Consider the following 230686-nt stretch of genomic DNA (forward strand, 5'->3'; position numbering starts at 1 on the left):
GGCGCCCAAAGGTTCCCTCAGAATGGTTGGAAATCATTCACAGAGTGTAAAGGTATAAGGGAGCTTGACTGCGAGAGCGACAACTCGAGCAGGGACGAAAGTCGGGCTTAGTGATCTGGTGGTACCGCATGGAAGGGCCATCACTCAACGGATAAAAGCTACCCTGGGGATAACAGGCTTATCTCCCCCAAGAGTTCACATCGACGGGGAGGTTTGGCACCTCGATGTCGGCTCGTCGCATCCTGGGGCTGAAGTAGGTCCCAAGGGTTGGGCTGTTCGCCCATTAAAGCGGCACGCGAGCTGGGTTCAGAACGTCGTGAGACAGTTCGGTCCCTATCCGTCGTGGGCGCAGGAAATTTGAGAGGAGCTGTCCTTAGTACGAGAGGACCGGGATGGACATACCGCTGGTGTACCAGTTGTCTTGCCAAAGGCATAGCTGGGTAGCTAAGTATGGACGGGATAAGCGCTGAAAGCATCTAAGTGCGAAGCCCCCCTCAAGATGAGATTTCCCATACGAAAGTAGTAAGACACCTCAAAGACTAAGAGGTAGATAGGCTAGGAGTGGAAGAGCCGTGAGGCTTGGAGCGGACTAGTACTAATCAGTCGAGGACTTGACCACAGGCTCAAGCAATCTGGTAAGGTTTTGAGAATGGATTATATTTAGTTTTGAGTGTAAGAACTCAAGCAAAGAAAAGTACGGTGGCAATAGCAAGAAGGAAACACCTGTAACCATGCCGAACACAGCAGTTAAGCTTCTTCACGCCGAGAGTAGTTGGTGGGAGACTGCCTGCGAGGGTAGGAAGTTGCCGTGCTTTTTTAATATTCCGGCTTAGCTCAGTTGGTAGAGCGCTTGACTGTTAATCAAGATGTCGTCAGTTCGAGTCTGACAGCCGGAGCAAGTAAGAAAGAGGACTAATGATAGTCCTCTTTTTTTGTGCGGTTTTATAATTAAACTATTTGTACCAAAGTGATTTCTAGTAATTTTTATCGTCTACTTGATGCTGGGTTGAATTTTAAGATCGGTAAATGCCGTAATTAATCTTTGCAGGCCCTCAGTTTGATGGGATCTATGCTTAACGGCAATAAAATATTTAATTTGAATTAAGTTATTGTCAAGCGGAAGTAGATTAATGGGGGTTTGGGCCATTCGCTTAATAATACTGGCCGCAGAAATAGTTAATCCTACACCTTTGATTGCTAAGTTAGTGGTTGTTAAAATGCTGCTGCTTTCTAAGACAATGTTTGGTTTAACGTGAAATTTTTGAAAGGCCCCATTTACTTGCCGTCTAATTGCTGAATTGGCAGAACTAACAACGAATGGCTCCTGGAGAATATCTTTAATATCATATTCGTTAGGTTCTAAAATAAAGCGCCCCTTTTTAAAATAAGGCGACTTTGGCGATATGATGACGTAATAATTTTCGCCGCCATTGACGTAAAAATCTATTCCATGATTGAGTGATTCTGGTGTTTGTCCTAGATAACAATCAATTTCTTCATTTAAAAGTTTGGTTTCATTTTTACGAGGATAAGTTTCAGACAATTGAATTTTGATGTTGGGATTTTTGGCTAAAAAATCTGGTAGAAGTGCTGGCAAAAGAAAAGTTCCTAAGCTTTCTAATACACCAATTCGAATTACTTCCTTATTAGGCATGGAAAATGGGGTTAATTGCTCAATTAAAGTCTGATTATTAGAAATAGCCGTTTCGAGATATTGGTAATAAATAATGCCAGCTTCAGTTAATGTAAACGGTATTGTTTCACGATTAATTATTTTGGCCCCTAATTTGCGCTCTAGCCTCTTAATTAATTGTGTTAGATATGGCTGAGAAATGTATAACTCGTGTGCAGCTCGGGTAAAGTTGCTTTCTTTTAACAAGACATCGATATAATGCTGTAATATTTCTGGATCTTTCATCTATTTCCTCCAATAATATCTCAATTATATCTTACTCGTGGCTCAACAACTTGGGCAACTTAATATTACTTTACTCAATAAAAATAAGAGACCAATCATCAAAGCAAGTTCGTAATTAATTTAAGTTTGAAACTAACAGTTGGTGGTATAAACGATCAAAGGGACAAAAGTACCCGTCGACTTCTTTTTCCCAATAGCATTTTTGTTATGGCTTGCTTGCTATAAAACTATTTCACCTTGCGTATGAAACTTAGTAAAATTTAATTACTAAGTATTCAATAAGGAGGAAGCAAAGCATGATGAAACCAGGTACATATGATGTGAAAGCAAAAGGTCATGGTTCAAGCTTTATGCCAATGAAAGTCACACTTTCGGAAGATAGCATTAAAGATATTAGTATCGATTCTAGCGGTGAAACTAAGGGTGTCGCTGATGAAGTTTTTAAGCGTTTGCCCAAAGAAATTATTGCCAATCAAACTTTGAATGTTGATGCGGTGAGTGGTGCAACAATTTCCAGTCATGGTGTTGTTGATGGTGTTGCTCAGGCAATTAATGAAGCCGGTGGTGATGCGCAAGAATGGAAAGACCGTGCTAAGCCAGCCGTTATTGGTGGACAAGATCAGGTACTGGATACAGATATCGTTGTAATTGGTGCAGGTGGTGCAGGGCTTGCTGCAGCTGCTAGAACAATTCAAAACGGAAAAAAGGTTGTTGTGCTTGAAAAGTATCCTCAGATTGGTGGCAATACAACTCGTGCGGGTGGTCCACTTAATGCAGCGGAACCAGAATGGCAAAATCAATTTAAGGCTTTAGCTGGTGAAAAAGAAAGCCTAGAAAAATTAGCAGCAATGCCAATTGATGAAATTGACTCAGAATACCAAGAAGACTTCAAGAAGCTGCAAAAACAAATTAATGATTACGTTGAGTCGGGGAAAGATTACTTATTTGATTCAGTATTGCTTCACGAAATTCAAACTTATTTGGGTGGTAAGCGGACTGATTTAAACGGAAATGAAATTCACGGTAATTACGCTTTAGTAACTGAATTAGTTAACAATGTACTCGATTCTGTCAATTGGCTGACTGATTTGGGAGTTAAATTTGACCGCAGTGAGGTAACCATGCCCGTAGGTGCTTTATGGCGTAGAGGCCATAAGCCAGTTGAGCCAATGGGCTATGCTTTTATTAGTGTATTGGGTAAATGGATTGAAGAGCACGGTGCTACAATCTTGACCGAAACGCGGGCAACTCATTTAATTACTGAAAATAATTGCGTCACTGGTGTAATTGCTAAAAGTAATGATGGCAGCAAAGTGACAATTCATGCTCAAAAAGTAATTTTAACTTCTGGTGGCTTTGGTGCTAATACCAAGATGGTACAAAAATACAATACTTATTGGGAGCATATTGATGACGATATTGCCACAACTAATTCTCCTGCTATTACTGGTGATGGCATTGCTTTGGGGCAAGAAGCTAACGCCGATTTAGTGGGCATGGGCTTTATTCAATTAATGCCAGTTTCCGATCCAAAAACGGGTGAATTATTTACTGGTATCCAAACACCGCCAGAAAACTTTATTATGGTTAACCAAAAGGGTGAACGTTTTGTAAATGAATTTGCGGAGCGTGACACCTTGGCTAAAGCCGCAATTGCCAATGGAACGCTTTTCTACTTAATTGCTGATGAAAAAATTAAGAAAACGGCTTATAACACAACCGAAGAATCTTTAGAGGCACAGGTAAAAGCCGGAACTTTATTGAAAGCCGATACGCTTGAAGAATTAGCACAAAAAGCCGGTATGGATCCAGATACTTTAGTTAATACTATTAAAAAGTATAATTCTTACGTAGATTCAGGCGAGGATCCTGAATTCGGCAAGAGTGCGTTCAACCTTAAATGTGAAGTAGCGCCATTTTATGCTACACCGCGTAAACCCGCTATTCATCACACAATGGGTGGTTTAAAGATCAATCCGAAAGCACAAGTTATTAATAAAGACGGGCAAGTAGTTGATGGTTTGTATGCTGCGGGTGAAGTTGCAGGTGGATTACATGCTGGTAATCGTCTAGGCGGTAATTCGTTAGCAGATATCTTTACGTTTGGTCGAATTGCAGCTGATACGGCATGTGATGAAATAAAAGACACTGATGTGGCTACAGGCGCTTCACAGCATTAATTGCAATCAACTTTTCTGACAAAAATAAATAATAGTTAACCAATTAGGCTAACTATTATTTTTTTATTTTAAATTATAAGTAATTCCGTTCAAGTGCCATAAAAATAGTCACAATTAACAAGTCTGCACAACCACCCAAGCTGTAATTTTTTTCTAGGCATTCTTGGTTGAATTCTTGTAAGTATTTTTTCCCAGCGGCAGAATTGTAGCCGCCTAGCTTTAAGTAACTAGTGGCCTTATTTTGAAGCCAATTAATAATTTCGTAGTTGCCAGCTCGCTTGATTAAATTGCTATCAACAGTTACCGTAGCGATTTTCATTAGGGTATCTAACAACTTAGTTTGAAGACTTCCTGTCCGCTTTTTTAAGAACGGTAGGGCTACATCGCGGACAATTGGATAGCCCAGTTCAGCTTGCTCACGTGCACCGCCCGCACCATATTGCTGAAATTCTTTTTCTCCTGCAGTTTTTAACTGATTATTTAGTTTTAAGTCGTGTTCAACTAAGCCGGTACACATTTTTTTAATCGTAGTAAAAATTTCAGTTTGATTTTTTTGGCAATAGCTTTCAGCACAGACAAAAATTCCTAAAGCAAAAATTGCACCTTTATGCGTATTAATACCATTAGTAGCCTGAAACATGTCTTTTTCAGCAGCTATTCCTTTTTGCCGCAATTTAAAAAACATTTCCGTTAAGTCTGCTGCTTTAAAATCATGGCCAATATTAAACGCAGCAGTAAAGTAGTTAGTTAAACTCAAGCTGCTATCAATGAAAGTATAGATATTCATATCCTGATGCGGTCCTGGACTTAGCGGGTCGACAAGACCAGGCTTAGGAAGGGTGACAACTTCATATAAAAGAGCTCGAGTGGCATTTTGGGTAATTGAATTATTCATAAAGATCACTTTTGACTATTATTTATCTGATTGACAATTTCTTTAACCGATTGGTTTACAGTAATAAAATCAATATCTTCGGCAATATCAGTATACCCCAGATTAAGGTCGCCTTTCAGCATCCCGTTGATTAAACCCTGGTAACCGTGAGATGCAGCAGTAATTTGGGTAGCATCTATCCCGGCAGCAGTCATTTTAGCTAAGTGATTAGGCAATTTTCCCGGTAATGAAAAAATCGTCCGGTTGTTTAATTTGAAGGAAACCAAATCCGAATTTTTGGCTTTGATCAACGCATTTTTAATAGACGTAGCTGTGGGCGCTTCTTCACTAGCGGCAAAAACAGTTTTGAGAAAGACGCCTTGTGCACCACAAGCTAAAGCGTGAGTTAAGGCCTTAGGATTAGCGGTATCACAGCCAGCTAAGACGGGAGTGGCTTGCGCTTCATGGACAAATTCTGGCAGTCCTTCTTTTTGCGGATAAATAAGAATATCAATTCCATTTTTTTGCGCTTGTTTTACCCTATCAGTCTGGGAGACAACTTGCATAACTTTAATCCCATTATGGTGAAGTAATTGGACCCATTCTTTTGAAGCAATTTGACCAAATCCCTCAAAAAGAGCAATGGTAAGTCTTCTTTTGCGCATTAATTCTACAAGTTCCATTGCCGTATGATCTTGCTCAGGTATGCTGGCACTACTAGGAATTTCAATGGCAAATGGGCGAAAGGTATGAGCTAAGACATAGTCTATTTGTTCATTCATCAAATTTCTTTCCTGCATTGCGTCAAGGATATAATTGTTGCCAGCTTTGCCAACTTAGTCGCTACTACTTGCCGAGGCTCCTGTTAGCGCATCAGGTGCGTGATAACCGGCATTAATTCCCAGAATTCCTAATGAACCTGCTTCTGAAATGGCGGCAATCAGTTTACCATTGGTTAGCGTGTGAATAGGCTCTTGGACAATTGGTAAATTAACCCCTAATAATTGACATAATTTATTCATCTGAAAATGTTGCACCTCCTCCAATCAATTAGACCGGAATATTATCAACCATTTCTTGAATTTCTTTTTTACGGCTTTTAATAAAATCAAGAAAATCAATGATTTCTGGTGAAAAGTTTTGGTTAGAATCATAGACCAAGTACACCTGGCGCGTATTTTTAGGTAAATCGAGCTTAATTGTGTGAATGTTAAAACCACTAAGATAGATCGTTTTAGCCACTACCCCGACGATATCATTTGTAAGAACCTGACCAGCAATAGCCAATTCATCATGTAAACGATTAGTAATGCGTAAATCTGATGCGGTAGCTAATAAGGCATTAGTGATGTCTTTGCCAATTTGAATCTTTTTTGAATAGGTAATAATTGATTCACCCTGCAGCTCTTCTGGGGACATTTCCGTAATTTTTGCCAGTTCGTTTTCTTGTGAAACGATGGCAATAATTTCTTCAGTATAAAGTGGAACATAAGTAAAATCACTGAATTCGGGCACATAAGAACAGATGCCGATATCATACCAGCCATTTTTAATGCCTTCGCAAATTTGATAAGAAGGGTTGTCGTGATAAATAAAATGAGGTGCAATGCTGCTTTCTTGTTGATATTGTTTGGTCAAGTTAGGAAGCAAGATTCCAATTGCGGTAGGGATGCCAGCAATATGAATGTTACCTTTGTCTTGACTAATTTTTTGCTCAATTTTCTTTTTACCATGGTCAAGGGTGGCCAAAGATTTAGTAACCGTATCGTAAAAAATACGTCCATAGTCGGTTAATTGAACGTAGCGACCATTATGCTTAAATAGTTTACAATGCAATTCTTTTTCTAGTTGTTTGATTGATATTGAAAGAGTGGGCTGACTAATATATAAATTTTCAGCCGCTGTAGTGTATTGTTTTTGTTCTGCCAATTCACGAAAATAGTAAAGTTGATTTAAATTCATGATAGTACCTCAAAAAATATGTGATATTCACTACCTAATAATAGATGCTATACCTTATTTAATAAAAACGCTTTCACATTTTTTAATATATTAATTGGAAAAATTAATATATTAGCTTAATAACTGAGCGCGTTGTAATTTAGCTGATAAATTTACCGGACGATTTAAGAAGTTAGCAATAATCTTTGTCATTTTAACAAAACTTCCGCCAAAATAATGGCAAAAGTATTTATAAAACTAATAAAAGTAACTTTGTTATCAATTTTACAAAGGCAATTTTTGTCAACATAATACACTTGTCAATTAAGAGTGCTTTCAAAAAACTTCAGAAAGTAAAAAGGAGATTGTATTATGACTGAACAAAAACAATTGCATGTATTACCACCATATGAAGAAACACCAATTATGCATAAGGCTAAGCCAGGCGAGTCGATGACCGACGAAGACTTTGCCAATTACGTTAAAGAAATTAGACATTTGGCCCAAAATGAATTTGACCGTATGACTAACTATATTGAAGAAAATCGTAAGTTTCCACAAGACTTTTTCCCAATAGCAATTAAGCATGACCTGTATCGCTTTGCATTGCCAAAACAATATGGTGGTTGGGGTTTAAGTGAAAAACAAATTCTACAAGTACAAGAAGAATTTTCTCGTACTCAAGGTGGTATTAGGATGCACTTGCACCATGCTTCTGACATGAATTGGCGAATTATTGATAATTTTGGTAGCCAAGAATTAAAAGATAAGTATATGGATAAATTTCAGGACAAATCAATTTATGCCAATTTTGCCTTAACTGAAAAAAGCGGTGGTACGGGTGCAGATTTGCATACCTTGGCTGTTAAAGACGGCGATGACTGGGTAATTAACGGGGAAAAGACGCTGATTTCTCATGCAGATGTAGCTGACTTTACTTATCTAATCGTTGTTACTGATCCTGATAAAGAAGGTGATGAGCGTTTATCTGCATTCTTTGTCCCAACAAATACACCCGGATTTGAAGCTAATGAAATGCCACTGATGATGGGGTGCCGCGGTGCTGGTCATGCCGACTTAAAGTTTACAGATATGCGCGTGCCAGACAAATTTATGTTGGGTAAACGTGGCGAAGGAATGAAAGTTGCAATCTCTTCGCTATCATTATCGCGTGCACATATTGCTGATTCTAACTTAGGAATGGCTCAAAGAATGTTGGAGATGTCGATTGCATACTCTAAAGACCGGGTAACTTTCGGTAAGCCATTATGCAAGCGGCAATCAATCATTTTTGAAATTGCCGACATGGGTGCTAAAGTTCATGCACTTAGATTAATGTTATGGGACTTAGCTAAAGATTACGATGAAGGCAAGGATATTACTAAGAAGGCGTCATTAGCTAAACTTGAAAGTATTAATACTGTTAAGCTGGTTTCTGATTATATGTTAGAGATTTTTGGTGGAATTGGCTACTTCCAAGACAATCCTTATGGCCCAGCTGAACGGTTATACCGCGATTGCCGGGCAATGTGGCTTGAGGAAGGACCACGTTCGGTTCAGCGTTTAACAGCAGGGAGATTACTGATCAACGATAGTGGTCAGACACCAATTACTAGTTTATAAACCGATATTCTAACTTGGGAGGGCTGAAGCTAATAAATTAAATTATTAGTTCCAATCCTCTTTAATTATAACTAATGCGGAGATAAAAAATGGCTGATGAAATATTAAAGGGAATCAGAGTTATTGATTTGACGCAATTTTTGGCTGCACCAACTGTTGGCAGGGTGCTTGGCGAATGGGGTGCTGATGTAATTAAAATAGAAGCTCCCAAAGGTGATGCTGGGCGAACCCAAGGTGCCGTTTTTGGCATGAAATATGAAGATGATGAAAATTTGGGCTTTGATGTTTCCAACATGAACAAGCGTTTTGTCACTTTAAATATGAAGACACCAGATGGGATGCAAGTATTCAAAGACTTACTTAAAACGGCAGATGTTTTTCTTACTTCAGTACGGACCAAAAGCTTGGCACACATGGGAATTACCTGGGAAGAACTGCATCAGGAGTTTCCTAAACTAGTTTTCGCCCAGGACCGTGGTTACGGCGAATTTGGTCCTAAGAAAGATGCAGCGGGTTACGATGCAACTGCTTATCAAGCACGTGGCGGTGTTCAAGGCACAACGGTTGATAAGGGCGGCAATCCTTACAATCCCGTAAATGGCTACGGTGATTTTCAGGTGTCAATGACTTTGGCGGCAGGAATCTGTGCTGCTTTACTTCAAGCACAAAGAACCGGAAAAGGTGACAAAGTCGTGGTTAATTTGAACCATGCAGCAATTTTTATGCAAAACATTGCAATGGTATCTGCGCAATACGGTAATGTTTATCCTAAAAGCCGGCGAGAAGTCACTAATCCATTCAATGATACTTATAAAACTGCAGATGACCGGTGGTTTGTTCTATGTGTTCCAGAATATGATCGTGACTTTGATAAAGTGATGCACGATATTGGCCGTGACGATGTTTGTGGCGATAAGCGCTATAACAAGATGGATACATTGAATGCAAATGGTACTAGTAGCGAAGTGATAGCTATTTTGGAAGATGCATTCAAGCAAAAGCCATTAGCATATTGGATCGATTTATTTGGCAAAGAAGACTTGCCCCTTGAGGCGTGTCAAATTCCAACAGAAATCTACCAGGATCCTGAGGCGCTTGATAATGATGAGATCCGATTAATGAAATTTCCATCTGGTGCTAAACGTTATATCCCAACCAATCCAGTTCGATTTGCTTCACAAGGTAAGCCAACCTTAACGCCTTCGCGTGCACAAGGATCTGATACGCGTGAAGTTTTAAAAGATGAACTTGGCTATAGTGACGCAAAGATTGCGGCAATGATTGCATCAGGTGCAGCTAGTGGTGTGCGGCATTTAGATGAGCCGCTTAAATAGGTGAAATAGATGACATTACAATATACACAAGCACAAAGAGAATACATTCACTTGGCACAGGAATTTGGTGATCGTTATCTTAGCCCTGAAATTATTAAAAAATATGATCAGGAAGGCGATTGTCCAGTAAGCCTATTTAAACCGGCAATCAAAATGGGACTTCATATGCTTGAAATCCCCAAAGAATATGGCGGCGCAGGGCTTTCATATGAAGATTCTGCCTTAGTTTTTGAAAAAATTGCGGAATATGATGCAGGTTATGCGTTAACTTTAATTACCTCCTTTGTTGCACTGCGGTGTGTAATGTTAGCTGGAACTGAAGAGCAAACGCGTGAATTTGCCCGAATAATTGAAGATGGTAAATTCGCCGCATTCACAATGTCAGAAGCCGATGCGGGCTCTGACGCGGGTTCGGTAAAAGCAACTGCAGTTCGTCATGGTGATGAATATATTCTCAACGGTAATAAGGCATTTGCCACAAATGGTGGTATCGCAGATATCTTTATTGGTATCTTCAGGACTTCTGATAATGGCAATCACGGGCTATCTGCTTTTATGATTGATCGCCATAGCCCTGGAATATGGGTCGGAAAACACGAAGATAAAATGGGGTTGCGATTATCAAATACTGTTCCCTTAGGATTTAAAAATGTTCATGTTCCAGCTAAAAACTTGCTAGGTAAAGAAGGACGGGGAATTAATATTGCGTTAAACAGCTTAAATTTGTCTCGTGCCTATGTTTCGACCTTAACTGTCGGTATTATGCAGCGAGCACTGTCTGAAGCAGCAAAATATGCTAATGAACGGCAGCAATTTAACCAGCCAATAGCGCAGTTTGAATCCGTCCAGAATATGTTAGCAGATATGGCAACGGCAGTTGAAACGTCTCGGCTGCTTGTCAACAATACGATGAAAATGATGGACAATAACCTTTCAGTTCGTCAAGAAGGTGCAATGACTAAACTTTTTGTTACGGACACGGCACAGAAGGTAACTTCGGACGCAGTCCAGATTTTAGGTGGATATGGCTATACTCGTGCGTATCCAGTTGAAAAACTGATGCGTGATGTTAAAGGATTCCAAATTTTGGAAGGAACTAATGAAATCCAACGAATGACTATTGCCCGTGAGGTCAGTAAGAATTATTTAGACTAAGTGGGGGAATTCAAATGAAAATTGCAGTGATTGCAAAAGCAACGGTAAATTCAAAAACGTATACTTCGCATCATAAACAAGTGACTTATCATTCTAATAACTTATTTTTGAGTGAGGAAGACAAAAGTGCACTAGAGTATGCTCTGCAGCTGATTGAACAAGACGGCGGCACAATTGATGCCTATACTTTTGAACAAGACCAGGTAGCTGAAAGGGTTCTACATGAAGCACTGGCTTTAGGTGCTAATAAAGCAATTAAGATTACTGCGGGTGATGTTAACGATCCTTTGCAGCAAAACCATATTGCGCAGGAATTTGTCCACTACCTAAAAGAGCAAGATAAGAATTACGATTTAATATTGACAGGATGTACAGGCTGGACTGAATTAAGTGCAATGATTGCGACGCAATTAGGGTCAAATTACTATGATCATCTTTCAGCAATTGATGCAGGACTTAATTTTGAAATGAAATTGGAGCAAGGCGCAATTACTGGCAAGTGCAAATTACCAGCTGTTATAACCGTTTTAAGTTCAGTTAGTGTTAGTCATTTAGCAGGCTTTTCTGCTTTAAATCAGGCCATTAACACAAGTATTACAGCCGTTTCCTTTAACAAATTGCCTAAGCAAAAAACTAGTTCGATTATAGCTAAGGATAAACGACCGCAAAAAGAAATTTTTGATTTAACTGAAGACCCCCAAGCTACACAGAAGTTAGTTGCTGCGTTGCGCCAAGACGGAATATTGAGGTAGAAAAATGACATCAATCTATTATATTCAAGTAGAAGATCGAAATAGTATGGATGGCAACCGCAGCAATACTTTAGCAGGTTTAAAGAATAATTTTGCTGGTGAAAAAGAAGTACTTGTCTTTTCAAATCATGCTACAGAAATTACAGAAAAGTATGCTCAATCCGGAGTTAAAACAACAATTTATCAAAATGATGCTTATACAATTGCTAACTTTGATGCTGTTTTAACAAAGCTAAAACAGATATTCAGAAGCAAAACAGATTATTTGCTGGTCTTTGATAATGATAGTTTGGGTAGTAGTCTAGGAAGCAGGATTGCTGCCTTACTTGATATAACTTTTGTTGCAGATGCCAAAAAAATTACTGAAACACCGAACTTGACGGTTACGCAAGATATTGGTGCTACTAGTGCCAAGCGAGTTATTCCCTTAGCTAAACAAGCGGTGATTACGTTTTCGTGTAATGGCGTTGCAGCGAATGAACCGGCTAAAGTTGATGTGAGCAGTTGGTCGCTAAATGAGCAAACAAAGCAGCAGTATCGCCAAGCAAAAACTGCGGGCAATGGACTGGCTTTTGCTAAGGTAGTGTTAGCTGGTGGTAAGGGATTAGGTTCACAGCAGCAGTTTAAGCCGTTGATGAAGTTAGCCCAAAAATTGAATGCCAGTGTTGGCGCCACTAAAGCAGTAACTGATTTGGGTTGGCTTAGTCCGGAACGCATGATTGGCATTTCTAATTTGACGGTCAAGCCAGATGTCTACTATGCTTTTGGCATTTCCGGTGCTGTCCAGCATACTAGTGGAATGAATAAATCAAAGCAAGTAATTGCAGTCAATACTGATCCAGAAGCACCGATTTTTAAATTAGCTAATTATGGCATTGTTGGGGATGCAAACAAAGTTATTAGCCAACTGAATGATCTTTTGTAAGGCGAAAAAATGAATGTTAACGCTAAGATAGCAACCGTTAAGGAGCTATGGAACTGGCGTTTACGCCAGAGTCGACAAAAAGTATTTGTAATTGAAAATGATCAGCAATATAGCTACGGTGAGATGGCCAAGTTAGTTGCGGCTAAAATTAAGTTACTGAAAGCATGTCGAATTGGTCAGGGCGATTTGGTTGCACTGCAGTTTGAGCTTGATGTTGAAAATGTTGCTACTATTCTTGCGTGCATTGAACTTGGGGCGGTGATAAATCCACTGAATCCGCATTTGGACATTACCGAAGTTGAAAACTTAGTGGAAAGATTTCAACCTTGTGCAATTATTTCCCAAGCTTCGGTTCGTGGACGAGATACCATTAGCAACTTTAAACACTTAAAGCATTATCAAGTTGAAGTAAATGGTGATCTAAAAATTTTTACCAGAATAAAGCACGGTATTAGTCCTTTTACTAATAAAACAGGGGCTAGCGCACCAGTGATTGTAATTAATACATCTGGAACCAGTGGTCTGTCAAAAGGCGTGGTCTTATCTAATCAAAATGTTTTGGCTGCAGAAATAGGCTATAATGCTGCTTTCGGTATTAATAAGCATGACATGACTTTATTAGTTTCGGGACTTTACCATGCCATTGGCTTTCACCACGGATTAATTTCAGCAATGATGGCTGGAAGCACTATGGTTTTAATGAAACATTATCAAGTTGATGAAGTGGCTAAATTGTTACTGCGGCTGCCGATTACTTGTATTGATAGCTTGCCAACTATTATGTATGATTTGCTTTTCCACGTTGCAAATATCGGACAGCTAAGAATGCTAATTTGTGGCGGTGATAAGATCAAAACTAGTCTGTTAGTCCAAGCAAAAAAGCGCAATATTCCACTTTATAATTGTTACGGATTAACAGAAGCAGTTCCGTTTAGTTACACGCCAAGCAATTATTTTGCGGAACATCAGGCTATGACGACAGCGGTAACACCAATAACTGGTGTCAAGGTTCGAATCGTTAAGAAACAGCACGTTGTCGAACAAAAAGATGTTCAAGGAATAATTGAAGTTTGCGGGCCAGTAGTGTTTCAGGGCTATCTTAATAATCCTGAGAAAACGCGTGAAGCTTTTGATCATGGCTGGCTGATAACAGGTGATTTAGGTCATTATAATAGTGACGGTCTTTTTGAAATTGATGGTCGCAATAGCGATAAGATAATTCGTGGCGGTGAAAATATTTCTGCAGCGTTAGTTGAAGAAAAAATCAAAAGCTGTCAAAATATTAAGGAAGTAGCCGTTTTAGGCGTGCCTGATGACCGGCTAGGACAAAGAATTGGCGCAATCATTGTTTTAAATCATAGTCAGCTGGCGCTAAATAAAACTAAGCTGCTTGCTGAATTACAAGAACAGCAAGTTGATAAAAAACTATGGCCAGAAAAAATTTTGATAGTCGATTCTTTACCTAAAACAGCCAACGGCAAAGTAAAAAAATATTTATTACGAAAACTGCTGGAAGGCAAGAAGTAAATGGAAGATAATTTTTTTAAACGACAAATGGCGGATTATTTTATTACGCCCAAAATGCTAAATCACATGAATATTACACATGGTGGCACACTACTGGATAATGCCGATTCGGCAATGGGGATGTTTGCTAACTCATACTGTCATACGAGAACACTTACTGGCCGAATTGATAAGTTTATTTTCCACAAAAAAAGTTATGTGGGTGATCATATTAGTTTTTGTGTTAGTTTGCTTAAAACAACTTCCAAAACGATGACTATCTACGCTGAGATTAATCGGCTGGCAATCGATGATTCAAGCACGGAGCTAATTGGAGAAGCTGTGTTTACTTATGTTGCAGTGGATGAGAAACTGAATCCGATTGCTGGCTCAATTGAGCAGTATCATCCACAGGATCAAGAAGAGCAAAAATATCTTGCAATGATTAAAAAAAGATTTGGTATTAAATAATAAAATAGCGAGGTTGAAGGTAGAGATACTTCTCCTCGCTATTTATTTTTTTAACTAAAGTATTAAGATAAACTATAAAAATATCTGTTAAAGCGCATTCACGAGTGCAAAAACTACGATATTTACTTGTTTAAAACAACTTTCACAAAAAGATAGCAGTACAAGCTTTGCCATAAATCCCATTGTGGTAACGTTTTCTATTATAGTTATTAATAATAGCAAGCATGTTATAAACAATTATTCATAAAACATAAAATAGGTTATATTATTTGTGCTTATTAACGATTAATTTTGAAAGGTGAAGTTATGAAACAAGAAAAAAGTTACGCGGGAGTAGCAGCCTCTGTTTATTTACACTTTGCAGTTGTTGGTGCTGCAACGCTATTTATTAGCCAATATCGGCAAATTTTAGCTAGTTCGTGGCATGCCAGCGAGACTCAAGTATCATTGGTCATTGCTATGGTTGGATTGGGCAGAATTATTACGATTCTGTTTGCTGGAGCAATTTCAGATAAAATTGGGCGCAAGAAAACTTTACTAATTGCATTACTGAGTGATGCGGTTTTCTTGCTCGGAGCAGCTTTTGCTAGCAACATTTGGGTTGCTGGCATTGCGGCAATGTTTTTTGGTGCTACCAACTCATTTGGTGATACGGCTGGTTATCCGGCTTTAGCAGATGCATTTCCTACAAAAACAGCAACAATGAATTCTTTTGTTAAAGCGGCAATGCAAGTAATGCAAATGCTATTTCCATTTTGTGTCAAGCTAATTAATAATCCGCGGATAACAGCTTGTATTTTAGTATTAATAATTTTACTTGATGTTGTTATTACGCTTAAGACGGCTTACGCACCACAGGCTGTCGAAAAAAAGGATGATACAGGTGAAACTGAGACTCATTTAGCAGATGCTCAACAGCCCAAATTGGCGATTGACGGTTTAATGATTATTGCATTAGGCTTTACGCTTTGTTTTACGTTTTACATTTTTTCTTTATATGCACCATATTATGGTCAATACGTATTAAATCAGCCTGCCGCAAGTGCTAATCAATTAGTTTCTTGGTATTCAATTGCCTCCTTAATCTCAGTTTTTGTTACCTCAGCTTTAGTTACAAAAGTTAAACGGCTAAATCTGATTTTGGTTTACTCAATCATTACTGCTCTTGGATTACTGTTTATGATCATTAGTCCGTCATTAGTGGCAGGCGAAGTCGGTGCGCTAGCAGTTGGTTTCTTTACTGCTGGTGGTGTGTGGCAAGTTGGCTTATCAGTTCTGACATCATATTTCCCACAAAGCCACGGTAAGATTACCTCATACTATAGTTTTGCACCAGCCGTAGTTTACTTTGTTGCACCATTAGTTGCAGCATTTGTATTAAAAGCAAACGCTGCAAGTACTTTGATGGTGTTCTGGATTACTGCAATTATCACAATAATTTCTGTAGTATTAGCAGCAATTTTAATTGTTCGCAGTAAGAAATTTGCTATTAAAGGCTAATTAATAAAAAAGGTGAATTTATTTATGTCAGAAAAAATAATTAAAGCCCAGGCAATGGGACGTAATGGTCAAATTGATTTTGATATTGCTGTGGCCAATGATCGGATTGAAGATATCAAAGTAACTAAAAGTTCGGAAACGCCTGGTATTTTTAAACAAGTAGTTGGCAAACTCAAAGAAAACGTCATTAAAAATCAAAGTTTTGCTGTTGATGCCGTTTCTGGTGCATCAATTATGACCCAGGCAATGCTAGACTCTGGTAGTAAGGCGCTTAAGGAAAACGGTATTGCCATTCAGTCTGAATTACCAAAACCAGAGCACCGCGATGTAACTTTAGATGTCGATGTTGCAGTTATTGGTTCAGGAATGGCAGGTTTAATGGCTGCTGCGCGCGCCCTGGCGCTCGGAAAAAATGTCCTTGTGCTTGAAAAGAACGGTTATATTGGCGGTGCAACCATTCTTAATGGGTCAAATGTCGTTGGCACCGGATCAAAAGTTTCTGCTAATTTATTTGGTGAAGAAGCACAAAAAGATTCTCCAGCATTACTTGTAAAAGATATTACTCGTGAAAGTCGTGGAACCAATTACACAGAACTATCGCAGCTTTTAGCTAATAATATTGGTAAAGCAGTGGACTTCATCACAGAGTTTGCCAATCTTACCTATCAAAAAGCTGAAACGCAAACAATTGAGCATTCGGTCGACCGCCAAATTGAGATGCCATCAGAAAGTTCCTATGAATTAGTTTCAAAAGTCGCAGAAGCTTTTACGAAAAAAGGTGGAAAAATTCTACTTGAAACTAGGGTTGAACAACTGAATAAAGATGATCAAGGTAAGCTAGTTTCACTGGTTGCTGAAGGCAAGCACGAAACAGTAAAAGTTAATTTTAAATCACTTGTAATGGCAGCCGGTGGCTGGGGTGCACGTGATTATCGCGAGCATAAAACTAAAATTCCATACTATGGGCCAATGACTTCAACTGGTGATTATTTTGACTTTGCTCAAAATATGAATTTAGTAGCACGCAATCTTGACTGGTATAAGGTTTACCCACACGGTCTAGAAGTAGAACCGGGGATTGCAAAATTGACAACATATTCAACTAAAGAAGCTACTGATATGGGGGCTATTTTTGTTAATACCGATGGTAAGCGAATTGTAAATGAATCGGCACCTTATACTCATTTTAGGGATGCAATCGCTGCTCAAAAAGATAAAATTGCCTTTGTTGTTATGGATCAGCGAACTTGGGACAGGTTTTACGAATTATTGCTGAAATATGGTTTTACGGCAGATGAAGTTCAGGGCTTTTTTGCTCTTGACGGCAAAAAGAGTCCAATTTTAGTCAAAGGTGATTTACAAACAGTCGCGCAAAAAGCTGGTATTAACTACACTAATTTGCAGAAAACATTAACAGATTATGCTGATGAAGTTAAAGCCGGCAAGGATCATGAATTTAACCGTCCAGCTAAATTTATGCACGAATATGAAGGATCCACTTATTACGTGATTGAGCAAAAGCTCCGTTTTTGTACGACCTTAGGTGGCTATGAAACTAATAAGCAAATGCAACTGCTTGATCAGGAATTCAATCCTGTTGCTAATTTTTATGCTTCTGGTGAAATAGTTGGGGGAGCTAATGGTCATGATTCAATGCCAAGTATGATGAATTCGTGGAGTTATGCATCTGGATTTGTTGCGGGCACAGAAGCAGCAGATAATGCGAATTACCAGCGAATTTTATCGGCACCGGCAGAAAAAGCAGATACTGTATCTGGTGCCTCAGCTAAATAGATATTAAATAAGGATTTATTTTTAAGAAAGAAGAGCTTTAAAATGGCTAATAAAATTACGGGAATTAATGGTCCAATTACTGGTTGGTTAGATGGACATACTTATCTAATTGGTTTAATGGCATATCCGATCCGGCATTCAATGTCGCCAACAATGCATAACAATGCTTTTGCTAAATTAGGTTTAAACTACACTTACCTTTGTTTTGAAATAGGTAATGATAAGTTGGAAAAGGCTGTTGATGCAATTAGGACATTAGATATGCGGGGCTCAAATGTTTCAATGCCTAATAAAAAAGAAGTTATTAAGTATCTTGATAAATTATCTCCTGCTTCGGAAATGTGTGATGCGGTAAATACAATTGTTAATGACAATGGCGTTTTAACGGGTTACACGACTGATGGGATTGGCTTTGTGCAGGCCCTTAAGGACGAAGGTATTTCAATTAAGGGTAAGGTTATGACCATGACCGGTGCCGGTGGCGCTGCTACACCAATTGCTGTTCAATCTGCACTTGATGGTGCCAAAGAAATTAGAATATTTAATATTAAGGATGATAAGTGGGCACAAGCTGAAAAGAATGTAAGAACTATTCAAGAAAAAACAGATTGTAAAGTTTCATTAACTGAGCTTTCAGACCAAGACGCATTTAAAAATTCAATTGCTGAAAGTGATATATACTGTGATGCTACCAGTATTGGTATGAAGCCACTAGAAGATAAAACTTTGGTTTCAGATCCATCATGGTTCCACAAGGATATGGTTGTCTTTGATACTGTTTATTCACCAAGAACTACTAAGCTAATGAAGGTTGCACAAGAAGCTGGTGTTGAACATGTTTATGATGGAATCGGCATGATGATTGATCAGGGAGCCGCATCATTTAAGCTATGGACCGGAAAAGACATGCCAACCGATTATATTCGTGAGATTATGTTTTCTGACGACAATAAATAATTGAGGTTAAACCAATGGCAACAGTAAAAATTAGAAATATTGTTTTAGGTGAAGGTTTGCCCAAGATTGCGGTTCCTAACGTTGGCTCAAATGAAGACGAGATTATTAATTCAGCAGCGGAAATCTTAGCAGCTAGGCCTGACTTAATGGAATGGCGCATTGACTACTATTCTGTTGGGATTAATGATCATGAACAATTAATTACTACGGCTAAGAAGCTGCGCAAGGCGGTTGGCGAGTTGCCAATTTTAGTTACTTTTCGTACTAAAAATGAAGGTGGCGTCTGTGATTTAACTGAAGATGATTACCTCAAGCTGATAGAAACAGTAATTACTAATCGCCTTGGAGATGCCGTGGATATTGAATTATTCCATGATGAAAAACGGGTTCAGAATCTGGTTAATCTTGCACATGATTACAATCTTGTTGTAATTATGAGCAATCATGATTTTGAAAAAGTTCCCGCTAAAGATGTTATTGAATTTCGGCTGAAAAAAATGGCAGAGCTTGGTGCTGATGTGCCCAAGCTTGCTTGTATGCCTCATAGTGCCAGTGACGTCTTAACTCTTTTGCAGGCGACAACTGAAACACATGCGGCAATTACTAATCCGTTAATTACAATGGCAATGGGTGACATTGGCAAGGTAACTAGGATTGCTGGGCAAGTTTTTGGTTCAAGTTTATCTTTCGGCGCGGTTGGACAAACTTCTGCACCAGGGCAGCTTTCAATTGAAGATTTGCGCAACGCGGAGAACTTTTTAAAGTTGTAGTAATAAAAAATTTAATTAAATAAGAACCGTAAAATTATTTAGCTTAATTTTACGGTTTTTTATGTGCCCAAATATTGCTCAAAAGACTACATAGTCAGTTTTTTGGTAGTTATTACTAGGTCAGTATCTTAATTTTTTGAACAAAATTTCAATAAATAACTTTACATTTGTAAAATAAGCTATATAATTAACTTGAAATTAGAGAAAGGGGTTTCAATTAATGAAAAAAATTAATCAAGCAGAATTAGCAAAGTATTTGGATCATACTCTTTTGAAACCAAATGCAAGTAAGAAGGATATTTTGCAAACTTGTGCTGAAGCCAAACAATATCAGACAGCGTCTGTCTGTGTCAATGCGTATTGGGCAGGATTGGTTCACCAGCAATTAACTGGCACTGGAATTAATACTTGTTGTGTTGTTGGCTTTCCCTTAGGAGCTACCAGTACGGCCGCAAAGGTTTTCGAAGCCAAGCAAGCTATCAGTGATGGTGCAGATGAATTGGATATGGTTATCAATATCGGTGAATTGGTCAGCGGAAATGCTGAAGCTGTTCAAAAGGATATTGAACAAGTAGCCGATGCCGTTCATGCACAAAACAAGTTATTAAAAGTGATTATTGAGACATCATTTTTGACTAACGACCAGATTGTTCAAGCTTGTCAATTGGCTGAAAAAGCGCATGCAGATTTTGTTAAAACTTCAACCGGTTTTAGTTCTGCTGGTGCAAAAACAGCTGATGTAAAGTTGATGCGCCAAACTGTTGGTGATCGCTTAGGAGTAAAGGCTTCAGGAGGAATTCATAGCTATGAAGAAGCAATCAGCATGATTGAAGCAGGCGCTAATCGTTTAGGTGTTAGTGCTACCGTCAAAATACTCGAAGGCGCAAAGGACTAAAGGGAGGAAAAATGGCTTATAAAAGAATTTTTGGTATTGTTTTAGATTCGATTGGTACTGGTGAGGCCCAAGATGCTGCCAAATTTGACGATGTAGGTTCGGATACTCTTGGTCATATTGGCGAGTACTTTAATGGTGACTTGAAATTACCTAATTTACAAAAATTGGGTTTGTCTAATCAGCGTAAGACTGCCATTAAGGGTGTTCCTAAGGCTGATCAGCCAATCGGATACTATGGCAACATGCAGGAAGTTTCGGTTGGTAAAGATAGTATGGATGGTCACTGGGAAATGATGCAGTTACCAGTAAAGACTGAACTATCATTTTTCCCGCACGGCTTTCCTGCAGATTTATTAGATAAAATTGCTAAGTTTTCCGGACGAAAAATTATTGGTAATCGTCCAGAATCCGGTACTAAGATTATTGCTGAACTAGGTGAGCAGCAAATGAAAACCGGTGATTTGATTATTTATACTTCTGGTGATTCTGTTTTACAAATTGCTGCCCATGAGGATGTAATTCCGGTTGATGAATTATACCGTATTTGTGAATATGCCCGTAGTTTAGTAAATGGACCCGAATATACTGTTGGCCGCATTATTGCCCGTCCTTACGTTGGCCCAGATAAAGATCATTTTACTAGAACGGCAAACCGGCACGACTTTACTCTTAAACCAACTGGAAAAACAACTTTAAATTATTTGCAAGATAATGGCGTGACAACCATTGGAATTGGTAAAATCAATGATATCTTTAGTGGAGAAGGTATCGATCAAGGTTACCATAATGAGAGCAATATGGATGGCATGGATCACTTAGATCATGTCATGCAAAAAGATTTTACTGGATTTTGTTTTACAAATTTAGTTGATTTTGATGCAATGTACGGTCATCGGCGTAATATAAAAGGTGACGGTCAAGCCTTAATGGATTTTGATCATCGCCTTGGTCATGTTTTAGCTCAAATGCATGAAGATGATTTGTTAATTATCACTGCTGACCATGGTAATGATCCAAGCTATCGAGGTACTGATCATACTAGAGAATTAGTTCCCCTTTTAGTTTATTCACCAAGCATGAAGAATCCGGGTAGTTTAGGAACACGGTCAACGTTTAGTGATTTTGGTGCCACGGTTGCGGAAAACTTTAAGACTAACACTAATAATTGGGGGACAAGCTTTTTGAATCAACTCAAATAATAGGTGAAACATGACAAATAACGGTGAAACAAAGTTAAAGCAGGCACTAATAGTTGCTCAGTTATACTACGAAGAGAATCTTAGCCAAGCGGCAATTGCTAAAAAAATGAAGCTTTCCCGCCCGACAATCTCTCGGCTATTACAGTTAGCCAAGGAATCAGGTTTAGTTAAAATTGAAATAGAAAATCCTTTTATTAATTATTCGGATTTAACTAATGTTTTGGCACAACGTTACCACGCACAAATAAAAATCGTCCCGTCTCATTATGCGGGTCAACAAACTAGTCTTGATAGCGTCGGCGCTTATGCTGCAAGCTTTTTGACTAATTTAGTTAAGCCTAACGACATTATTGGAATTGGTTGGGGCAAGACGATTCATGCTGTGACGACTAACTTAACTGAGCAGACAATCCCCGGAGTAAAAACAGTGCAGCTTAAAGGTGGCTTTAGCTTTAATCACGAAAAGACTTATGCCTATGAGAGTATTAATGAATTGGCGCAAGCCTTTCAAACACGCGCACAGTATTTGCCACTGCCAACTATTTTTGATAGTAAAACGACCAAAGAATTAGTTGAACAGGATCGTTTTATTAAACAAATCCTTGATTTAGGACAAAAGGCTAATATTGCTTTATTTACCGTTGGTAGCACCAACAATAATTCATTGTTGTTTAACTTAGGCTACCTCACTAAAGCTCAGAAAAATGAAATCCAAGCAAAAGCTGTTGGCGATGTTGTTTCCCGTTTTATTGATAGTGATGGTCAAATTATTGATCAAGAGTTAAATGAACGAACGATTGGTATTGAAGTGCAAGCTTTGGGGCAAAAAGAAAGTTCGATTGTAGTAGCAAGCGGCTTGCGTAAAACTGCGGCTGTTCATGCCGTCTTAAAAGCTCGATATGCAAATATTGCAATCATTGATGCTACGCTAGCCCAAAGTCTAATCGATTATGAATAATTATTCTCTGATATAGCCAAAATGAAAAAACCTCTCAATGCACTTAGATTGCGATAAAGGCAAGCAAAGACTGGTAATAAAAATATTTTGGCTATAACATGGGTAACTTTTTTTACCCAAATTGTAAGCGCTTCCCTAACTTTGTTATTAAATTTTGTAAAAAGAAAGTAAGGAGCAGATAGAAATGAGAATGGTCGATATTATTGACAAGAAACGTAATGGTCAAGAATTAACTTCACCGGAAATTCAGTTTTTCATTGATGGTGTCTGCAATCAGACGATTCCAGACTACCAAACGAGTGCATTATTGATGGCAACTTATTTTGAAGATATGACGGATCAAGAAAGAGCCACTTTGACTATGAAAATGATGGAATCTGGCGATCGGCTAGATTTATCACAAATTCCAGGAATTAAAGTGGATAAGCACTCAACGGGAGGTGTTGGTGATAAAATCAGTATCCCTTTGGCTGCTGTTGTTGCGGCTACGGGCATTCCGGTCCCAATGATTTCTGGCCGGGGATTAGGGCATACCGGTGGTACTTTGGATAAGTTGGAGGCGATTCCGGGGTACCAAGTTGAGATCAGTGAGCAAGATTTTATCAAACAAGTGGCTAAAGAAAAATTAGCTATTATTGGCGCAACTGGTGATATTGCACCTGCCGATAAAAAAATTTACGCTTTAAGGGATGTCACAGATACTGTAGACTCGATTCCGTTAATTGCTAGTTCTATTATGAGTAAAAAAATTGCTTCTGGTACTGATGCACTAGTAATTGATGTCAAAACGGGATCGGGGGCCTTTATGAAGACCTTAGATGATTCTGTTGCCTTAGCTAAAGCCTTAGTTGCAATTGGTAAAGGCGTTGGTTTAAAGTGTATGGCAGTTATTTCCGACATGAATCAGCCTTTAGGATATAAAGTTGGCAATTCACTTGAAATTGAGGAATCAATTGATGTCTTGAAGGGTAAGGGTCCCGAAGATGTTAAAGAATTGATGCTTACTTTGGGTAGCTATATGGTTGTTTTAGGCGGTAAAGCTGCAGATGCAAAAACGGCCCGGAAATTACTGGAAGAGGCAATTAGTTCAGGTAAAGCATTAGATCGTTTTCGTGCCATGATCAAAGCTCAAGGCGGTGATGAACGTGTTATTGACGACTATTCACTCATGCCGCAAGCTAAATATAAGATTGAGCTGCCTGCTAAACAAAGCGGTGTTGTAGAAGAAATTAAAGCTGATGAAGTTGGAATTGCCAGCATGATGCTTGGTGGTGGTCGGCAAAAAGCTGGCGACCAACTTGACTACAGCGTCGGTATCGAATTGAAGAAAAAAGTTGGCGATGAAGTTAAGGCAGGAGAAAGCTTGCTAACCATTTATAGTAACCGGCCTAATGTTGATGACATTAAGGATTTGCTGTATCAGAATATTGCGATTGCAGATCATGCAGATAAAAAGCCAATGATTTATCAAGTTATTGAGTAGTTACTGTTAAAATTGAGGTTTGTCGGTAATTTTTAGCAAAATCAAAGGTAAAAGTCATTTACTTAATAGATAAGTCTGAGCTTTGACCATAGCGAACCTTAAATACATGAAATAGTAGCGATAGTTACTGGGAGTAGCTGCGAAGCTGTAAAAAGCAGCCCGCCAGGCTCTTGGTACTAAAAGATCAGATCCATTATCCTATTCATTATTTAGAAAGGTGGAAAAAATGCGATTTGTATTCTTATTAACCGGAATTCTTCTGGTGTTAGTAATTGGCTGGTTAGTTAGCAGTGATCGCAAGCATATTAAATTTAAAAAAATGGGCATTATGTTTGTCCTTCAGTTGGTTATTTCTTTTCTGTGCTTGAATACTTCTGGTGGTATTAAAGCGATGGGAGCAATCTCTAGTTTCTTTAATTGGCTGATGATTCAGGCAGCAGGCGGAATCAACTTTGTCTTTGGCGGATTAGTAATTCAAAAAGGGGCTTCGGTCTTCTTTCTTAACGTATTAATGCCAATAGTTTTTATTTCTGCTTTGGTTGGAATTTTAAACTACTTAAAGATTTTACCGTTTATCATTAAGTGGACAGGCTATCTCTTAAACAAACTTGCTGGAATGGGTGAACTAGAAAGCTACTTTGCGGTTTCAACAGCAATCTTAGGACAGCCAGAAGTTTTTTTAACCATTAAGGATACCATTCCAAAACTAAATGAAAAACGTCTCTACACAATCTGTGCTTCAGCTATGAGTGCAGTTTCGGCGGCAGTTTTAGCTTCATATATGCAGCTTGTGCCCGGAAAATTTGTAGTTACTGCTGTTTTTCTAAACATTTTGTCAGCACTAATTGTTTCTTGCATTATTAATCCGTATGACGTGACTAATGAAGAAAATCAAGCGGTCAATGCGGAATCAGCAACTAGTGACTTAACAAAAGAACCATTTTTCCAAGTGGTTGGCAATTATATCCAGGATGGTTTCAACCTTGCCATTACTGTTGCCGCCATGCTAATTGGCTTTGTTGCCCTGGTTACATTTTTAAATAGTACTTGTACGGCACTCATTCATGTCAGTTTCACCCAAATTTTAGGTTACATCTTCTCACCAATTGCTTATTTAATGGGAGTACCGGTTAAAGATATCCAACAGGTTGGCAGCTTGATGGCAACGAAGATGCTTACCAATGAATTTGTAGCGTTAGGAGAGTTGCATAAAATAGTTCATGCTCTGAGTCCTAAGGCCGTTGCAATTATTTCTTCGTACCTGATTTCCTTTGCGAACTTTAGTGTAATCGGAATTATTACGGGGGCAATTAAATCGATTAGTGCAAAGCAAGGTGCATTTGTCGCCAAGTTTTCGATGAAATTACTTTTAGGAGCAACATTAGCATCGATTTTAACTGGCACAATTGTTGGACTCTATTTTTAAATTAATAATATTAAGAAAAAAACGTACTAAGATGCAGGGTGTCAAACGTTATGCAACCTGATTTAGCACGTTTTTTAATGTCTTTGGTTAACTTAAAAATTCTAAGACGCTTTCCACTTCGGTTTTTACACCGTTAAGAAGTGCATCTTCAGCAATAATAAATTTAGGACTATGGTTGGAATAAGGATATCCTTCCTCTTCGGTTCCACCACCAAGCAAGAAGAAGCAAAGAGGTGCAAGCTTACCATAAGCGGAAAAGTCTTCACTAGCGCTCATCATTGTCCCTGCAGGAACCATTTCTTTAGGCAAAACTTTAAGTGCGCATCGTTTAACAAGACTGGCAATCTTAGGATCGTTTATGACTGCAGCGTATGCAAACTGATAATCTAATTGGTAGGAAGCACCATAAGTGTCACATGTATTCTTGACAATTTTCTTAATTCTGTTGGCAATGGCCTGCCTCGTGTCCTCATCAATAGTGCGAACGGAACCGCCGATTGTGGCTGTGTCAGGTAAGACATTAACAGCAACGCCTGAATGAAACTTGCCCACAGTAACAACGTTTAGGTCTTTTGGCGGAGTAAAACGAGAGGTAATTGTATGTAATTGGTTAATAATCTCTGTACCGACAGTAATTGGGTCGATACCTTCTTGCGGCATTGATCCGTGACTACCTTTACCCTGAATTGTTAGATCAAAAGCATCCGCGCCCGTTGTCACCGGGCCGTCAGTTACGATGTTAACAGTGCCGGCTTTAAGCCCAGTCATGATGTGCAAGCCAATAACAGCATCGAGATTATGCAACTGCCCACTGGCAACAATTTCCTTTGCACCGCCAGGCACTTGCTCTTCAGCATGTTGAAAAATGACCTGAACCGTTCCGTGCAATTGTGACCGTAATTGAGTCAATACCTTTGTTGTTGCTAATAAAATTGCGGTATGCGTATCGTGACCGCAGGCATGCATGACGCCATCGTTTTGTGAAGCAAAGTCGAGCCCGGTTTCCTCTTTTACAGGAAGTGCGTCTATATCAGCACGTAGTAAAATCTTTTTTCCAGGGTATGCTCCCTTAATTGTTCCTAGGACGCTGGTAGGAGTGGGATGAGTAATAGTAATTTGGTCAAAGGATGCAAGAATCTGAGTTATTTCTTTGCTAGTTTTGTTTTCTTTAAAAGAAAGTTCCGGATGAGCATGAAAATATCGCCGCCATTTAATCATTTGCTCTTGCGGAATTAATTTAAACCAAGGCTGTGTTTCCATTATTATGATAGCTCCTTTTTAATATGCTCTTTGCCCTTTTTTGTATACCGCTTTATCTTCTTGTTGGACGGCAGTAATATCGGCTAATGGGTTAGCATCTAATACTAAGAAGTCCGCGTATTTGTTTGGTTCTAGCGTGCCGTATTCATCGGCAATTTGCATTAATTTAGCTGAGTTTTGACAAGATGTCTGCAGAGCATCATATGTGCTAAAGCCAATTTTAACCATCAATTCGAGCTCAAAAGGAGTCATAGAAAAATCGTTAAATGGCGTACCGGCATCGGTACCTAAGGTAATCGCAACACCGCGCTTATAGGCATGGGCAATATTATGACGTAAATCATCTAGTGCATCAGCTGCTTTTTTAATTTCCCAGTCGGGCAAAATGCCAGTACCATACTTGGGAATAGCCCAGTCTGCCACAATTGTTGGCGTTAAAAAGGTTCCTTGAGAAAGCATAAGATCAATTTCTTCATCATTAACATAAAAGCCATGTTCAATGGAATCGACTTTGGCTTTGATAGCGTTCAAGATTCCTGGATTACCTTCTGCGTGTGCGGCTACGATGTTGCCTTTATGATGAGCTTCTTCAACTGCCGCGCTTATTTCTGCTGTACTCAATTGCGGATCATCCATAAAATCATTTTTAGTCATTACGCCACCGGTTGCCATGACCTTGATAGCCTTAGCTCCCTTTTTTTGCCCACGCCTTACGGCTTTACGCATTTCATCAGGAGAATCAACTAAGTGACCAAAGTTAGGGAAATCTCCGTGACCGCCAGTCATTGAATAAGGCCGACCTGATGGTAGAATCTCGGGTGCATGGTCAATCGTACCGTCAGCAACTAGCTTGCTTAAGGTAATATCAATATCATAAGTACTACCACATTCACGAATGTAGGTTACACCAGATTTTAAAAAGGTATGTAAGTTTTTGACAGCTCTAACCGTTGAGGCAACAACGTTAGCTGTAGTTCCACCATCCCCAACGCTTGGCTCCATGGTTATGTGGGTATGGCAATTAATTAAACCAGGCATCACATATTTTCCTGCTAAGTCGGTTTTTTGTTCAGCAGAGGGCAGGTTAGTGCCATCAGTCCCTACGCTGACGATTTTACCCGTTTGATCATCAACTAACATCCAGGCATCAGCTTGGAGATCACGTTTATTACCATCAAATAATGAAAAATTGTAAAAAAGTTGTTTAGTCATAATAACCTCCTTAAGTTTAAATTGAAGTGCTTTGGTAACATTTGCTGTAATAATTGTGTATTCTAATAATTGTTTAAGTTAATGTCAAATTTATTTTAATCTTTTATTGACTTAATTTAATAAATTGGTTAATATTCTCTTTAATTTATCTTTAATTATTGCTTAACCAAGCGGAGGTATAAATATGCAATTTATCATCTCATTTTTAGTCGTGATGCTGTTCTTAATGTTAGGAGAATGGGTATCTTCTCTAACGCACACCTATATTCCATCAGTTTTTATGACGGCAGTCTTATTTGTATTGGGTTATTGGACCTTTTTGCCCAAAGATGTTGTTGCAACAGCCTCTTTTGGTACTAATTTCAGCACAATTTGCGTTGGCCTATTATTAGTGCATTTGGGAACTTTAATGAGTTTAAAAAAGCTGCTTGAGCAATGGCGCGCAGTTTGTATCGCTCTTTTGGGCGTTTGCGGTACGCTAATTTTAACTTTAACGATTGGTACGCTGATTTTTGACTGGCACACTGTTGTTGCGGCAATTCCGCCATTAACAGGTGGATTAGTCTCGGCTCTTTTGATGACAGATGGATTAAAAGCTCAGGGAATACAAACTCTAGTTGCTTTACCTGTATCAATGTTTATTTTTCACTCATTATTTGGCTATCCGTTAATTTCTTGGTTATTGAAAAAAGAAGGCGGTCGCCTGGTAAATGAATATCAGAAACAGCCTGTTAAGCAAACGGTACCAACTGGGTTAGATAATGATTCGAATGAAAATAATCTTTTTAAGAAAATGCCTGCTAAATACCAAACTTCTGCATTTATTTTGGTCAAAGTGGCCTTAATTGCGGCTCTTAGCAGTGGTCTGTCTATTGCATTAAAAACCTATTTGCACATTGACCTTAATTCAAATGTCATTTGTCTAATTTTTGGTGTTTTGGCCCATCAAGTAGGGTTCTTGGAATCCGATGTCTTAACTAAAGCTGGTGTTTATAACTGGTTAATGTATGGTTTGCTAGCGTATATCTTTGCTCAATTGAGCCTTACTACGCCACACCAAATGGGCACGATTATTGTGCAGATCATCGTTTTAATCATGCTTGGTTTACTAGGTATGTTTATTGCGTCTAGTCTTTTGGCAAAACCATTTAAAATGACTTGGCAAATGGCCTATGCTTGCTCACTAACATCTTTGTGCGGCTTTCCAGCCGATTATGTAATTACGAGTGAAGTTTCGCATGAAGTAGCTAATAATAAGGAAGAAGAGGCTTATCTGATGGAAAACATGATGCCTAAGATGTTGGTAGGCGGCTTTGCTACTGTTTCTGTTGCATCAATTATTATTGCCTCTGTTTTCTTGAAACTATTGTAAAGTTAGCCTGGTTAAAACAATTATTAAAGTTCAAAAGAGTAACAAAAAACCGCTTTGCCATAAACAAAAGCGGTTTTTAATTGCAACATAAGCGTGAGTCCAGTTCTTACTATTGTATTTTACCCCAAAATTTAAAAAATTGTCTAAGCATGAAGGTAGCAATCACTGCATTATTAAGCTTCAAATAGTTTGATTAAAATTTTTGCAAGCTTTCAATTATAAAGGTCAAGCCCAGAATAACTATTGTACTAAAAAGTAAAACGATTATTCCGGAAGCAAAATTTAAATGAGAATTTTGATATATTAATCCTAAATAGCCTGAAGCTGAATCAACTGCATTCAGATAAGTCATTGGCAACCAAGCACTGATTTTTTTAAATATTGGAACAGCTATTTCTGCAATGTTTACTCCTAGAACTAATAAAAGAGTAAATAATAATGTAGGGAGCTGTGTGCGAAAAATTTTTGCAAAAAGTCTAACTAAAACTACTAGAAATAATATGCCCAAAATTTGTAAGGTAATAATTGGTAAAATCAGTTTTCCACTTGCCACAAAGTTATTAGTTACCTTACCGTTAACAAAACTATGGGTCAAATATGGAAATTCTAGGTTTCCTGAACCTGCACAGAATGTAGCAGCAATGAACATCAATAAATTTATTACTAAAAAGCTTCCACCAATTAAAATTAAGCCAGCGGTAATTTCTGTTGAGGTTAAGCGTAATTTGCTAATAGGAATAAGCTTTGTAGGGTTGAGCTTTTGTTTGTAATTTTCTGTGAATAGTAGGGTTAAAATAAATAAGGCCACTAGGGTAAATAAATAAGGCAAATATTGCTTATTAAGGTGTAACCAAAATTGGATACCTGTTACTGGCATATCTTGACTTTCATAGGCTAGAGGTTTTAGTTTTAAATAAGTAAAGAAATCCAGTTTAGTATTTAGCTCTTTTACTTGCGCTTGATTAATTTGATTAGAGTCAATTGCTTCTAAATACTTTTTTTCTTTTTTCTTTTTTTCCCACATAAGTGTATAGGCACGATGCCATTTATTGGCTTGAGCAGCTTGTTGTATTTGATAATCTTGTGAAGAGATTTTTTCATTGCTCTTGATAGCATACTTGGTTTCTCTATAAAGATCGCTATTCTTCTTTTGCTGTAAAAGTTCCTTTTTTAGCTTAGCATTTTCTGCTTGGTAGTATGTGATTTCTTTTCTTGCACCTGCCTGTAAAGTAAATTCTGATTCGGCATGCAGGTTCATGAATAAAACAATACCTGAAATTATAATTAGGATAGAAATACTAATTAGAGCTAACTTGTTTTTGCTAACTTTTTTTAATTCAAATAAAAGATATTCCATTATTGTTCCTCTACACTTTTAAAATGATGGGCCCTAACTTTATCTAGCAAACAAATTAATATGAATAATATGAGTGTCCCAATAAGTAAAGTAATTAATCCGTTTGTAAAATTAATTTGATAATTATTCAGGTTATAAGCAATTTCACCTGAAACAACTTTGAATGAGTTAAGATATGTGCTAGGAATCCACTGAGCAATTTTGGTGAAAGGAACAATAACATTTATTGACAATTCCATACCAATTACTATAAGTACCGCTAATAATAGTGTTGATAGTTGGTTGTGTAATAGTTTGGCTAATAATTGAATAAATAGGGCTAAAAAGACAAATTCCAGAATTTGCAAAATCAAAAATTGGGGGATTAGTGCGGCTAATGGAACTAGATCAACTATTTGATGACCACTAACTAAATGATGGATGATGGTGGGATATTGTAAACTTCCAGTCCCAAAGATTAAAGAAGATCCAGTAAAGACTAATAGGCTTAGTAGAAAAAACATTATGCAACTAATTACAACTCCGGTTGAGCAACTAATTAGTAGATTGTTGAATTTATTTATTGGCAGGACAGATGTAATATCCAAGCCATTTTTATAATTTTCAGTATATAGATACGTTAGAATAACAATAATTACTAACGTAAATAAGATTGGCCAATAAGATTGGTTTAAATCCAATAAAAGTTGATTACCAGTAATAGCTGCATCGCTTTCGTAGGGCATTGGATGATTAATTAGATACTGATATCGTTTCTTTGCTCCAATAATAAAATTACGCTCATTATCACTTAAATTACTAGTTTTAATTTTTTTGATGTCATTGATTTTTATTTGATAAACTGGAATCCATTGATTATTGTTAATATGTTTAACTATAGCTTGATTTACTTGTAACTGTTTTTCGGCTTGCTTAAGTGCAGTTTTAGTTCTTCGATAACTTTCGCTAGATGGCGAATACTTTTTTAATGCCTGCTTATCTTGAGCAATAATATTTTGCTGCATTGCAATATTGCCTTGTGCATCACCTTTTATTGAAGTGCCATTATTAACTTGCATTACATTAAGATACAGAACGCCAAAGGAGATAATTATTAAAATACATAAGGTAATTACTGATAAATTGGTTTTGATGACTTTTTTTAATTGAAAACTAAAGTATGCCATTATTCTGGTACCTCACGCATCATTTGCTTATCTAAAACTAAGCGATGGGAATTTACAATCCTTAGCTCACTACTATAATGAGAGGTCATAATGATACATTTATTTTTCTTAATAACTTCTTGGGATAGACGGTCGTATAGTTGATTGCGACTTTTTTCATCCAAGCCATTTGTTATTTCATCCATTAAATAATATTCTGCATCACTAACAAAATACATAGCTACAAGCAATTTTTGCTTCATACCCAATGAATATTTTTTTATAGGAACTTTTGCATAATCTTGTACACCTAAAAATTCCATTTCTGCTGTTAAGCTAGCACTTGAGTTCCACATTTTCTTGACAAATTTTAAGTAGTCTAAACTATTGAGATTCGGATTAAGCCAGTCACTACTCTCAAAGAAAAAAACTTTTTCTTTATTTTGAGAATATGATTTACCATCTAAAAGGATTTTTCCTGTAGCTATCGGAATTAAATCTGTAATTGCGCGCAAAAAACTAGTTTTACCTAAGCCATTTTCTGCAGCAATTTGATAAAATTGACCTGGTAAAAATTGATAATTAAAATCATGCAGAATTGGTTGCCGGGTCTTAATGGCCAGATTATTAACTTCAAGCATAGCCGTCTCCTTGATAAGTAAAGTAATGTTAATAAAAATGATAGGGTACTAAGCCCTATCATTTTTACTTTTTATTGATAATTAATAGCCGCCTTGGTAAAAATTGGTATGTAAATATCTCTTATAATTCCATGCTCCACCAATTTGCTGATTAGTATAGCCAGTTTGTTTGGATTTTGCCGGGATTACTACATATAACTATTAAAGTTTGACTCTTCACCAGTAATAGTATTTTTATCAAAGTGGAAAGATTTAACTGCAGTTCTTTTAGCTCCAAATGTTGGATTGTCTTGTGCATCTGCCTGAACGGTTGCAACACCTGCTACAGCTAATGAAGATACTGCTAGTAATGACATTAAAAGCTTTTTCATTTTCTCTTACAAATATTATTATAACTTATTTTTAATTAATATCAATACTTATTTAATTTATATATAAATATATTTTAATATTTAACGGAATCTAGTTCAGGATTAAGTATGCTACGTAATTTTGTGAACTAAAAAATTGCTCAAATAGCTTGAATCAAATGACTAAAGGTAGTGCTTATAATTTGGCATTAAGCAGAATAATGCTTTATACATAATTGCTCGATTGCTCGCTCCTGTGAAGGGTTAAGTTTTTCGAAGTGAAGTTAAAGAAAATAACTGAACTAGAAACAGTAGTCAAAAAGTCAATGCAAAACTAAAAGGACTAATCCCCGATTGAATATCGAGAATTAGTCCTCAGTTTAATTGTTAACCTAGATTAGTCTTCGTAGGTACCAACTTTGTTTAATTTGCCCAAAACACTTGTGCCGTGAGGTGCTTGACCAATTGCAATTGTCAAATCTTGTCCTGCCAAGTTGCCGTGGTGTTCACCTTCAGCCCAGTGTGGGTTACCAGTAACATCGTAAACGTCGCCATTAATTGCAACGTAAGCGGGATTACCGTTCTTACCATCGTATTTTGCCAAAGATTCTTTTGTAAATTTCTCCATCCAAGAAACCCCTTTTCTTAATATATATAAAATAAAATAACTCCACTATTATCATAGTCGATAAGAACGGTTAAGTCTATCGAATTATTTTTTATTTTGATAATTGTAGCGCCAGCCTGCGATATCCCACGGGGTAAAATCGTAATCTAGCTTACGATGATAGGCTTGTTCGAAAGCAGCCACTTTTTGCTGGTAATCTTGCTTCAGCATTCGCTTCGAGTTTTCGTTAGCGCTCAGTTTTACATCTGGATAAATAGTCGGTAGAACACGGACCACATACTTATTTTGATAAAAATTAGGGTGGTCTTTTTCCAATTTATCGGTTGTTTGAAGCTCAATAAAAGTAGAAATGACTGGTACATTTTGTTTAGCAGCAAAATAGTACGCACCACGTTGAAACTGCCGCGGCTTCCGGTAATTCCACCACATTTCCTGTTCGGGGTAGATTAGAACCCAATTATCGTCTTCAAGTACATCGTGAAGGTGCTGCGGGAATTCCGTGCCAACATAACTAGGGGTTTTGATTAAAGGAATTGTGCCAACATAATTCATTAAATAGCATAGAAAACCCGGCAATTTTAGATTAGTGTCCTCAATGGCAATAGCTAAATTGTGATGAGTTTTATTGGCTAAATGCTTGATTGGCAATGAATCCAGCTGATTGAAATGATTAGCTGTAATAATTGCGCCGCCTTTAGGCAGGTTTTCTAAGTTTTCAAGCCCCACAAATTTAGTGGTAGAAGTAAACAAGCCTGTTAACGCGTTAAAGATTAAATGGCCGATTTTATTATTGACCTTACCCTTAAGTGTGTCTTGCTCTGACCAAAAACTGTTAACCAAGCTTTTACGTTCTTTTAATGATAGAACCGGATCGCCAAGTTCAACTTTTGCATTCCAGTCTTCCCGGCTTACAGCCGCTTTAATATTTTCGATTACTTTTTCACGATTGTCGCCAATAATCATAAACTGACTGAACCCCGCTTCTTAACCTGCGCCCAGCTATTAGGGTCGTTGACTACCTTATCTTCTTTTGCAAGCATATGATCGAGCTTGCCACGGTCTTGTTCACGTTGCTCATCAGTATAGTTTTCAAGTTCTGCCTTTAATTCAGGGTAGAACTTGGTCTCCTTAGCACTAGCCCAGAAGTACTTTTCATATTGGATTGCAGTAAAATGCCACGGCTTAAAGAACAAGTTGTAATGAATTAAGCTTGGTGATGCAAGTGGCTCGGTATTTTCGTTGGGCATTGCATCCCACTTAGGATCGAGGTGCAAAATGCGCTTGTCACCAATTTCATTTAAATAGTCTTGGTCAGGCGCAATACAGTCGAAATGATAAGTTTCCAGCAAATCCATAAAGTGATCAATGAACTTTTCGTCGCGGAATGCTTTGCAGTTTAATACTAGCATACCGGAGTTGATATACTTTTTAGGCTCTAGGGCTAAAACATCTTTGATATATGCCAGCATTTCTGGGACAAACTGAATTGATGAATCCGTGCATGCGCCAAATAAGTGATTGCCAAGTTCGGTTTCGTATAGTTTGCCAATGTCATCATTAATAATGGTATCGCTGTCAATATAAATTGCTTTATCGTATTGCGGGAAAAGGTCAGGAATGAATAGACGGTAGAAAATAGACATTGTAAAGAAGTCAGCCCGTAAATAGTTTTCCTGCCGGTTTTCAATCGGAGCAACAATTTCATCATTTATCTTAAAGAATTTAACGTGAACATTATCGGAGCCCAAGTCGACTAAATCTTGCTTGTGCTCGTCTGCCAGATCCTGACTTAAAAAGTAAACAGTGTAGTCTTTACTTGGATCAGCATGCTTAACTAATGAATTTAATGAAACAGCTGCATATTTAGTAAAATCATCACTAATAGCATAAAAAATAGGAATAGTCATAGTATATATATCTCCAAATTAAATATTAATTTTGAACTAAGTTATCTTTTAAATCAAGGTACTGCGTTAAGATATCATCGTATTCGTGCAATTTCAAAATCTCATGAACACGCTCAACTTGCCATGGCTTGACGGTCAAAGTATGAAAGATTGGCCAAAAACGAAAGCTGGTCGTAAAGTGTTGAATCACAGTATCAGATTGCAATTTGTACTGCTCATTGTAGCGGCGCGGTGCAATTTTCTTTTTAGTCGCAAAGTGATTGAGCGCCGATTGATCTGGCATTGGAACAGTTCGTGTTTGCAAAAGGTGCCTAATTTTAACAAATAAGTTAGTCTTTCTGATTTCTGGCAAATTTAGTAATAACACGCCTGAATTAACGTAGTCAAAGACCTTGTGCTCATGCAAATTATGGAAGAAAAATCGTCCCCAGTAATCAAGCACACCGACGAATTCTGTTTCCGTAAGATCTTGCTGGTAAAAATCAACTAGGTTGCGGCGGATAATCACATCAGCGTCAAGATACAAAATCTTATCTGGTAGCTGGGGAATCTGGTCGGCATAAAGCCGTAGCATTGCATAAGGCGTAAAGTGGGTACTCATATTGGCCACTAACGGTTCGCGGACAAATAAGCCAGTACAATCCATTAATTTTAACGTACTTTTAGGATTTTGCTCAACCAAAAGCGATTTGAGGTAATCAGCCGCGTGTTTACTAAAGGGACTAAATTTCTTTTTAAAACTTTGGGTGTACATCGTTAGGATGTAAATATGGAGTTCTTCGGATCCGCTATTTTTAAGCAAAGAAAGAATAGCGATAAGAATGCCATTTTCAGCGTTTGAATCACCGCAAAAAAGAATATTCATTTTGAACTCCTTAAATTAAATTTTTTGGTAAGTGCAATATTCATAGTTACTGCAATTTGCACGTTTTTGCATTGCTGCAATAATTTGCTCGTGCAATTTTTCTTGTTGCTGCTTTTTACTAAGCTGGGTAGCGGGATAAAAAGGGCCGTCAATAAAAACAGTTATTCGTGGTCGTTTACCCCATTTTGGTTTGGTATACGTTGTGGTCATGGTAAAACTAGGCGCATTCAATGCCACCGGAAAGTGCATACTGGTTTTAGGAAACGGCCGAATCTTAGTGTAATACGGCCAGACATGAGCCTCTGGATAAATGACGACCGTTTTGCCTGCCTTAATTACAGTTGAAACAGCCTTAATTAGTTTACCAGACTGTGCAAGATCGTTGCCGATGGGAAGACCAAAGTATGGTAATACCAATTTGCCTAAAATAGGGATGCCCCAGTTGGCTTGTGCCCCAATTGCATAATAATTTTGAGCAGGAATAATACTAAGTGGTAAAACAACATCACCAAAGGCTTGGGTGTGATTACCATAAATAAAGTATCCTTGATTACGTACTTTAGCTAACTTTTCTTTTCCAATTAAATGAACGTGCAAAATTAGGTGAATATAGACAAAACTAATTAAATGTCCCAGTGGGCGAACTATTTTTGCCCAGATCTTGCCACAGCGTGATGGGGGAAAAAGCGAATAATCATCAGGCAACTGATAATCTTGTTGGTGACTATCTACTAAATCGTCAGTTAAGAGATGGTAATAGTATTGATGTTTGCCCATGAAACCCTTCTTTCAATAACAGTATTAGGTAATTTTATCATGAATTGCACAATAAGAAAAAGGGCGTCATATTTTTACACTTGAAAACAAAAAAGCACACAATTAATGTGTGCTTTAAAATCATTAGCCGAAAATAGGATTATTTGCTTGTTTAAAATAAACCAATCAAGCAGCCAATTGTAACAATTACGACCATGATAATAATTACTTTAGTGGCGGTTAACTGCTTACTTGAGACTAGCCACCAGCCTAAAATAACCATGGCTAAAGGAAGCAAACCAGGGAAAATACCGTCGAGAACGGTTTGTAAAGGTTGAAATTTACCTCCTAAAGGAATTTTGGCAACAGTTTTTAAAACAATCGTGTTAGCTGCCAGTGCACCGACAACCATTACACCTAAAATATTGAATGCATCAGTAATTCTCTTCGAGTTTTCACCAACGATTGTATCGATTGCACCAACACCAAGGCGATAACCACTATGAAATGCAACGTAGGAAATGGTTGGCCCAATAATGCCATAGGCGATGATATAAAAGAGTGGTCCGACTGGGCTGCCGCCTTTGGCTAAGCTCATTGCGATTGATAGCAAAATCGGAACAATTATTCCTTGAATAAGCGAATCTCCAATGCCAGCCAGCGGACCCATCAGAGTGGCCTTAATATTAACTGGCATTTCTTCGGAAACATCATTGCCTAAGGCAATCTGTTCTTCAAGCGAGGCAACGATCCCGTTAATGATTTGTCCGGTTTGCGGCTCAGTATTATAAAACATTGAGTGCCGCTCAAGTAACCGGCGCTTTTTGGCAGGATCATTTTGATAATATTTACGGGCAAAGGGTAAATAAGAGTAAGCCCAGGCATGGCCCTGCAGTTTTTCATAACTCATTGAGCTGAGGTGGGTAAAACCCCATCTGTACCAAATTTGATTAAGTTCATGCTTTGACAGCAATTTTTGCGGTTCTCGGGTATTTTTAGTAGCCATCCTTGTTCGTCCCTTCTTTAAAATAAGTCTTCATCTTCATAGGTATCATCCGTATCGACCGCCTCAGGCCCATTATCGGCTGAACTAGCAGCAGGCTGATTGTTTTTGGCTGTAGCGACATAATAAAGGTAAGCTACCAGCGCAGCAATAAATACAATGGCAATCATACTTAGTTTGGCAAAAGCCAGCAGTACGAAACCGGCAAAAAAGAAGATGAAGTGAGCTTTATTTTTAATAACAATACTCATGAGCATTGCGATTCCTAAGGCTGGCAAGACACCGCCCAAAACTTGAATAATGTGCGTAACAATTGCTGGAATGCTGTTGATTAGCCAATTAACTAAGCCTTTACCATAGAAAATTGCTAAAAAAACGGGAACAGCACGTAAGAGAAAAGTAGTAATTTGCGGATAAACTAAGTGGTTTAGCACAATCTGGCGGTCGTCATTGTTATGGGCCGCTTTTTCCGCGCGCGTGTTCCAAAACGAGTAAAGTGCCATTCGGCCATTATAGAAAATTAGACCAAAGGTTTGCCCGATGAAAATGGCCAGTGTAACGGCAATTGCGGGATTTTTGGTAGTAGCCATGGCTAAGCCAATCCCACCATAGGCTGCGTAGGTTATTTCACTATTAGTTGCGCCACCTGTTGACAAGTTGGCAATGAAGACAGCTTGGACGGCTAAGCCGCATAGGATACCGTTTTTAACATCCCCAAAAGCGAGCCCAACTAGCAGTCCGGCTACCAGCGGTCGGCCGACGATGTAAAATCCACCTGACATGCCGAATAGCCATGGCGATTCAATCGCACCAAGGTAACAAAAGATACCAGTCAGTAAAGCTGGAAAAAACAAATTATTCATAATTATTGCCTCCAAAGATAGTTAAGACATTGAATCAAATTTCTTTTTCATGGTTGACCAAGGCTTAATTTCATCATCTGGTAATAGTTGAAATTGGATTTCAATTCCATGATTAGCAATATCCTCGAAGGCATCGTAATCAGCTTGGTCTAATGCGACTGTTCGCCCTAAAACCTTGGTTCCTGGTCGGGTATTCATGGGACCAACATTTAGTACTTTGCCAAAATCAATCCCCATGTCTGCAAGCTGTGCAAAAGTTTTAGGGGAATCACTAATTAAGAAAAATTTTTTCTTTGATGCAATTCCCTTGGCAATTTTATCCCCGGCTTCAGCTACGGTATAAATGCCAACCTTTAATTCGTTAGCTGCAGCCTTTAAAACTTTTCGGCGCAATTTATCATGTGCAATATTGTCGCCAACTACCAAAATACCATCGACAGGACGAGCTTTTGTCCATCTAGTCATTGTCTGGCCGTGAATAACGCGATCGTCAATTCGTACAACTGAAATACTCATTTTTATACTCCTTTTTCAAATACTCAGAATTCAAGTTCATCATCATCTGGTTCATCGTGTGCAACGTCAATTCCAGCTTTTCCGGCATTAAGGGCAATTGCTACAGCCTCATCTAAAGTCAATTGCTCAGTTAATTGCGGCACTAATTCAAGTAGCATAGGTAAATTCAAGCCACTGACTACCCGAATGGTCTGCGGTCGCATTAAGTAAAGTTTAAAAGCCTCGTTATACGGTGTTCCACCTTTCAGATCAGCTAAAATTAAGATGGGCTCTGTTCTTGGTTCTAATAATTTTTTTAGCCGCGTTTGAAACGAACCGATACCATCCTGATCTAGTTCGATAGTCATTAAATGACTAGATTTACCCGCAATAAATTCAAAGCTTGATTTGATACCACTTGCTAGGTGACCATGTGAAGTTAATAAGATTTGCACTGTTATCGCCTCTTTTTTGTAATTACATAATCTTTACAACCAACATTATATGTAATCGCTTTCCACAAGTCAATTAATATTTTTACACTGTTTTTTAGTTATTGACAACGGTTTCAGTAATAGCTACAATTTAATTATGTAATGACAAAAAGGAGAAAGGAATTATGAAATATACGATTGATGATTTTGCCCAGCTGATTGATCATACGAATCTGCATGCTGATGCAACTGAAGCAGATATGAAAAAACTTTGTGATGAGGCTAAACAGTACCATTTTAAAATGGTTGCCATTAACCAAGTGCAAGCCAAATTTTGTTCCGCTCAACTTGCCGGAACGGATATCGATACTGGAGCCGCGATTAGTTTTCCATTGGGCCAAACAACAATTACTTCTAAGGTGGCAGAAACTAAAGATGCATTGGCAAATGGGGCAAATGAAATTGATTATGTCGTAAATTTGACCCAGGTCAAAGCGCATAATTGGTCATATATTGAGGAAGAAATGACAAAGATGGTAGCAGCTTGTCACAACCAGCATGTTCCGTGCAAAGTAATTTTTGAAAATTGCTACTTGACCAAAGACGAGATTAAGCAGTTGGCGCTGATTGCTAAAAAAGTCGAACCGGATTTTATCAAAACTTCAACTGGGTTTGGTACCTCAGGAGCTAAAGTCGAAGATGTTAAGTTAATGAAAGACACGGTTGGCACAAAAGTTAAGGTTAAGGCAGCTGGCGGAATTCGGAATACAGATGACTTTTTGGCAATGATTGCGGCTGGTGCGCAAAGAATTGGTACTAGTTCAGGCGTCAAAATTATTGCTGCGTTAAAAAAGCGGTTTGCTGCGGATAATGTTACTGCAATTGACCTTTAAATTCGCTAGAAATGGCCGTAGCAAGATAAAAAAACTGCTTTAATACTGGCTTTTTTAATGTTATACTATTAATATAATGATATAAAATAAATAAAAAGAAAGCAGTGGGTTTAATTGGCTGAAACAGATCTTCCGAAATATCGCGTAATTGCTAACGATCTTTTAAACAAAATTCAGACTGGTGTTTATGCACAAAACACAATCATTCCGCCTGAAGTAGAATTAGCAAGCACTTACCAAGTAAGTCGGCCGACCGTTCGCCAAGCAATTTCACTTTTAGTTAATCAAGGATATTTGGAACGCCGCCGTAAGCGTGGGACTTTAGTAAAAAAGGTGAAAATTGAACAGGAATTTACGCACCTGATTGAAAGCTACAGCGAGGAAATGAGTTCTAAGGGGATTTACCCTAAAACGAACTTACTTTATTTTGGCGAAGAAAAAGCTAATCCAGAAGTGAGTAAAAACTTACAACTCGAAGTGCAAGAACCAGTTTTTAAGATGGTCCGCTTGCGCTATGCCAATGAGCAACCAACTGTTTTAGTGACAACTTATGTACCTAAAAAAAGGGTGCCCAAGTTAGCCGACTACGATTTTTCCACGGCTTCATTATATAGCACGTTGGAGAAGTATCAGTTAAAGGTGACGCATGTCATTAGAAAACTAGAGGTGATGGAAGCAGACGAGACGACTGCCAATCTCTTAAATATTGCGGCTAATAAACCGATTTTTTACTTTCATACTCAAGGACTAACTTCTGATGAGCAGCCGATTGAGTATTCAATCGCTGAATATCGCGGTGATATCAATTCTTTTGTGATTGATGTTCAGCGTTAACAGCCATGTTTGCTATTAATTTGCAGAAAACCCCACGATTAGGACAACTAATTATGGGGTTTTTGGGTACCAGAATAATCTGAAAGATGGGCAACTAAAAAACTGATTTACGCGGAATTGCGGAAATCAGCTCGCAGTTGAAATTCATTAAACTTAAGTTTCACATTATGTCAGGTCAATTGCTCTGTCATTTGACTATAATTGAACCTGCAAGTGCTTTGGCTACTAAGTTATTTGGTCCAGAAGATTTACGATAAAAATGATGATGATGGTTTTCTTGATGGTACTTAATTAGACCAACACTGGTTTTAAGGTCATAACTTGTAGTATCGTTTTTATTTTCGATTATGGTTAGTGAGCCTGCTGCAAGTATAAAGCTGCTTTGTCCCTGCAGCTGCTTGATATTAGCTGAACCAGCAGCGAGATCAGCCTTCAAATTCATCTTGCAGTTCAAAAGTTTAAGGCTGCCGGCAGAAAGATTAATTTTAGCTGCGCCGTGAACAATTAAGTCAGTTAATTTAGCCGAACCCGCAAGCAATTCTATGTCTAAATTCTGCATGGTTAGATGAAGTAATGTGACGTCGCCTGCATAAGCCTTAATTTTTGTTTGTAAAAGCTCACAATCTAGCGGCAATGTAATATTGATGAGTGCCCGTTTAGTATAAATTAGATTTTTCTTAGCCCGGGGCTTTTTCTCCCGAATTAGTAGCTTTTTTCCAACCACAGTAATGTTTACATTTTCGTTAGCCTGACTAGAAATAATAGCCTGATAATTTTTACCACCCTGAATATTAATAGTAAAAGTGTATGTTTCAGCATCTATTTCACTAAATTGCGGTAAATCAATTTGACGTGAATTTAAGTTTGCGCTGTCGTTTTCTTGTTCAGCGAAAATATGTTTAAAAAAGTTTCCCATAATTAACCCCTTGTTGTGACTAGTATTTGTGATGAAGTTTTGCTATTTCTTAGCTTTTACTGACATCTTAATTAAAATACTTTTAAAAACTAATGCAATTCTTTTTGCATAACTGGCAGTAAAAATTGTTTAAGCGGTTAAATTTGGCAAATAAAATTGATTGCGTTGGAACTACTTCATATTTTTATTTGAAAAAGCTTTTGACATGGTAGGAACAGGGTATTAATAGCCTAGATAAAGTCGCACAGAATAAGATATTTTGCGTTTTTAGCAGCATTATTTGATGGCAGATTTGCCGCTAACAATTAGCTTTGATGAAGACTAGAAAAAGCTATTCAAAGGGCTGATTTGTATCTAGCTGAGAATATATTGAGTGATCCATATGCTATAATTGAAACGGTTCTATAGATTTGCCAAAACTGTAACTTGAAAATAATTATTTTGATAATCAGGAATTAGTACTAATTGAATTCACATCTTCGGATTTTTTGGTTGTTCCCGGGGATGCCTATTTTTATAGCGTTAATGAAGGTTTAGTCGACTGATATTAACTGCTGCATTAAAATTTGATGATAAAGCATCTGTTTTAGATGGTTGTTAAATCAGTGATGACTAGAACAATAAAAAAATATTTTAAAAATAAAGATTCGTTTTAGATGGTTGTTAAATCAGTGATGACTAGAACTAGGCATTACTACTAAGTCTTACGGACAAAGTTTTAGATGGTTGTTAAATCAGTGATGACTAGAACATACTTGCATACATTAATGCAGGTATGCTAGTTTTAGATGGTTGTTAAATCAGTGATGACTAGAACTCTCGCTGAGGATTGTCTAATGCATAGCTAGTTTTAGATGGTTGTTAAATCAGTGATGACTAGAACCTAAAAAAGCTGGAGATCTGCAACAGACTTGTTTTAGATGGTTGTTAAATCAGTGATGACTAGAACAATGGTACAGCCATTTCTGCACCCGCATCGGTTTTAGGTGGTTGTTAGATCAGTGATGACTAGAATTAAGAGCAACTGTCAAAAAGTTTTCTTTCAAATTGCCTCTATTATCAAGCTTGAGCATGCTAATTATGGACGTAAATTTTTAGAAAGTGGCGAATTCACACTCTTTAGTAGTAATTCAATGGGGTGTTCAACCCATTACTTGCTTAATTATTTAGTTAATTTTGCTAGTTTTACCCAAAACAAAAGCCCTATTAAATAAAGATTTATTTAATAAGGCTTTTTAATTTTTAAGATTATTGCTTATTAATCAAGTTCTTAGTCCAAAGATGCTAGCTTGTCAGATGATTTGAACCTAGTTGATTTCGATATCACCGCTTTTACTGATTATTTTGAGTAAAGGGGCGCCGTGATAGATTTTCTTATAATGCTTTCGCTGCTCACGACCCTTAACTTCGATATCACTGTCGGAAGTAGTTGATAAATCATAACTGATATTAGTCATCTGATATGATTCAAAATCACCATCGTTTAATTTAAAGGTACTATTTCCAAGGAGTTTTGAATTCTTAATTTCAATATCGCTGTCGTTCAACGAGGCAGTGGTCTTAATTTGGCTACTATTAATTTCTACATCGCCAACATCTAAGTAAAGGTTGCTGTTTGCTATTCTTGAATTAGCAATCTTTAAATCTCCTGGGCCTATGTGTAAATCAGCGGTTTTGGCTTTAACCTTAGCTAAATTAAAATCACCGTTGTTAACCCTTAAATCAAGGCTAGCGACATTTAAATTACTCAACGCAAAATTGCCATCAGCACATGTACCAGTAATTGACTTAACCGCGTTTGCGTTTGGGACGGTAATTGCGACTTCGTAGTTGCCATCATTTTTCTCTTGGGTGTCGTGATCTTCAACGGTTAAGATACCGCTTTTTACACCAGTATTAATCGTCTTAATATTTTTGCCGCTAACTTTTACTTGAAAGCTGTTGCCTAATGAAATACGGATGTCTGGTCTGCCAGCCTTAAGCTTGATTTTATCAAAGCTTGCTACATTATAAGTTTGACTTTCATGAAATTGTCGCGATGAATCGTCATCATCGTCGTCGTCATCATCTTCATCATCTTCATCATCGTAATCTTCGTCGTCATCGTCATAGTCATCATCGTCGTCGTCTTTATGTTGGGTTTTGTGCTGCCAATTAAGAGTATTGAAAATGCCGGTGTGTGTGCGTGCAATATTTTGATCACCGTGATTGAGCTTACCGATGAATAATAAAATAAAGCCAATAATTAGGATCGCGCCACTTATTTGAAAAAACTTTTTCACGATTAATTCTCCTTCTTCTGGTTAGAATTGGTTTGATAATAATTTTTCTTGAAGAACTTTTTCCCCATAAATTGCATCAGTTTGGCACATTCCGCAATCAAAAAGTTGATTACTTTGGCAATAAATGGCGAGATGAGAAGAAAACCTCCAAGGCAAATAAGGACAATCCCCAGATAATAGCAGCCAGTTGCCCAGTTGCTGGTAAATAAGAGAGCGATTGACTTAAAGAAAGTAAAGCCACCGACTATGAATAGGCTTAATAAAACCGTAATAAAGGCAACAAAGATGGCCGCACAAATAGCAATGAATACAAACAAGAACAAAAAGATGGCCAAAATTAGTGGGATCCCAATCGGGGCAGCGCATAGACCAAGCAGAATATACCAAATAGCCTTTAGATTTGACCGTGGAGCCTTGGCTTTAATTGGGGAAGTATTATTGTTGGTTGAATAATCAGCTAAAATTTTAATTGCTAATTGTTTAGGAGTTCCAAATTCCTGCTCAATAGTTGACCGTCTAACAAAATCGCCATCAAGTAAGTATTCGCGGTAAAACTCAAGGATATCTTGACTTTCTTTTTCTGGCAAATCAGTTAGATTTTGTTCTAACTCAAAGATATAGTCATCAATTACTTTAGTCATTTTCTTCTCCCAACACTTGATCTACTTTATTGTTAAAGTCCTGCCACTCATCTTGAATGGTTGCCAATAGTGCTAGACCGTCTTCAGTAATGTGGTAATAGCGCCGGTTACGGCCCTGAAATGGTTCATCGTGAGTGGTTAAATAATTATTTTTCTTCAATCGGCGCAAAACCGGATAGATTGTCGATTCGGAGATGTCAAAAACCTTTTGCACGTTTTGCGTTAATGCATATCCGTATAAATCTTCGTGCTTTAAAAAAGCTAAAACCGCACCGTCCAATAAACGAGTAGGTATTTGAATAGCCATGGCTCCCCTCCCCTAATATTATATGTTATATAGCATTCTAAGTTAGAATCTTCAAATTGACAAGATTAAATTACTTTTGACGAAAAAAACAGGGCATCAAAGCTCTGCTTTTTCTGAATCATTTTGTGAACAAAAAGTTTGAATTCATGCCATGATGACGTCACCATTTTTAGCAATCACGCGCAAGGAATCCTTGTCCTTACTTTTACTGTTAAAACGACTGCCGATACTAGAACCGCGGTAAGTAATGTTGCCCTTTTTGGTCGTTATTTTTAAATTTAGGTCATGGTTCAATTGCTTTAACCGTAATGCCCCGTCTACAACTTGGATGAAGTTGCCATTAATCAGCTGGCTTTGAATGATTCGTAAATTGCCATCTTTAGCAGTAATTTTAAGGTTAAGATGGCATTGTTTAATATTAATATTCCCATCTTTTAATTGTAGCTCTAGTTGACTGCAAATACTACGTTTGAAATCAAAATTACCATTCCTGGTTTGTAAAACAAAATTGGTAATTTGCGATTGAGTGATGACAGTGTTGCCATCTTTTGAAGAAACAGTTAGTTCTTGAGCTATTGTTAAATTGTTAAAAAACAGTTTTCCATCTTGTTTTTGTAGTGAACAATTTTGCAGGTGTAGATTTTGCAAAATAATGCTGCCATCTTGGTTGCTTCCACTAATTGAAGTAAGTGAATCAGGGGAGGGAACGGTGACTTCAACCAAGCAGCTAGGAAAGCGGCGGTTAAGTATAATTCGCCGATTTTCAGGCCTATTTTCCTTCTCCTTGATTAGCAGCACATGATTTTTAAGCTGGATATCAATTGCACAATTGCTATAATCAGCTACATTAATTTCAAACTGTTGGCCCGGATGAATAAATATTTTACTATTTCGGGCTTTGAGCCTAATTATTGAGAACTCACCGGGTTGCATTGTCCTTTTTTGCAGTGGGGTCTTTTTAGCGTGAAAATTTAAGAAATAGCCATCACTTGTTTTTTTCTCGTCAGTCGGTGGTGCTGTTATTTGGGTAATCTGCTTATAATCAGCCTTGATTTTTTTGGCAAGGGCGGCGGGAGTACCAAGCTCCATTAAAATCTCTTCTTTGCTTTGGCAATCGCCATTTCTTAAAAATGCACGATAAAAATTGAGTGCATCCTCTTTTTGGGCTGCGGATAACGCATTTAATTGGATAGCTAGACTAGCAATGTAGTCATCGATTATTTGAGTCATCTTTTTCTCCTATTCTAAAAATTTGAAGTCACTAGTTTTAATAGGGAAATTTCTCAACTATATATAAGTATACGCCATTATTTATTAAATATTTATGAATAATCCTTTTTGCCTAAATTATTCAATTAGTTATGCCACAAAAATTGGTCAATCTTCTTAGCGACTGCTTTATTCTCGTGTAATTTGCTATGCTGACCACCGGGGCCCTTAACTTCAATTTCATGATAGCTAGCGGCTCTTGTTTCTACTAAGTAGCGTAAAGAACGGGCAGAGGTGACGCTCACCGCATCATCTGAATTTGTGCCATCTTCTTTATTGCCAAAAATATTTAAAATGTCTACCCCTCTTGGATAGTCCTTGCGATGCTCTAATAAGTATTGGTAGGTGGAAGAAGAATATTTCGGCTTGCCCGCTTTTTCAAGGCGGTTACGATTAGGCTGGTCATCCATGCCAATAATCCCGTTAAAAGGTGCGCCTAAATTAACTTGCTTTTTGAGCTTCGGCAACGCATTATTTTGCCCATACTTTATTTGATAAAACAAAAACGTTAAGTTGCCCATTGAATGAGCAACAGTATTATAGCGACTGATGTGATATTTACGCTTAAGCAGTAAGAGCAAATTATGAATCCATTCACGGGTTACAAAGTAGTCGTTGTTGGTATTATCTTTTAACACAACTTGAATTAGTGGCCTTTTAGTATTCTTGGGCCAGGAACCTGAGAGCTTAACTTGGCCACTTCGTGAAATTGTGGCTGTCAAAACTCGATGTGCATTGTCATGCTCTTCAGCGTAAGTAATCATGCTGTTAGTTGACCGTGCGCCTGCACCATAACCATGCAAATAGATTGTTGGAATGGTGTCTTGGTGTGCGGCAGTTTTTTGCTGGTTTTGCGTTATTGCTGTAGAAGATGACACGGCAACCTTTTGTTGCTTTTGGCGCCAAGATAATAAGCCTATTCCGATTAATAGCAATAATAATATTCCAAATAGCCAGCGAGAAGTTTTTTTACCCATAATTAATTTGCTCCCTTCTGCCGAGATTAGTTACTATCAATATAAAAGTGAATGGCATAATAAGCAACTCATAGTGCTTTTAGGTTGATAATAAGTTGGTAATGAACGGCGTGAGTTGTAAACTCAAAAAATAAAAGAGGGAAAATGATTTTCTTGCCGGCATTAAGCGTAAGGTGACGAGCATTTCACTAAAGCAGGGTGTCAAAGAAGTGGTGACTAATATTAAGTAGACGGATTGATAAGCGCTTTCAAAAATAGGCAATAAAAAAAGCACCGACTTCTTGCAGTGCCATTTTCATTATGGTGGGTGGCCAGGGGCTCGAACCCTGGACCCACGGATTAAGAGTCCGTTGCTCTGCCAACTGAGCTAGCCACCCGTTTCTGTTGACCGTTAAATATAATATCAATTATTAAACCATTTGACAAGGTTTTTGTGCAAAATAATTAGCAGAATTTTGTTTTTTGTAGAAAAAGTTCCCACTTTGACTCAAAACTGGCCAAATAAAGAAAAATGAGTAGAGCTTACATGGCTAGATAATGGAAACTATTTTCTGAGTTCTTTGAATGAAGAAGCAGATGTAAAAATGACTTTAAGGAACTTATAAAAGCACTAAAACCATTTCAGTACTAGTCAGCTATTAAAAATCATCCGCATAATTATAGGTAGTAAATCAAAATTAGTGATTAATGATCATTAATATTCATACTGGCAGTGAATTGATTGACATCCAGGTAGAACGTGCTAAAATATTTGCACTTGTTGAAACAAAAGACAGCAATAGATAATCTATTGCTGTCTTTCATAAAGATAATGGGTGGCCAGGGGCTCGAACCCTGGACCCACGGATTAAGAGTCCGTTGCTCTACCAACTGAGCTAGCCACCCAAATTTGCTGAACTAACGGTCAACGAGAACTATTATGCTATTATTTCAAGTAAAAAGCAAGGTTTTTTATTAAATTTTCGTGACTTTTTTGGCTAAAGTTGCAAAAAACAGTATAATGTTAAGCAAAGGGGGCTTTCGATGCCAAAGAAAATTCTCGTAGTCGATGACGAAAAACCGATTTCAGATATAATAAAATTTAACCTGACTAAGGAAGGCTTCGACGTCGACACTGCCTATGATGGCGAAGAAGCCATCAAAAAAGTTGATGAATATAATCCCGATTTGATGATTTTGGACTTAATGTTGCCAAAAAAGGACGGCTTGGATGTTGCCCGCGAAGTGCGGCAGACACATGATATGCCGATCATTATGGTAACTGCCAAAGATACAGAAATTGATAAAGTATTGGGCCTTGAAATGGGGGCCGATGACTATGTTACTAAACCTTTCTCCAACCGTGAATTGGTTGCCAGAGTTAAGGCTAATTTGCGTCGGCGCAGCATAGTTAAAAAAGTTGAAAGTGCCAACGAAGATACTTCAACTAAAAATATTGCCATTGGCAATTTGGTAATTATGCCTGACGCGTACATTGTAGAAAAAGAAGGCAAAAAAATCGAGTTGACTCACCGTGAGTTTGAGTTACTCTATTATCTAGCTCAGCATATGGATCAAGTAATGACCCGGGAGCACTTACTGCAGACAGTTTGGGGATATGACTACTTCGGTGATGTCCGGACTGTTGACGTAACGGTTCACCGTTTACGTGAAAAAATTGAGGACAATCCAATTCAGCCGCAGATTTTAGTGACTCGCCGTGGCGTTGGCTATTATGTAAAGCAGCCTACTGAAGAATAATGAAGAAAGCCCGCAGAACTAACACGATGCGAGCTTTCTTTTTATATTGATTTGATTAAAAAGATGAAGAAACTAAAAAATAAGTTTAAACATTTAACAATTTCGATTAACACAACTTTAGCCATTGTCTTTATGGCGATGATCATTGCCACAATTGAAGTAATTGGGGCTTATTTTACGCGCCAATTAGAGCAAAATAGTATTGAAAACTTTCAGTCTTCAATTCAAGTGCTTCCTATTGTCAGCAACCAGTTGTCTGCACAGCTCTTAAAAGACGACCGGCATACAAACAGCAATTTAAACCGGATTGTTGGCGATTATAGCAATGGAATCGGCACAATTAGTGAAATTATTGTTGTTGATAATAAAGATATTATTCGGGCTGTGTCTAATCTAAATGATAAAAAACGCATCGGACAGAGGGTCAATAATACGTTGGTCAAGCAGGTTACCTCAACGGGCAGGCAAGCAACTAAGGTAATTAATGACCACGGCGATTTTATGATTCAGGTAACACCGCTTACTGCTGGTAACGGTTCTGCTAATACTGTCGGTGCAATTTACGTTCGAGCGTCAATGCAGGGCGTTTTTAATGACCTACGTAACATTTCATTAATGTTTTTGGTCACTTCTTTGATTGCCGCCGTGATGGGTGCCATCTTGTCTTTAGTCGTGTCGCATGCGATTACTAAGCCAATTGAAGAGATGCAGAGCCAAGCACTAAATATTGCTGACGGTGATTATTCTAGTCAGGTAAAAATATATTCTAATGATGAATTAGGACAATTGGGGCAAGCTTTTAATACATTGTCTGTCAGAATCGAGCGCTCACAAGAAGAGTCTGAAAGTGAACAGCGAAGGCTGGATAGCGTCTTGTCTCACATGAGTGACGGGGTTTTAGCGACTGATCGACACGGTAATGTTAATGTTGTTAACCAAATGGCACTTAGTTTTCTGAATACCACCGAGGACCAAATTATTAATAAGCCAATCGCCTCCGTTCTGGGCTTAGATGAAACCTCGCAGGATTTAATCGCCAGTCAAAAAGGTATTGTTTTAACTGTTAATCAGGGCACACGCGATGAAGTGATTTTACATGCTAGTTTTTCACTGATTAAAAGAGTGACGGGCTTTGTTTCTGGTAGTGTTTGTGTTTTACACGATATTACTGAGCAGCAAAAGAATGAAAATTCCCAAAAGCAATTCGTATCCAATGTTTCGCATGAATTGCGTACGCCGCTTACGAGCCTGCACGCCTATATTGAAACCCTGAATGAGGGGGCATGGAAGGATCCTAAGATTGCGCCGCAGTTCTTACAGGTTACCCAAGAAGAAACTGAGCGAATGATCCGGATGATTAATGAACTTTTGAGCTTGTCTCGCATGGATCGTGGGGTATCAAAAGTGGACGTTGAATGGGTCAACTTTAATGACTTCGTGTCTCATATTCTTGACCGCTTTGACATGATTGTAAAAACAGACGCTAAAGAAGGCAAAAAGAAATATACCATTAAGCGGAGCCTAAGCTCGCAGGCGTTATGGGTTGAAATTGATACCGATAAGTTTGCCCAAGTCATTGATAATATTATGAATAATGCAATCAAGTATTCGCCTGATGGTGGTGTGATTACGATTAAATTGCGCCAAGAACGGCAACAGATCATTTTAAGCATTGCTGATCAAGGCCTGGGAATTCCGCGGGAAGATCTTTCTAAAATTTTTGATCGTTTCTACCGGGTTGACAAAGCGCGTTCCCGTGAACAGGGCGGTACTGGTTTAGGGTTAGCCATTGCAAAAGAAATTGTGGAAGAACACCACGGTAAGATTTGGGCTAATAGTAGCGAAGGCAAAGGCTCAACCTTCTATATTGCTTTGCCATATGAACCGATGAGTGAAGGGGATGATTGGGATGAAGTCTAGGTTTAAGTTTAGCGACATATTATTATCGGTTGGTACTTTTATCGTTTTCGCCCTTTCAATCGTCTTGTGGATTTTTATTATGACCAATGATCAGTATTTTAGCCGAATTGATCAGACTAATAACGTTAGTCAAAATTCACGCAGTCGTCGGAGCCGGATCATCTATAATCTTTATTTGCCGACCAGTGCTTATGGCTTTAAAAATGGGCAGCCATACCGCTTATATGATGCTAAAAAGAATTTACCACTCGAATATATCAAAGACCTAAAAGAAGTAAAATATAAAAATATTAGGGAAGTTAGCTCTAATCAAAAAGAATATGAAGCGATGCTCAATGACCCTAAGTATTTGCAATTGACTTTCCCTAATGAAGTCAGTGTGAATCTGTTTACGAAGAAAAATTTAAAAAGTACGGATCAAACATTTCGGCGCTCGTTTATCTCGCCAAGTAATGATGTCCTTTACCTTGGCAATGACAAAACGACAACAATCTATCGCGTTGAGATAGCTAATGCCAACTTTAATCGCTTGCGCGAATATGCCGCTAAGTCACGAGCTAAAAAACCGGTTAAATTTGTGCGGATGAAAAATAGTTACGAAACTTTTTATGATCAACCTGAAAACTGGCGGGTTTATAGTTACTTGACCAACACCCAGACTGATTCTTATTTTGTCTCGCGCTTACTAGGTACGGCAAATGTTACCTCGAGCAATAATAAAAAAGGGTGGACCACGTATTCACTCAATTATTACACCAAATTGCGGGTGCCCGATACTAAAGCCGGCCGGCATGATATGCTCTATACCCGTTATGAAAAGCAGAAAAATTTAAGTGAAAATGACTGCTTGATTGATAGCGTCGAGTATGTGCATAAATTAGGACTAAGTGAGCAGGATCTGCGCTATTTTGATACAACTAAAGACAAGCTAAGCTATAGCAATTACATTGAAGGCATGCCTGTTTTCATGGGGAAACACAGTCCTCAGGTCAGCACGAAATTGACGCAAGATACCGAAGAAGTTGCCTTTAGTAATTTAGAACTGCAAATTCCCATTCCATTTGATGGGCAAACACGGACACTGCCTGCTACTGGCACGGTGATCCAGCGTCTGGTTAATGCCGGTTTAAAAAAGACGGAAATTCAACGAATAATTGTGGCATATCGAATTGAAAAAGATCATAGTCATGATAGCTTGGTCAACTTGATTCCAACATATTACATTAAAGCCTACGACCAGTGGAAGAGTGCGCAAGAATGGGAAAAGCAAGATTTTAATAAGCTAGCGGTGAAAAGTCAGGGAGAAGGTAAGTAATTATGGATAGAAAAAGAATTGAATGGCTATTTTTCGTTGTTTTCCTATTAATTGACCTTTACCTAGGAATCGAAATCTGGCGCTCACCGATTAGTCTAAGTTCGACTGCAGGAACGACTTCTACCAGTATTAGAGCGGAAATGCGGGCAGATGGAATTGACCTTCCCCTGCATCTGTCACATAAGCAACAATCAGGCTATTATTTAGCAGCAAAAAATCGGGACTATCTATCCCGTAAAACTAATGGCTTAACGCAAGTGACAACCCATTATTCAAAAGCGGACAATTCTTTAACGGGTACGCCGAAGGCTGTAGTACTACTCAATGGTAATCGGAAAAAAATCTTGCAGCAGCTAGAAGATTTTAAAAATGACCCGGAAAATGTTCCTTATGGGAAAAAGTTTGTGTACGACCAAAGTATGTCGGGGGATGATACTTACTGCTATGTGCAAAAGACGTCTTATGGTCAAATTTATGATGGTGATGCACAATTGACAATTAATGTGCATAATAATCAGATTACTAACTACACGCTTTCTTACATGGGACCGATTAGTTCTGTGCGTGAATCGCAACTAATTATTAGCCCGTGGCATGCGGTGAAGGCCATGTATACTGACCGTGAAATCAGTAATAACTCGCGGGTAATTCAAGTAAAATTGGGCTATTCTAAATTGACTGAAGTACGTGGCAGCACCATAATGCTTCCTACCTGGTTGATTTTAGTCGAAAGCAAAGCAACCAAAAATATTACGGTTAAACGGGTTAATGCTTTTACAGCGCAAATTTTGCAGAGTGGCTCGTATAATGTCCAGAAAAATTAGAAAGGGAAAATTGGTGTGCGGGTTTCTGTTTTAGCTAGTGGATCGACTGGTAATACCAGTTTGATTGAAACTGGCCAGCATAAAATCCTGATGGATGCTGGCTTATCTGGTAAGAAAATCAAAACGTTATTAGGAGAAGTAGGAGTTGATATTAACGACATTGATATGGCCTTTTTAAGCCATGATCATTCTGATCACAGTAAAGGACTTGGGGTATTAATGCGCCGCTATCCGAGAATTGCGGCATTTGCCAACAGTGGAACATGGGAATATTTAAGTGAGTCGCACAAAATTGGTCAAATTCCCGTCCAGCAAATGAATATTATTGAACCCGGACAAACGAAGACTTTTGGTGATCTTGACGTAACTGCTTTTGCCACTAGCCATGATGCTGCCGAACCGCAGTATTACGTCTTTTCTAGTGCTGGCAAAAGGATGGCCTTTTTGACGGATACAGGTTATGTATCGCAAAAAGTCAAAGCGGTAATTGAAGATGCCGATGCTTATATGATGGAATTTAATTATGATGATATGATGCTCCGTAATGGTCCGTATTCATGGTCTTTAAAACAGCGAATTTTGTCTGATGTCGGCCACTTATCCAATGATGATGCGGGGCAAGCACTACTTGATGTGGTTTCTAATAAAACAAAACATATTTTTTTAGCACACCGCAGTCAGCACAATAATACAGCTAAGTTGGCCTACGATGCCGCTAAGCAAATCCTAGTCAATGGCGATGCTAATTTACCAAGTGATGTTAAAATTATGTTAACGGATCCAGACGAGCCGACTAATTTAGAACAAATTTAAAAAAATAAGCACATGTTTTTCAGTATACTAAACAAAGATATGTAAAGGAGATTACAAATGGACAATCGAAATTCTGGACGCAAGCAAAATGGTCTGGTTAAAACTGCCATTGTTGGTGTTGTCGCAGGTTTAATTGGGGGCGGCGCTTCCTATGTTGCCCTGGATCAAATTAACAATGCAAATCTGAATAATAATGCACAGACGACTATTAGTTCTAATAGTGCAAAAACATCAAAAAATAGTGCAAAAACTAGTGGTGTAATGACGCCGGCATATAATGACGTGAAGGGTGCTGTTGTTTCCGTTATTAATTTGAAACGACAATCAAGTAGTAGCAGCAATTCGATCTTTGATATTTTCGGTGATGACAAAGATGATAATGCTAGAGGCAAAGGCCGGCTGCAAACATACAGTGAAGGCTCAGGTGTTATCTACATGAAGTCAAATAACAAAGGCTACATTGTTACTAATAATCACGTTGTTTCTGGCAGTGATAAAGTTCAGGTTATGTTGTCAAACGGTAAAACCGTGAACGCTAGAATTGTCGGAACCGATGCTACGACTGACTTAGCTGTTTTAGCAATTGATGGGCAATACGTAACGCAAACGGCTGAATTTGGCGATTCCAAGAGTCTGCAAGCAGGGCAAACAGTTATTGCGGTTGGCTCACCATTAGGAAGCGAATATGCATCCACAGTCACTCAGGGGATTATTTCGGCACCAGCGCGTAGTATTACCTCTTCATCGGCTAACCAGCAAACAGTTATTCAGACTGATGCCGCAATCAATCCGGGTAATTCCGGTGGGGCACTGGTTAACTCCGCTGGTCAGGTTATTGGAATCAACTCAATGAAACTATCGCAATCAAGTGATGGGACTTCCGTTGAAGGAATGGGCTTTGCTATTCCGTCTAATGAGGTTGTGAACATTGTTAACCAACTGGTAAAGAAGGGTAAAATTGTCCGGCCGCAGCTTGGAATCAAAGTAATTGCACTGCAAGGAATTCCTTCAAGCTACCGTAAACACCTCAATATTAAGTCCAACTTGAAGAGCGGCATTTACATTGCGGGTGTGAATAAAAATAGTGCGGCAGCTAATGCAGGAGTTAAAGTTGGCGATGTAATAATAAAAGTTGACAATAAGGTTATTACAGATGTTGCATCGTTACACACCATTTTGTATAATCATAAAATCGGTGATACGGTGACTTTAACGGTTAACCGCGGTGGAAAAGAAATTAATTTACATGCAAAACTTGAAGCAAATTAATCTGGATAATATTCATTAATTGAAGATAAAAAAGGCTATACTTGGCGATTTTAGCTACAAGTATGGCCTTTTTGTTAATAAAAATGATGAGAAACATTAAATAGTTCGTCTTTTCTGTCTGTCAAGAAAAAAAGACTTGCTTTTTTCTTGTTGATAACTGTGGAAAACTTTGTGGATTGTGCATAAAGTGGGGTAAAGTGCTTTCGTTTTATTGTGGAAAACCTGTGACTTGTGTGTAAATACTAGTAAAAAGTTGATAATTCAAACAATTGTTCAAAGCGTCAAATCAGTGTTTTACGGGTAAAGTTTGTGAATGTTAACTGTGAAAAGTGTACATGTGGGTAATTTCAGCGGGTTTTTTAAAAATATTTTTTACAAACACAAATTATCCGCCTGTTTACAAAAATGACCACAAAATGTAGTTTTTGCTTGTGCACAACTGTGGAAAAACAAGGTGGAAACAATGAGAATTAGGGGATAAAATAGAAAACATGAATATCAAAATCGTCTGTGTAGGTAAGTTAAAAGAAAAATATTTTAAAGATGCGATTGCCGAGTATCAAAAGCGGCTCAGTCGTTTTGCTAAAGTTGAGTTAGTGCAAGTACCTGATGAAAAAGCACCAGAAAAACTCAGTGCTGCTGAACAAGAAAAGGTTAAAGAACTTGAAGGTCAGCGTATTCTTAATAAAATAAAGGACAAGGAATATGTTTATGTCACTGCAATTAAAGGCAAAGAAAGAACTAGTGAAGCATTTGCACAGGAATTAAAGGATTTGGCTACTTACGGCCACTCTGACGTAACTTTTGTCATTGGTGGCAGTCTTGGTACAAGCCAGGCTGTGAATAAGCGTGCGGATGAATTATTGAGCTTTGGAAAGCTAACAATGCCCCATCAACTAATGCGAGTGGTTCTAATTGAACAAATTTACCGCTGCTTTATGATTAATAGTGGCAGCCCATACCATAAATAAGACAAATTGGGGCCAAAAAGCTAATTTTTCAGGCTCAGTAATTTGTCGAAAAAAAGAAGTCAAAATTTAAATTAAGATAGGTTTTAGTATGAAAAAAGTCGGAATTCGTGAAGTCGCGCAGGAGGCTAATGTTTCTACTGCAACAGTATCCCGGGTCTTAAATAATCGGGGATATATTAGCCAAGAAACGCGGGATAAGGTGCAGGCGGCAATGAAAAAGCTGGAATATTATCCCAATGACTTAGCAAGAGCCTTATATAAGAAAAGAACATATACGGTTGGCCTAATTTTTCCCTCAAATGTGCATCCGTTTCAGGCGGAATTGATTCAGGACATTGAATATTTACTGTCAAATCAGGGGTATAAAGTTTTATTGTGCAATAGTCTAAATAATCCGGAAAAAGAAATTGCCTACTTAACGATGCTCAAAAAGAATCAAGTAGACGGTATTATTGTTGGTACGCATAATAAGCATATTGATGGCTATAAGAACACGAAATTGCCGGTAATAGCAATTGACCGTGATTTAGGAAAGAATACGGCAACGGTGTCCTGTGATAATTATGCTGGTGGTCAAATGGCCGTCCAATTGCTAATTGACCGTGGCTGTAAACAAATACTTGATATCCGGGGGGATAGTTCGATTAAGTTACCAGCAAACGAGCGAACAGTGGCTTACCGGGATTTAATGAAAAAATACAGCCTAGAGTCGCATGTTTTGGAGGTACCGTTTGTGTTAGCGGCAGACCAAAAACGGCAAATTATTGAGGATTATTTAGGTAGCCACCCCCAAATTGACGGTATTTTTGCTGGAGACGATTTATTGGCTTCATTGGCTATTTTTTACTTGGAAACACACCATAAAAAAGTTCCTGACGATGTTAAAGTTATTGGTTTTGATGGGGCAAAAGAGACGCTCTTATATAATCCGCGCTTGACGACAATTAGGCAGCCGATTGAACAAATTGCACGGACTGCTACTGAAAAGCTGATAAATGAAATAAAAGGTCAAAAAGAAACAGATCAATTAAAACTACCAGTAACCTTATTTACTGGGCATACAGTCTAACTAGCAACGAGCAGAAAGTGCCGTTGCTTTTTTTAGTAATTTTATGTAACCGGTTGACATATGTAACGGGTTGCACTATATTACAAGAGAATGAAAGTGCTAACAAGGAGATAGATTGATGGAGAAAAAAGCAACTAATAAACATGAAATATATTATCAGCCTAAGGATGTGTGGGTTGGCGATATTATGCCTTACGCCAAAGACGGGAAATTTTATATTTACCACCAACGTGATGAACGAATAAATGGCCCGATTACGGATCCTTTCGGGTGGTCGCTGGCAACAACAACGGATTTTGTTCATTATCAAGATTTTGGTGAAGTGCTTAAAAGAGGTAGTGATCAGGACTGGGACCAATTTATTTATGCTGGATCGGTTTTTGAGGCCAAGGGAACAATTCACGCCTTTTATACCGGCTACAATAAGGAATTTTTGAAAGCAAATAAACCGTCACAGATTTTATTACATGCGACAAGTAACGATTTTGTTCATTGGACTAAGTCAGCTAACGCTTTACAACTGAAACCGCAGCCGGGTTATGACGATCGCAATTGGCGCGATCCTGCCGTGATTTGGGACGAAGAAAACCAAGAGTACCTGTTAATCTTGGGTGCACGCAAAGGTCAGGACAAGCACCGGCTAACGGGACGGCTAGTTAAATATACTTCACCTGATTTAACTAATTGGCAATTTAAGGGCGATTTTTGGGCCCCTAATTTATACACCATGTTTGAAATGCCGCAGCTATTTAAGATGGGTGATTGGTGGTACTTAATTTATTCCGAATACAGCGTTAAAAATAAGGTCTTTTACCGCATGAGCAAGTCTTTGTCCGGTCCTTGGCTTAAGCCCAAAGATGAGGCCTTTGATGGACGGGCATATTACGCTGCGAGAACAGCTTTTGACGGCAAGCGCCGAGTTTTGTTTGGCTGGGTACCAACTAAAAAAGCAAACAATGATATGAATAATTATGAATGGGGCGGTACGTTTGTCCCGCAAGAAATTTATCAGCGTTCGGACAATACGTTGGGCGTGCGACCAATTGAAGAAATTTGTACGGCCTTTTCTTCACGTAAGAAGCTTGGGAATCAAGAACTAACAGCAGTTGATACGTTGAAAAAGCAAGTTTTAATTCATAATACCGGTGAGCATTTCTACTTTCACAGTACGATTAACTTTGATGAAACGGTTAGTGATTTTTCAATTCGGCTGTATCAAAATCCTGCAACTGATGAATCTTACGAATTTAGGTTTAACTTGGATGAAGGGCAATTAACGCTTGACAAGAATCCATGCTATCGCTGGTACCAGATGATGGATAAGGGCCTTAACCGGCCAATCAAGCTCAAAGCTAACCATGATTATGATCTGAAGCTAATTGTGGATGATAATATCTTGACTATCTATCTTGACGGGGTGGCATTAAACGCACGCGTTTATCATAAATTCGGTCGAGAATTGGCGGTAACGGTCACTAATGGCCGGCTCAAGCTGCGACAAAGTGAATTTTCAAATGACTATCAAAAATAAAAAGGAGAAGACTAATGGCAGATTATGACAAGATTGCCCGCGAGGTCCTAAAAGATGTTGGTGGCGCCGATAATGTTGTTAGTGCAACGCATTGTGTTACTCGTTTGCGTCTTATTTTGAAGGACATTAATCTAGCAGATCAAGACGCACTAAATAATATTGAGGGAACAAAAGGCGTTATCTATAATAGCGGTCAATTGCAAATAGTTTTTGGCCCTGGTGCTGTGGAAAATGCTTATGACGCGTTTGTTAAAGTTTCCGGTGCCAAACAGGTATCTGTTGATCAAATTAAGGACGAAGGGGCGCAAAATAAAAATAAATTTCAACAGGCTTTTAAGGTCTTTGGTGATATCTTTATCCCAATAATTCCGGCTTTTATCGGGGCAGCAATGATCTTAGGCTTGCGCTCATTACTGGCAACTCCAGGGATGTTCGGCATGACCAAATCGCTGGCCGAGCAGAGCGTCTATGTTGGTGATTTTTGCAAGTTTCTAAACGTAATTGCGACAACCTTCAAGATCTTACCGGTCTTAGTAATGTATTCGGCAACCAAGCGGTTTGGCGGCAACCCAATTTTGGGTATTCTAGTTGGATTTGTAATGATATCGCCAGATTTGGCTGATCGTAACGCTTTTGTCTTAGGAAAAGTTCATCCAGAATACTGGAACCTGTTCGGATTGAAAATTGCGGCGGTTGGCTTTCAAGGTGGTGTCTTTGCCGCAATTTTAACGGCATGGTTCCAAGCCAAGGTCGAAAAGCTGGCTAAAAAGTATGTTCCAGAAATGATTTCATATATTTTGGTGCCAATGATCACACTGCTTGCAGCTAACTTGTCACTCTTTTTGCTCTTTGGCCCGCTCGGCTTATGGATTGGTGATGTCCTTGGCGGCGTTATCAACTTCCTTTACATGAAGATGAGTGCTTTTGGTGCCTTTGTCTTTGCGGCAGGCTTGCAGCCATTAGTAGTTACCGGTACACACCAAGCAATTCAGGGAATTGAAGCTAATCTGATTGTTCAAACCGGTTTTGATTATATTCAACCTATTTGGTCTGTTTCAATTATTGCCCAAGGTGGTGGCTGTATTGGAATGTACCTGATTTTAAAGCAAAAATCTAAGGACCGCGATATTGCGATTTCCAGTTTTATTCCAACCCTAGTCGGAATAACAGAGCCCGCCATTTTTGCTGTTAACTTAAAATATAGTATTGTGCCGTTTGTTTGCTCCTTTATCGGAGCCGGTTTTGGCGGCGTCTACATGAAACTGTTCAATGTTAAGGGATTAGCACAAGGCCTGACCGTTCTTCCGGGCTTAACCGTTGCTCGGCCAATTGGCCCATATATTATTGGGAATTTGATTGCCTTTATTTTGCCAATCTTCTTTATCCTAATTTGGAATAAGTTTAGGCCAATCTTGCCGGAAAATAAGCGCCGGGTTAACCATAAGGAAAGTGAAATTCTTGTACCTACTGATGACAATTCGGTCTTAGCACCTGTTGATGGTGAATATTTACCACTGACGCAGGTTAATGATAAAACTTTCTCGCAAAAACTCGTTGGTGATGGCTTTGCTATTGAACCGGTCACAGGGGATGTTTTTGCCCCGGTTAGTGGTAAAGTGATCTCTGTTTTTCCAACTAAGCATGCTATTACGCTTGAAAGTGAAAACGGGGTTCAGATTTTGCTACATATGGGAATTGATACCGTGGATTTAGGAGGCAAGGGCTTCACCGTTTTAGTTAAAGACGGGCAAGATATTGCAGCGGGTGATCCGCTAGCCAAAATGGACTTGCAGGCAATTAAAGATGCGGGTAAACAAACGACCGTACTGGTCTTATTCCCAGACTATCAGAAGGGCTTTAATGTGAAAAACACGGCAACCGAGGTAAGCCACGGGAACTTGATGATTGAATTAAACAAATAATTCTTAAGCAAAAAGAGGACAGTTTTTCTGCGCCTCTTTTGTATTGTTTGTATCACATGAAAAAGTCTGTTTTAATGACAGTGATTAAGATATTCCGCTAGATTAGAAAGGAATTTGCAATGGCTGAAGCTGTTAAAGTTACCAATGAGCGCTATCGCCTCAAGTATCATGTTTCTACGCCGGGGGGATGGATGAATGACCCGAATGGCTTTTCGTTTTTTAAAGGCTATTACCACCTTTTTTACCAGTATTATCCCTATTCCGCACAAAAAGGGCCGATGCACTGGGGACATTATCGCAGTCGCGATTTAGTGCACTGGGAAGAGTTACCAATTGCTCTAGCACCAGATGACGAGCAAAATGTTTGTTTTTCAGGTAGCGCGATTGAGAAAGATGGTCGGCTGTATTTGATTTATACAGGGCACCAATATCATGACCTTAATGATCATACGCAGTTTACTGAAACGCAAAATATTGCATATAGCGATGATGGCATTCACTTTAAAAAAGATGCTCATAATCCAATCATTGCTGCTGCTCCAGCTGATAATACGCAGCATTTCCGTGATCCGAAGGTATGGCGCCAAGGCAAGTACTATTACATGATTTTAGGCAGTCAGGCGGCAAATGGCTTAGGACGGGCGTTAACTTACCGCTCTGAAAATTTATTCGACTGGGAATATTTGGGACCAATTGCTAACGCACAAACTAGTGCGCAAGAGGGCTTTATGTGGGAGTGCCCCGATTTATTTACACTAGGAGACCACGACATTTTATTGTGTTCGCCGCAAGGCATCGAACCCGATGGTTTACGCTTTTTAAACGAGTTTCAAACAGGCTATTTTAGTGGCAAAATGGATTATCAGCAGAACAAATTTACTCACGGGGCGTTTACAGAATTAGACCATGGACATGATTTTTATGCAGCCCAAACAATGCTTGCCCCAGATCATCGGCGGATTTTAATTGGCTGGATGGATATGTGGAATGCCAGCTTCCCGGAACAAGCCGACGGCTGGTCGGGTGCGCTGACAGTTCCGCGGGAATTAAGTTATGCTTCTGGTCATTTGTATATGAAGCCGATTGCTGAATTAATGAGTTTGCGAACTGAAAAAATTATGGCTGAAGAGGGAGTGGTAACATCCCTTGAGGTCACGACGCCGGATCCGCAGCATTGTGAACTGCTTTTTGAAGCCAATACGTCATCTTGGTCGGGTAATGAAATTAGTTTTACGCTCGAGAGCAAACAGCAAGATTTGGTTTCATTAACTTGGAATAAAAAAACTGGGCAAGTAACGGTTATCCGCGCTGATAAACCTGATGGGGATGATAAACGCTATGGTAATCTCCAGACTAGCGCAAGCTTAAAACTGCATATCTTCATTGATACGAGTTCGATTGAGTTCTTCTTAAATGATGGTGAACTGGTCTTTTCAGAGCGTTATTATACCGAGAATCAACCGCAAATCTTCTTTAGCACTGATAAAGGAATTAAGGCAAAAGTCGAAGGTTATACTTTGGCACAATAAACTCTAGCTAAAAAGAGCAGCAGTGGTGGTTAAAACATCACTGCCGCTCTTTTATTATTTTAATGTAAATAAGGCAACGTTAGTGGCTAATAAAAGACCAGCGGCCCATAACCAATCGCTGCGTTTAACGGGAACAGCCACGATGACCGAGCGCTTGGCATCTTCGCGAAAGCCGTGCGATTCCATTCCCTGTGCCAAGTTTTCGGCCGAGTTAAGCGCGACTAGGATAGCCTTAAAATAGAGAACGGGAGACCAAAAACTAAGATAAACGCCACGCATCATTGCCGCTGTGCGAATTTGTTTAACGGCAGTTTGCATGCGTGGAATAATGTTGAGTGCTGCTAGGACCCCGTATGCGAATTTGCTAGGTAAATGAAAATTCTGTTCAAATGAACGCGCCAATTCTTCGGCACTAGTTTTTTGGGCGACACAGCATATTGTCAGCGTATAGACGTAGATTCTGCTAGAAAGACTTAAAGCGTTGGTTAAATTGGGCTGAGGTGCAAACCAGTAGAGTGTGGCAAACACGGTAAAGGCCGCAATTAACGGCACGGTAAAAGTTAACAGGAGATTTTTAACTTTCATGTGGCAGTAAAGTAAATAGCACGTGCAAAAGCCGATAATTAGCACATTGGTAATTAGACTGGTTTTAAAAGATATTTCAACCGAAATAATTAAAGCGACAATGAATTTAAAACTGGGATTCATAACAAGCCTCACTCGTCTACGTATGTTAATTGTTGCTGGTCAAATACAAGGTGGTAATCGCACCAATCTGCCAAATTAGTTAGTTCATGGCTGATAATTAGAAGTGTCTGCCCTCTTTTTTCCTGGCTTTCGCGCAACAGACCCATTACTTTTTGTGCCGATTCGTGATCTAAGCCGCTTAAGGGCTCATCAATTAATAAAACGTCTTGATCAGCAATTAGCATTAATAAAATTTGTAATTTCTTTTGTTGACCGCCCGAAAGTGAGTAGACGACTTGGTCTAGTGTCTGGTCAAGATCAAGGTCTTTCACCTCTTTCGCGATTTTTTGATCGGAATAAAAGTTGCTAGTGCGCATTTTTTTACTGAGGTTAAGTTCATCTTCAACGGAAACGTTAATAAATTGATCACTTGCACTTTGAAATATCTGCCCGACTTGACGCAAATATTTTCGCATGCGCAAGTTGCGAATTTCTTTTTGGCGGTAAGTCAAACTACCAGTGTATGTGAGCATCTTGGTTAGCGCATTGAAAAGCGATGTTTTCCCCACACCATTAGGGCCAGTGATTAGGGTGGCTTTGCCTGCCACAATCTTTAAGTGCTCCTGTTTTAGCAGTAACCGGTTCTGCTTAATTAAGGTATTAGTAAGTTCAAAGCAGCTTGTTTCATTAGTTGGTAGGGCAAAAGAATAATGCTCGTGGTGGTCATTTTGCTGAAGAAGCTGCTTTTTTTCGGCAGTGCTTAAGGCAGTAACCTGGTGACCGGTAAATTTAAACAAACAGTCACAAATACCCTCATAATCGGCTAGAACATGGTCGCTTAGAATAATTGTTTTTCCTAAGTCACGAAGATGAGCCAACTTTTTAATTAAAAATTGGCGGGCAGCAGGGTCGCAACTTGCAAAAGGCTCATCAAGCAGAAAAAGATCGACATCCATTGCAATTAAAACAGCAAGAGCTACTCGTTGCTGCTCACCGCCAGACATAGTATTGATTTTTTGATCAAGCAGCTGGTCGATCTGGGTAAAAGAAGTTGCTTTTTGCAATCGTTTTGAGTAGTGCTCACGGTCGATTTTCAGGTTTTCAAGTGCAAAAATGATCTCTTCACGTGGTGTTGCCATTGTGAATTGCTCGCCAGCATTTTGAAACATCATTGCACTCTTAAGCCCATTAAGATCGACAGTTCCACTAACTTTACCAGCATATTTAGGATAAAGGCCAGCTAAAATTTTTAATAGCGTCGATTTACCGCAACCTGTTGGCCCGATTAATAAGGAAAATTTGCCCGTCGGGATATTAAGATTAACATCTTGCAAAATAGGCTTTTTTTCATCATATGAAAAAGTAAGGTTTTTAGTTTTCAGCAATTTTTTAACCAATCTAAAAAAGTCGCTATGGCATAAAAGCCAGGCGACGTTAAAATTCAGTGCTTTTCCCTTCGCTGGCATTATCCATAGCAGGTTCAGTGGGTATATTCTCAGCCAAGATGGCACCCCAATATTTCAGGTCAATTATACATAAAAGCAATTTTCTTGTCTAGTTGCGGCAAATTAGGCGCCGTTAATAGCACTTAAGGCTCAACTTCTATCACAGATGTTAAAAACATATAAATAGCGGCGCTTTTTGCTATATAATAAAATTATGAAAATAAATTACTAATTAGAAGGTGACATCATGGCAGCAGTTAAGCTAGAACAATATTTGGTAAGTGTATTGGATTCAACTAATGCGGATACGAATGAAGTCCGGCTAAAGCCCGGAAACAAGGCCTTTAACCTGTTTAGGGTTTACCTTGAAAATCATAATACGGGCATTCACCGGTACCAAACCAGCAATCCCACAATTTTGTACGAAGCTGAAGGCATGGCAAAAACTAAAATTAACGGACAAAACTTAACTTTAAAAGCGGGTAATTTGCTGTTTTTGCAAGAAAAATGTGGCTATGAGGTCGAAAAACAAGGGAAAAATGATCTTTTGGTCAAATTAGAATTTAGTTCAAAGGTTAATTGCGCGGATTTTCTGGGAGAAAAAACAACGCTCAATTCACGTGAACAAAAAGTAGCCGAACAGCTTGTTCAGATTCTCAAGACTAAGAGACTATTAAGTTTGCGCTGCTCACAAATGTCGCGCCCGAGTCAGTTAATGAAAAAAGTTATTGATGAATATTTAAACCACAATCTTTTTACGCGCAGTATTATTGCAGCCGAATTGCGAATACTTGTGATTACGGCAATTAGAAATCAAGACCTGGAAACAGCGCCAGCTAATCAACATAAGTTTGCGCAAACGGCGTTAGAGCGTTACATTGATGCAAACTATACTGATATTACTTTAAATAAAACAGCAGAACACTTTGGACTCAACCCGAATTACTTTTCCAGTTTAGTTAAGCAAAAAACTGGTAAGAGCTTTGTTGAACATGTTGATGAACGCCGGATGCAGGAGGCACGCAATTTGCTTGCTCGGCCTGACATTTCGGTTAAAGAAATCATCGCGCGGGTCGGTTATAACGGTAAATCATTCTTTTACAAAAAGTTTAATGAATATTACCATGAAACGCCGGTACAAATGCGTGCGGAACTGTTTAGACAAGCCAATATCAATTTAAAGTAAGAGCAATATTTTTATCAAAAAAGGAGCGGACTATTTTGCAGAGCGCTCCTTTTTAAGTTACATTTTTTCTAAACGTTTAATTCGGTCACTTGTAGGCGGGTGACTGTCGAATAAGTGGGTAAGACCATGTCGTTTACGTAGCGGATCTTCGATATACATGCCAGCACTACTTGGATCAGCAGCTTTCATGGGGTCAGAACCGTCAATTTTTGTCAAAGCAGAAATCAAACCGTGAGGATTACGGGTCAACTCAACTGAAGAAGCATCTGCTAAATATTCACGGTTGCGTGATAAAGCCATTTGAGCAAGACTGGCACAAATAGGTCCTAAAATAAGTACAAAAATGATCGCCACGATTTTGAAAATAACGACAATAGTATTGCCATTATCGTTGTCACTGTCGCGATCATCATCAATCCACCAAATATAGCGACTGGCAATACCTGATAAATATGAAATGACACCAACCAGTACGGCTGCAATAGTGGAAACCAAGATATCATAATTTCTAATATGTGAGATTTCGTGACCTAAAACGCCCTCAAGTTCCTCGCGATTCATCATGTCAAGTAAGCCCTGGGTGACAGCAACCGCAGAATGGTTTGGATCCCGTCCGGTTGCAAAAGCATTAGGACTAGGATCATTGATAATAAAAACGCGTGGCATTGGTACTTTGCCGACTAGCGCCATATCTTGAACAACGTGCCATAAAACGGGGTTGTCTTGTTCATGAATTTCTTGGGCATGATTTAGACTCATAACCATATTAGCGGGATTAGGCAAGACAATTAACATGTAAATCGCACTAAAAATAAGCGCAATAATTACCCCTAATAAAGGTCGATTGCCCCAGATAAAACCTAATCCGGCACCAACTAAGGCGAGAATAATGACAAATAAAATCAAGATGCCAGTAGTTTTGCGTTTGTTGCTGGCAATTTGTTGAAATAACATAAAATTGACCTATTGCTTAAAATTTAACTTTAGGTACTTCTTTTTCAGCTTCACTCGTTTGTAAGTAATCAACTTTGCGGAATCCGTGGATATTAGCAACGATATTGGAAGGAAAAGTTAACAACTTTTGATCGTAAAGAGCTGCAGATGAATTGTAAAGTTGCCGTGAATAAGCAATTTTATTTTCAGTGTTGGTTAATTCTTCCTGCAGTTGAGCAAAGTTCTGGTTAGCTTTTAAATCAGGATAATTTTCCGATAAAGCAAAGATTGATCTCAAAGTATCAGAAATTTGGTTAGAAACCTTTAGCGTTTGGGCATGATCATCACTTGGAATAGCAGTCAACTGGTTCCGCAATTGAACAACTCTTTCCAGAGTTTCACTTTCATGCTTGGCATAGCCCTTAGTAGTTTCAACTAAATTAGGAATCAAATCATTGCGCCGTTTTAATTGCACATCAATCTGGCTCCAAGATTCGTCAGTGTAAACTTTAGCTTTTTGTAAGCCGTTATAGATTGCAATATAAATTGCGATGAGCAGGATAACAATAATTGCAATAATTATTATTAACCAAGTTGAATTTGACATAATTTTTCCTCCTTATGTTTATTCAATTATAACTGATAAAGTTAAACTTGAGTATTAAAAAAAGCTTTAGCAGCATTTGCAGGTAAAGCTTTAATAATTATTAAGTTTTATAGTAGTATCAATGCCCAGCCAATTAGTGTCAAGATGATTAAACCGGCGTATTGCATTAATAGCCATTTTTTGAAAAATTCACTGCGGGAAACAGTTGCATTTTGAGTAAAAGTTTTTAAAACAAGCATATTGGCCATAGAACCAATTGGTGAACCGAAGCCACCGATATTTGATCCCAAAAAGAGGGCTTTGGCAAATGTAGTAAACTTGCCGACTAAAATAGTTGCTGGAACGTTGCTAATGATTTGACTAGAGATAATAGAAGTAAAGTAGGTAGATGTCTCAGAGTTAACCATGGTGTGAATCAGGGTAACAATCATTGGGATCTGCTGGATATCGCTAATAAAGATAAAGAAGCAAGTAAAGGTTAGCAGCAAGGCGTAGTCGATTTTTAACAAAATGCGCGGATTAATTATTAAAGCTAAGATAGCTGCTACAATCATTGGGATTGCAACGTTAATAACTTTGAAAACACCCAAAAAGAATAAAGCAAAAACTGCGGTAGTAATCACAGTTGGGCGTACGCTGATATTAATCTGTTTGATATCCTGAACGGGAATTTTTTTCTGTGGGATAAAGTGAAAAATGATGAAAGTAATCGCGACAGCTGCAAGCAAGTATGGCAGTGACCATGAGAAAAATTCTAGTGCAGTGACGGAATATTTGCTAACAAGAAAAATGTTATGTGGGTTACCCCACGGAGTAAATGCGGCTCCGATGTTGGCTCCCATTCCGATTAAGGTAACTGGTAGAATTTGCGGTAAATCGCATCTTTTAGCAATGTTTAAGTACAAGGGAATTAATGTAAGCGCTGTTATGTCATTACCCAAAAACATCCCAGAAATGATCGCCAGTAGCGTAAACAGGATATTGAGCTTGCGCATGTTATCGGCAATACTAGTTAATTTGTAAGCTAGTACATCGAGAACATGCAGGTAAGCATAAATTTGAATAATAATTAACATCGCGGCGACAGAAAAGATTGTGTGTAAGTTAATATCCGCCGGCCGAGGTCTAGCAAAGAAAAGACTGATTACCGTCACCACAACGGTAATTTGCAGAATTTTATCACTAAAGATCTTTTTTAAGACGGTCATAAAATGTCCCCTTTCACAAGTTACAATCATCTATAGTTGCTATATCCATTTTGAGCTTTTTTTCCTGTATACGCAATATAAATATTTGGATAGAAAAAAAACCATAAAATAAATAGCGGATAAAAGGGGCCAATAAACATAACTTTTGACTTCTGAACTTGTTCCACCCTATACTTGAGGAAACAGGCATTGATTAGGAGGAATTTTTATTATGAGTAATTCAGAAACAGTTAATGTTAATATTAAATCTGCTGCTGCAGATAAAGTAAAAAACCAAGTTGAAGACGGTCAAATTGTTTTGCTATCTTTGAATGATGGTTCAAACAAATACTCAGATGTTGGCGGTTCTTGTGCTGCTGGCTCACGTTTCCAATTTGTAATTTTGGATAAACAGGATCCTGATTTCTCAATTGAAGTTGAAAACAATGCTGGTCTTAAGATTTACACTAGTCCTGCTGAAATGCAATATCTTGGCAATGACCTAGTTGTTGATGTGAAAAATGCAGCAATGAGCTTGTCAGATGATAGTGGTGTTATTGACGGCGCAATGACAATAAATGAATACAAGCCATCAGATCAATAAATAGTTTATAATAATTTTAGTTAAAAGATTTGGGAAGACATTCTTGGTGGATTGTCTTCTTTCTTTTTAATCAAAAATATTTATACTTGTTTTGCAAAAATAGACTTAAAACAGGAACGTCTTAAGCCAACCCTTGCCTCATTATGTCTGACGTGTTAAACTGAATAAGATTTTCGAAAATCTGAAAGGAAGTATAGTACTATGCGTAAAGGTGAAAATTACAACACTGGTTGTGAACCAAACCAAAGACCTAAGAACAAGAAAAACGGTAAAAAGCGCGTTGCTCACGTAGCAGCAGTTGTTGCTTTCTTGAACAAGGCCAAAGCAGACGAAAACAAATAATCTGCTAGTAAAGAATTAAAAAGACAGATCATGTAAGTGATCCGTCTTTTTTTATTATCTAAATTTGAGTAAAATTAACATAAACATGAGTTAAGGGCAAAAGGAGCTGTTTTAAGTGAAATTTCAGTGCAGTGCATGCGGATTACGGATAAATTCCAGACATTTTAAACAAGAAGGACTAGTTAATCCGCAATTAACCAGTATTTGCGATCTCTGTATTCAACGTGGAGAACAACCAGCCGATTTTGCCAATGTTGCCGTTAATATTTTTGCGCAGGGCTTACTCTATACTTTTATTGGCCTAAGCGATGACAATGTTCAATCTGCACCTTTTTTCGTTACTAAAAAAGAAAACCGCAAACGCTACGAAGCTTTTATCCAAGATTATGATGGCAACGACTTAGCTCAGCAGCAATTGCCACGACCAGACTTTAATCAAGCCGTAATTGACAGTGAGAAAGGCAGCCTTGAGTTTGTTCCTAGTATGGAACTAACTTTTGCCGAAAACTTGCAAAAACTTGGTCTAAAAGTTGATTTTAAACTAAATGAAGTTGATTACATTGATCGTGAGCGTATTCGGGCTAAGTATCATTATCGCTGTCAATACTGCGGTCGGCGTGGTCGCAGTGTCGATCATAAGGACCCAGTATCGTTATCGCATAATAACGATTTTGACAACTTAATCTTATCTTGCCAAGAATGCAATCGCATTAAATCCAACATGCCCTATGAATTGTTTGTTCAGTTAAATGATCAAATTCCTAAAATTAACCAAAAATTGGTTAAGTATGAAAATGCGCTGGCCACGCTTAAAGGCGAGTTCGACCAAAAGCGCCGTGAGTTAGCAGCTACTATGCACCTCAAGGGTGTGGTTAATGATCCGGAACTAAATCAAATGCGTAAACAAAATAAAAAATTACAAGACGCAATTGATAGTCTGGAAAGCGATTATAAGGACTTGCGTTCTTTGCGTGAGCAGCACTTTATGACAGGCTGGAAATTAATGCTTGAGAATAAAAAAGAAGATATTATTTAAATTTGCTTGCGGATTAAGAATCCACCGTGGTTGCTATTTTTGTTTTTTTACAAGCTACTTTTTCTTGCCTTTTTGCATCTTTATTTTGTGCAAAGAGGTGAGCAATTCAAAGGCGCGATCTTGGCTAGGTGTGTTTTCAACAACAATTGATTGAGCAATGTGATTGATGTCAGCTTCTTGCTGCGCCTAGATCATTTCTTCATTACTAGGATAACTTATTACCTCAAAGTGACAAACTCAACGCCTGTGATTAGTAAAGTTGATTAAACACACAGAATTAATTAAAAGAGCCTGGGGAAAAAGCTTTTGGTATTCTTCGTACTTCTGGTACGCGACTGATAGTCGTGCCTAATTTGATGGAGCAGCTTTTTAAGCACCATCACTTTTGTTTCTGCTTAGAACCGCCTGAGATTGCTTTCGGTTTACGTTCAATCAGATGGCTAAATCGGTCCACTTCTACTGTCGTTTTTTCAGCCAGTCTGTTTAGCCCCTGATTGTTTTCTTCACTTCTTCCACTAGTTCCTGTTAGAGTGCTAATGTTTTATCCTGCAGTTTAGCTTGGAAACGGTCACGGTCAACGGCCTTCCGCCAAAAAAGAATACTTGTTGGCCTCAGTTTCAAACTTGGTGCCATCAATAAAAAGGGCATGTTCATAAATCAGGCACTCTTCCTGGAGCAAGTGATTAAAGTAAAGAAAACACTTAATTTTTCACTACGCAAATAAACAATTAAGCTATTTGTTTAACTATCAAGTTAATAAATATACTTGAAAAGCAGAAAAAAGCCATACCAAATATGATTTGTTACGGCTTTTATTAATCTTTCTGTTAAACTTTTTCGGCTTAAACGAGCATAACTTTCATCAGGAATCTATTCCCAAATTATCACCTTTTTTGCCGCCTACTTTATCGCAGTAGTTTGCTGAACAACTATTATCTTTTCTTTTAGTTTAGGGTAGTACAAATATGATTTCTTGTTTGTAATTATAATTGCACCATTAGCACCATTTTTAGGTTCCAATACATATGCATTATCACTGGATTTTTTATAAATTCCGTGATCGAACTCCTTACCCTGAAAATAGAGTCGATAGCCATTTGCTCGCTTTACCGCGAAACCAATGTTTACGTTATCTGACAGAGCTGTATTATTAGAAAAAGCTCCAATAATACTCGGTGGATTTTTCGTTGCATCAAACAGAAAAAATAGCGTAATTACAAGTAACAAGCCAAGGATATAAGTACTGATTTTATAATAATTTTTTTTCATATTCTCTTCAATTAAACTGCTTTAACGCCGCTGATTTGGCTTATAGACATATTTGTTCAAATCTTCTTTGCAGTCATTGATAGTAAAGCCATATTCATATTCGTGGACGCCGTCAAAACTTTCTCTCTTATCAACATTAAAATATGCACCTATAGCGCCAAGTATATTTACCATATCCAGAAAGCCGTCAAAAGAATAGACTGCTATATACAATGCGCCATTTATTGACTTTTCACATTTGTACTCATATAGATCTTTAATGCCCTGTTTTAAAAGCAAAATTAGGTTATCTCGATTGACCTCATCCATTCTTAGTCAGCTCTTTCTATTTGAAATGCAGCAGTAAGCTAAAAAACAACAGCGGACGTTGATAAATGTTTAGAAGAAGTAGAACTACATATCCGTGACTGCCTACGTTAGGAATAGTGATATTATTAGTGCAAGTTACATTGAGGGTTTCAAAAGCCGCTCTTGCCACCTTAATAATTTTCATAATCTTACCACTATAATTTGAATAAAGATAGGAGAAATACGTTTAATTTCTATGGGAAACAAAAAATCAATAGTTTTTGCTATTGATTTCTTAACTATGCTAGTTGCTTTTAAAAGCCACGCAATTGCACTGTGATCATAATGCACACTTTCTTGTCACAGCACTAGCACTATTAATATTTTGATTTTCAATAAATCAATTAGTCACCAAGTGGATAAGACATTGTAGTGAGTTGCGTGATTGCTGTTTTAAGATACCAAACAGCTTCCTTTACTTCGGCAACAGTTACTTTATCAGATTTTTGAATAAGAATAGCGTTTGTTAATGCACTGTCATAGTTTGCTTTTAAGTTTGTGTATGCACTATTTATTTTTCTATCTTTTTCTTGATCGATTAGTTTAGCCAGTTCCTGTTTATCAGTTTCTGAGGCAGTTTTTTGATCACTTTCAGCCTGAGCAGCGGTATTTATTGGGTTTAATTTAATACCGCTAATATATTTGACATCACTTGCCTTGATAAAGTTGTTGCCATAATTTAATTTTTGCTTTTCAACAGGGTGAGCGGGACTAGAATTTGTTGTCGCTGAATTATTAGCATCGATAACGCTGGAATTTTCATAATTTAGGCAGTGATAAAATAACTCGGCCTTCTTTTCCTCGGGTATCCAAAGATACATTAGACCATCAACCGTGAGGTCCCTGTACTTTTGCTTTTTAATGCTTTTACCGATTGATTTGCCAGTAGTATCGTAAAGCTGGACGGTGTCACCAGAAAGTGGCTGAACAAAGGTGTAAGTTAAATCTTCATAATTTACGATTGGCAAGTTTACCTTTAAAGAAACATTATTTTGATCAATATATTCATCTGGATGGTCGTGTAGTCTAAAAATATATCCTTCAAAACCATCATTGGCATATGGAATCACAGCTAGATCAACTTTGATTTTCTGACCCTTTTTAAGAGTACGTTTAATAGAAGAATAGTTGACTGTAGTTGTTGATGACTTAGTTAACACTGTTGCGGTGGCAACGCCGTTATACCGTTGCGCATGACCATCAATATAGCCGACATTAGCAGCTTTAATATAGTGACCTTGACCCAATGAATAAAAGTTTTTACCTTTTATTTTGGCTGTTGGCAAGTATTCAATTTTTAAATGTCGTGCGGAATCATCTTCATAAAAAAAGTATGTTGGAGCTTCAGTTGCAGATTTAATTTTGCCTTGGTAGCTCACAATATCTTTTTTAAATAGTTTTTTGCCTGTGGCATGACCATTTTTGTTATAAACAAACGAATTGTGATTTAAAATCAGTTTGTTTTTCTTTGTGTTTTTGCCATTTTGATTTATAACGACGGCTGCATCAAGATAATAGTTGTTGGCAAGCTGATAATAAGTACGACCATTAATTTTCTTAGTGCCATAATAAGGATAGGTACCATAATTTTCTCCAGTATCCCTCACGCTGTTAACATCTGTCATGGCAAAGCCTTTTTTGTCGACCCTAAAGTCTGCAGGTATCAAATAGGCCTTTGAAGTTGGGTCTTGCTTAATTTTGATTTTATTACCAAATTGGTTATAAACGTAGTCATCTTCTAGCAGTTGAACTGTTCCTTTTGCTTTTTTAACGCTCTTCTTAGCAGCCAAAACTGGTTGTACTTGAGCTAAAACTGTCGATAATGGAGTGATTGCTAATACTGTTGCTGTTAGCCCAATTCTAATCTTTTTTGTTAATTTCATTTTTAACCTCGTAAATGATCTTAAACCTCATAATCAAATCTATTATAGATCACTTTTTTATAACTATATATATAAATCTGAGTTCAACATAAAGCTATTTAAAAAATCGGTCTTTTTTCTTCTTGTAAATTTCATCTTTTAACCAATTTAACCAGCAAGCCGGTCTATAATGAAGGTATGAGAAGAGAGGTTATGTTATGAAATCGAATAGCATGAATAAATTGAAAAAAAGCAAAATTGCAGTTACTGCACTCTTGCTCTGCTTGCTGTGCCTGACTGGCTTCACGGCGACGACTAAAGCCGATACGCCAGCTGGCACGTCACTAAGTAATGAAACTAATTCTTCAGCCGATAGTGGTTTATGGACGGGTAAAGACGGTGACTGTGATTGGAAATTTGACCTAGTCACCAAAACGCTCACAATTAGTGCCCCCGCAAAAACAAGTCAGCTGTCAAGTACGCCTTTTAAAAAGGAATTTAACTGGTCTGACATTATTGAGCACATTGTCTTTGAAACCCCGGTTAGTCTGGCTTCTGATTCAAGTTCAAAATTTGCAGATTTAAGAAGTCTGCAAGATATTAAGGGCTTAAACCAGGTGGATACCAGTGAGGTAACTAGCATGGTACGGCTTTTTGCTGATGACCCGAATTTGACTAGTCTTGATGTCAGTCATTTTGACACTGGCAAAGTGACCGATATGAGTGGTATGTTTGAAGATTCTAAAGTTAAGCAGCTTGATTTGAAGAATTTTAATACCACCAAGGTTACTGATATGTCAAAAATGTTCTATTCTACTGCAATAGAACAGCTCGACTTGAGTAATTTTGATACAAGTAGTGTTACCAATATGGCAAGCATGTTTAGTTATACGAAGTTGGCCCAGCTTGATCTGAAAAACTTTAATACTAAAAAGGTTACCGATATGAACGGCATGTTTAGAAATAATAGCTTTGCTAGTCTAGATGTAAGCAATTTTGATACACGCAACGTAACCAAGATGAATGGTATGTTTGAAGAACTAAAAAATGTGACTAACCTTGATTTAAGTAATTTCGATACCAAAAATGTCACTACTATGAGCTATATGTTTGCTAATTCAAAAGCTTTAACTAAGGTAAACACTGCCGGCTGGGATACGAGCAGCTTAAAAGATACTTCGAATATGTTTTACAATGCAATCGCTCTGACAGATTTTGATTTAGGTAATTTGAATACCCGTAGTGTAAAAGATATGTCTTACATGTTTTCGGGGTTTACACATCTAGACCAAGTAGACCTAAGTAAGCTTGATACTGGCAGCGTAATCTATATGGTGGGAATGTTTGAAAATATTAAAGAAGTTAAAAAGATTGATGTTAGTCACTTTGATGTCCGAAAAGTAATACGTACTTTTAATATGTTCAAGGGTGATACCACTCTAGAGGAAGTTAACTTAAAAGGATGGAATTCAAAGAACCTAAAAGATATGGGAGGCATGTTTAGAAACGACAAAAGTTTAGTTAACGTTGATCTAAGATCATTAAATACTAAAAGCGTTAAAAGCATGAATGATATGTTTAGAAACGATGCAAAACTGCAGAAAGTTGACCTGCGCGGGTGGAATACGCGAAAGACTGTAGCTACTGCTAGAATGTTTATGAACTGTCCTGAGCTTACTTATGTTAATCTACACGGCTGGCACATGGCTGAATTAGAAGATTCAACTCTAATGTTTTACAATGACCACAAACTTGCTCTTGTTGATTTGAGTCATTTTAATATTCATAATAGCCAAATATTGAAACAAGCTGGTAATCCAGAGGGCTTTGCCGTTAAGCTGGGCCATTACCGTCTGCGCAAGAGCTCTGGCGTTGGTCATGGTTTTAAGCATATTCAGGCAGTTGGTAAGGGCACTGTTAGAAAGCCAAAAGGTAAAAAATATACTGAAAAGCGACTGCTTAAACTTTATAATCATTCAGCCAAAAAGAGTCCAATGGGAGTTTACGTAATGTATAACGGTAAAAAGCCATATTTTCCTAAAGGATTATCAATTAAATAATTTTGTAAAACAAAAACAGGATTAGTTCATGTTAGTGCATGAATCAATCCTGTTTTTTTAATGCCCTTAATCTTTTTGCGGAAAATTCATTGAAGTCAGTTGGATCTTGGTTGTCTTGAGGTACCACATGGCTTCTTTCACCTCGCAAATCATTACTTTACTTAGTATTATAGCTCAAATGCTAAGCTTTTAATATAACATCTGAAGACCCTGCTATCTGTAAAAAGATAAAAAATCGTAATAAAATATGCTGACTTATTATCTGGTGCCGATTTAAGCGCGAAAACAGCTTATAATAAAAATAAGAGAAAAGAGGTCATGAAATGAAACAGCATTTGTTTACAAAAAATAAAAAGATAACTGCAAGAATCGTTGCAATACTTAGTTTATCCTGCTTAATCAGTGCAGTAGCACTCACTGTTCAACCTACCACCAAAGTTTTGGCTGATACAAGGGATACTATGAACAATTTGGGCTACTGGACAGGTAAGGACGGCGACTGTGAATGGAGCTATGATGTTGGTACTTGGACATTAACCATCAGTGCAACTAAAGAGGGTAATAGTATGTCGTCCCAACCGCTTTATCAAGCACTCGCCTGGCATCAAAATATTAGACACATTGTCTTTAGCTCGCCGGTGAAGCTTCCAGCTAATTCAAGCAAAAAATTTCTTGGGCTAAGTAGCTTGGAAGATTTCAGGGGATTGGATTTAGTTGATACAAGCGACGTAACCAATATGTCAGAGTTGTTCATGGGGGATGGTGCGTTGACTGGGCTAGACTTAAGTCATTTTAATACTAGTAGTGTGACTAACATGAGTAGAATGTTTTCGCAAACTAATCTGGCAAAACTTGACCTTCACGGGTTTAAAACTGAAAACGTGACTAATATGAGCGGCATGTTTTTAGGTGCAAAAATTACCAACCTAGACTTAGCAGGCTTAAACACCCAAAAAGTAACTAACATGTCTGACATGTTCAGCAATTTGGATACCGAAAGGCTAAACCTGTCCAAGTTAACTACCAAAAATGTGACCACAATGAGCGGTATGTTCAGGGCATGCAAGGCTAAACAAATTGATTTCTCAAACTTTGACACTAGCAACGTGACTGACATGAGTCACATGTTTGCTTCTTGTAAAGCAGAAAAGCTTGACTTGTCGAGCTTCAATACTGGTAAAGTAACCAATATGAGTGACATGCTTAGTGGAGTTGATACCGATAATCTGGATTTAAGTGGCCTGAACACGAGCAGTGTCACTAATATGAGTGAGATGTTTTCAGGTAGCAAGGTAAAACAGTTGAACCTGTCTCATTTTAATACTAGCAAAGTGACTGATATGGCTAGTATGTTTAAAGGGTTAAATACTGCCAGTTTAGACTTAAGCAGTTTTAACACTAAGAATGTTACCAATATGGCTTCTATGTTTGCAGGAAGTGGATTAAAAGATCTGGATTTGTCTAACTTTGATACCAGTAAAGTGACCGCAATGAACGGTATGTTTAGCAAAATGGGCATAACCAGTTTAGATTTGGGTAATTTGAATACGAGCAGTGTCACCAACATGAGTGAAATGTTTTCAGATGATGCTGCGTTAACAAAACTGAATTTAAGCGGCTTTGATACTAAAAATGTGACTAATATGAGCCGAATGTTTAATGGTTGCCAAGGCCTGCTTGATTTTGACATTGGCCATTTTGATACCAGCAAAGTAACATCTTTTGCCGGCATGTTTGCGAATCTACCACAGATTAACAGTTTGGATCTTAGTCATTTTAAGACCAAGAGAGTAACTGACATGAGTAGTATGTTTTCAGGGGATACGGCTCTAACGGATCTGAATTTAATGGGATGGAATACCAATCAGGTCGGGAATATGAGCCAAATGTTTAGCAATACAGGCTTGGTAAAAATTGATTTGAGTCACTTTAAAACCAAGCGTTTAACTAATGTCTTCGGCATGTTCAAAGGTGCTGCTAATTTGAAAACGGTCGATCTGCATAAGTGGAACACACGAAAAGTCAGGCATTTAGATGAAATGTTTATGAACTGTCCAAAGCTGGTTAATGTTAATTTTCACGGCTGGCGTTTATTGAATTCAATTTCTTTTGGTGCAATTCGCATGTTTGCCGGTGATTATCAACTTGCTAGCGTTGATTTGAGCGGTTTTAACAAAAATAATAGTCGAATATTGCAAAATGCTGGCAATCCAAAAGGTCTAGCTGTCAAACTGGGGCATTATCGTTTAGCTAGAGATTCAGGCATTGGACATGGCTATAAACATATTCGTGCTGTTGGCAAAGGGACTATCCTAGCTCCTAAAGGTAAAAAGTATACTGAAAAACAATTGCTAAAACTGTATAGTCGTTCTGCTAAAAAGTGTCCTAAAGAGACCTACGTAATGTATAACGGCAAAAAGCCGGTCATACCAAAATGGCTTAAAATCAAATAACTTTACAAAAAATAAAACAGGATTAGTCCTCATTAATTGTGGGATAATCCTGTTTTGTCCTTATTAGTCGCTTTCTGGGAAAGCGAAAGCAGTTAGTTGCAGCTTAGTTGTTTCCAATAGCCAGACTGCTTCTTTTACCTGTGCAATCGTAGCCGAATTAGATTGCAAGACTTTAGACGCGATAATGATAGCAGCACTATAGCTTCGTAGCCGATAATTAATTTGAACTGACCTGTTTTCGTTTTTTTGTCCTTCTAAAAATAGAGTTTGTAGTTTCTTTTTATCAGCATTAGTGGCGATGTTCTGGTCAAGTTTAGCTTGTTTAGCAGTAATCACGGGCTTTAACTTAATTCCGTGGGTGTAGTTGACGTCGCTAGCTCTAATAAAACTGTTTTTTTCAAGAACTAATTCTTCCGTATCAATTTTTTCTTTGTTTGTTTGAGGGTCAACTAAAGTTAAGGTTGGCACACTTCCGTCGTTGTTAATGAAGCCAGAATCAAAGTCTAAATAGTGGTAAAATGGCTCGGCTTTCTTTTCTTCAGGAAGCCATAAATAAAATAGCCCATCAACGGTAATTTCTTTTTGCTTATTCTCGATGTTGCGCGCAATTCGCTGACCAGCAAAATTATAAAGTTTAATATTCTCACTGGTTACCGGTTTAACATAAGTAAACGCAGCATCGTGATAGTCAATGTTGGGCAGGTAATTTCTTAAGTTAACGTCATATTCGTTAATAAATTCATTAGGATAATCATGAAGCCGTAAGTAATATCCCTCAAAGTCGTCATATGGTGGAATTACCATTAAATCTACTTTGACTTTTTGCCCTTTTTTCAATTTATGCTTCGTTTTTACCCCAGAAACCATGGTAGTTGTCGTCTTAGTCAGCATTTTTGCATATGTAGTTCCCCTGTAAACTGCATAACAACCGTTAATGCTTCCGACATTATAAGCTCTAATATAGCGATTACGCCCGATTGAGTAATATTGTTTACCTTTGATGTCTGTAGTTGGCAGGTAACAGGTTTTTCTTGAGCGATTGAGATAATAATATTTTGGCGCAAAATTGGACTTGGCAATCTTGACTTTTCCGCGGTATTTAACGACTGCTTTTTTAGCTAAAGCTTGTCCTGTCTTTTTCCCATTTTTGGTATAAACAGTCGACTGGTGATTTAACACCAGTTTGCCCTTCTTAGTGTCTTTACCGTTTGCTTTATACACATCGCCAGCATTTAAATAATGTCCGTGGCCGATATTATAATATGTTTGGCCGTGAATTTTCTTTGTACCGTGATTATAAAAAATGTTGTCATTAAATGACAAAATGCGCATGTAGTTATTAGGGTCAAGTTCAATATAAGGGAAGCTTTTGGTCGTATTTCCCTTGATTTTATGTCCCAACTTGTTGTAAACGTATGCGTCGTAAATTAAAAAGATTCTTTTTTTGCTATTCGTACTTTTCTTGGAGGCTTGAACGGTCTGCATGTTGTTCGAGCTAGATAGAAGCGGACTGAGTGCTAGGACGGAAGCTGTCAGTCCAATGCAAATTTTTTTGATTAATTTCATCATTTCACCTCATAATTGTTACTTTATATAGTATTATAGCGCATTAAGCTTGTCGGTCAGTGTTCAAAATAAAAAAGGCAGGATCTGTATAACTCGGCAAAAATATCTGCTTGACTTAAAGAATACTTGAAGTGCTAAGCTCTGAATAAATAAGGAGGCAAAAAGATGCAAAGAGCAAAAGTCATTGTTCACATGTATGTGACAATTGATGGCAAAATTGACGGGAAGACCGAGAGTCCTGAATCCGGTCAATATTATAGTGATGAATTATTTGTTTTAAGTAACGCTGACGGTAACGGCCGGCGCACAATCCAAATGTACGCTGCACCAGACACAATTGACTTGACGAAATACAGTCCTGAAGGTATTGACGATCAGGATTGGTTACCTGACATTAAGTCAGACACTTGGTCAGTTGCGTTTGACCGCAAGGGTAAATGTGGCTGGAATCAAAATTATTTCTTGTATAATCAACACCGCATGCACGCAATTGAGGTGGTTACACGGCAGGCTAAAAAAGAATATCTTGCTTTTTTACGGTCACTCAATATTCCCTACATTATTTCTGGTGATGAGAACTTTAATTTAGCGGAAGTACTGGTCAAGTTAAAGCAGCATTTTGGCATTGAAACACTGGCTGTTTGTGGTGGAGCCAGAATTAATGGCGTCTTTTTGGAGCAACATGTCGTTGATGAAATTTCGCTTGTGATCTCGCCCTATGTTAATGGGGACAAAGAGATTAAGGCGGCTTTTGAAACGGCTGCGCGCATCGATGACCGCTTCAAAATCGACATGGTAAAAAAGCTAACTGACGGCGGTGTTCATTTACTTTTTAAAAAAGATAACTGAAAATAATTGAGTAAAAGATTAGCTTGCATCTTATGCGGGCTTTTTTATGTAAAAAAATTCGTAATGATCTTTTGTTAGCAAAACTACTACTGCCATGTATAATGAAGGTAACTGGTTACAATTAGTAGAGAAGATAGAGCTATGAAACAAGAATCATTATTTGCAAATAATGCAGCTAGTGAGCCACTAGCGAATCGGGTCAGGCCGCAAAATTTAACTGAATTCGTTGGTCAAGAGCAATTGCTCGGCCCGGGTAAGATTTTGCGGGAAATGATTGATCATGATCAGGTTTCCTCCATGATTTTTTGGGGCCCACCTGGAGTGGGTAAGACTACTCTGGCTGAGATTATTGCGCGGCAAAGTCAGGCAGGTTTTTACAGTTTTAGTGCCGTTGATAGCAGTATTGCGAAAATTCGCAAAATTATGAAGCAAGCCGAAGAAGAAAGCCAGTTAGGACAGAAGACGTTAGTTTTCATTGACGAAATTCATCGCTTTAACAAGGCGCAGCAGGATGCTTTTTTGCCGTATGTTGAGCGTGGCAGTATTACTTTAATTGGCGCAACCACCGAGAATCCTTCCTTTGAAGTTAATTCAGCCTTGCTGTCACGTTGCAAAGTTTTTGTTTTAAAGGCACTTGAAGTTACCGACATTATTAAATTGCTCAAAAATGCCATTAATAACCCTAATGGTTTTGGTAAGGTTAAAGTTAACATTGACGAGCAAGAGATTAAGGCAATTGCTAAGTTTGCGAATGGCGACGCACGGACTGCGCTTAACACCTTGGAAATGGCTGTTTTGAATGGTGTAAAAAATGGTGACACGATTAGCGTGACAATGGCTAGTTTAAAGCAGCTGATTACGCAGAAGTCGGTTTTATATGATAAAAATGGTGAAGAACACTACAACATTATTTCCGCTTTGCATAAGTCGATGCGTAACAGCGATGTCAACGCCGCAATTTATTGGCTGTCGCGCATGCTAGATGGCGGGGAAGATCCGCTCTACATTGCGCGGCGGCTCGTGCGTTTTGCTAGTGAAGATATTGGACTCGCTGACACCAACGCACTCAACGTGGCAATCAATGTTTTTCAAGCCTGTCAGTTCCTAGGGATGCCGGAGTGTGATGTTCATTTAACGGAAGCCGTGATTTATCTGTCGCTAGCACCAAAATCCAATGCTGTTTACAAGGCACGACTTGCGGCCGAAAAAGACGTTAAAAAAACAATTGATGAGCCGGTTCCGCTCCAAATTCGCAATGCGCCAACTAAGTTGATGAAGGACTTGGATTACGGTAAGGGCTATGAATACGCTCATCAGACCCAAGATAAACTGACAACGATGAAGACCATGCCGCCTAATTTAGAGGGGCACGAGTACTATTTGCCAACTGAGCAGGGGCATGAGGATCGTTTCAAAAAGCGTCTGCAGCAGATTAAAAAGTGGCACCAAGAACACGATAATTAAAATGTATTAAAGTTTGATAATAATAATTGTTTTGTAGTACATGATTTAGATGTTTTATCTAGATCATGTATTTTTTGTTAAAAATAATTTACAGCTATGAAAATGAGTAAATGTTATTGTATGAGGTGATTGAACAACAAAGCTGCATCGGATAGCTTATGATATTTTGTTTTTTAGTATTCACACTATTTAGCTAATTGATTTTTTTGCTATCTTACCTAAAGCATCTTAATATCAAGCTTGATTAGCATATTTAAGCACTAAATCCAATTTGCAAGACTTTTTAATACTTTTTGTACTTGTGGGTTATTAATTTCTTTTAGAAAATCGTGATCTAAATAATAAAGTGGATAAAAAACGTTATATTGGGAAAGTTGTTTTAATGACTTACTGTAGCTAAAGGGTACCTCTTTATCTGTTGTACTTGCAGCGGAAAAAATAGGAGGGAAATTTTTTAATTCGTCTATGGTAATTGAATATTTGCTTACTTCATTTTCGTTAACGTCATAAGCTTTTAACAAATCACCTTGTTCAGCAAGATATAAATATAAAAGATAGCGAGATAAAGCAGAATCATCATGAATAAATTTTTTTGTATCTATTGATTGTATAAGCTCTTTTGAAATAGTCGTAGTCGATAATTTTTTTGCTCGATTAGCGTCTTTCAAGTCATAGTAACCATAGAAATTGATAATTTTGGTAGGCTTTTTTATTTGGCTTAATTTGAGAATCTGATTGGCCAACCAAAACATAATAAAACCTCCAGCAGAGCGGCCACATAATATGTAATTAAAATTATGTGGTTCGATTACTTTTTTATATAGCTCTTTAAATGACTGGAAAGTTGTTTCTAAAATTTTACTTAAAGAAGAGTTTGGAGCTAGTGGATAATCTAGTGCAATAACTTCTATCTGTTTTTTTAGGAAAATATTAGTTAAAGCAGAGGGTAAGTCATTACGTGTGCCATATATTAATCCGCCACCATGAAAGTAAATTAAGATAGTTGATGTTGGGGTGCTAGGGTACCATAAAGTACATTGCATTGAATTGGATAATTTTTGCATATTATGTTTCATTATTTTTCTCCATACTAAGTAAATAAGTTGAGATTTGATAATTGATTAGTTCAGTTTGGTTTTCAAGATCAAGATCTAATAAACCTTGAATCTTTTTAATCCTGTAGCGGACGGTTTTTTCGTGTACAAATAATAGTTCAGCAGCTTTTTTGTAATTTTTATTTGTGTCAAAAAATATTTTTAGCGTTTTAAATAAATCATAATTATCTTTTTTCAAATCTATTAAATTTTGAGGGATGAATTTATTTAAAGTGCTAGGGTCTTTGATTGACAAGAAATATCTAAATATACCTAGTCTTTCAATTGAGAAAACATAATTAATAAAAATTTTTGCGTTAAAACTCAAGGCCTGCAAGCATTCATCTAAAATGGTTTGCAAGTTATTTTTTGTCTTAATAAAGCTAATTACAATTGAAAGACTTGAACGCTTTTGAAAATACTTAGACAACTTCTTTTTTATTAGTGCAGAATCTAACTGATCAGAGTGACTTTCAATATTAAAAAGAATGATCATATAGTCGTGGTGTTCTGAGTAAATGCTGTAGCGCTTAAGTCCTTGAAGTATTGCTCGAATATTATAAAGATCCATTTTACTCAAATTAGTAGTAAAAAAAGCACAAGCTTGATAATACTTGTAATGATTTAAATTTACTTCATCTAGCAGTGTATCAAGCTCTCTTTCATCCAAAAGTGGGTATTGCAAAATCGCATCTGCAATATTATTTAAGTGGGCGTACTCTTTTTGCTTTAAAGCATATTCCGTTTGTAATTTATTCTGAATAATATCAATGAAATTTTCGAAAATCATTGTCTCTGATTCACTTAATTTTTGAGTTTTATGAATTACTAAGAGTGAATTACGTTGATTAACATTATTCGTTGAAAACTCAATTCTTGTGGCGTTATATATTTGATTTGTAGCCAAAGATTCAAGAGTGTACAAAAAATATTTGTTTTTCACAAATTCAGAATCTTCTTCTGTATAGGGACTCCTTTCCTTAATTACCATTTTTTCAGGCATATCTTTGCTTTTATAAGAGGTTGAGTTTGAAGCTAAATATAACGAGCAAGGATAGTGAGTTATATTATTAAATTCGGCTACTAAAACTTGGTAAGAAGCTAGACTATCAGCTAAAGGTATTAATCTTTGTCTTGTTTTATAGTAGTTCTCCAAGACTAACGATTGATTATTTAAAATTGGCTGATAGATAGCTAATATTATTTGTTCATAATTTAACTCCGTACCCACTTTGATTAACGGAATTTTATTTTGATAGCAAAGGTCTATAAACCAATTTGGTACTTGTTTAATCAGTCGATCAACTTTCACGATAATTCCACTAATCCCGATCCGTACCATCTTTTCAAAAAAAGTATTCATCTCATCGGGCGATAATTGCTTTAATGCATAAAAAGAGGTCAAAATGATTTGATTTTTGCGTGACCATTTTTCAATATCTAAAGCCTCTAAAACCATTACAGACTTAATTTCAGTATTTCTTTCCAATTTTGGTGTTAAAATTTTGCTTTCTTTGAAAATTGGTAATTCTAGCAGATCGTATAGTTTCATATTAAATCTCCTTAAATTATTTTCCTTTGTCCATTTGGCTAAAAATCTTCCAAATAGATTTACTTTTTATCCATTGTAAGCGCTTCTATACAATCATACAATTTAAATTGTAAAAAAATTAACAAATTGGAGGTATGAAAAATGCTTAAGACAGTAATCTTAAAGGATAACTATCAGGATTCAATTAATCTTATGCTATTGACGAATAAGATTAACGAGCTGGCCGATGTAGAAATGAGCCAGATCATGATGGGTACTGAAGCGAATAAGGATATTTTGGCTAATACTGGCTTGTTAACTGAGAAGGCTAAAACTGCATCACCCAATGATTTAATGGTAGTTGTTAGAAGTGATGACAATGAGGTTATGGATAAAGTTTTACCAACTGTTCAGTCATTCCTGGAAGATCTTTCTACTAAAAAGACTGAATCTGATGAAGACACAGTGGCGGTTGATAATTGGGATGATGCATTAAAGGCATTGCCAGATGCGAATTTGGCTTTATTTAGCATACCTGGAGAATACGGAGCTCCAGAAATGGAAAAGGCTTTGAAACATAATTTAAATGTGTTCTCATTTACGGATAATGTTTCAATCGAAGATGAAGTTAAATTAAAGAAATTAGCCCATAAAAAAGGCTTACTAATGATGGGACCTGATTGTGGCACGGGTGTTATTTCAAGTATTCCATTGGCGTTTACTAATGTTGTCTCACCCGGAAATATTGGCATTGTTGGTGCTTCAGGAACTGGAATTCAAGAAGTAACGACCATTATTGACAGATTGGGCAATGGTGTTATTCATGCCATAGGTACCGGTGGACGTGATTTAAGTAATGAGGTAGATGCAATTACGGTTAAAGATGCAATTGCGGCTTTAGAAGATCATGAGCCAACGGATGTGATTTGTGTCATTTCTAAACCACCTGCAAAAAAGGTTAGAGATGAAGTTATGCAGATTCTTGAAAGCTGTGATAAGCCCGTTGTTGCTGACTTTTTAGGTGAGCGACCTACTCATTATGAAGGTAATGTTTATTTAGCTCATACATTAGAAGAAACGGCTAAGATTGCTGTTGATTTGGCAGCTGGTAAAGAAGTTAAAAAGAATTATTTTGAAAAAGTTGAACTACCAGCTAATGTTAAAACACTAGCAGACGATAAAACTATTAAGGGACTCTATTCAGGTGGAACTTTGGCTAATGAAGCCGGCATGCTGATTTCTGAAGCACTTGACTTAGGGCACTTAACAAAGGAAAAAGGATATATTCTAAAAACTGAGGGATATGATGTCATTGATTTAGGAGATGATGTTTATACCCAAGGAAAGCCACACCCAATGATTGATCCAGAGGTTCGGATTAATAAAATGCGCGAATATTGTCAGGATCCACATACTGGGGTCATTTTACTTGATGTAGTGTTGGGATATGGCGCAAGCGATGATATGGCTGGTGCTTTAATTCCAGTAATTGATGAAGAAATTGATAAGGCTGAAAAAGCTGGCAGACCATTATACTTTGTTGCCACTGTTGTAGGAACGAATAAAGATCCGCAAAATTATGATGAAACAGTTGAGCGCTTAAAAGAACATGGCGTTTTAGTTGAGAAGAGCAATGCAAAGGCTGTTCAACTAGCATTAAAGTTAAAAGGAATTCAAATTTCTGAGCCAGATAAAACAAATATTCCATATACAGGGAAGAAAATTGCATTACCAACAGTTAGCAACGAAGTAAAGGAATTATTAGCTACAAAACCACGAGTAATTAATATTGGTATTAATAGTTTTACCGATTCGATTATTAAATATGGTGGAAAAACTGTTCAATTCAATTGGAAGCCACGCGCTAATGGTAATAAGCGGATGATTAAGTTATTAGATGCACTAGAAAAGTATGATGACAAGATTGACGCAGACAATGAAAAGGTAATTCAAAGATTTAAGGATGCGAAACCGTTTCTGACTGATGTAGTTCCTGCTAAGACTGTTATTCCTGAACTGAATACTGAGCACAAGACATTGTTGCATGCAGGACCGCCAATTACATATACAGAAATGACAGGACCTATGCAGGGCTCATGTGTTGGTGCAGCAATATTTGAGGGCTGGGCAAAAGATGAGATTGAGGCACGAAAGTTATTGGAAAATGGAGAAATAAGTTTAATGCCTTGTCATTCTGTTCATGCCGTCGGACCAATGGGTGGAATTACATCAGGAAATATGCCTGTTGTCATTGTTGAAAACAGATTAGACAATACGAGAGCTTATTGCACCTTGAATGAAGGTATAGGTAAGGTTTTGAGATTTGGAGCATACTCTCAAGAAGTTATTGATCGGCTAGTTTGGATGAGGGATGTACTCGGTCCAGTCTTATCAAAAGCTTTAAAGAAAACTGAGGATGGCCTTAACTTAAATGTCTTAATAGCACGTTCTATTACAATGGGAGATGAGTTCCATCAAAGAAATATTGCCGCTTCAGCAAACTTCTTATGTTCAATAGCGCCACTAATTAGTGAACTAGATATTAGTGAGAAAGACAGATACGATGTAATTAAATTTTTAGCAGATACTGATCAATTCTTCCTCAACATTATGATGGCTACTGGCAAGTCAATTGCTGATGCTGCAAGAAAGTATCAAAAAGGTACTATCGTAACTGCAATGGCTAGAAATGGACGTGATTTTGGTATCCGTATTGCTGGTATGGGAGACCAATGGTTTAAAGCACCTGTAAATACTCCTAAGGGCCTTTATTTTGCAGGCTTTTCAGAGGATGACGCTAATCCCGACATTGGCGATTCTTCAATTACAGAAACTGTTGGTGTAGGCGGTATGGCCATGGTAGCAGCTCCTGGTGTAACAAGATTTGTTGGTGCAGGCGGTTTTGAAGATGCATTAAGAATTTCCAATTCCATGGAGAAGATTAATACTACTCACAATCCAAATTGGTCGATTCCAACTTGGGACTTTAAAGGCACGAACTTGGGCATTGATATTAGAAAAGTAGTAGAAACTGGCATTGAGCCAATTATTAACACAGGTATTGCACATAAAAAACCAGGTGTTGGTCAGATTGGTGCTGGTACTGTTAAAGCGCCAATAGCCTGCTTTGAAAAGGCTTTGGAAGCCTATGCTAAGACCTTAGGTATCGAAGTTGATTAATTCTCATGTTGTTCAAATTAGTAGTTACATTAATCCCATTACTAAATTTGGCAAAATAGGCAAAATACATTCAATATTCACCCACTCTATTAATATTCAAATTGGTTATCACTTAGTAAATATTGGCTGTTTTGAGAATTACTTGTCCTGCTTTGGGATGAACATTCCTGAAAACATTTTGCAATCAATTATTCATAGTGTGGGAAAAAACGAAATAGTTAAATTTTCAAATGATTATCTCTACTTCTATACCAAAGATGGGATTAAAAAGATTAGTTTAGTAGATTCAAATATAGTTGACTTAAAAATTAATGCGTTTAGTCAGTTTCCAAAAGCTGAATTAAAAAAAGTCCTGAAAATCCTGGAAAGAAAAAAATTAGATCAAAGAATAGGGCTACCCAACAATAGTTTGTTCAAAACTTTTACTGAGGAAATGACTACATTTAAGAATCTTAATATTGAGCAAGTTGTTACTTGGTTACTTGGCAGAGGAAAGGGATTAACGCCAAGCGGTGATGATATCCTTTGTGGTTACATTTTCATACTATTATTAGTTGGCAAAGCAACTAATTATTTATCAAACTTTATTGAACAAATAATTAGTAATCTGAGTCTTACTACTGATGTGAGTAAAGCTTATCTAATTTGTGCAACACAAGGATACGTTAATTCCAAAGTTTATCAATTATATGAATCCTTGAAAAATCATGATTTAAAAAATATAGACCGTGAGCTAAATTCCATTCTTAATATTGGCCATACTTCGGGTAATGATTTGAGTTATGGGATTGAACTGGGTATTTTAGCTAGTTTAAATACTCCTGAGTCTATGAAAGGAGCGAATAATGAAAAATGACGAAGAAGCCGTAAAGGTTTCTAAAAACTATTGGATAAGAGTCGTCATTATATTCTTCTTAGGTTGGATATTAATGTATGGAACGCGTACCATTTTTAATCCAATTATGGGAATCGTTGGCAAACAGTTTGGTTTAAATAATACTCAGCTGGGATTAGCCAATAGCATATTCTTTTTGACCTATGCTGTCTTCCAAGTACCATTTGGGGCGCTAGGTGACAAGTATGGAAGAAAATTGGTGATTACTATTGGGTTTCTTGTTTTAGCTGTGATGAGTTGGTTATCAGGAATTGCAGCTAGTTTTACTTTATTTCTGATAATTAGAGCTCTTGCTGGTGTTGGTCAAGCTTCCTATTATGGTCCACAATATGCGCTGTCTTCAGAAGCTATTCCAGAAGATAAGTTAACTCTTGGTACTGCAATCATCAACTCAGGTATGGCTTTTGGTACTTCTGGTGGATACCTGCTTTCAAGCTATTTAGTATTACAAAATCATCAAAGTTGGAAAGTTCCTTTCTTTGTAGTAGCTGTCCCAACAGCTATCTTGGCAGTTTTATTTTATACATGTTTAAAGGAGAAAGTTTATAGACCTAAAAAGGCTGAAAAAGTATCAGAGAATCAGCCAAAAGAAAAGGTTTCTCTTAAAAAGATTTTCACCAATAAAAATTTGGTTGCGGCATTTGTTCTTTGCTTTTGTAGTATTTATGCCAATTTTGTAATTATTACTTGGCTACCATCGTTTTTAATTTCCAATAGGGGATTCGAAGGTGGCAGTGTAGGATTTATTTCTTCGTTAGTGCCCTGGGCTTCCATACCGGGTGCTCTAGTATTTGCTAAATTAGCCGATAAAACTGGTAGTACAAAAAAATGGATCTACCTTCTAGTACCGTTATCAATTATTTCAGTATTTGCGATTGCTTTTGTTTCCAATAAAGTTTTGCTAATAGCAGTACTTATTTTATATGGGCTAACCGGTAAGCTGGCAATTGATCCTATTATTGTAGCCTATGTTACAAAGAAAGCTCCATCAGGTTCTTTATCAACAACATTAAGTGCTTATAACTTTATTGGTATGTCAGGTTCCATTTTGGCACCTTATATCACTGGCTGGCTAGCAGATGTGACTGGACAAATGGAAATCGGTTTTTATTTAGGCTGTGGTCTATTAATAATTGGCTTGATTGTATTTGCTGTACTGGCAACTGACTCAAAGAAGGGAGAAACAGCTGTATAATGGCTACTAGTGTAATCGCCCTAGGTGGGAATGCAATTCTAGAGAAAGATCCAACCGATATTGGGCAAAAAGAAACGGTTAATAGGGCAGCAAGATATATTGTTGAATATATAAAGGCTGGAAATAAAGTGGCAATTTGTCACGGTAATGGTCCGCAAGTGGGTAATTTGTTGTTGCAACAGAATGCCGCTAATTCTAAGAAAAATCCTGCTTTTAGACTTGATACCTGTGGGGCAATGACAGAGGGTAGCATTGGTTATTGGATTCAACAAGGGCTAGATAATGCTTCTAAAGATCTTGGTCAAAATATCAAATCTCTTACGGTTATTACCCAATCTGAAGTTGATAAAAATGATCCATCTTTCAGGTCTCCAAGTAAGCCGATAGGCCCCTTTTATACCAAAAAAGAAGTAATTGAATTACAAAAAAATAGTAATGATATGTTTATAGAAGATGCTGGTCGTGGATATAGAAAAGTAGTACCTTCTCCTAAACCAATAAAAATAGTCGAAAGAGATATTATTAAAGATACTGTAAATGCTGGTATTGTGCCGGTTGTAGCAGGTGGTGGAGGTATACCTGTTATTGTAGAAGGCAATCAAATAAAAGGTGTAGAAGCTGTTATTGATAAAGATTTTGGTTCTGAGAAAGTTGCAGAGGGGATTTCAGCTGATAATTTAATAATTTTAACAGCTGTAGATAGTGTTTATATCAATTTTGGTCAAGAAAATCAAAAAGCTTTGAATCATATAACGGTTGCTGAAGCCGAAGAATATATAAAACAAGGACAATTTGCGAAGGGAAGTATGTTACCCAAGATTCAAGCCGCAATTTTATTTGTTATGGATCATCCAGATAGAAAGGCAATAATTACATCAATTTCTAATTTACCAAATATTTCTCAAAACGCTGGTACCTTAATAACTGATAAGTAAAGAAAAGCAGGTGCTATCATGATGAAAAAAGTCAAGATATCAATGGTTAATCAGATTTTGATAGCAGTTATTCTAGGCATAATTTTTGCTTTTGTGTTGCCGAATGTTTCGGTACATTTAAAAATAATCGGTGATATTTTTTTGAAACTAATGCAAATGTCAATTCCGCTTTTAGTGCTGGGACAAATTATTCAAGCAGTTGGAAGTATTAAACCTGATGAATTAAGTAACTTGGGAATAAAAACCATTATTACTTTTTTAAGCTCCTCATTGTTAGCAGCTGCTTTTGGAGTAATAATTGGGGTGCTTTTTAAACCCGGAATTGGAATCCAGTTAACTAAAGCTACTGGTAAAGTAATTAAATTTAAATCTATTTCATTAAATAATACTGTTTTGAATTTCTTCACTAGCAACATTTTTGCATCTTTAACTAAAGGAACGATTATTCAGATTATTGTTTTTGCAATATTTTTTGGAATTGGATTGAGCAGATTTATGGTAAAAAGGCCACAATCAAAATTGCTTAGTTTAATAATTGATTTCAATGATGTCGTTATTCAGTTGGTAACTTGTGTGATGTTCTTTGCTCCAATCGGTATTTTTGCTTTAATTGCTTCCACAATTAGTAATTTGGGTATAAAAATTATTATTCCATTGATAAAGTATTTGCTTTCATATGGATTTGCAACGTTTGCTTATCTATTGATTTGGATAGCTGTTATCTCCTTATTCCTTAAAGTAAATCCAATTAAGCTAATTACTAATATGTCTGAAATGTCCATTATGGCATTAGCCACCACTTCTTCGGCAATTACCTTACCAATTGAGATGAAGGAAGCCAAAAATAGTTTAGGGCTAAAGGATCGAATTACTAACTTAGTGTTGCCATTGGGGATGTCACTCAATTCAAATGGGTCTGCAATGCATATGGCTATAACTGTGATTACAATTGCTCAATTGTATAATATTAACTTTTCTTTTGATAAAATTCTTTATCTCATCATAATGTCGACATTTGTGTCTTTGGCTAATGCTGTTGTACCTGGAGCTGGATTAGTTTCTTTAGCGATAATAGTTCCTCAGATGGGTTTGCCGATTGAGAGCATTGCCATTTTTGCAGGTGTTGAATGGTTTGTTGGAATGCTCAGAACAATTCTTAACGTTAATTCTGATGTCTATTCTGCGCTAATTGTTGGAAAATCAGTTAATGCGATTGATTATGAAGTATTCAATAAGTAAATTTACGAGAAAGTAAGTTCTTAGTAAGTATATAAAAATTGTTGTTTATTTTATTCTTACTACCATTCAAATTAGTGTTAATTTTAAAAAAATAATAAAACCGCCTTGAGACAGTGTTCAAGGCGGTTTTTTACTTGTCGATTTTCAGTGGCTCGATAGGTGTTTCACCAGGGAGTTTATTGATGACTAACAGCTTTTTCTTAATGGCAGGATAGTATAAATATGATTTTTGATTGCTTAAGACTATCACGCCGTCAGTTTTATTACTTGGTTTCAAAACGCAGGCGTTATCATTTGGATTTTCATAAGTACCACTATCAAATTCTCTGCCATTTTTGAAAAGCCGATATTTGCCGTTGGTTCCTAAAGATATCGTAATATGAGGATTGACCGAACTTGTATGAATGCCATGATTGGCAAAGCCACCATAAGCTGTAGGTGGCTTTTTCTCCAAATTTTTTAGCTGTAATATTTTTTCGTCTATATTTAATTAGCTTTGGTCTGTGCAAAAATATCTCACTTTAAGGAAATAAGTAACAAAGTTAGAAGCATTTAATATTTATCTCTCATTAGTGTAATCTTTCGTCATTGTTGTCTTCTAAAAATAAGTTATAGTGAATTTTTCTTAAACAAATTATATATAATAAAAAAATGTTTCGAAAGGAAACATTTTTTTATTTAAGCTAATTATTCTGGAAGTTACTTAAGAACTTCGCTGTTTTTTCATTTTGCGGATGATTAAACAATTGGTCAGGATTGCCTTGTTCAGCAATTACACCATCACTGATAAAGAAAATCTGATCGGAAATATCACGGGCAAAAGCCATTTCATGGGTAACGATAATCATCGTTAAACCAGTAGTGGCCAAGTTTTGCATAACGCTCAAAACTTCGCCGACCATTTCTGGGTCAAGTGCACTAGTTGGTTCGTCAAATAGCAAAATCTCTGGGTCCATGCTAATCGCCCGTGCAATTGCAACCCGCTGCTGCTGACCGCCTGAGAGTTGGCTAGGGCGGGCATTAATGTACTGCTCCATGCCAACTTTTTTAAGGTTTGCGAGGGCAACTTGGCGAGCCTCTTCTTTTGAATGCTTCAAAACAAGTTCTTGGCCGACCATGCAGTTAGCCAGCACATTTTTATTTTCGAATAAATCGAATTGTTGAAAGACCATGCCGACCTTGGCCCGGTAAATATTCCGATTATAGTTTGGCTCTAAGACATTTTCACCGTGAAAAATAACTTCGCCAGCGGTTGGTTCTTCTAGTAAATTGATACACCGTAAAGTAGTCGATTTACCACCACCAGAAGGTCCAATAATCGTAGCAATTTCGCCTTTATTAATATCAAGAGAGATGTCACGCAGAACTTGATGTTCACCAAAAGCTTTTTGAATGTGCTTTAAGCTTAAAATAGTTTCATTTGTTTCAGTCATTATTTATTAGCCTCCGTGTCTTTTGTTGCTCCTACTTGAACCTGGTTTGCCATTAAGTTGTAGTTTTTGCTACCCTGCAGGTGCTTTTCAATTAAATTGAAGATTCTGGTAGTCGTGAACGTTAACAACAGGTAAATTGCGGAAATGGTTAAGTAAGTCGGGAAGAACTTGAAGGTTTGACTGGCAACCGTTGTTCCGACAAAGAATAATTCAGAAACAGAAATGATGCTCAAAACGGAAGTATCCTTAATATTGACGATAAATTCGTTAGTAATTGATGGCAAACAGTTCTTGATTGCTTGTGGCAAAATAATGTGCCACATTCTTTGATTATGTGTCATTCCCAAAGCACTAGCTGCTTCAAACTGACCTTCGGGTGTTGAAATAATCCCACCTCGAATAATTTCGGCTAAATAGGCACCAGTATTAATCGAAACAATGACTAACGCAGCAATTGTTCGGTCAATATTAATGTGCCAGAATTGGGCTATGCCATAGTAAATTACAGCGGCCTGTACCATCATTGGCGTGCCCCGGAAGATCTCAATGTAAACGGCTAAGAGCCAATTGACAATTTTTAAGAGCCATTTTTTACCCTGGCTGGTTGGAGTTGGGATAGTTCTGATGATACCGACAAACAGGCCGATAAAGAAGCCGGCGATGGTACCCACTAAGGCTAAGAGCAGGGTCATGCCAATCCCATTTAAAATCATGCCGCCGTATTGCTTCCACATTGAAACTAGCCACGGCTCGGACTTCCCGTTTTTACCCTTTTTCTTATCATCAGTTTTTGGCTGCTGCTTAATGGCCGTGGTCATTAACTTTGTTCGCTGGGAATTTGGAATTGTACCTAAAACGTGGTTGACCTCTTTTAGCAGTTGCTTGTTTGGCTTAGCAATTCCGATAGCAGTAGTTGAATCTTCCTTGGAAACTTTGAACCCGGCCATTTCGCTAATTGGAATCGCCTTAATGTCAGGATCAACCATCTTAAAGGAAGTTGATTCGGTATCTTCGGCAACATAGCCATCAATCGTTCCTGAAATTAAACTTTGGCGCATTGCCGCAAAGTCGCGCATTGCTGGCTGTCTTTTAGCGCCCTTTAATTGCTTAATCAAAGCATAATGCGAAGTACCTTGTTGGGCGGTTAATTTCGCACCCTTAAAATCATTTAATGTTTTAGCATTAGCGTATTTGCTATTAATCTTGGTGATAACAACAAAAGTGCTGTTTCTGTATGCATTGGAAAAATTAATTGCCTTGGCCCGCTCAGCCGTTGGGCTCATCCCAGCAATAATTAGGTCGGCCTTGCCACTAGTTAAAGCTGGCAGCAGTCCATCCCACTCAGTTTTGACAACTACGACTTTGCGGTGCAGCTGTTTACCAATAATTTTGGCAATCTTCACATCGTAGCCATTGGCATACTCGTTTGACCCCTCGATCGGAACAGCACCATTAGCGTTAGTAGTTTGGGTCCAATTGTATGGTTGGTAATTGGCCTCCATAGCTACTTTGAGTTCACCGCTATTACTTTTTGCTTCAACTTGAGAAAAGTCGAAGTTGCTGCCGATAATGAAACTGAGCAGCACAGAAAGCAGAACGGTAATCCACTTATTTCTTGACTTCATTTTGAAAACCTCCGAAAATCTTGTTTCAAATAAAGCCAATACAATAAAAAGCGTAAACAAAAACCTCGTTGCTCTTCAAAACAACGAGGTTATAATTAATCATCTTTAGACAAATCATATAGCGCTCCCTGGGAATTAACCAGGACAGTCTGCAAGATATTCTCTTTGCAGCCCAACAAAAACATCAAAACGAAAATCTTTTTGTTTCGGCGACAATTCTTACGTTATCTTTCTTTGTGTTCGTTCACTCAAGATAATTTTGTAATGGTCGCGACCTCTATTGCATTGGAAATTATTTAACTTATGAAAAATAATAGGCTAAAAACAAAGGCTTGTCAATCTTTTCATTTAAAGATTATTTTATCATTATCTCATTTCCAACCATGATCTGAGCGATAGTCACGCTTTTTCATGCGGGAAACATATGGATTTCCAGCCACATAAAAGCGCAATTTTTTGTTAGCCCATTCGCGTTCCGACTGGTTGACACCAATGCGTGGACTAGTTGCGATTTTCTGGGCATTTTTGCGGTGACGATCGTTTAAGTCAATAGTAAAAGGGGAATCACTAAGAAAATGTAAATCCCATTTTTTATCATGAATACCAAATGCCTGCATCATTTTTGCCGGTCCGCTGGTTAAAGCAATGCCACTTTTACCTGAGCGGTTTAAACACATTTGTTCAATTCCCCAGATGGGTTCAATTGCTCTAATTAAAACTCCCTGTGGTTCATCTTTTTGTCTGGTTGCTACGTCAAAAAAGAAATATTGCCTTTGAGCATAAATATAGATTGTTCCACCGGGGCCATATAGTCCTTCATTTGCCGGACTGCGATGACCGCCATATGAATGTGCCGCACGATCTTTAACACCCAAATAAGCTTCGGTTTCGACAATATAGCCGCCAAGTACCTGGTTATTGCTGCGGTAAGTTAATGGCCGGCCGATTAAGTCAGCACTGATGGTTTCGGTTGATTGATTAGTAAAATAAGTTGTGTAATTCATTTTTTCCTAAAGTAGTACACTAATAATAATTGAGGTGAATGTAATGACAAAAATAAAGCTAGTCCGTGTATATGCTCAAGATCAGCCGGAGGGCTACCGCATTTTGGTAGACCGTTTGTGGCCAAGAGGCAAGAGTAAAAGTGTGTTGCACCTTGATTGTTGGGCAAAAGAAATTGGACCGACAACCGCTTTACGTAAATGGTTCAATCATGATGATAATAAATTTTCTGAGTTTAGGCAAAAGTACCTGATAGAATTGGCGGAAAATCCGGCAGGGGCCGAGTTTGTCAAAACTGTCGAAAACAAGCTGCAAGAACAGGATGTTTTATTTTTATACGGAGCAAAGGACCCACTGCATAATCAAGCTGTGATTTTAAAAGAATACGTTGAAGGGCAAATAGTTAATTTGCACTAGTAGACAGTGAAGTAATAACAGCCTTGTTTTACTTAAAAAAGCCAATAAAAAAGTTAAGCCCATTAAAGCAGCTTAACTTTTTTTATCTTGTAGTTTTGCCCTTAGCAAAATTTATAGCTTGCGGCCGTGCTTTTTAATCCGGATAAAGTGAAACGCAATTGTTAACAGCAAGACGCCAAAAACGATTATTGCAAAGACGGTATTAGGTAATTCATAGTGCAGAGGTGGCAATGAAATCAGCAGTTTTAGAGCAATAATCCCAATAAGAACATAGGCCATTGGTTGCAATTCTGGGATAATATCCATTAATTTGATGATAATCTCAGCTACACCTCGCATGCATAAGATCCCAATCATGCCACCAATTAAAACGACGACCGGATTACTGGAGACGGCTAAGGCTGCTAGAACCGAATCAATTGAAAAGACGATATCCATCGCTTCAATTGAAATAACTGTCCGCCAAAATAGGGATAGGAAATGTTTGCCTTTTTTTGGGCGGTGACTAGCAATTTTGGCTTCTTCAGCCTTTTCTTCGGCTGCAGCTTTTTGTGGATGGTGCTGATCATAAAAATACTTAATGGCGAGGTAGAAAAGATAGAGACTACCAGCCAATTTAATTTCCCAAAAATTAATTAAGTATGTACCAATTCCAATTACAATGAAGCGGAAAATGTAGGCACCCCACATGCCGTAAAATAATGATTTTTCTTGTTGCTTCTTATCTGGCAAAACCTTAGTTTGTGCTGCCAAAACAACGGCATTATCAACGGAAAGAAGACATTCCATGAGAATTAAGGTTAAAATAATTAGCCAGTCTTTACCGCTAGTTAAAACATGCAGCCAGTTATTAGCGCTAAAGAATGGGGCATACAATTTTAAAATTGCCATTTAAAAGTTCTCTTTTCTAGTTTAATCAAGTGATAGTCACGTTGCTTTGCTATTTTAGCATAAGTAAACTGTTTTACTGATTGCAAGAGCCTAAGCCAGTCAGGCTAAAACCTTATAAGGCGCTAAAAACATCAAGAGCATCGCCAATAATTGCGGATATATCATTTGCCGGGATAGCGGTTTTATTAATTGCCCAAACTTTTGCGCCTGCTTGGCGGTATGTTAGTAGTTGAGCGAATGGATAAACGACAAAGCTAGTACCCGAAATAATAACAAGATCAGAATTCTGCATGGCATTAACTGCCTGAGCTAACCGATCGCCATTAATTGCTTCTCCGTATAAAACGATTCCGGGGCGAATAATGCCGCCACACTCTTTGTGACGAAAAGAGTCGGCATATTCCGCATAAGTAACTGATTTGTGGCATTTGGTGCAATAAATTTCGTATAAGCTACCGTGAAATTCGGTTACGTGCTTATTGCCAGCCTTTTTATCTAAACCATCAACATTTTGGGTAATTAATTCACCTTTTTGATTACAGATTTCGGCAATTTTTTGGTGGATTTTATTAGGCTTAGCTTCTGGAAAATACATGTTGTCCATAACGAACCGATAAAAAAATTCAGGTCGATTGTAGAGCGTGTCTGCACTTAAAATTGTCTCGGGGCTCTCACTCACGCCGTCGTAGATACCGTTTTTGGAGCGGTAATCCGGAATACCAGAATGAGTTGATACGCCTGCACCAGTCAAAAAAGTGATATGCTTGGCCGCGTTAATATCTGCCTTGAGTTCAGTAAGTTGCTGTGAATCAATCATAAAATGTTTCGACCTTTCTCAAAATTATTACTATGTGATAGTTTACTACAAGATTTTTACTTTAAACCAGGTTTATTTAGTAAATAAAAATTCACACGATAGTAACTTAACGTGTGAATTTAAACATAATTACAAAATTTGCATCTGATGCTTTTGACATTGCTCAATCATTTCTTGGGGCCAAACACTTGCTTGCACTTCGCCAATGTGTGCCTTAGCAAGTAAAAGCATGCATAGACGAGATTGACCAATGCCGCCGCCAATAGTGTAAGGAAGTTTGCCATCTAAAAGCATCTTGTGAAATGCCAATTTTTCCCGGTCTAGGCAGTCAGCCTTTTTCAGTTGTTCGTGCAAACTTTCAGGACTGACACGAATACCCATTGAGGAGATTTCGATCTTTTGGTCGAGCGGTTCATACCAGAAAATCAAGTCACCGTTTAATTGCCAATCATCATAGTCAGGGGCCCGGCCATCATGAGGCTCACCGCTGCGTTTTAGTTTGTCACCGATTTTCATAATAAAGACGGCTTTTTCTTTTTGGGCAATTTTATCCTCACGTTCTTCGGGACTTAAATCTGGCCACGTGTCTTCTAGTTCTTGGGTCGTAACGAAGTGCACCTTTTCGGGTAAACGGTAAGTTGAAGCAGGGTAGCGAGCCGCACATTCTGCTTCGATTTGTTTAATTGCCGCAAAAATCTTAGTTACCGTTTCTTTTAGAGTATCTTCTGTCCGCTCTTTTTTAGCAATAATCTTTTCCCAATCCCACTGGTCAACGTAAATTGAGTGGAAATTATCGAGATCTTCGTCGCGGCGGATAGCGTTCATGTTAGTATACAAACCTTCGTGCATGCCAAAACCATATTTTTTCAGGGCCAGTCGTTTCCATTTCGCAAGTGAATGAACGATTTCAATTGTGTCGTCTTCAGGCAAATCCTTAGCATCAAAAGCGACTGGACGTTCAACCCCATTTAAATTGTCGTTTAACCCAGTGCTTTTTTCGACAAAAAGCGGTGCTGACATTCTTTGCAAGTTTAGCTTTTGACCCAATATTTCTTGGAATCTTTCTCTAATAAAGACAATTGCGGCTTCAGTGTCACGAATTGTTAAAGTTGGTTGATAATCTTCTGGCAAAATTAAAGACATGGTAGTTACCTCCAAATTTTTGAGCCAAAGAAAAAGCCCTTTGTCCCGTAATAATAAAAATAAGGACGAAAGGCTTTTTCCGCGGTACCACCTAGATTGCCCAAACTTTGGGCCACTCATGAAACACAATCATGCTTCACCAGTTTGATAACGTACTGGAGACGGCACCACCTACTTTAATTACTAGTTCAGTGTGCTGCTAGAAGTGTTTTTCGATAATCCAGGGTCTGCCGATTTTCCACTATCACCGGTTCACTTTAAGAGATAGATTATTTACTCGTCTTCATCACTGCATTTAAGTTAATAGTAATTTAACAACTATTTTAATTAAAATGCAAGTAAAAATTAATATAAAATAATAAAAAACGGTTTGGCAATCTAAAAAGCCTTGTTCTGTTATAATGGATAGGAATATTTATTGAGAGGAAATTTTATGGCAAGTTTTTATCTTATTTTGGATGCCTTGCTGCTTGGCTATACTTGCTATAGCTGGTACTGGCAGGCCAACATCAACTTAAAGGGACATTATCGGTCCTCATCAATTATTTGGGCGATAATTTTTATTTGGATTGGCTTTGCTTGGCAACTGATTGAAAAAAGTGATCCTGGCCTGTCTGTTTTTTTAGCGATCCTGTTAGTGATGAGCATTATTGACGGCTTTACCGGGTTTGCACCTAAAAAAGCAGTTGTGTCGGGCTACTTTCGCCGAACTGTACCGTATTCAGAAATTGCGTTGGTAACACTAATCAGAGTGCCTAATCCGAAAAAGAAAGCTGTGATTTGTATTTTAACAACGCAGAAAAATCGGCAATATTATCTCCAATTTTCAACGGGAGTTGCTCAGATCGTCGAGACGATTAAGAGCTACGCGCACCGCAGTATTAGAATTGAAATTCAGGATTTATTATAAAAATAATTTAGCAAGCAAGAGACCAGTTTTAGCTGATAAGCAGGACTAGTCTTTTTTATTACCAATAAAAGTGAAAAATATCACAAAATGTTGTAAACTATACTATAATTGGTGTTTTTAAATTAGAAAGCGTGAAACTGATGCTTAATAATGATTTTAATGATGTTGTTCAAAACCGCCATTCTGTTCGAAATTTTGATAAGAACGTTAAAATTCCGCGCGAGGAATTCAAGCAAATGTTCGAAGAAACTATTACCGCTCCTTCGGGCTGCAATCTGCAGGGTTGGTACTTTGAAGTTGCTGATACACCTGAGAGTCTCGCTAAAGTAAAGAAGTACATGATGAAGTTTAACGATCCACAACTGAATACCTGCTCTGCGATTGTTCAAATGTTTGCTCGTGTTGATGCTTACAAGAAATACCGGGAAATGTGGAACAAAACTTATGAAGAGGGACACATAACCAAAGAGAAGTTAGACGAAGTTTTGCGGACTTTTCTTCCCTTATACGAAAATGGCACCTATGATATGTGTGCAACAGACGCAATTAGGTCCTGCTCACTTGCTGCAATGCAGTTTATGCTCGTGGCACGCCACCATGGTTACGACACTAACCCGATTGCTGGTTACGATGAATCCAAGATTGCCAGAACTTTTAACCTTGACCCGAAAATCTATCTGCCAGTGATGGCGATTGCTATCGGTAAAAGTAATGAATCTGAGAAAGAGCAAATTAAAACCATTCGCTATCCAGTTGAAGACGTCTATCACTTTGCGGATTAGTGAGCATAATAAAAATTGCCTAAATGAGGCCTTGTTCAAGTTAAAGAGATAAAAAGGCAGCCAATTGGCTACCTTTTTATCTTTAGTATTATTAACAGCTAATCTTGTTTATAAAATTGGTGACAACATCCGTGAAAAACTTTGAAGAGTTCGTAACCAGCGACCTTGCTGCTCAATCATCTCTGGTGTCAGTAAAGTAGAAACTTGCATGTCGTCCTCAAATGATTTGGCAACTTCCTTAGTGAAGTTTTTATCATAGAAAACGGCCACGTCCTCAAAGTTTAGGTCATAAGAACGATAATCTTGGTTCATTGAGCCCACGGTTGCGAAATCGTCATCAACGACAATGGTTTTGGCATGGATAAACCCGTTATTGTAAATATAAACCTTAATGCCGTAGCGAGATAATTCGTTCGCATACCACTGCGTTGCCCGGTAAATGAAGGGATGATCCGGCTTGCACGGAATCATGATGCGCAAATCAACACCAGACATGGCAATTGTTTGCAGGGTGGCAAACATCGCGTCATCTGGAATTAGGTAAGGTGTTTGAATCCACAAGCGTTTTTCAGCTTGAAACATGAGCCGGATAATACCATTACGCATATTTGCGTTGTAACGGTCAGGCCCGTCAGAAATAATTTGGGTGGCTACATCACCGGGATGAATTTCATTTTCATCCAAGTTAGGGAAGAGCATCGTGTTAAAAGTAATAATCTGATCCTCTTGCTGAATTGAGGCATTCCAGTCCATGACGAAACGTTCTTGCAAAAGCAATGACGCGGATCCGACAATTCGCACCTGACTGTCGCGCCAGTAGCCGAACTTTTTCTTGCGACTCAAATACTGATCACCGATGTTGAACCCGCCAGTCCAAGAAGTTTTTCCGTCAACGACAACAATTTTGCGGTGGAGATGGTAGTTGATGCGGTAACGGGTAATCATATTGCGTGAAGTAATGAAAGGTAGAACCTCGCCTCCGGCCTTACGCAGCTGGTCAAACCAAGTTTTGGTTGCACCCATTGAACCCCAAGCATCATAGAGTAATCGCACCCGAACACCCTGTTTAGCTTTTTTAATTAGTAAATCAAGAATTTCGTTACCGATTTGATCATTATAAAAAGTGTAGAATTCAATATTGACAGTCTGTTTAGCATTTTCAATGTCACGCATCATGTCGCGAAACATTGGTACACCATCAGTATAGAGCTGAACGTGATTGTTTTTGCTGAGCGGCGATTCGCTGTTACGGTCAAAAAAGCGGACAACCATGCTCGCTTTTCCTGAGGTGTCTGAAGGACTGGTCTTTCTCGGCGCCTTGGTAATTGACTTTTGCACATTGCGCAGTCCGATATGGTGCTGCTTATTAATGGCAAAAATATTTTCCTGCGAAATACCTCGTCCAAAAAAGCCGTACAAGATAATGCCAATAACAGGGAAAACTAGTAAGATAATTAGCCAAGCCCAAGTTGTTGAGACCGAGCGCCGGCGGTGAAAGACGATGTAGAAAGCTAAAATTGTGTTAGTAATAATGATAATGCGAATAATATCGCGGAGTAGAATCACGTAGTTCCTCCAAAAACAAAAGATTATTTTTTAAGTCCAATAAATTTATCAATAATACTGATTACCAGCGGATTATCATGCATCCAGCTGTGCTCGGCGTATTTTTTACCCCGAATTTCGACCTCATGATAGGATTTGGCATGTGGTGCCAGAATATAGCGAATGCTTTTAGCCGAGATAACAGAAATAAATTTATCGCTATTTGTGTTATCAAGTACATTACCATAAATATTTAAAACCGAAATATCGGGATTGAACCTTTTACGCCTAAATAATAAATAAAGATAGTGCAAATTAATTACCGCTGGTCGACCGTTGCGATTGAGGCCGTTAACGTTGGGAATATCGCCCATATAGGTAACACCGTCAAATGGACCGGCAATGAATGCGCACATTGTTAACCGCGGGAAATTTTTCCTGTGGTATGTCCGCATTTCGGTTCGCACAATACAAGGACAAGCTAAGGAATGAGCCACAGCACGGTAATGCTTAAAATGATACCTGTTAGCCAAAAATGGCAGGATTAATCTTAGATAATAATCAATTGCGTAGACACCGACAATTCTCTGCCGAAAAACTACCTGCACAATAGGATTTTGATCCCCCGTCCATGTTCCTTCAAGCTTAAAGTTACCAAGCAAATCAGCGGTTACCTTGAGAAATTTAGCATTATTTTTATCTTTTAAGGCTTGCTTAACCATAATATTGGTGGTGTAGTCACCGCCACGGAAGCCGTGAAAATAAATAATCGGTATTTGCTCAAAGTCACCGGTTTTGCTTTCAACAGTAGCATTATCTTCAATCCGTCTTTTATGTAGGCGTAAAAAAATGCGCATTGGTGCAATTGTTGCTAAAATAGCTAAGGAAATCATGTTGAACCGACTAGGTTCTTTTGATAAATTGTGCTTACGGTTCTTCTCAGCTTCTTCTTTATATTTTTTTGTATTGAAGAACATAATACCACCTTAAAAATAGAGCTACCTACATTTTAACATTGACTACGAAAATATAGTGACAGAGGTACATATGAAATTTTACGCCGTAAAAAAAGGCCGTACACCGGGTGTTTATCGCACATGGGATGCAGCCAAAAAACAAGTTGATGGTTTTCCTAACGCCGAATATAAGTCCTTTAGCAAAGTTACGGATGCAACGGACTACTTGGATTGGGATCAGCCAACAATTAAGCAGGTTTTTCAAAAAGACAAAGACTCCTTAGAGCAAGCAATTGCCAAAATACAGCGGGCTAGTCAGACAGTTAATAAAAAGCAGCAAGTGCCTAAACAGAAAAAGACACATGCTGCAACAGAAAATGAGACTAGTGGCGACTATTTTGCCACGATTTATACTGACGGTGGAACCCGCAATACAGGCAACTTCAAAGGCGGCCACGTGAAGGCAACCGACAAGGCGGCCTGGGCTTATTTAATTGAGTGGTATGACCATAACCAAAAACAAACGGCATATGACTCGAATGGTGAATTTGGTGCCACTAATAATAAGATGGAGCTAACCGCCTTAATTGAAGCTTTGAAAAAGTTGCTGCAACTGGGCTTTAATCAGCAGCCATTATTGTTTGTCCTCGATTCTCAGTACGTGTTAAATCCGATCACTAAAGGCTGGCTCAAGGGTTGGAAAAAACGGGGCTGGAAAAAGAGCACACCGGGTGCAATTGCCAATTTAGAATGCTGGCAGGAAATGGACCGGTTGCTAGAGCAATTTCCTAGCGCCCAATTCGAATGGACTAAGGGCCATAATAATAACCGCGGCAATGAATTTGTCGACCATACGTTAAATAAGTTTATGGACCAAATGTGATTAGTTAAAGACGACGATTGTACCGCCAAATAAGTGACTAAAGAAATTAGTTACATTTTGCCAAGCTTGTTCTAGCCAGTTGCGGTTTTCAGGGGTATTGACTTTGTCAAAAATGCCCTTAGCATCTTTTTTGATGTTATCGGATAAAGCTCCAGCTTGATCTTTAAACTTGTTGTCTTTTAAGGCTCCAGAATTGCGGATTTCAATTAAAACATTAATAATCTGCTGTTTTTGGTTATTGTTAATAACATCACCTAAGTGGTTAATATTAATTTGGTTGTTAACGATGTCACGAATTTGGCTGTCAGAAATGTTGTTGCCAATTTTACCCATTTCTTGTTTGGCACCGGCAACGGCGTTGTTTAATTGAGCGTCACTGTAACCATCTTTACTCTTGTTTTCCTTGGTAATTTTACTTAAAGTTCCCATTTCGTCTTGGGCGGCGTTAACCTGACTTTGATTGAGGCTTTCACCGGTTTTGTGGTAAGCAGCATAGACACCAGCTAAAGCACCAGAGCCATCGATTGGCACGGCACTAGTCACATAGATATTTGCATCAGCAATTCCGGCCGTTAGTGCGGCATTTTTATACTGATCGGCGGTAATAGTCGTGATATTGTTTTTACCTTGATAATCCAAGATTTTGACATTAATACCGCTGCCTTGAGCAGTCTTTTGAATCATTGCACTGGACCAAACGCCAGAATTAGTGGTGAAGTTAGCCCCCGAAGGATTAAGATATTTAACTAAATCGCTTCCTGTGATGGTAATAGTTTGGTAACTATTGCCGTTTAACGGCTCACTAAGCGTTTTAACTGTTCCGCTGCGCTGACCATCCGATAAAGAAGTTCCTAGGCAAACGACGGGAAGATCATCTGCCTTGACTGTTTGTTGGGGCAGAGATAGTCCCAACGTTCCGATTAATAACGTTAAAATAGTAGTAATAATAGTTGTTGCTTTTTTCATAAAATAATCAACTCCTTGTTTATTGCTATTAATTATACTAAATGCTGATTACAAAAGTTTAAAATCGCTTTTTAGACCATCCGGTTTACGATATTTTTAATATTTTAGATGGTATAATAAAAAACAATGAGGGAGGTAGCGATGATTCAGCAACCTGAATTAACTGTCATAATGCCGGTCTACAATGTTGAAAAATATTTGCCGCGAGCACTAGAACACTTGGCTAAACAGAGCAACCCGAATTTCAAATTGTTGATTGTCAATGATGGTTCAACTGATAATACGAGAAAAATTGCGGAAAGTTACCGGAATGATTTTCACGACTTAAAAATTATAAATAAACCTAATGGCGGTTTGTCTGATGCCCGCAATGTTGGAATCGACAACGTTGATACGCCGTATTTTACCTTTCACGATGGTGATGATTGGGTAGATTCTGGTTATACCGACTTTTTTGTCCGAGCTTTTCATGAGCATCCCGAAGCAGCAATGGTTTCTTGCGGCTTTTGGCTTGATTACGAAAATAAGAAAGGTTCCGTGCCAGCAACTAAGAAGAAAGTAAACGGGATGAAAGAAAAATTGCGCAGTTATCAGCTTATCTGCAATCCACTAGGATCATTATTTGACAATCACTTCTTAGCAACACCAGTTAAAGGCTACACATGGAATAAGGGCTATAAGCTTTCCGTTGTTCGGCAAAATCACTTGCGTTTTATGGGCAACTTGGCATTTATGGAAGACCAGATTTTCAATGTGCAGTATTTAGCTAAAACAGATGGCTTTTATTGTGACAGCACGCCGCTATACCATTATTGGCAGCGCAAAGACAGTATGGTCCATAACTTCAATTTAAAGATGATTCCTGATAACTTTCGGGCAAATTATATTATCCTTAAAACGATGATACGTAGTTTGTGGCAAGAGCACAAAAAGGAAAAAGGTTCTGAGCAAGAGCTGCTTGAGGCTAGTGAAAGGGATCAGCGATGAGAGAAAAAGTTAACGGTAACGAATTATATTACAGCAAACTGGGTAAGGGAGAACCACTTCTTTTATTGCACGGTCATCACTTAGATGGCGGGATGTTTGACCAGATTATTGCCCCGCTTGGACTTTATTACACAGTTTATGTCCTTGATATGCGCGGACACGGCTTAAGTGAAGGCGAAATAGCGCAACATTATCAGACTGAAGTTAAAGATGTCGCTGATTTTATTGATCAGGTTGGCATTCGGGGCTGTTATTGTTTTGGCTTTGATGCTGGTGGCTTAGTTGCAATGATGCTTGCAAGCCAAGACCAAAAGGCCTTTAAAAAGTTGATGGTTGCCGGCGTATTTGTCAATGGCAATGGCATTAGACCATATCATTACTTAACTGAGGGGATTTTGCGCTTTTTGAGGCGTAATCGTGACAGTGAAGTAGAATTGACCGAAAGCTTTATGTCCGTTGATAGCTTAAAGGCAATCTCAATTCCAACGTATTGTGTTGTTGGTGAAAAAGACTGGGTCAAGGTAGAACATGTTCGCTGGTACAGTCAGATTATTCCGCAGGGCCAGCTTCTTGTAATGCCGAGACAGAAACATGAAAGTTATGCTGTGAAAAGTTTTAAACTTCTTAATTTAATGGAAGATTTTTTTAAATAAATATTTTTTAACAAAACGTCGAAAAAGTTTTCGGCGTTTTGTTTTGATTTTTACCTTTTCTAGGCACTAGGGACTTTTTTTGGTTATAATAGACTTGCAAAGATAGTATTTTAAATAAAGAGGTAGCTATGAACAAAGAAGAACTTCTTCAGTTAATGCATCCAATGAAGTTAATTGGGTTAAGTGGTAATCCTGCTTTAAACGAAAAGATCGCCACGATTTTGAAAAAACCGCTAATTGAAACTGCTGTGCAGCATTTTAGCGATGGCGAAATTCAGGTTAATATTGGTGAAAGCGTCAGAGGATGTGACGTTTTTGTTATCCAGTCAATTCAAGATCCAGTCAACGAAAACTTTATGGAATTAGAAATTGTCTTGGATGCATTGCACCGCGCTTCTGCGCACCGAATTAACGTTGTTGTGCCTTACTTGGCATATTCGCGTTCTGATACTAAGACACGTTCCCGTGAACCAATTACAGCTAAACTGGTTGCTAATTTATTGCAGATTACCGGCTTAGACCATTTAATTGCTTTAGATTTACATGCTTCGCAAATTCAAGGCTTTTATAATGTTCCGGTTGACCATCTGCACGCAATGCCGCTGTTAGCGCAATACTTCCTTGATAATGGAATTGCGACTAAAGAAGAAGACGATATTGTTGTTGTTTCACCTGATCATTCAGGAGCAAAATTAGCGCGGAACTTTGGGCAGTTCTTTGATGCGCCAATCGCAATTGTTGACCAGCGTCGTGAACGTTATGACACTGATGTGCATGACATGATTGGTGACGTTAAGGACAAGAAATGTATTATTGTCGATGATTTGATTGACACAGGTTCACGCATTTCTTCTTCAACTAAATCAGTTTTAGCAGCTGGCGCTAAAAAAGTTTATGTTGCAGCTACGCATGCACTTCTTTCACAAAATGCACTGGAAACGCTTAATGAATTGCCAATTGAACAAATAGTGGTAACTGACACAATTAAGCACAGCCACTATCCAGACAGAATGGTTCGGATTTCCGTCGATTTGCTTTTGGCTCGTGGAATTAATTATGTGTATAATGATCGCTCAATGCATTTGTTAAGTGAAAGTGACTTAAAATAATTTAATAATTGGCTTTTATTTTTAAATACTTATAAACGTTGTTGCTTCAATATTTTTTAGTGCTATGATGTATTTTTGTTTATTTATTTTATAACATTGGTATAATAAAAAACAAAATGCGTAGGAACGGAGAATCCATTATGGCACGAAGGAAAAATTATAAGAGAAGACGAATTATTTTAAGTAATACCTTTCATTTAATTAGGGAAAATGGCATGGACAATGTGTCATTTCAGATGATTGCAGAAAAATCAGGGATTTCCAAATCTCTTCTTCAATCATATTATCCCCATAAAGCAAAGTTAACGGATGACGTGGTTCGTAATATTCTTAATACCTTGGATGAGCAGGTAAGAAAATCCAACCATGCCAAGGAGGGCAATATTTGTGCCCGAACTAAGGCTTTTATTTATACGATTGCGATGCTGGGAATCTATGACAAGGGACTCAAGCGAATTATTTCTGAAGTTTTCAGTAGTAACGAGACCCTTGATAATTGGAGCCAAATGCTTAATAGCTGGGTAAAAGATAACCAAATTTTTGATGAAGATGCTTTTGATTTAAATGAAGTAGAGTATGGCATTGCATTTGTAGTAACTGGGGTTGGCCGGCTATACCATGACAGTAAAAGATTTAGTCTATCTGCCGAGCAGCTGGCAGATTACGCTACTAGTTCATTAATGTATAGTTTCCTGCATTGCACCCCAGAACAGGTTAACCACGCTCTTGAAGCTGGTCATGAGATCATTAAATCAACTGATATCGAAGCAATTCATCACGCAATTGATACGATGTTTGATGAAGAAAAAGAGATCGTCTGTTAGGAAGGAAAAATATGGCAAATGGCGCGCGAGATGATCTGCGCAGAGTAACTCAGGAACAGAATGACCAATATCAAAAGGTACTGTCCTTTATTATTTATCTAATTGTGACGCTTATTATGGTTACGGTTACTTTTCTCAATCCTTTTTTCATGAAGAATCAGATTAGAACTGACAATAATGAAGCCATCATTGTTAGGCAGGTCAACAAGCACTTTGATACACTTGCTAGCGAGATTGGGGCCAATAAGAATGGCAATGCCAATCTTTTGACTACTAAGCAAACGCAACCGATTGCCGATCATATTATTGATTATACTTTGGGTGCTTTTTTTAAGTTTAATAATCTTAATTTAGCTAACCAAATTTTATACGACATTGATTTAAATATTGACCAAGGGGCATCAAGCGATGCTCAGTTGGTTCAGCAAAAATTAAAAAAGCAGGGCAGTAATGCACCTTATGAAGTAGTTGATGCGTTCAGTTTAAATACAATGATGGTGGGCAGCAATGTTGCAACGGCATTACTGCTGCTTAATATTATTGTGTTAGTAATGGCTGCTATCAGCTTGCGCTCGCTTATTAGTGACTTGCGCACAGAGATGACTTCGAAAAAGTTAACCCATACTATTACGGGTGCGGCCATGTGGGCAAGTTTTTGGCTAATGCTGATTGCGGGAATAATTGCGCTTATTCCAATAGTTTTTAATGTCAGGGAAATTGCTGTTTTTGGCTATATTTTGGAAATTAGCAGCAGTATATTCTTGGATTTTGTAATTGTGGGGGTTGTCCTCTACATTTTAAGTGCCATTTTATGGGAATTTACAGCGCAAGAAAATTAGCTGCTTAACTTACTCCTTGACCTTCTAAAAGCTCCTGACTAATTAATAAGTGAATTGTTCAGGTGACCCTGTCTTTTTTAAATAGGCAATTACGAACTAAGGAGTTAATAATGAAAATTTACTTTGCAAATGCTCTGTTTTCTCAGGCAGAAATCAATTATAATGCCCAATTAGCAGCTAAAATTCGTCAACTAGATCCTGCAATTGATCTATATTTGCCGCAGGAAAATGCTGCAATTAATGATAAAGAAGCGTATGCCGATTCAAAAATGATTGCTCAGGCCGATACTGATAAGCTCCTTCAAAGTGATTTAATGGTTGCCGTTCTTGATGGTCTCAGTATTGATAATGGGGTAGCAAGCGAAATCGGTATTGCCTACGCTAAAGAAATTCCGATTATTGGTCTGTACACGGATACACGACAAAAGGGCAGTAATAATAAGCAAAAATTAGCTGCACTAAGTGAAATCGCTGAAAATCAATTTCACTACGTAAACCTTTATACAACGGGACTAATTAAGCTAAATGGGACAATTGTTAATAATGAACCTGATTTATTACAGGCAGTTGCAAAGTATTTAAAATAGCAAAATAAAGCCACGGAAGTAAAATTTCCGTGGCTTTTTTCTGTCATAAATTAGTTGCTGCCTAGTCGAAAAAGCTTGAAATGATAAGAAAGAACTCCCGCAATATCAACCCGGTATTCATGCCCATTAACTAAGGGAGTAGCTCCCGGAGAATAAGTAATAATGGTTGTAAAATTGCCATAGCCGGAATTATGATAATTGTGAACTTCCTGAGCTTGATAAGTTGTTTGCGTATCCTCATCGGTAATAGTAATTTGCGGAATTTCTTTAATTACCTGATCGGAGCTATAAAAAGACCAAGCAATGTTTTGTCCTTGGACTAATTCGAGCGGAAAAACGCCTGAACTAGGATAAGTAACTTGCTGTTGACTTGGCTTGCGAAAGACGTCAGCTGAATTAAGAACTTTTTGAACAGAATAGCGATAACCGTTTTTTCCGTAAGCGGCTCCGATTCCGGTTGTAGTCAGTCTAGTTGAGAGTAACCAGGCACGGTGTCCTGTGTCTGGCCCGGATAAATTATAGCGATCAGTAATTAAATCAGTAATTACATCGCCTGCAGTTTGGTCATGAGTATTAAAGTTAAGATTAGCAGAATTGGAAGTGGAGCGGGCGATTTGCCAAATCGCTTTGCTAACGTTGCGCGGCCTTTTTTCATAAGGAAGGTTGTGCTGGTTAATTAACGGATTGGCATTTAAGGTTGCCAAGACGGCGGCCGTTTTTTGTGCATCAATACTGTCTTGTTTGGCCTCAGCTATTGGTGTTAAGCCGAAAAGTCCGCGATAATAATTAATGTAAGCGAGTTGATCACTAAGATAAGTCGGGGTTAGCACGCCTTCTTTAAATTTGCGGTTGAGCTGCGGCTTAGTTACATAGAGGTTATCTTCATTAAAAGGAGTTTTATCTAAAGCAGCATACTCTTGTTGCAATTGCTTTACTTGGTTTGCTTCACTTGGCGTGAAATTAGCCGCGTGAGTAGTTGTAGCGCTAAATGGAAAAATGAAAAGTAGGCTGGTAAGTATAATAGATAATTTGCGTAACATTTTTCAAGACGCCTCCTAACTATGAAATATTATAAGGCAAAAAAGCCCTTTAGATAGCTACAAAACAAAAAATTAAGAAAAGCTGGTAGAAAAGAGCGTTTATTAAATATGATTAACCCAAACATACCACAAGCAAGAAATGTTGAACTGAAATTGGTTAGTAATCTTGATGATTGGGACGGCGTTACTGGTCCGGTTGACCGTGATTTGCGTCAAGTCGTTGTTCAAAAAGCAACAATCGGCAAGAATTATACTTATGCCTTGCAACACGTTGCTGGTGATACTTTTGTTTATCGCAGCCACAATGGTCAAAATGTTAACTTTAATAAAAATAAGCCGGTGTTGTTCATGACGGGAACTGCTGCAGGGCATACCCAAACATTTGAATATGCGAATAAATTTGGTCAATATTTTGTGGGAACTAAGCCAAATGACCTTAATATGAGCAGTACGTGGTCGAGTTGGTCAAAGCAGATTGCCCGGGTTTCCCTGTGGCACGCACAAAAATATCGTTCTAATACAAGCGTGCAACCTCGGCTGGCAAACTTAAATCATGCAGGTAGCGACTTTGGTGTTGGTTGTGCAGGTGACCAATTTGCCCGCGTCGAGGCGGCCGTTTCACCTGATGGTCAATATTTTATGATTGCTTACGGTGATAACGATCATAATGGTTACTTTGCACTATACCGCCTGAGTGCAATTAATGATGCCTTGGATCATGCCACAACTGCCAGCAAATATGTTGATATAACAACTGTACAATGCCTTGCCGCTTTTAAAATTCCAACTTTATCTGGCAATCAAGGACAGGTAGGGTCTTTGCAAGGATTTGCCCTTGATCATTATGTTGTTAATCACAACGACCAGTTTAATCTTTATCTTTCTAGCCAGCCATCTACTGATATAGCTGGCTTTGACCGTAAAATTGTCAAAATTCCGTGGGGCGAAGTTAACGCTGCCGGTTGGGAATTAGTTGATTTGACAACTGCAACAGAACTGGCAATTCCAGGCTATTATACGGAAGTTGAAGGCATTCAGGTTGTAAGTAATAACAATGTTTTGGTGACGGTTGCCTACCACCAACTGCACGATTTTGCTAATCCAACTAAGCATCCCACTAAAATTAATAAAATTTACCAAGTAACTTGGGGACTTTTATAGCCAACAATAATGTTCGGAAAAAATATTGGATTAAAAGTCAAAATGATTAAGAGCAAAGCGAATTTTCACAATGAAAAAAAGCGGACTATTAACTAATTGAAAAATTACTCATGTTTTTTAAGATTTAGGTTCGGATTAAAAAAATATTTCTAAAATTCGGCTAATTTGTGCTTTTTTAGGCTTACATTGCCGTATAATTAAAAAGTTAGAAACATTAATTAAGAGGTAAAAATAAAATGACTAGGAAAACACAGGTTGGCCTAATTTTTGGTGGCAATTCATCCGAATATGAAGTCTCAATTATGTCAGGCCACAATATTTATAATGCAATTGATCAAGATAAGTTTGATGTTCACCCGATTTGGATTACCAATGACGGGTACTTGGCTAGTGAAGCAGATTCTTTTAAGGTACTTAAAGATCCACACTATACGGTGCAAAATCCGTACAAAGTCGCTAATATTTCTAATCTAATTGAGTTAGCTAATTTACCTGAAATCGATGTTTTCTTCCCAATTGTCCACGGTAACTTAGGCGAGGATGGCAGCCTGCAAGGTTTATTTAGAATTTTGGATAAGCCATTTGTAGGTGACGATGTTCTATCCGCTGCAGTAACAATGGATAAGGAATTTACCAAGATTTTGGCGCAACGAGCTGGTGTTCCAGTTGCCGACTGGATTGCAATTAAACGCTTTGAATATGACGAAGAAAATAATGCTAAATGTGATTACGCAAAAGTAAGCGAAAAATTGGGTGGCGACTTGTTTGTTAAGCCATCTAATCAAGGCTCATCTGTTGGGGTTCACCATGTTACAAGCGAGAAAGAATACCGTGAAGCTTTAGCCGATGCCTTTAGGTATGATGATAAAGTTTTAGTAGAAGAAACGATTCATGGTACTGAAGTTGAAGTTGCTGTTTTAGGCAATGACAAGCCGCTTGTTTCTGGGGTAGGCCAAATTATTAACGCTGCGGGAACCTTCTATAGTTATGAAAATAAATATGATGATGATTCCACCACAACACTGCAGATTCCAGCCGAATTACCAGCAGAAATTGTTGAAAAAATTCGGGCTAATGCTTTAAAAGTTTACCAGGCAACTGAATGTAGTGGTTTGGCTCGGGTTGACTCTACTTTACGTGAAAGTGACCAGAAGATTGTTTTGACTGAAGTCAATGCATTACCAGGTTTTACTAACATTAGTATGTATCCAAAACTGTTCGAAGAAGCTGGTATTCCTTATTCTGAATTAATCACACGGTTAATTGAAATCGGCCAAGAACGTTATGAGCATAAAAAGACGTTGCTACATAAAATCGGTTAATTAGATTGTGCTGGGAGTAATATTTTATGACTAAAGATAAGCATGATTTTGAAGAATTGACCGCCCCTGCAGCAACAGCTAAGGAATTGCAGATTAGTGTTGCCACTTTGCGCAAATATTCCTTAATAGTTGAAAAAGTTGCCGGTAAGCCTGATTATTACGCTAGAACCAAACAAAATGCCCGGTTATATAGTAAAAAGGATGTTCAAGATTTAAAGGATTTTCATAAGTTGGCACAGGAAAATGGCCTTACTTTGCAAGAAGCGGCACAGCAGATTTTTGCTGTGAGTGATAAAAGCGCAAAAGAATCAAATGCCGTGGACGAACCTAACAATGAAGTGATGAGCACACCGCAGGTAATGAAACTTCTTAATGCCTTGCAACAGACTATCGGACAACAGAATTCAGCGCTTGCGAAATTACAAAAGCAGTTAAATCGAATTGAAAAGCAGAATAAAGATCTACTAACAAGACAGAAGGAGTTAGAAAATTCATCTGCCAAAGAAGCCGATTTTGCTAGCTTACCTGATATTTCAGGAATTGTAACCGATGATCTGGCAACTGCACCAATTTTTGCTGAAGAAAATAAACCACTGACACCTGCTGAAAAGCGGGCGCAGGTTGCTAATGATGAACAAAAATCAAGCAAACAAGTGCATGATGAAATTTTGTCAAAAGCACAAGAAAACGCCCAAAAAAGTACGGTTAATGCGCACCGGACATTGTCAGATATGCAAGTAGAACCGGAAAAAAAGCACTGGTGGCAAAAATTTATTGATATGTAGATTAAGTAAAAACGACTTTTAAAAAAAGCCGTTTTTATTAATGCCAAATTTAGCAAACTTAAGTTAAACTTTTAATTATGATATCCGCTTTTGAGGTACAGTAGACAAGTATAGATTAAGGATGATTACATTGAAAAAAACTAAGCAGCGCTACGTGTTGGCGCTAGTTGTAGCTATTATTGGACTGGCCTTGACGGCGTGTACTTATTTTGCCACTGACATCTACACTAAGCATGATGTAGCAGTAATTACGGACCGCACGATTAAGGACACTTTAGTTGAAAAAAGTACGGATGTGTATAACAACAAGGACGAAACCAGAAAACAGGTGCTTCACCTCAAAGTTTTATCTGGCAAGCATAAGAACCAAACTTACCGAACGGTCAATTATTATTATCCATCGCAATTGATTACGCAAAAATACCGGGCTGGTCAGCGGATTTTTGTCAATATTAAACATAATGATCCGGCTATTCAAACGCCTAAACGCGATTGGGTGTTGGTTTTAGCACTGACAGTCATGGCGACACTAATGGTAGCCGTTTCTGGTAAAAACACGCTGGGACTGATTGCGTCCATGGCTTTGAGCTGGCTCTTGTTTTACCTCGTAATTATGACCGATATTAAACTGAACGGCTCGTATATTGTGCTGCTCTTTGGCTTTGCTGACATCGTCTTTTCCTTTTTCAGCTTATTGCTTGTTCAAGGACTTAATAAAAAAATGCTGGCGACCTGGGCCGCGACGCTGTTAGGAGTCTTTGTTTCGTTTGCTTTGTGCTACTTAATTATGCGCCTTACGGGAGAGTCTGAAATCAAATATGAAACTGGCGATTACGCTACCCAAGATCCCCGCGGCATTTTTCTAGCGCAGACCTTGCTTGGCATTTTAGGAGCAGTGATGGATGAAGCAACGGATATTATCTCAAGCTTATATGAATTAATTCAGACTAAAAAAGATCTGACTGCCAAACAGCTGATTGAAAGTGGCCGAACAATGGGCCAAGAGATTATGGGACCACTGATTAATGTGTTAGTGCTGATTTTCATGTCTGAAGCGTTGCCGCTAACAATTATTTATTTACGTGACAACAACACTTTAAGTTCCACCTTTGGCTTCACCTTATCTTTAGGAGTAACGCAAAGCGTTATCTCCGCAATCGGAATTGTTTTAACGGTCGTTTTCGCGACTGGCTGCAGTTTGTTCTTTTTAGAAGGTCAAAAATGGAAGGAGTGGAATAAAAAGTGAACACATTAATGGCACTGATAATCGTTTTGGCAATATTAATGACGGTCATTGGCGGTGAAACTGGCATTCGTAGTTTTTTCAGTGTGCTGATTAACACCTTATTGTTAATTTTGCTGGCAATTCTGATTTCATGGGGCATCAGCATTCCCGTGTTAATTTTGATTTTTATTCCACTCAAGTTAGTGACAATAATCTTTTTGGGAACGCATGACTATCAAGTAGCGAAAAACTCATTTTATTCTGCTCTAATTGTGTGTTTAGTTGTCAGTTGTTTGATTTTAGGATTCGAATGGCTGGCACAAGCTGCTGGTCTAGGCCCAGAAGCAGGAGAGATTCTCGTTGGTTTATCACAAATGCCGGGGCTTAGCTATCCGTTAATTGCCGTAGCTGTTGCGATTTTTTCAACGCTTGGAGCGGTTGCGGAAGCGGCGGTTGCAATGAGTTCTGGATTATTAGAAATTAAGAAGCACAATCCCGAGATTACCCATGAAGAACTACTGAATAGTGGGGCAAAAATCGGCAACGATGTTTTAGGAACAGCGATGAATACCATTTTATTTGGCATGTTTGGTAGCTTTCTTTCCCTATTTTTGTGGTATATTAGGCTCAATTACACATTAGGTGAAATTTTAAATGAAAAATTATTTGTCAATGAAACGCTTATTATTATGTATTCATTGATTGGTGTATTACTAACTGTGCCATTATCGACTGCTTTTTTAGCAAAAAAGATGGCTAAACGTGAGGTGAAAAAATGAAAGTAAATGATTTAACGTTAACTAACTTTAACAAGCGGGAGTTTAAAGTTCATACTTATACTCTGGATTCAATTGGTGACTTAGTGACTCCTAAGCATCCGCTTGCCATTATTATTCCAGGTGGCAGTTTTGACCACTTGTCTTTACGAGAAGGCGAGCCGGTAGCACTTGCCTTTAATAACTGCGGCTTCAACAGCGTTGTAATGGAATATAACCTGGTTCAAGATGAAGGTGATATCTATCCGGATGCGGGGCTAGATGTATTGACTACGGTTAAGTACTTTCGTGATCACGCGCGTGAATACAATATTGATCCTGCAAAAATTGTTACTGTTGGTTTTTCAGCTGGCGGTCACGTGGCCAGCTTTGCCAATAGCATGGCTAACTCTCCTAAATACCAAAAAGAATTTTCTTTTACCAGCAGTGCCGTCTTACCATCTAAGACTATTTTAGGGTACCCGTTAATTAACTTAGCTAAAATTGGCTTTGATGTCCCCGCTGAAGAGGAGGGCAAGGTACCGACAGATGAGTTTGTTAAAAATAGTGCATTAGGTGTAACTGCCAAAACGCCTGCAACTTTTATTTTTCATGCGTGGGATGATCCAGTTGTATTAGTGACAAATACCATGGAATATATTGCTGCTTTACATGCCAAAAATGTGCCATGTGAGGTTCATATTTTCAATCGTGGTGGTCACGGCTTTTCACTAGCCCGTAAGGATATGGTGATAAAAGGGCGCGAGTGGCAGGAAAATCCGCATGCGGCCCACTGGTTTAAGTTAGCTCAAGAGTGGTTGGCCAGCGAATGGTCATAAACAGGCAGTGTAGCTGCTTTTTTGTGGGCTATTTGCCAGCATTAAGACTTACTAGAAAGAATATTAATATAAAAATTAAAAAGTGCGAATTTTTTTAAACAAAAGTATTGCATTTATTTCTAAAAGGTATATAATTGCACATATTTGAATCAAAAGAAAGGACATGATTTTTTGAAGTTAACGAAAATAAAAATTTTAACAGCAATTAACGGCGTACTAACTTTAAGCAGTCTAATCATGTTATTCTTTGGATTGTGTAATCAAGTTAATGAGTCAAGTCGCCTTTTAGATGATGAGCAAACAATTGCCCTTAATAGTGGGAATGGTTTATTCATCTTTACAGCAATAATTGCCGTAATCATTTTTGGATTTGCCTTCTTTGCCAGTTGGCTGAGAAGTGAACCTGCGAAGGCTCATTTGTTAAGACACCATGCTTAATTAAGAAAAAACTGCACTTTTGGTAAGACACAAAAGCGCAGTTTTTTTATTTGGTTTTGATTAATGACAATTGAAAATAAGACAAAATAAAAAACAGCTTAGTCAATTACTAAACTGTTTTTATTATTAGGAAAACTGAAATCTATTACTCTTTTTAATACCAATGATGACTTAACCAAAAGCTCTTGGCATTAACCCATGAACCGTAGCGGCCGTAAACGTAATTATCGGCAACTCGTTCCTGGTTCTTAGGGGAATAATTACCATGAAGGTAATTAATGTTTAATTGGTACTTGCCGTAACACACACCATTTCTAGCATAGTAGTTACCACCGGATTCTCTCATTGCAATCCAGTTCTTGGCAGCACGTTCACGCTTAGATAATTTTCTAGCAGCTTGAACAGTTTGAACATTTGAACTGGTGTTAGTTGTTTGCGCAACAACAGTAAAACCAAAAGATAGTGCTAAAGCTGCAATTAACTTAGTTAACAGACTTTTATTTTTCTTCAATTTCTTCATTCCCTATAAAAAAGATCACTTATTTACTATGGATAATCATACACATGCAATATTTCATTGTTGTTACAGAATTAACACGCGACTCTTACAATCAAGTTTTAATGTTATTTCTGCATAGTTTTGGTAGAATTTAGAGGAAACTATTCTAGGAGGTAGATTATGACTGCAAAACATTTTTATGAAACTTTTCATCCTGATCATTATGACTTGTTTATTGATGTTAACCGTGAACAGAAAACAATTACCGGTACTTCAACAATTACCGGTGAGGCAATCGAAGATACAATTTTAATTAACCAAAAATATATGACTATTACAAAAGTCATGTGTGATGGTACTGAGGTTCCTTTCACCGTTGATGATGAGGAAGAAGCAATAAAAATTGCGGTAGGCAAAACTGGCAAAGTTACAGTTGAGATTACTTATTCTGCACCACTAACTGATACTATGATGGGAATTTATCCTTCATATTACAAAGTGAATGGCGTTAAAAAACAGATTATTGGAACACAATTTGAAACTACCTCAGCTCGTCAGGCTTTCCCATGCGTTGATGAACCTGAAGCAAAGGCCACTTTTTCGTTAGCCCTTAAATATGACGAGCACGAAGGCGAAACGACAATTGCTAATATGCCGGAAATTAAGGTTGAAAATGGCGTTCACTATTTTGAAAAAACAGTTAGAATGTCCAGTTACTTGATTGCGTTTGCGTTCGGTGAATTGCAATCTAAGATGACAGAAACCAAAGACGGCGTCAAAGTAGGCGTGTTTGCGACTAAAGCGCATCAAGCTAAGGAACTAAACTTTGCGCTTGATATCGCCAAGCGGGCAATTGAATTTTATGAGGAATTCTATCAAACTAAGTACCCATTACCACATTCTTGGCAATTAGCGCTACCTGACTTTTCTGCTGGGGCAATGGAAAACTGGGGCTTGGTTACTTACCGTGAAGCCGCAATTTTATTGGATCCAGACAATGCTACTCCTGAGCAAAAAGCTTATGTGGCAACAGTTATTGCCCATGAACTTGCTCACCAATGGTTTGGTGATTTGGTAACGATGAAGTGGTGGGACGATTTATGGTTAAACGAAAGTTTTGCCAACATGATGGAATATGTCTCAATTGACGCTTTAGAGCCTGAATGGCATGTTTGGGATAACGTTTACCAAATATCAGAAGTTCCTGCTGCTTTAAATCGTGATGCTACTGATGGTGTCCAACCAGTTCACGTTGAAGTTGAACATCCTGCCGACATTGATGCAATTTTTGATAGCGCGATAGTTTACGCTAAGGGCTCAAGAATGTTAGTAATGGTTCGCGCTTTATTGGGCGACGAAGCATTGCGCAAAGGGCTGAAGTATTACTTTGACCAACATCAGTTTGGCAATGCAACCGGTGACGATCTGTGGAATGCATTGTCTACTGCAACTGACTTAGATATTGGTAAAATTATGCACACTTGGCTCGATCAACCTGGTTATCCGGTTGTCACGGCTAAAGTTAATGCAGAAAATCATTTGGTTTTGAGCCAAAAGCAATTCTTTATTGGTGAAGGCAAAGATGCTAACCGTAAATGGGCAATTCCACTTAACGCCAATTTCGCTGCGCCACAAATTATGTCAGAGCGTGAACTTGATCTTGGTGATTATCAAGACCTGCGTGCAAAAGCTGGTCATGCATTACGCATTAATGTTGGTAATAGTTCGCACTTTATTGTTAACTATGACGAAACATTGATGAATGATATTATGACCGAAGTTGATCAATTACAGCCAGTTGATCAATTACAACTCTTGCAAGACTTGTCCTTGCTTGCTGCGGGTAACCAAATTTCTTATGCGCAAATCATTCCGCTATTACCGAAGTTTGCTGCATCTAGATCTAATATTGTCATTAATATTTTATTCAATATTGTTGATCAATTGCGGAAATTTGTCACTCCTGGATCGGCTGACGAAAAAGCGCTGAAGGCATTTTGCAATAAATTATCTGCCGAAAATGTAACCCACTTAGGCTGGCAAGCCAAAGAGACTGATACTTCAGATGATAAACTGATTCGACCAATCGTCTTAATGGCTGCGTTATATGCAGAAAATTCTTCTATTTATGCAGCAGGTCACCAAATTTTTACAGAGAATAAAGATAATTTGGCAGCCATTGAGGCATCAGTACGACCTCATGTTTTGGTAAATGAGGTTAGAAATTATCATCAACCTGGTCTTGTTGCCGACTTAATTAAGCAGTACCAAGAAGCAGTGGACCCATACTTTAAACAAGACTTGTTAGCAGCTATTACTATGACCACTGACAAGAATGAATTAGAGAAGATTGTGGATAATTTTGAAAATGCTGATATTATCAAACCCCAAGATCTTCGTGCTTGGTACCGCTCCATTTTACTTAACCAGAATGGTCAACAATTAGCATGGGATTGGTTACGTCAAGACTGGTCATGGCTTGAAAAGACAATCGGTGGCGATATGGAATTCACGAGTTATATCACTGTAACTGCGAAAGTTTTCGATACCGCGCAGAGATTAACTGAATTCAAAGAATTCTTTGAGCCAAAAATCGATCAACCAGGACTTGGTCGTGAAATAAAGATGGATACACGCGTGATTGCAACAAAAGCTGCTTTAGTTGCAAATGAAAAAGCTCAAGTTAATGAAGCAATCAAGGCAATTTTGTCGCAGGATAAGTAGAAATCTAACACTTATCAAATTCGTATCGTTAAGTTAATATTGATAGACTTAAAACGCCAAGCTAAACATTTAGCTTGGTGTTTTTTTATTGGTGCAAAATAAGACTTTGAGCAATTAATTGTAATTTATTAATGGTAATAGTGAATGGCATAGCAGAATAGGCACTTTTATCGTATCAGCTAAATTAAGATTTAAATTTTTAGTGAATTGCTATTTGATAGTTATTTAGTAAAATAATTAAGGGAATAATAAGGGGGTTAACAAATGAAAAAATGTCCAAATTGTGGTGCATTGATGAAATCAAATGTCAATTTTTGTACTAAATGTGGGGCCGATCTGCGGCAGATAGATAATAGTTCCCAAGAGGCTACTGCTAAGTCAGAGGATTCACACCAAATAAAAGGTCAATCAAATAGTGGAGAAAACTTTGAGCAAAATCAGGCAAAGCCAAATGCTGCTAATAATGAACAAGCGCAAGAAAGTCAGTTCCAGCAAGCACCGACTTCAGTTAATACGCAAGAAACCAATTCAGGAAGACTATATGTCGTCATTCAAAATTACTTGCAATGGTGCGTTGATTCGTGGAAACGCCCATTTTCAGCGGTGATTGGTGAAAGCTGGTATGGCTGGGCTACAATTCTATTAGACAACTTGCTAATTATTTTAGGTTTTTATTTTTGCTTGAAGTCTGTGGCTAATGGTTATGGTGTAGGTCGAATAGTTTCTGGTTTTTCCCTTATTGGCGTGATTAGGGTACTGCTATTTGCACTTTTGTTTGAAGCAACTATCATTGGTGGCTATTATGCAGGACACTATTTTATTTATGGTAAAACTGACGGCTTAATTGCTTTCGTTAATCGGGGCGTTCATGCCAGCAATTTTAATTTGATATTATCATCGCTTGTTTTTATTGTTTTAGTATTGGGGCCAGGCAATGGCACATTTGTTTCTGTAGTATTATTTATCATCTTTTCGCTCTTTTATATGGGCTTCCAGCTAACTGCACTTGGTGAAAATAGACAACCTATTCGAGATAAAATGTATGGTTACATTATTTCTCATCTAATAATACTAGTAGCAGTCTTGATATTACTAATAGCAGTCATTATTTTCTTTTCGATACTATACAATTCAATGCATCAATCAATCTTATACCAAATCTTTTCAACCTTAAATTAATTATAGAATTTCAGATGGGGAAAACTGGTATTTTACCTTTTTTCCCTTATTAACAAATGCGCGAGTAAATTAAAAAGGCATGCTGCTGTAAATTGCAACATGCCTTTTTAATTATTATTAACTTAGAGTATTCACGAGTTAGTCATAGACGATGACTGCTTCATGCTTAACAACATTATGCCAAACATGCTTGATTTCACCTGGCTTAATATTGACGCAACCGTGAGAACCGCCCCGCAAGTATGCTTTTTTACTCCAATCGCCGCGCCAACTGGCATCATGCAATCCGCAACCGCTAAGAGTAAACGGCATCCAGTATTTTACCGGAGAGGCATACTTTGAACCGTCATTGTTGCGGCCACGTAAAACAGCAGGCGACTCTTTATACTGAATATACCATACGCCAGTAGGGGTACGGTTTCCTTTGCCGCCATTTTCAGTTCCAGTAACAACATCGTTTAAGTGAACGGCTAATTTGCCTTTTCTGACAATCCATAATTCTTGTTTCTTGAGAGAAACAACAACATAATCATTTCCGATTCCATGATTGGACTTGTTATAGCCTAGACCATAAGTACTGTAGCCTAAACCATAGATGTAATCTTCGCCATTTAAGCTGGTTGTACCTTTTAAAAAGGCCTCTTCAACTGCTTTTTGCGCTTTTTTGACGTTAACGCCCCAGCCGTAGCTCTCATTTTTGACGGTAATTGCTTTACTATTAAGCTTATTTTTAACCGGTACTTTAAACTGGTAGCTTTTATGAATTGTCGAAACTTCTTGGTCGATCTTATTTAATTTCGCTGTTAGATTCTCCGAATTAATAAACGAGAATGTACCTTGTTTAAAAATGACCTTGTTAAGGAGCTCATTTGCCTTTAATTTATAGGACTTACCGGCAACTTTGTAGGTCACGCTGGCACGGCTAACTGACGTTAATTTGCTGTTGGCACTTTCTAAATCAGTATAGTAGTACTCGTAATTTTTCTTGTTGGGCATGGTTGTGTGTTGTTTAGCAAAATAATCACGCACAGTTTGCCGATCAATTGTGTTAATGCTGGGATCACGCTCGATTGCGACTTTACCTTTTTCAAGGGTCACAATATTGTTGGCCTGGCGGTTAATTTTGGCCGTTGCCTTGGCAACAGTTAAATTGCCCACTTTAACACCATAAATACTTACATTAGGGTTAAAATGGTTGGTGGCAAATTCTCTTGCCTGTCTTTGTGACTCGACATGGTGGTTATATAAAACTACGCCGAAAACAACCGCTAAAATTAAAACAATTCCAATAATGATTAGGTAAAGATTGTTGCGATTATTGTATTTTTTTAAGTTTTTTCTCGATTCCATAATTTTTACCCACTGTAAATAATTTTTTAAAAATAATTGCGGTTCCAGTTTATCATCTATTGTGGCTCTAGTAAAATACAATAGTTAAAAAACTTGTTTAGGAGGTTCGCATGGAAAATGATCCGTTAATTTTTGATGTTAATATTGCCAAAGAAAAGCCCAATTCATACCGGAAAACCAAGAATAAGTCAGGCTGTCCCTTTTGTGCACCAGATGAATTGAGCAATATTTATGACCGTAACGGCGATATGATCTGGCTGCGCAACAAATATCCTACGTTGCGTGATACGGTTCAAACTGTTCTAATTGAGTCGAGCGATCATCAAGGCGATATTACCACCTATTCTACTAAACAAAACCGGGCGTTAATGCGTTTTTCTTTAGCATGCTTTAATAAAATGCGAAAGCAAGAAGAGTTTCGGTCAACCTTGTGGTATAAAAATTTTGGCCCGCAATCGGGTGGATCACTCATTCATCCTCATATGCAGATTGTTGGCCTGAAAAAGCAAGACGGCTACCATTATTTGTCAGAAAAGAATTTTAATGGGGTTACTTTGTTTAACCAGGAAAACGTAGAAGTCAATATTGCTCGTTTTCCGGTTCAAGGCTATATTGAAATTAATATCAATTTGCTTAATAGCGCCGGTATAGACTTGTGGGCAGATTGGATTCAATGCGGGGCAAAATATATGCTGACGGTTCTTTCGAATGGCCGGTGTGATTCGTATAACCTCTTTTTTTATCCGCGAAAAAATAATGTGATTTGTGCTAAGCTGATTGCGCGTTTTGCTGCGCCACCATATTTTGTTGGCTACAAACTATCCCAAGTAGATAACGAAGAGAAATTACAGGACGAGGCCCAAAAATTACGGCAGTTTTTTGCTATCACCGCTAATAAATAATTAAACTTGCCGTAGATAGTATTGATAGTTTTTCTTTATGCCATTATTATAATTTTTAATAATCTTAAGCACGATTATTTGCGGCTTATTTGGTTTAGCAATATAATGACAACGTGTTATTTAAGGAGAAATCAGATGCGTAGAGAACAAACTAGAAACTTGGCAATTACTGCCTTATTTATTGCAATTTTTTTACTGCAGACTTTCGTCCCTAATATTGGTTATATCCGTATTTTGCCTGGCTTGCCTGCAATTACTACAGCGCCGTTGACTGTTGCTGTTTATTCACTGTTAATGGGACCGGTTGCCGGAACTTGTTTTGGCATTTTCTGGGGACTGCTACGGGTGATCCTAGCATATACCCAGCCTGGAGATATGGTCAGCTTAATCCTATTCCAGAATATTTTTATTTCATTTATCCCAAGTATTTGTGCGGGACTTTTCCCAGGGCTAATTGGTAAGGCCAGTCAAAATAAGAGTAGAGGCGTTAAAGAAGGCAGCTATATCGTTGCTGGTGCAGTTACGTCATTAACAAATACGGTTTTAGTCATTCTTTTGACTAGTCTCATTTTTATGGGAAATTCCTCCAGGCTAATGGGGTATATGGGCAATTTTGCCACGGGAACACCTTTGATCCAAGCACTGATTATTGCGCTTGGCATGAATGGACTGATTGAAGCAATCTTTACTGCTATCGTTACGCCAATTATTGTTACCCCGTTAAAAACCGTGATGAGTAGAGCTAGATAGTCCGTTTTTAGATAAATAATTAAATTTAAAAGTCATTTGCTTTGCAAATGGCTTTTTTTTGTTTGACAAGTTCAAAATAATGGAATAGTGTATTAGTTAAATAATACAGAGAAATGACAGTGAGGTTGAATTATGACTGAAATTTTACGAGTAGATCAAGTTACTAAAACCTACGGTAAACGAGGAGAAAAGCAATATCAGGCACTTAAGGGGATTAATTTCGCCGTTAATTCAGGTGAATTCGTTGCCATCATGGGTGCTTCTGGTTCAGGTAAAACTACTTTGCTTAATATTCTTTCTACACTTGATAAACCGACAACGGGCCACGTTTTTATTAATCACCAAGACAACAGCACGCTTAATGCCAACCAGCTAGCAGACTTCAGGAGTAAGCAAATTGGTTTTATTTTTCAAGATTTTAATTTACTGGAAAATTTGACTAACCGCGAAAATATTGCCTTACCGTTGACACTTCAAGGGGTAAAGTCTAGTCGAATTGATCCGTTAGTTGACCGTATTGCTGCTAGGTTAAGTATTAGTCAGATTATTAATAAATATCCGGCTGAAGTTTCCGGCGGGCAGAAGCAAAGAGTTGCCGCAGCTAGGGCTTTAGTACATGAACCAGCAATTTTATTAGCTGATGAACCCACTGGAGCTCTTGATTCAAAGAGTGCCCGTGAACTGTTAGATACAATGAGTGACTTAAATACAAACGATGGTATTACAACCCTAATGGTTACGCATGATCCACTTGCCGCTAGTTTTGCTAGCCGTATTTTGTTTATTAAAGACGGAAAAATTGGTGAGCAACTACTCAAGCAAGATTTACCGAGACAAAAGTTTTATCACCAATTGCTTGAACACTTAGGTACTGAAGAATAGGGTGAAAATCATGATTTGGAAACTTTCTTTAACGGGCATCAAAAGCCGACTTAAAAACTATCTCGTTCTTTTTTCAGGCTTAATAGTTGCTAGCATGATCTTTTACATGTTTTTAACGATTGCTATTAATCCTTCTTTTATTAGTCATGATGTCAATGCCTCAACGGATTATCTAAATTTTACTTTTGCCTTTGGGATCGTTTTATTAGTCCTGATTACTTTTGTTTACTTAATTAATGCCAATTCGCTTTTGCTCAGTATGCGCAAGCATGATTACGGTATGTTTATGTCGCTAGGAGCCAAAAGCAGCCGCATCGGGCTATTGATTTTTATCGAAACCTTAATTACTGGGATATTGGCTACAATTGCAGGTATTGTCTTGGGCTTTGGCTTAACTGCTATTGTGTCACAATTACTCATTACAAAATTAAATTTACAGATTACTCACTTTGCTGTGATTTATCCGCCAGCAATTGGCTGGACACTCATTTTCTTCATTTTCATGTTCTTTTGGGGCGCTATTCATAATGTGCGAAAATTAACCCACACGCCAATTATTAGCTTACTCAAGGAGGATCAAAAACCTGCTAAACTAGGTAATCATCCGATTAAGCTTGCAGTTGAAGCTGTTTTGGGTCTGCTACTATTAGCGGCTGGTTACCATATCTTGGGTCTGCCTTTAAACATGTTTTTACTAATTATTCCAGGTGCACTTATAACAATTGTTGCAGGAACGTACTTTATTTTTGATGCCGCGTGTGTTGGCGTCATTAATTTCCTAATTAAAAAAAGATCTCTTTCTTATCGCGGATTGCGCGTTTTCATCTTGGGCCAATTGAAGTTTCGCCTGCATGACTTAACTAAAATCTTAACTATTATTTCACTGCTATTTGCTTTGGCATTGGGTGCAATCACTGTGGGACTTAACTTCACTACTCTTAAAGATTTGGGTAAAGAAAGCATCTATTACGACAATATTGTTGTCAGCGCATCGCCCGCAGTTAAAACCGAAGTTGCCAAATTACATATTTCTACTGAGCAAACCTACCATTATAAAGAAAATCGCAAGAATTTATTTTTAATGCGTGATGAGCTAAAAAAGCAGCCGGTTAAAGACAAAGAGGCCTATTTAGCAGGTCATGAACCAACATATAAAACTGTCAATTTAGCACTTAGTGACCTTGCTAAAAGTGATACACATGCAAACAATGCCTTTAGTTCACTACTAGGGACGACTAAGAAAATTAAACTAGTATCCCATTCTGACTGGCAGAACTTACCCGGTAAGCCTCATTTCTTGTCGCTAATGTTAGTTAAAAATTTCGAACAGGATTACCCAATTTTATTAAAGATTCAGCAATTGCAACTAAAAGAAAATCCGCATTACCTTAACCAATTTAATGAGAGCAAACCGGTTTTCTATCAATTAATTAGCAATTTCAGTGGCGGGTTTGAATTTATGGGCTTTTTCTTGGGACTCGCTTTCCTGACCATGCTGGCTTCTACCTTGATGTTTAAGGTACTAAGCGGGGCAGCTAGGGACCGTATTCGTTACCAGATGCTTTATCAAATTGGTGCGCGAAGAAGAGTTTTAAGTTCAGCAGTTAAAAGTGAACTGGGTACATTATTCTTGCTGCCTGCGGTACTAGGAATACTAGATGTTTTATTTGGATTGAAACTATTTAGGATTCTTTTGCCTAATCCGTACCATCACTTATGGATCCCGTTTACAATTTTTATTGTTTTGTACTTTATCTACTATGCAATCACGGTCAAGCTCTACCAGAAAGTCGTCTTACCACAGGAAAAATAAGCAAATGAAAAAACTAATCTCTCGCTTAGATTTTTTAATACTTTTGCGCTAGGAGAAAAATTATGATTTGGAAATTATCGTTAACCGGAATCAAAAACAGAATGAAAGATTATGTCGTGCTTTTTTCTGGCTTAATTGTTGCCAGCATGATCTTTTACATGTTCTTGACGATTGCCATTAACCCCGCTTTTCTTGCCAAGGATCTTCAGGTTAACCACTTGAATTACGTCAACTATATTTTTACTTTTGGCATCGTGTTGTTGATGATTATTACATTCTTTTACCTGCTCTATGCCAATACCTTCTTGTTAAGCATGCGTAAACACGATTATGGGATGTATATGATGCTCGGGGCAAAAAGCATGCGGATCAGTCTTCTAATTTTCTGCGAAACCTTATTGACGGGGCTAATTGCGGTAATTGTGGGGATTATTTTAGGCTTAGGCTTAACCGCACTTGTTTCTCGGCTGCTAGTCAGCAAGTTGGGTCTAGCAATTAACCACTTTCAGGTAATTTTACCTCGGGCTATTTTAGGCACGATTCTTTTCTTTATTGTTATCTTTTTCTTCGGTGCGCTTTTTAATGCGCGCAAGTTAACAAAAACCCAAGTAATCAGCCTGCTGCACGAAGATCAAACACCCGTTAAGCTGAAGCGGCATCCACTATTACTGCTAGTTGAGGGAATAGCCGGAATTGGCCTGCTTGCTTGCGGCTATTATGTGATGACCCTGAACCCCAATAATATCTTCAAGATTATTCCCACAGCTCTGATAACAATTGTTGTTGGTTCCTACTTTGTTTTCAATGCGGTCTTCACGTCGATTATTAACTTGCTTTTAAAGAATAAAAAAATTTCCTACCGTGGTATTCGCATGTTTACTTTGGGGCAGCTGAAGTTTCGCTTGCATAGCTATACTCGCATTTTAACCATGATTTCACTTCTTTTTGCCTTGGCATTAGGTGCAATCACAGTTGGCCTTAATTTTAATTCTCTTAAAGAGACAGTTGCCCAAGGATATTACTATGATGCAAGTATTTGTAGCGATTCTAAGCCTGTCAAAAAAGAACTGGCAAAGCTGACATTAAAAAGCCAGCAGACATACCATTATAAAGAAGATCGTCAAAAAGCCTATTTTCAAAGTGCCGAACTGACCAATAAACCACTTAAAAATAAAGAATTAGTTGACTCAAGTACTTCAACCGGCATGATAAAAATGCGCGTTGTAACCGTGTCTAAGGATAGTCTTGCGCCAATTCTTAGCAATTTCTTTCCCAATACCGGTAAGGTAGTGCAACTGGTAACAAAAGAAAAGTACCGGCAATTGAAGCAGAAGCCGAAAGCAATTACCTTGATTAGGACGAAAGACTTCGTTCACGACTACCCGCGCATTTTAAAAATAGAGCACATGGAGGTAAAAGAAAACGCAGCTGCAGCTAATGTAACCAATACTAGTAAAGCTAATGCCTATCAAATGGTAGTCGGCTATGTCAGCGGCTTTGAATTCATGGGTTTCTTTCTCGGGCTAGCCTTCTTAACCATGCTTGCTTCAACCTTAATGTTTAAGGTACTTAGCGGTGCTTACAATGATCGCTTGCGCTACCAAATGCTGGCCAAAATGGGGGTGAGAATCAAATTACTCAGACGCTCAATCATGATGGAAATTGGTGCATTGTTCGCACTGCCCGGCATTTTAGGCATAATTGATGTTCTCTTTGGGCTTAAGCTATTTAGGACACTGCTAGAAAATCCTTACAGTGGTCTAATATTACCGTTTACCATTTTTATCATTCTTTACCTCTTTTATTATTTATTGACGGTTAAGTTATATGAAAAAATCGTCTTAAAGTTTAAGTAGTAGCTCGTATTTAGCTGTGAATTATTAGTTCACAGCTTTTTTTTACGGTAAAATTTGGTTGCAAGAAAAGCGCCTTGCAATAAATATTAAACGAATTAATAAAAACTATTTAAATATTTATAAAATAATTTTAATATTTTTTATTGACATCTTAATTTACTGTGCCTATAATTCTAAGTATTAAATTAAATTTTGAGGAGGCTATTTTAATGAACAACGAACAAATTAACGCGCAATTGCACATTAAAATAGCTGCTGCTCAAGAAATTATTATTGCCTTGTTGTCGAGAAGGACTTAGCAAACGAGAATTACTAATGGTAATTCACCCAAGTTAAGCCCTTGTTTACGTCTTGATGAATGAGGCTTAACTAACATTAGCCTGAAGCCTCATTCATTAACTTGAATGAGGCTTTTTGTAGGCATGGGATAAAAGGAGAAGATGATGAAAAGGTTTACTAAAAAGGTATTGGGTGTCCTGACAGCGGGCACAGCAGTATTGATGCTAGCGGGATGTTCAGTTGCCAAAAATGGTGGTAGTGGTGCCGGCACCAAGCAAGACAAGGATACAGTTAAAATTGGTGTCAACATGGAGCTTTCCGGCACCGTTGCAGGTTACGGTAACGCCGAAAAGCAAGGAATCCAGTTAGCCGTCAGTGAAATTAATAAAGCAGGTGGAATTAACGTCAATGGTCATAAGAAAAAGATCAAGTTAATCATGCGCGATAATAAATCGTCAATCGCTACATCGGCTTCTGTAGCAGCGCAATTGACGACTAAGGACAAGGTTGCGGCAGTGGTGGGACCTGCTACGACTAATGCGGGAACAGCACAAATTCCAAACATTACCAAGGCTGCCGTACCATTTGTCAGCCCGTCTGCAACTGATCCAAAATTCACCTTGCAAAAAGATGGTAAGGTACAGCAATACGTATTCCGGGCATGTTTCCAAAACAATATTCAAGGTGAGAGTGCAGCCAAATTTGTCATGGATAAACTGAAGGCAAAGCGCGTAGCAATTTATGCTGACAATTCTAGTGACTACGGTACGGGCTTAGCTAAGGCGTTTAAGAAGACCTTTAAAGGCAAGATTGTTGATAATCAGACTTACTCGGCCGGAGATAAGGACTTCAATGCAGTTTTGACTTCGTTTAAAGCTAAAAACGCTGACGTAATTTATGTTCCTGGCTACTATACGGAAATCGGCTTAATCATCAAGCAAGCTCGTCAAATGGGCATTAAGGTTCCAATCGTTGGTGGTGACGGGATGTGTGACTCAAAACTGGTTCAGATTGCTGGTGCCAAAAATGCCACTAAGATTTTCTACACCACACCATTTTCAACTCGCGTTGCTGCTCAAGATCCGGTTGCTTCCAAATTTTTAAAAGCTTTTAAAGACCGCTATCATGCAGATGCACCTGCATTCTCAGCTCTAGCGTATGACTCGGTTTACATGGTTAAACAAGCAATCGAAGACGAGAAATCTGATGATTCTACTAAGATTGCAGCTGGGTTAGCTAAGCTCAAGGACTTTAAGGGAGTTACGGGCAAAATGACAATCGACAAATACCATAATCCAGACGAGCCAATTGTTATTGAAGAAATTACCAATGGCAAAATTAATAATTCATTCAAGATTGAGTAGGGTAACTTTTTGTCAGCAGATTTACTAAATTAAAGGAGCGATTAAATTTGCAAATAGTTTTACAGCAAATCATTAATGCTTTGTCGCTAGGTTCAATTTACGCCTTACTGGCTTTAGGCTACAGCATGGTTTACGGCATTATTAAATTGATCAACTTTGCTCATGGCGATATTTACATGCTCGGTGCATTTTTTGCATACTATGCAATTAGCCTGTGGCATTTTAACTTTATTACTGCCTTGCTTTCAGCAATGATTGTTGGTGCGATTGCGGGTGTTGTAATCGAATATTTCGCATATCGGCCACTACGTAAATCACCGCGGATAGCTGTTTTGATTACCGCAATTGGTGTGTCATTTTTACTCGAAAACGGCATGTCCTACCTAGTTGGTTCAAATGCTCGCAGCTTTCCCCAGGTCATGGAACAAGTTAATTACAATATCGGCGGCGTGATCATTTCCAATGTCCAGGTCTTAATCTTGGCAACGGCTTTAGTTTTAATGCTTTTATTACAAGTTATCATTAAAAAAACCAAGATGGGGCGCGCAATGCGTGCCGTTTCGGTTGACCCCGATGCAGCGGAATTAGTTGGCGTTAATGTTAACCACACTATTTCATTTACTTTTGCCTTGGGCTCAGCACTTGCAGGTGCAGCCGGTGTCCTGATTGGGATGTACTATAACCAAATTGACCCATTAATGGGGATGACGCCAGGAATTAAAGCATTCGTAGCAGCTGTTTTAGGTGGAATTGGCTCAGTACCTGGAGCATCTCTTGGTGGTTTCCTAATTGGGATATTGGAAACATTTTTCCAATCAATTGGTCTTTCTGCGTACAAGGATGCCGTGGTTTACTTCGTGTTAATTGTTATTTTGCTCTTTTTACCAGCAGGTATTTTTGGCAAAAATACTAAGGAAAAGGTTTAGGTGGCAAAATGAAAGCAAATTGGAAATATATTTTGTCGTGGCTTGCAATCATGGTTGCCGGCTTTTATCTAATCAATACGCTGATTATGGTAGGTGTCATTGACGACTTCATCGAAAATATGTTAGTTACAATTGGAATTAACATTATTTTGGCTTCGGGATTAAACTTAATTATCGGATTCAGTGGCCAATTTTCGCTAGGTCATGCTGGCTTTATGGCAATTGGTGCGTATACGACCGCGATCATTACGCAACATATCAATAGTGAATTAGGCTTTATTGCTTCTGTACTGATTGGAATGGCGCTAGCGATTATTATTGCTGCCGTCATCGGTACTGCAACCTTTATCAGACTAAAAGGTGATTATTTGGCAATTGCCACTTTAGGTGCTGCCGAAATTATCAGAAACATTATTAATAATTTGAAAATTACGGGCGGTTCCGCTGGAATGTTTAATATTCCGCAGTTTTGTTCGTGGCCAACTGTTTATATCTTGGTCTGCTTGACGACCATTGTTTTGATGAATTTCATTCGCTCACGTGATGGTAGAGCGATTAAGGCTGTTCGTGAAGATGAAATTGCTGCTGAAGCAATGGGTATCAATACGACTAAGTGGAAATTGGCTGCCTTCGTTTTAGGCGGGGCAACTGCCGCAATTGCCGGTAGTTTACAGGCTTCATACGTCCAGACGATTTCACCTTCTAATTATGGCATTATGGAATCTATCTCAATTCTGGTAATCGTTGTTTTAGGTGGTGTTGGCAGTATGACCGGAACCTTTGTGGCAGCTACCGTGTTAGGCATACTTGATACGGTTTTGCAGAACTTTGGCTCGTTGCGGATGGTGATATACGCAATTGCACTGATTCTGATTATGATTTTCAAACCATCAGGACTGCTGGGTAACTGGGAATTCTCCCTGAAGAACTTAACGCGTCGTTTTGGTAAAAAAGAGAGGGGCTAAAGAATGGAACATTTATTGCAAGTTGAGCATGTGGTGCGCAAATTTGGCGGACTGACAGCCGTTAATGACGTCTCCCTTCACTTAGACAAGCATGAATTAGTTGCTTTAATTGGTCCCAATGGCGCAGGCAAAACTACCTTGTTTAACCTGCTGACCGGTATGGTTCAGGTAACAAGCGGTAAGATTGATTTGCATGTTGACCAGCAAAACTATGACTTGACGCGAAAAAGTGCTGTTCAGATAGCTGATTTGGGGCTATCGCGTACTTTCCAAAATATTCGGTTATTTAAAAATCTGACGGTTATGGATAATGTATTAACGGCCATGACCAATGAGTACAAAGAGGGCTTTTTAACGACGGTTTTCCGTTTACCTAGTTTTTATCGCACAGAAAAAGAAATGCGAGTTGCGGCTGAAAAACTTTTAGACATTTTTGACTTGACCGCCAACAAGCAGACTTTGGCCAAAAATTTACCATATGGAACGCAGCGCCGCCTGGAGATTGTTCGGGCACTTGCAACAGAGCCCCAAATTCTCTTTTTGGATGAGCCGGCTGCAGGGATGAACCCAGAGGAAACAGCAGATTTAACTAATTTGATTAAGCATATTCAACAAGAATTTCAAATTACCGTCTTGTTGATTGAGCATGATATGTCCTTAGTCATGAATTTAGCGGAGCGGATTTACGTCCTTGATCAAGGTCAAATGCTTGCCACTGGTACTCCAGAAGAAATTAGGTCAAATCCGAAGGTAATCGAAGCATACTTAGGAGAAGGTGAAGACTAGATGGCAATGCTAAAAGTAAGTGATCTTTCCGTTAATTACGGGGTCATTCAAGCGGTAAAAGGGGTCAATTTTGAAATCAATGAAGGTGAAATCGTCACCCTTATCGGCGCTAATGGTGCTGGAAAATCAACTATCGTAAAGACGATTTCTGGTCTGCTCAAACCTAAAGAGGGACAAATTATCTACCAGGGTAAAGACATTGTGCATCAAAAAGCACCACAAATTGTGCTAGATGGGATTTCGCAGGTTCCGGAAGGACGGCATATTTTTTCAGGCTTAACGGTAATGGAAAACCTGCAAATGGGGGCTTTTTTACAAAAAAATAGTAGTGAAGCCGCCAAGAGCTACCAAGAAGTGTTTGACCGGTTTCCAATTCTTGCTAAACGCAAGAATCAGGATGCGGCAACTTTATCTGGTGGGGAGCAACAAATGTTGGCTATTGGTCGTGCACTGATGGCTAAACCCAAATTATTGCTGCTTGATGAACCGTCAATGGGTCTGTCACCTCTGTTTATCCAGCAAATTTTTACGATTATTAAAGAGTTAAATGAAAAAGGAACTACGATTCTTTTGATTGAGCAAAATGCTAAACAAGCGTTGTCAATTGCCAATCGGGGTTATGTTTTAGCAACAGGTCAGGTTCAGTTAACAGGTTCAGGCCATGAATTGCTAGCCAACCCTGAAGTTCAGAAAGTATATTTTGGTGGTTAGCTAGGTTAAAATAATTTTGTATTAATATGCATCATTTTATTTTAATTTAATTACCATTTTTAATTGACTTTCTTAAAGCCAATCGCTATAATTTTAAACATCAAACTAAATTCTGAGGAGGAAATTTCAATGGAAACTAATGATCATAATTCGATTGCTATTAAAATGACTTATACTCAGAATTTAGCAGCCTTGTTGTTGTCGCGAAGGACTTAACGAAATGAATTGCTTTTAGTAATTTATTGATGGTTAAGCCCTTGTTTGCGTCTTAATGAATGGGGCTTAACTACTTAGTAACAATGAGCCTCGTTCATTAAATGAACGAGGCTTTTTTATTGCCACTAGTAGTTTAAAGGAGAAAATAATGAATAAGTTTACTAAAAAAATGCTGGGAGTAATGACTGCCTCAGCTGCCGTGATAATGATGTCAGGATGTAGTGTCGCGAAGAATAGCAGTAATGCGGGAACAAAGCAAGATCATGCGGTAGTAAAAATTGGAGTTAACATGGAACTGTCAGGCGCAGCCTCCGGTTATGGCGAAGCCGAAAAACAGGGTATTCAACTAGCTGCCAGTGAAATAAACAAAGCGGGTGGAATCGACGTTAATGGTCATAAAAAGAAAATTAAACTAATAATTCGTGATAATAAAACGGCTATTGCCACTTCGGCTTCAGTAGCGGCGCAATTGACAACAAAGGATAAAGTAGCGGCCATTGTTGGTCCAGCTACGACTAATGCCGGAACTGCTCAGATACCTAATATAACTAAGGCAGCCGTTCCTAGTGTTAGTCCATCAGCCACGGATCCCAAATTTACTTTACAAAAAGATGGTAAGGTTCAACCATACGTCTTTCGTGCCTGCTATCAAAATAACTTCCAGGGTGGCAGCGCAGCGAAATTTGTCTTTAATCAGTTAAAGGCAAAGAGAGTTGCAATTTTAGCTGATAATTCAAGTGATTATGGCACTGGTTTGGCTAAGGCCTTTAAAAAGGCATATCAAGGCAAAATCGTTGATAGTCAAACATTTTCAGCAGGTGACAAAGACTTCAATGCCATTTTAACTTCATTTAAATCCAAAAAAGTTGATGCAATATATGTTCCTGGATATTACACAGAAGCTGGTTTAATCATCAAGCAAGCGCGGCAAATGGGGATTAAAGTTCCAATCGTTGGTAGTGATGGCATGGCCGATCCTAAATTAGCCCAAATTGCTGGTAATAAGAATGCAACTAAGATCTACTACACGACACCATTTTCTGTTCGGGCAGCTGCCAAGGATCCAGTTGCTGCTAAGTTTATGAAGGCTTATAAGGCGCGTTATCACGAACAAGCACCGACTTTTTCAGCCCTTGCCTATGATGCGGTTTATATGATTAAAGAAGCAATTGAAACGGGTAAATCGGATGATTCAGCTAAGATTGCAACCAATTTAGCCAAGATTAAAGACTTTACCGGAGTTGCTGGCAAAATAACGGTTGACCAAAAGCACAACCCGGAAAAGCCAATTGCGACAGAAGAACTGACTAATGGACAGGTAAGCAATTCATTTAAAATTGAATAATTGAGTTACTTAGTAAAGTTAGCTGGTAAGTAGTAAAAAATGCTCTTAAGGACAAATTAGATATTCAATCTAAGTCCTTAAGAGCATTTTACGTTGACTATAAATGTTTTATTGCCAGCTTATTTACGGTAGATTTTTTTAACTTTTTTAATATCAAGTGGCTGAATGGTATATTTGCACTCAGGATCCATAACTGATGGCGCTTTTTTATAATGACTAAGGCCAATAGCGTGACCCAATTCATGTTCAACCACTTTGACAATGTCTTCATGAGTCAAAATGATTTTTGAATGGTTTTGCAAGTAAAATTGATTTAACAAGATGGTGGCATCATGCATTCGCTTATTCTTAAGCTTGTAATGCCATGAAGTATACCCAGCAAAGTCGGTGGTGGTATTGTACCAAGGCATAATGACAATCTTAGCCTTATTAGGCTTCTTGGTCTTAACAAACGTAAACGCCTTGGTTTTGTTCCATGCCTTAATTGCGTCGTTTGAAGCGGCAATTAAATCCTTGTTTTTACCTAGTTGTAAGTAAACAGTTGCCTTAGCTTTATCCCAACGCCGGTAAGTGGTTGCTTTAGCCGCAGCGTTTTGGGTCGGTATCACAGGATTGTTAACAGTAAAGCAGCTTCCGATAGCTGCTGAAACCAATATTGTACTAATAAATTTATTTATAAAATGATATGTCCTATTCATTTTTTAACTTTCTATCTTTTTAAAAAATTAATTGCAACAATTCTAGCTGTAAAGCAAATAATATACATTATAACCTCAAAATGCTAAAATAAGAACACATATATATCGGGTTTTTACCTGCTATATATGAGCTACTTTTTAAATAGGCTAGAAACCAATTTGGAATTAGGTTAGCTAGAAGAACAGCTTTTTGGCACCAAGATAAATACCTTGATGATTAACCAAAATAATTTTTGGTTAATTTTAAGGACAAAACAACCTCACTTACCATTTTTGGTAAATGAGGCTGTAAGCAAAAAGTATTGATTGCTGCTGGTAAATGAACCTCAAAGTAATAAGAGCTTTTGACAACTTAGAGTTTCATTTTATTATATGAGACAATTTTTTTAGAATGTTCAGTCATATTCATAATTGTGATTGAAGAATTACGAGGCCCTTCACTAATATCAACGTCACCAAATTTAGCAGCAATGCTGCGAATGGTAAATCCGTGAGTTACAAGTAAGATGTTTTCTGCACCATCAAGCTGACTAATTAAGTTGAATCCTTTTCCGATCCTGTCCCAATATTCTTGGGCATTTTCGGCTTCGTGAAATGGATCAGCTTCCTTAATCCAGTCTTTGACTTTATCAATGGGCTCATTCTTAAATAAATCATAGTGATTTTTATAACCATGAGGTCCACCGATCATTTGCCAAGCCATGTCAGTATCCATGCCTTCAAAATAGCCATAGAAGTGTTCCCGGAAAAATGGGGTGGCAATGTGCTGTATTTCATCGCGATTAACGTTATGATTAATAATGATGTCGCACGTGTCACTAGCACGTTTCAAATCGCTAGATAAGGCAATATCAAAAGGTACGTCTTTTAGTGCTTCACCTGCTTCATCAGCACCCTTAATTCCTGTTTCAGTTAAAGGAGTATCACACCAACCTTGCATCTTATTGTACCGGTTGATGTATGTCTGACCATGACGAACAATATATATTCTCTTCATTTACCTACTCAAATTTCTTTTTACTAATTTGCATATAGCTTTTTGACGTTTTGAATGTCAATATCTTGAATTGGGTAAATTGAACCAGTTGGGTACATGACAGATTGACCATTATTATGTTTAAGGCCGATTGCATGTCCTAATTCATGTTCAACGGTATTGACTACCCGTTCATAACTATAATTGTATGAGGAGAAATTATCAAGGTAGTAAGTGTTTAATTTAGTATCAGCTGAGAATAATAAGCCGCTTTTTACATAGTAATGAAAAGTTGTGTAGCCAGCATAATTGGTGTTTGGACTATAAACTTGCTCGACTGTGATATCTGCGTTTTTCTTGTTCTTAGTTTTAACAAAGGTAAAGGCTCCGGTGTCATTCCAAGTCTTGATTGCTTCATCGGAAGCAGAAAGCAAGTTTTTGTTACCGTCTAAGTCAAGATAAACAGTGGCTTTTGGCTTTGGCCATCTCCAATCAGTAGAAGCATTAACCTTTTTAGTTTTCTTAGCAGACTTCTTAGCATGCTTTTTTGCTCGCTTAGCCTTTTTGACTTTTTTGGCTTTTTTCGCATAAACGACCTGATTTGGATTACTGGATAAGATATTGTTGTCAAGTGGTTCAAAACATCCGCTGATAGCGATAACGGCAATTAAAGCACAAGCTAGTTTATTTAAAAAATGGTGAAAGTTCCTCATAATTTATCAGCTCCGTTACTTTATATTTCTAGAGGATAATTGTAATATTATTAAATGTCTCGTTAACATTATTATAGACATATTTCCCCTTAATTTCATGGATAATCTTCTAATAACAAAAATTTTTTAAAATGAGCTCCGTGAATATCCCTGAAATCGATATCATGGTAAAATAGTAGACAGCTTTTTAAAAAAACTAAAGATAACGTTATGTTAAAAAGCTGGTATTTTTTTAAAACGTATAGGTGACGTTATGTTAAACGCGACAGATGATAAAAAATTTGAACAAAAACATCTCGATCAAATCTTAAAAATGGTTCGAGCAAAGAAGGCGGAATTATCCTCGTCAATTAAGTCGGCAGAAGGCGAAGCCAAAGATATTAATTCGCATTTTTTTGACGATGTGAAATTGGATTATGATGGCTACTCGACTTCAATGGAAACCGCATTATCCATTCATCAACAGCAGCAACTGCTCGATGAACGTGAGAATGCATGGCAGCATGCCGCTAGACAACTGAGTACGATTCAAAAACTTGAAAAAAAGCCCTATTTTGCCCGGGTAGATTTCAAAGAAAATGGGCAAAAACCTGAGACTATTTATATTGGCTTAGGTTCATTTGCTGATAAAAATAATCACTTTTTGATTTATGATTGGCGGGCACCAATTTCCTCTATTTACTATGATGGAAAACTGGGAGATGTTTCATACCATTCACCAGAAGGTGAGATTACGGTTGAAATGACCAAAAAGCGGCAATTCATGATTGATGATGGTCAAATAGTTAACATGTTTGACACTAATGAATCAATTGGTGATCAAATGCTTTTAGAAGTGCTGGGCGAAAAATCCAGTACGCAGATGAAGTCAATCGTAACTACCATTCAGCGTGAGCAAAATAAGATTATTAGAAATACTGACGCTGACTTGTTATTTGTTCAAGGCGCAGCCGGATCGGGAAAGACTTCCGCCATCTTGCAGCGAATTGCCTTTCTGCTTTATCGCTATCGGGGCAACTTGACTAGTAGCAACGTCATTATGTTTAGTCCGAATCAATTATTTAATGACTATATCAAAAATGTTCTGCCAGAAATGGGTGAACAAAATATGGTCCAAATGACTTATTGGCAGTTTGTTGCCCGGCGTTTACCGGGAATGAGCGTTGAAAACCTCTTTGACCAATTCGAAGATGCGGCTGCTGATTCTGCGATTAGTCGTTTTAAAGATTCAACTAATTTCTTTGACCTCTTAACGCGCTATGCTAAACACCTCAATCGTCGGGGTATGGTTTTTAAAAACATTTACTTTCGGGACAAGAAGCGGCCATTTTTTACTAAAGAAAAAATTGGTGAAATCTATTATTCATTTAATTCCAATTACAACTTGAATAACCGGATTGATGCAACGCGTGAAGATTTAATCAAGATGTTGAACCGTAAAATAAGCTCTGAGAGCAAAAAGGCGTGGGTGTCAGATGCAATTCAAAGTTTGAGCCAAGAGCAGCTTAACCAGTTGTATGACCGCCCGGATCAGGAGTTTGAATCTGAAGAAAAAGAAGAGAAATTCTTGAGCCGCAAAATTGTTGTGAAGGCTTTAGATAAGGTGTTCCAGCAAATTCGACGCAACAACTTTATCAACATGCGGGCACAGTACCTGAGCTTCTTACGTGCAGTGCCAAAAATGACGGATTTGGCTAAATGGGAAATTACGGAAAACGACTGGCGTGATCACGTTAATCAGGTCAAGGAAAGCTTTAAAAAGCATTACATGCATATGAACGATGTTTCAGCCTACCTTTACCTTTATGACCTGATTACGGGGCGGCACGTCGATTATGAAATGCGCTATGCCTTTATTGATGAAATTCAGGACTATACACCATTTCAGCTTTGCTACCTTAAATACAACTTCCCCCGGGCGAAATTTACAATGCTCGGTGATTTGAACCAAGCGATTTTTACTAAAGACGAAAGTAAGAGTCTGCTAAAACAAATCAGTGGCTTGTTTGATCCTGAAAAAACTGATGTTGTTCAGCTGACAAAGTCTTACCGTTCAACTAAGCAGCTTACTGATTTCACCAAGCAGATTTTACGTCAAGGTGAAAAAATTGAGTCTTTCAACCGGCAGGGGCCAAAACCAGTGCTCTGGGGCCGGGAGAATGATCAACAGGCAATTGCACTACTCCAAAAGATTTTGGCAGATAATGATCAAGAGCAATTGACCACCGCCGTTATTACCAAAGACCTTGAACAAGCAAAATTTGTTGCTGACAAGCTAAAACAAGCTGGCGTTAAGGCTACCCTGATTGCAACTGCCAATCAGCGCTTAGTCGAGGGAACACTGATCATTCCGTCATATCTTGCTAAGGGGCTTGAGTTTGATGCCGTTATCATGTGGGGAGCTTCCCGCGAAAATTATCATCGAACTGATGAAACCCAATTAGTCTATACGATTACTTCTCGGGCAATGTATAAACTAGATGTTGTCTATGTTGGTCAAAGAAGTCCGCTGCTTGATGTTGACCCGCAGACTTTTATTGAAAAATAGGTGGCACGCAAAATGGAAAATGAGAAGTTTACTTTTAAAAAGATTGCTGAAATGACAGGGCGAGAGGTCTATTGCGTTGCCCGGCTCAGAATTGATACTTTTGTGACGGAACAAAAGATAACTGACCCAGAGCTTGATGACCAAGATCTAACCGCAATTCAAGTCTTCTTACTTAATGAAAATCAGACCAATGCCTTAGCTGTTTGCCGGTTATTTGTGAATGATGGTAAATGGATGCTTGGTCGGGTCGCGGTTGCAAAAGCTGCGCGTGGTCAAAATCTTGGAACTAAGATGATGGCGCAAGTTCATGAATATTTGCAAAAGCTTGGGGCGAAGCGGTTATATTGCCATGCGCAGATGCAAGCCAAACCATTTTATGATTACCTTGGCTACCAGGTTCAGGGAGATGTTTTTACTGAAGCTGGCATCAAGCATGTAATGATGGCTTATGATTTATAAAAATTACAAACTCGCGTTAATGTACGCGAGTTTTTTAGTTAGAAAATGCCTGCTCTGGCAGTTTTTGGTGCAAGGCAGAGATTTATTTTATAATGAATAAAAAAAGATTAAGGAACTATTACTGATGAAGAATTATTTGCGTTTTAATCGCGATGAATGGGCCTCATTTTCATCTGAGGCTGCGGTTAAAATTACTAAAGAAGAGTTGGCTAATATTAAGTCATTAGGGGATGTTATTAATCTTACTGATGTCCAAGAAATTTATGGTAGTTTAATCAATTACCTCTATTTGGTTTACCAGGAAAAGTGTCGGCTGCAGCAAAAACAAAGCGAGTTTTTACGGCAAAAAGTGACGGCAGCCCCTTTTATCATTGGAATTTCCGGTTCAGTTGCGGTCGGCAAATCGACAACAGCCCGTTTGTTACAGGTTTTATTGAGTAGAACATTTGCTAATTTAAAGGTCCACTTGATGACCACTGATGGTTTTATTTATCCCAATGATGAGCTAAAAAGACGTGGCTTATTTGACCGCAAAGGCTTTCCTGAAAGTTACAACATGAATTTGCTCAGGAACTTTTTGCGTGATGTCCTTAGTGGTAAAGATAATATTGCGTACCCACTTTATTCCCAGGAATTAAGCGATATTGTTCCCGGTAAGTACGGTCATGTTCAACGGCCAGATATTTTGATTATTGAAGGAATTAACACCTTACAGTTGCCGACAAATGGGCAAATTGTCACGAGTGATTTCTTTGATTTTTCAATTTATATTGATGCGGACGAAGATTTAATTGAAAAGTGGTTTATGCAGCGGTTTGTACGTGTCTTGGAACTTAATAAGAATAATCCCACTAACTTTTATTACGAGATGGCTAACGGGCCACGAGAAGATGCTTTACAACTGGCTCAGGACACTTGGCAAATGGTTAACTTGGTTAACCTGCGGGAGTATATTGCACCAACGAGACAACGTGCTAGCCTAGTTTTGCATAAAACGAGAGGTCACCGAATTGATGAGATTTATTTAAGGCAATTTTAGTAATCTGTTTAGTTAAAAAGATGGCGAAAGCCGTGCGGGAGAAAAACAATGTTAGTAGTAACAAAAAAGGACATTGAAAAGTGTTATTCACTTAAAGAGTGTATCGATGCAGTAGCAGAAGCATTCAAATACTTTTCAGCAGGCAAAGTTGACGTTCCCTTGCGAACGCAGATTGTGAAAAAGAATGGGCGCGATACTTTCTTATGTATGCCGGCTTTTTGTGAAGAAAAAGATGCTGCTTGTGTGAAGATTTTGAACATGTTTCCGAATAACATTGAGCATGGCCTACCCTCAATTAACGCGCAGGTGTTAAATATTGATGCAAATACCGGTGTCGTAAATGCCATTATTGATGGTAATTACCTGACGCAATTACGCACTGGGGCGGCTTCAGGTGTTGCACTTAAATATTTAGCAAGAAAAAATTGTACTAAGGGTGCACTAATTGGTACGGGCGCACAAGCGGCGACACAACTAGAGGCAATGCTACTTGTTCGCGATTTGGCTGAAGTTTTGGTGAGTGACCTTAACTTTGAGCGTGCACAGGAATTCGCTAGCAAAATGCAAACTAAGCTAGCCAAATATCAGACTAAGATTAAAGCCGTAAAAACAGGTAATGAGGCCGTTCGGGATGCAGATATCATCATTTCAGTTACCCCATCGCATAAACCCGTTTATGATTTTAGCAATGTTAAAAAAGGGGCAACAATTTGCGGCGTTGGTTCGTATCAACCACAAATGGAGGAAACCCCAGCAGAGCTGGTGGCACATGCTGATAAAATTTATTTTGATGCGAAAAAAGCGGTTCTAGCAGAAGCCGGTGATATTATTATTCCACTACAGCAAGGATTGATTGACGAAAGTCATTTGCAAGGTGAAATTGGTAAGGTAATCAGTGGTGAACTAGTTGGGCGTGAAAATGACGAAGAGACCATCTTCTTTAAAACAGTTGGCATTGCGGCACAAGACCTGATGACCGCCAAAGCAATTTACGCTAAAGCTGCGGTAGCTAACAATTAGGTGAGTTAAGGCGGTTGTTATAATCACTAAAAACGCTAATTTTTTGGTACCTAGATGTGCGCAACTTTGTTATACTAAACACTATGAATACGATTTATTTACTATTAATAAAAAAATTTGCCTTGCCTCCGGCGTCAACTTTCTTGATGAATAATAATTAAAGTGAGTTTTAAAGGAGACAAAAATGGTACAGGCAATTAACTTAAAAAAAGGTATGGTTTTCAGTCAAGACGGCAAAATGATTAAGGTCCTCAAGGCCAATCACCACAAGCCCGGAAAGGGTAATACCGTTATGCAAATGGACTTGCGCAATATTGAAAGTGGTGCAGTGGTTCATAAGACAATGCGTCCGACTGAAAAAGTCGAATTAGTTGATATTACAAAGAAAAATGCGCAGTTTCTTTACAATGAAGGTGATGTTTACACCTTCATGGATACTGAAACTTATGAGCAATATGAGGTTTCAGGCGAACAACTTGGTGACGATAAGCTATACTTAATGCCTAATATTGAAGTTCAACTTGAATTTGCGGATGGCACTAAGCTGCTTGGTGTTGAGCTGCCTTCAACCGTTACAATGAAAGTCGCTCATACTGAGCCTGGAATTAAGGGTGCAACTGTCACTGGTTCCGGTAAGCCTGCCACAATGGAAACAGGTTTAGTGGTTCAAGTTCCCGACTTCATTAAAGAAGGCGAAGAGCTGGTAATCAACACAGCCGAAGGTGCTTATAAGTCAAGAGCAGAAAGCGGAAAATAAGCTAAAACAATAAGCCATGGTCATAATTTTGACCATGGCTTTTTTGTATGCAACTTAGCGATCATCAACGGCAATTCTTGTTGTAGTCATTGAGTTTTTAAAACAATCTTCTTCCTGCAAACAAGAAGTTAAGATATCGATTAGATACATGTTGGAAAACTGCGAGTTAATAAATTTTTCGTTATTGGCAAAGCGGGGGTTGTACACGTGAAATATTAAGTCACTTAGTTGTGCAACCGGATTGTCCATGTAACTGGTGATTGAAACAATCTTAGCGTCATTTTTCTTAGCTAAAGTGAGCGTATCGACAATACACTTGGTGACACCGCTATTGGAGATTGCTAAGAATAAGTCCTGCTTGCTGGCGATACTAGCGCGCATTTTCATCCAGTTGGGATCAATAAAGCTTTGTGCATCAAGCCCCATGCGCATTAATCTAAGCCCGAAAGTATCAGCCGAAACACCAGAACTACTGGAACCGATGACAATAATGTGTTCCTGCTTTTTTAATAAGGCAATAAACTGCTTAATCATATTGTGATCAATCATCTGTTGCGTATTCTTAATCACGGTCTGGTAGAAAGTAAAAACTTCACTTACAATGTCATCATCGTTTTTGGCAATATTGGTGATTAAGTGGTGTCCAATATTAACCTTCATATCGGAATAGCTCTTACAGCCAATTTTTTTCACAAATCGCGTAATCGTTGCGCTAGACGTTGAAGTTTGCTGAGCTAATTCCGTAATTTTCATATTATTGATTTTAGGACTGTTCTGCAAAATATAATCCGCAATTGTTTTTTCATTTTTAGAAAAACTCAAATAATTTTTTTGGATTGCAACAAGTGGATTCAAAGTGATTTCCTCCCGTGGCTTTGTTAAACCAGCTATATAATATTAATTTTACTTACCATTTATTATACTAACTACTGAAATGGGTGAAAATTATTTTCTTCAATTCGAAGATATCGTTAAATTTTTTATTTAGTGTAAACCCGTAAGTCACATTGGCAAGTTAAGCAGGAAAAATTTAATAAAAAAGTTTGCTGTATGATAAGTGGGCAATTTTGACCAGGTTAAAATGATTTTTGGACTTTTCTAGGGCATAGCGCCATAATTACAGCCAATTTTATCTTCCCAAAACATGGCATATTTTAGGCTAAAATGAAAATTATTTTCTAAAATGTAATATTGCGTAAATTATTTTCTTGTAGTATTATCAAAAATGAAAGGGGTATCAAACAGCAAAATGAAAAAACAGCCATATATATTACCACGAATTTGGATGAAACGTGATGACGATCAATTAACAATTAAAATATTAAATTGTCCGAAAAAAGAATACCAATTGTTTATCGGTGATACGCCAAATAAGACCGCCATTTCTACATTACTAGCAGTTAGTGCTAATGGCGAGTTTAAGGTGGAAGTCCCACGTGAACAATTACCAAAGTATTTTATTATTAAGGCTTCTGATGAAAGTTGTGGCACTAATTTATTTGCGGAACGGGTTTTACCGTTAAAAAATGCGATTAATGTTCGCGACATGGGTGGTTACGAAGCAAACGATGGTCGCTTTTTAAAGTGGGGTCAATTATTTCGTGGTGATCAACTGTCAAAACTAGATGAACAAGATCAGAAAATATTGACCAATTATCATCTGCAAACGATTGTTGATTATCGTTCCCCGCACGAGCGGCAGTATCATCCCAACCATTTTTTACCAAGTATTTTGCAAGTATTAAATTGTGATCCGCAGTCGAGTTTTTCCGAAGCGGCGGCTAATGTAGTTGACCTGCAGGGCGAAAATGAAAAGCTGGTGCAGTCACTTAAAAATGGTGAGGTTCCGGAAAAATATATCAATGATCGCGGCGAAAACGTTATTGCAAGCTATCAAGACCTAGTGACCTCTCCAGTTGCGCAAGAAGCTTATGGTCGAATGCTTAAAGCGGTTGTGCGAAGGGAATGTTTACCTTTGTTCCATCATTGCCGCGGGGGAAAAGACCGAACTGGATTTGGCTCCATGCTTATTTTGCTCTTATTGGGTATAAAAGAAGATGAGATCGTCAAAGATTATATGCTGACTAAGACGATCAGAAAAGAACGTAATCAGCTGAAATATGATCTTTACCGTGAATTAGTTCAAAAGAAATCATACCTGGATTACCTGATGGCTATGATTGATACACGAGAATCTTACATTAAAGCGGCAATTGCGAAGATCTTTGCTTTATTTGGTACTCCTGAAAACTATTTTCAACAACATTTTGGTTTAACAATGGCGGAAATTACCGCCGCACGAGATTTTTATTTGGAAGAGGGGATTCATTATGATAGATAAAACTGCAAAAGTAGCAGTAATTTTAGCAAGTCACGGTTATTTTGCTAAAGAAGCACTGCATAGTGCAGAAATGATAGTTGGTAAACAGGATAATTGCGCCTATTTAGCGGTTACCGAGGACTTAAATCTTCAGCAGGCAAAAGAGCAAATGGAAGAAATGTTTACCCAACTTGATACAAGTAATGGCACGGTGATTTTATGCGATATTTTAGGCGGAACGCCTTCGAATGTTAGCGGCACTTTTTGTCTTGAAAAAGAGAATACCCTAGTTTTAAGTGGTTTAAATTTACCGATGCTGCTTGATTTATTTACCAACCGGCAGCGCAGTCTAGCTGAACTAGCCGAGTCCCTTGAAAAATCATATGAGATGGGCTTTCAAAATATTTCAGCAAGATTTAAAGAAGAGGAGCAAGAAGAAAATGGCAGTGGAATTTTGTAGAATTGATGACCGCTTGATCCATGGTCAAGTTGTAACTACCTGGCTCAACGTTAAGGAAATTGAGCAAGTAATAATTGTTGATGATGCGGTAGCTAAGGATAAGATTCAATCAAATGTTTTAAAAATGAGTGTGCCGCGCAATGTTAAACTGCACATTTTTAGTACAGCTAAATTCTTAAAAATTGTCCCTAATAATCCAGTAACACGTAGAACAATGCTGCTTTTTGCTTCACCGTTTACCGTGGAAGATATTGTGGCAAGCGGCTACCAAATACCTAAATTAAATATTGGCGGTATTCGTGGTAACGATGAGCGTAAGCAATATACTAAAGCCGTCTTTTTGACTGACGAAGAAAAGCAGGCACTAGAAAAATTGCTGTCTCAGGGCGTTGATATTGAAATCCAAATGGTTCCAAGTGATGGAGCAGTAAAACTAAGTGAGGTCTTGCAAAAATGAAAGTCTTTATCTTAACGGCTTTAGCTTTTCTTTTGGGAATTGATGATGTTAGTACCAAGATGTTTCGCAGGCCGCTATTAATTGCACCAATTGTTGGTCTTATTTTAGGTAACTTGCAGGCTGGATTAGTCATTGGCGCTACGCTTGAAATTATGTGGATGGGCATTGGTGATGTCGGTGCATATATGGCACCAGACATAATTACGGGAACCATGATTAGTACTTCGCTTGCCATCATGGGCAATAGTAATGGCTCAATTTCAACAATGGTGGCAACCGCAATTACTTTAGCCGTCCCGACCTCAATTTTGGCCCAGCAACTTCTCATTTTGATTGAAACGATTAACTGTTCTTTGAATGGTTGGGCTAAACGGCTTGCTGATAATGCTGATGTTAAGGGGACTTATTGGCTTACTTGGCCACCAGCACTGTTATATGGGTTCACAAGATCTTTTCCAACCTTTTTAGCTTTGCAATTTGGTGCCGGTGCAATTCAACAAGCGATTAATGATTTACCTAAATTCATTATTAATGGCTTGAGCACTGCGGGCTCGATTATTCCTGCGGTCGGAATCGCTTTGTTAATGATGACAATGCTAAAAAAGGGTGAACTATGGATGTTCGTTATTTTAGGCTTTGTGTTGTCTTCATATCTCAAGTTAGATATTTTACCGATTACGCTTATTGCACTCGTATTCGCATTCTTGTACGAACGGGCAACCCGTGAGCCAGCCGCTAAACCGGCAGCAAGTCAGGCGGTGCAAACAACTGGCACAATTACTAGTGACAGCGATGAAGATGAGGAGGATTACGACTTATGACGGAAGAAAAGCTGACTGCACCGGAGCATAAATTAAACAACCGTGACATTTGGCGGATGTTTATGCGGTTGAATACAATGCGCATCACGCTTAACTATGAAACGCTGCAAGGAGTAGGCTTTATGCGTGCCATTGCTCCTGCTTTGGCTAAAATTTATCCTGATAAAAAAGATTTGTCCGAGGCGATGAAGCGGCACCTGGTTTTCTATAATTCTCATGTCAATTTTGATGCAGTCATTTTGGGATTATCTGCGGCCATGGAAGAAACAACGCCACCTGACGAAAAGGATGGCATTAACCCCTTAAAAACAGGGTTGATGGGTCCGTTGGCTGGTTTAGGCGACAGCCTAATTAAATTCACGTGGCTACCAATTGTTGGAAGTATCGGTGCTTCGATTGCTTTTGGTGGCAGCATTTTTGGCCCAATCTTAATGTTTATTCTTTATAACGTGATTAACATGGGCGCGCGTTATTATGCTGTATCGTTTGGTTATAAAAAGGGAATTGACTTTTTAAATAATAACCAGCAAAGTGACGTTATTCAGCGCATTTCAACGATGGCAAATGTAGTCGGGTTGATGGTCGTTGGAGCATTAATTTCAACGGTTATTAAAGTCAAGACGCCATTAAAAATTGTGGTGCACTCTAATGTTTCAAGTAAAGTCGGTGGCAATGTAATTAGTTTGCAATCGATGTTTGATAAAATTATGCCGGGTTTGCTAAGCTTGCTAGTGACAGTGGCAGTTTATTATTTGCTAAAAAAGACCAACGGCAAGCATGCGGCTTTACTTATTATTTTGATGATGATTATTGTTGTTGGACTAACGTATTGCAAGATTCTTTAATAAAAGTCAATGGCAATAAGTACTACCTGAAATCTTTGAAAGTGTTTACAATAAAAGATTTAAATGGTATATTTGTACTAAATAAGGACGTTACTTTTAGGAAGGCGTTACTTACAGTTTTTTACCTAACTAAACTGTGAGTAGCGCCTTTTTTCTGGCGTTCATTACAAAAGAGGTGATAAATTTGGCAAATAAAAACTCCGATGAGTAATTTACTCTCGGAGCTTTTTAGTCTTTACTATTTAATTTACTTAGATTAATGATTTGTCCTAGGACTAATTGAATATTAACTAAATAAAAAGGCAATGCAGTATGTTTAGATAACCGCAAACCGTGATAAACACGTCGAACCTGTAAAAACATGAACTTGCAATACTAAAGAAGGTGACGTCCCTTTACCTCTTATTTCTTACAGCTTTCACTTTAGCAGTTTTATCAAGTCGGAAGGGTACTTTAGCCTTTATATAGCAAGATGTTTACTAGTCTTCCCACTTGCATAAAGTATATCCCTGATTAATTGCCTGTTGCAGCGTCATTTTCGTAATGTTGCCGTTAGCTGGCCGCAGGCCACGGCAATTAGGACTAAAGTGATACCTTCTTCCAGATGTAGGAGCAACATATACGGTTCGACTGTGATGGTCACTTGCGGCAGCTTGCTCTTTTTGAGCTTTTTGCTGCTTGCGTTGCTGTTGTCTGCGCTGCTTTTTTTGTAATTTAAGTTGTTTTTGCTTTTGCTGTCTGATAGCGGCTAGACGCTTTTGCTCAGCTTTTTGTCGTTGTTTTCTTTGCCGCTTTTGAGCATCTAACCGTTGCTGCTTCTTGCGTTCACGTTGCTTTTTTGCGGCTAATTGCTTTAGCCTTTTTGTTTGCTCTTTTTTCTTAGCAGCTAGTTGCTTACTTTTGGTTTTGGAAGCAGCCGTACTTTTTTGTTTGACTTGAGCAGATCGTGGCTCGGCTGGGTGGCTAGCAGCAGATTCAGAACTGCTCCTGAAAATATTAGCCGTCAAGATTACGATGACTGTTAATATCCAGAACCACCACTTCTTATAAAATGGTTTGTTAGTTTGCATAATTTACTCCCCTTTTAGATAACTGAAACCATTTTAAATAATCAAACCAGATATAGAAAATAATGTTGTGAAAATTCACTCATAAAATAATTACTTAGACCAATTATCCAAAATAAACGGGTAATTGGTCTTTTGGTGCAAGAAATTGTAAAAAGCTGCAGTTTGCTTAGTGCAGTCACTTACATTGGATTGCAGTTATTATCTAATTGAAAAGAGGAAAGCAGGTGAGAAAACCTTGTTATATCACGAATATTTGCTATTAAAAATATTGTTAAATTCAAACTCACTGTTGGGAATCGATCAGATTGTTGCCCAGCTTGAAACTACTAAAAGAACAGCTTATTCGGTAATTAATGGCGTAAATGTTTGGCTTGAAACACATGGCCTTGATCCGTTAATGGTTGTGCGTACTCATGGCTATTATATTCAGCCAGCTGAAATTAAAAAGGTTAAATCGTGGCTTAGTTGGGATTTGGAAAATGGCAAGATTAAGTTGCCACCACCTGCGCGAATTGCGGTAATTGAATTCACTTTGCTATGCAAAAAAAATCCGGTCACGTTGCAATACTTAAATGATTTAAATGGGGTAACAACTAGAACAACTCGTAGTGATCTTGCACAAGTTAAAGCAGAAATTGAAAAAAGAAACTTAACCCTAAGCCTGCATGAGCATGGCTACCAAATAACTGGCTTAGAAGAGGAAAGCAGAAAATTCGCTGTCCAAAAGCTAGCCAATATTCAGGACACAATCGTTTATGACAAAATCGCGGGGTATCTTGACTTGGATACTAAGGATAAGCTGCAAATTGAGCAAATGCTCTTAAGTTTGGAACAAAATTCGGGCTGCTATTTAACGGATGAATCAATTTTTCAAGTAAAAGAATATATTTGCTTTGCCATAACTAGGTACCGGCAGGGACACTATTTAACACCAATTGGCCAAACAAAACGGCAGCTGGCGGATGAATCTAGTGAAACCAGTACTGCTGTTAGAAGTCTGTTGTCGCACTTGGGCGTTTCAGACCAACATTTACAGGCTGAAAGTCAACTACTGTTGAAAATTATTGATTCTAGGCAGATTAGCAAGACCAGTAAAAAAATTAGTTCACAAAAAATATCACAGATAGCAACAGAGATTATTAGAAACTTCTCGGTTATTTCCGGAATTGATTTAGTTAATAGTTCGAATTTACAAAAAGCACTGACAACGCATTTGATTGCAGCCAAAAGACGGGTCGAAGATAATGTGCAATTTTTAAATTCGAGTCTGATTAACGTTAAAAGCAAGTATCCGGAGATTTATTTTTTAACTAAAAAAGCTGTTTATCCTTTTGAACAATATCTAAATCAGTCACTGACTACAGATGAAATTGAACTGATTGCCATCTATTTTGGCGGTGAAATTGAGTTGCGCAATCATCTAGCCGATCAAGAAGCGCGTAAAAAAGTAGTGCTTGTCTGTGGTAGTGGAGTTGGCACATCGCGTTTGTTGAAAATTCAGTTGGAACAGTTATTTCCAAAGCAGCTGCAGATTAGCGTTGTTACCAAACAAGATTACGAGGAACTTGCCAGTCTTAATGCAGATGTAGTAATTGCGACCTTGCCTGTAACCAGCAAGGGACCACCAATTATTAATATTAATCGCATTTTAACGGATTATGATTTACAGACGATAAAGCAATCTTTGCTGGCACAGCCTGTTGATTCTGCTACTTTGCATAATTCGCCAGCAGTAAAGACAACGCAAGTGTTGGATATTGTGAGCGAGTTTGCCCAAGTTAAGGATTTTCCCGGCCTTACAACTGCGTTACAGAGCTATTTTGCTAAACGCGGTAAACCGGTTAAGAAAAAGCAGCCTTTTTTACCTAGTCTTAGTGAACTGTTGCCATCAAACCGAATTGTTTTCACGACTAAGCGGTGCACGTGGCCAGAAGCCGTTGAACTTGCTGGTAAATTATTGCAGCGCGATCAAGTTATAGACGGACAATATGTGACTAAAATGCGGCAGCAAATCGATCGGTATGGACCCTATATGCGAATTATGGATGACGTAATGCTGCTTCACGCCAAACCGGATCAACCATGTAAGTATTCGCGCCCGGGGATGAGCTTAGTTTGCTTTAAGTACCCGGTTGATTTTGGCCAACAAGTTAAAGCCAAATATGTGTTTAGTTTATATGCACCGGCGGGCCAATCGCACTTAAAGGCATTAACGCAATTGACGGAAATTTTTTCTAAGCAAAAATTATTAGAGCAATTTAGAAATTCAAGAACAGCAGCCGAGTTAGAGCGCTTGTTCAGTACAGTTATGAAAGGAGATGAGAAAGTAAGTGACGCCGCTAATAATGCCGGAGCTAGTTCAACTGAATGTTGATGCCAAAGACTGGCGGGATGCTATTTACCAATCGGGTGCCCCACTTGTTAAAAAGCACTTGATTACTAAAAATTATTTGGATAGTGTCATTAAAATTGCCGAAGAAACCGGACCATATATTGTTTTTATGCCTCATGTGGCGTTGTCACATGCCAAAACGGAAGATGGCGCACTGGGAGATGGCATTGGGTTAACGGTTTTGAGAAATCCCGTCCTGTTTGGTAATAAAAGCAACGATCCAGTTAAATATATTTTTACTTTAAGTTCGCTTAAGCCTGATGGCCACCTAGAGCAAATGGCTCGGTTAGTTAATCTGCTATCCAAGAAGGACTTTTTTCAAAGAGTAGCACAAGCAACTACTGTGCAAGAAATTATTAAAGTTATAGATGATATTGAAGGAGAAAAATAAGATGAAAAAAGCAATTATTACGTGTCGTGCAGGCATGGGTACAAGTACAATGCTAACGGTTCAGGTAAAAAACGTTGCTAAGAAAAATAATTGGGAGCTGGAAGTTAATCACACCAGTCTTGATGGCGTTGGCAGCTTTAATGGCGACTTTATTATTGCCTTGAGCGATGTCGCGGATGATCTCCGGGCCAAAAGAAAAGATATTCCAATTGTGGGGATTAAAAACATGATGGATCAAGATGAAATCACCCAAAAATTGGCACCGTTAATGGAAAGTTAGAGAGGTGGTATTGAATGTTAAATTTTATTATTAGTTTTCTGAGTCAACCGGCCGTATTACTAGGTTGTGTGGCGTTTATCGGTCTAGTTGCACAAAAAGACAAGGATTGGACAGATGTAACTAAAGGAACAGCTAAAACCGTAATTGGTTTTTTAATCTTTGGTATTGGTTCAAGTACATTAACTGGCGTTCTGCAGAATTTTAATGTTCTCTTTCAATCAGCGTTTCATATCCACGGCTTGATTGCATCACCTGAAGCCGCAACTGCGGCGGCGCAGACTAAGTACGGCTTTGTAGTTGCCTTAATTTTAATTTTGGGCTTTGCAATGAATATCGTGTTTGCCCGAATTACGCCGTTTAAAAACATTTTCTTCACGGGCCAGCACAGCTTATATTTTGCTTGTGTTTTAGGACTGGTTTTGAAGTTTAGCGGACTCAGCAACACTTGGGCAATCATTATTGGAGGCATTATCTTAGGACTTTGTGCCAGTGCCTTACCAGAGCTTTGCCAGCCGTTTATGCGAAAAATAACGGGTAATGATAATCAAGCGATTGGTCATTACAACATGTTTGGTTACGCCTTGTCAGGAGCAATTGGCTTATTATTTAAAAAACATCAAGATGAAACTACTGAAAACTTTAAGTTACCGAAGTCATTATCAATTTTTAAAGACTTTTTGATGGGGCTGGCAATCGTAATGCTTATCCTATTTTATTTTTCGGCTTTAGTTGCTGGCCCGGTAGTAACTGGAAAATTGGCAGGACCTGTTGATTGGCTTGTTTATCCGTTTATTCAGGCGATGACCTTCACGGCAGGAATGGGCGTATTAATGTATGGTGTCGGCATGTTCTTAGAGGAAATCACCAATGCGTTCGTAGCGATTTCAACTAAATTTATCCCCGGCTCGCGGCCAGCGCTTGATGTCCCAACTGTTTTCCCATTTGTCCCAACCGCTGTTTTGATTGGCTTTGTTAGCTCATATGCAGCTGGATTAGTTGCAATCGGAATTATGGTTCTTTTGCACAGTCCGATTATTATTATTCCGGCAGCACATATTTGCTTTTTCTCTGGCGGAACTGCTGCTATCTTTGGCAATTCAACTGGTGGCTGGCGTGGCGCCATTGCAGGTTCGTTCGTAGTTGGGCTGCTATTAGCTTTTCTGCCGTTAATTTTAGTTCCCGTCTTTCAGCAGATGGGAATTAATAGCTCAACATTTCCAAACATCGACTATAATATCGTCGGCTCGCTGCTCCACGGCATTTTACAGTTAGTTCATTAGAGGTGCTTAAATGTTACAAAAAAATAGTTATGTTCAGCAAATTAGCGACTTAAATATTATGGCCGTAGTAAGAGACACCCCTGAAGAAACATTAAGAATTGCGCAAGCTTGTTTAAAAGGAGGCGTAAAAGCAATTGAAGTCAGTTTTACGGTGTCAACTGCTTTACGGTCTTTGACAAAAATCAGTGATGAATTGCCGGAAATGGTTGCTTGTGCCGGCACGGTATTAGATGCGGCAACCGCCCGTTTAGCTATTCTTAGTGGGGCAAAACTAATTCTGTCTCCGGCTTTTAGTCAGGAAGTAGCTGAAGTGTGCAATTTGTACCAAGTTCCTTATGCTCCGGGATGCAACAGCATGACTGAAATTACCACAGCTTTACGTGCCGGTGCTTCTTTTATCAAAGTATTCCCCGGTTCGGCTCTAGGTGGGACTAAAGAAATAACGACAATTAAAACACCGATTCCGTTTATGCCGCTTCTTGTTTCTGGGGGAGCCACACTAGCTAATTATCGGGACTTCTTGCTTGCTGGAGCTGACTGTGTAAGTTTTGGCTCAGCTTTAACAGGTGACTCTGAAAAAATAACCAAAAATGCACTGTTGCTAAATAAGACATTGAGCAATTTTCGAATAGACAAGAGGTAAAAATGGATATTATTACTAATATTTGTGCTGTGGTTAATGATGAAGCAACAGCTTTAAAGCAAGTTGAAGCAAGCATCAGGCATAATAATGAAGATTATCTAGAACTAGTTAAGCAAATTATTGCCTTAAACGGGCGACTGATATTTACCGGTGTGGGTAAGTCTGGTCATATTGGACGAAAATTAGCGGCAACATTTGCGAGCATGGGAACACCAGCATTTTTTGTTCATGCCACTGAGGCAATGCACGGTGATTTAGGCATGATTACCCCTAATGACCTAGTAATTGCTATTTCAAATTCTGGTGAAACAAAAGAAACAACCACTGTCATTGCGCCAATTCACAGAATAGGTGCAAAGGTGGCCGCTTTAACTGGTAATAAAAACTCGTTACTGGCACGGGAATGCGACTATTTAATATTAGTTCATGTTGCGCGAGAGGCAGATCAGTACAATTTGGCGCCAACCAATAGCTCAACAGCCGCTTTAGCCGTAGGCGATGCTATTGCGTTAACAGTTGCCAAGGCTAAAGGCTTTTCCGAAAAGGATTTTGGGATGTTGCACCCTGGTGGCAGTTTAGGTAAGCGATTGGTTCAAGAAGGCGTAATTAAGTAAAGCAGGAGGTAATAATGTTTAAAGGAATTATCACACCAATTGTCACGCCGTTTAACCGTGATCAAGAACAGTCGCTTAATTATCCAGCGGCCCAAAAGCTAACCGATTACCTAATAAAGGCTGGTGTTAGCGGGATTTTCGCATTAGGAACAAACGGTGAATTTCATGTTTTGTCACGGCAAGAAAAAATTGCATTTACAAGTAAAATTGTTCAATTTGTTAATCATCGTGTTCCTGTTTTTGCAGGAGCAGGTGCTTGTTCAACGCATGAAGCCATTAGGCTTGCAACAGAAATGGCGCAAATTGGCGTTGACGCTTTATCTGTAATTAGTCCGTATTTTATCAGGCCAAGTGCTAAGGAATTAATAGGTTATTATCAAGAGATTGCAGCAAGTGTTGATCTGCCAATTATTTTGTACAATATACCGCAAAACACTGGGTACAATCTTCCAGTTAGTGTAGTTAAAGAATTGGCGAAAAGTGAGAATATCGTTGGTATTAAAGACAGTAGCGGTGATTTAGAGCTGCTTAAACAATACCAAAGTATTGCCTGCGCAGCGGATTTTCAAGTATTAATTGGTTCTGATTCAAAAATTTCAGATGCTTATCATTACGGCGTGCGAGCTGCAATTGCAGGCACAAGCAACCTACTTCCGCAGACTTTAGTTGCTTTGGACCACGCCTTAAATGAGCAAAGGCAAGAAAAAGCGCAGGAATTGCAAGAGAGTATTTCTGTTTTGCGTGCGGCACTTAAATTGGGGACGGTACCGGCTGTTTTGAAAAGAGCACTAGAACTAGCCCAAATTGCGGAGGTTGGTCCTGCCCGAAAACCGGTAACGGAAACTACTCCCCAAGTTGATGACCAAATAATTGCAATGCTTAAGTTTTATCACCTATATTAATGAATACAGTTAATAAAAAATCATCTTGCAAAAACTATTTTATTGTATTATTGTATTGCATTGATACTGATGAAAATATCTGTATCTAGCAACTATAATAATGGTATGGGGTGATTTTATGGAGTTAGGGCCAATATCAGAGTGGGTAACTGCAGTAGCAGAGATTGCTGCTGTCTGTGTAGCACTTTTTTTACCAGTTTATGATAAGAAGAAAGAAAAAAATAAGAGAACACGTAATATGAAGGCGATTTTTGGTTATTTAATCAAAAAAGCCTTGGATGAACATGATACCTCTAACTTGGAATCTTACTTTAAAATTGGTTATTTAATTATCGATAGTGACGATGATAAGCAGGTTTATTCAATGGTTCAACATGCGATTGAGATTTTGAAGAACGAAGATATTCCGCAAGATAAGAAGAAACGTGATATTACAAAGGTGTTGGAATATTTAAAACACTAGATAAAGTAAAAATTCACTTAGTTCGTATAACTAGGTGAATTTTTTAATAGTAAGTATTTTGCTTTTGGATAAATAATTAGCCAAAAACGCTTGAGCCATATTTTTAGCTTGATTATCTTTTTAAGCTTGCTTTATTAAGCATAAAGCCTTATGTTTTTAGTAAAAGTTAACTATTCATAGCACAAAAATTGTTGGTAAATGAAATATAGCAATTTAGTTCAATGCTGATTTTTAAACCAAAGTGGGGTGAAAGCTAATGCAAGCCGGGCAACAACTATTCATAAACATTTTTCAAGCTGGCCAATTAGTTTTAATAATTGGCGTAGTAATTGCAGCTTTTTACGTTAAAACACATGAGCGAGAAATCTATAGTAGGCCAAGGCTCTATCCTAAAAAGGTTGAACTATTCTTATCTTGTATACCTTTTTTAGTTCCATGGGCTGCGTTAATTGGTTACTTTATTTTTCCACTAAAAGCTGATTTTTCTGTTTACGTCAAGCATGTACTAGATGTTTGGCCATTAATCATACTCTGCATAATTTGGACACTAATTATGGTTTTAGCAATCCATCATGATTTGAAACTACGGAAAAAATATGGCGGTGACCCATAACCAGTAGGAGATAAATAAAAAAGAATCTGAGATTTACTACCGAAATATCTTTTAACTAAAAGCAGAAATCCTATTAAATCAAGGTTTAGCAATACCGAAATTTAATAGGATTTTTTGGCTTAGAAAAGTTTTTGCTCAGATTCTTTTTTGTTTATAACTGAACTTGGACTACCTGAACACCAGCTTTGATGAACTCCGTAATTGTTTGACTCGGTGTAAAAGAGTCGGTAATTAGTAAATCAATGTCTTCTGCGTGACCAATGGTGAAGTTCGAAAACTGACCAAATTTGCTGTAGTCTGCAACCACAATTAGCTTGCGTGAATGCTTAATAATTGCCTGGTTAACTTTGGCTTCTTCGATGAAGGGAGTTGAGATGCCATGCTCGAGACTTAATCCGGCGCAACCAATAATTGCCCAGTCGGCGTAAATTTTTAGGAACGGATCAACTGCTAGATCACCGCTCATAATCATTTTGCGACTGATGTTGCCGCCACTAAGGATAATTTTGCTGTTGCTGTTACGCATATCGAGATTGCCAGCATAGCCATTGTTGGTCAGAATATTGACGTCTTTTTGCAATAAATAAGGAATTGCTTCGAAAGCAGTTGTACTTGAATTAATGAAAACCCAGTTATGTTTTTCGATGTGACCCGCTGCTTCTTCACCGAGTCGTTTTTTGATGTAACTGACAGAATCGGTAAAAGGCACTTCTTCAGGTTTGACCAGCGAAACCGTCCCTTTATCCTGAATGATTTTGCCTTGATTAGCTAAATTACTACAATCTCGCCGCACAGTCATGATTGATACGCCCAGTTTTTGACAAAGTTCATCTAAGGAGATGTTTTTTTGATGATTGAGCAAGTCAATTATTTTTTTGCGCCGATTTTTGATTACTTGATATGAATTTTTCATTTTGAGCTACCTATAACCTCTTGAATAACACTTGTTGATTATGAAAAATATCATAAAACCAATTAATTATCAATAAATATTGATGTTTTTTGCTAAAACACCATATAAAACATTATTTATCATTTAATATGGTTGAAAGCGTTATCAGATTAAAATATAATTACCATGAAAACAAGCTTAAAGGAAAAATTTTAGGAGGAAAACATGACAAATCCAACGAATATCAATCAAGTTACACCAGAAGTCTTTGCGGAAAATAATTTTCCAGAATGGGGCACTTTTTTAAATGAACAAATTGCAGCTAAAAAGGTCCCTGCAAAATCATTTGCAATCTGGTGGCTAGGCTGTATGGGTACTTGGCTTAAGACACACGAAGGAACAAATATTGCGATTGACATGTGGAACGGTACCGGTAAACACACTCATGGTGACGGTAAAATGCGCAAGGGTCACCAAATGATGCGGATGACTGGTGGCGAGGCAATGCAACCAAATCTTCGTAATAAACCTTATGTCATTGATCCATTTGCAATTAGAGATTTAGACGCACTTTGCGTGACGCATACACACCATGACCATTTGGATATTTATACTGCAGCTTGCGTTAACAAGTTTTGTCCGAACGCTAAATTTATTGGCCCGCAAGGCGTTGCCGATGAGTGGGAAGAATGGGGTGTTCCCGCTGAAAAAATTACGGTCGTCAAGCCCGGTGATGAAGTTAAGGTTGGTTCCGTAACAATTAAGGCTTTAGAAGCATTTGACCGGACTGAACTGGTAACAGAAGATGACCCTAACGTAAAGCTTGCCGGTACTAAACCAATCGAAATGGCTAAAGTTGCCGTTAACTATTTAGTTGAAACTTCAGGCGGCAATGTCTACCACTCAGGTGACTCACACTATTCCAACACATTTGTTAAGCATGGTAATGAAAATAAAATTGATGTTGCTTTATGCGCATATGGTGAGAACCCACGCGGTATTACCGATAAGTTGGATGATTCCCAAGTTTTAAGAATGGCTGAAGCACTTAATACAAAGGTTATCATTCCAATGCACTATGACATTTGGAGTAATTTTTACAGTGACCCAAAGGATATTTTAGCTCTTTGGGATCGGAAGAGATACCGCTTACAATATCAATTTAAGCCATATATTTGGCAAGTCGGTGGTGAATTTAACTTCCCACAAGATAAGGACAAGTTTGAATACATGTATGATAGAGGATTCCATGATGCCTTTAAGAATGATCCTGATTTGCCATTCCCAGAGTTATTATAATTCACTTTTTGGTTAATTATCTGGTAGGAGGAATCATGTTACGTTATTTTTTTGAAAATCATCTGATTAATATCAGTCAAAAGCATCCCCAAAATTGGCAAGAAGCCATCAGAGTCTCCGGGGAAGTAATGAAGGCAAATAACCTTGTTACCGATAAATATATTGATCAGGTTATAGAAGATGTCAAGCAATATGGGCCATATATTGTAATTGTACCCGGAGTTGCAATGCCCCATTCACAAGCTGATAGTTCTGGGGTTTTAGGGACTGGTATTGGTCTAACGATTTTTGAACAACCGGTTTCCTTCGACCAAAATGATCCAGAAAAAGACGCTCAGTTGTTCTTTATGCTAGCTGCCAAAGATAATGCTACCCATATGAAAAATATTGCTAATTTATCTAACTTACTAATGGAAGATGGCATGATTGAAGACCTGTGTCACGTCAAAAATCTTACCGATTACCAACAAGTCATGGCTAAGCATGACGAAAGTAAAGAAAAGAGCAGGTAAAGAAAATGCAAAATATTTTGAATGTCTTACTAGCTATTTGGAGTTACTTCGCCACGAACGTATTAAATCAACCAGCCTTTATGATTGGTTTTATCGTTTTGATTGGTTATATCTTAGAGCACAAAAAGTGGTACGAAGTATTATCAGGCTTTTTAAAGGCAACTGTTGGGTATTTCATCTTAGCTGCGGGATCAGGCGGGTTAGTTAATACTTTCCGTCCCATCTTAGTCGGCTTAAAAGACCGTTTCCACCTCAGCGCCATGATTATTGACCCTTATTTTGGTCAAAATGCGGTTAACGCGGGAATCATGCAGCGCTTTGGCCGGTCATTTGCGGATACAATGCTGCTATTATTATTTGCTTACATTATCAATATTTTATTGGTGCGATTTTCTAAATACACTAAATTACGGGCGGTTTTTACGACCGGTAATGTCCAAGTTCAACAGGCAGCAACAGCGTTTTGGTTAATTTTATTCTGTTTTCCAAAACTGAACCGCTTTTCAATTTTAGCAATTATGAGTTTAATTCTTGGCCTTTACTGGGCTGTTGGTTCCAATTTAACCGTTGGTATTACGCAGGAACTAACTGATGGTGCGGGTTTTGCCGTTGCGCACCAGCAAATGTTCGGAATATATTTCTTCGCTAAATTATCAGAGATTATTGAAAAGCACGCGCTAAAGAAAAACCAAAACAAAAATAAACGGCTTGAAGATATTAAATTGCCAAGTTTCATGTCAATCTTTAATGACAACATGGTTTCAACTTCTATCTTAATGTTGATTTTTATTGGTGCAATTCTGGTAGTCTTAGGACCTGATTATTTAATCAAAGCGCACTTTATGCAAAAAGGGCAAAGTTTCATTTTCTACATCTTACAGACTGCTCTACAATTTTCCGTTTATCTTGCAATCTTACAGCTCGGCGTTAGAACTTTCGTTAATGAACTAACGGAATCCTTTACCGGTATTTCTGACAGATGGCTACCTGGGGCAGTTCCTGGTATCGATGTTGCTGCAACACTAGGTTTTGGTTCCCAAAATGCACAAACCATTGGTTTTATGTTTGGTGCACTAGGTCAGTTTACGATGATTATTTTGTTGTTAATTTTCCACTCACCAACCTTAGTCATTGCTGGCTTCATTCCGTTGTTCTTTGACAACGCTGCTATCGGCTTGTATTCCAATAATCGTGGCGGCTATAAATGTGCAATGATCATGCCGTTTATTTCCGGCCTGATTCAAGTTGCCGGCTCGGCATTAATTGCTACCTGGGTTGGCATGGCTAAATATGGTGGTTACCTTGGCATGTTCGACTGGGCAACAGTTTGGCCATTCTTCACTGTCGTCATGAAATACTTGGGCTACTTCGGTGTCGCACTCATTATTATCATGCTTTTGGCAATACCACAGTTGCAATACCGGGCAGATCCAGAAGGGTACTTCTTGATTACCGAAGATTATCCAGAATGGCAAAAATTAAATGATAAAGAAAATAATTAGAAAGGAAAGATTTAGTTATGAAGATTTTAACTGCATGTGCAAATGGTTCTGGAACAAGTTTGATGTTACTCAGAACAGTAAAAAAGACGATGGAAAAATTGGGTTACCAAATTACACAGGCTGATCACACTTCAATTTCAGAGGCAAAGGGAATTGCCCGCAACTATGATGTTGTTTTTACCTCCGTCCCATTCATTAAGATGTTTGATGAGGTAAAAAAGCGCGGTGGAGAAGTAATTGGCATTAAAAATGTTATTTCCGCTAAAGAGGTAGAAGACAAAATTAATGCTTCAGACATTCCAGCTAAGTTTAAAAAAGATTAGGAGCAAAAAATGAATTTACCAATGATGCAAGTAGCATTGGATTGTAACGATACGGCCCAGGCAATCAATGTTTTACGCCAAGTAGAAGATCAAATCGATGTCGTTGAGGCGGGAACAATTTTAATTTACCGCGACGGAATGAGTGCCGTTAAGAACTTACGGGCAATGGCTCCAGATAAGATTGTTTTAGCCGATGTTAAATGTGCCGATGCCGGGACAAAATGTGGTGTATCTTGTCGTGAAGCAGGGGCAGACTGGATAACCTGCATTAATGCCGCAACAGTCCCTACAATGAGTAATGCCCAAAAGGAAATTGAGGTTCAGGTTGAGCTTTATGAGGGCTGGGATAATAAGGACAGAATGCAAGAATGGCTTGATCACGGCATCCACCAAGTGGTTTACCACCAAAGTCGCGACGCCAAATTTGCTGGTCAAAAGTGGTCTGAGCAAGACGTTGAGAACGTCAAGAATTTAATTGCAATGGGCTTCAAGGTCTCCGTCACTGGCGGTGTGCATCCTGAGATTCTGCAACTATTTAAAGGTGTTCCCGTTTATACTTTTATTGCTGGCCGGGCAATTACTGGTGCTGATGATCCTCATGCTGTCAGCAAGCAGTTTAAGGACGAAATTAAGCGAATCTGGGGCTAACTGATAAAGGGGAGCAATGAATAATCATTGGCGCCTCTTTTTTGTTAGGTCACTAAAAATTATTTAGGAGTAGAAAATGACCGTTAATTCACTAGGTATTTATGAAAAAGCTCTGCCACAAGATCTAACTTGGCAAGAAACATTTGAACTCACCCATGAACTGGGCTTTAATTTTTACGAATTTTCCGTTGATGAAAGTGATGAGCGCTTGGCCCGGCTTGACTGGAGCCACGAGGAACGCAGCCACATGCGCAGCTTAATGTGGCAAACAGGGATGCGGATCAACAACTTAATGCTGTCTGGGCACCGCCGCTTTCCACTGGGGTCAAAGGATCCTGCTGTCCGGCAAAAGTCTGTGCAGATGCTGGCCAAAGCCGTCGACCTATGCGTTGATTTAGGCATTCACAATATTCAGATGGCCGGCTATGACGTCTATTATGAGGACAAAAGCGCCTTATCGCGCGAATTATACGTTGAAAATCTAACTAAGTGTGTGCACCTAGCAGCTAAAAAGAACGTGATGCTATCGATTGAAACCATGGATGACCCGTTTATTAATAACCTGGCCAAAATCAGTCATTATCATGACCTGGTCAAAAGCCCGTGGCTGCAGGCTTACCCTGACTTGGGCAATCTAAGCGCCTGGCCTGAAAACGATGTCCCGGTAGAACTAGAAAACTACATTGACACCATTTGCGCAATCCACTTAAAGGACAGTAAACCGGTAACGGCCACTTCCAAGGGACAGTTCAAGAACGTGCCTTTTGGTGACGGCTGTGTTGACTTTGCCGGCCTGCTGCGGCTGCTTGTCCGGTTAAACTATAGTGGCAGTTTTACCATTGAGATGTGGTCTGGTGATAATGGCGATGAACAGGCAGTGGAGGAAGTCAAGGCTGCCAAAGCCTTTTTCGATCAAATTTTTGCTCAAGTAGGGATTGAGCAGGAAGCAATTTAAGTAAGAGAGGAGCCAAAGATGCTCGAACAATTAAAACAAGAAGTCTATGAGGCCAACATGCAGCTACCTAAGCTGGATCTAGTCACCTTTACCTGGGGCAATGTTTCTGGCATTGACCACAAGCAGGGATTATTCGTTATTAAACCTTCTGGGGTGCCATACGAAGAACTGACGCCTGAGGATTTGGTTGTGGTTAACTTAAAGGGCGAAGTGGTGGAAGGCAGCCGCAACCCGTCGAGCGACACGCCGACGCATACATATCTGTATAATCATTTTCCTAAGATTGGCGGAATCGTCCACACGCATTCGCCCTGGGCGGTAGCCTTTGCGGCGGCACAAATGGACATTCCGGCACTAAACACGACGCATGCAGATACCTTTTATACCGATGTCCCGGCCGCTGATGCTCTGACTAAAGCCGAAATCGAAGAAGACTATGAGGGTAACACTGGTAAGACGATTGTGCGCACCTTCAAAGAGCGCCACCTCAATTATGAAGCAACGCCGGGCTGTTTGGTCAGTCAGCACGGTCCGTTTACTTGGGGTGAAACTGCTGCTAAGGCGGTTTATAATGCAAAAGTCTTAGAAGTGGTGGCTGAGGAGGATTACCACACCTTGCAGTTAACGCGGGCAAACAGCCACTTGCCGCAATATCTGCTAGATAAGCATTACTACCGCAAGCATGGTAAAAATGCGTATTACGGGCAGGACAATGCACAATCACAGACGCATGCTAAACGAAAATAAGGTAAATTAAAACGGCTTTAAATAAAGCCGTTTTTCATTTAGAATTTAGTTTCTTTGATATCGTCTTCTGGGCGATGTTCTTGAATACGAATAATTTGCCAAGGCAAGTTGCTACTAGTAATTTCTACTAAGTCAATGGTCAACGCGTTATCTTGGAACGTGAATGCAGGTTCACACCGATTTTCAATCATTTCAACGCGGTTAGGCGCCACTGTTAGACCAGACACAATCACTTGTTTTGGCAAAGGCTTGTTGACAAAAACGTATTTTTGATAATGTAAATGACGATTTTGGAGAACAAAGCCCGAATCTGCGGTAAGATTGCATGGCTGGCTATCATTAAACGCGTGGCCAAAAATATGCATCCAGTTATTAACCGTGGTGAGTACCTCTTTTGTTGCAGAACTAATTGCATTTTTTTCAGCAACCTCGACATTAATAAAAGAGCTTTGCCCAATTTTGCGGTTAGCAACAAGTTTGTCGATGACATCGTCACTTGTTGCATCAATGCCATCACGACCATCAACGAGTGCAACCGTGTACTTAGCACAAGCAAGTTTAAATTCATCCTGCAGCTGATTAGTGGCAACTGCCCGTGCACCGATATCGCGCGCTGTTTTAACTAAAAAATCGGTGTCTACATCTTTCGTGCTTTTTAGTTTAAAATTTAAGATGATTGCAAAATCAGGATTCATTAATTCTCTCTCCTCAAAACATATTACTAAATAAGTTTAACCCAAAAGGTGGTAAATACGAAAGATGAAAATTATTATCTCACCAGCAATGAAGATGAAAGTCGACCGTGATTCATTTCCGGCTCGCTCACACCCTCAGTTTCTTAAACAGGCAAAAGAACTGGCGGCTTTTTTGCAGCAATGCAGTTTTACGCAGTTACAAGCAATCTGGCAATCAAGCGAGCGGACGACTAAAGAAGGACAAGAGCAAATCAAGCAGCTTAACCTAGCTAAAACGGACAACTTAACACCAGCAATTATTTCTTATTCTGGGATTCAGTATCAGTATATGGCACCCGACTTGTTTTCAGCGCAAGCACTTAATTATGTCCAAGAAAATGTGCGCATCTTATCTGGCTTATACGGTGTTTTACGACCATTTGACGGTGTTTGGCCTTACCGCTTAGAAATGAAGAACAAGGCGACAGGTTTTACCGAACCAAATTTGTACCACTATTGGGGTGAAAAACTAGCAGATAATCTTTTTGGTGAGGATCATATTTTGATTAATTTAGCCTCTAAGGAATATTCCAAAAATATCGCGCCTTATGTAACAAAAACGCGGCGAATGATTACTATCGACTTTCAGGAATTCGTCAAGGGTAAGTGGAAAACCGTTGGGGTTCATGCCAAGATGGCCCGAGGAGAAATGGTTCGTTTTGCTGCAGAACACCAATTAACTGAGCCAGAGGAATTACAGAAATTTAATGATTTTGGTTTTCAATATATTGCCCAAGAAAGCACCACAGATAATTATGTCTTTCAAACTGAGTTTGATTTCAAACGGCGATAGTAATTTACTTATTGGGATAGCATAGACAACGTAAGAAATGAGGTTAATCATGGAAATAGTTTTTGTACGTCACGGCCAGACCGACTTAAACAAAACGAGAAAAATTCAGGGAGCACTTTTTGATCATGATCTTGATCATGAAGGACGCGTATATGCCGAAAAGGCAGCCGCTAATTTTGATCCTTCAAGCTTCGATCTTGTTTTTTCTAGTCCGATGAAAAGGGCAGTCACAACGGCAAAAATTTTTACTAAAGGCCAAAAAGAAATCAGATTAGATAAAAGATTAATGGAGTTTAATTTTGGTGAATGGGATGGCCAATATTTAACTGAATTGGGTAAAAAATATCCCGATGCTATTGACCCATGGGGTAAAGCAGCTGCTAATTATGTTAAATATGCACCAAATGGCGAAACTTTTGCTGAATTAAACGAGCGCTGTGGTGATTTTTTAGCTGATTTACACCAAAATTACCCGGATAAAAAGATTCTGGTTGTGTGCCATGGTACTTTAATCAGAATGATGTTCGCTCATTGCTTTACTGATGGTGATATTAATGCCTTTGAAACAATGGCTAACTGCGCTCTAGCCAAGATTTCAGTTCGTGAGAATATTTTCCGGACTAATTATTATAATCGCGTATTAGTTCTATAATTCAGCTAAAAGCCGCAAAGTCGCGGCTTTTTTATTTGCTTATGGCAATAATTAGGCTGCATATTTTTGCAAAAGTTCATTTACTTGACGATTAGGTTTAGTAATTGTATTCTGTTATCAAAGTGACACGGTGTCACTTTGGCGAAAAAGAGGTGTGCTCATGGTTAAGACTACTTTTATTAATTTACCGCAAGAGAAGAAGGAGCGGATTGAGCAGGCGCTCCTTCATGAATTCAGCAATCATTCGCTTCCCAAGGCACAGGTTGCGCGAATTGTGAAGGAAGCGGACATTGCTCGTGGTGCTTTTTACAAATATTTTGCTGATTTAACTGATGCTTACCAATACATCTACCAGCGTGCGTTAAAGCAGATTCATGCTGAGATTAAGCTTTCAGAGCAGTACGATCCGCAAATGTTTTATCAAAGCGTTGTTACTTTTCTTGAGCAAACTTTGTGCAGTAAGTATGCCAAAATGGTTAAAATGCATGTGTTGTATAACGAAAGCTTAGTTAAGCAGCCATTCGCAAGCGAGAAATTAGTAAAACTTAGCGCGCAAAACTGGAGTGCAATGATGCTTAGCCATGCGGCAATTAGGGAAATTTTGGCAAACCCTACTTTAAAAAGTGCCATCCTTGCCCAACTGCAAGCGGGCTTGTTACTGTTAAAAAAGGAGACTAAATAGTGTTTTTAGCAATTAAAGAAATCAAAAGGGAAAAATTGCGTTATGGCCTAATCATTTTGATGATTTTTCTAATCAGCTACTTGATTTTTGTTCTATCGTCCCTTGCTCTCGGCTTAGCAAGCGAGAACACACAGGCAATTGAATCATGGAATGCTAAGCAAGTAGTGCTAAATAAAAATGCTAATGTAAGCATGAGCCAATCTGTTTTAAATAAGGATGACTTAAAAAAGGCTAAGATTGGAAAAGACGAGGCGTTACTTGGGCAAACGCCCGTGGTGGTAAAAAGCAAACAGCGAAGCCAAGTTTCCGCTCAGTTCATTGGCGTTAAGAAAAGCCAGTTCATTTACCATGATCAGGAATTAATTGCTGGAAGAAAAGCAAGCAAAGCTCATGAAGTAGTTGTTGATCAGGCTTTTAAAGTTAAGGGCTACAAAATTGGTGATCAATTAGAACTCAACGGAATGAAGCAAAAGTATCAGATTGTGGGCTTTGTTCAAAACGCCAAGATTAACATTGCTCCGATTATCTACGGAACACTCACCAGTTGGAAAACCTTACGGCAAGGGATGCCAAATATGCGTGCTTCCGCAATTATTTCCCGCAATGCCAACTACCGCTATAACGATGGCAATAGCAAGACATATCCGATCAAGCAATTTATTAATAAATTGCCAGGGTATACAGCACAAAATATGACTTTTCAATTAATGATTGGATTTTTGTTTATTATTTCACTAATTATTATTGCGGTCTTTTTATACATCTTAACTATGCAAAAAATGCATAATTTTGCTGTTATGCGCGCACAAGGAATTCCTAGTGGAACCCTGGTTTGGTCAACGGTTAGTCAGGCTATTATTCTCGTTGGAATCGGAGTAATTATCGGCTTGCTAGCAATGCTGTTAACGGCTAAAGTTTTACCAGCGGCAGTTCCAATGAGTTTTACGCCAACTATTATGCTCAGCGGCACTTTAGGCATGCTTTTAACAGGCATTATTGGCAGTTTAATTCCAATCAGATCAATCTTAAAAGTAGATCCAGCAAAAGCAATAGGTGAATAAGATGACAGTCATTGAATTACAAAATGTCCAAAAGATTTACGGTAAGGGCGCTGCACAAGTTCAGGCCCTAAAAGATATTAATTTCAAGGCCAATGAAGGTGAAGTTGTTTTGATCATGGGACCTTCTGGGGCTGGGAAAAGTACTTTTTTAACTATTGCAGGTTCACTGCAAAAGCCAACAACTGGCAAGGTTTTTATTAGTGGCAAGGATATTGCTAATATTTCGACTAAGCAGAGTAACTCTTTGCGCTTAAACCAGATTGGCTTTGTTCTGCAAGCTTATAACTTGGTTCCTTTTTTGACCATTCAAGAACAGTTCGAACTGGTCGATCACGTTAAAAAGCAGGGCAATATTACAAAAGAAACACTGCAGCAATTGCTTGATAAACTGGGGATTACCAGCTTAGTAAGTAAATATCCGGGTGAATTATCGGGTGGTCAGCAGCAGCGAGCAGCAATTGCCCGCGCACTGTATGCTAACCCGCAAATCTTACTAGCAGATGAACCAACGGCATCACTTGATAGCGCGAAAGTTGGTGAAGTTGGGCAATTATTTAAGGATTTGGCTAAGAGCTATCATAAGGCAGTAATCCTAGTTACCCATGATCCGCGTCTGGAAAAATATGCAGACCATATTTATGAGATGATGGATGGCGAAATGACAAAAAAACAATAGTTCTTAAATTAATATATTCTTTCAAATAATCTGAAATATAATTATTGGATACGCAATTTTAGTAAAATCTAAAATTGCGTATTTTTTCTTCCTAATTACTGAATACTAGGAATAGCAATGGGTTTAATAACGAGGGTAATTTTTTTGCTGGATACAAGTTACTATTTTAAGTGTAAAAAAAACACATTGTTCTTGACAAAACTGATTTAAATTTACTATTCTAATTAATAGATAATTAATTGTTATTTTATAAAACCATATATTCGCTAAATTGCAGCGAACTAAAAAATCTAATTTGCTTTTAAAAAAATTGTTTGAAATATCTAAAAAAATAATTTTTTATCAAAAATAACAAAAAATTATTAACCATGATGTGTTTTTGTATTGTGGTATGAAAAGCTTACTAGGTTAACACTTCAGTTAATCTAGTAGGATTGGATATGAAAATTACACGGAATTATTTGATAGTTGAGGTTTCAAAATGAGTGAAATACCAGAAGATAAAGCGATAGAAATATCGACAGATTATGAAAATCAAAGTATTAATATGCGCTTTTCTGAGAATTTAACGGATGATCGTGAGCGGGGCTACATTTTGTCTGCTGCTTTCTTTTCTTTCTGTGCATCTCAGGGATTGAGTAAAGATGAAATCAAAGATATGGTTTCATCATATTATGATGAGTTTTTGGATAATTAAAGCTAGCAGTTATTGAAAGCTAGTATTGCTTTACCCTAATCACATATTGCGATGAGTAAAATGCTGAAGTTAATCAAGGGAAGACCAAAATGGCGAGAAAAAAAGAAATTGGAAGAAATAAAATTTTAAATATTGCCTATCGAATGGTTGTTAAAGATGGTATTGAGAGTCTTACTGCACGAAATATTGCGAAGGCGGGACACTTTTCAACGCAGCCTTTATATCTTGAATTCAACAGTATGGATGAACTGCGAACAGAAGTTTTGCGCAAAATTGCAGAGAACTTGAAGAGCAATATCTTGCAAAAAAAGTATACGGGTAAACCCATGATTGACATGGATTTATCATATATCGACTTTGCTAAAGAGCATGAAAATCTGTTTCGGGCCATGTTTGTTGATGGCAAGTTTGGCAGTAAAATAATTTCTGATACCTTAATAAATCTCGGAATTGCCAAGTTTAAGGAGCAATATAAGGATACGAAGCATCCGGACGAGAAGATTATGAACATCGTTATTGCTAATTGGATTACCACCATTGGCATCGCCTCTTTACTTGTTAACGGGATTGCCAACTTCTCGCAAACGCAGATAGTTAATGTCTTGTCAGCTCAAATCAATGATGCAATTTTAAATGATTGGTTGAGTGAATCTAGCACAGTTTCTTTGTTTGAAACTGATAATAAGGAAAATAAAAAGAAGGGTAAAAAGTAAAACCCCGATTAGGAAAAGCGGCTTAACTGCCGTTTTTTTGCTACTTGAAATTTAAAAAAGCAAAATCATGATTTAAGCCACAAAAATATAGATATGATATAATTGTCAAAGAAATTAGTTTCTGAAAGGTGGTTTTTATGAAAATCCTTGCATTATCTGGCTCAAATGCCAATAATTCGTTTAATGAGGCATTGCTTAAGTTTATTGCTAAGCAATTTGCTGACAAATATGACTTTAAACTAGCAACTGTTAAGGGATTGCCAATGTTTAAAGAAGGCGAAGACGCTCCTGAGTCCGTCCAAACCTTGAGTAAAGAAATTGAGGATGCTGATTTAGTATTAATCGGTTCTCCTGAACAACAACACTCGGTAACTAGTGCTTTGAGTAGCGCCTTAGAATGGCTTTCATGCACTTCACACCCATTTAAGGGCAAGCCAGTTGCTATTGTTTCAACTTCACCAATGCCTCAGGGTGGTTCTCGTTCACAAAGCCGTTTAAAGAGTCTTATGACTGCACCAGGCTTTAGTGCAAAGATCTTTAATGGTGATGAATTTATGATGGGTACTGCACCGAAGCAATTTGATGAAAATGGTGACTTAACTGATAAGTCTTCTGTTGAATTCTTAGGTCACTTCTTCGATGAAGTTGATGATTGGTACGCACAAGTTACTAAGTAGGAGGACCAAGAATGAAGATTTTAGCAATTGTTGGTACAAATGCCGCTTTCTCATACAATCGCTTTTTAGCACAATTTATTGCAAAGCGTTACGGTGACAAGGCAGATATTGAAGTAAAAGAAATCGATAAATTGACACCTTTCTGCAGAACAGAAATGGCTGATGATTCAATTAAAGCTTGGATCGAAGACATTAAGAGTGCGGATGGTATCGTTATTACTACACCAGAATATGATCACACAATTCCAGCTGCATTAAAGAGTAGTCTTGAATGGTTGGGTTCACATGCTGGTCCTAACGTAATGAAGATGAAGCCTGTTGCAGTAGCAGGTACTTCTTACGGTAGTCAAGGTACTGGTCGTGCTCAAGAAGATATCCGTGAAATTTTACTTTCACCTGATATGAGTGCTAATGTTTTGCCAGGTAACGAAGTTTTAATTGGTCAAGCCCCAAGCAAGTTTGACAAGGAAACTGGTGAATTAACTGACGACGCAACCATCAAGCAATTAGATGGCATGATGGACAACTTCTTTAAGTTCGTTGAACAAGCTAATAAATAATCTTTTGCTAGTTTGACTAGCAGAGAGTAAAATAACCGGATAGGATTAACTATCCGGTTATTTTTGGTTAGAAGGGAAATTCTTATGTCTGATCCAGTAGTTTTACCAATCAAATCTGTGCGCAATCCACGTGATATCGGTGGATATACGGGTCTTTTGGGACGTAAAGTAAAAAAGCATCGCTTACTGAGAACTGGTAATATGAGTAAGATTGTACCCAGTGACGAACAGTTTTTAGTGGACTACGGTTTAAAGCAGATTATTGATTTACGTTCACCGGCTGAATGCAAGCAAAACCCTGACCAAGCAATTGCTGGAGTAAAACATTATAGTTGCCCACTTTCAGTTGAAGACAATACTGGTGGAAACGGTCTTGATATGCAAAAGGAGTTCGCAGAATATCGACGTGATCAGTATGCGGGCTTTCGGATGATGTGTCGGCGTTATCATAATCATATTTTGACTGAAACTGCACAGCATAGTTTTCACCATATTATTGAACTAATTGCACAAGAAGATGATGGTGCAACGCTTTATCATTGTTCCGAAGGCAAGGATCGCACCGGCCTAGTTACCGTGATCTTATTATACATTTTGGGCGTTGATCTGGAAGTAATCAGGCAGGACTACCTGTATTCAAATTATCTGCTAAATGATTACCGGGCAAGCCGTGATCGGCAATTTAAAAAAGCGGGTGAAAATGACCGCTTTCGCGCTAATATGCGTGTATTAGGTTCAGTTGCCAATGCCTTTTTTGACACTAGCTTAATTACTGTTAATGAAAATTATGGCAGTCTTGATTCTTATATTGTTAATGAACTTGCAATTGATCAGGATCTGCAAGAAACGATTAGAGAAAAGTATTTGGAGAAATAGGAAAAACACACAAATGATTGAAAATTTAGCTTTAGAACAAGCAGTTGGACAGCATCACGCTTTAGGAACAGCGATTACTCTACAAATTTTTGGTACAACAGATGATACATTAATTAACGAGTCATTTGATTTAATTGATCACTACGAAGACCTGTTAACGGTAAACCGTGAGTATTCTGAAGTGATGGATATTAATCATGCTGCTGGCAAAAAGCCGGTTCAGGTCTCTAGTGCGGTTTATGATTTAGTTAAGCTAGCCGTAGAACAAAGTCGGGAAAACTTTGGCTTTAACGCCCTAATTGGTCCATTAGTCAAACTTTGGGCGATTGGCTTTAAAGGCGCACATGTACCAACTGACGAACAGATTAAAGCCAAAATGAAGTTAACGGATCCTTTCAGTGTTGACTTAGATGATGAAAATCAGACTGTTTTTCTACAAAAAGAAGGAATGGAACTTGACCTAGGCGGAATTGCCAAAGGCTGGATTGCCGATCGGATTCGTGATTTTTGGCGTGCTTATGGCGTACGCGCAGGAATTATTAATCTTGGTGGCAATATTTTATTAGTAGGCGATTCGCCTAAGCGAGCTAGTGGTCAATGGACTGTTGGTATTCAAGATCCTAAAAAGCCACGAGGTAAAAATATTTCTTCAGTCATGGTTTCCGCATGTTCTGCTGTTACTAGTGGGACTTATGAACGTTATTTAATTGTCGATGGTCATAAATACCATCACTTGATTGATCCACGAACTGGCTATCCAGTCGAAACGGATCTGGCCGGCGTGACAACATTTACTAAAAATTCGGTGCAAGCTGAAATTGAATGCAAGCGACTCTTTTTTGCGGGTCACCCAATTGCAAATTGGCATGATGATCCTGACCGCATTGGTGCAATTTTCGTTTATAACGATGAGCACGTTGAGTATGATAATTTTGAGCAATAAAAAGCGCTGATCCGTTTGTGACAAGCAGTAATTAAAAAAGCCGTAGCTAACTAGTAAGATTTAGCTACGACTTTTTTTGTTGGTCAATTCATTTAATTGTAATTGCTTTATGACAAAACTCTTGTTGAATTGTCGCTTTCTTTAGCCAAGCTTTTGCGCCATGGTCATAGTTCATGTTCTTACCGCCAGTGCCAGCACCGTCATTGGCAGAATAATACAGAGGATCGTAGACAAGAAACTTCCCTTTGCGGTAGCCGACAATTACCTTGCAGTGATTGCGGTGATTATCCCCAGGTTTTTGGTAAGAAGAAAAGCCGTAATACAAGACAGGACTGCCACCTTGAACATACATCTTGATATCGTTTAGGCTCAACTTTTTGCTTGAGATGTTGACTACCTTTTTTCCAGTCTTAAAAGTACGTGCATATTTTGCTAGCGCGCCCGGGCTGATTACATACCCAAAGCCAACACCAGTATAAACATTACCTTTTTGGCCACCTTTAGTGGGTTGCATTGGCAGATGGTTTTGAACTTTAGTTAAAAAGCTGGCAGTGATTTTTTGCCCTTGCGAACCTAAAAGCATTGCCATTGAAGCGCCCGCACACCCCCAAGGCGTTTTTACCGGAACATATTGGCTAACATATGGAACCTTAACAACTTTGGCTTGATTGGGTTTAGCGACAGCATTTTTGTTAATATAACCAAATGCTTTTTTTCCTTTTTGATTGAGCCAATAATAGTGGTGTCCGTTATGGGTGAATGTTTTGTTAACATTAAAGGTTTGATGAAAATACTTTGAGCTAGACTTTTTATTAGTGAAGTTACCCTGGTAAATGCCGTAATTCTTTTTGACAATTGCGACTTTAAAAGTTTTAACTTTTTTAGTCTGTGAAACTGCAGGATTAGCATCATTAACTGTGTTACTTGTACCAGGCTGCTTGGCCGTACCAATAGCAGGTTTAGTATCTTGATTTGCTGGCGTATTTATTACGGCACGAACATTTGTCGTTAAATTATTGCAATAAATTGGTGCCGTCAGTATAGCGGCGGCAGAAATCGTCATGACTTTTTTAAAAATATTTTTTGCTCCCACTTTATCCTCCGTATAAACAATTACTTAATTTTTTGTACCAAAATAGTTTACTACAACAACTAATAAAATAGCTAATCAAATTTTTAAAGTATATATGATTTGCTAACAACATGCTTTGATAAACTTGATGAGATAAAAAAAGCCTGAATCTGGTCAGATTCAGGCTTTGTAAATAGCATCTTAAAGTTTGTTTATGCGGCTGTTCGGCTAATACTAAAGATATAGTTAAACATTCCGTTAGATAGACCTGGGGTACTGTAAATGATGAACCGTAAAAACGGTGAATTTAAGGTCTGCTGGATAAACCATTGATTTTGCAGAGCATTAAGCATTGATAGGATAATGTAAACAAAGAAATAACTGGCAAAAAAGGAAACAATTGCGCCTAATACACCGTCTAGCAGTGAGCCAAAACTAGTTGAGTGGGGATTTTTACTTGGAAACCAACTTTTGAAAACTTTAGTAACCATTTTGCCGATAAAAAGAATGACGAAAAAGGCTAAAAAGCGAAAAATCATTAAATTAGCGCTCGGAGTCAGTGTGGTTTGAATATTTTGGCCGGTAATTTGACCATAAAGCCAATTGCCGACAGGATTTTGAAATAAAATTGCTGCAATAAAGACGATTGCCGCAAATATTAAATTAATAATTAATTTGGTAAAACCAGTATGATAGCCTTTATATGTTTTCCAGGCTAAATAGGCTAAAACAATTAAAGTAATAATCATGTTTATCTCCTTTGACGATATTATAGCTTATTTTGTTCATTTAGACTTTGACGGCTGTCGAAAAATATTTCATAATTATAGAGATGTAATGGCTTTACAATAAGCCATTTTTAGCGTTAAATTTATAGGGTGTGAAACAAGGTTTCACGGGTGAAAAATGAATCCTGAACAATTTGTCCAAGAATTATCAAAGCGTAATTTTAAATTAAATGAAAAACAAATCAACCAATTTAACCAATATTTTACCAGCTTAATTGCGGCTAATCAGAAGGTCAATCTTACTCGGATAACCGAAGAAGATGATGTTTACCTAAAACATTTTTTTGATAGTCTTACGCCGTTATTTACTTTTTCTGAAGTCTTTAAGCCAGGTGATACGGTCTGTGATGTCGGCGCGGGCGCGGGTTTTCCGTCGATTCCGCTCAAGATTTTGCAACCAGAATTAAAGGTAACAATCGTTGATTCACTGGGGAAAAGGTTAACTTTTTTACAGGACTTAATTGAAAAATTGCAATTGCAAGATGTGACACTTGTTCATGGGCGTGCTGAGGATGTTGGTCAAAAGAAACTTTATCGCGAACAATTCGATATTGTGACGGCTAGGGCAGTGGCTAATATGGCAGTTTTAAGCGAATATTGCCTGCCGCTAGTTAAAAAAAGTGGGTACTTTGTTGCACTTAAGGGGCCAAAAGCGGAAAAAGAACTGCAAGATGGCCAAAAGGCAATTAGTCTCTTAGGGGGCAAAGTAATCCAGACCGAGGAACTCCAACTGCCAACTAGCAGTGAGGAACGGACACTGATTCTGGTCCAAAAGGTGAAAGCAACACCTAAAAAGTATCCACGGCAAGCGGGCACACCGCATCGTAAACCAATTCAATAAATAGGGGGACTCTTATATGTCATTATTTTCTTCTTTACGACATCGTGATGAAATTCCTAAAGATAAACAAATTCAAGATATTGAATTAACTAAAATCATTCCGAATTCTTATCAACCAAGGCGCGAGTTTTCCGATGAATCGATTCGTGAACTAGCTTCAACGTTAGACAAAGAAGGCTTGCTTCAACCAATTGTTGTTCGTGAACAAGGCGATAAATACGAAATTATTGCCGGTGAACGACGCTATCGTGCGGCGAAGCACTTAGGCTGGGAGAAAATTCCAGCAATTGTTAACAATATGGATGAAGCACAAGCAGCTTCACTTGCGTTAATTGAGAACTTGCAACGCGAAGATTTAAATCCAATCGACGAAGCGCAGGCATATAACAACTTAATGAAGCTAAACAACTTAACGCAGACTGCATTAGCACAAAATATTGGTAAATCGCAGTCATATGTTGCCAACAAAATGCGGTTATTAAAATTATCGCCAAAAGTGCAAAGTTACCTTGCTAGCGGAGAAATTTCTCCTCGTCATGGCCGTTGTCTAGTTGGTTTAACGCAAAAAGATCAAGGTCGTGTGCTTGATGAAATTTTAGCAAATAACCTCAATGTCAGCGATACAGAAAAAATCGTTAAAGACGTTGACGGCTACTTTGAAGATAAGAAAACGCATGAACAGGATAAAGCGGAAAAGACCAAGCGTGCCGTTAACCGGATTCCTAAGGATTTAAGGGTACAGATCAACACGATTAAGCGTGCCGTTAAATTAGCCAAAGAATCAGGTATCAAGGTTAAGGTTAAAGAAAATAATAATCCTGATGATTATATGATCACGATTGAATTGAAGAGAAAGTAGGTTGAGCATGGAAAATATGGTAAGTGTAATTTCGGTTGCTAACCAAAAAGGCGGCGTTGGTAAGACAACGACAACGATTAATTTGGCAGCTTCGATTGCTGAACGTGGCTATCACGTTTTAATTGTTGATATTGATCCCCAAGGTAATGCTACTTCAGGCTTAGGAATTGAAAAGTCGGAAATCGATCAAGATATCTATAGTGTTTTGATTAATGATGTTCCTTTAAAAGACACGATTTTCCACACATCAACTGAAAAACTGGACTTAGTGCCTGCAACAATTAATTTATCTGGTGCAGAAACGGAATTAATCAGCATGATGGCGCGTGAAACTCGGCTTAAGTCAGCTCTTGACACGGTTAGTGAAAACTATGACTTTATCTTTATTGATTGTCCGCCATCTTTAGGACAGCTATCAATTAATGCCTTTACAGCTTCCAACTCAATCTTGATTCCGGTGCAAAGTGAATACTATGCTATGGAAGGTTTGAGTCAATTGCTGAATACTATTCGCTTAGTTCAAAAACACTTTAATAAAGATCTTGGCGTTGAAGGCGTATTGATGACTATGCTTGACGCACGGACAAATTTGGGTGCGGAAGTTGTTAAAGAAGTGAAGTCTTACTTTACTAACAAAGTGTATAAAACAATTATTCCACGAATCACTAAGTTAGCTGAAGCTCCAAGCTACGGCGAAGCAATTACAGAATATGCTCCTAACTCAAGGGGTGCCAAAGTATACGATGATTTAGCTAAGGAGGTGTTAAAGAATCATGGAAAGAGACTCAAGAAGTAAAGAGACTAAGAGAAAAGGCGGCCTTGGGCGCGGAATTGAAGCTTTATTTGAAGATGAGCCACAGATTGAAGAAACTGAGGAAGAAATTCAAGATATCGACCTGAGTGCTATTCGCCCGAATCCGTACCAGCCACGGAAAAATTTTGATGATAAGACACTAAAGGAATTATCAGATTCAATTAAAGAAAATGGCGTTTTTCAGCCAATTATCGTGCGCAAATCGGTTAATGGCTACGAAATTATTGCTGGTGAGCGGCGTTTCCGCGCTTCAAAGATGGCTAAGAAGAAGACCGTGCCCGCAATTGTTCGTGACTTTACTGAAAGTCAGATGATGGAAGTTGCTGTCTTAGAAAACTTGCAACGTGAAGATTTAACACCGCTGGAAGAAGCTCAGGCATACGAAATGCTGCAAAAGAACTTGGGCTTAACTCAAGAAGAAGTTTCTAAGAGAATGGGTAAATCACGGCCGTACATTGCTAATTATCTTCGGTTACTAACTTTACCTAATAAAACTAAGCACCTCTTGCAACACGGCGAACTGTCAATGGGACAGGCGCGGACATTATTGGGACTTAAGAACAAGGATAAAATTGACGAAGTGGCCAAGCAGGTCGTTAAAGAAGGGATGCCTGTTCGCAAGGTTGAGGCCCTAGTCGCCAACCTGAACGCGAAAAAGCCCCGCAAGAAGACGGTCCAAAAGTCAGCTTTTATTCGTGAAAGTGAACATCAGTTGGCAGATAAGCTAGGTTCAAACGTTAATATTTCTGAAAGTAAGAAGGGAAGCGGCCGCTTGTCGATTGGCTTCTCATCGGTCGATGAATTAAACCGAATTTTAGATATTTTAGGTGTTGATCTTGATGAATAAGGAAATCACTTATAATTTAGCGGATACGGTTTTAATGAAAAAGCCCCATGCATGCAAGACCAATGATTGGGAAATCTTGCGCTTAGGTGCTGATATTCGGCTAAAATGTATGGGGTGCGGACATATCGTCATGATGCCGCGAGCAAAATTTACGCATAACCTAAAGAAGGTTTTGCATAAGGCGAATGATCCGGTAAATACGAAAAAAGAACTTTATGTGCCTAAAGAAGATATTGCTTTACCAGGTTTAAATCAAGATAATAACTAGTTTTAAAAAAGAAGAGGATAAGAATGTCATTAACTGCAGGTATTGTTGGCTTGCCAAATGTAGGTAAGTCTACTTTGTTTAACGCGATTACTAAAGCTGGTGCTGAAATGGCCAATTACCCGTTTGCTACGATTGAACCAAACGTGGGAATGGTTGAAGTACCTGATAAGCGTCTTGCCCGGATTCAGGAATTAATTCCGGCCAAGAAAATCGTCCATACCACTTTTGAATTTACCGATATTGCTGGCTTAGTTAAGGGAGCTTCTAAGGGTGAAGGCCTTGGTAACAAGTTCTTGGAAAATATTCGGCAAACCGACGCAATTATTCACGTGGTACGTGCTTTTGAAGACGATAATATTACCTCAGTAACCGGTAAAGTTGATCCTGAAGAAGATATCAATACCATTAATTTGGAACTGGCAATCGCTGACCTTGATGCTGTTAACCGCCGCATTGATAAGGTAAAGAAAATTGCCCAGCAAAATGATAAAGAAGCAAAAGCTGAATACAATGTTTTAGAAAAAATCAAACCGGTCCTAGAAGAAGGCAAGGCCGTTCGGTCAATTGATTTTACTGAAGATGAACAAAAGATTGTTAAGGGCTTGTTTTTATTAACGGCTAAGCCGGTCATTTATGTTGCTAATATTGCGGAAGAATCAATGGCTGATCCCGAAAGTGATCAGTACTTCCAGATTGTCAAAAAGCATGCTGAAAGTGAAAAGGCTGAGTGCCTTGGCATTTCTGCAGCAACGGAAGAAGAGATTGCTGGTCTTGATGACGATGAAAAAGCTGAATTTTTAGAAGCTGAAGGCGTTACTGAATCAGGTCTTGACCGCTTAATTAGGGCAGCTTATCATATTTTAGGTCTCAGAACATTCTTTACGGCTGGCGGTCCGGAAACACGTGCTTGGACATTCCATGAAGGGATGAAAGCCCCACAAGTAGCTGGTGTTATTCACTCAGACTTTGAACGTGGATTCATTCGGGCTGAAGTTGTTTCCTATGATGACTTAGATAAATATGAAACAATGCAAAAAGTTAAAGAAGCTGGTAGATTACGTCTTGAAGGTAAAGACTACGAAGTTCAAGATGGTGACATTATTGAATTTAGATTTAATGTTTAGGAAGAAATAATGGCAGAAAAAAATAACGAAGAACAGTCAAAGATTGATAATTCTAAGCAAGAAAAGCTGAAGGAAAAAGTTGCAAGCCAAAACATGGAGGACGAAGTTAAGCAAACAGAGCCCGCACAATTGCGTGAGCAGCTTAGCAATAAAAACTCTGATTATGTTTACCGTTTGCAAAAAGAACTGGAAGCTCAAGGGTCAATGAGTGAAGAAGATGCAGTTAAACATGTAGACGGTCTTCTGTCTGACTTGGTAATAGCTCAACGTCATGGGCAACCGGCCAGTACATTTTATGGCATGTCACCTAAATTAAAGGCAGCCGACATGTTAAAGCCTAAGGTAAAAACTGCGGCTGATATTCCGTTTTGGCAATATGCAACCGATAGTGCCTTGCTATATGTAGCCTTATTTGTTGGTCTTTTTGGTGTGATTGCTTTATTTACACCTAACTCAAAGAACAACTCACAAATGGGAATCTTAACTTTGGTCATTGTTGGTGCCGGCATGGGCATTTTCATGACGAAATATAATGACTGGGTTTTACCTGCAGGTGGTAAAAATAAGAAGATACCATGGTCAAAATTGATTTTAGGTATGTGTGCAATCGTGCTAATTTTAATCGTTCTTATTTTCTTGTTATCGATTCCAGCTCTGCATGCGATCAATCCAGTATTACCTGGTTTTGCTGATATCATTATTGCTGCCGTTACTTATGGCGCTCGCTGGTTATTCCGGCGTCACTACCAAATTATTGGTTCCGTTTTCAATCCGGCTTCAAGAAATAAATAGAGTGCTATTTAATTTAAAAAGCGCTATACTAAGTTAACTATATATTTTTAGGGATAAATAGATTTTAAAATCTATTTATCCTTTTAAAATTTAGGCACATATGAAAGTCATTTCACATAGATAGAAAGAGGTATTTAATGATTAACACACTGCGTAAATCAATTAGGCAGTATAAGAAACAATCCTTATTGTCGCCGCTCTTTGTTACTGGTGAAGTTATCATTGAAATGTTAATTCCATATCTGGTTGGAATTTTAATTGATAACGGCATCATGAAAGGTAATATGCCTTATATTACTAGAGCTGGACTATTACTACTGATAATCACAATCGTTTCGCTTATTTTAGGTGCCGGAGCCAGCTACTTTTCCGCACATGCGGCAGCTGGTTTTGCAGCTAATTTGCGTAAAGACATGTTTTACCATGTCCAAGACTTTTCTTTTGAAAATATTGATAAATTCTCAAGCTCAAGTCTTGTTACTAGAATGACGACTGACGTTAACAATGTTCAAATGTCATACCAAATGCTAATCAGAATTGCGGTTAGAGCCCCAATGATGCTGATAGTTTCGATAATTATGTCCTTGATCATTAGTCCACGTTTGTCACTAATCTTTGTTATTATTGCACCAATCTTTGTCATTTTAATGGCCCTGATTATTAAGAGTGCTAACCCATATTTCCCTAAAATCTTTCGGGGATATGACCGAATGAACCAAGTCGTGCGCGAAAATATTCGGGGAATTCGCGAAGTTAAAACTTACGTTCAGGAAGAGCCGCAAACCGTAGAGTTTAAAAAATCTTCTGGTTTTATTTACAAGCTTTTCTCAACGGCCCAAAAAATTATGTCACTCAACGCGATGGTGGTCATGGCCGTATTGAATATTTCCAACTTGGCTATCTGCTGGTTCGGTGCTAAAGAAATTGTTGGCGGCAGTTTACAAGCCGGTCAATTAATTTCAATGTTTTCTTATTCAAACTCAGTTTTGAACAGTTTAAACATTTTGGCTATGATTTTTACTCAGCTGGTTGTTTCTGCGGCAAGTGGTCGGAGAATTGCTGACGTAATTAATGAAAAGCCATCAATTGAGAATCCGCGTAAACCATTAAAGCATGTTACTAATGGTGAAGTTATCTTTGACCATGTTAATTTTAAGTACAATCCGGATGATAAAAACCTTGCTTTGAACAATATCAATTTGAATATTAAGCCAGGTGAAACACTTGGAATTATTGGTAAAACGGGTTCATCTAAGTCGACGTTAGTAGCAATGATTCCGCGGCTGTACGACACTGATTCTGGTGCTGTCCGCGTTTCAGGTCATAACGTTAAGTCATATGATTTAAAGACTTTGCGTGATAATGTTGCCGTTGTTTTGCAAAACAATGTTTTATTTTCCGGTACAATCAAGGATAACTTGAAGTGGGGAAATGAACATGCAACAGATGAACAAATTCTAACTGCTGCCAAGATTGCACATGCCGATGACTTTATTCGTGAAATGCCTGATAAATACGACACAATGGTTGAGCAAGGCGGAAACAATGTTTCTGGTGGTCAGAAACAAAGAATTACGATTGCTCGTGCCTTACTAAAGAACCCAAAGATTTTGATTCTGGACGATTCAACTTCTGCGGTTGATACGCATACTGAACGGGAAATTCGTGAGTCTTTGGCAAAAGATATGCCGGAAACGACCAAAATTATCATTTCACAGAGAATTGTTTCAATTAAGGATGCTGATCGAATCGTTGTCATGGATGATGGTAAGATTCAGGATATTGGCACGCATGACGAGTTAATGGAGCGTAATGATCTCTACAGTTCAATTGCCAAGTTCCAAGAAGAGCAAAAGAAGTAGGTGATAAATTTGGATAAAGCAGCAGAAAATAAAAAAACAAGTATGAAGGGTCAGCGGACCACAACCTTGTACCGCTTGCTCAAATTAATTGCGAATACTAGCCCTTGGATGTTAATTACGTCAATCATTGCTATTGTATTGACGGCCGGTGCCAATGTTATTGGTTCGCTTTTTATCGAGCGTTTAATTAACGTTTATATCATTCCGTTGACTAAGCAAGCTCATCCTAATTTTGGTCCACTTTGGCAGGCAATTACGGTAATGTTTGGCTTTTATGCTATCGGCTTTATTTCAAACTACCTGTTTGCAATGCTGATGGCCGTTTTGGCACAAAAAGTACAATATCGCGTTCGTAACGAAATGTTCGAGCATATGGAAAAATTGCCGATTTCTTATTTTGATGAGAATGATTATGGGGATATTATGAGTCGTTATACCAACGATATCGATACCCTGATGCAGATGATTTCGCAATCAATTCCGCAATTTATGAACTCGATGCTCAACATTGTGTTTGTTTTAGCAGCGATGTTTAGTTTGAGCTGGCAGCTGACTATTTTTACCTTGATTATCTTTGCATTGTCAATTGGAATTGTGCGCTTTTTAACTACGCGTTCATCACACTACTTCCAAATGCAGCAAAAAGAATTGGGTCAAGTCAACGGTTACAACGAAGAAATGCTTAATGGGCTAAAGGTAATTAAGGTCTTTAGTCATGAGCCTGAAGTTGAAAAGGATTTTAACGTTTATAACAAGGCCTTAGAAGATGCAGCAGGTAAAGCTAATACTTACGCTACTGTCTTATTCCCAATTATGGGAAATGTTGGTAACTTGCTATACGTCTTAATTGCCGTTTTGGGTGGTGCTGTTGCGCTTAACCATATTGCTCCCTTGTCTTTGGGGGTAATCGGTGCCTTCTTGCAGCTATCTAAGCAGTTTGCTATGCCAATTGCGCAAATCTCGCAGCAATTAAACTCAATTGTTATGGCGTTAGCTGGTGCAAAAAGAATTTTCGACTTGGAAGATGAACCGGTTGAAATTGATGATGGCGATGTCACCATTTCGAAAAATAAAGATGTCAAAGGTTCATGGTACTGGAATGTTCCGCAAAAAGATGGTTCAGTCAAGAAAGTTACCGTTAAGGGTCACATTGTTTTTGACAAAGTAAACTTTGGTTACTCACCTAATAAGCAAATTTTGTACAACATTTCGCTTGATGCTAAGCCAGGCATGAAAGTTGCTTTAGTTGGTGAAACTGGTGCAGGTAAGACCACTATCTCCAACATGCTTAACCGTTTTTATGAAATTGGTTCAGGAACAATTACCTATGATGGCATTCCAATTAAACGGATCAAAAAAGATGACTTGCGACGGTCACTATCGATTGTTCTGCAGGAAACGCACATGTTTACCGGAACTATTATGGACAATATCCGCTTCGGTAACATGGAAGCCAGCGATGATGACGTCTACCAAGCAGCACACCTTTCACACGCAGATGAGTTCATTCATAATTTAGATGAGGGCTATAAGACTGTGATTGATGGTAATGGCGGCGATTTATCCCAAGGACAAATGCAGCTATTAAGTATCGCACGGGCAATGATTGCTGATGAACCGGTTATGATTTTGGATGAGGCAACTTCAAGCATTGATACTCAAACGGAGAAGTTGGTTCAAGCCGGAATGGATAACCTGTTAGCAGGGCGAACAAGTTTTGTCATTGCGCACCGTTTATCGACAATTGTTAACTCGGACTTGATTTTAGTTCTTGACCACGGTCATATTATTGAAGCTGGTAACCACGAAGAGCTTCTCAAGGAGAAGGGTTACTACTACGAACTCTACACTGGCAAGAAAGAAATTGAATAAAATAAAATAATAAGAATCCTAATATCTACAATAAGTTGTCAAAGATATTAGGATTTTTTGTTTGCTGATTTTTAAAGATAATTGCTGATATCAGTGCATTTAAAGCTTACGCGAGCAAGGTTAAAGAAGCTTAAGGTTAACAAAGTAAAATTAACTTTCTACTAAAAAAGTATCTAATCAGAGCACATTTTTAGATGAAAACATCAGTTTGTGTTATTGTAATAAAAGAATAAATTTACGTGAACGTGTTATTGCGGTTAAAGTGCTACCTAGCAATGATTTAGCCGTTAACTAGTGCAGTGCTGAGTAAAAAGGAAATTATCAATGAACCAAATTATACAAATCCTCAATGTTCGCCGGGGAGATTTATGGGTTGCCCTGTTGCAGCACTTACAAATATCGTTAGTATCATTGTTATTAGCAATGCTGATAGCAATGCCACTTGCCTTTTGGGCAACTAAGCATAAAAAGGCGGCTGAATTTTTATTACAGCTAACCAGTATCTTACAAACAATTCCGTCCTTAGCCCTTTTAGGTCTTTTGATTCCGTTAGTTGGGATTGGCACGGTTCCGGCAGTGATTGCCTTAGTTGTTTATGCCCTGTTGCCAATTTTTCAAAATACTTATGTTGGACTAACCGGCATTGATCCCGCACTTGAAGAAGCTGCCAATGCTTTTGGGATGTCTAGACTGCAAAAACTGACCAAGGTTGAATTGCCGCTTGCGATGCCAACAATTATTTCGGGAATTCGGACTGCGCTAGTTTTAATCATCGGTACAGCAACGATGGCTGCGTTAATTGGTGCAGGTGGATTAGGAAGTTTTATCCTACTTGGAATTGATCGCAATAACACTGCCTTAATCATTATCGGTGCTGTTTGTTCCGGCCTATTGGCAATCACTTTAAGTGCGCTAATCAAATGGCTTGAACATGCCTCAATTAGAACCACCCTCGGTGTTTTCGGCGTCTGCCTGCTTTTTTTGGTCGGTTCAGGTGTTTATCAAACAATCAATAGCCAGACGGAAACGGTGACGATTGCCGGTAAATTAGGTGCAGAACCAGAAATCTTAATTAATATGTACAAAGAATTAATTGAAGACGGTGATAAGCACGTCAAAGTAACCCTTAAGCCCAATTTTGGGAAGACAACTTTTTTGTTTAGTGCACTTAAAAATGACAAAATTGATATTTATCCGGAATTTACCGGAACAGTGCTGGAAACTTTAGCCAAAAAGCCGGTCACGACGACTAATTTAACCGAAAAGCAAACTTATCAGCAAGCGCGTGCAGTTCTTGCTAAGCAAGATAACCTTACCTTGCTTAAGCCAATGGCCTACGATAATACTTATGCGCTCGCGGTTAAAGCCAGTTTTATGAAAAAACACCAGCTAAAGACAATCAGTGATTTAGCAAACATTCAGAACCAGTTAAAGGGTGGCATGACCATGGAATTTATTGATCGTGGTGATGGCTTTAAGGGCATTAAAAAGCGTTACCGGATTAATTTCCCGGTTAAATCGATGGAGCCAGCACTGCGCTACCAGGCAATTGAGCAGGGAAAAGTTAATATTGTTGACGCATATTCCACTGATAGTGAACTGCGGCAATATCACTTAAATATTTTAAAAGATGATAAGCATAACTTCCCAATCTATCAGGGGGCACCACTCATGCGGTCTGATTTTGCTAAGCGGCACCCACAGATTGTAGCTAGTTTGAACAAACTGGCAGGCAGAATTACGGAAAAAGAAATGCAGGAAATGAATTATGAAGTGAACGTCAAAAATGCGGATCCAAGCCAAGTAGCCCATAAATATCTAGTGCGACATCATTTAATTAAGGAGAACTAGCCATGACAACAGCAATTAAATTTGAACACGTAAAAAAAGCCTTTGCTGATCAAGTGGTAGTTAATGATTTCAATTTAAACATTCAGCAAGGCGAGCTATTTGTTCTGGTAGGTAATTCTGGTAGTGGCAAAACGACTTCAATTAAAATGATTAACCGGTTGGAGGACCCCAGTTCCGGTAGGGTACTAGTTAATGATCGGCCCACCACTGATTATAATGTCCAAAAACTGCGGTGGAACATTGGGTACGTGCTGCAGCAAATTGCCCTTTTTCCTAATATGACTGTTGCTAAGAATATTGCTTTAATCCCTGAAATCAAGGGCGAAGTGAAGGGTAAGGAACAAGAGCAACGCGAAAAGGTACGCAATTTATTAAAGCAAGTCAACCTCGATCCAGATAACTACTATGATCGCTATCCGCGAGAACTATCTGGTGGTGAGCAGCAACGGATTGGAATCTTACGGGCAATTGCTTTTAAGCCGCCAATTGTGTTAATGGATGAGCCCTTTAGTGCCCTTGATCCATTGTCGCGGACTAATCTCCAAGATCTTGTTATTAAGCTTCACCGGGAGCTGCATAATACCATTGTTTTTGTTACACATGATATGAGTGAAGCACTTAAACTGGCTGACCGAATTGGTGTTATGAAAGATGGCAATTTATTACAAGTAGCTGAGCCGCAAGAAATTCTGCGTCATCCTGCTAACCAGTTTGTCCGCGAATTCTTCCAGGGAAGTCTTGGCAATGATTTATACGAAACGCCTGTGCGTCAAGCAATCCTGTTTAATGAACTTAAAGAGGAGCAAGGAGATAGTACTAAAGCGGCGCCTGTAATTAGTGTGGATGATAAATTAGCTAACTTGTTAGCTCTTTTAAGCGAACATCCAACAATTGCTGTTCAAAATTCAAATCAAGAAGTATTGGGCTATGTTGACCGGCAATGGATTATCAGGTATTTGAGTGGAATAAATGATTTTAACTAGTTAAGTTGGACCAAGTTGTCCAGCTTTTTTAATAAAAAGATAAGTTATGCTTGAATATTAGGTGATTATCAGATAATTGGCTAAAATAGATGGCAAAGAGTCTGCTACACTATAGTTAGCAAAAATAAAACGAAAAAATAATTTAGATAAATCTAACAAAAAGAAAATTAAAGAAGGGAATATGCCCGATGAAAATTTTAGTAGTTGATGACGATAAAGAAATCGTTGAATTATTAAGTATTTACCTTAAAAATGAAGGTTATACCCCTGTTGTAGCTTATAGTGGCAAAGAAGCTATTACTAAGCTCACTACTACTCCTGATATTGCTCTAATGATTTTAGACGTAATGATGCCTAGCATGAGTGGAATTGATGTAATTAAGGAAGTTCGGAAAGACTCAGATATTCCGATTATTATTGTTTCCGCTAAGACCGGCGACATGGATAAAATCCAGGGACTAATTACGGGTGCCGATGATTATGTTTCCAAGCCATTTAATCCGTTAGAGGTAATGGCCCGTGTCCGTTCACTGTTACGTCGTAGTCAAAAGCAGGTTAAAGATGATGAACCTGATGTTCTTGAAATTGGGCCGCTCATTATTAACCGTGATTCACATGAGGTAAAAACGATTGACGGTAAAGATATTCAGTTGACGGCACTGGAATTTGGAATTTTATATTTACTTGCCAGTCACCCTAACCGGGTATTTTCAGCCGATGAAATATTTGAACGTGTTTGGCAGCAAGAATCCATTGTTTCTGCCAAAACGGTCATGGTTCACGTTTCGCACTTGCGTGACAAGATTCAAAAAGCAACTGGTGGCGAAGATGTCATCCAAACTGTTTGGGGCGTAGGCTATAAGGTTGAGGCTTAGCTAAATGAAAAAAGAACGTGTCAAGTTAACAGCCGCGGAAAAAAGTGAACTTTTCGCTGAGGGCGTAATTACGGTTGTATTATTATTGCTGCTCAATTTATCAATCGTTATTTTAATCAATCTGACCATTCTGCAAAATAAAAACTTGGTAAACGGTATTTATTTTTTAAAGAAAACAATTACTTTTGCTGGCGGACGGCATCTCTGGTCTTGGCAAAACACCTTTTTGGTAATTATGGGTATTGGGGATTTAATTGTCCTTTATTGGCGACTCATCAGGCGTTATCACCAGATGCAGCTGCGTCACGTTATTTCAGAACTGCATTATATTGCTCAGGGTCATTTTGATCACACCATTTCTTTTAAAGTGAAAACAGACCTGCAAAAAGTTATCGACTCGATTAATTCGCTAGTTGATAGTACGGTAACTGCTATTAATGAAGAAAGAACGATTGAAAAGTCCAAAGATGAATTAATTAGTAATGTTTCTCATGATATTAGAACGCCGCTAACCTCAATTATTGGCTATTTGGGCTTATTGAAATCAGGGGTCTCAGATCCTGAAGACCAGCAAAGATACCTCAATATTGCGTACATGAAAGCCGAGCAAATGAAATCACTTGCTCATGACCTGCTTGAATATACGACACTTAAGTCAACTAGTACTAAGCTTAGTTTGTCTTCTTTACACATCTTTTCGATGCTAGAACAAGTTGCTGCTGGCTTTGAATTTGAAGCGGATGAAAAGGGAATTATTTTTAATATTGAAACAAGACCTAAGGACCTAACGATTCAAGCCGACCCAGAAAAGCTTGTTAGAGTCTATAATAACTTGATTTCTAATGCTTTAAAATATGGTACTGGGGCAACGCAAATTAACTTGATAGCTAATTTAGTCAATAACAATGAAGTTGAACTGCGGGTAGAAAATAACGGCGCACGCATTCCCGAAGAATCATTAAAAAAGATTTTTGAGCGTTTTTACCGGATGGAGACTTCCCGAAATACTAAAACTGGCGGAACTGGGCTCGGGCTCTCGATTACTAAGAGTATTGTCGACTTGCATCATGGCAAAATTCACTGCGAATCAGATGATAATTGGACACGTTTTATCATTTGTTTGCCATTAGATCCAAAGAATGCAAAAACTCACGCCTAGCTGTGATATAATTTTGACTAGATAACTAATAGAGGGGTATAGCATGAGTATTTCTTTAAATACCTGTATTTTAATTTTAAAAGAACATCACCTGCTTAAGTCTAGTGCAGTTCAAGATACGGTGATTACGCGGATGGAATATGTTTCCTATGATTCACGTGATATCCAAACTAATACCTTGTTCTTCTGTAAAGGAGCAGGTTTTCGACCAACTTATTTATCAATGGCAAAAGATAACGGTGCTAATTGTTATGTTGCTGAACAGCCTTATCCGGAAGGAAAAGGGATGCACGCCTTGATTGTACGTGATGTTGCCAAAGCAATGGCCTTGTTATCGGCAGCATTCTTCCGGTTTCCACAGGATGATTTATACGTAATTGCCATTACTGGAACTAAGGGTAAGACAACGACGGCATACTTTTTAAAGGGGATGCTTGACCAAGTTAATGGCGGCAGAACGGCATTAATTTCTTCCGTTAATAATGTTGTGGGGCAAAAACCAGAAGATACGTTCAAGTCTAGCCTGACCACACCAGAATCACTTGATTTGTTCCGTGATATGCGTAATGCAGTCGATAATGGCATGACTCATTTAGTAATGGAAGTTTCAAGTCAAGCTTATAAACGTAACCGGGTATTTGGCCTAACTTATGATCTCGGGTTCTTCTTGAATATTTCCCCAGATCATATTGGTCCAAACGAGCATCCTAATTTTGCGGATTACTTACACTGCAAGCTGCAGTTATTGGTTAATGCACGTAAGTGTATAATTAATGCACAAACTGCGCACTTTAACGAGGTTTATGCGGCAGCTACCACTACGACTGATCCTGACAGCATTTATTTATTTGCTGATGAGAAGTTTGAAAATCCTGCTTTACCGCAAATAATTGATTTCCGGTATTCTTCTGAAGAACTTGATATGGCACGGACTAAGTTCAAAGTTTCATGTATCAGTGACCAAGCTAAAAAGCTAAAAATTGCGGGTGATTACGAGCTAAAGATGTTGGGTGATTTTAATGAGTCCAACGGAACAGCTGCTGTGATTGGTGCAGGCTTAGCTGGAATGGAACATGATGCTGCTGCTAGGGGCATTCGCGATGTTAGTGTTCCCGGAAGAATGCAGACAGAAGTAACTAAGGACCATGGTGTAGTAGTAGTTGATTATGCGCACAATGAAGCCTCAATGATGGCACTGATGGGCTTCATGCAACGTGAATTTGATAATCCAAAAATCATTGTGGTTGTCGGTGCACCTGGAGATAAAGGCGTTTCTCGCCGTCCTGGCTTTAGTAAGAGCTTGAATGCATACGCCGACAAGGCCTTCTTGACTACTGATGATCCCGGCTTTGAGGATCCACTAGAAATTTGCCAGGAAATCGATGCTGGTATCGATCATTCAAAAGTGGACGTAACAATTGAACTTGACCGGCAAAAGGCCATTCACGATGCAATCAGCATGGCGAAAAAAGGTGATGTTGTCTTAGTCTGTGGCAAGGGCGAAGATGGCTTCCAGAAAGTACGTGGTATTAATACCCCTTATCCTTCAGATATTACTGTTGCTCAGCAAATAATTAACGAGTTAGAAGGACAAGACGAGCACTTTAATTAGTGAGAAAAGCAGAACATATGAAAAACTTTTTTACCATTCTTGGCGGAATGGGAACGATTGCGACGGAGAGCCTAGCTCGCCAATTAAATCACCGAATTAAGATTACTAAGGATCAGGACTACTTAAATTACGTTTTGGTCAATGATGCTCAAATTCCTGATAGAACAGCATATATAAAAGATCATTCGCAACCTAATTTCTTTCTTAATTTGCGTGAAGATGTTTTACAGCAAGCGCAACTTAAGCCAGATTTCTTTATTATGCCGTGTAACACGGCACACTATTTTTATGATGACTTGGCAGCGCTGACCGATGTTCCTTTCTTGCATATGATGCGGATTGCTGTTCACCGGTTTGTGCAAGATTACCCGGACGAAACAAAAATTGGTTTAATTGCGACTGAAGGATCAATTTATGATCATCTTTATGTTGATGAATTAGCCAAGGTAGGGCGAAAAGCTGAATTAGGCGGCCCAGAAATTCAGCCGTTAGTAACTGAATTAATCTACGATAACATCAAGCAAAAAGGTGTTGTTGATGCTGAGTTGTATCACCGCATATTGCGTAAAATGCATGATGAGTATGGCTGCGAGGTTATTTTGCTGGGTTGTACCGAGTTATCTTTGGCACAAGAAAAAGCGCCAGGCCACCCGTATAATATAATTGATCCCCAGTCAATTATTGCGGATGTGGCAATTGAATTGGAATTAAAAATTCGTGCGGGAATGGCTCCTACAGAAGCTGTAAAAAAATATTTATACTAAATTGCTTTTTCATTATTGCTTGTTAGATTAACAATAATAATTAAATAAAGAAGACTAAAAACCCCGAAGTTAGAACAACTTCGAGGTTTTTATTATGGCTAAATTATCTAAGCAAGATAAAATTGAAATTTTCAATCTTTGGCGTATTCAAACGGGCAATACTCTACGGCTTTAAAACCCAATTTAAGAATCTAAACGAATACATCAGTTACTATAACAAGCAAAAAATCAAAGCAAAACTAAAAGGACTAAGTCCGACTAAATAGCGGAAGTTAGTCCTTAGTTGAAATTTATTATACTGACCTAAATTTGTGGTTCACACATGTTTAAGCATAGACTCTTTTTAATTTACATTTAGTCGAACTAAAGGTTTGTACTTACTATAAAAGTAACACCATTAGGATCATAACTATTGTAGTAGGTTGTTGCCAAACCGATACCAATGGTTTTAAGTGAAGTACTCTTTAGATCATCTCTGTGAGCAAAATTTGCCTGAGCATCTTCGTAAACAAATTGCTGAAATGCTTCTTGTGCCATTTTCTGGGGAGTATTATAAGTAACAAGAGTTTCTAGCTCTCCATATTTTGCACCTGCGTGCATGTCAGATTCTTTATATTTATCATAATGCTGAGCATCTTGAACAGCTCTTGAGACATCATAATCATATCGACTGGTAATATACGTTATTTTAGTGATAACTCCTTGGCTTGCCCGCCAGTCATTGACAAGTTTTTCAAAGCACCTTGCAGTTTCTTCGATAGTGTTTCGGTCTAGAGCTGTCCCGCTCGGAAGATTGCTTTTCATCTGTTTTTCAGAGCTAATACTGGTATTATCAACTTCAATACTAGTATTATCATTTGGATCGTCCCAGTTGGCCGAAGTTGGGACTTCTTTATCTTCTTTTACCTTTGATTTTTGTGTATCACTTGATTTTACCCAGTTTTGATACTTAATGCGATACCACGTATTCCCATTATTGTCTTTATAAGTTTGATAGACATTTTGTTTTCCCATCAGTGTATAAAGTGAATGTTTACCATTAGGCTTTGTATAAAATTCAGCGTCATCTTTCAAATATACCGTAAATAAAACTGGATCCTTATCTTCTTTAGGAGGAATCACAGTATTAACTTTCTTGATATAGCGACCCTTTCCAATTTTGTAAAATGCTTTTCCTTTAATTGATCTTTTGCCGAAAGTCTTAAGGTATGTTCCTCTTTTTAGCGAAGCTTTTCCCTTTCTCTTTCCGGTGGAAGAGTACACATAAGAATTGTGTCTTAATTGCACTCTGGGAGAAGAGGCAGCCGAAACAGAACTCGGATTTTGTTGTAATGTTACAAGACCTAAACCAATTAAAAGACCTGATGAAATCTTAGTAATAGATTTCTTATTTATCATAAAGTTCTCCTTGTTCAAATTAGAATAAATAGTTTATATTCTCTATTTTAGACAATAAAAATCTAGAAGTCAGAAAAATAATGGGCTTTTCAGAAAAAAGTTGAATTTTTGGAAAAATGGAACAGAAGAACATCATTTCCAGGGTCTTGGTCTGTTTATACTATAGCAGCTGAATGCATCAATTTTTGAGCCACAAAATGGAAAAATAGTAACTTCAATCACTGATAGTTATGGTAAAGATAGTGGCAAAGAAATTGCGACCTACAGGAATCTAACGGGAGAAAGTAGGTTACCAATTGAATAGTAATTTTAAGACCAAGATCTTTAACGCAAAAGATTTAATGCCGTTTAATTAAGGTTTCTAACTTTTTATCTAATACCTTACTAATTTAATGCGATGAAAATAATAACTTAAGTATGACAACTGACGGGGTGGCTATGAAGGTACCACGAAAGTTTTTATTTAAAAATCTTAAAAGCAAAACTTACTTAATAATATGGTATATACTTGATGTATATTGAGAATAAAAAAGTATAATTTAAGAAGAATCAATATTTACTTAAATGGTTTTTGCAGGAAGTGGTTAGATGAGAAAAAATAAAAACTTGAATAACGGTGAAGACACAATTGATGTATTAGAAACCGTAGGCTTGATCCTGACGGTTGGACAAGTGATTGTCACGGTACTTAATTTTCTTCGTCGATTCAAAAAACAATAAATATTAACCAGTAGAACTAAAGACTAAATTAGACTATTAATTGTTGCTTGACAGTTAATAGTCTTTTTTTAGCGAAACCAAAGTGTCAAATAATCATAAAAGTTTAATTTTGCCTTAAAAAAGCGTTGACATTTATTCATTATGATAGTACTGTATTAGATAAGTAATACAGCTAAACTTTTAGGAGGGAATATCATGCTTTACCTGTTATACGTCTTAATCGGATTGTTAATAATTATTTTGACTGATTTACTTGTGACGGCTTGTATGACACTAAATGACATTTACCGTTATCGTCATGAAGATAGGTTAGAATTTATCACTGCTTTTAAAAAATATTTTAGTAAAAACAATAATCTCCCTCTTAAAGCTTCAGATTGGAAACTTAAGCGGGAATAATTGTAGCTAGCTTTTCAATTCTTTTTGCTGGGTCTATTGACGCAATCAAATTAGTATATTATTCTGTAACTAATTGAATACGGTTTCTTCGGGGCAGGGCGAAATTCCCTACCGACGGTGACAACCAGTGAGGTTGAAGTCCGTGACCCGCGTACGCGCGGTGGAACTAGTGCAAGTCTAGTACCGACAGTTAAAGTCTGGATGGGAGAAGAACAAATTAAGCTAATTTAATCTTAGCGTTGTTTTTAAACTTCGCTGAAATCTTATTTAATTAGAAAATATTAGTGCCTCGTTGATTCTGAAAATCAACGAGGTTTTTTTGTGCTTAGGAAGTGAATTTTTTGCAGGATACAGACTATATGGAAATAGCAAGCAAAGAGGCCGTTAAGGCACTGGGAATGACATGGACTAATCCTTTAGTTGGTGCGGTTATTGTTAAAAACGGCCAGGTCTTAGCTTCCGGCTATCATCATCAGTTTGGACAAGAGCATGCGGAAGTTAACGCACTTAATCAGCTAGATGATATCAAACAAGCTCAAGGTGCAACACTTTACGTGACACTGGAGCCGTGCAGTCATTACGGTAAGCAGCCGCCTTGCTGCCAAAAAGTAGCTGAGGCCGGAATTAAAGAAGTGATTATCGGGCAAATTGATCCCCACGGAATTGTGGCTGGTAAAGGAATTAAGTATTTAAATGAGCACGGCGTTAAAACTAAGGTGCTAGGGGGAACAGAGAAATTAAACGAAGCATATAACTTCTTTTATCAGTATCACCGACCACTCGTAACCTTGAAATATGCGATGTCACTTGACGGGAAGCTTAATGGTGCAGAAAAAGCGCGCACGCTTCTGACTGGCCCTAAAGCTCAGTACGATGTGCAAAAGCTGCGCTTGCACCAGCAGGCGATTTTAATTGGAGCGAACACATTGCGAATTGATAATCCGCAATTAACGGTACGAATACAGGCTTTACCACAGCCGCCCATTCGAATCATTTTAACGCATGATGCAAATCAACTTGATTTAACGCAGAATCTGTTTAAATTACCTGGCCCAATTTGGCTACTTAGTCAGACCGAGTTAAAGGGCAAGGCCCGGGACAATGTGCATTGCTTTGTCGCTCACAAGTGGACACCCCAAAAAATTGGTGAGCTTTTAGCTGAACGTGAGATTCAGTCGCTATTAGTTGAGGGTGGCAGCAATCTGTTAGCTGAGTTTTTGGCAGCCGGATTAGCCGATCAAATAGTTGCTTATATTGCTCCAATAGTATTGGGCGGAACCGCTCTGCCTGTAGCCGTGGGTGCAGCACTCGCACAAAAATTGAAGTACCAATTAATAGCTGTCCAAGAGCTGGGACAAGATATTCGGATTACGGCAAGGAGAAAATAAATGTTTACAGGAATAATTCAGGCAACTGGTAAAATCACTCGGTTAGAAATTACCGAAAAACACGCTAAGTTAAGCATTTCGGCCGCTGAAATTGCGAAACAAAACTTGCCACTTGGCGCTAGTGTTGCGGTTAATGGAATTTGCTTAACCGTGACTTCTTGGCAAAATAATGAGTTTACGGTTGATGTAATGCCGGAAACGATGAAACGGACTAACTTAGGTAAGCTGACTAACGGCAGCTTAGTTAACTTGGAGCCATCGCTCTCCTTGAACGGCAAGCTTGATGGTCACCTTGTGGCTGGTCATGTTGATACTACGGCAGAAATTATTAGTAGAAGTGAAAATGAAAATGCAATTGAATTACGTTTTAAGGTACCGCATAAATATGATCCTTATTTAGTTGAAAAAGGCTCGGTGGCAATTGATGGTATCAGCTTAACGGTGACGATGGCACAAAATGACGAATTTGGCGTAAGTCTGATTCCTTATACCATTGCTAATACCACCTTGGCGCATTATCACGTTCATGATCAGGTTAATCTTGAAATGGATATGATTGGACGTTATGCGGTAAAGCAAATTCAGGCATGGAAAAAAGAATTTTAATGGAGCAAAAAATGGACGAACAATTAGAACAAAAAATGAAGAAAATTTTACGGCACATGTTAAATGGCGGATTAGTAATCGTTGCCGATTCCCCTCAGCGTGAATCTGAGGGAGATATGATTGGCTTAGCCGAAAAAGTAACTCCCGAAGCAGTCAATATGATGATTAGCAAAGCTCGGGGACTTTTATGTGTGCCGATGAGCAAAGCATTTGCGGATAGACTTCAACTTGAACCGATAGAAACAGGGTCAAATGATACTTTTGGCACGGCATTTACCTTGAGTGTTGACTCAACAGAAACTACTACTGGAATTTCTGCTTTTGACCGGGCAAAAACAATCAAGAAGTTGGCTAATCCTGATAGTCAATGGGATGATTTCTACCATCCTGGTCATGTATTTCCGCTTGTAGCTAAAGAAGGCGGAGTTCTAGAGCGAACTGGCCATACAGAGGCAGCTTTAGACTTAGCACGCTTAGCTGGTGTGGCCCCAGTTGGTTTTATCTGTGAATGTATTAAAAAAGATGGTCATATGGCGCGGCGAAAGGATTTAAAGGCCTTAGCAGAAGGCTTGGGAATACCATATTTAACCATTGAAGAATTGATTGAGTACCGTAAACACCATGAAGCAAAAGAGCTAGATATCGAATCTTTTACTAAAGTTGACTTCCCGACGAAATATGGTCACTTTCAGCTTGAGGGTTTTAAAGACAGCGAACACCCAGACAAGGAGCCAACTTTACTTATTAGCAAGGGTGATATTAAGCAAGGAAGCCCGCTGCTGCTGCGGCTTCACAGTGAATGCTTGACTGGTGATGTATTTGGCTCAAAAAGGTGTGATTGTGGCGCTCAATTAGCTGAGGCCTTAACTAAAATAGAGCAAAACGGTTCAGGTGCGGTATTGTATTTGCGGCAAGAAGGCCGGGGGATTGGGCTTACCAACAAATTGCGTGCTTATCAATTGCAGGACCAAGGAATGGATACGGTCCAGGCAAATCAGCATTTGGGCTTGCCCGTAGATGCTCGCCGATACGACATTGCTGCCGAAATTTTGCGCCAAAAAGGAGTAAATGAAGTTGAATTAATGACAAATAATCCTGATAAGGTCGAGCAATTGGAAAATTATGGGATAAAAGTTACTAAGCGCATTCCTGTCGAAGTTGGAATGACCGCAGAAAACAGGGATTACTTGAAAACTAAGAAACATGCGATGAACCATTTATTAAGTGAGGTTGATTAAAATGAAGGAAATTACGGGAAATATTGCGGCTGGTCAAAATAAAAAAATTGGTATTGTTGTTGCGCAATTTAATGGCGTTGTGACTGATCGCTTACTTGAAGGGGCTATCGGTCAATTACATAAGTCAGGTGTTAAGGACGATAATATCGTAGTTGTCCATGTTCCAGGTGCCTTTGAAATTGCCCGGACAGTTAACTGTTTAGCAAAAAGTGGCAAAGTTGACGGCATTATTGCTTTAGGTGCAGTTATTCGTGGAGCAACTGCTCACTTTACCTATGTTTGTGAGGGAACAACTGCGCAGCTTGCCGCAGCCACTGCTAATGGTAAAGTTCCTGTCATGTTTGGTGTTTTGATGACTGATACGGTTGAACAAGCCACCGATCGTGCTGGTGGAAAAGCCGGTAATAAGGGGGCGGAATGTGCAACTGATGTTTTAGAAGTACTGAACTTAGAAGAACAGATTAACCAGATTTAACCAAAATACATTACTACTTAATTTGCGCCATTAAAATAGGCCATTTCTCCAGAACGAGAAATGACCTATTTTTACTTGCTTTTTAATTTGGCAATCTGTCCAGCCAAATTATCTTTAAAAATAAAAGATCCGACAACTGCAATATCTAAGCCAGCTTTTGTCAGTTTAACAATATTGTGATCATCAATACTGCCATCTGCTTTGATTTGGTAATGATAATTATTTTGCCGTCTTAATTCGTCTAACAGCTTTACTTTTTCGATTGTTGAGTCAATAAAGTTTGCACCGCTTGTTCCCGGATCAACCGACATAACCATTACTTGGTCTACTAATCTAAGGACAGGGATGATTGCTGAAACAGGTGTCCCGGGATTGATAATCACCTCGCATTTTTGACCCAATTTTTTAATTAAAGTTAAAATGCGGTGAATGTGCGGTGTTGATTCAACATGAATACCAATTATTTCCGTTGTTGGGAAAATATATTGCTCAATTAAAGTTTCAGGCTTTTCGACCATCATATGAATATCTAATGAAATTTGGCAGTTTTGACTAATTTCTTGTACAAGTTTTTGACCAAAATCAATTTCAGGTACAAAATGACCGTCCATTACATCAATATGAAGAAAATCAGCGCGGGCACTAGCAAGGCTCTTCAGGGTTTTGTCTAAATTCAATTTCGGTCCGCTGTGTAGTGAAACAGCTATTTGACACATCATACATCACTCCTTTACTACAACTTTTAAACCAATATGATGTCTAAACCAAAATAAAATTTGCCTAGTTAAGGTGAAATAAGTGGCACCCGTATTTTCCCCTTAACGTGCAAATCTTGTTTTTATTCTTTTTGTGATAGCGCTTAATATTTGAAGATAGAAAGGCGGATGAGGAATGTTCTTTGATCAAAAAATTATTAAGCTGCAAGCTGATGTGCAAAGCAGCACGGAAATAATCACACTGCTTGCCCAGATGCTAAAGCAAAAAACAATCGTTAAGGATAACTATTTAACTCATGTTTTGGCTAGGGAAAAGAATTTTCCAACGGGTTTACAACTTGAAAATGGAATTGGAGTTGCTATTCCCCATACTGATTCTGAATATGTTAATACATCTCAAATAGCGGTAGCGACTCTAAAAAAGCCGGTTGTCTTCAAAAGCATGGTTAACAAGGCAGTTGACGTAGAGGTTAGTTTGGTGTTCATGATTGCGATGAGTAAGCCGCATGAACAAGCCCAGCTTTTAAGTAATCTAATGACTTTTTGCCAGAATAAGCAAGCAATTGCCGAGTTATTGGCTGAAAGAAATCCCCAAAATGTAGAGCAAATTTTAAATAAGTATGATTTGAAATAGAAGGAGTGAAGAAAATGTTTGTACAGGCAATCCACTGGTTCCTAAATTTAGGTTCAACAGTTGGTATCCCAATTATTATTATCATTTTGGGCCTAATTGTAGGCCTAAAGCCAGCCAAGGCGTTAATTTCGGGATTAACTTTGAGTGCCGGCTTTATTGGGATGAATATGGTGGTAAATATGATGGCCACCGATTTACAACCAGCAATCAAGTTGATGGTGACGCGTTACCATTTATCTCTAAGTATCATGGATGTTGGCTGTGGTGTTGGTGGTCCCCTTGCTTTTTCAAGTTCACTTGGGGTTTTAGCAATTCCGTTAACCATCTTAATTAACTTGATCCTAGTTTGGGTTGGTTTAACTAGAACCTTAAACGTTGATATCTGGAATTTATGGCAACCAACATTTATTGGTTTGCTCGTCTGGGCGGTAACCGGGAATTATGTATATGGCATTATTGCTTTAGGCGGTGGCTTCTTACTTGAATTGCTTTTAGCAGATTTGATGCAGCCGATCACGGAAAAATTTTTCAACTTACCGGGTATTGCAGTAACTCACACGATGGCACTTTCAGCTACTATTCTAGTGGTTCCTTTAAATTGGCTATTTGATAAAATTCCAGGTTTCAATAAGCTCGATGCTAGTCCTGAAAAAATTCAAAAGCGTTTTGGCGTTTTGGGCGATCCCCTTGTTATTGGCTTTATCGTAGGTGTAGGTATTGGCCTATTAGCAGGATTCGATTTTGCCGGTATTTTACAACTGGGAGTTGAAATGGGTGCAACTCTTAAGATTATGCCAAAAATGATTTCCATGTTTATGGAAAGTCTGACCCCAATTTCTTCAGCTACACAAGAATTTACTAAAAAGCACTTGCGGGGCAAGAAAGTCAATATCGGAATGGATGCAGCTTTGACTGTCGGACATCCAGCTGTCATAGCAACTAGTGTTTTAATGATTCCTATCTCGTTATTTTTAGCAAGCATTTTACCAGGTAATAAAGTTTTGCCTTTAGGGGATTTAACACTTTATGTTTATGTTTTCACACTATTAGTTGGTGCATTTAAAGGCAATATTATTAGAAGTTTAATTGGTGCCACAATTTACTCAATTCCAATGCTCTATCTGTCAACTTGGCTTTCGCCGCTTGTTATGAAGAGCTTTAAGTTAGCTAACTACAGCATTAATACTAAAGGAGCATTTTCATTTGAGCTTTCTGGTTTGTGGACCAATGCAGCGTTTGTATGGATGGCTCAGAATATGGGCTTAATCGGACTAGTTATTTTAATCGTTGTTTTATTAGGATTGCTTTTTTACTTAAATGTAGTAAAGAAATTTAATGTTAATGAATAATAGGAAAGGTGAATAATAATGAAAAAAATGCTAATTATGTGTGGCGCAGGCCATGCTACATCAACAATCGTTCATGCAAAGGTAAATGATTGGCTAAAGGAAAATAATTTTGCCAATGACGTTGAAATCAAGCAGTCTGCAGTTAGTCAAGAAGTCGATAATATTCAAAATGGTCTTTATGACATTGTTATATCGACGACGATTGTTCCGGATGCTATTAAAGACCGAGTAATCAACGGAGTAGCCCTGTTAACAGGAATTGGAACAGAGCAGGTTTGGGATCAAGTAAAGGCAGCGCTTGAATCATGACATTTTACTATCAAGAAATTCAATTGGAAACCGTCTCGGGCAGGCCATCTTATCACATGATTACGGATGAGGTTAAACAAATTGTGGCTAATAGCCAAGTTCAAAATGGTCTTTGCTTGGTTCAAACTGTACATACTACTTGTTCAATTTATTTTGATGAGTACATGCATGACCGCAACTATTATGATGACGATTTTCTTCAAGTGGATCTTAATCATGTTTTAGAAAAAATTGTTCCCCGCCAAACCACGGAAAATTATCCTTATCTGAGTCCTGGTCCCAAGCACATCGCTTATGGTATGAAAAAGACGGACCCAAATTATCCAGCAGTTAAATGGACAATGTTAAATACTGATGGGCACTTAAGAGCAGATTTGTTGGGCTCAAGCATTTGTTTAGGGGTTCGGCAAAATGAGCTATTGCTGGGAGCAGTTGGTCAAATTTTCTTCGTTGATTTTGATCAGACAAGAGAACGTCAACGAAAGATTGAAGTTATTGTTTTAGGAGAACAAAATGAATAGTTATTCGGAATTGTTCCAAATTGAAGGTGAAGAAATAAGTGCCCTAGGGCAAAGTATTGCCCCAGATGAGATTACTCATCTGGTAACGATTTTAAAAAAGAATACTCATAATGTTTTTCTCACTGGTTGTGGCACCTCGGCAATGGCAGCCAGAAAAATTACTCATACACTGAATGTAGTTGGTCTAGCTGCTTTTTATTTAAATCCTTCGGATGCGGTTCATGGCGGCTTAGGACAAGTTAAGCAAAATGATGTGGTTATTTTTATCTCAAAGGGTGGCTCAACTAAAGAACTGACCAGCTTTGTTGCTAATATTGAATTTAAAAAGGCCAAAATTATTACTATTACGGAAAATCTTGATTCAGTTTTAGCTCAAAAAGCGGACTTGGCTGTCCAAATTAAGGTTAAACGCGAACTAGACAAATTTAATTTGTTAGCTACTACCAGTACTTTGGCTGTTATCTCTTTGTTTGATGTAATTGCTGTTTTGTTGATGCAAGAACAACATTTTTCTAAAAATGACTTTTTATTAAATCATCCTGCTGGCAAAGTCGGTAAGCAGCTAGCAAAAGAGGTTAAAAATGATTAAAGAGTTTGCTCAAATTTGTACAGAATTAACTACTATTAATTATGATTTATCAGAGCAGAAAGCACGAAAAATTCTACAACTAATCTTTTCTGCTAAGAGAGTTTTCCTGTCAGGAGAGGGTCGAAGCGGTCTGATGATTCGCGCACTCGCTAACCGCTTGACGCAAGCGGGGTTACAAGTTCACGTAGTTAGTGAGATTACCTGTCCGGCAATTAATGCTGAAGATTTGCTAATATTGAATTCTGCTAGTGGCACGTCCACCTTTTTACTCGGACAGGCTAAAAGCGCTAAGCATGTGGGAGCGACGATTTTGACTTTTACAGCTAAAAGGACTGCTCCTTTAAGTCAAACAAGTGATGAAGTTATTGTCATTGAGGCGCAAACAAAGGACACTAACCAGAATTCTGTCCAGCCAATGGGAAGTTTATATGAACAAGCCTCATTACTGCTTTTCGATAGCTTAATTTTAAAGGCATTGCATGCTAATTTGATTACAACTAGGCAATTACGGGATACACACTCTAATTTAGAGTAATTAAGGAGACTAAAACATGAGCGACAACAGAGATTTACTTGATTTTTTAAGGCAAAATAATGAATCTTGGATCACTGCTAAAACTCTTGCGATGAAATTGGCCGTGTCTGAGCGAACGGTAAAAAGCAAAATAGCTCAATTGCGTAAAAATAATATTGAAATTGAGAGTGGACCTAAAGGATATAGAATAAAAGGCAACTTTGATACTCCGGAAATAAGCGAATATTTACCTGATAATGCGGGCCAGAGGAGTTCGTGGTTAATTCGTAAACTAATCAAAGCTAAAAAGCCACTCAATATTTATGATCTATCTGGTCAACTTTACATCAATGAAGTTGAGTTACGTAAAGAACTAAAAAAGCTAACGAGTGAATTCAGTAATTTTGACTTAAGATTGATTCGCGAAGGCGATTTTTACCATGTTGATGGTGAAGAGGAAAATAAGCGTAAGCTTCTTTCGTCAATGATCTATCACGAATTAAACGGTACCTTGCTTAATGAAAAGGCTATTCAAAAGTATTTTCCTGAAGTCGATGTTAAAACAGTGGCGGATATCTTGCGGCAAAGTGCTAAAGTCGCTGATATTAAATTTGATTCCTTTAATTTCAGTAATCTTCTCTTACACCTAGTAATTATGTTAGATCGTTCCGATAAGATTGCATTTGTAGCAGAAAAAAATCAAATCTCTAATCCAGTAGTTAAGTCAATTGTTACTAAGCTTAATCAAAGAACAAACTATCATTTATCAGATGAAGATATTAAGCAATTAACGAAAATGATCCAGCTATTATCAGATATTCACTCTGCTGATTTACCACAAGATTCGCAGCTTAATAATTTATTTAAAAGAATCGTAGCATTTGTCCGTAAAACTTATAATCTTGATCTTGATGAAGAACTTTTCAAAAACCGCTTTTTGCCACATTTGTTACGTTTAATTGCCCGTTTTAAAAATAATAATACGGTACATAATCCATTAGCTGAAAATATCAAAAATTCTTCGCCGACAATTTATGAATGTGCGACTCTGATTGCCTATGAAATAAAAAAGGAATTAGGAATTGCCGTTAGTGAAGAAGAAATTGCTTTTATTGCCCTTCATGTCGGTAATATCGTAACGGAACAAATTAGGAATGAAAACAAAGTGATTTGTCAATTGCTGATACCTGAATATCACAATAATGCACAAAATGCAGTTTCGCTACTTGACCATAAATTTGGCAATGATTTGGTTATTTTAAATACTGTTAGTTCAGAAACCGATTTATTAGCGGAAACGCAGTTAGTAGTTGTCGTTGATTCAAAGCAAATTATCAAAAAGCATCAGTTTGTTCAAGTTTCTAGTTTCCTTTTACCAGGTGATATTAATAAGATTCAAAAGGCAATTAACCAAATTAAAGATGCCAATTCAGCGCATAAACTGCAGAAGGGGTTAGACAAATTTACGTCTGCTGCTAACTTTATTACTGAAAATCATACTCGGACAGCCCATGAAGTTATTCATTTTATAAGTGAGCGATTTTTACAAGAAAAAATTGTCGCCAAAGACTTTGAAGAACAGATTTGGGAAAGAGAGCGCCTTTCCAGCACGGCATTTGGTTCTGTAGCAATTCCTCATGCGATTAATTATCATGCTAGGCTGAGCCAATGGTTTATTTATATTAATGAAAAGGGTGTCGAATGGGGAAACCAGCGAGTTTATTTAATTATTATGCTTGCTTCAAGTCCAAAAGACGAAAAAAGGTTCCGGCAAGTTTTTGATGAACTTTCTGAAGTGATCATTAATGATAATAAAGTTGCCAAATTATCTAGGTGTAACAGTTATCAAGAATTTATCAAAGAAATTATCAAAATTGAATAAGCTGTTGGAAGTCTATTACCATTTGTTTAGGTAATAGGCTTTAATTTTGCTTGGTTGGCGAAAAACAAAAATTGTTTTTATAATTCTCGAATCTCGCTTAAACATAAAAGTTGCCCGTGACAGAATTCTTTAAAATTATACGGTTTGCTAATTTAAATAGTTTATAATTGCTTAGCAGACAATACTTTGTAAAACAAAAATGTAGTGGCTGAAATTTCTGCTTTAATTTAAAGCTGTCGGATGAATATTCTGTTAATAATTTAATAAATAAAAAATATTGATATTGAAAGCATTAATATGAAAAATACCTTTCTAAAATGGTGTATTTAGTTATATAATTGTAGAAGTATTTTGATTTAAGTGGGAGTGGGGAATGAAAAAGTTATTAGACACATTGTTAAAAATTGAATACGTACTAATATCATGGCTGATATCGTATTCAATATGCAATTTTATTGTTGTGGAAATCTATCGCATAGCATCATCGCATGTTCTGCAAGATACGGGCTATGGAATTTTGTATCTCGTAGTCCTCGTACTTTCATTAATTTTGAGCTTTTTTGTATACAAACTAGTTAATCTTATTTCTGATGGTGTAGTGAAACTATGGGATAAGGTGTTAGCTAAATATACCCTTATACAATCCCAAAATGATAGCAGTGCATTTTATTGTTTAGCTGTTTTGACTATTTTTGTTTTCACGTTGTGGTTTACCCAAATTCAACAAGCATTTTTGGGAATCAGAATGAGTATTGGCGAACTTTCAGTAATAATTGCTTTACTAGCTATAGCAATAACGTATTACGATGTAGTTAACCCTCATAGTAAATTCGAAATTTCAGAAATGAGTAAAACCAAGAATATTCTCGAATTAGGCCAAGAGCAGATGATTGGACTAAAAGGTTCCGGCGAACCGATTGTCAATGAAGCTAGTTTTTACATTTGGTGTACAAATACGAGCAGACATATTGGCAATATTAAGTATGTTGGCTGGTGCTATGCTCAACACGTTGATGAAGAAAATGATAGTTATAGTTTTGAAGATATTAAGCAGAGCCATGTTAAGCCAGGGATCGATTGGGATTTTGTTAAAGTAAATCCAGGTGAAATGACACCAAAAATCAAATTTTACCGTTCAATAAGTGGTGAAACAATCTCAGGTACAATCTATGTGATTTTCATGGATTCTGTTGGTCAAACATACAAAAAGAAAATCACTTTTTCATAAATTAGCGCTTTTATTAGCAATAAGAACAGGCATTTCAATAGATTTGAAATGCCTGTTTTTTGCATACACTTTTTAACTAAGGCACTTTTACTTCCACAATATCCTTTTTAAGTATTTCTAGAATCTTTTGTTGGAATTATTGAAAAGCTTGAAATTATTTTTTGTCTAGAAAACGTATAGCTATATACATATTCTTTGATGAAAGCGAATTCACAAAGACGGCTTTGTTATAGAATGAAAATTGAAAGGGGGAAAGTTGTAATGAATGAGAGGATCCAAGAAATTATTTCCCTTTTAATGGAAAAACCAGGAATAACAATTGTGGAGGTGATGCAGGAATTATCGTTAACAAGACGTCAGATTAATTATGCAGTAAGTTTAATCAATCAAGAATTAGAAGCCCATGGGTTAGCACCAATTTTAAGGCATGCTAATGGAACGTTCACTTTTTCAAACAAAGTCAAAGAATTACTTGTTAATGATAAGAAATTAAACGATTACTTTCCTAGTACGAATCGAGAAACAACGATTTTATTATATTTAATTATCAATGTGGATTATGTATCACTTGATGATCTAGCTGTTGTTGTTAGATGCAGTAAAACTACTATTCTTCGGAACCTAAGGGTTGCTGCTAAGGTTGCTGCGCGATACCAACTTGCGATCAAATATAACCGAAGCCGAGGTTACTTTTTGCAAGGCGATGAAACACAGATTCTAAGATTAGCAACAGCACTGGCTTTAAAGGAAAATGATACTGCAAATAATAGCTTATTGCGGAATGATATTTTTACTGAAGAGATTATCCATAATGCAACAGTTTTGATAACAAACTTTGAAAGAAAATTTCAAGTTTCGTTTTCGGATAAATACTTTGAGCATTTGAAGCTATTAATTCAGACTATTTTAGCTCGAGGAATGTCTACTAAAAAGAAGGGCGAATCAGATAAATTTATTGATCAAACTAATGAGTATAAATATTTGCGTAGACAAAAGATTATAGCCAAACTAACTGATTTCTATGTTGAATGGTTAGCCTTATCAATTTTATCCGCTAATATTTTTAATAAAGATAATTCAGAATATAGTCCCGATGAAATTGAATTATTTGGTTTTATTCATCAGATGGTTGAAGGATTTAAGCTGAAAGTTCTAGTGGATATTCCAAATCAATCAAGTTTTGAAAAAAGATTGTTAAATCATTTACGCCCAGCTTGCTATCGCGTTAAGTATAATTTACCAAATGTTGAATCTATGGACATAAGTGAAGATGAAGACCAAAAATTACTGTCTAGTATTATAAAAGATTTATTGCAACCAATCGAAGAATGGCTAGATACTAAGTTCTCAGAAAACGAGATCAAATTATTAACTTATTATTTTGGATACTTACTGATTGATAATGAAGGATCAAGGCAAAAAAATAGTACTAAATATACTGCAGTGGTGGTCTGCTCTAATGGAATAATAATGTCCAATATTTTAATCAAAATATTAATAAGCATTTTTCCAGAGATCAATTTTTTAGGAACCATGTCAGCCAGAGAATTTTCTGAATCTGACCAAAGATTTGATGTGGTTTTTTCAACCGTCTTGTTAAAAACAAAACTTAAAAATTACCTTGTCAAACCTAATATGGATAACTCAGAAAAACTTTCTTTACGATATCGAGTTTTAAAAGACTTGGGTCTTGACCAAATTGATCATAAAGCAAATGAACTATTACAGCTGGTCGGTAAATATACCAAAATCGAGGATGATAAAAAATTACGAACGGGTATTGTTAACATTCTTTTATCCAACTCAAATGAAACCATCAAAATTGACATTGAGTCACCAAAATCGCCAGATCTTTTGAGCTACATCAAGCTGAAATATATCCAGATAATAGAAGATCCAAATCCTGATTGGCAAGATGTCTTGTATCAAGCAATAGAACCACTGATTGTTGATCAAAAAGTCGAAGAAAAATATTATTTAGAACTCGTCAAACAAGTTTCAAGTAGATATAACTATAGCTTTTTAGGTGAGACAATGGCTATTCCACATGCGAGTCCAGAAAAAGGTATTTTAGACGATGGGATAGCAATTTTAATTTCGCAACATCCAATTAAGCTACCTTTCGGTAAGGAGGCTAGGATTCTAGCACCTGTGGCATTTTTTCATATGGACCGCTACCTCAAGGCTATTAATCAATTGGCTAACCTAGCAACAAATGATCAACAAATAGGCAAATTGCTAAATACTAGATCTGCAGATCAGGCATTTGAAATTATTAGAAAATACGTTAAAGAGGATAACTAATAATGGACCAAAGAAAATTTCCAGAATATACAATAATTCTGCGAAACTACACGCAAGTGCAAGCCAATGCAGTGCTTGAAGCCATTGTGGGCTTAGAAGCAGACTTTGCTGTTGAAGTAACAATGAATAGCCAAAATGCCACCAAAATAATAATGCAATTAAATCAAAAGTATGGTAGCCAAGTGAAAATTGGCGCAGGAACGGTTTTAAACCTTTCTAAAGAAAAGTCTGCCATTGCTGCAGGTGCCAAATTTATTTTGAGTGCCTGTGCAATGAGTAAAGAAATGATTAACTATGCTCAAAAAAATAAAGTTCTAGCCATCCCCGGAGTAATGACACCAACGGGTGTTTTTCAAATGATCAACTACGGTGCTGACATTGTCAAAATCTTTCCAGCAACAGTCGTTGGACCTAGCTTTTTTAAAGAAATTCAAGGGCCTCTAGGAGATTTAGACTTGATGGCGGTTGGAGGAGTATCAGAATATAACATTAAAAAGTTTAAAGATAATCGAGTTAAATATTTTGGTATTGGCTCAAATGCTTTTAACCAATCGGATATTGATAATTTGAATGTTAAAGGATTACAAAATTCACTTTTGAAACTGGTGAAATGAGCATAATTTGGTGAAATATATTGGAAAAGATAATTTTAGATGAGAACTTAATTTTTCAAAACCTAAGCTTTAAAACAAATATTGAGCTGGAAGGTTTTATGGCTGATCAGCTTTATAAATACGGCTATGTTAAAGAAAAGTATAAAGCTGCACTTCTAGAAAGAGAAAAGCACTTTCCAACGGGTTTACCATCTTCACAACCAGCAGTAGCAATTCCACATGCAAACGCTGATTTGGTAAATAAAACAACTTTAGCCGTTGCGACTTTGGCAGAACCTATCAAGTTTAAAAATATGGGCAATGTTAAAGAAGATATTCCGATAAAAATAGTGATTATGCTTGTGATTGCGGAACCCCATAGTCAGGTTGAGATGCTGCAAAAGGTTGCCAGCATTGTCCAAAATGAGAAATTAAGAAAACAGTTTTTACAAGTTTTAAACAAAAAACAATTATTAGAGCTTGTTCAATTAGCTATAGGAGATTGAGAACATGACTAAACACATTTTAGTTGCATGTGGAAATGGAATAGCCACTTCCACAGTTGTAGCAACAAAAATTAAAGAATACCTCAAAGAAAATGGGATTGATGCGGATACTACGCAGACCAGATTAACTGAAGTGTCGTCTAAAGTGGCAAATTATGACCTTTTGGTAACTACTGGTCAGTTTAGTGGCGATACTCATGGAACACCTTATGTTTTAGGACTTTCATTATTAACGGGGATTGGTGCGGAGAAAACTTTAGCTGATATTAAGGCTGCTCTAGTCAATCAAGAAGTCTAGGAGGAAATTTATGTGGTCTCAAATTGCTAACGGATTCATGAGCGGCTTTCAATTCATTATTAATTGTGGGCCGACAGTTATGCTGCCAATTATTATTACCATTGTTGGTTTGATTTTTGGCTTAAAAATTTCTGCGGCTTTTAAGTCAGGCCTTACTTTAGGAATTGGCTTTGCTGGAATTAAGCTTGTACTTGATTTTATGACAACTAATATTGGTCCTGCTGCAAAAGCAATGGTAGAAAGAACCCATGTTCAGCTTAATGCATTAGATGTAGGCTGGGGTTCAATTGCAGCCGTAACTTGGGCATCACCAATCATTGCAATTCTTATTTTTGTAATTTTATTAATTAATATAGTGCTATTAATTTTAAAAGCAACGCATACGTTAGATGTAGATATTTGGAACTACCATCATATGGCGATAGTTGGAATAATGGTCTACTTTGTGACAAAAAATGTATTTTTGGCTGTTGGTAGCGTTGCTGTCATGGCTATTATCACTTTTAAAATGTCAGATTGGTCACAGCCAATGGTAGAGGGCTTTTTTAAAATTCCTGGTGTTTCATTGCCTACTGTGTCTGCATTATCATCTTTGGTAATTGCCGTTCCTTTAAATTGGATATTAGATAAAATTCCTTTATTTAGAAAATCTAAATTCAGTATCAAGGATGCACAAAAATATTTGGGCTTTTTTGGTGACTCAATGATTATGGGTTTATTGATTGGATTAGCTATTGGTATTTTCGCCGGATATGATTTACAAAAAATTTTACAATTGGGCGTTAGTATGTCAGCAGTTTTAGTTTTAATTCCTAAAATGACGTCAATGTTCATGGAAGGTTTAATGCCTATATCTGAATCAGCACAGAAATGGTCACAGAAAAAGTTCAAGGGTAGAAAATTATTTATTGGATTGGATGCAGCAGTTATTGTTGGTAATCCTGATGTTATTACTACAGCCTTAATTATTATTCCTTTAACAATAGCTATGGCTGTTGTTTTACCTGGGAATAGGGTCTTACCGTTTGCTGACTTAGCTGTTGTTCCTTTCAGAGTAGCTATGGTAGTAGCTCTGACTAATGGTAATCTTTTGAAAAATATAGTTATTGGTCTTGCAGTAACAGCTTCACTTTTATGGTGTGGTTCAGCAACTGCTCCAGTATTGACTGCAATTGCTAAGTCGGTTGGTATAAAGCTTTCAACAGGGGGAAGTCTCTTGATTTCATCATTTGCAGCAACATCAATGATTCAAAGCTATATTGTTTATTTCTGCTTTACTTGGCATCCTGAATTTTGTGTCCCTATTTTACTTATTATAATTGCATTGATCTGGTATTACTTTGATTTTAATAAGCATATTAACAAAGCGGCTGAAGCAGAAGAAGTAGCCTTAAAATCTAAAAATAATTAGTTAAAAGGATAGGAAGAAAAGCATAATGAAAATTTCTGATTTTGTAATTTACCAAGTTAAACCACGCTGGATTTTTATAAAGATTAACACAGACGAAGGAATTTCTGGTTGGGGGGAATTAGTTTCTGGAACAAAGACAAAAACAGTAGTGGCTGCTGCTAAAGAAATGTGTACGAAGATCATAGGACAAAATCCGTTTGAAATCGAACAAATTTGGCAAAGATTACATAGGTCATTTTTCCGAGGTGGTCCAATCAACGGAACGGCAGTTTCCGGTATTGAAATGGCGCTTTGGGATATTAAAGGTAAAGCATTAAACCTGCCGGTTTATGAACTCTTAGGTGGTGCCGCTAGAAGTAAGATAAAAGTTTATTCATGGATTGGTGGTGATCGACCTTCAGATGTAGTTGAAATGGCGCAGCAACGTTGGGATCAAGGATTTAGAGCTGTAAAAATGAATGCAACTTCGGAAATGCATTATGTTGATTCCTTAGAAAAAGTTGATGCAGCGGTAGAGCGGGTTGCCTCCATTCGAGATAAGTTCGGCGATAAAATGGCGATTGGAATCGACTTTCATGGTCGTGTACATAAGCCAATGGCTAAAGTTTTAGCTAAAGAATTAGAGCAATATCATCCAATGTTTATCGAAGAACCAGTTTTGCCAGAAAACGAAGAATATTTTGCTCAAATTTCTAACGAAGTTTCAACACCAATTGCGACTGGAGAAAGATTATACACTAGATGGGGATTTAAAAATATCTTTAAACAAGGGTCTGTTGACATAGTTCAACCGGACGTTTCACTTTGTGGTGGTTTGTTAGAGGAGCGTAAAATTGCTGCAATGGCAGAAGCATTTGATATGGCTGTTGCTCCACATGCTCCTTATGGTCCTGTAGCATTAGCTGCTACTTTTCAAGTTGATGCTTGTACTCCAAATGTCTTTATTCAAGAGCAAAGCTTAGGTATACATTATAATCAGGGCTTTGACTTGTTAGATTTTGTTAAGAACAAATCGATTTTTCAGTACAAGAATAGTTTTGTTGATATTCCTAAAGGACCTGGTCTTGGAATTGAAATGGACGAAGAAAAGATTAAAGAAGTAGCTCAACAGGGACTAGTTTGGAATAATCCTGCTTGGTGTAATGATGATGGAACAATTGCTGAATGGTAAATTAAATGAACGAATCGATTGCTATTTTAGTTTTTATCTTGCTCATGTTTTTAAGGGAACTATCTGATATCAGAAAGATTCAAATTAAAGCAAGGAAAAAACCGTGTCAAATGCTAATGTCAGTCTTTATTGCAATTGGTCTAGTTGCTCTTTTTTGGTCAAATAAAAGCATTCTTGACCTGAGATTACTTACCTTTGTTGCATTAGTTTTGTTTTATGGCTTTGCGCCACAAGGAATTGGTTCAAAAAGAGTGATTAAAGTAGGAATTTTAAATGGTGATTTGGATAAATATCAAAAGATTGAACTTGAATCATGTGATCCAAGTAGCCACTGTACAAAAGTGTGGTTCTATAAGAAAAAGAATAGCGTGACTGTTCTTGAAGTTAAAGGGAACGTTAGATTAGTTCAAAAATATTTGTGTCAACATGTAAACTCCAAAATAGTCCAAATAAAAAGTTGAAAATGCTTTAAAGGTTGGAAATAAGAACTTCCGACCTTTTTAAGCTGGATTAAACAAATAAAGAGTTACAAATTCTACAGATGTGTTACTGGCCATATTGTTTCAAGTTTTGTCCTGATTAAGTAATTTGGCTATGATAAAAACCTCGAAATTTTTAAACTTCGAGGCTTGTCTATTCAGTATTTTGAGTGCTTTTAGTTTTTGCAATCCGTTGGTGGAGTTATTTTTTATCGTGATGGATATATTTGTAGTTATAGACGAATTGGTCGCTTCGAGCTATACAAAAAGTATATTCAATTGGTTCTTGCAATTTATTGTAAGAAGTCCGATTAACTTCTAAGCAAGGAGAATGGTGTTCAACGGATAACAGGTCAGCATCCTGATTAGAGATTAAACAGGCACGAATCGATTCACTAACTAAGTGAATTGATTGGTGAAAAGTTTTGCTCATTACAGAATACAATGAATTATTTTCTAAGTCATTTAAAGTTAAAGTAGAAAATTTAGCGAATGGTAAGTAGGTTTTTTCAATCATCATAGGAACTTGATCAGCTTTCCTAAGAAATTTAAGCCTAATTACTTTGTTACCAAGATTTATTTTTAGTTTAGATGATAGTCGTTTATCAGAATTAAAAACTTTAAACTCCAGTAAATTCGTTTCAGGTACCTTACCCAATGATTTCATTTGTTCAGTGAAACTGTAAACTTCATTAAGGGCTGTCGGGACCGACTTTTCTGAAACAAACGTACCTTTACCATGAACTTTATAAATGTATCCTGTTTTTTCTAACTCATCAAGCGCTTGCCTGACAGTATAGCGACTTACATTAAAGCGCTCAGCAATTTCTCTTTCACCAAGCAATTTTTGGCCCTTATGCATATTTTTTTGGATATGGGATTTTAAGGAACTAACTAATTTTAAATAAAGTGGTTTTTTCATAATTACTTTCTAAATACAAGGTCCGTACCACGGGCAATAACAGTTACATTTTATAATTTTTACATTAATTATTATAACAAATATAAATTAGTAGGTATAAATTATATTTACACTGTAACCGCTTACTGATATTATTAACTTAACATTGGTATGGACCAATAGAAAAGTTTTAGGAGGTTAGATAATGAGTAAACCAAATATTTTGTTAACCAGAATAGACAATCGGCTTGTTCATGGACAAGTTGGAGTGATCTGGACCAGTTCGATTGGAGCTAATTTGCTATTAGTGGCAAATGATGATGTTGCCAAAGATCCTTTACAGCAGAAATTGATGCAAAGTACCTCTGAATCGTCAGGAGCTCAAATAAGATTTTTCTCAATCCAGAAAACGATTGATATCATCGGTAAAGCTGCTCCAAGACAAAAAATTTTTATTATCGTTAAGACACCGACTGATGCTGTTAAATTAGTTGATGGCGGCGTACCAATTAAAGAGATAGATGTTGGTAATATGCACTTTTCTACAGGTAAGGAAAAAGTTACAGATAAAGTATACGTTGATCAACAAGATAAGGACGATTTAATGAAACTGGTTAACGCTGGTGTCAATATTTACATTCAAGATGTTCCGGGTGATAAAAAAGTACCAATTGATTTCTAATTAAAGGAATTTGGAGGAGAAAATGAAAATCACTTTATTACAAGGAATTTTACTCAGCATATTCGGTGCAATTGCTGGGGTGGATTCATACACGGAAGCTCTATATATTTTTCGACCGATTATTAGTTGTGCAGTTACCGGTCTGATACTTGGAGACCCAATAACAGGTCTGTTAGCCGGTGGGGTAGCGGAACTTACTTTTGCAGGACTGACCAATGCTGGGGGCACACAACCACCTAATCCAGCTGTTTGCGGCATAATGACGGTTGTAATTGCGCATACAACTAAAGTTGCGCCTGCAACTGCAGTTGGTTTATCGCTACCATTTGCAATGTTGATGCAATACATTATCTTAATGTATTACTCTTTGTTTTCAGGCTTTATGCCTAGTTTGGATAAGGCGGCTGAGAAAGCTGAAACAAAAAAGTTTAGTCGTTATGTTGCCTTTTCCATGGCGGTTGTTGGAATTACCTTTTTCATCATAATTTTTCTATCTTCATATGCCGCACAAGCTCCGATGGCAAGCTTAGTCAAAGCAATGCCAACATGGTTAATTCATGGTTTCGAACTGGCTGGAGGTGCGTTACCAGCAGTTGGATTCGCAATGTTACTAAAAGTATTATTGCGGGTAAGTTATTTCCCATACTTGTTACTAGGCTTTGTAGTGGCTAGCTTTATTAATTATTCGAACGTTTTGCCTGCCGCGGCTATTGGTGTCGTCTTTGCAATGATTGACTTCTTTAATACTAAACAGAATCAAAAATTGAAAGATCAAATCAATGAAATTAAGGAAAATGGAGGCGCTGAAGATGGTATCTAATGATGCAAAAAAATACACCAAAATAAGTAAAAAAGACATTACCATGTTAGGTTTACGGTCATCAATGTTTCAGCTAGGCTTTAATTATGAAAGAATGCAAGCTGCTGGCTGGACCTGGGCGCAAATCCCAATTTGGAAGAAAATCTTTGGTAAGGACAAAAAGGAATTATCTGAGGCAATGGTTGATAATATGAACTTTATCAACACTAGTCCACCACTTGTAGCTATCCTACTTGGACTTTTAGCTAGTATGGAGGAAAAAAGGGTAGATCGAAAAACGATTAGTGGATTGAAGAACGCCTTATTTGCTCCATTAGCTGGTATTGGCGATGCAATTTATTGGTTTACAATTATGCCGATTGTAGGTGGGATTTGTGCCTCATTTGCTTCTAAAGGAAATCCTCTTGGCCCAATTATTTTCTTCTTAGTTTATTTAGCCATTTTCCTATGTCGAATTCCTTTTGCACATTTAGGCTATGATATGGGAACAAAAGCGATTGATGTTATACAGGAAAATTCAAAGATTATTTCTAAATCTGCTTCTATCATGGGACTAACTGTAATTGGTGCCCTAATCAGTTCCTACGTAACTTTATCCCTGAAAGTAAAAATTGGCAGTGTGTCTCTACAAAAAGATTTTCTGGATAAGGTTTTTCCTAACCTTTTACCTTTAGGTTTTACTTTCTTTTTGTATTGGCTACTAAAAAAGAAAAAAGTTTCACCAATTATTTTAATTGTTGTTGTCTTTGTCCTCTGTATTGCTTGTTCATGGCTTGGAATCATGTAAAGGAGACTAAATTTTGACTAAACCAAAAATTATTGTTGTCGGCCATGGCAATTTTGCATCTGGCATTTGTAGTTCGCTTGAATTGTTTGTTGGTCCGCAAAATAAATCCAATTTTATCGATTTTACAAAAGAAATGAATGAGGATGATTTAGAGAAAAAAATCAATGAACAGGTAAGTAACCAAGAGATTATTTTCTTTACTGATCTCGTCGGTGGAACGCCTTATAAGTTAGTAGCAGAATTAGCCTATCACAATGATCAGATTGGAGTTGTGGCTGGATGTAATTTGAGTTCACTTCTAGAAACCACTTACCGAAATTATCATTCTAAAGAAGAATTAATGCATGACCTAGTGGCAATCACTCAAAAGACAGCCCAAGTTTTTGATAAAACGACTTTGACAAAAGAAAATCAGGATAAAACCAATTTTTCTGATGGTATTTGAAAGGAACTTGATTATGAAAAGTATGTCATATTACGTAAATTCTGAAGCATCCGTTTATCAACAGATTAGAACTAACTACCAAGAATTGTTAAAGCCAATGATTAATAGTTTCAAAACCAATGAGACTAAGTACAAATCAATTGTCATATTTGCTACTGGTTCCAGTTCTAACGCTGCTTATGGTGCGTTACCGTTGATGACTGAGCGATTAGGAATATCAGTTTATGTGGAAGAGCCATCGATAGCTGCTAACTATCAAAATCATTTTCAGGATGATATTTTATATATTGCCATTTCTCAAGGCGGTCATAGTGCTTCGACCATTAAAGTTGTTAAAGAATTGCTCGCTAAAAAAATCACTGTTTTTGTTTTAACTAGTGATTTAAATAGTCCGATTGCCCAGACAGGTGCTCAGCTAATAGAGATGGGAATGGGGATTGAAGAAATGCCATATGTAACGCTTGGTTACAGCGTTACAATTCTGTTGTTGATATTGTTTGCAATTGAAGCGGCACACCAAACCAAAAGATTATCTTCAAAGGGATATGAAAAAGATATTAAGGAAATAGACCGTATCATAGAGAATCTGCCCCACATTGTTCAGCAATCTGAACGATGGGCTGATCGCTATGTTAATGAAAACAGTGAGCTGAAGAGAATCTATTTTATTGGTTATGGTGCTGCTTATGGGGTTGCCCGTGAAGGCGAGACTAAAATTACGGAAACAGTTCATATCACAGCACAAGGGAAGGAATTAGAAGAATACATGCATGGTCCATATATTGGTATGCATGCGTCTGATCGCTTCATCTTTATCGAACCTCAAGGCAAATTAGAAGGACGAGCAAAAAAATTACAGCACTTTTTACGATTGCATGCTAAGCATGTAACAGTTATTACTAGTTATAACTGTACTAACGATGAGGTGGATAGTTTAAACCTGAAAACAGATGTTAATGAATTATTGACATCATTATTCATGACCATTCCGATACATTTGCTTGCCTATAAATTGGCAAAGGCTAGAGAAATCAATCTGGAAGTACCAGCTTATCCAGAATTCGATGAGATAACTAAATCTAAATTATAGTATTTGTTTGATATAGTGTAGCTAGTTAAGCTACTAAGGCAATAATTAAGAGTCTAAGAAATTTTCTTAGACTCTTTTTGTGTATTATTAACTGTTAATTTCTAGAACTTATTTCGGCATGATGCTGACGTCTTTTCCGTTAGTAGCTATAAGGCTAACTAGCTAGAGTTTTTGAGATCAAAATTTTGCAGGAATAACTAGTGGATCAAAGCTAGTCTTGTTATCTTTTTTATTTAAAAGCTTAAGTAAAATTTCTGCTGCACTTGCTCCCATTAAATAAGGATTCTGCGAAATTAATTTCGATGTTGGAAGAAGTAAATGAGCAAGTTTGGTATCGGAAAAACCAGTAACATAAACGGAATTATTAGGGAAATAGCTGTCAGCGATTAACAAAGGGATGAATTCCAATAGCCATCTTTCTTTAAAGGAAAAAATCAATGTCTTTTTTTGTAATTTTTGCTGTTTTTGTAAAAAAGCTTCGATTTTTTTCTTGATAATTGTGTGGTTATAACTTTCTTCATCAATTTGAATTAAATGAATTTGCTTTTCATCAGCAACAGAGCAGATACCCTGATAGCGATCTTGCCGCGTAGAGGCAATCTTGACTTCGGAAGACAAAATCAAAATGTCATTGCAGCCCTTGTCTAAAAAATATTGAGTAGCAGTTTTAGAAACAGCTTCATTATTGGAAATTACTTGAGGCCATTTAGTACTATCAAGTCTACGGTCTAGAATTACGGTAGGAATATCATGAATAAATTCGGATGCAATTTTTTTAGCATCACTTCCTAAAGGTTGAAAAAGTAGACCATCAAAAAAGCTGCTGCTCACAGTCTTAATTAATTCTTTTTCTTGGTTTTGATCGGCGTTAGTGTCTAGTAAAAAAGCATCATAATCCTTAAGATGTAGGATATTTGAGGCTCCTTTAAATAATTCTGTCGAAAAATAGTCATCGATATTAGAAACGACAACGGCAATAGTTTTGCTTTGGTTAGTAGCCATTTGTCTAGCGGCTAAATCTGGAATATAGTTTAACGTTTTTATTGCCTGTTCAATAGCCTGAGCTTTTTCTTTTGATAATCGGCCAGCGGCTTTGTTATTCAAATACCTTGATACAGAGGCAACTGAAACATTAGCTAACTCGGCCACATTACGAATTGTTGCTTTCTTCATAGTTATTTTCTTCTCGTTTAGATTTCTTTAAGTAATAGTATATCATTTAGAACAATATAAAATAAATTTCCATATATACCATAAAATTATCAAATAATAAGCAAAAAAGCGCTTGCAAATAAATAATTAAAGATTTATATTAATAAGGTAACCGGTTACCTCAAACGTAAAAAAGTGTAGTTTCAAATAATAACTTAGTAAAGTGAAGAACTTTTTGTATGCCTAATGTTAGCCAATTTGTGCCAGATTAATATCCAAGCAAAGATTGGCATAGTTATTGAATGAAACTCTCGTTTTAATTAAAAATGAAAAGAGGAAACAGCATGTCTGAGGTAATTACAATTGGTGAACCACTTGTAAATTTCTGTTCTGAAGAACCCGATGTTTCATTAACTGATGCGTTAGAATTTCATAAAGTTATGGGCGGAGCTGAATTAAATGTTGCTATTGGTGTAAGGAAATTAGGACATTCGGTTGAGTATGTAACTCGAGTTGGCCAGGATCCAATGGGAAAGTTTATTCAAAAAGCACTTGCCGCTCATGATGTGGGGACAAGTTATGTTAGTTATGATGATGTTTATTACACTGGTCATCAAATGAAGCAGTTAGTAACACAGGGAGATCCTGTCGTAGTCAATTATCGCCGTGATTCTGCAGCTAGTCATCTTGAGGCAAGGCAGCTAGAAAATATTGATTTGAGTGATATCAAAATAGCTCATACAACGGGGATTTTTCCTGCTATTTCACCAATTGCTGAAAAAACTTTTCGCTCATTTTATCAAAAACTAATTGCTGCCCAAAAGTTAATCACATTTGATCCCAACCTTCGCCCATCTTTATGGAAAAGCAAAGATTACATGATCAAAACGATTAATGATATAGCGGGAATGGCTGATATTGTTTTACCAGGCATAAATGAAGGAAAAACATTGGTTGGAACGGATAATCCTAATGAAATTGCCGATTTTTATTTAAACGGTGAACGAACGCATGCCGTAATTATTAAATTAGGCGATCAAGGTGTCTTTGTTAAAACAGACCAAGGGCAAAAGTATACTATTCCAAGCTTTAAAGCCGAGAAGGTAGTTGATACTGTTGGAGCCGGAGATGGCTTCGCCTTGGGATTAATTACAGCATTACTTGAAAAGAAAAATTTAAAAGCTGCTGCAATGCGTGGGAACGCCGTTGGTTGCTTACAGGTACAAACTTTAGGAGACAATGATGGCTATCCTAATCAGGAAGAATTGCAACAATTTTACGCCAAGCAGGGTGTTTCGGAAGACGAATTTGCTAATCAAGCATAAATGTCATCTTTTAATCTTCTTTGATAAATAAAGCATCAAGAAAGCTGGGTAAATTATGGTAGAAGAAACAGCGCACTTAATTGATCAAGTTTTAAATGAAATAGATGCAGTCTTGCACAAAGTCGATGTAAGACAAATTGATCAAACCATAAAGCTAATCACAAAAAACAAAAGAATATTTGTTTTAGGCTCAGGCCGTTCAGGTTTCGCGGCGAAGGGCTTTGCTATGCGGTTAATGCATATTGGCTACCAAGTTTATGTGGTTGGCGAAACTATTACTCCTTCAATTCAAAAAAATGATCTTTTAGTTGTTGTGTCCGGATCAGGAGAAACGAGAACTGTTCTTGATTTAGCAAAAATGGCCCACGATAAGGGAGTAAAATGATCGCAATTACCAGCAATGTCAAATCTTCTTTAGCCAAACTAGCAGATGGACTATTGCAAGTACCTGGAACTACCAAAAATGGTGATGGAATCAACTCCATTCAATTATTAAGTACGCTATTTGATCAAAGCGCACAGATTGTTATGGATATTTTGTGCTTAAAGCTAAGTATGCGTGATGAGATTTCTGACGAAGAAGCGAAAAGCAAACATAGTAATATTGAGTAATTAGAGGAAAAGATAATGTTATTAAAATACGAAATAATCAATAAAGTTCATCAAGCAGGTGTAGTTGCCGTTATTAGAGGTTATAGTGAAGAAAATTCATATGAAACTGCCAAGGCATGTATCAAAGGAAATATTACAGCAATTGAATTGGCATTTACTTCTCCGAATGCGGACGTAACAATCAAAAAATTAAGATCAAAGTATCAAACAGATACAGATGTAATTATTGGAGCAGGAACGGTTTTGGATCCTGCCACAGCGAGACTAGCAATTGTTGCAGGAGCACAATTTATCGTGAGTCCATCATTTAATGAGGAGACTGCTAAATTGTGTAATTTATATGAAGTACCTTATATGCCGGGCTGTCTTACGCCAACCGAAGTGCAGTCAGCACTAACTTATGGTGCTGATGTAGTCAAAGTTTTTCCTGGCTCAGTAGCAGGCAAGTCGGTAATTAATGAAATTCACGGACCGTTTCCAAATGTTAACGTTATGCCTACAGGTGGAGTTTCATTAGAAAACATGGCAGATTGGTTTAACAAAGGTGCATTTGTTGTTGGTGTTGGAGGCAGCATGGTCGCACCAGGCAAAAAGGATGATTATCAGGCTGTAACTGTAAATGCGAAGAAATTTCACGCTAAGTATCTTGATCTAATAAAGAAGTAAACTTAAGTATTAATAGGATCGAAAAAGTCAGGATTATCCAGCTAAAAAACTAGGTCAAACATTTAACCGTGTTTGGCCTAGTTTTGTATTATCTTGTGGTTTCTCTGTTAATAAGTTTTGTTGGAATAAGAAATTGGCTGCCCTTTTCATTTTGCTTATTAATTGCATTCATCATGCTGTTGACAGCAGTCTGCGCAATCTTTTTAGTGTTTTGCTGAATGGTTGTTAACTTAGGCGTAAGCACATTGGCTGCGGGAATATCATCAAAACCAATAATTTGTATTTGCTTGGGAATCTGATAATTAAGCTCCTGTAGGTACTGAATCAGACTAATGGCAATATTATCATCTACTGCAAAAAAGCCATCGACTTGTGGATTTCTTGTTAAAAAGGTTTTAAGTGCACTTTTATTTGTGAGCTTAAGTTCTTGATGTGATTTTAAAAACTTTACCTGATGATTTTTAAGTGCTTCTTTAAAGCCCGCAATTCTCGATTTGGTTGAAGTGTTAACTTTTTTAACAACAATTGCTGGAAATTGACTACCCCGATTGAAGAGATAATTAGTAGCATCTAGTCCGCCTTGATAGTGATTAGAAGAAATAAAGACCGTATTGTGGAAATTTTCTGGTTCTCGGTCGATACAAATATAGGGGATCTCTTTTAAGGAACTCTGGAATTTGAAACCATGCTGATATGACCCCGAAATAACGATAATTCCATCTACTTTTTTATTTTCAAGCATATGCAAATATGCTTGTTCTTTTTTTTCATTTTTGTCTGTATTGCAGATTATTGTGGAATAGTTTTTAGAAAAAAGCAGTTCTTCAATTTTTTGCACAAGGTCAGCAAAAAATGAGTTTTTAATATCTGGCACTAAAATGCCAATTGTATAAGTAATATTTGTACGTAGACTGCGCGCACTATCGTTAATCTTATAACCAGTCTGTTTGATAACCTCTAAAACCTTATTTTTGGTTTCTTCGGAAAAACGCCCATTATTATTAATAACTCGTGAAACTGTTGCAGTTGAGACATTACTAAGTTTGGCAATGTCCTTGATTGAATATTGCTTCATCGTTAACTCCTTTATGCTAGATATTATAGCATTAAAAGTGTTGCTCAATTCTGCCCTATGGTTAAACGATTACTTATTAATTTTATTAAAACGTTTACAAGTAATAATTAAAGTGCAATAATATCAGTGAAAGTTATGAGTAATCGATTACTCAAAAAGGAGGAAAATTATGTCTTTAATGTTGAGTCCCTCAATGATGTGTGCAGACTTTAGTAATTTAGCAAGCCAAGTGAAGCAACTAGATGAAGCCGGTGTTGATATGTATCACATGGATGTTATGGATGGAAAATATGTACCAAATTTTGCTTTAGGTCCAGAAGATTACCGGACTATTCGTAAATTGACCAATAAGTCACTTGATGCTCATCTAATGATTGAAAATCCACGTAATTACGTTGAATTTTTTAGCGAATTGGGTGCTGACCTAATTTACTTTTGTCCAGATGCTGAAGTGCAGCCAGCGCGAACAATTGATGATATTCATGCTTTAGGCAAAAAGGCCGGCATTGCTGTTAATACTGGTACTTCTTTTGCAATGGTTGAAGAGCTGCTACCTAAGATTGATTACGTGTTAGTAATGACAGTTCATCCCGGATTTGCTGGTCAGCCTTTTCAAGACTTTGTTTTGCCAAAGTTAGACCGTTTTATTAGTGCAAAGAAGAAATATGGTTATGTCTTAGGAATTGATGGTGCCGTTTCAAGAACAAAGATAACTAAATTACACGCTCAAGGGGTAGATAATTTTATTCTTGGAACATCGGCTTTATTTGGTAAGGAGAAGTCATTCGCCGAAACAATCAATGAGATAAGAAAGGAAAACGAGTAATAATGACAAACAAAAAGTTGAAAATTGCGTTTGGTTCAGATCATGTTGGTTTGGAATTAAAGCCAACCATTATTGAATATGTTAAAAGCTTAGGTTATGAAGTACATGATTTTGGTACTAAGATTGCTGAGCGAACTGACTATCCTATTTATGGCAAAAAAGTTGGTGAGGCAGTTGCTAGTGGAGAATATGATTTAGGGATAGTTATTTGTGGCACCGGCGTCGGTATTTCACTAGCCGCAAACAAGGTTAAAGGTATTAGAGCGTGTGTATGCAGCGACTGTTATTCGGCTAAACTATCAAGAATGCATAACAATACTAATGTTTTGGCATTTGGCTCTCGTGTAGTTGGTTCAGAACTGGCCAAGATGATTGTAAAAAATTGGCTTGAAGCAAAATTTATTGGTGGGCGGCACCAAAGAAGAATTGAAGAACTAGCTGCGATTGAAGATGGTGATGATGATAAATTTACTGAATTAAAGGATTCAGATGAATATAACGGTCAAGAAGAATTTGAAAATCAACCGTTATAGAAAGTTGAGGTCAGATTAATGTCACAGAATCTTGGTAAAACCATTTTGACCTTAGTTGGTGGTGAAAATAATATTAATAATATCACTCACTGTGCGACAAGATTAAGAATGCGTTTGGCTAATAAATATGCAAAATAAAAAGAAATGCTAAAAAAGACGATGTTTGCTAATTCACTGCGATTAGTTACTCTGACTAAAACTGCTGTTAACCGACAAATAAAGAAAAATTGTTGGTTGTTTGCAATTTTCCCGTCGCTATAATTAAAACCAATTAAATTTGAAAGAGGAACAAACATGTCTACAAAGAAAGCCAATTTAGTTTTTGGAACACTTTTAACGGGTGCTGTAGTGACATCGCTATTACAGACATCCTTGACGACAGCATTACCACAAATAATGCGCGAATTAACACTATCGGCAGCGACCGCCCAATGGCTGACAAGTGCGTTTAGCTTAACAATGGCGATTATGGTACCGATGACGGCATATCTAATTAAACGCTTTACAACCAGGCAGGTCTTTTTAGCAGCAATGATTCTGTTTACGCTGGGGACATTAATCAGTTGGTGGGGACAAAGCTTTAATGTTTTGCTGCTGGGACGAATTTTTCAAGCTTTAGGAAGCGGAATTATTTTGCCATTAACACAAGTCGTCATTATGACGCTATATCCGCTAGAAAAGCAGGGTACTGTGATGGGTATTTTGGGACTCGCCTCTGGTGCCGCTCCGATAATTGCACCAACTTTAACTGGAATTGTGATTGATTCTTGGGGCTGGCGCAGTATTTTCCTAATGGCAGGAGTAATTTCTATTATCATCATTATTTTGGCATTTTGCTGTGTTAAGAATGTTACCCCTACTGAGAAGATCCCATTAGACTACATTTCTTTATTACTTTGTGCAGGCGGGGTAACCGGTATTTTACTTGGTCTGAGCAGTCTGGCAACAAACTTCATGGTTAGCCTGTTTGAACTAGTTATCGGTGCTATTTTATTAGCTATTTTTAGTAAAAAACAATTGAATAGCAGTGAGCCCTTTCTTAACTTACGGATTTTACAAAAGCCTAAATTTCGCCTAGCTGTCATCATTAGTATGCTGCTTTACGCAGTAATGATGGGTAGCTCAACCATTTATCCGATTTTAATTCAAACGGTAATGAAAAAATCAGCAGTGATTTCCGCCCTAATAATGTTGCCAGGCTCGTTGGCAATGGCGTTAATTAACCCGTTAACAGGAAAATTTTATGATCGTTTTGGCATCAATAAATTAGCAATTGGTGGCAGTTTAATGTTACTGATTAGCTGCTGGGGTGTAACTTTAATTAATTCTTCAAGTCAGCTGCTTTTATTAGGCGGACTGTATCTGCTTCGGTTATTGGGAGTTGGCTGTCTGATGATGCCAATTGTCACGTGGGGGATGCAGAATCTACCACAAGAAGAAGTAGCCCATGGGACCGCGCTTTTAACGGCTTTAAGAACGCTAAGCGGTGCATTAGGAACAGCTATCTTAATGGAGATAATGACAAGTGCAACCCACTTTAATAACCCACATGTGACGGCAAATTATGCCGGAATTCAGTTCACGTTTGCAGTAATGACAGGATTAGCTCTTATTCAAGTAATAATTAGTTTATGCAAGTTTAAAAAGAATTAACCGAAACACATTTTTTGTGGCATAATTGTTTTTATGAATAATAAGCGAAGCCGCGCTGTCTCTCGGCAAAAAATTCAGGCAGCAGTCATCGATCTACTAAAAGATCATGAATTACAGGATTTACGAGTAACAACGATTTGCCAAAAGGCTCAAATTAACCGATCATCTTTTTATGATAATTACATTGATATTTATGATTTGACAGACAAGCTTCGTGAATATTTGGTTGATGAATATCAACGATTACAGGATGATATTAGCGACCCGTCCTTTACCATATTGCTGCAGCATATTAAGGATCACCAGGATCTTTACCGGATGTTTTTTAAACTCAATTTACAAATGGGTTTAGCTGAAAGATTTACTGATCAAAAACAGCAGAAGAACTATTTTGATCAAACTTTTTTCCGCAATGGTATTGTTGCTGTGATTGGTGAATGGTTAAAAACTGATTGTGCTGCTCCGGTTGCCGAAATTGTTGAAGTAATTGACGCTCATCATCATTGCCTAGAAAAATGACATCTCAAACGGACTAAAAGCTTTTATTGTATGTCCTTTGTCTGGTTAAAAAGAAAGCAAGCATACTGCTTAATTGGCTCTTGAAGGTTGCTAAGCATATCTATAAACACCTACATTTTATAAAAAATTTGCGGTAATTATGAGTACGAATTTTGGCTTGATTCAGCGATTCGTTCACTAGTTAATTTTGTCGAGGATTTGATAATTTAAGTATTCATTTTTCAAAGTAACAAAAAGAAGCCTCTGAAAAGACAAAGGAACAAGAGGATAAAATATGTTAACTATCAAAGGACTACACAATGTACCACAAATTTCGGCGCCATGTGACTTACCCAAAACTTTAGCCGAGATAATAAAAAAAGAGAGTTTTAAAATTGTTAATGGCGACATTATTTGCGTTGCCTCTAAAATCTGTTCACTTGCAGAAGATAATATTATTGATTTGAAAACCATAAAGCCTACTTCTTTAGCCGAAAAAATTCATAAACAAATTCCACGCAAGGATGCAAGGTTAATTCAGGTAATTATTAATCAGACAGGTGATCCAACAGGTAAACATTTAGAAGTATCTGGTTCCCATATTGGCGCTTGGTTGCCAAACTGTCTCTTTTTGACCAGCGCTGGTGTTGACAAGGGCAAAGATAATTTTGCAATCACTCTGCCTAAGGATTGTGACAAGACAGCTAAAACAATCAGCGATACATTTTTTGCTATTCTAGGAGTTAGAACAAGCGTAATCATTACTGATAGTGATGGCAGGGTTGATAAAAAAGGTGCGAACCAAGTTGCGGTTGGTTTGTATGGCTTGAATGGACTAAGATTAAATAAAGAAAATGGTACTGCCGAAACGCTTTGTGACATGCTAGCTTCTGCAGCCGGGTTAGTAATGGGTCAGCGTGGCATGAATATACCACTTGCTTGTATTCATGGACTTGAATACGAAAAGTCTGATAGCTGTAAGACTAAAGATATAGTAAATTAGAAGATAAAAATAAAAAAGCTAAATTAAACAAAAAACAATCTGAATATAGTTCAGATTGTTTTTTAGTTAGTATTTAGGCTAATAGCATCGCATCATCGCCAACTTCACTACCAACTTGTTTTTGGAACAGTTCCATTAATTTTGGTACGGTTAAGTTTTGCTTTTCTTCACCAGCCAAGTTGATAGCGACTCGTCCTTGGTGAAGCATGATGAGACGATTACCATAGTGAATCGCGTCCTCCATGTTATGGGTTACCATGAATGCCGTTAAGTGCTGCTCACTAATTAATTTTTGCGTGAGTTCCATCACCGTAATTGAAGTTTTAGGATCAAGAGCCGCGGTATGCTCATCTAATAAAATTAAGTCAGGCCGCTGCAAGGTTGCCATAAGCAAGGTAATTGCTTGCCTTTGACCACCGGAAAGCAGACCAATTTCAGTTTCCAACCGGTTTTCCAAGTTTAAATTCAGCTGGGCTAATTGTTCTTTAAAAAACTTGCGGTCCTGCTTTTTAACGCCTGGTAAAAAACCACGATGTTGGCCCCGTTTCATTGCTAAGGCCAAGTTTTCTTCAACCGTCAGTCTGACCGCCGTTCCCATCTTAGGATCCTGAAAGACCCGGCTAATATTTTTAGCCCGCTTGGTTACAGGTAATTTGGTAATGTCATTACCGTTCAGAATAATTTGTCCTTCTTGGATCGGGATCGTACCAGCAATACTATTTAATAAGGTGGATTTTCCGGCACCGTTACTTCCAATAATCGTTACAAAATCACCAGCATCTAAGCTGAGATCGATCCCTTGTAGTACGCGGTTTTCGTTAACAGTCCCACGTTCAAAAGTTTGGTGTAAGTTTTTAATCTTTAGTACTTCTGGCATTCTTGTTTCCTCCTTTTAGATTACGTGGTAGGTGAAAGTTAGGCAGGGTTAGACAAACAACTAAGACCAAAGCCGAAGCTAATTTAGCATCTGATGGTTCGACATTCATTTGGAAAACTAGTGCTAAAATCAACCGGTAAATAATTGCACCGAGAACTAAAGTCAGCAAACGACCCCAGATTGGTAAATTCCGTACAATGACTTCAGCAATAATAATTGAGGCTAAACCGATAACTAGGGTTCCGACCCCGGAGTTTAAATCTGCGAAGCCGTTATTCTGGGCGAGCAGTGCTCCTGAAAGGGCAATACAAGCATTAGAAATCATGTAGCCTAGAATTTTCATTCCTTGAGTTTTAATTCCATTAGCAGCACTCATTTCCGGATTATCGCCAGTCGCACGCATCGCTAAGCCGATTTCTGTGCGGAAGAATACTACCAGTAAGCCGATAACGACTAAAGCAATAATTAGCCCCATCACGATAACAGCATTATTCCTCGTTAAGCCCCAGTTTTGGGCAATAGTGAAAATGGTCTCTTTACCTAATAGTGAAACATTAGCTGCATTTTGCATTACCCGAGAAGTAATGGAGTATAGGCCAGTCATTGTGATAATTCCAGCCAGTAATGATGGAATGCGTAATTTAGTATTTAAAAATCCTGTTACCAGGCCAGCAATCATGCCGCCTCCAAAAGCTGCCAGTGTTGCTAAAATCGGATTAACTCCTTTAACAAGGCACATTGTGGCAATTGCACCACCTAAGGGGAAGCTTCCTTCAGCAGTCATATCAGCTAAATCTAAAATACGAAAAGTTAAGTAAACCCCAATAGCCATTAATGACCAGAGTAATCCTTGTGAAGTTGCAGAAAGAAATAATTCCCAAAAAGTATTTAACATTGTTTTGCGTTCACGCTGCCTTTCTAAATTTATTTTGGTGCCTTAATGGTTTTAGGATCAATTCCTAAAGCCTTGGCCATCTTGTGGTTAACAACTAGTTTTAATTCATTTGCTTTTTCAACTGGCATGTTTGCCGGCTTAGCTTTACCTGCTAAAATTTTAGCGGCCATTTTACCAGTTTGTTCACCAAGTTTTTCGTAGTCAATTCCGATTGAGGCTAAACCACCAGTTTTTACTTGATCAGTTGAACCTGCTACTAGCGGAATCTTCTTTTCCTTAACGACTTTACCAATAATCGAGGAAGCTGAGGCAAATGTATTATCAGTTGGAACGTAAATTCCCTGAACCTTGCCCGCCAAAGTTTCTGTTACCTGCTGAACATCATTTGTAGTGTTGGCCGTCTTAACTAACACTTTCACACCGGCTTTTTTGAGTGCTTTAATCGCTAAATCTGCCTGGATTTTGGAATTGGCCTCGCCAGCATTATACATGACGCCGATTGTTTTAGCCTTGGGCACAATTGATAATAACAGCTTAATTTGTTTATCAATTGATACCATATCAGTGGTTCCAGTAACATTTCTGCCGGGTTTTGCGTCTGAATTAACGAGCT

The 230686-nt window shown here is 38.0% G+C and carries 228 protein-coding genes, 3 tRNA genes, 2 rRNA genes, 3 pseudogenes, 1 CRISPR repeat array, 3 riboswitches and 1 other annotated feature (2 of these 241 running past the window's edge); of the genes and pseudogenes, 166 read left to right on the top strand and 70 right to left on the bottom strand.

What is annotated here, in order from left to right; translation table 11 throughout:
- The 3 genes from GYM71_RS00545 to GYM71_RS00555 form a co-directional block, all read left to right on the top strand.
- Positions 1-619: ribosomal RNA gene (locus GYM71_RS00545) — 23S ribosomal RNA — on the top strand; it begins 2289 nt to the left of the window's first position.
- A gap of 76 nt (positions 620-695) precedes the next feature.
- A 5S ribosomal RNA gene (gene rrf / locus GYM71_RS00550) occupies positions 696-812 on the top strand.
- Between the two features lie 11 nt (positions 813-823).
- Positions 824-896 (top strand) — tRNA-Asn (locus GYM71_RS00555).
- Positions 897-991: 95 nt separating this feature from the next.
- On the opposite strand, the gene GYM71_RS00560 is transcribed toward GYM71_RS00555, so the two are convergent.
- Positions 992-1918 carry a LysR family transcriptional regulator gene (locus GYM71_RS00560; RefSeq protein WP_103752709.1) on the bottom strand — a complete coding sequence of 309 codons (927 nt, stop codon included), beginning with the start codon at positions 1916-1918 and terminating at the stop codon, positions 992-994.
- Between the two features lie 299 nt (positions 1919-2217).
- On the opposite strand from GYM71_RS00560, the gene GYM71_RS00565 reads away from it, so the two are divergent.
- Positions 2218-4098: a flavocytochrome c gene (locus GYM71_RS00565; RefSeq protein ID WP_220221159.1), complete on the top strand. Its 1881-nt coding sequence runs from the start codon at positions 2218-2220 to the stop codon at positions 4096-4098.
- A 73-nt stretch (positions 4099-4171) separates the two neighbouring features.
- Here GYM71_RS00565 and citG read toward each other — a convergent pair whose 3' ends face one another.
- From citG to GYM71_RS00585, 4 genes are read right to left on the bottom strand one after another with little or no spacing between them, the layout of a single operon-like run.
- A complete protein-coding gene (gene citG, locus GYM71_RS00570) occupies positions 4172-4993 on the bottom strand; it encodes a triphosphoribosyl-dephospho-CoA synthase CitG (protein ID WP_220220505.1) in 822 nt (273 codons plus the stop codon).
- 5 nt (positions 4994-4998) lie between these two features.
- The gene (locus GYM71_RS00575; protein WP_220220506.1) at positions 4999-5754 is read right to left on the bottom strand and encodes a nitronate monooxygenase; all 756 of its coding nucleotides are present in this window, start codon (positions 5752-5754) and stop codon (positions 4999-5001) included.
- 54 nt (positions 5755-5808) lie between these two features.
- Positions 5809-5994, bottom strand: a complete 186-nt coding sequence (locus GYM71_RS00580; protein ID WP_220220507.1) for a nitronate monooxygenase — start codon at positions 5992-5994, stop codon at positions 5809-5811.
- Positions 5995-6022: 28 nt separating this feature from the next.
- Complete coding sequence (locus GYM71_RS00585) at positions 6023-6934, bottom strand: LysR family transcriptional regulator (RefSeq protein WP_220220508.1); 912 nt, start codon at positions 6932-6934, stop codon at positions 6023-6025.
- A 351-nt stretch (positions 6935-7285) separates the two neighbouring features.
- Here GYM71_RS00585 and GYM71_RS00590 point away from each other — a divergent pair, with 351 nt between their 5' ends.
- From GYM71_RS00590 to GYM71_RS00665, 16 genes are all read left to right on the top strand, one after another.
- Positions 7286-8536 carry an acyl-CoA dehydrogenase family protein gene (locus GYM71_RS00590; RefSeq protein ID WP_220220509.1) on the top strand — a complete coding sequence of 417 codons (1251 nt, stop codon included), beginning with the start codon at positions 7286-7288 and terminating at the stop codon, positions 8534-8536.
- Between the two features lie 89 nt (positions 8537-8625).
- Complete coding sequence (locus GYM71_RS00595; protein WP_220220510.1) at positions 8626-9870, top strand: CaiB/BaiF CoA transferase family protein; 1245 nt, start codon at positions 8626-8628, stop codon at positions 9868-9870.
- A 9-nt stretch (positions 9871-9879) separates the two neighbouring features.
- Positions 9880-11025 (top strand): acyl-CoA dehydrogenase family protein, encoded by a 1146-nt coding sequence (locus GYM71_RS00600; protein WP_220220511.1) that lies wholly within the window; start codon positions 9880-9882, stop codon positions 11023-11025.
- Between the two features lie 14 nt (positions 11026-11039).
- Positions 11040-11777 (top strand): adenine nucleotide alpha hydrolase family protein, encoded by a 738-nt coding sequence (locus GYM71_RS00605; RefSeq protein ID WP_220220512.1) that lies wholly within the window; start codon positions 11040-11042, stop codon positions 11775-11777.
- A gap of 4 nt (positions 11778-11781) precedes the next feature.
- Positions 11782-12702: an electron transfer flavoprotein subunit alpha/FixB family protein gene (locus GYM71_RS00610; RefSeq protein WP_220220513.1), complete on the top strand. Its 921-nt coding sequence runs from the start codon at positions 11782-11784 to the stop codon at positions 12700-12702.
- A gap of 9 nt (positions 12703-12711) precedes the next feature.
- Positions 12712-14229, top strand: coding sequence for a class I adenylate-forming enzyme family protein (locus tag GYM71_RS00615; protein ID WP_220220514.1), 1518 nt, complete (start codon positions 12712-12714; stop codon positions 14227-14229).
- On the top strand, positions 14230-14679 hold the full coding sequence (locus GYM71_RS00620; RefSeq protein ID WP_220220515.1) for an acyl-CoA thioesterase: 450 nt from the start codon (positions 14230-14232) through the stop codon (positions 14677-14679). It begins immediately after the preceding gene.
- A 306-nt stretch (positions 14680-14985) separates the two neighbouring features.
- Positions 14986-16179 carry an MFS transporter gene (locus GYM71_RS00625; RefSeq protein WP_220220516.1) on the top strand — a complete coding sequence of 398 codons (1194 nt, stop codon included), beginning with the start codon at positions 14986-14988 and terminating at the stop codon, positions 16177-16179.
- A 24-nt stretch (positions 16180-16203) separates the two neighbouring features.
- Positions 16204-17973, top strand: a complete 1770-nt coding sequence (locus GYM71_RS00630; protein ID WP_220220517.1) for an FAD-dependent oxidoreductase — start codon at positions 16204-16206, stop codon at positions 17971-17973.
- Between the two features lie 42 nt (positions 17974-18015).
- Complete coding sequence (locus tag GYM71_RS00635) at positions 18016-18930, top strand: shikimate dehydrogenase (protein WP_220220518.1); 915 nt, start codon at positions 18016-18018, stop codon at positions 18928-18930.
- Between the two features lie 14 nt (positions 18931-18944).
- Positions 18945-19700, top strand: coding sequence for a type I 3-dehydroquinate dehydratase (aroD, locus tag GYM71_RS00640; RefSeq protein ID WP_220220519.1), 756 nt, complete (start codon positions 18945-18947; stop codon positions 19698-19700).
- Between the two features lie 220 nt (positions 19701-19920).
- The gene (gene deoC, locus GYM71_RS00645; protein ID WP_220220520.1) at positions 19921-20595 is read left to right on the top strand and encodes a deoxyribose-phosphate aldolase; all 675 of its coding nucleotides are present in this window, start codon (positions 19921-19923) and stop codon (positions 20593-20595) included.
- 11 nt (positions 20596-20606) lie between these two features.
- Complete coding sequence (locus tag GYM71_RS00650) at positions 20607-21794, top strand: phosphopentomutase (RefSeq protein WP_220220521.1); 1188 nt, start codon at positions 20607-20609, stop codon at positions 21792-21794.
- 10 nt (positions 21795-21804) lie between these two features.
- Positions 21805-22752 carry a sugar-binding transcriptional regulator gene (locus GYM71_RS00655; RefSeq protein ID WP_220220522.1) on the top strand — a complete coding sequence of 316 codons (948 nt, stop codon included), beginning with the start codon at positions 21805-21807 and terminating at the stop codon, positions 22750-22752.
- A gap of 184 nt (positions 22753-22936) precedes the next feature.
- Positions 22937-24235 carry a pyrimidine-nucleoside phosphorylase gene (locus tag GYM71_RS00660; protein ID WP_220220523.1) on the top strand — a complete coding sequence of 433 codons (1299 nt, stop codon included), beginning with the start codon at positions 22937-22939 and terminating at the stop codon, positions 24233-24235.
- Between the two features lie 226 nt (positions 24236-24461).
- Positions 24462-25661 carry a NupC/NupG family nucleoside CNT transporter gene (locus GYM71_RS00665; RefSeq protein ID WP_220220524.1) on the top strand — a complete coding sequence of 400 codons (1200 nt, stop codon included), beginning with the start codon at positions 24462-24464 and terminating at the stop codon, positions 25659-25661.
- 87 nt (positions 25662-25748) lie between these two features.
- Here the strand turns inward: GYM71_RS00665 and GYM71_RS00670 are convergent, their stop codons facing one another.
- The gene (locus tag GYM71_RS00670) at positions 25749-26921 is read right to left on the bottom strand and encodes an amidohydrolase (protein ID WP_220220525.1); all 1173 of its coding nucleotides are present in this window, start codon (positions 26919-26921) and stop codon (positions 25749-25751) included.
- A gap of 18 nt (positions 26922-26939) precedes the next feature.
- Positions 26940-28133 carry a metal-dependent hydrolase family protein gene (locus GYM71_RS00675; protein WP_220220526.1) on the bottom strand — a complete coding sequence of 398 codons (1194 nt, stop codon included), beginning with the start codon at positions 28131-28133 and terminating at the stop codon, positions 26940-26942.
- A 184-nt stretch (positions 28134-28317) separates the two neighbouring features.
- Here GYM71_RS00675 and GYM71_RS00680 point away from each other — a divergent pair, with 184 nt between their 5' ends.
- Positions 28318-29505, top strand: coding sequence for a hypothetical protein (locus tag GYM71_RS00680; protein ID WP_220220527.1), 1188 nt, complete (start codon positions 28318-28320; stop codon positions 29503-29505).
- A 193-nt stretch (positions 29506-29698) separates the two neighbouring features.
- Here GYM71_RS00680 and GYM71_RS00685 read toward each other — a convergent pair whose 3' ends face one another.
- The 13 genes from GYM71_RS00685 to GYM71_RS00745 all read right to left on the bottom strand — a co-directional run bounded on the left by GYM71_RS00685 (position 29699) and on the right by GYM71_RS00745 (position 39970).
- The gene (locus GYM71_RS00685; protein WP_220220528.1) at positions 29699-30862 is read right to left on the bottom strand and encodes a hypothetical protein; all 1164 of its coding nucleotides are present in this window, start codon (positions 30860-30862) and stop codon (positions 29699-29701) included.
- Positions 30862-32028 carry a hypothetical protein gene (locus GYM71_RS00690; RefSeq protein ID WP_220220529.1) on the bottom strand — a complete coding sequence of 389 codons (1167 nt, stop codon included), beginning with the start codon at positions 32026-32028 and terminating at the stop codon, positions 30862-30864. Before GYM71_RS00690 ends, GYM71_RS00685 begins: the two co-directional genes overlap by 1 nt.
- Entirely contained in the window at positions 32028-32648 is a 621-nt protein-coding gene (locus tag GYM71_RS00695; protein ID WP_220220530.1) for an ABC transporter ATP-binding protein, read from the bottom strand. The genes GYM71_RS00690 and GYM71_RS00695 overlap by 1 nt, the downstream gene beginning before the upstream one ends.
- Positions 32649-32836: 188 nt before the next feature.
- Entirely contained in the window at positions 32837-33004 is a 168-nt protein-coding gene (locus tag GYM71_RS00700; protein WP_220220531.1) for a hypothetical protein, read from the bottom strand.
- 391 nt (positions 33005-33395) lie between these two features.
- Positions 33396-33626: a cytochrome b5 domain-containing protein gene (locus tag GYM71_RS00705; protein WP_103752724.1), complete on the bottom strand. Its 231-nt coding sequence runs from the start codon at positions 33624-33626 to the stop codon at positions 33396-33398.
- Between the two features lie 84 nt (positions 33627-33710).
- A complete protein-coding gene (locus GYM71_RS00710; protein WP_220220532.1) occupies positions 33711-34589 on the bottom strand; it encodes a lysophospholipid acyltransferase family protein in 879 nt (292 codons plus the stop codon).
- Positions 34586-35533, bottom strand: coding sequence for a glycosyltransferase family 8 protein (locus tag GYM71_RS00715; protein ID WP_220220533.1), 948 nt, complete (start codon positions 35531-35533; stop codon positions 34586-34588). The genes GYM71_RS00710 and GYM71_RS00715 overlap by 4 nt, the downstream gene beginning before the upstream one ends.
- Positions 35534-35558: 25 nt before the next feature.
- Positions 35559-36398: a glycosyltransferase gene (locus tag GYM71_RS00720; protein ID WP_220220534.1), complete on the bottom strand. Its 840-nt coding sequence runs from the start codon at positions 36396-36398 to the stop codon at positions 35559-35561.
- Positions 36399-36413: 15 nt separating this feature from the next.
- Positions 36414-37175, bottom strand: a complete 762-nt coding sequence (locus tag GYM71_RS00725) for a lysophospholipid acyltransferase family protein (RefSeq protein ID WP_220220535.1) — start codon at positions 37173-37175, stop codon at positions 36414-36416.
- Positions 37176-37326: 151 nt separating this feature from the next.
- Positions 37327-38160, bottom strand: a complete 834-nt coding sequence (locus tag GYM71_RS00730) for a PTS system mannose/fructose/sorbose family transporter subunit IID (protein ID WP_220220536.1) — start codon at positions 38158-38160, stop codon at positions 37327-37329.
- A gap of 17 nt (positions 38161-38177) precedes the next feature.
- Positions 38178-39020 carry a PTS mannose/fructose/sorbose/N-acetylgalactosamine transporter subunit IIC gene (locus tag GYM71_RS00735; protein WP_220220537.1) on the bottom strand — a complete coding sequence of 281 codons (843 nt, stop codon included), beginning with the start codon at positions 39018-39020 and terminating at the stop codon, positions 38178-38180.
- 21 nt (positions 39021-39041) lie between these two features.
- Positions 39042-39536, bottom strand: coding sequence for a PTS sugar transporter subunit IIB (locus tag GYM71_RS00740; protein ID WP_103752729.1), 495 nt, complete (start codon positions 39534-39536; stop codon positions 39042-39044).
- A gap of 23 nt (positions 39537-39559) precedes the next feature.
- Positions 39560-39970: a PTS sugar transporter subunit IIA gene (locus GYM71_RS00745; protein WP_220220538.1), complete on the bottom strand. Its 411-nt coding sequence runs from the start codon at positions 39968-39970 to the stop codon at positions 39560-39562.
- Positions 39971-40134: 164 nt separating this feature from the next.
- On the opposite strand from GYM71_RS00745, the gene deoC (GYM71_RS00750) reads away from it, so the two are divergent.
- A complete protein-coding gene (gene deoC, locus GYM71_RS00750) occupies positions 40135-40842 on the top strand; it encodes a deoxyribose-phosphate aldolase (RefSeq protein WP_220220539.1) in 708 nt (235 codons plus the stop codon).
- Between the two features lie 114 nt (positions 40843-40956).
- Positions 40957-41676 (top strand): GntR family transcriptional regulator, encoded by a 720-nt coding sequence (locus GYM71_RS00755; protein WP_103752732.1) that lies wholly within the window; start codon positions 40957-40959, stop codon positions 41674-41676.
- A 187-nt stretch (positions 41677-41863) separates the two neighbouring features.
- Here GYM71_RS00755 and GYM71_RS00760 read toward each other — a convergent pair whose 3' ends face one another.
- From GYM71_RS00760 to GYM71_RS00795, 8 genes are all read right to left on the bottom strand, one after another.
- Positions 41864-42592: a DUF4097 family beta strand repeat-containing protein gene (locus GYM71_RS00760; protein WP_220220540.1), complete on the bottom strand. Its 729-nt coding sequence runs from the start codon at positions 42590-42592 to the stop codon at positions 41864-41866.
- Positions 42593-43175: 583 nt separating this feature from the next.
- Positions 43176-43607: direct repeats of the CRISPR family, unit length 36 nt; unit sequence GTTTTAGATGGTTGTTAAATCAGTGATGACTAGAAC.
- A gap of 292 nt (positions 43608-43899) precedes the next feature.
- A complete protein-coding gene (locus GYM71_RS00765) occupies positions 43900-44874 on the bottom strand; it encodes a DUF4097 family beta strand repeat-containing protein (RefSeq protein WP_220220541.1) in 975 nt (324 codons plus the stop codon).
- Between the two features lie 2 nt (positions 44875-44876).
- Positions 44877-45515, bottom strand: coding sequence for a DUF1700 domain-containing protein (locus GYM71_RS00770; protein WP_103752735.1), 639 nt, complete (start codon positions 45513-45515; stop codon positions 44877-44879).
- Complete coding sequence (locus GYM71_RS00775; protein ID WP_103752736.1) at positions 45508-45822, bottom strand: PadR family transcriptional regulator; 315 nt, start codon at positions 45820-45822, stop codon at positions 45508-45510. Before GYM71_RS00775 ends, GYM71_RS00770 begins: the two co-directional genes overlap by 8 nt.
- A 144-nt stretch (positions 45823-45966) precedes the next feature.
- Positions 45967-47052, bottom strand: coding sequence for a DUF4097 family beta strand repeat-containing protein (locus tag GYM71_RS00780; protein WP_220220542.1), 1086 nt, complete (start codon positions 47050-47052; stop codon positions 45967-45969).
- Positions 47053-47177: 125 nt separating this feature from the next.
- Entirely contained in the window at positions 47178-48068 is an 891-nt protein-coding gene (locus GYM71_RS00785) for an alpha/beta hydrolase (RefSeq protein WP_220220543.1), read from the bottom strand.
- 301 nt (positions 48069-48369) lie between these two features.
- Positions 48370-48445: transfer RNA gene (locus GYM71_RS00790), tRNA-Lys, on the bottom strand.
- 435 nt (positions 48446-48880) lie between these two features.
- Positions 48881-48953 (bottom strand) — tRNA-Lys (locus GYM71_RS00795).
- A gap of 138 nt (positions 48954-49091) precedes the next feature.
- Between GYM71_RS00795 and yycF the strand changes: the two genes are divergently transcribed.
- The 12 genes and pseudogenes from yycF to GYM71_RS00850 all read left to right on the top strand — a co-directional run bounded on the left by yycF (position 49092) and on the right by GYM71_RS00850 (position 62971).
- Entirely contained in the window at positions 49092-49808 is a 717-nt protein-coding gene (yycF, locus tag GYM71_RS00800) for a response regulator YycF (protein ID WP_103752739.1), read from the top strand.
- Between the two features lie 63 nt (positions 49809-49871).
- Positions 49872-51728, top strand: coding sequence for a cell wall metabolism sensor histidine kinase WalK (gene walK, locus GYM71_RS00805; RefSeq protein ID WP_220220544.1), 1857 nt, complete (start codon positions 49872-49874; stop codon positions 51726-51728).
- Positions 51709-53043: a YycH family regulatory protein gene (locus GYM71_RS00810; RefSeq protein ID WP_220220545.1), complete on the top strand. Its 1335-nt coding sequence runs from the start codon at positions 51709-51711 to the stop codon at positions 53041-53043. The genes walK and GYM71_RS00810 overlap by 20 nt, the downstream gene beginning before the upstream one ends.
- Positions 53044-53045: 2 nt before the next feature.
- A complete protein-coding gene (locus GYM71_RS00815) occupies positions 53046-53867 on the top strand; it encodes a two-component system regulatory protein YycI (protein WP_220220546.1) in 822 nt (273 codons plus the stop codon).
- A gap of 15 nt (positions 53868-53882) precedes the next feature.
- Positions 53883-54680, top strand: coding sequence for an MBL fold metallo-hydrolase (locus tag GYM71_RS00820; protein ID WP_220220547.1), 798 nt, complete (start codon positions 53883-53885; stop codon positions 54678-54680).
- A gap of 57 nt (positions 54681-54737) precedes the next feature.
- On the top strand, positions 54738-55949 hold the full coding sequence (locus GYM71_RS00825; protein ID WP_103752744.1) for a S1C family serine protease: 1212 nt from the start codon (positions 54738-54740) through the stop codon (positions 55947-55949).
- A gap of 491 nt (positions 55950-56440) precedes the next feature.
- Positions 56441-56920 carry a 23S rRNA (pseudouridine(1915)-N(3))-methyltransferase RlmH gene (rlmH, locus tag GYM71_RS00830; RefSeq protein WP_220220548.1) on the top strand — a complete coding sequence of 160 codons (480 nt, stop codon included), beginning with the start codon at positions 56441-56443 and terminating at the stop codon, positions 56918-56920.
- Positions 56921-57008: 88 nt separating this feature from the next.
- Positions 57009-57989: a LacI family DNA-binding transcriptional regulator gene (locus GYM71_RS00835; protein WP_220220549.1), complete on the top strand. Its 981-nt coding sequence runs from the start codon at positions 57009-57011 to the stop codon at positions 57987-57989.
- A gap of 118 nt (positions 57990-58107) precedes the next feature.
- Positions 58108-59520, top strand: a complete 1413-nt coding sequence (locus GYM71_RS00840; RefSeq protein WP_220220550.1) for a family 43 glycosylhydrolase — start codon at positions 58108-58110, stop codon at positions 59518-59520.
- 14 nt (positions 59521-59534) lie between these two features.
- A pseudogene (locus GYM71_RS00845) lies at positions 59535-60953 on the top strand (PTS transporter subunit EIIC); the annotation flags it as partial.
- Positions 60954-61010: 57 nt separating this feature from the next.
- A pseudogene (locus tag GYM71_RS10440) lies at positions 61011-61442 on the top strand (PTS sugar transporter subunit IIA); the annotation flags it as partial.
- Between the two features lie 119 nt (positions 61443-61561).
- A complete protein-coding gene (locus GYM71_RS00850; protein ID WP_220220552.1) occupies positions 61562-62971 on the top strand; it encodes a glycoside hydrolase family 32 protein in 1410 nt (469 codons plus the stop codon).
- 54 nt (positions 62972-63025) lie between these two features.
- Here the strand turns inward: GYM71_RS00850 and GYM71_RS00855 are convergent, their stop codons facing one another.
- The gene (locus tag GYM71_RS00855) at positions 63026-63679 is read right to left on the bottom strand and encodes an energy-coupling factor transporter transmembrane component T family protein (RefSeq protein WP_220220553.1); all 654 of its coding nucleotides are present in this window, start codon (positions 63677-63679) and stop codon (positions 63026-63028) included.
- An 8-nt stretch (positions 63680-63687) separates the two neighbouring features.
- Positions 63688-65043 carry an ATP-binding cassette domain-containing protein gene (locus GYM71_RS00860; RefSeq protein WP_244986833.1) on the bottom strand — a complete coding sequence of 452 codons (1356 nt, stop codon included), beginning with the start codon at positions 65041-65043 and terminating at the stop codon, positions 63688-63690.
- A 49-nt stretch (positions 65044-65092) separates the two neighbouring features.
- Positions 65093-65183: riboswitch (TPP riboswitch) on the bottom strand.
- 167 nt (positions 65184-65350) lie between these two features.
- Between GYM71_RS00860 and GYM71_RS00865 the strand changes: the two genes are divergently transcribed.
- Positions 65351-66289 (top strand): AraC family transcriptional regulator, encoded by a 939-nt coding sequence (locus tag GYM71_RS00865; RefSeq protein ID WP_220220555.1) that lies wholly within the window; start codon positions 65351-65353, stop codon positions 66287-66289.
- 57 nt (positions 66290-66346) lie between these two features.
- On the opposite strand, the gene htpX is transcribed toward GYM71_RS00865, so the two are convergent.
- The 3 genes from htpX to GYM71_RS00880 all read right to left on the bottom strand — a co-directional run bounded on the left by htpX (position 66347) and on the right by GYM71_RS00880 (position 69037).
- Positions 66347-67243 (bottom strand): zinc metalloprotease HtpX, encoded by an 897-nt coding sequence (htpX, locus tag GYM71_RS00870; RefSeq protein ID WP_220220556.1) that lies wholly within the window; start codon positions 67241-67243, stop codon positions 66347-66349.
- Between the two features lie 16 nt (positions 67244-67259).
- A complete protein-coding gene (locus GYM71_RS00875; RefSeq protein ID WP_103752750.1) occupies positions 67260-67829 on the bottom strand; it encodes a LemA family protein in 570 nt (189 codons plus the stop codon).
- Positions 67830-67936: 107 nt separating this feature from the next.
- Positions 67937-69037 carry an SLC13 family permease gene (locus tag GYM71_RS00880; RefSeq protein ID WP_220220557.1) on the bottom strand — a complete coding sequence of 367 codons (1101 nt, stop codon included), beginning with the start codon at positions 69035-69037 and terminating at the stop codon, positions 67937-67939.
- A gap of 211 nt (positions 69038-69248) precedes the next feature.
- Between GYM71_RS00880 and GYM71_RS00885 the strand changes: the two genes are divergently transcribed.
- The 3 genes from GYM71_RS00885 to GYM71_RS00895 all read left to right on the top strand — a co-directional run bounded on the left by GYM71_RS00885 (position 69249) and on the right by GYM71_RS00895 (position 70998).
- Positions 69249-69620, top strand: a complete 372-nt coding sequence (locus GYM71_RS00885) for an iron-sulfur cluster biosynthesis family protein (protein ID WP_103752752.1) — start codon at positions 69249-69251, stop codon at positions 69618-69620.
- 201 nt (positions 69621-69821) lie between these two features.
- Positions 69822-69962: a hypothetical protein gene (locus GYM71_RS00890; protein ID WP_090094091.1), complete on the top strand. Its 141-nt coding sequence runs from the start codon at positions 69822-69824 to the stop codon at positions 69960-69962.
- A 115-nt stretch (positions 69963-70077) separates the two neighbouring features.
- Entirely contained in the window at positions 70078-70998 is a 921-nt protein-coding gene (locus GYM71_RS00895; RefSeq protein ID WP_220220558.1) for an HNH endonuclease, read from the top strand.
- A 525-nt stretch (positions 70999-71523) separates the two neighbouring features.
- Here GYM71_RS00895 and GYM71_RS10395 read toward each other — a convergent pair.
- From GYM71_RS10395 to GYM71_RS00910, 4 genes are all read right to left on the bottom strand, one after another.
- Positions 71524-71652 carry a hypothetical protein gene (locus GYM71_RS10395; protein WP_258566308.1) on the bottom strand — a complete coding sequence of 43 codons (129 nt, stop codon included), beginning with the start codon at positions 71650-71652 and terminating at the stop codon, positions 71524-71526.
- A 246-nt stretch (positions 71653-71898) separates the two neighbouring features.
- Positions 71899-72267, bottom strand: coding sequence for a hypothetical protein (locus tag GYM71_RS00900; protein ID WP_220220559.1), 369 nt, complete (start codon positions 72265-72267; stop codon positions 71899-71901).
- Between the two features lie 21 nt (positions 72268-72288).
- Positions 72289-72576, bottom strand: a complete 288-nt coding sequence (locus GYM71_RS00905; RefSeq protein WP_220220560.1) for a hypothetical protein — start codon at positions 72574-72576, stop codon at positions 72289-72291.
- Positions 72577-72959: 383 nt separating this feature from the next.
- Positions 72960-74498 carry an SLAP domain-containing protein gene (locus GYM71_RS00910; RefSeq protein WP_220220561.1) on the bottom strand — a complete coding sequence of 513 codons (1539 nt, stop codon included), beginning with the start codon at positions 74496-74498 and terminating at the stop codon, positions 72960-72962.
- Between the two features lie 197 nt (positions 74499-74695).
- On the opposite strand from GYM71_RS00910, the gene GYM71_RS00915 reads away from it, so the two are divergent.
- Positions 74696-76537, top strand: coding sequence for a BspA family leucine-rich repeat surface protein (locus tag GYM71_RS00915; RefSeq protein ID WP_220220562.1), 1842 nt, complete (start codon positions 74696-74698; stop codon positions 76535-76537).
- A gap of 323 nt (positions 76538-76860) precedes the next feature.
- Positions 76861-78990, top strand: coding sequence for a BspA family leucine-rich repeat surface protein (locus tag GYM71_RS00920; RefSeq protein WP_220220563.1), 2130 nt, complete (start codon positions 76861-76863; stop codon positions 78988-78990).
- A 63-nt stretch (positions 78991-79053) separates the two neighbouring features.
- Here the strand turns inward: GYM71_RS00920 and GYM71_RS00925 are convergent, their stop codons facing one another.
- Positions 79054-80559 (bottom strand): SLAP domain-containing protein, encoded by a 1506-nt coding sequence (locus GYM71_RS00925; protein ID WP_220220564.1) that lies wholly within the window; start codon positions 80557-80559, stop codon positions 79054-79056.
- A gap of 162 nt (positions 80560-80721) precedes the next feature.
- Between GYM71_RS00925 and GYM71_RS00930 the strand changes: the two genes are divergently transcribed.
- Both GYM71_RS00930 and GYM71_RS00935 read left to right on the top strand, forming a co-directional pair.
- Positions 80722-81405 (top strand): dihydrofolate reductase family protein, encoded by a 684-nt coding sequence (locus tag GYM71_RS00930; RefSeq protein ID WP_220220565.1) that lies wholly within the window; start codon positions 80722-80724, stop codon positions 81403-81405.
- 141 nt (positions 81406-81546) lie between these two features.
- On the top strand, positions 81547-82869 hold the full coding sequence (locus tag GYM71_RS00935; RefSeq protein ID WP_220220566.1) for a replication-associated recombination protein A: 1323 nt from the start codon (positions 81547-81549) through the stop codon (positions 82867-82869).
- 260 nt (positions 82870-83129) lie between these two features.
- Here the strand turns inward: GYM71_RS00935 and GYM71_RS00940 are convergent, their stop codons facing one another.
- Together GYM71_RS00940 and GYM71_RS00945 are read right to left on the bottom strand one after the other, a co-directional pair.
- Complete coding sequence (locus GYM71_RS00940; protein WP_220220567.1) at positions 83130-83945, bottom strand: alpha/beta hydrolase; 816 nt, start codon at positions 83943-83945, stop codon at positions 83130-83132.
- Complete coding sequence (locus GYM71_RS00945) at positions 83935-85515, bottom strand: PucR family transcriptional regulator (protein WP_220220568.1); 1581 nt, start codon at positions 85513-85515, stop codon at positions 83935-83937. The genes GYM71_RS00940 and GYM71_RS00945 overlap by 11 nt, the downstream gene beginning before the upstream one ends.
- A 141-nt stretch (positions 85516-85656) precedes the next feature.
- Here GYM71_RS00945 and GYM71_RS00950 point away from each other — a divergent pair, with 141 nt between their 5' ends.
- From GYM71_RS00950 to GYM71_RS00970, 5 genes are read left to right on the top strand one after another with little or no spacing between them, the layout of a single operon-like run.
- Complete coding sequence (locus GYM71_RS00950) at positions 85657-88674, top strand: bifunctional FdrA/YlbE family protein (protein ID WP_220220569.1); 3018 nt, start codon at positions 85657-85659, stop codon at positions 88672-88674.
- Entirely contained in the window at positions 88667-89530 is an 864-nt protein-coding gene (locus GYM71_RS00955; protein WP_220220570.1) for an oxamate carbamoyltransferase subunit AllH family protein, read from the top strand. Before GYM71_RS00950 ends, GYM71_RS00955 begins: the two co-directional genes overlap by 8 nt.
- The gene (locus tag GYM71_RS00960; protein WP_220220571.1) at positions 89520-90764 is read left to right on the top strand and encodes an MFS transporter; all 1245 of its coding nucleotides are present in this window, start codon (positions 89520-89522) and stop codon (positions 90762-90764) included. The genes GYM71_RS00955 and GYM71_RS00960 overlap by 11 nt, the downstream gene beginning before the upstream one ends.
- The gene (arcC, locus tag GYM71_RS00965) at positions 90764-91699 is read left to right on the top strand and encodes a carbamate kinase (protein WP_220220572.1); all 936 of its coding nucleotides are present in this window, start codon (positions 90764-90766) and stop codon (positions 91697-91699) included. The genes GYM71_RS00960 and arcC overlap by 1 nt, the downstream gene beginning before the upstream one ends.
- 21 nt (positions 91700-91720) lie before the next feature.
- A complete protein-coding gene (locus GYM71_RS00970; RefSeq protein WP_220221160.1) occupies positions 91721-92938 on the top strand; it encodes a dicarboxylate/amino acid:cation symporter in 1218 nt (405 codons plus the stop codon).
- A 130-nt stretch (positions 92939-93068) separates the two neighbouring features.
- Here the strand turns inward: GYM71_RS00970 and GYM71_RS00975 are convergent, their stop codons facing one another.
- The 4 genes from GYM71_RS00975 to GYM71_RS00990 all read right to left on the bottom strand — a co-directional run bounded on the left by GYM71_RS00975 (position 93069) and on the right by GYM71_RS00990 (position 97000).
- Positions 93069-93392: a hypothetical protein gene (locus GYM71_RS00975; protein ID WP_220220573.1), complete on the bottom strand. Its 324-nt coding sequence runs from the start codon at positions 93390-93392 to the stop codon at positions 93069-93071.
- A 229-nt stretch (positions 93393-93621) separates the two neighbouring features.
- Positions 93622-94371: an amino acid ABC transporter ATP-binding protein gene (locus GYM71_RS00980; protein WP_220220574.1), complete on the bottom strand. Its 750-nt coding sequence runs from the start codon at positions 94369-94371 to the stop codon at positions 93622-93624.
- Positions 94371-95996, bottom strand: coding sequence for an ABC transporter substrate-binding protein/permease (locus tag GYM71_RS00985; RefSeq protein WP_220220575.1), 1626 nt, complete (start codon positions 95994-95996; stop codon positions 94371-94373). Before GYM71_RS00985 ends, GYM71_RS00980 begins: the two co-directional genes overlap by 1 nt.
- 111 nt (positions 95997-96107) lie before the next feature.
- Positions 96108-96284: riboswitch (Lysine riboswitch) on the bottom strand.
- Positions 96285-96367: 83 nt separating this feature from the next.
- Positions 96368-97000, bottom strand: a complete 633-nt coding sequence (locus GYM71_RS00990; protein WP_103752765.1) for a DNA-3-methyladenine glycosylase — start codon at positions 96998-97000, stop codon at positions 96368-96370.
- 43 nt (positions 97001-97043) lie between these two features.
- Between GYM71_RS00990 and GYM71_RS00995 the strand changes: the two genes are divergently transcribed.
- Positions 97044-97415, top strand: a complete 372-nt coding sequence (locus tag GYM71_RS00995; protein WP_220220576.1) for a DUF488 domain-containing protein — start codon at positions 97044-97046, stop codon at positions 97413-97415.
- 111 nt (positions 97416-97526) lie between these two features.
- Here GYM71_RS00995 and GYM71_RS01000 read toward each other — a convergent pair whose 3' ends face one another.
- The 3 genes from GYM71_RS01000 to asnA all read right to left on the bottom strand — a co-directional run bounded on the left by GYM71_RS01000 (position 97527) and on the right by asnA (position 100266).
- Complete coding sequence (locus tag GYM71_RS01000; protein WP_220220577.1) at positions 97527-98306, bottom strand: TerC family protein; 780 nt, start codon at positions 98304-98306, stop codon at positions 97527-97529.
- 112 nt (positions 98307-98418) lie between these two features.
- Positions 98419-99123 carry an NAD-dependent protein deacylase gene (locus tag GYM71_RS01005; protein ID WP_220220578.1) on the bottom strand — a complete coding sequence of 235 codons (705 nt, stop codon included), beginning with the start codon at positions 99121-99123 and terminating at the stop codon, positions 98419-98421.
- Between the two features lie 129 nt (positions 99124-99252).
- Positions 99253-100266, bottom strand: a complete 1014-nt coding sequence (asnA, locus tag GYM71_RS01010) for an aspartate--ammonia ligase (RefSeq protein WP_220220579.1) — start codon at positions 100264-100266, stop codon at positions 99253-99255.
- 58 nt (positions 100267-100324) lie between these two features.
- Positions 100325-100565: a binding site (T-box leader), on the bottom strand.
- A gap of 134 nt (positions 100566-100699) precedes the next feature.
- Between asnA and GYM71_RS01015 the strand changes: the two genes are divergently transcribed.
- Together GYM71_RS01015 and GYM71_RS01020 are read left to right on the top strand one after the other, a co-directional pair.
- Positions 100700-101176: a hypothetical protein gene (locus GYM71_RS01015; protein ID WP_103752770.1), complete on the top strand. Its 477-nt coding sequence runs from the start codon at positions 100700-100702 to the stop codon at positions 101174-101176.
- A gap of 140 nt (positions 101177-101316) precedes the next feature.
- On the top strand, positions 101317-101958 hold the full coding sequence (locus GYM71_RS01020) for a nitroreductase family protein (RefSeq protein ID WP_220220580.1): 642 nt from the start codon (positions 101317-101319) through the stop codon (positions 101956-101958).
- Between the two features lie 108 nt (positions 101959-102066).
- Here the strand turns inward: GYM71_RS01020 and cls are convergent, their stop codons facing one another.
- Both cls and GYM71_RS01030 read right to left on the bottom strand, forming a co-directional pair.
- Positions 102067-103524, bottom strand: a complete 1458-nt coding sequence (cls, locus tag GYM71_RS01025; RefSeq protein ID WP_103752772.1) for a cardiolipin synthase — start codon at positions 103522-103524, stop codon at positions 102067-102069.
- 23 nt (positions 103525-103547) lie between these two features.
- Entirely contained in the window at positions 103548-104480 is a 933-nt protein-coding gene (locus tag GYM71_RS01030; protein WP_220220581.1) for an alpha/beta hydrolase, read from the bottom strand.
- 70 nt (positions 104481-104550) lie between these two features.
- On the opposite strand from GYM71_RS01030, the gene GYM71_RS01035 reads away from it, so the two are divergent.
- A complete protein-coding gene (locus GYM71_RS01035; protein ID WP_220220582.1) occupies positions 104551-105342 on the top strand; it encodes a ribonuclease H family protein in 792 nt (263 codons plus the stop codon).
- Here the strand turns inward: GYM71_RS01035 and GYM71_RS01040 are convergent, their stop codons facing one another.
- Positions 105343-106308: a DUF1002 domain-containing protein gene (locus GYM71_RS01040; protein WP_220220583.1), complete on the bottom strand. Its 966-nt coding sequence runs from the start codon at positions 106306-106308 to the stop codon at positions 105343-105345. It abuts the gene before it with no gap.
- A 141-nt stretch (positions 106309-106449) separates the two neighbouring features.
- On the opposite strand from GYM71_RS01040, the gene GYM71_RS01045 reads away from it, so the two are divergent.
- From GYM71_RS01045 to GYM71_RS01070, 6 genes are all read left to right on the top strand, one after another.
- Positions 106450-107295 carry a glycosyltransferase family A protein gene (locus GYM71_RS01045; protein ID WP_220220584.1) on the top strand — a complete coding sequence of 282 codons (846 nt, stop codon included), beginning with the start codon at positions 106450-106452 and terminating at the stop codon, positions 107293-107295.
- Complete coding sequence (locus GYM71_RS01050) at positions 107292-107948, top strand: alpha/beta fold hydrolase (protein ID WP_103752777.1); 657 nt, start codon at positions 107292-107294, stop codon at positions 107946-107948. The genes GYM71_RS01045 and GYM71_RS01050 overlap by 4 nt, the downstream gene beginning before the upstream one ends.
- A 128-nt stretch (positions 107949-108076) precedes the next feature.
- Positions 108077-109057, top strand: a complete 981-nt coding sequence (locus GYM71_RS01055; protein ID WP_103752778.1) for a ribose-phosphate diphosphokinase — start codon at positions 108077-108079, stop codon at positions 109055-109057.
- 140 nt (positions 109058-109197) lie between these two features.
- Entirely contained in the window at positions 109198-109881 is a 684-nt protein-coding gene (locus tag GYM71_RS01060; protein WP_220220585.1) for a TetR/AcrR family transcriptional regulator, read from the top strand.
- A gap of 11 nt (positions 109882-109892) precedes the next feature.
- Positions 109893-110720, top strand: a complete 828-nt coding sequence (locus GYM71_RS01065) for a hypothetical protein (protein ID WP_220220586.1) — start codon at positions 109893-109895, stop codon at positions 110718-110720.
- A 110-nt stretch (positions 110721-110830) separates the two neighbouring features.
- Positions 110831-111307, top strand: a complete 477-nt coding sequence (locus GYM71_RS01070) for a nucleoside 2-deoxyribosyltransferase (protein WP_220220587.1) — start codon at positions 110831-110833, stop codon at positions 111305-111307.
- 50 nt (positions 111308-111357) lie between these two features.
- Here GYM71_RS01070 and GYM71_RS01075 read toward each other — a convergent pair whose 3' ends face one another.
- A complete protein-coding gene (locus GYM71_RS01075; protein ID WP_220220588.1) occupies positions 111358-112347 on the bottom strand; it encodes a CAP domain-containing protein in 990 nt (329 codons plus the stop codon).
- A gap of 108 nt (positions 112348-112455) precedes the next feature.
- Here GYM71_RS01075 and GYM71_RS01080 point away from each other — a divergent pair, with 108 nt between their 5' ends.
- The 7 genes from GYM71_RS01080 to GYM71_RS01110 all read left to right on the top strand — a co-directional run bounded on the left by GYM71_RS01080 (position 112456) and on the right by GYM71_RS01110 (position 118872).
- Positions 112456-113508: a helveticin J family class III bacteriocin gene (locus GYM71_RS01080; protein ID WP_220220589.1), complete on the top strand. Its 1053-nt coding sequence runs from the start codon at positions 112456-112458 to the stop codon at positions 113506-113508.
- A 236-nt stretch (positions 113509-113744) separates the two neighbouring features.
- Entirely contained in the window at positions 113745-114830 is a 1086-nt protein-coding gene (locus GYM71_RS01085) for a D-alanine--D-alanine ligase family protein (RefSeq protein WP_220220590.1), read from the top strand.
- A 26-nt stretch (positions 114831-114856) separates the two neighbouring features.
- Positions 114857-115615, top strand: a complete 759-nt coding sequence (locus GYM71_RS01090; protein WP_220220591.1) for a helix-turn-helix domain-containing protein — start codon at positions 114857-114859, stop codon at positions 115613-115615.
- Positions 115616-115736: 121 nt separating this feature from the next.
- Positions 115737-116861: a YibE/F family protein gene (locus tag GYM71_RS01095; protein WP_103752786.1), complete on the top strand. Its 1125-nt coding sequence runs from the start codon at positions 115737-115739 to the stop codon at positions 116859-116861.
- Positions 116858-117619 carry a YibE/F family protein gene (locus GYM71_RS01100; protein ID WP_220220592.1) on the top strand — a complete coding sequence of 254 codons (762 nt, stop codon included), beginning with the start codon at positions 116858-116860 and terminating at the stop codon, positions 117617-117619. Before GYM71_RS01095 ends, GYM71_RS01100 begins: the two co-directional genes overlap by 4 nt.
- Positions 117616-118434 (top strand): alpha/beta hydrolase, encoded by an 819-nt coding sequence (locus GYM71_RS01105; RefSeq protein ID WP_220220593.1) that lies wholly within the window; start codon positions 117616-117618, stop codon positions 118432-118434. Before GYM71_RS01100 ends, GYM71_RS01105 begins: the two co-directional genes overlap by 4 nt.
- A 171-nt stretch (positions 118435-118605) precedes the next feature.
- Positions 118606-118872: a hypothetical protein gene (locus tag GYM71_RS01110; protein ID WP_220220594.1), complete on the top strand. Its 267-nt coding sequence runs from the start codon at positions 118606-118608 to the stop codon at positions 118870-118872.
- Positions 118873-119026: 154 nt separating this feature from the next.
- Here the strand turns inward: GYM71_RS01110 and GYM71_RS01115 are convergent, their stop codons facing one another.
- Positions 119027-119392 (bottom strand): aggregation-promoting factor C-terminal-like domain-containing protein, encoded by a 366-nt coding sequence (locus GYM71_RS01115; protein ID WP_220220595.1) that lies wholly within the window; start codon positions 119390-119392, stop codon positions 119027-119029.
- Between the two features lie 159 nt (positions 119393-119551).
- On the opposite strand from GYM71_RS01115, the gene GYM71_RS01120 reads away from it, so the two are divergent.
- Positions 119552-122095 (top strand): M1 family metallopeptidase, encoded by a 2544-nt coding sequence (locus GYM71_RS01120; RefSeq protein WP_220220596.1) that lies wholly within the window; start codon positions 119552-119554, stop codon positions 122093-122095.
- A 264-nt stretch (positions 122096-122359) separates the two neighbouring features.
- Positions 122360-123274 (top strand): zinc ribbon domain-containing protein, encoded by a 915-nt coding sequence (locus GYM71_RS01125; RefSeq protein ID WP_220220597.1) that lies wholly within the window; start codon positions 122360-122362, stop codon positions 123272-123274.
- A gap of 138 nt (positions 123275-123412) precedes the next feature.
- Here GYM71_RS01125 and GYM71_RS01130 read toward each other — a convergent pair whose 3' ends face one another.
- Positions 123413-124624 (bottom strand): L,D-transpeptidase family protein, encoded by a 1212-nt coding sequence (locus GYM71_RS01130; RefSeq protein WP_220220598.1) that lies wholly within the window; start codon positions 124622-124624, stop codon positions 123413-123415.
- Between the two features lie 110 nt (positions 124625-124734).
- On the opposite strand from GYM71_RS01130, the gene GYM71_RS01135 reads away from it, so the two are divergent.
- The 11 genes from GYM71_RS01135 (at position 124735) to GYM71_RS01185 (ending at position 137419) form a co-directional block, all read left to right on the top strand.
- Positions 124735-125526, top strand: a complete 792-nt coding sequence (locus GYM71_RS01135; protein WP_220220599.1) for a DUF4931 domain-containing protein — start codon at positions 124735-124737, stop codon at positions 125524-125526.
- Between the two features lie 135 nt (positions 125527-125661).
- Positions 125662-126276 (top strand): ECF transporter S component, encoded by a 615-nt coding sequence (locus GYM71_RS01140; RefSeq protein ID WP_220220600.1) that lies wholly within the window; start codon positions 125662-125664, stop codon positions 126274-126276.
- A 132-nt stretch (positions 126277-126408) separates the two neighbouring features.
- Positions 126409-127158 carry an ABC transporter ATP-binding protein gene (locus tag GYM71_RS01145; RefSeq protein ID WP_103752803.1) on the top strand — a complete coding sequence of 250 codons (750 nt, stop codon included), beginning with the start codon at positions 126409-126411 and terminating at the stop codon, positions 127156-127158.
- 10 nt (positions 127159-127168) lie between these two features.
- Complete coding sequence (locus GYM71_RS01150; protein ID WP_220220601.1) at positions 127169-128971, top strand: FtsX-like permease family protein; 1803 nt, start codon at positions 127169-127171, stop codon at positions 128969-128971.
- 62 nt (positions 128972-129033) lie between these two features.
- On the top strand, positions 129034-130827 hold the full coding sequence (locus GYM71_RS01155) for an FtsX-like permease family protein (protein ID WP_220220602.1): 1794 nt from the start codon (positions 129034-129036) through the stop codon (positions 130825-130827).
- Positions 130828-131267: 440 nt separating this feature from the next.
- A complete protein-coding gene (locus tag GYM71_RS01160; RefSeq protein WP_164715402.1) occupies positions 131268-132470 on the top strand; it encodes an ABC transporter substrate-binding protein in 1203 nt (400 codons plus the stop codon).
- 47 nt (positions 132471-132517) lie between these two features.
- Entirely contained in the window at positions 132518-133396 is an 879-nt protein-coding gene (locus GYM71_RS01165) for a branched-chain amino acid ABC transporter permease (RefSeq protein ID WP_103752806.1), read from the top strand.
- 8 nt (positions 133397-133404) lie between these two features.
- The gene (locus GYM71_RS01170) at positions 133405-134361 is read left to right on the top strand and encodes a branched-chain amino acid ABC transporter permease (protein ID WP_220220603.1); all 957 of its coding nucleotides are present in this window, start codon (positions 133405-133407) and stop codon (positions 134359-134361) included.
- A gap of 3 nt (positions 134362-134364) precedes the next feature.
- Positions 134365-135147, top strand: coding sequence for an ABC transporter ATP-binding protein (locus GYM71_RS01175; protein ID WP_103752808.1), 783 nt, complete (start codon positions 134365-134367; stop codon positions 135145-135147).
- Positions 135148-135858, top strand: coding sequence for an ABC transporter ATP-binding protein (locus GYM71_RS01180; RefSeq protein ID WP_220220604.1), 711 nt, complete (start codon positions 135148-135150; stop codon positions 135856-135858).
- A gap of 361 nt (positions 135859-136219) precedes the next feature.
- The gene (locus GYM71_RS01185) at positions 136220-137419 is read left to right on the top strand and encodes an ABC transporter substrate-binding protein (RefSeq protein WP_419503951.1); all 1200 of its coding nucleotides are present in this window, start codon (positions 136220-136222) and stop codon (positions 137417-137419) included.
- Positions 137420-137538: 119 nt separating this feature from the next.
- Here the strand turns inward: GYM71_RS01185 and GYM71_RS01190 are convergent, their stop codons facing one another.
- The 3 genes from GYM71_RS01190 to GYM71_RS01200 all read right to left on the bottom strand — a co-directional run bounded on the left by GYM71_RS01190 (position 137539) and on the right by GYM71_RS01200 (position 139806).
- Positions 137539-138117, bottom strand: a complete 579-nt coding sequence (locus GYM71_RS01190; RefSeq protein ID WP_220220606.1) for a matrixin family metalloprotease — start codon at positions 138115-138117, stop codon at positions 137539-137541.
- Between the two features lie 352 nt (positions 138118-138469).
- Positions 138470-139114 (bottom strand): histidine phosphatase family protein, encoded by a 645-nt coding sequence (locus GYM71_RS01195; RefSeq protein ID WP_220220607.1) that lies wholly within the window; start codon positions 139112-139114, stop codon positions 138470-138472.
- Positions 139115-139137: 23 nt separating this feature from the next.
- Positions 139138-139806 (bottom strand): matrixin family metalloprotease, encoded by a 669-nt coding sequence (locus tag GYM71_RS01200; protein WP_220220608.1) that lies wholly within the window; start codon positions 139804-139806, stop codon positions 139138-139140.
- A 253-nt stretch (positions 139807-140059) separates the two neighbouring features.
- Here GYM71_RS01200 and helD point away from each other — a divergent pair, with 253 nt between their 5' ends.
- The 5 genes from helD (at position 140060) to efp (ending at position 145629) form a co-directional block, all read left to right on the top strand.
- A complete protein-coding gene (helD, locus tag GYM71_RS01205) occupies positions 140060-142354 on the top strand; it encodes an RNA polymerase recycling motor HelD (protein ID WP_220220609.1) in 2295 nt (764 codons plus the stop codon).
- 12 nt (positions 142355-142366) lie between these two features.
- Positions 142367-142813, top strand: coding sequence for a GNAT family N-acetyltransferase (locus GYM71_RS01210; protein WP_103752814.1), 447 nt, complete (start codon positions 142367-142369; stop codon positions 142811-142813).
- 124 nt (positions 142814-142937) lie between these two features.
- Entirely contained in the window at positions 142938-143852 is a 915-nt protein-coding gene (gene coaA, locus GYM71_RS01215; RefSeq protein ID WP_220220610.1) for a type I pantothenate kinase, read from the top strand.
- 48 nt (positions 143853-143900) lie between these two features.
- Complete coding sequence (locus GYM71_RS01220) at positions 143901-144872, top strand: ornithine cyclodeaminase family protein (RefSeq protein ID WP_220220611.1); 972 nt, start codon at positions 143901-143903, stop codon at positions 144870-144872.
- Between the two features lie 184 nt (positions 144873-145056).
- Positions 145057-145629, top strand: coding sequence for an elongation factor P (gene efp, locus GYM71_RS01225; protein WP_103752817.1), 573 nt, complete (start codon positions 145057-145059; stop codon positions 145627-145629).
- A gap of 54 nt (positions 145630-145683) precedes the next feature.
- On the opposite strand, the gene GYM71_RS01230 is transcribed toward efp, so the two are convergent.
- Positions 145684-146484 (bottom strand): MurR/RpiR family transcriptional regulator, encoded by an 801-nt coding sequence (locus GYM71_RS01230; RefSeq protein WP_220220612.1) that lies wholly within the window; start codon positions 146482-146484, stop codon positions 145684-145686.
- A gap of 394 nt (positions 146485-146878) precedes the next feature.
- Between GYM71_RS01230 and GYM71_RS01235 the strand changes: the two genes are divergently transcribed.
- From GYM71_RS01235 to GYM71_RS01255, 5 genes are read left to right on the top strand one after another with little or no spacing between them, the layout of a single operon-like run.
- Positions 146879-147970 (top strand): tyrosine-protein phosphatase, encoded by a 1092-nt coding sequence (locus GYM71_RS01235; RefSeq protein WP_220220613.1) that lies wholly within the window; start codon positions 146879-146881, stop codon positions 147968-147970.
- The gene (locus GYM71_RS01240; RefSeq protein ID WP_220220614.1) at positions 147960-148409 is read left to right on the top strand and encodes a PTS sugar transporter subunit IIA; all 450 of its coding nucleotides are present in this window, start codon (positions 147960-147962) and stop codon (positions 148407-148409) included. The genes GYM71_RS01235 and GYM71_RS01240 overlap by 11 nt, the downstream gene beginning before the upstream one ends.
- On the top strand, positions 148390-148866 hold the full coding sequence (locus GYM71_RS01245; protein WP_220220615.1) for a PTS sugar transporter subunit IIB: 477 nt from the start codon (positions 148390-148392) through the stop codon (positions 148864-148866). The genes GYM71_RS01240 and GYM71_RS01245 overlap by 20 nt, the downstream gene beginning before the upstream one ends.
- Positions 148863-149687 carry a PTS mannose/fructose/sorbose/N-acetylgalactosamine transporter subunit IIC gene (locus GYM71_RS01250; protein WP_220220616.1) on the top strand — a complete coding sequence of 275 codons (825 nt, stop codon included), beginning with the start codon at positions 148863-148865 and terminating at the stop codon, positions 149685-149687. The genes GYM71_RS01245 and GYM71_RS01250 overlap by 4 nt, the downstream gene beginning before the upstream one ends.
- On the top strand, positions 149684-150532 hold the full coding sequence (locus GYM71_RS01255) for a PTS system mannose/fructose/sorbose family transporter subunit IID (protein ID WP_220220617.1): 849 nt from the start codon (positions 149684-149686) through the stop codon (positions 150530-150532). The genes GYM71_RS01250 and GYM71_RS01255 overlap by 4 nt, the downstream gene beginning before the upstream one ends.
- Positions 150533-151011: 479 nt before the next feature.
- On the opposite strand, the gene GYM71_RS01260 is transcribed toward GYM71_RS01255, so the two are convergent.
- On the bottom strand, positions 151012-151602 hold the full coding sequence (locus GYM71_RS01260) for a hypothetical protein (RefSeq protein ID WP_220220618.1): 591 nt from the start codon (positions 151600-151602) through the stop codon (positions 151012-151014).
- A gap of 235 nt (positions 151603-151837) precedes the next feature.
- Between GYM71_RS01260 and GYM71_RS01265 the strand changes: the two genes are divergently transcribed.
- From GYM71_RS01265 to GYM71_RS01305, 9 genes are all read left to right on the top strand, one after another.
- Complete coding sequence (locus GYM71_RS01265) at positions 151838-153976, top strand: BglG family transcription antiterminator (protein WP_220220619.1); 2139 nt, start codon at positions 151838-151840, stop codon at positions 153974-153976.
- A complete protein-coding gene (locus tag GYM71_RS01270) occupies positions 153933-154385 on the top strand; it encodes a PTS sugar transporter subunit IIA (RefSeq protein WP_244986834.1) in 453 nt (150 codons plus the stop codon). Before GYM71_RS01265 ends, GYM71_RS01270 begins: the two co-directional genes overlap by 44 nt.
- Position 154386: 1 nt before the next feature.
- Positions 154387-154665 (top strand): PTS sugar transporter subunit IIB, encoded by a 279-nt coding sequence (locus GYM71_RS01275; protein WP_220220620.1) that lies wholly within the window; start codon positions 154387-154389, stop codon positions 154663-154665.
- 14 nt (positions 154666-154679) lie between these two features.
- Positions 154680-155945: a PTS ascorbate transporter subunit IIC gene (locus GYM71_RS01280; RefSeq protein WP_220220621.1), complete on the top strand. Its 1266-nt coding sequence runs from the start codon at positions 154680-154682 to the stop codon at positions 155943-155945.
- Positions 155946-155955: 10 nt separating this feature from the next.
- On the top strand, positions 155956-156588 hold the full coding sequence (locus GYM71_RS01285; RefSeq protein WP_220220622.1) for a beta/alpha barrel domain-containing protein: 633 nt from the start codon (positions 155956-155958) through the stop codon (positions 156586-156588).
- Positions 156589-156590: 2 nt separating this feature from the next.
- Entirely contained in the window at positions 156591-157202 is a 612-nt protein-coding gene (locus GYM71_RS01290) for a KpsF/GutQ family sugar-phosphate isomerase (RefSeq protein ID WP_220220623.1), read from the top strand.
- Positions 157203-157216: 14 nt separating this feature from the next.
- Positions 157217-158104, top strand: coding sequence for a 4-hydroxy-tetrahydrodipicolinate synthase (dapA, locus tag GYM71_RS01295; protein WP_220220624.1), 888 nt, complete (start codon positions 157217-157219; stop codon positions 158102-158104).
- Positions 158105-158222: 118 nt separating this feature from the next.
- Positions 158223-158567, top strand: a complete 345-nt coding sequence (locus GYM71_RS01300; protein ID WP_220220625.1) for a hypothetical protein — start codon at positions 158223-158225, stop codon at positions 158565-158567.
- A 256-nt stretch (positions 158568-158823) separates the two neighbouring features.
- Positions 158824-159180 carry a hypothetical protein gene (locus GYM71_RS01305; RefSeq protein ID WP_220220626.1) on the top strand — a complete coding sequence of 119 codons (357 nt, stop codon included), beginning with the start codon at positions 158824-158826 and terminating at the stop codon, positions 159178-159180.
- A 151-nt stretch (positions 159181-159331) separates the two neighbouring features.
- Here GYM71_RS01305 and GYM71_RS01310 read toward each other — a convergent pair whose 3' ends face one another.
- Complete coding sequence (locus GYM71_RS01310; protein ID WP_220220627.1) at positions 159332-160093, bottom strand: DeoR/GlpR family DNA-binding transcription regulator; 762 nt, start codon at positions 160091-160093, stop codon at positions 159332-159334.
- Positions 160094-160297: 204 nt separating this feature from the next.
- Between GYM71_RS01310 and ulaG the strand changes: the two genes are divergently transcribed.
- The 7 genes from ulaG (at position 160298) to GYM71_RS01345 (ending at position 166058) form a co-directional block, all read left to right on the top strand.
- Complete coding sequence (gene ulaG / locus GYM71_RS01315) at positions 160298-161371, top strand: L-ascorbate 6-phosphate lactonase (protein ID WP_220220628.1); 1074 nt, start codon at positions 160298-160300, stop codon at positions 161369-161371.
- 35 nt (positions 161372-161406) lie between these two features.
- Positions 161407-161883, top strand: a complete 477-nt coding sequence (locus GYM71_RS01320; RefSeq protein ID WP_220220629.1) for a PTS sugar transporter subunit IIA — start codon at positions 161407-161409, stop codon at positions 161881-161883.
- A gap of 5 nt (positions 161884-161888) precedes the next feature.
- Entirely contained in the window at positions 161889-163385 is a 1497-nt protein-coding gene (locus GYM71_RS01325) for a PTS ascorbate transporter subunit IIC (RefSeq protein ID WP_220220630.1), read from the top strand.
- A gap of 17 nt (positions 163386-163402) precedes the next feature.
- Positions 163403-163708 (top strand): PTS sugar transporter subunit IIB, encoded by a 306-nt coding sequence (locus GYM71_RS01330; RefSeq protein ID WP_103752849.1) that lies wholly within the window; start codon positions 163403-163405, stop codon positions 163706-163708.
- A gap of 9 nt (positions 163709-163717) precedes the next feature.
- Positions 163718-164356, top strand: a complete 639-nt coding sequence (locus GYM71_RS01335; protein WP_220220631.1) for a 3-dehydro-L-gulonate-6-phosphate decarboxylase — start codon at positions 163718-163720, stop codon at positions 164354-164356.
- 76 nt (positions 164357-164432) lie between these two features.
- Positions 164433-165311, top strand: coding sequence for an L-ribulose-5-phosphate 3-epimerase (locus GYM71_RS01340; RefSeq protein WP_220220632.1), 879 nt, complete (start codon positions 164433-164435; stop codon positions 165309-165311).
- An 18-nt stretch (positions 165312-165329) separates the two neighbouring features.
- Positions 165330-166058 (top strand): L-ribulose-5-phosphate 4-epimerase, encoded by a 729-nt coding sequence (locus GYM71_RS01345; RefSeq protein ID WP_220220633.1) that lies wholly within the window; start codon positions 165330-165332, stop codon positions 166056-166058.
- A 38-nt stretch (positions 166059-166096) separates the two neighbouring features.
- Here GYM71_RS01345 and GYM71_RS01350 read toward each other — a convergent pair whose 3' ends face one another.
- The gene (locus GYM71_RS01350; protein WP_220220634.1) at positions 166097-166753 is read right to left on the bottom strand and encodes a hypothetical protein; all 657 of its coding nucleotides are present in this window, start codon (positions 166751-166753) and stop codon (positions 166097-166099) included.
- 64 nt (positions 166754-166817) lie between these two features.
- Here GYM71_RS01350 and yaaA point away from each other — a divergent pair, with 64 nt between their 5' ends.
- From yaaA to GYM71_RS01405, 11 genes are all read left to right on the top strand, one after another.
- Positions 166818-167585, top strand: coding sequence for a peroxide stress protein YaaA (yaaA, locus tag GYM71_RS01355; RefSeq protein WP_220220635.1), 768 nt, complete (start codon positions 166818-166820; stop codon positions 167583-167585).
- A gap of 49 nt (positions 167586-167634) precedes the next feature.
- On the top strand, positions 167635-168237 hold the full coding sequence (locus GYM71_RS01360) for a histidine phosphatase family protein (protein WP_220220636.1): 603 nt from the start codon (positions 167635-167637) through the stop codon (positions 168235-168237).
- Between the two features lie 160 nt (positions 168238-168397).
- A complete protein-coding gene (locus GYM71_RS01365) occupies positions 168398-168919 on the top strand; it encodes a TetR/AcrR family transcriptional regulator (protein ID WP_220220637.1) in 522 nt (173 codons plus the stop codon).
- Positions 168919-169980 (top strand): FtsX-like permease family protein, encoded by a 1062-nt coding sequence (locus tag GYM71_RS01370; protein WP_220220638.1) that lies wholly within the window; start codon positions 168919-168921, stop codon positions 169978-169980. The genes GYM71_RS01365 and GYM71_RS01370 overlap by 1 nt, the downstream gene beginning before the upstream one ends.
- 1 nt (position 169981) lies before the next feature.
- Complete coding sequence (locus GYM71_RS01375) at positions 169982-170656, top strand: ABC transporter ATP-binding protein (protein ID WP_220220639.1); 675 nt, start codon at positions 169982-169984, stop codon at positions 170654-170656.
- A gap of 481 nt (positions 170657-171137) precedes the next feature.
- Positions 171138-171353 (top strand): hypothetical protein, encoded by a 216-nt coding sequence (locus GYM71_RS01380; RefSeq protein WP_220220640.1) that lies wholly within the window; start codon positions 171138-171140, stop codon positions 171351-171353.
- Between the two features lie 89 nt (positions 171354-171442).
- The gene (locus GYM71_RS01385) at positions 171443-172066 is read left to right on the top strand and encodes a TetR/AcrR family transcriptional regulator (protein ID WP_220220641.1); all 624 of its coding nucleotides are present in this window, start codon (positions 171443-171445) and stop codon (positions 172064-172066) included.
- Between the two features lie 137 nt (positions 172067-172203).
- Positions 172204-172743 (top strand): NADPH-dependent FMN reductase, encoded by a 540-nt coding sequence (locus GYM71_RS01390; RefSeq protein WP_220220642.1) that lies wholly within the window; start codon positions 172204-172206, stop codon positions 172741-172743.
- A gap of 11 nt (positions 172744-172754) precedes the next feature.
- Entirely contained in the window at positions 172755-173303 is a 549-nt protein-coding gene (locus tag GYM71_RS01395; RefSeq protein WP_103752862.1) for an NADPH-dependent FMN reductase, read from the top strand.
- An 84-nt stretch (positions 173304-173387) separates the two neighbouring features.
- Positions 173388-174179: a tyrosine-protein phosphatase gene (locus GYM71_RS01400; RefSeq protein WP_103752863.1), complete on the top strand. Its 792-nt coding sequence runs from the start codon at positions 173388-173390 to the stop codon at positions 174177-174179.
- Between the two features lie 13 nt (positions 174180-174192).
- Positions 174193-175122, top strand: a complete 930-nt coding sequence (locus tag GYM71_RS01405) for an FAD:protein FMN transferase (RefSeq protein WP_103752864.1) — start codon at positions 174193-174195, stop codon at positions 175120-175122.
- A gap of 88 nt (positions 175123-175210) precedes the next feature.
- Here GYM71_RS01405 and GYM71_RS01410 read toward each other — a convergent pair whose 3' ends face one another.
- Together GYM71_RS01410 and GYM71_RS01415 are read right to left on the bottom strand one after the other, a co-directional pair.
- A complete protein-coding gene (locus GYM71_RS01410) occupies positions 175211-176215 on the bottom strand; it encodes a C39 family peptidase (RefSeq protein ID WP_244986835.1) in 1005 nt (334 codons plus the stop codon).
- Between the two features lie 191 nt (positions 176216-176406).
- Positions 176407-176943, bottom strand: a complete 537-nt coding sequence (locus GYM71_RS01415) for a CvpA family protein (protein WP_220220643.1) — start codon at positions 176941-176943, stop codon at positions 176407-176409.
- A gap of 157 nt (positions 176944-177100) precedes the next feature.
- On the opposite strand from GYM71_RS01415, the gene rsmG reads away from it, so the two are divergent.
- From rsmG to GYM71_RS10465, 16 genes are all read left to right on the top strand, one after another.
- Complete coding sequence (rsmG, locus tag GYM71_RS01420) at positions 177101-177823, top strand: 16S rRNA (guanine(527)-N(7))-methyltransferase RsmG (RefSeq protein ID WP_220220644.1); 723 nt, start codon at positions 177101-177103, stop codon at positions 177821-177823.
- Positions 177824-177839: 16 nt separating this feature from the next.
- On the top strand, positions 177840-178682 hold the full coding sequence (gene noc, locus GYM71_RS01425; RefSeq protein WP_220220645.1) for a nucleoid occlusion protein: 843 nt from the start codon (positions 177840-177842) through the stop codon (positions 178680-178682).
- A 16-nt stretch (positions 178683-178698) separates the two neighbouring features.
- The gene (locus tag GYM71_RS01430) at positions 178699-179478 is read left to right on the top strand and encodes a ParA family protein (protein WP_220221163.1); all 780 of its coding nucleotides are present in this window, start codon (positions 178699-178701) and stop codon (positions 179476-179478) included.
- Positions 179456-180343: a ParB/RepB/Spo0J family partition protein gene (locus GYM71_RS01435; protein ID WP_220220646.1), complete on the top strand. Its 888-nt coding sequence runs from the start codon at positions 179456-179458 to the stop codon at positions 180341-180343. Before GYM71_RS01430 ends, GYM71_RS01435 begins: the two co-directional genes overlap by 23 nt.
- The gene (locus tag GYM71_RS01440; protein ID WP_103752869.1) at positions 180336-180611 is read left to right on the top strand and encodes a DUF951 domain-containing protein; all 276 of its coding nucleotides are present in this window, start codon (positions 180336-180338) and stop codon (positions 180609-180611) included. Before GYM71_RS01435 ends, GYM71_RS01440 begins: the two co-directional genes overlap by 8 nt.
- Before the next feature lie 23 nt (positions 180612-180634).
- On the top strand, positions 180635-181735 hold the full coding sequence (gene ychF / locus GYM71_RS01445) for a redox-regulated ATPase YchF (RefSeq protein WP_103752870.1): 1101 nt from the start codon (positions 180635-180637) through the stop codon (positions 181733-181735).
- Between the two features lie 9 nt (positions 181736-181744).
- Positions 181745-182527, top strand: coding sequence for a DUF1129 family protein (locus tag GYM71_RS01450; RefSeq protein ID WP_220220647.1), 783 nt, complete (start codon positions 181745-181747; stop codon positions 182525-182527).
- 137 nt (positions 182528-182664) lie between these two features.
- Positions 182665-184389 carry an ABC transporter ATP-binding protein gene (locus GYM71_RS01455; protein ID WP_103752872.1) on the top strand — a complete coding sequence of 575 codons (1725 nt, stop codon included), beginning with the start codon at positions 182665-182667 and terminating at the stop codon, positions 184387-184389.
- 42 nt (positions 184390-184431) lie between these two features.
- On the top strand, positions 184432-186261 hold the full coding sequence (locus GYM71_RS01460; protein WP_220221164.1) for an ABC transporter ATP-binding protein: 1830 nt from the start codon (positions 184432-184434) through the stop codon (positions 186259-186261).
- Between the two features lie 324 nt (positions 186262-186585).
- The gene (locus GYM71_RS01465; RefSeq protein ID WP_220220648.1) at positions 186586-188112 is read left to right on the top strand and encodes an ABC transporter permease/substrate-binding protein; all 1527 of its coding nucleotides are present in this window, start codon (positions 186586-186588) and stop codon (positions 188110-188112) included.
- A 2-nt stretch (positions 188113-188114) separates the two neighbouring features.
- Positions 188115-189095 (top strand): ABC transporter ATP-binding protein, encoded by a 981-nt coding sequence (locus GYM71_RS01470; RefSeq protein WP_220220649.1) that lies wholly within the window; start codon positions 188115-188117, stop codon positions 189093-189095.
- Positions 189096-189283: 188 nt separating this feature from the next.
- The gene (gene croR, locus GYM71_RS01475) at positions 189284-189970 is read left to right on the top strand and encodes a response regulator transcription factor CroR (protein ID WP_103752875.1); all 687 of its coding nucleotides are present in this window, start codon (positions 189284-189286) and stop codon (positions 189968-189970) included.
- A gap of 4 nt (positions 189971-189974) precedes the next feature.
- Positions 189975-191129: a sensor histidine kinase gene (locus tag GYM71_RS01480; RefSeq protein ID WP_220220650.1), complete on the top strand. Its 1155-nt coding sequence runs from the start codon at positions 189975-189977 to the stop codon at positions 191127-191129.
- Between the two features lie 43 nt (positions 191130-191172).
- Positions 191173-192741, top strand: a complete 1569-nt coding sequence (locus GYM71_RS01485; RefSeq protein ID WP_220220651.1) for a UDP-N-acetylmuramoyl-L-alanyl-D-glutamate--2,6-diaminopimelate ligase — start codon at positions 191173-191175, stop codon at positions 192739-192741.
- A gap of 17 nt (positions 192742-192758) precedes the next feature.
- On the top strand, positions 192759-193505 hold the full coding sequence (locus tag GYM71_RS01490; RefSeq protein ID WP_220220652.1) for an aspartate/glutamate racemase family protein: 747 nt from the start codon (positions 192759-192761) through the stop codon (positions 193503-193505).
- 122 nt (positions 193506-193627) lie between these two features.
- Positions 193628-193771, top strand: coding sequence for an IS3 family transposase (locus GYM71_RS10465; protein WP_220220653.1), 144 nt, complete (start codon positions 193628-193630; stop codon positions 193769-193771).
- A 97-nt stretch (positions 193772-193868) separates the two neighbouring features.
- Here the strand turns inward: GYM71_RS10465 and GYM71_RS01500 are convergent, their stop codons facing one another.
- Positions 193869-194903, bottom strand: a complete 1035-nt coding sequence (locus GYM71_RS01500; RefSeq protein WP_220220654.1) for an SLAP domain-containing protein — start codon at positions 194901-194903, stop codon at positions 193869-193871.
- 588 nt (positions 194904-195491) lie between these two features.
- On the opposite strand from GYM71_RS01500, the gene GYM71_RS10405 reads away from it, so the two are divergent.
- The 6 genes from GYM71_RS10405 (at position 195492) to ribH (ending at position 199729) form a co-directional block, all read left to right on the top strand.
- Positions 195492-195623: a hypothetical protein gene (locus tag GYM71_RS10405; RefSeq protein WP_258562415.1), complete on the top strand. Its 132-nt coding sequence runs from the start codon at positions 195492-195494 to the stop codon at positions 195621-195623.
- A gap of 195 nt (positions 195624-195818) precedes the next feature.
- Positions 195819-196022: a hypothetical protein gene (locus GYM71_RS01505; RefSeq protein ID WP_220220655.1), complete on the top strand. Its 204-nt coding sequence runs from the start codon at positions 195819-195821 to the stop codon at positions 196020-196022.
- An 80-nt stretch (positions 196023-196102) separates the two neighbouring features.
- Positions 196103-196239: riboswitch (FMN riboswitch) on the top strand.
- 142 nt (positions 196240-196381) lie between these two features.
- Positions 196382-197410, top strand: a complete 1029-nt coding sequence (ribD, locus tag GYM71_RS01510) for a bifunctional diaminohydroxyphosphoribosylaminopyrimidine deaminase/5-amino-6-(5-phosphoribosylamino)uracil reductase RibD (protein WP_244986836.1) — start codon at positions 196382-196384, stop codon at positions 197408-197410.
- Entirely contained in the window at positions 197411-198016 is a 606-nt protein-coding gene (locus GYM71_RS01515) for a riboflavin synthase (RefSeq protein WP_220220656.1), read from the top strand.
- Positions 198017-198027: 11 nt separating this feature from the next.
- Positions 198028-199254 carry a GTP cyclohydrolase II gene (gene ribA, locus GYM71_RS01520; protein ID WP_220221165.1) on the top strand — a complete coding sequence of 409 codons (1227 nt, stop codon included), beginning with the start codon at positions 198028-198030 and terminating at the stop codon, positions 199252-199254.
- Between the two features lies 1 nt (position 199255).
- On the top strand, positions 199256-199729 hold the full coding sequence (gene ribH / locus GYM71_RS01525) for a 6,7-dimethyl-8-ribityllumazine synthase (protein ID WP_103752881.1): 474 nt from the start codon (positions 199256-199258) through the stop codon (positions 199727-199729).
- Positions 199730-199800: 71 nt separating this feature from the next.
- Here ribH and GYM71_RS01530 read toward each other — a convergent pair whose 3' ends face one another.
- Complete coding sequence (locus GYM71_RS01530) at positions 199801-200448, bottom strand: ribulose-phosphate 3-epimerase (RefSeq protein WP_244986837.1); 648 nt, start codon at positions 200446-200448, stop codon at positions 199801-199803.
- Positions 200449-200620: 172 nt separating this feature from the next.
- Between GYM71_RS01530 and GYM71_RS01535 the strand changes: the two genes are divergently transcribed.
- The 15 genes from GYM71_RS01535 to GYM71_RS01605 all read left to right on the top strand — a co-directional run bounded on the left by GYM71_RS01535 (position 200621) and on the right by GYM71_RS01605 (position 214215).
- Positions 200621-201079 (top strand): PTS sugar transporter subunit IIA, encoded by a 459-nt coding sequence (locus GYM71_RS01535; RefSeq protein ID WP_220220657.1) that lies wholly within the window; start codon positions 200621-200623, stop codon positions 201077-201079.
- 14 nt (positions 201080-201093) lie between these two features.
- The gene (locus GYM71_RS01540; RefSeq protein ID WP_220220658.1) at positions 201094-202428 is read left to right on the top strand and encodes a PTS galactitol transporter subunit IIC; all 1335 of its coding nucleotides are present in this window, start codon (positions 201094-201096) and stop codon (positions 202426-202428) included.
- An 18-nt stretch (positions 202429-202446) separates the two neighbouring features.
- Entirely contained in the window at positions 202447-202737 is a 291-nt protein-coding gene (locus GYM71_RS01545; protein WP_220220659.1) for a PTS sugar transporter subunit IIB, read from the top strand.
- On the top strand, positions 202734-203258 hold the full coding sequence (locus GYM71_RS01550; protein WP_220220660.1) for a YjbQ family protein: 525 nt from the start codon (positions 202734-202736) through the stop codon (positions 203256-203258). The genes GYM71_RS01545 and GYM71_RS01550 overlap by 4 nt, the downstream gene beginning before the upstream one ends.
- Positions 203251-203847, top strand: coding sequence for a KpsF/GutQ family sugar-phosphate isomerase (locus GYM71_RS01555; RefSeq protein WP_220220661.1), 597 nt, complete (start codon positions 203251-203253; stop codon positions 203845-203847). Before GYM71_RS01550 ends, GYM71_RS01555 begins: the two co-directional genes overlap by 8 nt.
- Entirely contained in the window at positions 203840-204382 is a 543-nt protein-coding gene (gene hxlB, locus GYM71_RS01560; protein ID WP_220220662.1) for a 6-phospho-3-hexuloisomerase, read from the top strand. The genes GYM71_RS01555 and hxlB (GYM71_RS01560) overlap by 8 nt, the downstream gene beginning before the upstream one ends.
- 16 nt (positions 204383-204398) lie before the next feature.
- Positions 204399-206243, top strand: a complete 1845-nt coding sequence (locus tag GYM71_RS01565; protein ID WP_220220663.1) for a BglG family transcription antiterminator — start codon at positions 204399-204401, stop codon at positions 206241-206243.
- A gap of 373 nt (positions 206244-206616) precedes the next feature.
- Positions 206617-207471, top strand: a complete 855-nt coding sequence (locus GYM71_RS01570) for a hypothetical protein (protein WP_220220664.1) — start codon at positions 206617-206619, stop codon at positions 207469-207471.
- Between the two features lie 261 nt (positions 207472-207732).
- Complete coding sequence (locus tag GYM71_RS01575; RefSeq protein WP_220220665.1) at positions 207733-209775, top strand: BglG family transcription antiterminator; 2043 nt, start codon at positions 207733-207735, stop codon at positions 209773-209775.
- Positions 209776-209777: 2 nt separating this feature from the next.
- Positions 209778-210389 carry a bifunctional 4-hydroxy-2-oxoglutarate aldolase/2-dehydro-3-deoxy-phosphogluconate aldolase gene (locus tag GYM71_RS01580; RefSeq protein WP_220220666.1) on the top strand — a complete coding sequence of 204 codons (612 nt, stop codon included), beginning with the start codon at positions 209778-209780 and terminating at the stop codon, positions 210387-210389.
- Positions 210390-210409: 20 nt separating this feature from the next.
- Positions 210410-210874, top strand: coding sequence for a PTS sugar transporter subunit IIA (locus tag GYM71_RS01585; RefSeq protein WP_220220667.1), 465 nt, complete (start codon positions 210410-210412; stop codon positions 210872-210874).
- A gap of 4 nt (positions 210875-210878) precedes the next feature.
- Positions 210879-211172 carry a PTS sugar transporter subunit IIB gene (locus GYM71_RS01590; RefSeq protein ID WP_220220668.1) on the top strand — a complete coding sequence of 98 codons (294 nt, stop codon included), beginning with the start codon at positions 210879-210881 and terminating at the stop codon, positions 211170-211172.
- A gap of 37 nt (positions 211173-211209) precedes the next feature.
- Positions 211210-212583 carry a PTS galactitol transporter subunit IIC gene (locus GYM71_RS01595; protein ID WP_244986849.1) on the top strand — a complete coding sequence of 458 codons (1374 nt, stop codon included), beginning with the start codon at positions 211210-211212 and terminating at the stop codon, positions 212581-212583.
- Positions 212584-212608: 25 nt separating this feature from the next.
- A complete protein-coding gene (gene dgoD, locus GYM71_RS01600) occupies positions 212609-213754 on the top strand; it encodes a galactonate dehydratase (RefSeq protein WP_220220670.1) in 1146 nt (381 codons plus the stop codon).
- Positions 213755-213759: 5 nt separating this feature from the next.
- Positions 213760-214215 (top strand): hypothetical protein, encoded by a 456-nt coding sequence (locus tag GYM71_RS01605; RefSeq protein WP_220220671.1) that lies wholly within the window; start codon positions 213760-213762, stop codon positions 214213-214215.
- Between the two features lie 220 nt (positions 214216-214435).
- On the opposite strand, the gene GYM71_RS01610 is transcribed toward GYM71_RS01605, so the two are convergent.
- On the bottom strand, positions 214436-215155 hold the full coding sequence (locus tag GYM71_RS01610; RefSeq protein WP_220220672.1) for a GntR family transcriptional regulator: 720 nt from the start codon (positions 215153-215155) through the stop codon (positions 214436-214438).
- A gap of 184 nt (positions 215156-215339) precedes the next feature.
- On the opposite strand from GYM71_RS01610, the gene agaB reads away from it, so the two are divergent.
- From agaB to GYM71_RS01635, 5 genes are read left to right on the top strand one after another with little or no spacing between them, the layout of a single operon-like run.
- The gene (gene agaB / locus GYM71_RS01615) at positions 215340-215816 is read left to right on the top strand and encodes a PTS galactosamine transporter subunit IIB (protein ID WP_220220673.1); all 477 of its coding nucleotides are present in this window, start codon (positions 215340-215342) and stop codon (positions 215814-215816) included.
- A 22-nt stretch (positions 215817-215838) separates the two neighbouring features.
- Positions 215839-216636, top strand: a complete 798-nt coding sequence (gene agaC / locus GYM71_RS01620; RefSeq protein WP_220220674.1) for a PTS galactosamine transporter subunit IIC — start codon at positions 215839-215841, stop codon at positions 216634-216636.
- A complete protein-coding gene (agaD, locus tag GYM71_RS01625; RefSeq protein WP_220220675.1) occupies positions 216626-217423 on the top strand; it encodes a PTS galactosamine transporter subunit IID in 798 nt (265 codons plus the stop codon). The genes agaC and agaD overlap by 11 nt, the downstream gene beginning before the upstream one ends.
- Positions 217424-217436: 13 nt before the next feature.
- Positions 217437-217868 (top strand): PTS sugar transporter subunit IIA, encoded by a 432-nt coding sequence (locus GYM71_RS01630; RefSeq protein WP_220220676.1) that lies wholly within the window; start codon positions 217437-217439, stop codon positions 217866-217868.
- A 13-nt stretch (positions 217869-217881) separates the two neighbouring features.
- Positions 217882-218958, top strand: a complete 1077-nt coding sequence (locus GYM71_RS01635) for an SIS domain-containing protein (protein WP_220220677.1) — start codon at positions 217882-217884, stop codon at positions 218956-218958.
- Positions 218959-219135: 177 nt separating this feature from the next.
- On the opposite strand, the gene GYM71_RS01640 is transcribed toward GYM71_RS01635, so the two are convergent.
- Complete coding sequence (locus GYM71_RS01640; protein WP_220220678.1) at positions 219136-220131, bottom strand: LacI family DNA-binding transcriptional regulator; 996 nt, start codon at positions 220129-220131, stop codon at positions 219136-219138.
- A 323-nt stretch (positions 220132-220454) separates the two neighbouring features.
- On the opposite strand from GYM71_RS01640, the gene GYM71_RS01645 reads away from it, so the two are divergent.
- The 3 genes and pseudogenes from GYM71_RS01645 (at position 220455) to GYM71_RS01655 (ending at position 222713) form a co-directional block, all read left to right on the top strand.
- On the top strand, positions 220455-221435 hold the full coding sequence (locus GYM71_RS01645) for a sugar kinase (protein WP_220220679.1): 981 nt from the start codon (positions 220455-220457) through the stop codon (positions 221433-221435).
- A 55-nt stretch (positions 221436-221490) separates the two neighbouring features.
- Positions 221491-222047: pseudogene (hxlB, locus tag GYM71_RS01650) on the top strand (6-phospho-3-hexuloisomerase).
- A gap of 15 nt (positions 222048-222062) precedes the next feature.
- Entirely contained in the window at positions 222063-222713 is a 651-nt protein-coding gene (locus GYM71_RS01655; RefSeq protein WP_220220680.1) for a bifunctional 2-keto-4-hydroxyglutarate aldolase/2-keto-3-deoxy-6-phosphogluconate aldolase, read from the top strand.
- Between the two features lie 88 nt (positions 222714-222801).
- On the opposite strand, the gene GYM71_RS01660 is transcribed toward GYM71_RS01655, so the two are convergent.
- On the bottom strand, positions 222802-223788 hold the full coding sequence (locus GYM71_RS01660) for a LacI family DNA-binding transcriptional regulator (protein ID WP_220220681.1): 987 nt from the start codon (positions 223786-223788) through the stop codon (positions 222802-222804).
- 169 nt (positions 223789-223957) lie between these two features.
- Between GYM71_RS01660 and GYM71_RS01665 the strand changes: the two genes are divergently transcribed.
- The 6 genes from GYM71_RS01665 to GYM71_RS01690 all read left to right on the top strand — a co-directional run bounded on the left by GYM71_RS01665 (position 223958) and on the right by GYM71_RS01690 (position 228301).
- Entirely contained in the window at positions 223958-224614 is a 657-nt protein-coding gene (locus tag GYM71_RS01665) for a ribulose-phosphate 3-epimerase (RefSeq protein WP_220220682.1), read from the top strand.
- A 17-nt stretch (positions 224615-224631) separates the two neighbouring features.
- Entirely contained in the window at positions 224632-225147 is a 516-nt protein-coding gene (gene rpiB, locus GYM71_RS01670) for a ribose 5-phosphate isomerase B (RefSeq protein ID WP_272876721.1), read from the top strand.
- An 18-nt stretch (positions 225148-225165) separates the two neighbouring features.
- Positions 225166-225285 (top strand): PTS sugar transporter subunit IIB, encoded by a 120-nt coding sequence (locus GYM71_RS01675; RefSeq protein ID WP_220220684.1) that lies wholly within the window; start codon positions 225166-225168, stop codon positions 225283-225285.
- A 156-nt stretch (positions 225286-225441) separates the two neighbouring features.
- The gene (locus tag GYM71_RS01680) at positions 225442-226800 is read left to right on the top strand and encodes a DHA2 family efflux MFS transporter permease subunit (RefSeq protein ID WP_220220685.1); all 1359 of its coding nucleotides are present in this window, start codon (positions 225442-225444) and stop codon (positions 226798-226800) included.
- Positions 226801-226833: 33 nt separating this feature from the next.
- Positions 226834-227319: a TetR-like C-terminal domain-containing protein gene (locus tag GYM71_RS01685; protein WP_103752894.1), complete on the top strand. Its 486-nt coding sequence runs from the start codon at positions 226834-226836 to the stop codon at positions 227317-227319.
- A gap of 274 nt (positions 227320-227593) precedes the next feature.
- Positions 227594-228301: a coenzyme F420-0:L-glutamate ligase gene (locus GYM71_RS01690; protein WP_220220686.1), complete on the top strand. Its 708-nt coding sequence runs from the start codon at positions 227594-227596 to the stop codon at positions 228299-228301.
- Positions 228302-228374: 73 nt separating this feature from the next.
- Here GYM71_RS01690 and GYM71_RS01695 read toward each other — a convergent pair whose 3' ends face one another.
- The 3 genes in view from GYM71_RS01695 to GYM71_RS01705 are tightly spaced (at most 29 nt apart) and all read right to left on the bottom strand, a layout consistent with a single transcriptional unit that may run on beyond the window.
- Positions 228375-229178, bottom strand: coding sequence for an ABC transporter ATP-binding protein (locus GYM71_RS01695; RefSeq protein WP_103752896.1), 804 nt, complete (start codon positions 229176-229178; stop codon positions 228375-228377).
- Positions 229156-230073, bottom strand: a complete 918-nt coding sequence (locus GYM71_RS01700; protein WP_220220687.1) for an ABC transporter permease — start codon at positions 230071-230073, stop codon at positions 229156-229158. The genes GYM71_RS01695 and GYM71_RS01700 overlap by 23 nt, the downstream gene beginning before the upstream one ends.
- Before the next feature lie 29 nt (positions 230074-230102).
- On the bottom strand, positions 230103-230686 hold the 3' portion of the coding sequence (locus GYM71_RS01705; protein WP_220220688.1) for an ABC transporter substrate-binding protein. It continues 388 nt past the right edge of the window; 584 of the gene's 972 nt are visible here — the last part of the coding sequence; the start codon falls outside the window, past its right edge; the stop codon is at positions 230103-230105.

It is taken from the genome of Lactobacillus panisapium (assembly GCF_019469265.1).
Taxonomy (GTDB): domain Bacteria; phylum Bacillota; class Bacilli; order Lactobacillales; family Lactobacillaceae; genus Lactobacillus; species Lactobacillus panisapium.

Coding starts and splice junctions, on each gene's coding strand:
- GYM71_RS00560 (WP_103752709.1), bottom strand. CDS start 1,918: ATGAAAGATCCAGAAATATTACAGCATTATATCGATGTCTTGTTAAAA.
- GYM71_RS00565 (WP_220221159.1), top strand. CDS start 2,218: ATGAAACCAGGTACATATGATGTGAAAGCAAAAGGTCATGGTTCAAGC.
- citG (WP_220220505.1), bottom strand. CDS start 4,993: ATGAATAATTCAATTACCCAAAATGCCACTCGAGCTCTTTTATATGAA.
- GYM71_RS00575 (WP_220220506.1), bottom strand. CDS start 5,754: ATGAATGAACAAATAGACTATGTCTTAGCTCATACCTTTCGCCCATTT.
- GYM71_RS00580 (WP_220220507.1), bottom strand. CDS start 5,994: ATGAATAAATTATGTCAATTATTAGGGGTTAATTTACCAATTGTCCAA.
- GYM71_RS00585 (WP_220220508.1), bottom strand. CDS start 6,934: ATGAATTTAAATCAACTTTACTATTTTCGTGAATTGGCAGAACAAAAA.
- GYM71_RS00590 (WP_220220509.1), top strand. CDS start 7,286: ATGACTGAACAAAAACAATTGCATGTATTACCACCATATGAAGAAACA.
- GYM71_RS00595 (WP_220220510.1), top strand. CDS start 8,626: ATGGCTGATGAAATATTAAAGGGAATCAGAGTTATTGATTTGACGCAA.
- GYM71_RS00600 (WP_220220511.1), top strand. CDS start 9,880: ATGACATTACAATATACACAAGCACAAAGAGAATACATTCACTTGGCA.
- GYM71_RS00605 (WP_220220512.1), top strand. CDS start 11,040: ATGAAAATTGCAGTGATTGCAAAAGCAACGGTAAATTCAAAAACGTAT.
- GYM71_RS00610 (WP_220220513.1), top strand. CDS start 11,782: ATGACATCAATCTATTATATTCAAGTAGAAGATCGAAATAGTATGGAT.
- GYM71_RS00615 (WP_220220514.1), top strand. CDS start 12,712: ATGAATGTTAACGCTAAGATAGCAACCGTTAAGGAGCTATGGAACTGG.
- GYM71_RS00620 (WP_220220515.1), top strand. CDS start 14,230: ATGGAAGATAATTTTTTTAAACGACAAATGGCGGATTATTTTATTACG.
- GYM71_RS00625 (WP_220220516.1), top strand. CDS start 14,986: ATGAAACAAGAAAAAAGTTACGCGGGAGTAGCAGCCTCTGTTTATTTA.
- GYM71_RS00630 (WP_220220517.1), top strand. CDS start 16,204: ATGTCAGAAAAAATAATTAAAGCCCAGGCAATGGGACGTAATGGTCAA.
- GYM71_RS00635 (WP_220220518.1), top strand. CDS start 18,016: ATGGCTAATAAAATTACGGGAATTAATGGTCCAATTACTGGTTGGTTA.
- aroD (WP_220220519.1), top strand. CDS start 18,945: ATGGCAACAGTAAAAATTAGAAATATTGTTTTAGGTGAAGGTTTGCCC.
- deoC (WP_220220520.1), top strand. CDS start 19,921: ATGAAAAAAATTAATCAAGCAGAATTAGCAAAGTATTTGGATCATACT.
- GYM71_RS00650 (WP_220220521.1), top strand. CDS start 20,607: ATGGCTTATAAAAGAATTTTTGGTATTGTTTTAGATTCGATTGGTACT.
- GYM71_RS00655 (WP_220220522.1), top strand. CDS start 21,805: ATGACAAATAACGGTGAAACAAAGTTAAAGCAGGCACTAATAGTTGCT.
- GYM71_RS00660 (WP_220220523.1), top strand. CDS start 22,937: ATGAGAATGGTCGATATTATTGACAAGAAACGTAATGGTCAAGAATTA.
- GYM71_RS00665 (WP_220220524.1), top strand. CDS start 24,462: ATGCGATTTGTATTCTTATTAACCGGAATTCTTCTGGTGTTAGTAATT.
- GYM71_RS00670 (WP_220220525.1), bottom strand. CDS start 26,921: ATGGAAACACAGCCTTGGTTTAAATTAATTCCGCAAGAGCAAATGATT.
- GYM71_RS00675 (WP_220220526.1), bottom strand. CDS start 28,133: ATGACTAAACAACTTTTTTACAATTTTTCATTATTTGATGGTAATAAA.
- GYM71_RS00680 (WP_220220527.1), top strand. CDS start 28,318: ATGCAATTTATCATCTCATTTTTAGTCGTGATGCTGTTCTTAATGTTA.
- GYM71_RS00685 (WP_220220528.1), bottom strand. CDS start 30,862: ATGGAATATCTTTTATTTGAATTAAAAAAAGTTAGCAAAAACAAGTTA.
- GYM71_RS00690 (WP_220220529.1), bottom strand. CDS start 32,028: ATGGCATACTTTAGTTTTCAATTAAAAAAAGTCATCAAAACCAATTTA.
- GYM71_RS00695 (WP_220220530.1), bottom strand. CDS start 32,648: ATGCTTGAAGTTAATAATCTGGCCATTAAGACCCGGCAACCAATTCTG.
- GYM71_RS00700 (WP_220220531.1), bottom strand. CDS start 33,004: ATGTCATTACTAGCAGTATCTTCATTAGCTGTAGCAGGTGTTGCAACC.
- GYM71_RS00705 (WP_103752724.1), bottom strand. CDS start 33,626: ATGGAGAAATTTACAAAAGAATCTTTGGCAAAATACGATGGTAAGAAC.
- GYM71_RS00710 (WP_220220532.1), bottom strand. CDS start 34,589: ATGATTATTGGCGACAATCGTGAAAAAGTAATCGAAAATATTAAAGCG.
- GYM71_RS00715 (WP_220220533.1), bottom strand. CDS start 35,533: ATGACTATTCCTATTTTTTATGCTATTAGTGATGATTTTACTAAATAT.
- GYM71_RS00720 (WP_220220534.1), bottom strand. CDS start 36,398: ATGAATATTCTTTTTTGCGGTGATTCAAACGCTGAAAATGGCATTCTT.
- GYM71_RS00725 (WP_220220535.1), bottom strand. CDS start 37,175: ATGGGCAAACATCAATACTATTACCATCTCTTAACTGACGATTTAGTA.
- GYM71_RS00730 (WP_220220536.1), bottom strand. CDS start 38,160: ATGGCTACTAAAAATACCCGAGAACCGCAAAAATTGCTGTCAAAGCAT.
- GYM71_RS00735 (WP_220220537.1), bottom strand. CDS start 39,020: ATGAATAATTTGTTTTTTCCAGCTTTACTGACTGGTATCTTTTGTTAC.
- GYM71_RS00740 (WP_103752729.1), bottom strand. CDS start 39,536: ATGAGTATTTCAGTTGTACGAATTGACGATCGCGTTATTCACGGCCAG.
- deoC (WP_220220539.1), top strand. CDS start 40,135: ATGAAATATACGATTGATGATTTTGCCCAGCTGATTGATCATACGAAT.
- GYM71_RS00760 (WP_220220540.1), bottom strand. CDS start 42,592: ATGGGAAACTTTTTTAAACATATTTTCGCTGAACAAGAAAACGACAGC.
- GYM71_RS00770 (WP_103752735.1), bottom strand. CDS start 45,515: ATGACTAAAGTAATTGATGACTATATCTTTGAGTTAGAACAAAATCTA.
- GYM71_RS00775 (WP_103752736.1), bottom strand. CDS start 45,822: ATGGCTATTCAAATACCTACTCGTTTATTGGACGGTGCGGTTTTAGCT.
- GYM71_RS00780 (WP_220220542.1), bottom strand. CDS start 47,052: ATGACTCAAATAATCGATGACTACATTGCTAGTCTAGCTATCCAATTA.
- GYM71_RS00785 (WP_220220543.1), bottom strand. CDS start 48,068: ATGGGTAAAAAAACTTCTCGCTGGCTATTTGGAATATTATTATTGCTA.
- yycF (WP_103752739.1), top strand. CDS start 49,092: ATGCCAAAGAAAATTCTCGTAGTCGATGACGAAAAACCGATTTCAGAT.
- walK (WP_220220544.1), top strand. CDS start 49,872: ATGAAGAAACTAAAAAATAAGTTTAAACATTTAACAATTTCGATTAAC.
- GYM71_RS00810 (WP_220220545.1), top strand. CDS start 51,709: ATGATTGGGATGAAGTCTAGGTTTAAGTTTAGCGACATATTATTATCG.
- GYM71_RS00815 (WP_220220546.1), top strand. CDS start 53,046: ATGGATAGAAAAAGAATTGAATGGCTATTTTTCGTTGTTTTCCTATTA.
- GYM71_RS00825 (WP_103752744.1), top strand. CDS start 54,738: ATGGACAATCGAAATTCTGGACGCAAGCAAAATGGTCTGGTTAAAACT.
- rlmH (WP_220220548.1), top strand. CDS start 56,441: ATGAATATCAAAATCGTCTGTGTAGGTAAGTTAAAAGAAAAATATTTT.
- GYM71_RS00835 (WP_220220549.1), top strand. CDS start 57,009: ATGAAAAAAGTCGGAATTCGTGAAGTCGCGCAGGAGGCTAATGTTTCT.
- GYM71_RS00840 (WP_220220550.1), top strand. CDS start 58,108: ATGGAGAAAAAAGCAACTAATAAACATGAAATATATTATCAGCCTAAG.
- GYM71_RS00850 (WP_220220552.1), top strand. CDS start 61,562: ATGGCTGAAGCTGTTAAAGTTACCAATGAGCGCTATCGCCTCAAGTAT.
- GYM71_RS00855 (WP_220220553.1), bottom strand. CDS start 63,679: ATGAATCCCAGTTTTAAATTCATTGTCGCTTTAATTATTTCGGTTGAA.
- GYM71_RS00865 (WP_220220555.1), top strand. CDS start 65,351: ATGGCAGCAGTTAAGCTAGAACAATATTTGGTAAGTGTATTGGATTCA.
- htpX (WP_220220556.1), bottom strand. CDS start 67,243: ATGTTATTTCAACAAATTGCCAGCAACAAACGCAAAACTACTGGCATC.
- GYM71_RS00875 (WP_103752750.1), bottom strand. CDS start 67,829: ATGTCAAATTCAACTTGGTTAATAATAATTATTGCAATTATTGTTATC.
- GYM71_RS00880 (WP_220220557.1), bottom strand. CDS start 69,037: ATGACCGTCTTAAAAAAGATCTTTAGTGATAAAATTCTGCAAATTACC.
- GYM71_RS00885 (WP_103752752.1), top strand. CDS start 69,249: ATGAGTAATTCAGAAACAGTTAATGTTAATATTAAATCTGCTGCTGCA.
- GYM71_RS00890 (WP_090094091.1), top strand. CDS start 69,822: ATGCGTAAAGGTGAAAATTACAACACTGGTTGTGAACCAAACCAAAGA.
- GYM71_RS10395 (WP_258566308.1), bottom strand. CDS start 71,652: ATGAACATGCCCTTTTTATTGATGGCACCAAGTTTGAAACTGAGGCCA.
- GYM71_RS00900 (WP_220220559.1), bottom strand. CDS start 72,267: ATGAAAAAAAATTATTATAAAATCAGTACTTATATCCTTGGCTTGTTA.
- GYM71_RS00905 (WP_220220560.1), bottom strand. CDS start 72,576: ATGGATGAGGTCAATCGAGATAACCTAATTTTGCTTTTAAAACAGGGC.
- GYM71_RS00910 (WP_220220561.1), bottom strand. CDS start 74,498: ATGAAATTAACAAAAAAGATTAGAATTGGGCTAACAGCAACAGTATTA.
- GYM71_RS00915 (WP_220220562.1), top strand. CDS start 74,696: ATGAAATCGAATAGCATGAATAAATTGAAAAAAAGCAAAATTGCAGTT.
- GYM71_RS00920 (WP_220220563.1), top strand. CDS start 76,861: ATGAAACAGCATTTGTTTACAAAAAATAAAAAGATAACTGCAAGAATC.
- GYM71_RS00925 (WP_220220564.1), bottom strand. CDS start 80,559: ATGATGAAATTAATCAAAAAAATTTGCATTGGACTGACAGCTTCCGTC.
- GYM71_RS00930 (WP_220220565.1), top strand. CDS start 80,722: ATGCAAAGAGCAAAAGTCATTGTTCACATGTATGTGACAATTGATGGC.
- GYM71_RS00935 (WP_220220566.1), top strand. CDS start 81,547: ATGAAACAAGAATCATTATTTGCAAATAATGCAGCTAGTGAGCCACTA.
- GYM71_RS00940 (WP_220220567.1), bottom strand. CDS start 83,945: ATGAAACATAATATGCAAAAATTATCCAATTCAATGCAATGTACTTTA.
- GYM71_RS00945 (WP_220220568.1), bottom strand. CDS start 85,515: ATGAAACTATACGATCTGCTAGAATTACCAATTTTCAAAGAAAGCAAA.
- GYM71_RS00950 (WP_220220569.1), top strand. CDS start 85,657: ATGCTTAAGACAGTAATCTTAAAGGATAACTATCAGGATTCAATTAAT.
- GYM71_RS00960 (WP_220220571.1), top strand. CDS start 89,520: ATGAAAAATGACGAAGAAGCCGTAAAGGTTTCTAAAAACTATTGGATA.
- arcC (WP_220220572.1), top strand. CDS start 90,764: ATGGCTACTAGTGTAATCGCCCTAGGTGGGAATGCAATTCTAGAGAAA.
- GYM71_RS00970 (WP_220221160.1), top strand. CDS start 91,721: ATGAAAAAAGTCAAGATATCAATGGTTAATCAGATTTTGATAGCAGTT.
- GYM71_RS00980 (WP_220220574.1), bottom strand. CDS start 94,371: ATGACTGAAACAAATGAAACTATTTTAAGCTTAAAGCACATTCAAAAA.
- GYM71_RS00985 (WP_220220575.1), bottom strand. CDS start 95,996: ATGAAGTCAAGAAATAAGTGGATTACCGTTCTGCTTTCTGTGCTGCTC.
- GYM71_RS00990 (WP_103752765.1), bottom strand. CDS start 97,000: ATGAATTACACAACTTATTTTACTAATCAATCAACCGAAACCATCAGT.
- GYM71_RS00995 (WP_220220576.1), top strand. CDS start 97,044: ATGACAAAAATAAAGCTAGTCCGTGTATATGCTCAAGATCAGCCGGAG.
- GYM71_RS01000 (WP_220220577.1), bottom strand. CDS start 98,306: ATGGCAATTTTAAAATTGTATGCCCCATTCTTTAGCGCTAATAACTGG.
- GYM71_RS01005 (WP_220220578.1), bottom strand. CDS start 99,123: ATGATTGATTCACAGCAACTTACTGAACTCAAGGCAGATATTAACGCG.
- asnA (WP_220220579.1), bottom strand. CDS start 100,266: ATGTCTTTAATTTTGCCAGAAGATTATCAACCAACTTTAACAATTCGT.
- GYM71_RS01015 (WP_103752770.1), top strand. CDS start 100,700: ATGGCAAGTTTTTATCTTATTTTGGATGCCTTGCTGCTTGGCTATACT.
- GYM71_RS01020 (WP_220220580.1), top strand. CDS start 101,317: ATGCTTAATAATGATTTTAATGATGTTGTTCAAAACCGCCATTCTGTT.
- GYM71_RS01030 (WP_220220581.1), bottom strand. CDS start 104,480: ATGTTCTTCAATACAAAAAAATATAAAGAAGAAGCTGAGAAGAACCGT.
- GYM71_RS01035 (WP_220220582.1), top strand. CDS start 104,551: ATGAAATTTTACGCCGTAAAAAAAGGCCGTACACCGGGTGTTTATCGC.
- GYM71_RS01040 (WP_220220583.1), bottom strand. CDS start 106,308: ATGAAAAAAGCAACAACTATTATTACTACTATTTTAACGTTATTAATC.
- GYM71_RS01045 (WP_220220584.1), top strand. CDS start 106,450: ATGATTCAGCAACCTGAATTAACTGTCATAATGCCGGTCTACAATGTT.
- GYM71_RS01050 (WP_103752777.1), top strand. CDS start 107,292: ATGAGAGAAAAAGTTAACGGTAACGAATTATATTACAGCAAACTGGGT.
- GYM71_RS01055 (WP_103752778.1), top strand. CDS start 108,077: ATGAACAAAGAAGAACTTCTTCAGTTAATGCATCCAATGAAGTTAATT.
- GYM71_RS01060 (WP_220220585.1), top strand. CDS start 109,198: ATGGCACGAAGGAAAAATTATAAGAGAAGACGAATTATTTTAAGTAAT.
- GYM71_RS01065 (WP_220220586.1), top strand. CDS start 109,893: ATGGCAAATGGCGCGCGAGATGATCTGCGCAGAGTAACTCAGGAACAG.
- GYM71_RS01070 (WP_220220587.1), top strand. CDS start 110,831: ATGAAAATTTACTTTGCAAATGCTCTGTTTTCTCAGGCAGAAATCAAT.
- GYM71_RS01075 (WP_220220588.1), bottom strand. CDS start 112,347: ATGTTACGCAAATTATCTATTATACTTACCAGCCTACTTTTCATTTTT.
- GYM71_RS01080 (WP_220220589.1), top strand. CDS start 112,456: ATGATTAACCCAAACATACCACAAGCAAGAAATGTTGAACTGAAATTG.
- GYM71_RS01085 (WP_220220590.1), top strand. CDS start 113,745: ATGACTAGGAAAACACAGGTTGGCCTAATTTTTGGTGGCAATTCATCC.
- GYM71_RS01090 (WP_220220591.1), top strand. CDS start 114,857: ATGACTAAAGATAAGCATGATTTTGAAGAATTGACCGCCCCTGCAGCA.
- GYM71_RS01095 (WP_103752786.1), top strand. CDS start 115,737: ATGATTACATTGAAAAAAACTAAGCAGCGCTACGTGTTGGCGCTAGTT.
- GYM71_RS01105 (WP_220220593.1), top strand. CDS start 117,616: ATGAAAGTAAATGATTTAACGTTAACTAACTTTAACAAGCGGGAGTTT.
- GYM71_RS01115 (WP_220220595.1), bottom strand. CDS start 119,392: ATGAAGAAATTGAAGAAAAATAAAAGTCTGTTAACTAAGTTAATTGCA.
- GYM71_RS01120 (WP_220220596.1), top strand. CDS start 119,552: ATGACTGCAAAACATTTTTATGAAACTTTTCATCCTGATCATTATGAC.
- GYM71_RS01125 (WP_220220597.1), top strand. CDS start 122,360: ATGAAAAAATGTCCAAATTGTGGTGCATTGATGAAATCAAATGTCAAT.
- GYM71_RS01130 (WP_220220598.1), bottom strand. CDS start 124,624: ATGGAATCGAGAAAAAACTTAAAAAAATACAATAATCGCAACAATCTT.
- GYM71_RS01135 (WP_220220599.1), top strand. CDS start 124,735: ATGGAAAATGATCCGTTAATTTTTGATGTTAATATTGCCAAAGAAAAG.
- GYM71_RS01140 (WP_220220600.1), top strand. CDS start 125,662: ATGCGTAGAGAACAAACTAGAAACTTGGCAATTACTGCCTTATTTATT.
- GYM71_RS01145 (WP_103752803.1), top strand. CDS start 126,409: ATGACTGAAATTTTACGAGTAGATCAAGTTACTAAAACCTACGGTAAA.
- GYM71_RS01150 (WP_220220601.1), top strand. CDS start 127,169: ATGATTTGGAAACTTTCTTTAACGGGCATCAAAAGCCGACTTAAAAAC.
- GYM71_RS01155 (WP_220220602.1), top strand. CDS start 129,034: ATGATTTGGAAATTATCGTTAACCGGAATCAAAAACAGAATGAAAGAT.
- GYM71_RS01160 (WP_164715402.1), top strand. CDS start 131,268: ATGATGAAAAGGTTTACTAAAAAGGTATTGGGTGTCCTGACAGCGGGC.
- GYM71_RS01170 (WP_220220603.1), top strand. CDS start 133,405: ATGAAAGCAAATTGGAAATATATTTTGTCGTGGCTTGCAATCATGGTT.
- GYM71_RS01175 (WP_103752808.1), top strand. CDS start 134,365: ATGGAACATTTATTGCAAGTTGAGCATGTGGTGCGCAAATTTGGCGGA.
- GYM71_RS01180 (WP_220220604.1), top strand. CDS start 135,148: ATGGCAATGCTAAAAGTAAGTGATCTTTCCGTTAATTACGGGGTCATT.
- GYM71_RS01190 (WP_220220606.1), bottom strand. CDS start 138,117: ATGAATAGGACATATCATTTTATAAATAAATTTATTAGTACAATATTG.
- GYM71_RS01195 (WP_220220607.1), bottom strand. CDS start 139,114: ATGAAGAGAATATATATTGTTCGTCATGGTCAGACATACATCAACCGG.
- GYM71_RS01200 (WP_220220608.1), bottom strand. CDS start 139,806: ATGAGGAACTTTCACCATTTTTTAAATAAACTAGCTTGTGCTTTAATT.
- helD (WP_220220609.1), top strand. CDS start 140,060: ATGTTAAACGCGACAGATGATAAAAAATTTGAACAAAAACATCTCGAT.
- GYM71_RS01210 (WP_103752814.1), top strand. CDS start 142,367: ATGGAAAATGAGAAGTTTACTTTTAAAAAGATTGCTGAAATGACAGGG.
- coaA (WP_220220610.1), top strand. CDS start 142,938: ATGAAGAATTATTTGCGTTTTAATCGCGATGAATGGGCCTCATTTTCA.
- GYM71_RS01220 (WP_220220611.1), top strand. CDS start 143,901: ATGTTAGTAGTAACAAAAAAGGACATTGAAAAGTGTTATTCACTTAAA.
- efp (WP_103752817.1), top strand. CDS start 145,057: ATGGTACAGGCAATTAACTTAAAAAAAGGTATGGTTTTCAGTCAAGAC.
- GYM71_RS01235 (WP_220220613.1), top strand. CDS start 146,879: ATGAAAAAACAGCCATATATATTACCACGAATTTGGATGAAACGTGAT.
- GYM71_RS01240 (WP_220220614.1), top strand. CDS start 147,960: ATGATAGATAAAACTGCAAAAGTAGCAGTAATTTTAGCAAGTCACGGT.
- GYM71_RS01245 (WP_220220615.1), top strand. CDS start 148,390: ATGGCAGTGGAATTTTGTAGAATTGATGACCGCTTGATCCATGGTCAA.
- GYM71_RS01250 (WP_220220616.1), top strand. CDS start 148,863: ATGAAAGTCTTTATCTTAACGGCTTTAGCTTTTCTTTTGGGAATTGAT.
- GYM71_RS01255 (WP_220220617.1), top strand. CDS start 149,684: ATGACGGAAGAAAAGCTGACTGCACCGGAGCATAAATTAAACAACCGT.
- GYM71_RS01260 (WP_220220618.1), bottom strand. CDS start 151,602: ATGCAAACTAACAAACCATTTTATAAGAAGTGGTGGTTCTGGATATTA.
- GYM71_RS01275 (WP_220220620.1), top strand. CDS start 154,387: ATGAAAAAAGCAATTATTACGTGTCGTGCAGGCATGGGTACAAGTACA.
- GYM71_RS01280 (WP_220220621.1), top strand. CDS start 154,680: ATGTTAAATTTTATTATTAGTTTTCTGAGTCAACCGGCCGTATTACTA.
- GYM71_RS01285 (WP_220220622.1), top strand. CDS start 155,956: ATGTTACAAAAAAATAGTTATGTTCAGCAAATTAGCGACTTAAATATT.
- GYM71_RS01290 (WP_220220623.1), top strand. CDS start 156,591: ATGGATATTATTACTAATATTTGTGCTGTGGTTAATGATGAAGCAACA.
- dapA (WP_220220624.1), top strand. CDS start 157,217: ATGTTTAAAGGAATTATCACACCAATTGTCACGCCGTTTAACCGTGAT.
- GYM71_RS01300 (WP_220220625.1), top strand. CDS start 158,223: ATGGAGTTAGGGCCAATATCAGAGTGGGTAACTGCAGTAGCAGAGATT.
- GYM71_RS01305 (WP_220220626.1), top strand. CDS start 158,824: ATGCAAGCCGGGCAACAACTATTCATAAACATTTTTCAAGCTGGCCAA.
- GYM71_RS01310 (WP_220220627.1), bottom strand. CDS start 160,093: ATGAAAAATTCATATCAAGTAATCAAAAATCGGCGCAAAAAAATAATT.
- ulaG (WP_220220628.1), top strand. CDS start 160,298: ATGACAAATCCAACGAATATCAATCAAGTTACACCAGAAGTCTTTGCG.
- GYM71_RS01320 (WP_220220629.1), top strand. CDS start 161,407: ATGTTACGTTATTTTTTTGAAAATCATCTGATTAATATCAGTCAAAAG.
- GYM71_RS01325 (WP_220220630.1), top strand. CDS start 161,889: ATGCAAAATATTTTGAATGTCTTACTAGCTATTTGGAGTTACTTCGCC.
- GYM71_RS01330 (WP_103752849.1), top strand. CDS start 163,403: ATGAAGATTTTAACTGCATGTGCAAATGGTTCTGGAACAAGTTTGATG.
- GYM71_RS01335 (WP_220220631.1), top strand. CDS start 163,718: ATGAATTTACCAATGATGCAAGTAGCATTGGATTGTAACGATACGGCC.
- GYM71_RS01340 (WP_220220632.1), top strand. CDS start 164,433: ATGACCGTTAATTCACTAGGTATTTATGAAAAAGCTCTGCCACAAGAT.
- GYM71_RS01345 (WP_220220633.1), top strand. CDS start 165,330: ATGCTCGAACAATTAAAACAAGAAGTCTATGAGGCCAACATGCAGCTA.
- GYM71_RS01350 (WP_220220634.1), bottom strand. CDS start 166,753: ATGAATCCTGATTTTGCAATCATCTTAAATTTTAAACTAAAAAGCACG.
- yaaA (WP_220220635.1), top strand. CDS start 166,818: ATGAAAATTATTATCTCACCAGCAATGAAGATGAAAGTCGACCGTGAT.
- GYM71_RS01360 (WP_220220636.1), top strand. CDS start 167,635: ATGGAAATAGTTTTTGTACGTCACGGCCAGACCGACTTAAACAAAACG.
- GYM71_RS01365 (WP_220220637.1), top strand. CDS start 168,398: ATGGTTAAGACTACTTTTATTAATTTACCGCAAGAGAAGAAGGAGCGG.
- GYM71_RS01375 (WP_220220639.1), top strand. CDS start 169,982: ATGACAGTCATTGAATTACAAAATGTCCAAAAGATTTACGGTAAGGGC.
- GYM71_RS01380 (WP_220220640.1), top strand. CDS start 171,138: ATGAGTGAAATACCAGAAGATAAAGCGATAGAAATATCGACAGATTAT.
- GYM71_RS01385 (WP_220220641.1), top strand. CDS start 171,443: ATGGCGAGAAAAAAAGAAATTGGAAGAAATAAAATTTTAAATATTGCC.
- GYM71_RS01390 (WP_220220642.1), top strand. CDS start 172,204: ATGAAAATCCTTGCATTATCTGGCTCAAATGCCAATAATTCGTTTAAT.
- GYM71_RS01395 (WP_103752862.1), top strand. CDS start 172,755: ATGAAGATTTTAGCAATTGTTGGTACAAATGCCGCTTTCTCATACAAT.
- GYM71_RS01400 (WP_103752863.1), top strand. CDS start 173,388: ATGTCTGATCCAGTAGTTTTACCAATCAAATCTGTGCGCAATCCACGT.
- GYM71_RS01405 (WP_103752864.1), top strand. CDS start 174,193: ATGATTGAAAATTTAGCTTTAGAACAAGCAGTTGGACAGCATCACGCT.
- GYM71_RS01415 (WP_220220643.1), bottom strand. CDS start 176,943: ATGATTATTACTTTAATTGTTTTAGCCTATTTAGCCTGGAAAACATAT.
- rsmG (WP_220220644.1), top strand. CDS start 177,101: ATGAATCCTGAACAATTTGTCCAAGAATTATCAAAGCGTAATTTTAAA.
- noc (WP_220220645.1), top strand. CDS start 177,840: ATGTCATTATTTTCTTCTTTACGACATCGTGATGAAATTCCTAAAGAT.
- GYM71_RS01430 (WP_220221163.1), top strand. CDS start 178,699: ATGGTAAGTGTAATTTCGGTTGCTAACCAAAAAGGCGGCGTTGGTAAG.
- GYM71_RS01435 (WP_220220646.1), top strand. CDS start 179,456: ATGGAAAGAGACTCAAGAAGTAAAGAGACTAAGAGAAAAGGCGGCCTT.
- GYM71_RS01440 (WP_103752869.1), top strand. CDS start 180,336: ATGAATAAGGAAATCACTTATAATTTAGCGGATACGGTTTTAATGAAA.
- ychF (WP_103752870.1), top strand. CDS start 180,635: ATGTCATTAACTGCAGGTATTGTTGGCTTGCCAAATGTAGGTAAGTCT.
- GYM71_RS01450 (WP_220220647.1), top strand. CDS start 181,745: ATGGCAGAAAAAAATAACGAAGAACAGTCAAAGATTGATAATTCTAAG.
- GYM71_RS01455 (WP_103752872.1), top strand. CDS start 182,665: ATGATTAACACACTGCGTAAATCAATTAGGCAGTATAAGAAACAATCC.
- GYM71_RS01460 (WP_220221164.1), top strand. CDS start 184,432: ATGAAGGGTCAGCGGACCACAACCTTGTACCGCTTGCTCAAATTAATT.
- GYM71_RS01465 (WP_220220648.1), top strand. CDS start 186,586: ATGAACCAAATTATACAAATCCTCAATGTTCGCCGGGGAGATTTATGG.
- GYM71_RS01470 (WP_220220649.1), top strand. CDS start 188,115: ATGACAACAGCAATTAAATTTGAACACGTAAAAAAAGCCTTTGCTGAT.
- croR (WP_103752875.1), top strand. CDS start 189,284: ATGAAAATTTTAGTAGTTGATGACGATAAAGAAATCGTTGAATTATTA.
- GYM71_RS01480 (WP_220220650.1), top strand. CDS start 189,975: ATGAAAAAAGAACGTGTCAAGTTAACAGCCGCGGAAAAAAGTGAACTT.
- GYM71_RS01485 (WP_220220651.1), top strand. CDS start 191,173: ATGAGTATTTCTTTAAATACCTGTATTTTAATTTTAAAAGAACATCAC.
- GYM71_RS01490 (WP_220220652.1), top strand. CDS start 192,759: ATGAAAAACTTTTTTACCATTCTTGGCGGAATGGGAACGATTGCGACG.
- GYM71_RS01500 (WP_220220654.1), bottom strand. CDS start 194,903: ATGATAAATAAGAAATCTATTACTAAGATTTCATCAGGTCTTTTAATT.
- GYM71_RS10405 (WP_258562415.1), top strand. CDS start 195,492: ATGAGAAAAAATAAAAACTTGAATAACGGTGAAGACACAATTGATGTA.
- GYM71_RS01505 (WP_220220655.1), top strand. CDS start 195,819: ATGCTTTACCTGTTATACGTCTTAATCGGATTGTTAATAATTATTTTG.
- ribD (WP_244986836.1), top strand. CDS start 196,382: ATGGAAATAGCAAGCAAAGAGGCCGTTAAGGCACTGGGAATGACATGG.
- GYM71_RS01515 (WP_220220656.1), top strand. CDS start 197,411: ATGTTTACAGGAATAATTCAGGCAACTGGTAAAATCACTCGGTTAGAA.
- ribA (WP_220221165.1), top strand. CDS start 198,028: ATGGACGAACAATTAGAACAAAAAATGAAGAAAATTTTACGGCACATG.
- ribH (WP_103752881.1), top strand. CDS start 199,256: ATGAAGGAAATTACGGGAAATATTGCGGCTGGTCAAAATAAAAAAATT.
- GYM71_RS01530 (WP_244986837.1), bottom strand. CDS start 200,448: ATGATGTGTCAAATAGCTGTTTCACTACACAGCGGACCGAAATTGAAT.
- GYM71_RS01535 (WP_220220657.1), top strand. CDS start 200,621: ATGTTCTTTGATCAAAAAATTATTAAGCTGCAAGCTGATGTGCAAAGC.
- GYM71_RS01540 (WP_220220658.1), top strand. CDS start 201,094: ATGTTTGTACAGGCAATCCACTGGTTCCTAAATTTAGGTTCAACAGTT.
- GYM71_RS01545 (WP_220220659.1), top strand. CDS start 202,447: ATGAAAAAAATGCTAATTATGTGTGGCGCAGGCCATGCTACATCAACA.
- GYM71_RS01550 (WP_220220660.1), top strand. CDS start 202,734: ATGACATTTTACTATCAAGAAATTCAATTGGAAACCGTCTCGGGCAGG.
- GYM71_RS01555 (WP_220220661.1), top strand. CDS start 203,251: ATGAATAGTTATTCGGAATTGTTCCAAATTGAAGGTGAAGAAATAAGT.
- hxlB (WP_220220662.1), top strand. CDS start 203,840: ATGATTAAAGAGTTTGCTCAAATTTGTACAGAATTAACTACTATTAAT.
- GYM71_RS01565 (WP_220220663.1), top strand. CDS start 204,399: ATGAGCGACAACAGAGATTTACTTGATTTTTTAAGGCAAAATAATGAA.
- GYM71_RS01570 (WP_220220664.1), top strand. CDS start 206,617: ATGAAAAAGTTATTAGACACATTGTTAAAAATTGAATACGTACTAATA.
- GYM71_RS01575 (WP_220220665.1), top strand. CDS start 207,733: ATGAATGAGAGGATCCAAGAAATTATTTCCCTTTTAATGGAAAAACCA.
- GYM71_RS01580 (WP_220220666.1), top strand. CDS start 209,778: ATGGACCAAAGAAAATTTCCAGAATATACAATAATTCTGCGAAACTAC.
- GYM71_RS01590 (WP_220220668.1), top strand. CDS start 210,879: ATGACTAAACACATTTTAGTTGCATGTGGAAATGGAATAGCCACTTCC.
- GYM71_RS01595 (WP_244986849.1), top strand. CDS start 211,210: ATGAGCGGCTTTCAATTCATTATTAATTGTGGGCCGACAGTTATGCTG.
- dgoD (WP_220220670.1), top strand. CDS start 212,609: ATGAAAATTTCTGATTTTGTAATTTACCAAGTTAAACCACGCTGGATT.
- GYM71_RS01605 (WP_220220671.1), top strand. CDS start 213,760: ATGAACGAATCGATTGCTATTTTAGTTTTTATCTTGCTCATGTTTTTA.
- GYM71_RS01610 (WP_220220672.1), bottom strand. CDS start 215,155: ATGAAAAAACCACTTTATTTAAAATTAGTTAGTTCCTTAAAATCCCAT.
- agaB (WP_220220673.1), top strand. CDS start 215,340: ATGAGTAAACCAAATATTTTGTTAACCAGAATAGACAATCGGCTTGTT.
- agaC (WP_220220674.1), top strand. CDS start 215,839: ATGAAAATCACTTTATTACAAGGAATTTTACTCAGCATATTCGGTGCA.
- agaD (WP_220220675.1), top strand. CDS start 216,626: ATGGTATCTAATGATGCAAAAAAATACACCAAAATAAGTAAAAAAGAC.
- GYM71_RS01635 (WP_220220677.1), top strand. CDS start 217,882: ATGAAAAGTATGTCATATTACGTAAATTCTGAAGCATCCGTTTATCAA.
- GYM71_RS01640 (WP_220220678.1), bottom strand. CDS start 220,131: ATGAAGAAAGCAACAATTCGTAATGTGGCCGAGTTAGCTAATGTTTCA.
- GYM71_RS01645 (WP_220220679.1), top strand. CDS start 220,455: ATGTCTGAGGTAATTACAATTGGTGAACCACTTGTAAATTTCTGTTCT.
- GYM71_RS01655 (WP_220220680.1), top strand. CDS start 222,063: ATGTTATTAAAATACGAAATAATCAATAAAGTTCATCAAGCAGGTGTA.
- GYM71_RS01660 (WP_220220681.1), bottom strand. CDS start 223,788: ATGAAGCAATATTCAATCAAGGACATTGCCAAACTTAGTAATGTCTCA.
- GYM71_RS01665 (WP_220220682.1), top strand. CDS start 223,958: ATGTCTTTAATGTTGAGTCCCTCAATGATGTGTGCAGACTTTAGTAAT.
- GYM71_RS01675 (WP_220220684.1), top strand. CDS start 225,166: ATGTCACAGAATCTTGGTAAAACCATTTTGACCTTAGTTGGTGGTGAA.
- GYM71_RS01680 (WP_220220685.1), top strand. CDS start 225,442: ATGTCTACAAAGAAAGCCAATTTAGTTTTTGGAACACTTTTAACGGGT.
- GYM71_RS01685 (WP_103752894.1), top strand. CDS start 226,834: ATGAATAATAAGCGAAGCCGCGCTGTCTCTCGGCAAAAAATTCAGGCA.
- GYM71_RS01690 (WP_220220686.1), top strand. CDS start 227,594: ATGTTAACTATCAAAGGACTACACAATGTACCACAAATTTCGGCGCCA.
- GYM71_RS01695 (WP_103752896.1), bottom strand. CDS start 229,178: ATGCCAGAAGTACTAAAGATTAAAAACTTACACCAAACTTTTGAACGT.
- GYM71_RS01700 (WP_220220687.1), bottom strand. CDS start 230,073: ATGTTAAATACTTTTTGGGAATTATTTCTTTCTGCAACTTCACAAGGA.